Source organism: Curtobacterium sp. MCBA15_012, assembly GCF_001864935.2.
In the GTDB taxonomy this organism is placed as follows: domain Bacteria; phylum Actinomycetota; class Actinomycetes; order Actinomycetales; family Microbacteriaceae; genus Curtobacterium.
Window position 1 is genome coordinate 630,432 of the sequence record NZ_CP126267.1, and the last position, 229,725, is coordinate 860,156.

Genomic DNA, 229,725 nt, shown 5'->3' on the forward strand with positions numbered 1-229,725 from the left:
CGGGCGACACCGGCAGCGCGGTCCTCGAGCGGGGCGGCACCACCACCGCGTACGTCACCTTCACGGCGAAGCGGGCGTTCACGACACCGACCGGGACCCTCGACGTCACGGCGCCGTCCGGGACGACCTTCGCGACCGGGCAGACCGCGCAGCGCGGTGAGTACCTGGACGGTTCGACGTGGCGCTCGTTCGGCGGGGACAGCCTGGTGGACGGCACCCGGTCGGGCGACGGCACGAAGTACTCCTTCACGCTCGGCAAGCGGAACTGGAACGTGGCGAAGGACCAGAAGTTCCGCTTCGGGCTCCGGATCGAGACGCCGTCGGACGTCCAGGAGCTGCAGGGTGCGCTGACCGGGCACCTGCGCGGGTCGATCACCGGCGGGACCTTCGACACGACCGCGACCACCACGACCACCGTCCCGGAGCCAGGTCGGCCGTTGACGGCCACGCCGCGGGACGTCGACCCGGCACGGCGGACGGCGACCCTCGTCGGCACCGCGCCGACCGGAGCGGGCGTGGTCGTCGTGTCCTGGCGCCGCGACGGCGTGGACGCAGCGAAGGCCGTCAAGGTCGAGGACGGAGCGTGGTCGCTCGAGCTCGACGGTCTGGCGTACGGCACGAACCCGGTCCACGTCGAGGCGTACGGGGCCACGGCCCTGCTCGCCGCGATCGACGTGGACGTCGAGGTCGGCCGACCCGCCTTCGACGGCGCGGCGACCTTCGACGCGGACGTGACGAAGCCCGTCACCGTCGGCGGGCACGGGACGCCCGGCGCGACCGTCGTGCTGCGGGAGGGCGCCGTCGCCGTCGCGACCGTCCGTGTCGCCGACCCCGAGGGAACGTGGAGCACGACGCTCACCGCGCCGGACCGAGGCGGTGCGCGGACGCTCGAGGCGACGCAGACGGTGACGGGGCAGGACCCACAGACCGTCACGATCGTGGTCGACTACGGGGCCGCGGTCCGCATCACCTCGCCCGGGGACGGGTTCGTGATCCCGCCGGCGTTCCCGGACGTGCGGATCGCCGGCGTGGCCGCGCCGCACGCACGGGTACGGCTGTCCGAGCAGGGGGTGCCGGGCAGCGACCTCGGCACGGTCGAAGCGGACGACGCCGGCCGGTGGTCCGTCCGGACCTCGGGGCTGCCGTTCCGCGACCAGGTGCTGCTCGCGACCGCCCAGTCCCGTGGTGCCAACACCACGACCGCGACGATCCGGCTCACCGCGGGCTGAGTCCGCGCCGACGCTCCCTGCCCGCGGCGCCGCACCGGTGCCGCGGGCAGGGAGCCGCAGGCCGGTGTTCAGGGCAGGGGTGACGCGCCCCCGGCCGTGCAGCGCGGCGGCCGGGGGACGACGTCCTCCGCCCGGGCGCACGGCGGCGTGTGGCCCGTGCCCGGCGGTGTCACCGCTCCCGCTCCCGCTCCCGGCCCGGATCTCGGTCCCGGTCCCGGTCCGGGTCCGGCAGGAGGTGGATCGTCGCCACCGCACGCTCGGCCAGCCGGCCGTCACGGCAGTCGATCGCGACCCGCAGTGCGACGATCCCGTTGCGCACGTGCTCCCACGGCAGTGCCGAGCGGAGCTCCTCGTGGCGGAGCCGGAACGTCAGCCCGTCCGCGGCACTGCGCAGCGTCGACGCCAGCAGCGGGTTCCGGCACTCGGCGATGAGGTCGCGGTAGAGGCGTGAGGCGGTGTCGGGCGGGCTGCACCCGCGCGCCGTGCCCATCTGGTCGAGCAACTCACCGAGGGCGCGGAACAGCCGCGTGCGACTCCGGTCGCTCAGCACCGGGACGGTCGTCCGCGCGACGCCGCCGAACAGCAGTCCGAGGGCCTGCATCGAGGGGACGATCTCCTCGCGCCGGGGGACGGTGACGCGCGTGTACCGGTTCGGGCGGAACTCGACGAGCCCGGCGTGCGCGAGGTCGGACAGCGCCTCGCGGACCGGGGTGCGCGAGCACCGCAGACGGACGGCGAGCTCGACGTCGTCGAGTCGGGCACCGGGCGGCAGGGAACCGTCGAGGATCTCGCCGCGCAGGCGCTCCCGGGCCTGGTCGCGCAGCCGGGGGCGTCCCTCGGCATCCACCGTCGCGAACATGCGGCCCCTTCCCCTCGCCGGTGCCGACCCCGCTCCCGGAGGCGCACCGGTCCGAGCGTACGACCGCGGAACGCTCCGACGACGTGTGATATACCGACGTCGTCCCCCGTGTCGGACGGCACCCGTCGGTAGGGTGGCGCCGTGCCACCCGACTTCGCCGACCTGTTCCGCCGCCGCCCCGACGACGCGGCGGACCTCATCGCGATCGACGGCACCGACCGCTTCATCCTCGACGAGGCACCCCACGTGCACGGCGACGCACTCCGGCAGCCGGGTGAGGTCGCCGTCATCGACGACCGCTACGGCGTCCTGACCCTCGGCGCGATCACCGTGCACGGGGCGTCCGACGTCCGGGTGGTGCAGGACTCCCTGGTGGGGGTGCGCGCCCTCGAGGCGAACGCGGGCACGTTCGGTCGGCGGGGCTTCCACCACCCGGAGTCGTTCGAGCAGGCCTTCCGCGACGTCCGTCTGGTGCTGCTGCGCCTGTCGAAGTCGAACGACCGGCTCGACGAGGTCGCCCGGGCCGTCGCACGGTGGGCGGCCCCCGACGCCGTGCTGCTCTGCGGTGGCGTCTCGAAGCACATGAACCTGTCGCAGAACGACGTGCTGCGCCGCTACTTCGGCGAGGTGACGGCCTCCCGCGGACGCGGCAAGTCCCGGCTGCTCATCGCGCAGGACCCGCTCCGGGCGGCCGCGACCCGCGCCGACACCACCCAGCCCTGGCCGCGTTCGGTGCACGTCGACGAGCTCGGCATGACCATCGTCGCGCACGGTGGGGTCTTCGCCGGCGCCTCGCTCGACCAGGGCACCCGTGTCCTGCTCGGTGTCGCCGACCAGGCGGTGCCGACGGCGCGCGTCGCGGTCGACCTCGGCTGCGGCAACGGGGTGATCGCGACCGTGCTCGCGCGTCGGCGTCCGCGCCTCCAGGTCGTCGCGACGGACGTGTCCCGGGCGGCGGTGCTGTCGACGCGCGCGACGGCCGAGGCGAACGGCGTCGCCGACCGGGTGCGCGTGACGCGGTCGGACGCGGGCGACGAGCTCGACGCGGGGTCCGCGCAGCTCGTGCTCTGCAACCCGCCCTTCCACGAGGACACCACCGTGAGCACCGACGCGGCCGAGGCGATGTTCCGGAACGCGGCCACGATCCTCCAGGCCGGCGGTGAACTGTGGTGCGTCTGGAACTCGCACCTGCGCTACCGACCGGCGCTCGAACGCGCCGTCGGGCCGACGCGGCAGGTGGTGCGGACCGACAAGTTCACGGTCACCGCGTCCCGCCGGGCGTGAGCCCGGCAGGACCGGACGACGGACGGGAGGCCCGTGGCTGCGCAGCCACGGGCCTCCCGTCGTCTCCCTGGTCGCGTCACGCGACCGGCGGCCGTCAGGCCGGGACGTAGTCGAACGTGTCCGGGTCGGGCCCGGTGCGGTGTCCCTTGTCGAGCGACGTGATCGCGGTCATGTCGTCGTCGGAGAGCTCGAAGTCGAAGATCGCGAAGTTCTCCTCGACGCGCGAGCGGGTGACCGACTTCGGGAACACGATGTCGCCGCGCTGGATGTGCCAGCGGAGGACGACCTGCGCCGGGGTCTTGCCGGTGTTGCCGGCGATGCGCGTGATGGTCTCGTCGTCGAGCACGAGGCCCTGCGCGATCGGCGACCAGGCCTCGGTCGCGATGCCGTGCTCGCGGCCGTAGGCGCGGAGCTCGTCCTGGACGAGGTACGGGTGCACCTCGATCTGGTTCACGGCCGGCGTGATCGTGGTCTCCGACGCGAGGCGGTTGAGGTGGTGGGTCTGGAAGTTCGAGACGCCGATCGAGCGGGCGGTGCCGCCGCGGTACAGCTCCTCCATCGCCTTCCAGGTGGGCACGAAGTCCGACACGGTCGGCAGCGGCCAGTGGATGAGGAAGAGGTCGGTGTACCCGCCGAGCAGGTCGGCCGACTTCTTGCCGTTCTCGAGCGCCGCCTCGGGGTCGTGGAACCCGTTGTTGAGCTTGGACGTGACGAAGATCTCCGAGCGGTCGATGCCGGACTCGGCGATGGCCTCGCCGACCTCCTTCTCGTTGCCGTACATCTCGGCGGTGTCGATGTGGCGGTAGCCGACCTCGAGGGCGGTGAGGGTGGCTTCCTTCGTGTTCTCCGGCTCGATCTGGAACACCCCGAAGCCGAGCTGGGGGATGGTCTTGCCGTCGTTGAGCGTGATGTTCGGAACGGTCATGACGCCATGCAACCAAACGGTGCGCAGCGGGCTTCCCGGGAACGTCCAGCCGGGCGCGTCCCCCTTCGCGGACCGGACCGGATGCCGCGAGCATCTCGGTTGCGAACGGGCGGACACCACGCCCCTCCGCCGGTATGAGGAGTGTATGTACTTCACATACAGAACGACACGTGAGCGTCGACTCCGGCTCGCCGTCCTCGCGACCGTGACGATCGCGGCGGCGACGGCGGGGAGTTGGTGGGTGCCGGACAGTCCTGTGGCCGCGGCCCCCCGTGGGGGCGACACGAGCGCCGCACCGGGAGCGACCGGGCTCCCCGCCTTCGTGGGAGCAGCCCCGGAGGCGACCGCGGCCAACGCCCCGCCCGTGGTGCGCGCGTCGGAGGACTTCGAGCACGGCACGGGGACCGCGCCGCGGATGCTCGACCAGTACGTCGGGTCCGCGGGACAGCGGTACCGGGCTGACCCGTCGTGGATCGACCCGGCACAGTGCAACGGCGTCGTCACGAGCCGGATCAGTTCCGACGTCGTCGGGTGCTCCGCGAACGCGCACCTGCGCAACCTGTCGGACGTCCTCGGACAGGTCAACGGCACGGATCCCCGGACGAACCACGCCGTCAGCGCCTGGACCCTCGACCGGTCGATCCCGGCGAGCGCGGTCGAGGTCGAGGCCACCGAGGGGACCGCCCTCGGCGCGGCCGGCCGGTTCGTCTCGTTCGGCGTCGACGCCGCGGCTGCGTCCTGCGACCTGGCGCACCCGCTGCTCGCCTTCAGCCTCGTCGAGGGGACCGTGGAACGCCCGGTCTCGGCAGCGATCGACCCGTGCACGGACCGCCGTGCCCGGTCCTGGACGGCCGGTGGTGACGTCGTCCGCGCGGGTTCGTTCGTGTCCCCGGGTGGCCTGCTCCTCGACGGCACGGAAGTGCGCTGGCGACTCCGGAACCAGCAGACCGCGTCCGAGGGCAACGACGGCGCGATCGACGGGGTCTCGGTGTTCGACTCGACCCCGCGACTGGTGAACAGCTTCGCCGGGACCCCGGTCGTGGGCGGGACCGCGCGGATGACGGCGCGCGTCGTGAACACGTCGGAGCTCGGGTCGAAGCCCGGCTGGTCGTTCTCGGAGCGGCTGCCCGAGGACGTCCGCATCGCCGCTGGACCCCGTGTCGAGAGCACGTGCCGGGGCGTCACCGTCACCGCTGGTCCGGGTGACGGCACCCTGACCGTCCGCGGCGACCTCGCCGCGGACGCCGTCGACTGCACGGTGTCGCTCGACGTGACCTCGGACGTCGCCGGGACCGGGACCCTGGACCGCGAGGACGTCGTCACGCACCGAGGTGTCGATCTGCCGGAGCCCGCGCGGGTGACGTTCCTGCCCGAGCAGAACGCCCTGGTGGCCAGCGAACGTCCGGTGCTCACGGGCGCCGACGCCGTCGCGGACCTGGGTGAGGCCCTGTCCTTCGCCACGACGGTGCGGAACGGGGGGAATACACCCGTGCACGACCTCCGCGTCGTCGGCACTGCAGGTCCGACCACGTGCGGGACGACCGACCTCGCCCCCGCTGCCTCGACGGTCTGCTCGTCCGCTCCGCGGCCGGTCGTGCAGGCGGACCTCGACGCGGGCGCGATCGACGACGCGGTGACCGCAACGGCGACCTCGCGGGCCGGACAGCGCGTGACGGCGACGGCCTCCGCGAGGGTCAGGACGACGGCCGCTGCCCCCACCGTCTCCGGGATGCTCACGGCGGACCGGCCCGACCACGAACCGACCGCCGGGGACCCGGTCACGCTGCACCTCACGGTGCGCAACGACGGCAACGTGACCCTGCGGGACCTCACGGCGTCGGTCGACGGGCGCGGGGACCTGGTGGTGGCGTGCCCCGGTGTGGCGCTCGCCCCCGGAGCCTCCACCTCGTGCGCGGTCCGGGGCACGTACCCGCTGACCCGGACGGACGTCGACCGGGGCGCCGTCGACTTCGCGGCGCCGATCCACGGTCGTGCCCCGGACGGCACCGACGCGACGGCCCGCGCCGAGACGAGCCTCCCGCTCCCACGGCGGACCGAGCTGTCGGCCACGGCGGCGGCGGAGCTCGCGCCGGAGGGGCACGGCCCGCCGCGTGCCGGCGACCACGTGGCACCTGGGCTCGTCGTGCGGAACACGGGCAACACCACCGTGCGGGACGTCACGGCCGTGGCCGACGACCGGCCTGACCTGGGCGTGCGGTGTCCGGCGGGCGAGCTCCCGGCCGGCGCATCGGTGGACTGCGAGGTGGACCGGTACCCGTTGACCCAGGAGGACGTCGACGCGGGGCGGTCCGACGTCCGGTTCAGCGTCGGCGGGACGGGCGCGGACGACGCCCGGGTCGCGGCCCGCGCCGCTGCCGGGGTGGACGTCGAGCGCCGCCCGGTCCTGGAGGCCCACGTCACCGCGCACCTCGGCCGGACGGACGACGACCTCCCGCGCCCCGGCGACCACGTCGCGTCCACGGTCACGGTGGCGAACGACGGCAACGTGACGCTCCGCGGCCCCTCCGGCTCGTTCGTCGAGCACCCGGAGCTGCCGATCGACTGTCCCGAGTCGCCGATCGCTCCGGACACGGCGGTCACCTGCACCGTGCCGGACCTGGTCCTCACCCAGGACGACGTCGAGCGCGGGCAGGTGCCGTTCACCCTCCACGCGTCGGCGGTCGCGCCGTCGGCGGTCGAGGTCACGGCGGAGGACGCGGTGCACGTCGGACTCCGCGCGTCCGACGTGCTCGACCTGCAGACCCGGGTCGTGCGGCGCGGCGCGGGCGGGGACACCGTGCCCGTGACAGCTCCGGTCCGTCCCGGCGACCGCGTGGCCGTCCTCGCCGAGGTGCGGCACACGGGCAACCTCGTGCTGCACGACCTGCGGCGCGCGGCGGGCGGTGACCTGACCTGCGCGGCGACGGTGCTCGAGCCCGGTGCCGTCACCGAGTGCACGGGCCCGTTCCACACCGTGACCGAGGCGGACCTCCGCGCCGGGGAGGTCGTGTTCACCTCACAGGTGGAGGGCGACGTCGCCCGCGCGGGCGACGGGACGGAGCCGGGTGCGCGATCCGTGGTGGTCAGCTCAGCCACCGTCCGTGATCGTGTGCCGGTCGTGGCGGTACCCGGCGCACTGGCCTTCACCGGGTCGGAGGTGCTCGGGTACGGGCTGCCCGCAGCGGTGGTCCTGCTGCTGCTCGGTGTGGCCGTGGCCGTGGCCCGGCTGCGCTCCGCTCGCGGGTCCGCAGGGCGTCCAGGCCTGCGCCGGCGGACCGTCGTGACCGGCCGTCACGTGCGCGCCGCCCGGGGGGTGACCGCGGGCCGCCGGGATCGGCCGTCGGGCCGGTGAGTTCGTGACCGGCCACCGGGGCGACAGGGCGACCACGTCAGGCCTCCCCGGTGGGCGGTCTGCGCCGACCGCCGGGGACGACCGGGCGACCACGGTCGGCGTCCCCGGTGGGCGGTCTGCGACGTCCGTCAGGCGAGCGACGCCTCGATGTAGGCGAGCAGGGCGGCCCCGTACGCCTCGGCGGCGTCCGGGTCGGCGAACGCCCGGCGTTCCCCGTCGATCGTCGCCGTGACCGTGCACCCCGCGGAGAGCGACACGAACGCCGGCCCGAGGAGCGTGCGGAGCTGGTCCTCGCGCGGCAGCCAGAGCGACTCGTCCGCGGTGACGGAGTCGAGCGCCCACTCGGTCGTGCCGTTGAAGCCGAGCACGGTGCCCGTCGGGTGGTCGTGCCGCTCGACGGTCATCTCGGAGACGGTGTACACGTCGTCGTCGACCCCGGCCTTGTCGATCACGAAGCGGTCGCCGGTGTCCGGGTGCCAGCGGAGTCCGGCGTCGCGGAGGGCGCGGGCGAGTTCGACGGTGATCACGGGCCCAGCCTGCCACCGCGGGCGGGGCGCGGTCAGGCCGGCGGGGTGCGGTCAGGCCGGCGCGGCCGGCCAGACCGGCACACCACCTCGCGGCCCGGCTCGCGACCGCGGTCCCCGGACCGTCGGGGAGGTGCCGGCGAGGTGCCCGTACTAGCATTCCCGAGCACCCCCGCGCGCGGCGCCCGTCGTCCGCGCGCGTGGACGCGACGACGCCTGGGCGACCGGTGCCGTGCCTCCCGTCCGGACCACCGGCCACGGGCACGACCGCCGGCCGGTGTCAGGACCGCGGGACAGGACCTGTCCGGCGGCCCGTCCGCCCGTCCCGTCCGCCCAGCAAAGGACCCGCATGACCCTCGAGCGCGAGGAACTCCGCGACGACTGGACCGTGGCGATCTCGGGGGAGCAGCTCCCGGAGGGCGCACCCGCCGACATCGCCGGTCGCTCGATCCGGGCCACGGTCCCGGGGCAGGTGCACACCGACCTGGAGCGCGAGGGACTGCTGCCGGACCCGACGTTCGACCGGAACGAGGAGGCCGCGAAGTGGGTCGGCCGCGCGGACTGGACGTACCGCCGCACCGTCGACGTCGCTCCGCGCGGCGCCGAGCGCGTCGACCTGGTGTGCGAGGGCCTCGACACCGTCGCCGAACTGAGCCTGGACGGGGTGGTCGTCGGCTCGACCCGCAACATGCACCGGCGCTACCGCTTCGACCTCAACGACCTGCCGGGGACCGCGGGGGAGCGGGAGCTCGAGATCCTGTTCGAGTCGCCGTACCGCGAGGCCGGCCGCGTCGCCGCCAAGGCCGGTGCGATGCCCGGCCCGTACGACGAGCCCTTCCCCTACGTGCGCAAGACGGCGTCGAACTTCGGCTGGGACTGGGGGCTGACCGCGGTCACGAGCGGTCCCTGGCGTCCGGTCGCGATCGAGCGCTGGTCGACGGCGCGGCTCGCCGAGGTGAAGCCCCTCGTCGACGTCGACGCGGGCGAGGGCGTGCTCGACGCCCACGTCGCGGTCGAGCGCTCCGGCATGAACGACCTCGACCAGGACGGCGAGGACGACGACCTCGTGCTCGTCGTCACCGTGAGCGGAGCGACCGCGGACGGCGGCACCACCCGGCAGCGCTCCCGGGCGCAGCTGACGCCGAAGGACGACGAGGTCGTCGTCACCGTGCGCGTGCCCGAGGTCCAGCGCTGGTGGCCGCGCGGGTACGGCGACCAGCACCTGTACGACGTGACGGTGGAACTGCAGACCGTGGACGGCGAGGTGCTCGACCGCCGGACGTCGCGGACCGGCTTCCGGTCGGCGCGCATCGACACCGCCGACGACGCGGTCGGCAAGCCCTTCACGATCGTGGTGAACGGCACACCGATCGACGTGCGCGGTGTGAACTGGATCCCCGACGACGTCATCGTTTCCCGCGTCGACCGTGCCCGGGTGTCCGCTCGGCTCCGTGTGGCCGCCGAGCTCGGCACGAACCTGGTGCGGGTGTGGGGCGGCGGCGTCTACGAGTCCGGCGACTTCTACGAGGTCTGCGACGAACTCGGCCTGCTCGTGTGGCAGGACTTCGCGTTCGCCTGCTCCGCGTACCCCGAGATCGAACCGATCCGGAGCGAGGTCGTCGCCGAGGCGCGGGACAACGTCGCCCGGTTGGCGCGGCACCCCTCGCTCGTGGTGTGGAACGGCAACAACGAGAACATCTGGCTGCACGACGTCGACGGCTGGGCGGAGGCGCTCGGTGACCGTGGGTGGGGCCTCGACTACTACCTCGACCTGCTGCCGACGATCGTCGACGCGGTCGACCCGTCGCGCTTCTACACGGTGGCGTCGCCGTGGTCGGGCTCGGAGTCGCTCCCCGCGAACGACGTCGACCACGAGACGCACCACTCCTGGGACGTCTGGAACCGCCTGTCCGACGACCGCTACCGGGACTCGGTGCCGCGCTTCGTGTCGGAGTTCGGGTGGCAGGCGCCGCCGGCCTGGCGCACGCTGCGCGAGGCCGTGACGGACGAGCCGCTGCGCGTCGACTCACCCGGTGTCGTCCACCACCAGAAGGCGGCCGACGGGATGGCGAAGCTCGCGCGGGGGATCGCGCCGCGCTTCGGCGAGGTCGACCCCGCGGACCTCGACCGGTGGCTCTACCTGACGCAGCTGCAGCAGGCCCGGGCGATCGCGACGGGTGTCGAGCACTGGCGCACGCACTGGCCGCGCAACACCGGTGTCGTGGTCTGGCAGCTCAACGACCTGTGGCCGGTGTCCTCGTGGTCGGCGATCGACTCGGCGGGGCGGCTGAAGCCGCTGGCACACGAGCTGCGTCGGCTGTACGACGACGTGCTGCTGACGATCCGTCCGGTGGACGGTCCGGCGGTGGGCGTCCGCACGGTGGAGGGTCCGTCGGCCGACGGCGCGTCCGTCGACGGCGCGTCCGTCGACGGCACGTCGGCGGTCCGGCCTGGAGGCGCGGATCACGACGGTCCCGCCGCCTCCGCCGCCGGGGTGGCCGGTCCCGGCGACACCCTCTCGTCGGACGTCCCCGAGGAGGGGCTCGCCGCGTCCGGACCGGGGGACACCGGCGTCGGGTCGGACACCCTGTCGCTCGAGGTGCCGGCTCACGACCAGGTCGAACGCTCGCTCGGGGTGTCGCCCGGGGCGTTCGGGCACTCGCCGATCGAGGTCGCCGTCCGCTCGACCCGCACCGGGCACGACAGCGTCGTCCGGGTCCGGCGCATGAGCGTCACCGGCGTCATCCTCGCCGAGGCCACGCTGCCCGTCCGGCTGTCGTCGGCCGGCGTCGCGGTGGTCGCCCTCCCCGAGTCGGTCGGCGTGCTCGACGACCCGACGCGCGAGCTCGTCGTGGCGGACATGGACTGGCGGCGCGCCGTCTGGACCGGCGCGCCGGACAAGGACGTGCAGTGGGAGACCGCACGGTTCCGGGCGACCGTGACACCGGCGCCCGACGGCGACGGGCACGACCTGACGGTCGAGGCGGCCTCCGTCGTGCGGGACCTGCTCGTGCAGCCGGACCGGCTCGCCCCGACCGGGACGGTGGACCGCGGGTTCATGACCCTGCTGCCCGGGGAGCGCGTGGACTTCCGGCTCCGGGGGCTCACGGACGAGCAGGCGCGGCTCGTCGTGGACGCGCCGGTGCTCACGACGCTGGACGAACACCTCCGCTGAGGTCACGCCGACACCGGATGCGGCAGGCTGAGCGTCCGGTGTCGGTTGGCCCGCTCGTGTGGGCATCGTCGGGGGACCGGGTTACGATGATGGGACGACGGACTTCCGCCGCCCACGTCGACGACGACGCAGACGGTCCCCGGATCCAGATCAAGGAGTCACCATGTTGCAAGGCCTCGGTGGGATGCACCTGCTGATCATCCTCGGGATCGTCATCCTGCTCTTCGGAGCCACCAAGCTCCCGGCCCTCGCCAAGGGCCTCGGACAGTCGATCAACATCTTCAAGAAGGAGATGAGCGACGACAAGAAGACCACGAACGTCGACGGCACCGTGAACACCACGGTCGCCCCCGACGTCTCGGCGCAGCAGACGGGCCAGCCGGTGGTCAACCCGGGCCCGTCCGTGCAGCCGAACACCGACCTGCGCAAGTAGCGGGTCGGCCTGGTCCTCGACACCAGGGCACCCAGACCAGGACACCCAGCCCCGTCCTGTCGGCAGTCCCCCGCGACCATCGGTCGCGGGGGACGTCGTCGTTCCGGGGCCGTCCGTGCGGGTGGTGCCGCCGTCGTGGGTGCGGGCAACGCGGGGGCGTGCGGGCGGTGGCGCCCGTCGTGGTGGGTCCGGGGGACGTGATGCCCCGGAGGCAGGCGTCCGGGCCGGGGCAGGATGGGCGGATGACCGCTCCGCACCCGAAGGCGCCGCAGCACGCGCCGCTCCGTGACGACCGGCGCGTGGTGCTCGTCGTCGCGGTCCTGGCGTCGTTCGTCGTCGGGCTCGACTCGAGCGTGGTGAACGTCGCCCTGCCGGCGGTCCGCTCCGAGCTCGGTGGTGGCCTCGTCGTGCAGCAGTGGATCGTGGACGCCTACCTCGTGACGCTCGGGTCGCTCATCCTCGTCGCGGGCGCGCTGTCGGACCTGTACGGCCGGGTGCGGATCGTGACCTGGGGGCTCGTGGTCTTCGGCCTCGCCTCGGTGGGGTGCGCCGTGGCGCCGAACGGCGAGCTGCTCGTCGTGGCACGCGCGCTGCAGGGCGTCGGCGGGGCACTCGTGACGCCCAGTGCGCTCGCACTCATCGTCGCCGCGTTCTCCGGCGCCGCCCGGGCGAAGGCGATCGGGACGTGGACGGCCTGGTCGAGCGCGGCGGTCATCGTCGGGCCGGTGCTCGGCGGGGTGATCGTCGACGGCATCGGCTGGCGGTGGATCTTCGTGCTCACCGCGGTGCCCATCGCGGTGACCCTCGTGCTGGTCCGGCGCATCACGGGCGACGTGGTGTCGGGTGCGCGCCCGCGGATCGACGTCGTCGGGGCGGTGCTCACCGTTGTCGGTGTGGGCGGGCTCGTGCTCGGGCTCATCGAGCAGGAGCGGCTCGGGTGGGCGTCGCCGGTGGTGGTCCTGGCGCTCGTGCTCGGCGGCGCGGCCCTCGTCGCGTTCGTCCCGTGGGAGCGCCGGGTCACCGCAGCCGGTGGTACGGCGCTCGTGCCCCTCGTGCTGTTCCGCGCGCGGAACTTCACGGTGGGGAACCTCGCCACGCTGTCCGTCTACGGCGCCCTCGGCATGGTGGGTTTCGTCGTCACGCTGTTCCTGCAGGAGGTCTGGCACTTCCCCGCCTGGCTCGCCGGGATCGCGACCCTGCCGCCGACCGTCGTGCTGCTGGCGCTGTCGACGACGGTCGGTGCGGCGGCCGGGCGGCACGGCCCGCGCCGGTTCATGACGGCCGGTCCGCTCGTGGCGGCGGTCGGAGCGCTGCTCGTGCTCGGGGCCGGGCCGGACCCGACGGCGTACTGGTGGTCGGTGTTCCCCGCCCTCGTGCTCGTGGGCGTCGGGATCGCGCTCATGGTGTCGCCGCTCACGAGTGCCGTGCTCGGGTCGGTGCCGCAGGACGAGGCCGGCGCCGGTTCCGCGGTGAACAACGCGGTGGCCCGGATCGCCGGCCTCGTGACGGTCGCGCTCGCCGGGATGGTGCTCGGCGGCGCGATGAGCACCGCCGGCCTGCACCGGGCGGCGGTCGTGATGGCGGTGCTCCTCGTCGCCGGTGCGGTGGTCAGCTGGTTCGGGATCGTCGACCCGGACCGTCGAGGCTCCGGCTCGCCCACCTGACCAGGCGCTCGAGCGGCCCGGTGCCGAGTCGGACCCGCCAGGCCGTCGCGAGCACGATCGCGCCCACCATGATCGACACGGCCGGGATCCAGCCCTCGGCGAGCCACGCGTCGGCGGTGCGTTCGAGCACGGCGAACGCCACGATGTGCGCGGCGTAGACCGTCAGCGCCAGGGTCCCCACGGCGCGGACGGGCGCGAGGAGCCGTCCGGCCCGACCGGCGACGAGGAGCGACAGTCCGAGCACGGCGACCGCGACGCCGAGGGCGCCGAGCACCTCCGGGGTCGAGCCGGCGTGCGGGTCGATCGCGGTGAGCACGCTCCAGTCGATCTCGGGGTGCTCGAGGGTGCCGCCACCCTGCGGCTGCAGCACGGGAGCGTCCGACGGTGTCGCGGCGGACGACCCGCCACTCCCGCCCGACGCGCTGCTGCCGGCCGCGCTGCTGCCGGCCGCGCTGCTGCCGGCCGCGCTGCTGCCGGCCGCGCTGCTGCCGGCCGCGCTGCTGCCGACCGCGCTGCTGCTGCCGACCGGGCCGCTCGTCGGCGGGAGCCCCAGCGCCCGGCGGACGAGCGCACCTCCGCCGTACCCGACCGCGGCGGCCACGCCACCGGTGCCGACCAGGGCCGCCTGCGTCCGGGTGGCGTGCAGCGGGAGCCGGCCGACGAGGAGGCCGACCAGGACGATGCCCCACCAGGTGATGCCCGGGTAGCCGCCGAAGAGCACGCCCTTGACGAGCGGGTCGCTCGGCGCGAAGAGCATGCTCGGCAGTCCGGCGATCCACACGACCGGACCGACCAGGAGCGCGCCCGCGGCGACGAGTGCGACCGTCCGCGTCCGAGCGCGGAGGAACGGCAGCGTCGCCACGAAGCACACGCTGTACGTCGGGAGGATCACGAGCACCGGGGTGCCCAGTGCCGTCAGGAGGGCCCCGACGACGAAGAGCGCGACGGCCCGCAGGAGCACCCGTCGGCGGTGGTCGACCAGTGCCGTCGGCCCCTCGTCGGGGCGCGGACGGGTCATCAGGGTCAGGGAGACCCCGGCGCAGAGGGCGAAGAGCACCGCCGAGCGTCCGTCCACGACCCGGGACCACGTGCCCGGGTCCGTCCAGGCGAACTCGGGGGTGAAGGGTCCGAAGTGCGCGGTGATCATCCCGAGGACGGCGAGCCCGCGGGCGAGGTCGAGGCCGTCCAGCCGCCGCGGTCGATCGTGTGGTGGGGGAGCGACGGCGTGGTCCCGTCGCGTGGCTGTCGTGGTCATGCCACCACCACAGCGTGCGGGGTGTTTCGTCGGAGTTGCGCCCGGTGGCGGGAATGTCGTCCCCGGCGGTAAAGTTGAGTCAGGTGGACTCAGGATGGGTCCGATGGCTTCCGGTCCGGCCGCGACGAGCGACCGGGCCACACCACAACGTGACGAAAGGACGACACGCATGGCGAACCTCCAGGGCGCCCCTGACTCCCAGGAGCGCCAGAAGACCGCACTCGAGCAGTACGGCGTCGACCTCACCGCGATCGCACGCAGCGGCAAGCTCGACCCGGTGATCGGCCGCGACGCCGAGATCCGGCGCGTGTCGCAGGTGCTGACCCGGCGGACGAAGAACAACCCCGTGCTCATCGGCGAGCCCGGCGTCGGCAAGACCGCCGTCGTCGAGGGGCTCGCGCAGCGGATCGTGGCCGGTGACGTCGCCGACTCCCTCAAGGACAAGCGGCTCGTGTCGCTCGACATGTCCGCGCTCATCGCGGGTGCGAAGTACCGCGGTGAGTTCGAGGAGCGGCTCAAGGCCGTGCTCAAGGAGATCGACGACTCCGACGGGCAGGTCATCACCTTCATCGACGAGCTGCACACGCTCATGGGCGCCGGCGGTGGCGAGGGGTCGGTCGCGGCCTCGAACATGCTCAAGCCGATGCTGGCCCGCGGCGAGCTGCGGCTCATCGGTGCGACGACCCTCGACGAGTACCGCGAGTACATCGAGAAGGACGCCGCGCTCGAGCGACGCTTCCAGCAGGTGTTCGTCGGGGAGCCGAGCGTCGAGGACACGGTCGCGATCCTCCGCGGACTCAAGGAGCGCTACGAGGCGCACCACAAGGTGACCATCAACGACAGCGCACTGGTCGCCGCCGCGAGCCTGTCGAACCGCTACATCTCCGGTCGGCAGCTCCCGGACAAGGCGATCGACCTGATCGACGAGGCGGGCAGTCGTCTGCGCATGGAGATCGACTCCAGCCCGGTCGAGATCGACGAGCTGAAGCGCTCCGTCGACCGGCTGCGCGTCGAGGAGTTCGCGCTCAAGCAGGAGAAGGACGACGCGTCGAAGGCCCGGCTCGAGACGCTGCGGAACGAGCTGGCCGGACGGCAGGAGCGCCTCGACGAGCTCGAGCGGCGCTGGCAGGCCGAGCGCGCGAGCCTGAACCGGATCGGTGAGCTGAAGCAGGAGCTCGACGAGCTGAACATGCGCAGCCAGCGGGCACAGCGCGAGGCCGACTACGAGACCGTCTCGCGGCTGGAGTACGGCGAGAAGCCGCGCATCGAGGCCGAGCTCGCCGCCGCCGAGCAGGCCGAGAGCGCCGACCGGATGGTGAACGACAGCGTCACGGACGAGGACATCGCCGCCGTGATCGCACAGTGGACGGGCATCCCGATGGGCCGACTGCTGCAGGGCGAGACCGAGAAGCTCCTGCACCTGGAGACCGAGCTCGGCCGACGGATCATCGGGCAGCGCGCGGCGGTCAGCACCGTGTCCGAGGCCGTCCGGCGCACCCGCGCGGGCATCTCCGACCCGGACCGTCCGACGGGCTCGTTCCTGTTCCTCGGCCCCACCGGTGTCGGCAAGACCGAGCTGGCCAAGGCGCTCGCCGAGTTCCTGTTCGACGACGAGAAGGCCCTCGTCCGCATCGACATGAGCGAGTACGGCGAGAAGCACTCGGTCGCGCGGCTCATCGGCGCCCCACCCGGCTACGTCGGGTACGAGGCCGGCGGCCAGCTCACCGAGACCGTCCGGCGGCGCCCGTACTCGGTCGTGCTGCTCGACGAGGTCGAGAAGGCGCACCCCGAGGTGTTCGACGTCCTGCTCCAGGTGCTCGACGACGGCCGCCTGACGGACGGGCAGGGCCGCACGGTCGACTTCCGCAACACGATCCTCGTGCTGACCTCGAACCTCGGGTCGCAGTTCATGACCGACCCGGCGCTCACCGCCGAGCAGCGCGAGGAGGGGGTCCGCGAGCTGGTCCAGCAGGCGTTCCGACCCGAGTTCGTGAACCGTCTCGACGACATCGTCGTGTTCCAGTCGCTCACGGCTGACGACCTCGGGCAGATCGTCTCGCTGTACGTCGACCGGCTCGCGCGGCGGCTGTCCGACCGCCGACTCGAGCTCGCGGTCACGCCCGCTGCCCGGACCTGGCTCGCCGAGCGGGGGCACGACCCGGTGTACGGCGCGCGACCGCTGCGCCGGCTCATGCAGCGGCAGATCGACGACCAGCTGGCGCGCGCGATCCTGGCCGGGGACGTCCGCGACGGCGACACGGTGCGCGTCGACGTCGCCGACGGCGGCGACGGCCTCACCGTCGAGCCGTTCGAACTGGCGGAGATCGTCGAGGAGTGAGCCGCGGCCCGCACGGGGCACGGACGGACGGGAGGCGCGGTGCCGGCTGGCACCGCGCCTCCCGTCCGTCACCACGGCCGCGTGCCGTCGAGAGGCGGCCGCTCCTGCCTGCTCGCGTCGCGTCGCGTCGACTGCATCGGCGGACGGTCGGGAGCATCCAAGCTGACTCATAGGTACATCTGATGTGATGTTTCGATGCGTGTCCTGGTTGCAGACGATGAGATCGCCCTCGCCGACCTCGTCGCGAGGGGTCTGACCCAGCAGCACATGGCGGTGGACGTCGCCTACCGCGGCGACCACGCCGACGAACTGCTCGCCGTGAACGACTACGACGTGGTCGTGCTCGACCGCGACCTGCCCGGGGTGCACGGGGACGAGGTCGCTCGGCGGCTCGCCGCGCGTGGCTCGCTGACCCGGATCCTGATGCTCACGGCGGCGACCTCGCTGACCGACCGCGTCGCCGGACTCGAACTCGGTGCGGACGACTACCTGGCGAAGCCGTTCGAGTACCCGGAGCTCGTGGCCAGGGTCCGGGCACTGGGCCGTCGGGCGGTCGCCCCGGTCGCGCCGGTGCTCGAGCGTGGTGGCCTGCTGCTCGACTCGAACCGCCGGGTCGCGACGCGTGACGGTCGGCACCTCGACCTCACCGCCAAGGAGTTCGGCGTGCTCGAGACCCTGCTGCGCGCCGAGGGTCGGATCGTCTCGGCCGAGGAACTCCTCGAGAAGGTCTGGGACATGAACGTCGACCCGTTCACCACCGCGGTCCGCGTGACGATGTCGAAGCTCCGGCGGAAGCTCGGGGAGCCGGACCCGATCCGGACGCTCCCCGGGCAGGGTTACACGCTCTGATGCGTTCGTGGAGCATCCGGACCCGCACCGCGGTCGTGTTCGCGCTCACGTCGATGGCGCTGACGGCCGGGGTACTCGCGTTCGTGAACGTCTCGGCGCTGTGGTCGGTCGCGGACCAGCCGGCGTTCGCGTCGGTCCGGCAGGCGCCCGACGGACAGCGGGACGACGGGCAGCGGGACGACGGGCAGCCGGACGGGCGAGGGGACGACGGGCAGGGCCACGCTCCGTCGCCGGACCGGGACCAGGCGCCCGAGCAGGGCGCGGTCGACGTCCACGGGCCAACGGCCGGTGCCGAGGGCGACGACGCGTCGGTGGCCGTCGGCGGCGCGACCATCCAGCTCGTCGCCCAGGCGCAGTGGCAGTGGTCCGCGATCGGCGTCGCCGGGTCGGGCTGCATCGCCGGTGTCCTCGGGTGGTGGGTCAGCCGTCGGATGCTCCGGCCCGTCGACCGCATCACCGACCGCACGAACCGCATCTCGGCGTCGACGTTGCACGAGCGGATCGGCCTGGACGGTCCCGACGATGAACTCCGTCGGCTGTCGCGGACGATCGACCAGCTGCTCGACCGGCTCGAGGCGGCCTTCGACAGCCAGCGGCACTTCGTGGCCCAGGCGTCGCACGAACTCCGCACGCCGCTGGCCGTGCAGCGCGCGGCGCTCCAGATCGGGATGCCCGAGGGGGACCCGCGGCTCGACGCCGTCCGGGACGAGCTGCTCGAGCAGAACCGTCGCACGGAACACCTGGTGGAGAGCCTGCTCGTGCTGGCCGAGGCCGACCGCGGTCTGGACGGCCGGGTCGAGCGGGTGGACCTCGGTGCCGTCGTCGACGACGTCGTCACGGGCTGCTCCGCGGCGGCGGACGGGCTCGACGTCCGGGTGCTCGTGTCCGTGGACGCCCCGGCGTCGCTCGTCGTGCCCGCGGAACCCGTGCTCACGCGGCAGCTCGTCCTCAACCTCGTCGACAACGCCGTCGAGTACAACCGCGCCGGCGGGACCGTCCGGATCGCCCTGGACGCCGCGGGACTCACGGTCGAGAACACCGGACCGGTCGTGCCGAGCGAGGTCGTGGCCGAGCTGACCGAGCCCTTCCGGCGCTGCCCCGACTCGGGCGACCGCGCCGTGCGGCGGCACAGCGGCCTCGGGTTGTCGATCGTCGCCGCGATCGCCCGGGCGCACGGCTGGGCCCTGGCGATCGACGCGCTGGCCGAGGGTGGTCTGCGCATCCGCGTCGGTGTTTCGTCGACGTGACCTGACGGACACCCGGCACGAAACGCCCGCTCCGCTGGACTGGGTGACATGAAGCACACCACCGCACTCCGAACGGTCGCCCTCGTCCTCACCGCCGGGCTGGCCCTGCCGCTGGCCGCCTGCACCGCGACGCCGTCGGCCTCCTCCTCGTCCACGTCCTCCTCCTCTGCCGCCGGTCTCGGCGAACGCTGGGGCTCCTGCATGCGGGACGCCGGGTTCGACGTGACCGACCCCCAGGACGACGCCGTCCGGTCCGGGGCCGTCACGACACCGGACGGCGTCGACCAGGAGGCGTTCGCGCGCGCATCGAAGCAGTGCGCCGAGTCGCTCGGCGTGACGGGGGCGAGCACCGCGGACAAGCAGCGGTGGGAACGGGAGTACGCCGAGGTCGCGGACTGCATCCGTGAGCACGGCTACCCGGACCTGCCCGAGCAGCGACCGGGGGCTCTGGACTTCCAGTCGTACCCCCGGTCGTCGGAGGACGGCTTCCAGCAGACCGTGTCCGCGTGCCTGGCCGAGTTCTCGTCCGACACGAAGCAGCAGCAGGTCGGCTGACCCGGCTCCGAGCCCGCACGCACGCGCACGAACAGCACGCACGCGCACGAACAGAGAGAGCGACATGACGAAGCGCACCACCACCAGCACCACGACCGCCGCCGGGCTCCTGGTGCTCGCGGGCACCCTGGCCGGGTGCTCCACCGCCGGGCAGCCGTCGGGCGGCAGCACGAACGCCGCCGGCGGCACGAACACCGGCGGCACGGGCGGGTACGAGAGCTGCCTGCGGGAGAAGGGCTACGACTACCCGGACCAGGACGCGAAGGAGCACCTCGAACTGCGGATCCCGCAGGGCGCCGACGCCGCGCAGTTCCAGCAGGACCTGCAGCAGTGCCTGCGCGACAGCGGCGACGGTGCGGCGGGTTCGGCGAAGCCCCGGTCCGACGCCGAGCTCGACGCGTGGGACGCCGAGGTCGCGGCGTGCGTGCGTCGAGAGGGCATCGCGGACTTCCCGGACGACGTCGATGCGCGCGCCCCGATCCTCGAGCGCAACCCCGCCGCCGACGCAGCCGTGGACAAGTGCTCCAGCGAGATCGCCGCGGAGGACCAGAAGGAGCAGGGCGAGTGACCGCGCAGCGCAGCAGCCGGAAGCTCGTCGTCGCGGCGGCCGTCGTCGCGGTCCTCGGCGCCGGGGTCGGTGGGTGGGCACTCACGAGCCTGCCGTCGTCGACGCCCGCGTCGGCGGAGTCCACGGCCCAGCGGCACCACGAGACCGCGCCGGTGACGAAGGGCGACCTCGTCGACACGAAGACCTTCTCGGGCTCGCTCGGGTACGGCAAGCCGACCGGCGTGCCCGGTGCGGCATCCGGCACGCTGACCTGGCTGCCGAAGCCGGGCCAGGTCGTCCACCGCGACGAGCCGCTCTACGCGGTCGACGAACGTCCCGTCCGCGCGATGGTCGGCGCGACGCCGATGTGGCGCACGCTCGAGCGCGGGCGCAAGGGCGACGACGTGCAGCAGCTCAACGAGAACCTCGCGGCGCTCGGCTACGACGTCGCCGTCGACCGGACGTTCGGCCCCCGGACGGAGCGGGCGGTGCAGCGGTGGCAGAAGGACCGGGGGCTCGAGGTGACGGGGACGATCACGACGAACGACGTCGTCTTCGTCGATGGCGACGTCCGCGTCGAATCCGTCACCGGGGTCCTCGGTCAGCCGCCGGCGGGTGACCTGCTGCAGGTCACGAGCACGAATCGCGTCGTGACCGCCACGGTCCCGCAGCGTGACGCCGAGCGGATGGTCGTCGGCACGACGGTCCGGCTGCTCGTGAACGGCACGGGCGATCCGCTCGAGGGGCAGGTCGTCGACAACGAGCCGACCAAGGGCGACGACGGGACGACGAGCGTCGCGGTGACGATCAGCTTCGACCCGGGCGACCGGCAGCTGCCCGCGGCCGCCTCGGCCCGCATCGAGGCCGAGGGGCAGGCCGAGCGGGACGTGCTCAGCGTCCCGGTGTCCGCACTGCTCGCCGGCAGCACCGCCGATGCGTTCGCCGTCGACGTGGTGCGGCGCGACGGCACCACGAAGCGCGTCCCGGTCCGGGTCGGGTTCGTGGCCTCCGGCCGGGCAGCGGTGACGGGCGACGTCGCCGAGGGTGACCGGGTGGTGGTGCCGTGATGGCGTCCACCCGTCGTCCGGCCCCCGGGCCCGACCGGCACCCGACAGGCACGTCGGCGCGCACGTCCGCGGCCGACCACGCCCCGTCGCCCGTCCTGTCGCTGCAGGACGTCGTCAAGTCCTACGGCGAGGTCCAGGCCCTGCGCGGGGTGTCGCTCGAGGTGGACCACGGGGAGCTCGTCGCGGTCGTCGGCCCGTCCGGCTCGGGCAAGTCGACGATGCTCAACATCATCGGGACGCTCGACCGTCCGACCTCCGGGACGGTGACGATCGCCGGCAACGCGGTCGACCGGATGTCCGACGACGCACTGTCCGTGCTCCGGGCCGACCACATCGGGTTCGTCTTCCAGCACTTCCACCTGCAGCCCGGTGCCACCGCGGCAGAGAACGTCGCCGACGGCCTGCTGTACGCCGGGGTGTCCCGGTCCGAGCGGCACGAGCGTGCGGTCCGGGCGCTCGAACGGGTCGGCCTCGGTCGCCGCGCGGGGCACCGTCCCGGCCAGCTGTCGGGCGGCGAGAAGCAGCGCGTCGCGATCGCCCGGGCGATCGTCGGCGAACCGACGATCCTGCTCGCCGACGAGCCGACCGGCGCGCTCGACACGGCGACCGGCGGCGCGATCCTCGACCTGCTCCACGAGCTCAACGAGGAGGGCACCACCGTGCTCGTGATCACCCACGACCTGGACCTCGCCGCCGACCTGCCCCGGCAGGTGCGGATGCGCGACGGCCAGGTGCAGCAGGACAGCACGGGCGGGGACGCCAGGAGCCTGGCCGACGCGATCGCGGGAGGTGCGCGGTGAGCGCCGGGGCCGTCCGGTCCAGCGCCGGGGCCGTCGGGTCCGTCGCCGGGGCCGTCGGGTCCCGCGCCGGGGCCGTCCGCTCCCGCGTCGGGCTCGGCGACCTGCTCCGCCTCGGCGTGTTCGGCCTCCGCACCCGTCCGACCCGTGTGGTCCTGTCCGCGCTCGGCATCGCCATCGGCATCGCGGCGATGATCGCGGTCGTCGGGATCTCGAGCTCGAGCAAGGCCGAGCTGGACCGGGTGCTCGACGCACTCGGGACCAACGTCCTGACCGTGACCGAGGCGCAGTCCTTCGGCGAGTCGACGCCGCTGCCGCCCACCGCGGTGGACTCGGTCGCACGGCAGCGCGCCGTCGAGCGCGCCGCGGGCGTCGGGACGGTCAAGGGGGCGCACGTGTACCGCAACGCACTGGTGCCGGAGGGGGAGTCGCGCGGCATCCAGGTGATGGCGACGTGGGGCGACGTGCCCGACGTCCTCGGCGGGCAGCTCGCCGACGGACGCTGGGTCGACCCGGGCGCCGACGCCCCCGACCAGGTCGTGCTCGGTGCCGAGGCCGCGACGGCGCTGGGCATCGACGCGGTGGACCCCGACACCCGCGTCTGGACGGGCGGCCGCTGGGTGCAGGTCGTCGGGATCCTCGCCCCGCTCGAACTCGCCCCGGACCTGGACAACAGCGTCTTCGTGCCGCGTGGCACCGCGGCGGACCTCGGCTTCGACGGGCACCCGAGCGCGGTCTACACCCGCGTCGACCCCGAGCAGGTCGCGGCGGTCCGGGACCGCCTCGCCCGTGCGGTCTCGCCGCTCGCACCGACCGAGGTCGGGGTCACCCGGCCCTCGGACGCCCTGGCCGCGAAGAACGCGACCGACGACTCGTTCACCGGGCTCCTGGTCGGCATCGGCGGTGTGGCGCTGCTGGTCGGCGGCATCGGCGTCGCGAACACGATGGTGATCACGGTCCTCGAACGACGCGCCGAGGTCGGTGTCCGGCGGGCGCTCGGCGCGCGGCGACGGCACATCCGGGACCAGTTCCTCGTGGAGTCCCTGCTGCTGTCGACGCTCGGCGGCATGGCGGGGGTGGTCGTCGGCGTCGCGGTGACGGCCGCCTTCGCGATCAGCCAGCACTGGCCGGTCGCGGTGCCGCTCTGGGCGGTCGCCGGCGGCCTCGGCGCGACGATCGTCATCGGCGGGGTGTCCGGGCTGTACCCGGCCGCGCGCGCCGCGCGCATCCCGCCGACGTCGGCCCTCGCGGCCGTCTGATCCGCGCGGACGGCCGGGCTCGTCCGCCCAGCGCGACCGCCTGGAGGCCCGGTGCCGGTTCCTGGAACCGGCACCGGGCCTCCAGGCCTACCGTCCAGGACATGCCTGAGCTGCCCCTGCTGCGTCGCCTCACCGACTCCATCGAGCACGCGAGCGTGCTCGACAAGGCCGTCGACCTCGACACCCGCGCCGTCCGCGCGATCGCCAAGCCGAAGGCGCTGCGCCAGCTGCTGCACGGCGTGCCGATCGGTCACCCGCTGCACCCGCTGATGGTGCAGGTGCCGCTCGGCGCCTGGATCTCGGCGGCCGTCCTCGACACGATCGGGGGGAAGGGGAACGCCCGCGCGGCCCAGACCCTCACCGGCGTCGGGATCGCCTCGGCTGGGAGCGCCTCGATGGCGGGCTACGTCGACTGGGCCGAGCTGTCCCTCGAGCAGCGCCGCACCGGGTGGGTGCACCAGGCCGTGAACTGGGTCGGCATCACGTTCTTCGGGCTGTCGTGGTGGCAGCGCCGGAAGGGCAACACCGCCGCTGGCAAGGCCCTCGGGTTCGTCGGCCTGGCGGTCGTCGGGGTCGGCGGGTACCTCGGCGGGCACCTGTCGTACCGGCAGCGGGCCGGCGTCGGGTCGAGCGACCGGGTACCGTTCGACTCCTGATCCCGCACGCACCGACGCCCGTCCCGCTCCGGTGGGGCGGGCGTTCCTGCGTTCGTGTTGGTTCTGCGACGGAACAGTTGCGTTCGTGTGGCTTCCAGACGTACAGTTCCTGAAACCAACGGGAACGAAGGAGTTCGGGCATGTACGCAACGGAGCGGCAGGACGCCATCGCCGCCGCGCTGCAGTCGGCCGGGCGGGTGTCCGTCGCCGACCTCGCCGAGCACTTCGACGTCACCACCGAGACCGTCCGCCGCGACCTCGGCGCGCTCGAGACCGCCGGGGTCCTGCGCCGCGTGCACGGGGGAGCCGTCCCCGTCGGACGGTCGAGCATCGTGGAGCTGTCCGTCGCCGAGCGCGAGGGCCAGCACGGCACCGCGAAGACCGCGATCGCCCGGGCCGCGATGCGCCTGGTCCCGCCGACCTTCACCGGCTCGATCGCCCTCGACGCCGGCACCACCTGCGCGGCCGTCGCCGCCGAGCTCGTGCGCTGGGAACCCGCGACGCCCGGCGCGACGCTGACCGTCGTCACGAACTCCGTGCCGATCGCCGCCGCCCTGCAGCACAGCGAGCACGTCGAGCTGCACCTGCTCGGCGGCCGCGTCCGCGGGGTCACGAGCGCCGCGGTCGGCACCGCCACGGTCGAGCAGATCGGGGCGCTCCGGCCCGACATCGCCTTCGTCGGCACGAACGGGCTGTCCGCGGGCTTCGGCCTGAGCACCCCCGACGAGTACGAGGCCGGCGTCAAGGGCGCCTACGTGCTCGCCGCCCGCCGCAGCGTGGTCCTCGCCGACGCCGCCAAGCACGGGGTCGAGGCGCTCATGCGCTTCGCCCGCCTCGACGAGATCGACACGCTCGTCACCGACCAGGAGCCCCCGGCGGACCTCGCCGTGGCGCTCGCCGACGCCGACGTGGAGGTCGTGGTCGCATGAACCAGACCAGCGCTGCCGCCGGCAGCACCGCCAGCACCCGCATCGTCACCGTGACGCCCAACCCGTCCCTCGACCGGACGATCGAACTCGCCGGGGAGCTGCAGCGCGGTGCCGTGCAGCGGGCCGTGCACACCACGGCCGAGCCCGGCGGCAAGGGCGTCAACGTCTCCCGGGTCGTCGTGGCCAGCGGCGGCGACACCCTCGCGGTCCTGCCCGGGGACGAGCTCGACCCCGTGCTGCTCGGGCTCGCGACCCGTGGCATCCCGACCGCAGCGCTGCCGATCGGCGCCCCGCTCCGGTCGAACGTGACCGTGACCGAGCCGACCGGCACCACGACGAAGCTCAACGAGCCCGGGCCCTCGCTCGCCGGCCGCCTGGACGACCTCGCCGCGCTCGTCGCCGACGCCGCCGGGCCCACCGCGACCGGACCGGCCGCACGCTGGGTGGTGTTCGCCGGCTCGCTGCCGCCCGGGCTCCCGGACGACGCGCTCGCGGTCCTCGTCCGCGCGGTCCGCAGGCGGCACGGGGACCAGGTCCGCATCGCCGTCGACTCGTCGGGCGTCCCCTTCACGGCACTGCTGCAGTCCGGGGAGCGCATCGACCTGGTCAAGCCGAACGCCGAGGAGCTCGCCGAGGTCGTCGGCGGCGACCCGGAGGGCTACGAGCGCGACCCCGCCGCCGCCGCGGTGGCCGCCCAGCGCCTCCGCGACAAGCACGTCGACGCCGTGCTGCTCACGCTCGGCAGCGCCGGCGCCGTCCTCGTCTCGGACGAGGGGGCCTTCGCCGCCGCGGCACCGCGCATCACCGCGCGGTCCACGGTCGGCGCGGGGGACTCCTCGCTCGCCGGCTACCTGCTCGCCGAGGTCGCCGGTGCGACCCCCGCCGAGCGGCTCGCCCAGGCCGTCGCCACCGGAGCCGCCGCTGCGGCGCTCCCCGGCAGCGACGTGCCCGCCCTCGACCACACCGACCCCGGCAGCGTGACCGTCCGGACCCTGCACCCGTCGCAGGTCCCGGAACCGATCGCCTGACCGACACCGCAGCACCGCCCCCGTCAGCACCACCCCCGTCAGCACCACCCCCGTCAGCACCACCCGAACCAGCACTGCCCGCGCCACGGCGCCACTGCAAAGGAGCAACCCCATGTCCGCAGACACGACGCAGCGCCTCATCAGCGCCGAGCTCGTCGGCCTCGACGAGGACCTCGGCGGGACGTCGTCCGACGTCATCCGCGTGCTCGCCGACCGCGTCGCCGCCACCGGCCGCGCGGCCGACGGTGCCGCCCTCGCCGACGACGCGATCAAGCGCGAGGCGAGCGTCGGCACCGGCGTCCCCGGCGGCATCGCGATCCCGCACGCCCGGTCGGCCTCGGTCTCGAGCCCGACGCTGGCGTTCTCCCGCCTGGCCCGGAAGGTGCCGTTCGGCGCACCGGACGGCGACGCGGACATCGTCTTCATGATCGCCGTGCCCGAGGGCGCCGACAAGGACCACCTGACGGTCCTGTCGACCCTCGCCCGGGCGCTCATCCGCGACGACTTCACCGCCGCGCTCCGCGCCGCCGCGACCCCGCAGGACGTCGTGGACCTGGTGCAGCGCGAGGTCGGCGGCGAGGTCGCCGAGGCCGGCGTCGGCGCCGCCCCCGCAGCTCCCGCCGCCGCGGCCCCGACGTCCACGACGGCCGGGACCGGTGCCCGCAAGGTCATCGTCGGCGTCACCGCGTGCCCGACCGGCATCGCGCACACGTACATGGCCGCCGACGCCCTCGTCGCCGCGGCCGAGCGCGCCGGTGCCGAGATGCACGTCGAGACGCAGGGCTCCTCGCAGGTCGAGCCGCTCGACCCCGCACTGATCGCCCGTGCCGACGCCGTCGTGTTCGCGGTCGACGTGGACGTCCGCGACCGCGCACGCTTCGCCGGCAAGCCGCTCGTCTCCGGTCCCGTCAAGCGCGGTGTCGACGAGCCGGACAAGATGATCGCCGAGGCTCTCCGTGCCGCCGACGACCCGAACGCCGCACGCGTGCAGGGCGGTGCCGCGACGACCGCCGAGTCGAACACGGCGGACGAGCACTTCGGCCAGGCCCTCAAGCGGTGGCTGCTGACCGGCGTCAGCTACATGATCCCGTTCGTCGCGGGCGGCGGACTCCTGATCGCGCTCGGCTTCCTGCTCTCCGGCTACGGCATCGCGCTGCAGCACGGCGACTCCGGCCAGAACAACGCCGTCTACACGCTGACGAACTACACGCTGCTGAACCTGCCGCCCGAGGGACTGGCGTACTACCTCGGTGCCGCCGCGTTCCAGATCGGCGGGGTGTCCCTCGGGTTCCTCGTCGCCGCCCTGGCCGGGTACATCGCGTACGCCATGGCCGACCGGCCCGGCATCGCGCCCGGCTTCGTCGCCGGCTCGATCGCCGTGTTCATGAACGCCGGCTTCCTCGGCGGGCTCGTCGGTGGTCTCATCGCCGGTGCCGCCGCGTACTGGATCGGGCGCATCCCGACCTGGCGCTGGCTCCGCGGCCTCATGCCGGTCGTGATCATCCCGCTGTTCGCGTCGATCATCGCCTCGGGGCTCATGCTCCTCGTGCTCGGCGGCCCGATCGCCTGGCTCATGACGGAACTCACCGCGTGGCTCAACTCGCTCAACGGCGCCTCGGTGGTCCTGCTCGGCATCATCCTCGGCCTGATGATGGCGTTCGACCTCGGTGGCCCGGTGAACAAGGTCGCCTACTCGTTCGCCGTCGCCGGGCTCGGTGCCGGCACCGCGTCCAACGTCGTGCCGTTCGAGATCATGGCCGCCGTGATGGCCGCGGGCATGGTCCCGCCGCTGGCCCTCGCGCTCGCCTCGACCGTCCTGTACCGCAAGGGCTTCACGAAGCCGGAGCGTGAGAACGGCAAGGCCGCGTGGCTGCTCGGTGCGTCGTTCATCTCGGAGGGTGCGATCCCGTTCGCCGCCGCCGACCCGCTGCGGGTCATCCCGGCGTCGATGGTCGGTGCCGCGGTCACGGGCGCGCTGTCGATGGCCGCCGGTGTGACCTCGCGGGCCCCGCACGGTGGCGTGTTCGTGTTCTTCGCGATCGACTCGTTCCTGGTCTGGGTGCTCGCGATCCTGGCCGGCACGGTGGTCTCCGCGCTGGTGCTCGTCGCCCTGAAGAAGTGGGTGCGCCGTGCCCCCGCGGCGGACGCCGCGGCCGCCCACGAGGCGGCGGTGGCCGGCGAGACGGTCGGTCAGCGCGCTCCGGCGGCGGTCTGACGGTCGTCACCACCTGACGGACGGGAGGCGCGGTGTCAGCGGGCACCGCGCCTCCCGTCCGTCCGTGGTCGCCTCCGCGACGCCACGCGGGCCGGTCCGTCGGCGTCCCTGCCCTCGTCTCCTCGGCGCACGTCCAGGTCCCGTGTCGGGATCTGACAGGACGCTCAGACAGAGTGGACCCATGACGACCGCCCCCACGCTGCCGCCGACCCTGCCCACCACGACCGTGCGCGCGGCCCAGGGGGCGACGGGGACCGAGGACCTCGGCGGTCTGTCCGGCTTCGTCCTGCAGGTGATCGACGCCCTGGGGGAGTGGGGCGTGGCGGTCATGCTCTTCGTCGAGACGGTCTTCCCGCCGATCCCGTCCGAGGTGATCCTGCCGCTCGCCGGGTTCCTCGCGGGGGCCGGGCGGATGAACCTGGTGCTCGTGCTGCTGCTCGCGACGCTCGGCTCGTACCTCGGGGCGCTCGTGCTGTACTGGCTCGGCGCGGTGATCGGCTTCGAGCGGACCGTGCGCTGGCTCGGCAAGCTGCCCCTCGTCGACGAGGACGACTTCCGCAAGGCCGCCGACTGGTTCCACCGGCACGGTCGGAGCGCGGTGTTCTTCGGCCGGTTCGTGCCGATCGTCCGCAGCCTGATCTCGCTGCCCGCCGGCGCCGACCGGATGCACCTCGGCACGTTCTCGCTGTTCACGATCATCGCGAGCAGCATCTGGAACAGTGCCCTCGTGCTGCTCGGTGCCGCGTTCGGGACCCAGTACGACAAGGTCGAGCAGTACACCGAGTGGATCGACCGGGTGCTCTACGTCGCGATCGCGGTCGTCGTGGTCACGTTCGTGGTGCGGCGCGTCCGCCGGGCACGGGCCCAGCGGCGAGCCGGTCGGGACGAGGTGAGTGCCGGCCAGCGGCGAGCCGGTCGGGACGAGGCGAGCGCCGGGCTGCAGCACGATCGGGACGAGCCGACCGCCGAGCGACGCGACGACGAGCCCGCGGCAGCCGTCCACGGTCGCCGTCGCGCGACGACCGCGGACGACTGACGGGTCACTTCTTCGTGAGGGCCGACTCCTTGTGGGCGGCCTTGTTGCCGGACTTCTCCGACTCGACGATCCAGTACGGGTCGTCGTCCGTCGGCGTGAAGTGCTGCCCCTCGAACGTGAAGTCCTTCGTCTTCTTCTCGACGACGGTGCCCGTGGTGGTGCCCTGCGAGGTGTTCCAGTGCACCTCGTCGCCCTTCGACAGCGCCATGATGTCCTCCTTGCGTAGTCCTGCGTGGTCGTGAGCCCGGACTGTACCCCCGTACTTCCGCGGAACGACGCGGTTCTGTCCCCCATCACGATGTCGTAACGCCCCTGCGGGACGCGGGTGGGACGCGTACCGTTGGCGACAGGTCACCTTGCGGCAGTTGCCGCGGATCCCCGATGACCGACGACTGATCGAAGTGCCCCATGACCCTGGTCGACAGCGCCCGAGCTGACACGGTCCTCGCCGGGCGGTACCGCCTGGTGAAGCTCATCGGCACCGGCGGCATGGGTTCCGTGTACGAGGCACGCGACGAGCACACCTACCGTGCCGTCGCGGTGAAGATGTTCGCCACGCCCGACTCGATGACGACCGCCGACCGGGTCCGCCAGGAGCGCGAGATCCGCCTGCTCAGCATGCTGTCGCACCCGGGCCTCGTCCCGCTCTACGACGCAGGCACGCACGAGTTCGAGGACGGTCCGCACCGGTACATCGTGATGGAGCTCATCGCGGACACGACGCTCCTCCGGCGGCTCGCGGGCGGTGCGCTGCACAACTACGAGGTGGCCGACCTCGGCGCCCAGCTCGCCGACGCCCTGGCCTACGTGCACTCGCGCGGCATCGTGCACCGGGACGTCAAGCCGGCGAACATCCTCATCAACGACGAGGGCGCCTCCGGGTTCGCCCGGTCGGTCAAGCTCACCGACTTCGGCGTCGCGCACTTCGTCGACGGCTCGCGACTGACGAACGACGGCACGATCATCGGCACGGCGGCGTACCTCAGCCCCGAGCAGGTCGCCGGGGAGCCGATCGGCTTCGCGACCGACGTGTACTCGCTCGGCCTCGTGCTCCTCGAGTCGCTGACCGGCAAGCAGGAGTACTCCGGCACCCTGATCGAGGCGGCTCTCGCTCGCCTCCGGCACGACCCCGTCGTCCCCGAGCGCGTCGGCGCGGACTGGCACGACCTGCTCGCCAAGATGACGCACCGCGACCCGTCCCGCCGCCCGACCGCGGTGGCCGTCGCCAACGCCCTACGCGGCGGTTCGACGCAGGTCACCGGTCCGGTGCCGCTCGGCCCCGACCGCGAGAAGCACAAGCACGCCCACAAGCTGCACCGCGCCGCACGGCGGCACGCCAAGCGCGGCACGTTCACCGCCGTCCGGCGCTGGCGTCGCCGGAACGTGCTCGTCGGGTCCTTCGCGGCCTTCGGGGTGCTCGCCGCGTGCGTCGCCGCGTACGTGGCCGGCACGCTGCACTAGCCCCCGGCAGCCCTGGCAGGATGGGTCCATGACCGACCAGCGCTGGATCAAGATCTGCGGGCTCTCCACGCCCGAGACCGTGGACGCCGCGATCGACGCGGGTGCCGACGCGGTCGGGTTCGTCTTCGCCGCGGGCAGTCCCCGCACGGTGACCGCGGACCTCGCCAAGGAGCTCGTCGAGCGGGTGCCGGACGGCATCGACGCCGTCGGGGTGTTCCGCGACCAGGCGATCGACGAGGTCGTCGGCATCGCCTCCGAGGTCGGGCTCACCACCCTGCAGCTGCACGGTCGCGAGTCGGCGAGCGACTTCGCCCGTGCCCGCGACGCCGGCTTCTTCACGATCCGTGCGGTCGCCGCCGAGGACTACCTCCGCGAGACCACCGAGCAGCGTGCCGCCTACGACCACGACCTGCTGCTCATCGACGCCGCCGTGCCCGGGAGCGGGCACCTGGTCGACCCGACCACCGTCGCCGGCAGGATCGACGAGGCCTGGATCCTCGCCGGCGGGCTGACCCCCGCGAACGTCGTCGCCGCGGTCGAGGCACTGGACCCCGACGGGGTCGACGTCTCGAGCGGCGTCGAGTCCGAGCGCGGCGTCAAGGACGTCGCGAAGATCCGCTCGTTCGTCGAGGCGGTCCGCAGCATCCCCTGAGCGTGCCGGGTCGCGTCCGCGACGTGACCGGCGGACGGACGGGAGGCGCGGTGCCGGCTGGCACCGCGCCTCCCGTCCGTCCCGGTGCGCGTCAGCGCAGCGTCGGGGTGAGCTCCGTCAGGAACGCGTCGGTGTCCTCCCAGCCCTCGACCGCGTGGCAGGGCACGCCGAGGGCCTTGACCGGGTAGTCGTTGCCCTCGGGGTCGAGGCGGTCGCCGACGAACAGCATCTCGTCGAGCGCGATGCCGGTGATCTCGGAGAGGCGGCGCATGCCGTACGCCTTGTCGATGCCCTTGCGGGTGATGTCGACGCTCGTGGACCCGCCGGAGCGGACCTCGAGGTCGGGCAGCTCGGCCTGGACCAGGCGACGCAGGTGGTCCTTCTTCTCGCCCGTCGGGTCCCACTGCTTCTTCACGTCCACCGGGGCGGACTGCCCGAGGGCCGAGAAGGTGATCTGCGAGCCGCGGTCCTCGAGGATGTCCCCCCAGGTCTCGGACTCCCAGTACCCGTTCGCCTTCGCGACGGACTCGACGGCGGTGAGCGCGCGGGACTTCTCGTCGTCGGTCAGGTCCTCGGCGTACTGCAGGGCCCAGTCCGACCCGGACCAGCGGTAGTACGCGGTGCCGCAGGTCGGCAGCAGGTGCAGGTCGTCGAGCGGCAGGTCGTCACGGGCGCGGAGCGGGGTGACGAGCTGCTGCTCGAACTGCTGGAAGTTGCCGCCGGAGATGACCGCGACCGGGACGGCGGTCAACAGCGACGCGAAGGTCTCGAGCATGCGCGGGTCGAGCGGGGACTTCGACGGGGCGAGGGTGTCGTCGAGGTCGAAGGCGACGAGGCGGGGCGTGGTCATGCCCTCGATCCTGCCACGACGGCGGCGCACCCCGCGGTCGGCCTCCGGAGCGTGCGGGAAGCCGACCGCGGGGTGCGGGCTCGGGGTGCTCGGCTGGCCGGCGGGCACCGGCCCGGTGACGGCTACTCCTTGACGAGCACGACCTCGTCGAGGGGCAGGCGCGTGCGCGGGGCGGTCTCGCGCTCGGCGGCCTTCTCGTCGAGCTGCGACGGGTCCGCGACGGTGCCGATCGCCGTGACCGTGTACGGCAGGAACCGCTCGGGCAGGTCGAACGCGGCGCGGAGGCCCTCGGCGTCGATGCCGGCCATCTGGTGCACGTGCAGGCCCTCGGCGTGCGCCTGCACGGTGAGGGCGGCGAGCGACTGGCCGAGGTCGTACTGCGCGAACGGACGTGCCTCGCCGTCCTCGGTCGTGGTCTCGAGGATGCCGACCACGAGTGCGCTGGCGCGGAACGCCCAGGCGGCGTTGAAGCCGAGCAGGTTCTCGTTGATCTTGCGGAAGGTCTCGGTGCCCCGGCGGCCGGCGACGAAGCGGCGCGGCTGGTGGTTCATCGCGGAGGCGGCCCAGCGTGCGGCCTCGAGCACCGCGTCGAACTGCGCGTCCGAGATGGTCGCGGTCTCGTCGTAGGAACGGGGGCTCCAGCGTTCCTCGAGCAGCGGCACGAGCGGCTGGCTGGAGTCGGTCGAGCGGGAGAGCGTGGCAGGCGTCGCGGTCATGCTCCGTCGAACCACCGGGGCGGCCCGCGCATTTCCGACCTGTGCGGGCTCACATGGGACCCGCCCCGGCCACGTCCTGTCAGGATGGACCCGATGGGTGGCGTCTTGACCGGGTTCGCGATCATCGGCGCGATCATCGCCGCGGGGTACGTCGTGGGGCGCACCGGCCTGCTCGGACCGCACGCGCAGTTCGTGATGAGCCGACTGGCGTTCTTCGTGCTCATGCCGTGCCTGCTCTTCCACACCATCGCGACCGCGCACATCGAGACGCTGATCTCCCCGATGCTGTGGGTGTCGCTCGTGAGCGCCGTGACCGTGGCCATCGTCGCCGTGGTGCTGTTCCGGGTGGTGCTGCGCCGCTCGGTCGCGACGACGACGGTCGGTGCGCTGGCCTCCGGCTACGTGAACGCGAACAACATCGGGCTGCCGGTCGCCGTGTACGTGCTCGGGCAGGCCACGGCCGTGGTGCCGGTGATCCTGCTGCAGCTCGTGCTGCTCGCGCCCCTGGCCCTCACCGTGCTCGACGCCGCCACCGCCTCCGGCGGCGGGTGGCGCAGCCGGGTCGCCGGGCCGTTCCGCAACCCGATCATCATCGCCTCGCTCGTCGGGCTGCTGTGCTCGGCGTTCCGCGTCGAGCTGCCGGCGCCCGTGCTCGAGCCGTTCTCGCTCGTGGGCGCGGCGGCGGTGCCCGTCGTCCTGCTGTCCTTCGGCATGAGCCTGCACGGTGCGGCACCCCTGCGCGACCCCGCGATCCGGGCCGACGTGCTGGTCGCCTCCGGGCTGAAGCTCGTGGTGATGCCCGCGGTGGCCTTCGTGGTCGCCCGGTTCGTGTTCGGGCTCGACGACCAGGACGTGTTCGTGCTCACGACGCTCGGGGCGCTGCCCGCGGCGCAGAACGTGTTCAACTACGCGCAGCGGTACCGGGCGGCGGTCCCGGTGGCGCGGGACGTCGTGCTGCTCACGACGGTCGGGGCGGTGCCGGTGCTCGTCGTCGTCGCGGCGCTGCTGCACCCGTAGGCGGGCCGGGGCGCGCCGGGCGCGGGCCCGGCTGGCGCGGGCCCGCGTCGGCGGCTGGCGGGCGCGCCGCACAACGGAAGGCACGTCGCGCCACGGAGTTCCGTGGTGCGACGTGCCCCGCGTTGTGCGGGGGCGCGTCGCGCCGCCGGTCGCCGGGCGCGACGGGCGCGGGGCGCGACGGGCGCGCGGGGCGCGGCGGGCGCGCCGGGCCCGCCGAGCGCGGCGGCCGACGGCGGCCGGCGTCAGAAGATCATCGGGCGGTCGTCGTCGAGCGCGGTCTCGAGGTCGAGGTCCACGACCACCGGCACGTGGTCGCTCGGGGCGTCGCCCTTGCGCTCGTCGCGGTGGATCGACGCGTCCGTCACGACGTCGGCGAACGCCTCCGACCCCATCACGAAGTCGATGCGCATGCCCTCGTTGCGGGGGAAGCGCAGGGACTTGTAGTCCCAGTACGTGTAGCCCTCGGGCACGATGGGCCGGACGACGTCCTGCAGGCCGCGCTCCTCGAAGGCACGGAACGCGGCACGCTCCGGCTCGCTCACGTGCGTGGCGCCCTCGAACACGCGCACGTCCCACACGTCACGGTCGAACGGAGCGACGTTCCAGTCGCCCATCAGCGCGAGCTTCAGCGACGGGTCCGCCGTGAGCCACTCGGTCGTGCGGTCGGCCAGCCGGGCGAGCCAGTCGAGCTTGTACGTGTAGTGCGGGTCGCCGAGCTCCCGGCCGTTCGGCACGTAGAGGCTCCAGAGCCGGACGTCCTCGACCGTGACACCGATCGCGCGGGCCTCGACGGGGAGGTCTGGCCCCTCGTGGCCCTTGAGGAAGCCGGGCTGGCCGGGGAAGTCGCGGGTGACGTCCTCCATCGGCAGACGGCTCGCGAAGGCCACGCCGTTCCACTGGTTCAGGCCGTGCGCCTCGACCTGGTACCCGGCCGCCTCGAACGCCTCGACCGGGAACTGCTCCGGCTTGCACTTGATCTCCTGCATGCCGAGGACGTCGACGTCCTCGCGGACCAGCCAGTCGACGATCCTGCCCACTCGGGTGCGGACGGAGTTGACGTTCCAGGTCGCGACGCGCATGGGATCGAACCTACCGGTGCCGACGTGACGGCAGCCGAGCCGGCGAGCTGCTGGCTAGAAGCGGACGCCCCGTGCCGCCATGAACGGCGCCGGGTCGGTCGTGGCGCCGCCGATGTGGACCTCGTAGTGCAGGTGGCACCCCGTGGAGTTGCCCGTCGAGCCGACGAGGGCGATGAGCTGCCCGGCCGAGACCTGCTGGCCCTTCGCGACGCGGAACCCGCCGTCGACGATGTGCCCGTAGGCGGTCTGGAGGCCGCCACCGTGGTTGATGCGGACGTAGTTGCCGTACCCGCCGTACCGACCGACGTAGTCGACCGTGCCGGCCGACGCCGCGACGATCGCCGTCGAGCAGCCGCTCGTCAGGTCGAGGCCGTCGTGCTTCGTGACGTTGCCGGTGATCGGGTGCACCCGGTAGCCGTACGGGCTGATGACGTAGCCGCCGGCCGGGCGGACCCAGCCGTTGCCGGACCCGGAGCCCACGGCACCGCCGCCACCGCCGGTGGACGGAGCCGGGGCGCCGCCCCCACCGCCGGGGCGGTTCGCGGCCGCCGCTGCCTGCTGCTCGAGCACGCGCTGTCGTGCCGCCGCGGCTTCGCGCGCCGCCTGCTCGGCGGCCGCCTTGCGCTCGGCCTCGCCCTTGGCGAACTCCTCTTCGGTCCGCACCCGGCCGGAGACCAGCGTCGCGAGCTGCGCGTCGAGCCGGGCCTTGTTGTCCTGCTGCTCGGTGTAGGCGGTCTGCACCCGGTCCGCCGCGGCCTGGGCAGCCTGCATGCGCCGTTCGGCCTCGGCCGCGAGCTCGTCGAGTGCCGCGGAGGCACGGTCGGCCTGGGCCGTCAGGGAACGGGCGACCGCTGCGTCGGCGGTGGCCGCTGCCTCGACCCGGTCGGCCTGCTCGGAGAGCTTGCTCAGCGCGCCGAGGTCGTACAGCAGGTCGCGGGTGCTCTCGCCCTCGGCCAGGACCGACGCCGTGACGTCGGCACCGCCGTGGCGTGCCATCTGCGCGGCGAACTGGCCGGCCTGGGCAGCGCTCTGCTCGGCGGTCTTCGTGTGCTCGTCGGCGTCGGCGCGGAGCTTCTGTTCCTTGGCGGCGGCTTCCTGCGCCTTGCTCTGGGCGTCGTAGAAGTCGTCACCGAGGCGCTCGGCCTCGGCCTCGGCCGCGGCGACCTCGGACTCGAGGCCGGACAGGATCCCCTGGATCTGGGTGATCTGCTCCTGCTTCTGGCTCTCCTGGCCGCGGGCCGCGAGGACGTCGGCCCACGAGGGGTACGTCGCGGCGCTGGCGTTCGGCGCGTCCAGCACCACCGACGCGAACAGACCGGTCAGGGCCAGGGCGGTGGCGGCGAGACGGATGCGCACGGTGGAACGCGGGGAGCGGTGGCTTGTGGGACGAGTCACGGAGTCGAGCCTATACATCCGTTCAGGCATCCCGCGGCGGTGGCGCGCCGCTGTGGACAACTCCGTGCGGTGTCAGAACCCGCGATCGCGCCGGATCCGGTCGGCGCTGCCCACCACGTCGCGCTGCAGGACGGCCGCACCGGCGGTGCCCGCGTAGTCGTAGACGTCGAACCCGTCGCAGTGCGTGATCGCCGCCGGACGGCCGAGCGAGTCCTCGACGGCCGTGGTCCAGACGTCGTTCGCCCCGATCACCACGAAGGTCGGCCGGGCGTCCCGGTAGGCCCCGAGGTCGACCAGCCACGGGTACGTCTCGAAGGTGTCGCGGACCTGCAGGAGCTCGACGTCCGACGAGGCGTACGCGGCGAGCGGGCGCACCGTCCAGAACTGTCCGACCCCGGTCACCCGTCGGCCGTCGGCCCACCGGTCGAGGCAGGCCGCGGGTGCGTACCGCGCGTGGGCCACGGCGGACAGCGTCCCGGGTGCGGTCGCGATCCCGGCGACCAGGACGACCGCGCCCGCGACCGCGAGGGCGGTCCGCACCCCGCGACGCGGCTGGTGCACCCGGGTCGACCGGACCGCCGAGCGGGTGAGCTCGGCGACCGCCACGAGGGCGAGCAGCGGCGCGGTGACGACGGGCTCGAGGTACCGCGGCGTCGACGACCCGGCGACGACCACGCCGACCGACACCGCGACGACGGTCACGAGCGGCAGCGCGGTCGCGACGAGGACGGTCCGGCTCGTGCGTGCCCGCCACGCCCAGACGGTGCCGCCCGCGGCGAGCAGCACCCCGACGAACAGCAGCAGCAGCCCGGCGTCCCCGGAGGCCGACCCGGCGCGGTCGTCGGTCAGCGCCGCGAAGAACGACACCGTCGTGCCCGCCCGGTCGGGGTGCACGTAGGTCGACGGGTCGAGCGACACGAACGGCCGGAGCGGCACCCGGAGCAGGTACCCGACGACCGCGCCGACGGCCAGGGCGGCGGCGACGCCGACCACCGGACGCCAGGGGAGTCTCCGGGCGAGCGCGAGGAGGACCAGGGTCACGACGACCGGACCGGCCGACCACGGCACGTACAGCGGGTTCGACGCGGTGGTGCACGCCGCGAGCAGGACGAGGACCACGAGCACCGTCGTCGACGCGCGCCCGGTCCGGACCGCCCGGAGCACGAGCACCGCGGTGCCGAGCATCGCCAGCAGGGCCCCGTAGTAGTACGTGGTCGTGAGCAGCAGCGAGGCCAGCTCGAGCGAGTTCGCGGTGGCCGACGACTCGGTGAGCACGAGCAGCGTCACGAACCCGAGCGCCACCGCCGAGACCGCGATCCGCGCCGACCGATGGGCCGCCGGCATGAGCTCGTTCGCCGCCGCGCGCACGAGGGCGTACACGGCGAGCAGGACGAGGACGCCGTTCAGGGCCAGCGCCTGCTGCGGCGTCGCCGTGACGAGGGAGCAGAGCAGGTAGACCGGCAGCTCGGGGAAGAAGAACAGCGCCGGGGACATCGCCCACTCGAACGGCTGCCCGAGGCGGATCGACCGCTCGACGAGCGGCAGCAGGACGGAGTCGCCGTCGTACCAGAGCAGGGCGACCCGCTCGGTGGCCACGAGGTGGCGCAGGGCGATGACGGACAGGGCCAGCGCGACCAGCGCGCCCAGTGCCTCCCGGCCGACCGTCGACCAGACCGGGCGGGACGGCCGGCGGACCGGTGGCGCCGCCAGCGCACCCGGCGCCGGGGACGGCGTCCCGTCGCTGGTTCCGGGCGCGACGTGGGGCATGCTGCGGAGCGTACCGAGGGTGCCGGGGCGCCACCTGCGGGCGCGGGGAGCGGCCGACGGGCGCGATCCGGGGGTGACCGACTACCCTTGTGGGCTGTGACCGACGCGCGCGAACAGCTGATCCAGCACATCTCGGACGATGCCGTGTTCCACGGCGACTTCACGCTGACCAGCGGGAAGCAGGCCTCGTACTACATCGACCTCCGCAAGGTGAGCCTCGACCACCGCGTCGCACCGCTCATCGGCCAGGTCATGACGGACCTGCTGCAGCAGGTCCCCGACGTCGACGCGGTCGGTGGGCTCACCATGGGCGCCGACCCGATCGCGAGCGCGGTGCTGCACCAGGCCGCCGCCCGCGGACTGTCCTACGACGCGTTCGTCGTCCGCAAGGAGCCGAAGGACCACGGTCGCGGCCGCCAGGTCGAGGGCCCGGACGTGCGCGGCAAGCGCGTCGTCGTGCTCGAGGACACCTCGACCACCGGTGGGTCGCCGCTCAAGGCCGCCGAGGCGCTCGAGCGCGAGGGCGCGGTCATCGCCGCGGTCGCGGTCGTCGTCGACCGGGACACCGGGGCGAAGGAGCGGATCGAGGCTGCGGGGTACCCGTACTTCGCGGCGATCGGGTTGGCCGACCTGGGGCTGAGCGCGTGACCGGGGAGCGTCCGGACGACGCGCGCGAGCCCGACGGTACGGCCGGCCCGGTAGACGGGGCGGACGGACGGGAGGCCCGCCCCGCGCCCGCCTCGGACGCTCCGTTCACGGGTCTCCGCAGTGCCGCCGACATCTTCGGAGCGCCGCGGACGGCCGACGAGTGGCCCTCGCGCCGCGAGCGGCGCGAGGCCGAGCGCGCGGCCCGCGAGACCGGGGCGCCGCTGCCGGAGCCGTTCGCGGCCGACGCCGCTTCCGGTGCCGGTGCTGGCACCGCTGACGCTGCGCCTGCTGAGCCTGCTGAGCCTGCTGCGCCTGCTGAGCCTGCTGCGCCTGCTGCGCCTGCCGCAGGTGCCGCCCGCGCGGGTGCCGAGCCGCTGGACGCCGGCGCGACGCAGGCGATCCCCATGGGTGCCGAGCTCCGCGAACCCTCGGTGAACCCGCAGGCGAGCATCGAGCACGAGCGCGCGACGCTCAGCGACCGGATCCCGCCGGCAGCGCCCGTCCCGCCGACCGGGGGCGCACAGCACCCGTCGTCGATCGCCCTGCCGACCGCGATGACGCACCGCGACCAGCGCGCCGCCGACAACCGGGCCGTCGAGGACGAGCGACGCCGCGCCGACCCGTTCGGCCAGGGCCGCACCGACGTCGACTGGCTCGGCCGGGCCACCGGCCCCGGACCCACGGCCGCCGCCGCCCCGCCGACCCCGACCGGGCCGGTCGCACAGCCGCTCGGCGTGCACGGCGTGCTGCCCTCCGGACCCGAGGTCCTGCCGTCCGCCCAGGAGCCGCCGAGCTTCACCGAGCTGCTGCGCCTGCAGGGTGCCGACGACGGCAGCGGAGCCGCCGGGGCCGCCGGGGCCGCCGCTGCGGAGCGTCCGTTCGACTGGGCGATCCGCGACGACGAGACCGGCGAGGTCCCCGCGACGCTCACCACCGACTCGTTCGACACCACGGCGTTCGGCGCCGGGTCCTGGTCGCTCGCCGACGAGTCCGACGACGACGTCGTCTCGGGCGAGGTCGACACCCCTCCCGGTGGGTTCCCGCTCGGACCGGTCACACCAGCCTCGGCAGCGGCACCAGCGGCAGCGGCACCGGGCAGCGACGAGTCGACCGCCGCCGAGCCGTCCTTCCCCGCGCCCGTCGCCGACGAGCCGCACGTTGTCGACCGCGGCGACGAACGCTGGCCCGCGGACGAGCCCGACGACGATCACGACGATCAGCGGCCCGGAGCCGACGCGCGCACGACGGTCCTGCCGGCCGCGCCGCCCGTGCCTGCCGCCGCCGAGCCCGCCGCACCCGTCCCGCCGCTCGTCGAGCCCGAGCCGGCGCCCCGGCCAGCCGCCACCCCGGCCGACCACCTGCCGTGGGCCGCCGACCCCGACCAGCGCGCCGCCGGGGAACCCGACCAGGTCCCTGTCGAGGAGCCCGACCGGCTCCCGGCGACGGCGCCCGACGACCTCGACCAGTCCGAGTGGGACGGCCGCGAGACGAGCGACACCGGCGTCATCAAGGACCTGTTCGGCACCGAGGCCGTGCAGCAGCTCGACGAGACCGGGTACGACCCCGAGGCGACCGGCACGCGGATGATGCCCGCCGTCGTCCGGCCCGACGAGCAGCAGGACCGTCGCGCCGTCCCCGCCGAACAGCCCTCCGTCGGTCCCGCGTCCGGTGCCGGAGCGCCGGGCTCCGCCGCGTCCGCGCGCGGGAACGGGTCGACCCCGTCCGCACGGGCGGACGACGGCGACCGCGACAACTTCATCAACGAGGGCGTCGCCCGGCTCCGGAGCGAGGGCAAGCGCGGCAAGCAGCTCCTCATCGGCGGCTCGATCGTGCTCATCGTCCTGCTGCTCGTCGCGGTCTTCGCCCTGACCCGGTGGATCCTCGGCGGCTCGATCGAGGAGCAGCGGCCCGCGGCGACCTCGAGCGCTGCCGCGTCGGCGCCCGCGACACCGGTGACGACGCCCGAGGCCGCCGCGGACAGCACGCCCGCCGCGCAGCCCGCGGCGACGCTCCGGTTCGCCACCACGCAGGCCCAGCCCGGCGTCCACACCTGGACCGACCTGGCCGGCGGCGAGTGCCTGACGCCGTACACGAACGCCTGGGCGGACTCGTACACGGTGGTCGACTGCTCGACGCCGCACACCGCCCAGCTGACCGCGCGCGTGCAGGTCGAGGCGAGCCAGTGGCCCGGGCCGGACGCCCTCGCGGCACAGGCGGCGAAGACCTGCCAGACGGCGCAGGCGATCGACACCGCGGCGGCCGCGAAGGTCGGTGACGTGCAGGTCCAGGGTGCCTACGCTCCCGACCAGACCACGTGGGACCAGGGCAACACGTTCATCTCGTGCTTCGCGACGCGGTCCTCCGGGGACATGCTGACCGGCTCGCTGGCGCCCTCCGGCAAGTAGGAGCACCGCCCCGGGTCGGAGACCTCCGACCCGGGGCGACACTCGGGGCTTCACGCCTGCGCGGGCACCGCCGCCGACGCGTCGTCGAGCGCCTGCACCTCGTCGGCGGTGAGCTCGAGCTCCGCCGAGGCGAGCAGCGCCGGCAGCTGCTCGGTGTTCCGCGCGCTCGCGATCGGCGCGACGACGTCCGGCCGGCCCTGCAGCCAGGCCAGCGCCACCGAGGCGATCTCGGCATCGTGCGCACCGGCGATGCGGTCGAGCGTGTCGACCACGGCCAGCCCCGCGTCCGAGAAGTAGCCCGATACCTGGCCCTCGCGGTCCTTGCCCGCGAAGTCCTCCTTCGTCCGGTACTTGCCGGTGAGGAACCCGGCGGCGAGGGCGAAGTACGGTACGACGCCCAGGCCCTCCGCGGCGGCGAGCGGCGCGATCTCCGACTCGTAGGGCTCGCGCGTGACGAGGTTGTAGTGCGGCTGGATCGCGACCGGCAGCGCGAGCCCCTCGGCCTTCGCGATGCGGATCCACTCCTCGGCCCGCTCGCGCGAGTAGTTCGAGATGGCCGTGTACCGCACGAGGCCCTCGCGGACGAGCTGGTCGAACGCGCGGACGGTCTCCTCGAGCGGGGTGTCCTGGTCGTCGAAGTGCGCGTAGTACAGGTCGATCCGGTCGGTGCCGAGGCGCTCCAGGCTGGCCCGGGCCGCCGCGGCGACGTTGGCCGCCGACAGGCCGCTGTACTGCGGGTGCTGCGACACCTTCGTGGCGATCACGACGTCGTCGCGCTTGCCCGAGGCCCGCAGCCACGAGCCGATGACCCGCTCGGACTCGCCGCCCTCGTTGCCGGGAGCCCAGGCGGAGTACACGTCGGCCGAGTCGACGAAGTCGCCGCCGGCGCCGGTGAACGCGTCGAGCACGCGGTGCGAGGTCTGCTCGTCGGCGGTCCAGCCGAAGACGTTGCCGCCGAGGGCGAGGGGGAACACGTGGAGGTCGCTGGTTCCGATGCGGGGCATGCGGGGTCCTTTCGTGGTCGTGGGGGTGGCCGGGACGGGCCCGGACCGCGCCACGCTACGCCCGCGCTCTGGCCCCCGGATGGGTCCGCGTGACGGTGCCGCTCGGGTGCGCGGTGTTGCATCGACGGATGACCACCGCCCTCGAAGCCCTCACCGACCCCCGGCCCTCGGTGCGCCTGCGTGCCGTGATGGCGCTCGGGACCGCAGCCGACCCGGCCGACCTCGACGTCCTGCTCGAACGGTGCGCGGTCGAGCCGGACCTGCAGGTGCGCGAGGCGCTGACGTGGTCGCTCGTGCGGCTCCCGGCCGAGCTGGTCGTGCCCCGGTTGGTCGACGAGCTCGACCGCCCCGAGGCGCAGGCCCGGTCGCAGGCCCTCCACACGCTGTCGAAGATCCGCGACGGGTCGGTGTACCCGGCCGTCGCCGAGGCACTGGGCGACCCCGACCCCGGCGTCTCCCGGACCGCCTGGCGCGCCGCGGTCCTGCTCGCGCCCACCGAGGAGCGCCCTGCCCTGGCCCGTCGGCTCGCGCGGGAACTCGGCACCGGGGACCGGGAGCGGCGACTCGCGCTGAGCCGGGCACTCGTCACCCTCGGCGAGGAGGTCGTCGCCCCCGTCCTCGCGGACGCCGCCGCGCGCCGCGGCGAGGCCGTCCGCGAGCACGTCGCGGACACCGAGCGGCTCCTCGCCGACCCGGACGCCGGCTCGGCGCTCGCCGTCGAGCGCGCACGACGCGAGGTGGCCCTGGGACGCAGCGGGCGCGCCTCCGGCTGACCCCCTGACGGACGGGAGGCCCGTGGCGGGCCCGCACCGCGCCTCCCGTCCGTCCCCTGGTCGCGCCGACCGCGTCGACGGAGCAGACGACGTCGGGTCGCGCCCGCCGACCCGACGCTTCCTGCTCCACCGAGCGGACGCGGTCGCGCGTGTCGTGCGCCGCGCGACGGGACGGCCGCGCCCGGCGGCCCGGGGCGGGCCGGGGAACACCCGGATTCGGGCCGCCGAACAGGGCGGATCGGCTTGCACGTGCCGATCGGCGGCGGGCAGAGTGGTCGGCGAAGGGGAGTAGCTCCCAGCGCGTGCATCGACACACTGGCCATCACGACGATCGGCCCGGTGCACCACCCGTCCGGTCCCACCCGGCGGGCGAGCGAGACCTTCGGCCGTTCCGTCGTGCCGAAGCGCTCCCACCCCCTGCGCAAGTCGGTGCGGCCCGACCAAGGGACCACCCCGTGATCGACACCACCGCGCCCGCCACCGGGTCCACCCGGACCACCGACACGTCGAGCGCGCCCCGACGGATGGGGCGCAGCGCCTGGGCGCGCATCGCCCTGTGCGTCGTGCTCGCCCTGCCCGCCGTCGTCTTCCGCGTCGGTGGGCTCGCGCCGAACCCCGTCGTCGACCTGCTCGTGTTCGGCGGGGCCGTCGTCGCGGCCTCGTTCCTGCTCGCGTGGGCCGCCGAGGCCGCGCAGAAGGACATCGCGGGTGCGCTCGCGATCGCCCTGCTCGCGCTCATCGCCGTGCTGCCCGAGTACGCCGTCGACCTGTACTACGCGTTCCGGTCCGGCTCGGAGTCCGCCTACGAGCAGTTCGCCGCCGCCAACATGACCGGGTCGAACCGGCTGCTCCTCGGGTTCGGCTGGCCGCTCGTCGTGGTGATCTCGTTGCTCGTCGCCCGGCGGTACGTGCGGGTCGGGGCGCTCCCGGCAGCGGCGACGAAGGTGCTCCGGCTCGAGCAGTCCTCGCGGCTGGACATCGGCTTCCTCGCGCTGCTCGCCCTCGTCGCGTTCCTCATCCCGGCCATGGGGTCGATCCCGGTGTGGTTCGGGGTGCTGCTGCTCGCCGCGTTCGCCGCGTACCTGTGGCGTGCGTCGCAGGTGCCCGACGGTGACGACGACGAGGAGCTCGTCGGCATGGCCGGGAACATCGCCGCGATGCCGCAGCGGGCCCGTCGCTGGACGGTCGTCGCGCTGTTCGTCGTCGCGGCCGCGGTGATCCTGGCGTCGGCCGAGCCGTTCGCCGACGCCCTGGTGCAGTCCGGCAGCGCGCTCGGCGTCGACAGCTACTTCCTCGTGCAGTGGCTCGCACCGATCGCGACCGAGGCGCCGGAGTTCATCGTCGCCGCGCTCTTCGCACTGCGCGGGATGGGCGGTGCGGCGATCGGGACGCTCATCGCGTCGAAGGTCAACCAGTGGTCGCTGCTCGTCGGGTCGCTGCCGATCGCGCACGTGCTCGGCGGCGGGACGACGGGCGGGCTGCCGCTCGACGCCCGGCAGGTCGTGGAGTTCGTGCTCACCGCGTCGCAGACCGTGCTCGGCGTGGCGATCATCGTCGCGCTGCGGTTCCACCGGTGGTCGGCGATCGCGCTCCTGGTCCTGTTCGCGGTGCAGTTCGTCGTCACCGACACGAGCGGGCGGTGGGTGCTGAGCGGCGTGCACGTGGCCGTCGCGCTCGTGGTGCTGTGGGTGCAGCGGGCGGCGGTCCTGCCGACGCTCGCGGCGCCGTTCCGGCGGGCGGGGACTGCTCGCAGCTGACGCTGCGCTGCGCCGGGGCACGACGGCCGGCTGACGGCCGGCGCGAGAGCGCGGGACACGCCATGCGGCGGCCGCCGCGCGGGCACGATCCGTCACGCTCGGTCGGTGCGCGCGACGTGTTCCGCACACTCGGCTCCCGAGCGCGCGGGGTGCGGGAGCGTCAGTCGGCGTCGGGGGCGAGCCAGATCGCGCTCGCGGCCGCGGCCGGCAGGTCGACGAGGGACTCCTCGCCGCCGGGGCCCCGGCGGGCGACGGCGATCACGCCCGCGTAGTCCCGCACCTGCTCCACGCGCAGGTGCGTCCCGAGCCCGACGCCGAGCTCGTCGAAGTAGCGCAGCAGCGACGGGTCGTCGTCGGACACCCGGTCGACGGTGCCGCACGACCCGGGGGCGACCTGTCCGAGCAGCGTGCCGGGTGAGTCGGGCACGGTGCCGTCCGCGCGCGGGATCGGGTCGCCGTGCGGGTCGTGCGTCGGGTTGCCGAGGTCGGCGTCCACGCGGTCGAGGAACGTCTCGGACACCGCGTGCTCGAGCGCCTCGGCCTCGGTGTGCACCTCGTCCCAGCCGTAGCCGAGCCGCTGCACCAGGAACGTCTCGATGAGCCGGTGCCGTCGGACCATCGCCACCGCGACCTGCTGGCCGAGGGGCGTGAGGACGACGCCGTAGTACGGGGTGTGCTCGATCAGGCCGTCGCGGTCGAGCTTGCGGAGGTTCCCCGACACGGTCGACGCGGACACCCCGAGCGCCGCGGCGATGTCCCGCGTCGCCAGACCGGTCCCGCCGCGCTCGCCGTCCTTCCACACGAGTTTCACGTAGTCCTCTGCCATGGTGCTGAGGGAGGGGAGCCGCATGCCTCAATGGTACGGACGGCGCGGGGCCACGGCCGTCACGCCTACGACGGGCGTCACGGGGACGGGCGACCGCGGACGCCGCTGGCCGGTGCCGCCGTCCCTGCTGCTCGGACTCGCCCCGCTCGTGGCGTTCGCCGCCGTGAGCGCGTGGCGGTCCCCCCCGAGCGACGACTACGACTCCCTCGGCCGGACCGTCGACAGCGTCGTGCACGCGCTCGTCCTGCCCGAGGGCATCGCGGTCGTCGTGCTGGCGCTGTACGTGACGGCCCTCGGCTGGTGGCGGACCGCGACCGTCGACCCGGGCCGCACCCCGATGCGGTGGACGATGACGGCTCCGGTCCTCATCGTCGTGGTGTGCGCGGCCAAGCTGCCCTTCGTCGGGTGGTCGTCGCTGCCCGGCCACTACTTCGTGCTGCTGACCGTCGGGGTGCTCTTCGTCGGCCTCTTCGAGGAACTCCTCACCCGCGGGGTCCTGCTCGTCGGGCTCCGTCGCCGGTTGCCCGAGTTCGGCGTGTGGATCGCCTCGTGCGTGCTCTTCGGGCTGCTGCACCTGCTCAACGTGCTCGCCGGGGCACCCGTCGGCTCGACCCTGCTCCAGGTGGTGTTCGCGGCCTCGTTCGGCTCGACGCTGTACCTGTCCCGGCGGCTGACCGGGAACCTGCTGCTGCCCGTGCTCCTGCACGCGTTCTGGGACTTCGGCTCGATCGCGGTGTCGGCGACGGTGGACACCGGGGACCTGGCGAGCCTGCTGCCCGTCGGGGCGATCGGGCTCGTCGCGTTCGGCGTGCTCGCGTTCGGACTCGTCGCCGGCGGCATGGTCGCGTGGCACGACGACCGGCCGCGCCGCCTGCGGCGCCGGTGGCGGGACGTGCCACCCGTCGGGGTGGACGCGGGGCAGGGTGCCGAGCCGCGCCTCCCGACCGTGGCCTGACCGCCTGCGAACCCCCACAGCCTGCGGTCCGGTTCACCCGCTGGTGGGGGAACGTTCCCCGTCCGGCAACCGCCCCTCCTTAGCGTCACGGTGTTTCCACTCCGGTACATCGAGGAAAGGGGCGTCGCCCGCGGGCGACCACCACACATGCGCAGAACCGCACTCAGCGGGGTGACCGTCGCGACGGTCGCGACCGCCCTCGTGCTCGGGACACCGCTCGTCGCCCAGGCGGCGACGTACCCGAGCGACTCGGCGAAGCCGAACCTGATCGCCCTGCTGAACGGCTACGACCAGTACTGGACGTCCGCCGGGAAGAACGACCTGCACGGCACCGTCGACGACCCCGCGACGCTCGCCACGAACGACCAGCTGACGAGCTGGATCAACCAGCACGCGACGCCCGCGCAGCAGTTCCGGGCCCTGCAGGACGCCGAGTACGACAACGCGACCCACACCGCCTACGACCAGTCCTTCACGGTGTCCCAAGGGCTCGGCGACGTGCTCAGCGGGCTCTTCGTGCAGGGGCGGCAGAGCGGCGCGCTCCCGCTGACGAACGCGCTGATCAACTCGTCGACCGGCACGTCCGGTGCGTACGTCGGCACCGGCGACGCGAAGGCGCACTTCAGCTACCCGCGCCCCTACCTGCCGACCGACCCCACGGCGACGCTGCCGGCGGGCGACGACCAGGTGAACTGCAACCCGGCGACCGTCAACGCGTCCTCGCTGACCGCGAACCGCGTCGGCAAGGCCTGGGCGGACGCGAAGGGCAACCTCATGATCACGCGGGTCCCCGCCACGACGGACACCACGCACGAGTTCTCGCCGAACGACGTCGCGCTCGACGCCTCGTACGGCCAGCAGGGCATCTGCAAGGGCGGCTCGTACCCGTCCGGGCACGCCACCACGGCGTACCAGGCCGGCATCACGCTCGCGACGCTCGTCCCCGAGCTCGCGCCCGAGATCCTCGCCCGCACGTCCGAGGCCGGCAACGACCGCATCGTGCTCGGCGTGCACTACCCGCTCGACATCATGGGCGGTCGCATCGACGGTGAGGCCGCCCTCGCCGCCCGCTGGTCGGACGAGCAGTACCGCACCCAGGTCCTCGAGCCCGCCCGCGCCGAGCTCGTCGGCTACCTGCAGGCGAAGTGCGGCGGCACCCTCGCGTCGTGCATCGCGGCCGAGAAGCGCTACACGGACGACCCCTACGGCGGGCAGGCCATGCCCGGCGGCACCGCGCAGGTCGTCACCGACCGTGCATCGGCCGTCACGGTCTACCGCGAGCGCATGACCTACGGCTTCCCCCGCACGGGCGTCGCCGGTCAGGCCCCCTCGGTGCCGGCCGGCGCGTCCGACCTGCTCCGCACGGCGTTCCCGACGCTGACCGACGCGCAGCGCACCGCCGTGCTCGCCCAGACCGAGATCGACTCGGGCTACCCGCTCGACCAGACCGGCTCCGCCGCCGGCTCGTGGGAGCGCCTCGACCTGGCCGCCGCGACGAGCGCCACGGTCGCGATCGCGTCCGACGGCACCGCGAAGGTGCTGTCCACCGGCGGCACGGCCACGGTCGTCGCCGGGGTGCTGACCGCCCCGCAGGGCACCACCGTCCAGGCCGGCAGCGCGATCGCCCTGCGCGGGACCGGCTTGCCCGCCGGTGCCACGCTCCGGGTCGTGCTGCGGTCCGACCCGGTGACGGTCGGCACGCTGACGGTCGCGGCCGACGGCACCGCGACCGGCTCCGTCACGATCCCCGCGACGACGCCCGCGGGCACGCACACGCTCGACCTGGTCGACACCTCCGGAGCCTCGGCGCTCGCCGCGCCGCTCGGCATCACGGTGACGGCTGCGGTGACCGCGGGCGGTGGCGGCGCAGCCGGCGCCGTGCCGGCCGGGGTGCACCTGCCCGTCGTCAGCGGCTGATCCGCCACCACCGACGGACGGGAGGCGCGGTGGCAGCCCGCCCCGCCCCACCTGTCCGCCGCCCCTGACGGAGGGGAGGCGCGGTGCCGGTCCGCAGCGCGCCTCCCGTCCGCCGCCCCGTGACGGGCGGGAGGCACGGTGCCCCACCGCCCCGTGCCTCCCGTCCGTCCCACCGCCACCCCGACACCGGAAGTCCTCCTCGTGCAGCGCTCCACCCTCTGGACCACCGTCGGCGGCGTCGCCGCCGCCGTCGCGGCGGCCGCGATCGCCGTCCCGCTCCTGACCGCCGGCGGCCCCGCCCCGGCCGCCGTGACGACCCACTCGGCAGCCGCGCCCTCGACGCCCGTGCCCGGCGTGCCGCATGTGGACGCCGCGGCGCTCGCCGCCCTGCCCGAGGCGCAGTACTCCGCCGTGGTCGACGGCCTGCTGCCGTGGGACCGGACGACCACCGCGGCCCACGTGTTCCACCTGACCGCCGACGCGCCGCTCTTCGGCGACGGCCGGACCGCCCCCGTGGCGCGGTTCGCGAAGACCGACTTCCTGCAGCAGCCGACGACGGTCGTCGGGCTGCGACGGCAGGGGCCCTGGGAGCTCGTGCTGACGCCCGCACGGCGGCAGCTGCCCTCCGCGGCGGGTGCCGGGGGTGCGGCGGCGCAGACCGCGGCGTGGGTGCCGGCCGACCTGCTGACCGCGGTGGCGGCACCGACCGCGCGCGTGGTGGTCTCGACGACGGAGCAGTCCGTGTCGATCGTCTCCGCGTCGACCGGGGCGGTGCAGCAGCACTTCGCGGCGGGCGTCGGGACGGCGGACACCCCGACGCCGACCGGGGTCACCGGCTACCTGGAGGAGCGGTACGCCGACCCGTCGCAGGGCACCGGGGAGCACCCGATCCAGCTCACCTCGCTGCACTCGAGCGCGGCCGACGAGCCGTACGGTGGCCACGACGGCGGGTTGATCGGGCTGCACTGGAACGCGACGAACTCGGGTGCGGTGTCGCACGGGTGCGTGCGGCTGTCCGCCGAGGCCGTGGCCGCGCTGGACGCGTTGCCGCTCGGGACGCTCGTGACGGTGGAGTGAGCCGGTTCCGGGGCTCGCTAGAGCTCGACCTCGATCGGCTCGGGGCGCACCAGCTCGTGCACGCCGCTGATGACCTCGCTCGGACGGAACGGGTACCGGTCGATCTCGGCCTGGTCGCTGATCCCCGTCAGGACGAGGACGGTGTGCAGCCCGGCCTCGATGCCGGCCTGCACGTCGGTGTCCATGCGGTCGCCGATCATGCCCGTGTTCTCGGAGTGTGCCCCGATCCGGTTCATCGCCGACCGGAACATCATCGGGTTCGGCTTGCCCACCACGTAGGGCTGCTTGCCGGTGGCCTTCTCGATCATCGCGGCGATGGCGCCCGTCGCGGGCAGGACGCCCTCGGCGCTCGGGCCGGTGGCGTCGGGGTTCGTCACGATGAACCGGGCACCGTCGCGGATGAGCCGGACGGCCTTGGTGATCGCCTCGAACGAGTAGTTGCGGGTCTCGCCGACGACCACGTAGTCCGGCGCGGTCTCGGTCATGATGAACCCCGCCTCGTGCAGGGCCGTGGTCATGCCGGCCTCGCCGATGACGAACGCGGAGCCGCCGGGCATCTGCGAGCGGCAGAAGTCGGCGGTGGCCAGGGCGCTCGTCCAGATGCGTTCCTCGGGCACGTGCAGCCCGGAGCTCCGGAGCCGTGCGCTGAGGTCACGCGGCGTGAAGATCGAGTTGTTCGTCAGGACGAGGAACTCGGTGCCCTCGTCGAGCCACTGCTGGATGAGCTCGGGGGCTCCCGGCAGGGCCTGGTTCTCGTGGACGAGCACACCGTCCATGTCGGTCAGCCAGCACTCGACCTCGTCACGCGTCGCCATGGTGCCACCGTACCGGGCGCCGGCCACGGGGAGCCGGGCGCGCGGGACGCCAGGGCTGCGCGGGTGGGCGGTCGTGCGTCCGGACGCCTGGCCGGTGGGCCACCGAGGTCTGGCCGGGCGGACACCGACCGTCGTTCGGCTTTGCCCTAGGATTTTCGTACCCGTACCGGATCAGGAGGACCCCCGTGCTCGTCGACCCAGGACCCCCGAGCAGCGCACCCCGCCCCACCGGCGGACCGGACGCCCCGACGACGCCGTCGGACGAGCCCGCGCCGCCCGCCCGTCGCCGCGGCCGCCCGAACGTGCTGTCCCGCGAGCAGGTCGTCGACGCCGCGACCGAGATCGCGAACGAGGAGGGCCTCGACCGCCTGTCCTTCCGTGCCCTCGGCGCCAAGCTCGGCGTCGCCCCGATGACCGTGCACCGGACCATCGGCGGCCTCGACGACCTGCACGCCGAGCTCGTCCGCCGCACGGTCGACGAGTTCACCGCGACCTTCGTCTGGCCCGAGGACTGGCGCGCGGTGGTGCGCACCTTCGCCACGACCTTCCGCGACCTCATGCGGACCCACCCGCTCGTGCTCGAGTCGCACAGCCAGCGCGCCCCGCTCGCCTCGACCGAGTCCGACGCCGTCGTCGCGAAGGTCGTCGGCGCGCTGCAGCAGGCCGGGCTCCCCGAGCGCGAGGCGATGTACGCGTTCTTCGTCGTGTACGACTTCGTCGTCGGGCACGCCGGCGTGCAGGTCGGCCGGGGCGACGCCGACGCCGGACGCCCGGAACGGCACCGACTCGTCGGGGAGATCCTCGGCGAGCACTCGTACGACGAGCGGTTCGCCCTCGGGCTCGACGTGCTGCTGGCCGGCATCGAGGCACGGGTGCGGACGCACGGCACGGGCGCGACCGGCACGGCGGGCGACGGCTCGGGCGCGACCGGCACGGGCACCACGGGCACCACCGGCACGGCGGGCGACGGGTCGGGCACCACCGGCACGCCGGGCGACGGGTCGGACGCCGGCCACACCGGCCCCGCGACGGACGGACCGGGAGCCCGCGCATGAGCACCGTCGACCCCCAGCAGGTTCGCCGCGAGCGCGAGGCCGCCTGGCGCGGGACGACCGGCGCCCTCGTGATGACCGTCGTCGGCGCCGTGCTCGTCGTCGCCGCCGGCGCGGTGGCGGGCCTCGCGGTGTCCCGCTTCGTCCTGGTCTTCCGGATGATGCAGGTGAACAGCGTCTTCTCGGACAGCCCCGACCCGGAGTCGGTCTGGTGGGCCGCACCCGGGGCCGTCGTCGGCACCCTCGTCGCCGTGGCCGTGTACTCCCGCTGGAACCACCGGTGGTCCGGCCGGACGAGCGACTTCGCGGGCGTCGGACCGCTGCAGCCGTGGTTCCTCGGCGCGACGGCGATGCTCTGGTGGGAGACGTCGCGGTGGCCCGCGCCCGACCGCGTCGGGGTCGCCGTCGACCCCACGTTCGGGCACGACGAGGTCTGGGGCCTCGGCGAGTGGATCTGGTACGCGACGGTCTGGTGGGTGCCCGCCCTCGCGACGCTGGTCACGGTGCTGCTCCTCGTGGCCGGCGGCGTGACACGGCTCGGACGCGGCAACCGACGGGCACGCCTCACCGACGTGCTCGCGAACGGTCGCCGGGTCGTCGGCGAGGTCACCGCGGTCAGCGGCGGGACCAGCCCCGACGCGTCGCGCACCCTGCTGCGGTGGACGTTCTCGTTCGTCGACCTGCAGGGCGTGCGGCGCTGGGTGGAACGGACCGAGGGCTTCGCGCACGGCGAGGGACCCGTCGTCGGCATGCCCGTCACGGTGCTGTACGACCCGGCGCGGCCGGGCGACCGGAAGCGCATCTTCACGGCGACGACGCGGGACCCCGGCCCCGAGGACTTCCTCCGCCCCGGCACCTCCTGAGCCGCGGGCGGTCCTGGCGGACGCCCGACTGGCTGGGTCAGCTGAACCGGCAGGACCGGCAGGACGGTCAGGACGGCCCTCCGCCCGCGGGACCGGCGGGTCCGCCGGGTCGCCGGACGGGAGGCGCGACCCACGCGCCCTACGCTGGTCACGTGACCGAGCGCCTCCCGTCCGACCCCGTGGTCCCGTCGACGGCACCGGCCCACGTGAGCCGACCCGACGCCGACCCGGCGGTCGCCGGCGCGGCCGCACCGCCGGTCCTCCCGCCGTCACACGAGGCGACCACGAACGGCGTCGGACCGCACCCCGAGCCGTGGCCCGACGACCCGCGGCTCGACCCGGAGCTCCTCGCGGCCGGGGACACCCGCAACGTCGTCGACCGCTACCGGTACTGGTCGATGGAGGCCATCGTCGCGGACCTCGACACCCGCCGGCACGCGTTCGACGTGGCGATCGAGAACTGGCAGCACGACCTGAACATCGGGTCGATCGTGCGGAGCGCCAACGCGTTCCTCGCCGGGACCGTGCACATCATCGGACGGCGGCGGTGGAACAAGCGCGGCGCGATGGTCACCGACCGGTACCAGCACGTCCGGTACCACCCCGACGTCACGGCGTTCACCGCGGCGATGCGCGCCGAGGGCCGACCGATCGTGGCGATCGACAACACCCCGGGTGCCGAGCGCATCGAGACCGCCGCGATCCCGGAGCGGTGCGTGTTCCTGTTCGGCCAGGAGGGGCCCGGCCTGACCGACGAGGCCGTCGCCGGCGCGGACGCACACCTGGAGATCACGCAGTTCGGGTCGACGCGGAGCGTGAACGCCTCGGCGGCGGCGGCGATCGTCATGCACAGCTGGGTCGTCCAGCACGCGACGCTGCCGGGCTGACGGGCGGGATCGCCGGTCCGGGTGGGCGGGCTGCGGTCGTGCGGCGCGGGCGGGTTCCGTGCCGGTGCCGGTGGTGCTGCGCTGCCCGGCTTCCGGCTTCCGGCTCCCGGCTGACCGGCGCCGATCGGGTCAGCGGGCGGCGGTGGTGCGGCGCGCGACGAGTCGGGGTTCGACGAGGGTCTCGTGCGCCTCGGTGGTCGGGTCGGCGATGCGCGCGAGCAGCCGCTCACCGGCGCCCCGACCGATCTCGACGCTGCGATCGTCGATGCTCGTCAGCCCGACGTAGGCCGTCGCCGCGAGCGGGGTGTCGTCGTAGCCCATGACCGACACGTCCTCGGGCACGCGGAGACCCCGCGCGGCCAGGGCGGACATCGCGCCGAGGGCCATCACGTCGTTCGCGGCGAACACCGCGGTGACGTCGGGGTGGGTGTCGAGGAGCTCGTCGAGGGCGCGGGCGCCGGCCTCCTCGGTGGGCTCCCCGCGCAGCACGACCGAGACGACCGACGGGGCGCCGGCGGCGCGCGCGGTGTCCGCGGTGCGCTCGGTGCCGGCGACGGACGGGGCGGCAGCGGGCGCGGCGGTCGCGACGGACGGGGCGCCGGTGACCGAGGGGGTGGGTGCCGACCCCGGGACGGCGGTGGGGTCCGTGGCGGCGGCGAGCCCTGCCTCCAGGCCGGTGAGCCGCTCCGCCGAGGCGGCCGACGTCGCGCCGACGAACCCGATGCGCGTGTGCCCGAGTGCGAGCAGGTGCTCGGCGGCCATCCGGCCTCCCGCGCGGTCGTCGTTCGCGACGGTGTCGGCGCGGGGGAGGGCGGCGCGTCCGCCGGCGACCACGACCGGCATGCTCGCCGGGATCGCGAGGTCGGTGTCCGGCTCACCCACGATGACGATGCCCTCGACGCGCATGGACAGGAAGCCCTCGACGGGGGAGGCGTCCAGGCCCGTGTTGAGGAACCGGTCGGCGACGACCAGGCGGTGGCCCTGGTCCTGGAGGGCCTCGCGCAGGCCGGTCAGGACGTCGACGAACCACGGGTTCCGGAAGTCGTCGAGGACGACCCCGACCGTGCGGCTGCGGGTGCCCGCGAGCGAGACGGCCGCGGTCGAGGGGCGGTAGTCGAGCTCCTGGATGGCCTGCAGCACGGCCTGCCGCCGCTGGTCGCTCACGCGGGGCGAGCGTTGCAGCACGAGCGACACGAGCGACTTCGAGACGCCTGCGCGCGCGGCCACGTCGTAGATGGTGGCGGGCTTGCCGTCTCCCATGATCGCCTTCGACCTCCCGTGGTGTCCCTCGACCCTACCGGCCCGGCGCCTGGGCCCTGGGTGCGGCCTGCGGGGTCCGGACTCCCGGGCCCCGGCCCCGGCCTCCTCGGTCCCTGTTCCCCGGGGATGGAGCAGAAGATGTCGGGTCGATGCCCGGTACCCGACGTCTTCTGCTCCATCCGCCGCGGGTGGGGGCCGCGGTGGGTGGGTGCCTCCTCCACAGACGGGAGGCCCGTGGCGCGTGTCCACAGATGCGGCGGCCCGGCCCTGGGTCGCGCCCGGCACCCGGAGGCTCGGAGCATGCAGCCACGAGCACTCCCGCCCGCGCTCCGTACCCGTCCGTTCGACGTCGCCGCGGCCGACCGGGAAGGGGTGCACCGGGAACGACTGCGCCGTGGGGACCTGGACCGACCGAGCCGGTCCCTCCGGTGGCACCGCTCGCGGCCACCCACCGGGGTCGACCGCATCCGCGCCTTCCGCCCGGTCCTGCAGCCGGGGCAGTTCGTCAGTCACGTCTCCGCCGCCGTGCTGTGGGGGCTCCCGCTGCCGAGGGCGCACCCCGGCGACGACCCGGTGCACGTGACGAGCGTCCTGCCCGCCGCGCAGATGCGACGCCACGGCGTGCGCGGACACCGGACCGCCGCTGCCCACGCGGTCGTCCGGCAGCGGTGGGGGATGCCGGTGAGCAGTCCCGCGACGACGTGGGTCGAGTGCGGGGCGCTCCTCGGGCTCGACGACCTCGTGGCGCTCGGCGACGCCGTCGTGACGAGCCGGACGTGTGCGACCAGCGTCGAGGACCTCCGCGCGGCACTCGCCGCTCGCGGACCGTGCCGCGGCGCACCGACGCTCCGTCGCGCGCTCGAGCTCGTCCGGGTCGGAGCCGGTTCGCCGCAGGAGACGAACGCGCGACTCGGGATCGTGCGCGCCGGGCTGCCGGAGCCCGAGCTGCAGGTCGAGATCACCGACGCGGCCGGCCGGTTCGTCGGCCGGGTGGACTTCGCGTACCGACAGCAGCGCATCGTGATCGAGTACGAGGGCGACCACCACCGGACCGACCAGCAGCAGTGGGAGCACGACCTCCGCCGACACCGGGCCTTCGCCGCCCTCGGCTGGTCCGTGCTGCGGTGGACGCGGCAGGACGTGACGACGAACCGGGGCGCGGCGCTCGCCGAGCTGGCCGCACTCCTCCGGGCGCGCTCGTGACGCGCGCCGGTGCTCCCGCGCGCCCGCGCGCCCGCGCTCCCGTGCCCGCGGATGGAGCAGAAGACGTCGGGTCGGAAGCGGCCACCCGACCTTTCCTGCTCCATCGACGAGCGGCGGCCGCCCGCGCGCCCCGGCCCCCGTGCGCGGATGGAGCAGAAGACGTCGGGTCGGAAGCCCCCGCCCGACCTTTCCTGCTCCATCGACGAGCGGCGGCCGCCCGCGCGTTCATGTTCCGTCCGGCCCCCGTGCCCGTGCCAGTGTCCACGTCCCCGGGCGTATCCCCGCGCGCGGATGGAGCAGAAGACGTCGGGTCCGAGGTTCGAACCCGACGTCTTCTGCTCCATCCGAGCGGGACCGGCCCGGGCAGGACCGGCACGAGCGCGGGGGCGGGGCCGCCCCGCGCGCCGCCCGCCCCGCGCTACCCGATCAGGCTCGGGCGCAGGTCGCGCAGCGTCCGGGAGCGGGTCTGCCGCGCGGTCACGACGAGCGACAGCAGCAGCGCCCCGAGCAGCCAGCACGCCAGCACGCCGGCGTCCGACCACGCGGCACCCGCCGACCCGCCGTACATCGTCTGCCGGATCGCGTCGACGGAGTACGTCATCGGCAGGGCGAAGTGCAGCGCGGCCAGGGGCCCGGGGAGCGTCTGCCACGGGAACGTCCCGCCGGCGGTGACGAGCTGCACGAGCATGAGCACCAGGCCGAGGAACTGCCCGACCGACCCGAGCAGCACGTTGAGCGCCATGATGATCGCCGCGAACGTCGCCGAGGCCAGCATCATGATCCCGATCGTCGCGCCGGTGTGCACCACGTCCAGGTCGAGCGCGAACCGCACGATCAGGAACAGCGCCGCCATCTGCACGACGCCGAGCAGTGCCGGGGTGAGCCAGCCGCCGAGCACGACCGACAGCGGCTTGCGCACCGCGGTGATCGCGCGCTTCGAGATCGGCTTGAGGATGAGGAACAGCGCGTACATGCCGATCCAGGCCGCGAGCGAGATGAAGAACGGCGCGAGGCCGGCACCGTAGTTCGACGCCGAGGCGATGTTGTCGTCGCCGACCTTGACCGGGTCGGAGATGACGGACGCCTGCTCGTTCCGCTGCGTGGCGGTGGACGCCGGGATCTTCGTGCGGCCCTCGTCGAGCTTCGACGCGAGCTCCTTCGAGCCGGACTCCAGGTCGGTCAGGCCGGAGGCGAGGGACTTCGCGCCCTGGTCGGCCGACGTGGCACCGGTGGCGAGCGAGGACGCGCCGGACGACAGCGTGGGTGCGGCCGCGGCGAGCTTCGAGGTGCCCGCGGCGACCTGCGACGAACCGGACGCCAGCTTCGACGCACCGTCGGCGGCCGAGGCGATGCCGTTCGACAGGGTCGGCGCGGCCGTGGCCAGCTGGGACGCCCCGGCGGAGACCTGCTGCGAGCCGTCCCGGAGCCGGTCGAGCCCCTGCAGCGCGGTCTTCGCGTCGGCGAGCTGCTGCTGCGTCGTCGCGTCCGCGAGCTGGGCCTGCACGGTCGCGGCGACCACGGCCTGCTGCTCGGGCGTGAGGGTGACCCCGCGGTCGGCGGCGGCCTTCGTGATCGCCGCCGTGACGGTCTCGGGCGACGCGGTCTGCAGTGCCTGGAGCGCCGGGTCGGTCTGCTGCGTCAGGGTCGTCAGACCGTCCGACACCTGCTTCGCCCCGTCGGCGAGCTGCTGGGTCTGTGCCGGCAGCGCGGCGGTCTGCCGCTGTGCGTCGGCGAGTCCGGACGCCAGGGTCGACGCCCCGGACGTCACCTGCTGCGCGCCCGAGTCCAGCTGCTTCGTCTGGGACGGCAGCGCGGCGGTCCCGTCGGCGAGCTGGGTGGCCCCCGCGGCGAGCTTGCCGGTGCCGTCGGCGAGCTGCCCGGCGCCGTCCGCGGCCGTGGTGGCCCCGGAGGCGAGCTGTCCGGCCCCGTCGACGGCGTCGCCGAGGCTGTCGCGTACGTCGGCGAGCCCCACGAGCAGGGTCTTCGCCGCCTGCTTGCCGACGCGCTCGGCGACGGCGGTGCGCATGGTCTTGCCGGCCTGCTCCGCGATGGTCGAGGCGAGGTAGGAGTTCGTGTCCGCCGTGGTCATCACGAGCTCGGCACGTCGGGGGTCGTCGCCCTGCGCCGACACCAGGGACTCGGAGAAGTCGTGCGGGATGGTGACGACGAAGTCGTAGGTGCCGTTCCGCACGCCGGAGCGAGCATCGGCCGCGGAGGTCTCGGTCCACTTGAACTTCGCGCCGTCGATCGCCTCCTTCGCGACGTCCTTGCCGTAGTCGACGTGGTCGCCGTCGAGGGTCGCGCCGGCGTCCTGGTCGACGATCGCGGCCGGGATCTGGTCGAGCTGCGCGTAGGGGTCGCGGTTCGCCCACAGGTAGGCGCCGCCGTACAGCAGCGGCACCACCATGAGGGCGATGAACGCGAGGCGGGCGAGCGGCGTCGCGGTGAGGCGCGCCAGTTCGGCGCGGACGAGCGAGGGGATGGTCACGCGTGTGCCTCCGTCGGGACGGTTGCGGGGTCTTCGGGGTCGGTGTCGGACGGGAGGCGCGGCTCGCCTCGTCCGTCCGGGGTCGCGTCGGCGGGACCCTCGGTCGGGGCGGTGGCGCCCCGGGCAGGTACGGGAGCGGGACCGGCTGCGCCGGTCGCGTCACCTGGGGTCGCGTCGACGGTGTCGAGCAGCGCCGCGACCGCGTCGGCCGCGGCCTTCGAGGTGACGAGGACGACGGTCACGCCACGGCGTGCGACCTCGCGCACCACCGCGAACCACTCCGCCACGGCGCCCCCGTGCCGCTCGGGCGCCGTGAGCACGATGCCCTCGATCCCGTCCCGCAGCAGCGCGAGCTCCACGAGCAGCCGGACCCGCACCTCGGTCGGGACCCGCTGCACGTGCGTGTCGGCGAGGTGCCGCATCCCGAGCTCGTCGAGCACGGCGTCGACGTGCGCTCGGGAGGGGCGCTGCCCGGCGAACGCGAGCTCCTCGCGCACGATCCGGCGCAGGCTCATCACCGGGAAGGGCTCGGCGACGCCCGGGGTGTCGACGAGGGCGAAGGTCCGGCGCAGGGTGGCGGGGTCCTCGCGGCCGTCGAGCAGCACGCGCCCGGTGTCGGGACGCATCCGGCCGCCGGCGACGAGGGACGCGAGCACGGGTGCCTGCTCCGTCTCGACGGCGACGACCCCGGGGCGTCCGGGTGCGGCGACGGCGGAGACGACGGGCAGCGGGGCGCCGGGCTCCTCGCCGATGCCGACGTGGTCGAGTTCGAGGGTCATGCGTGGTCCTCCGTGGCCGTGGTGCCGGCCGGGACGGGTGTGGTGGTGGTCGGGGACGTCGACGCGGTGGGGGACACCGCTGGGGTGGGCCGTGCCGACGCGGTGGGGGACACCGCGCTGGCGGGCTGCGCGGACGCGGTGGGGGACACCGGCGCCGGGGGTTCGGAGAGCAGCGCGGTTCGCCAGTCGATGCCCGCGGTCCCGAGTGCCGACAGGACGACCGTGCGGCGGCCGGCCTCGACGCTCGTACCGGACCGCGTGGCCTCGTCGAGCACGACGATGCAGGCACCCTCGACCAGGCGGGCGAGCGTGTCCGCGTCGACGTCGTCGCGCATCGACCCGTCGGCGATCCCGAGCGCGCACGCGGCACGCACCTGGGCGCGGAGCGGGGCGAACACCTGCGCGACCGACTCTGCGAAGGGGCCGCGGACGGCCACTCGGGCCATCGAGCGCACGTGCGACACCTCGGACCACAGGGTCACCGCGATCGCGGCGAGCCGGGCGGCGGGGGGCAGGTCGGCGAGCACGGCGGGGGACGGCACGGCTGCGGCGATCCGGGCGGCCCCGGCGGTCACGACCTCGCGCACGAGGTCGTCCCGCGAGGGGAAGTGTCCGTAGACCGCACGGCGGGACAGTCCCGCGGCGGCGGCGATCGTCTCGAGCGAGGCGTCCGGGTCCTGCTGCAGCGTGGTCTTCGCCGCCTCGAGCAGGGCGGCCCGGTTCTCGGTCGCGTCCCGCCGCGGGGCGCGCGCGGGCTGGTCGGCGGAGGTCATGGAGGCCATCGTAATAACGTGCACACGTGTGTGCAAGTTCGCAGGAGCTGTACCCCCGAACAAGGGTCAGTCCCCCGAAGTGCGGACTGCGGCCCCTGTGAACGAACGCATAACTTCACAGGAATTCCCACCACGGACGGAGCCCGAGGAGTGCGCCCTGTGAACCGTGCAACACCCGAACGCCCACCCACCACCCCCATCGACCCGTCCGCCCGGACGACCCCCGACCCGCAGCACGGCCGGTCGCCGCGCAGCCGCGTGACCCGCGTCCTGACCGCCGGCATCGCCGCCGTGGCCCTGACGTGCGGCGGACTCGCCGTCGGCGGTGCTGCGGACGCCGCCCCGACGGGCCTGTCGTCGGCCGACCTCAAGCTCGCCCAGCCCCTGCGCGACGCGAAGCCCTCGAAGACGATCGCCGCGTTCGTGCGGACGACCGGCGAGGGGGCGCTCGCCGTCGACGCGAAGGCCAAGGGCGGCGACCTGACGAAGTCGACGTCGCGCTCCGCCCAGGCCGAGCAGCGCGTCAAGGCGATCGCCTCGACCGTCGACGCCGTGAGCGCCGCCGTCAAGCAGGCCGACGCGAAGGCGACCGAGCTGTACTCGACCGAGTACACCGTCCCGGGTGTCGCCGTCGTCGCCGACGTCGACGCGCTCCGCAGCATCGCCGAGCGGTCCGACGTCGAGAGCGTCATCCCGCTCACCCCGAAGAAGATCGTCGACCCGACCCCGGGTGACGCCTCGCGGGCACCGAGCGGCGTCGACCCCGACCTGCTCACCCCCGGCGCGGACGGCGTCGCCCCGAAGAACGCGGCGAGCGACGTCTACACCCGGGCGCTCGACGCCTGGCAGCAGACCGGTCGGACCGGCAAGGGCGTCAACGTCGCCGTGCTCGACACCGGCCTCGACTACACGCAGGCGGACTTCGGCGGACCGGGCACCACCGCCGCGTACCAGCAGGCCCTCGCGAGCACGAACGCGCCGGACAAGAGCTGGTACGACGGCTCGAAGTTCCTCGGCGGCTACGACTTCGCCGGTCCCACGTACAACGCGGACACCAAGAGCGCCGCGTACGACCCGACCCCGAAGCCCGACGCCAACCCGATCGACGGCAAGGGCGGCGACCACGGCACCCACGTCGCCGGCACCGCCGCGGGCTTCGGCCTCACCGCGGACAAGAAGACCTTCCGCGGCGACTACGCGAAGCTCACCACGCAGCAGGTCCAGGACATGTGGATCGGTCCGGGCACCGCGCCCCAGGCCGGCCTGTACGCCCTCAAGGTGTTCGGTGACGGCGGCGGTTCGACCGACCTCACCGGCGCCGCGCTCGACTGGGTCGGCAAGGCCCTGACCGAGGGCAAGGACATCAACGTCCTCAACCTGTCGCTCGGTTCCGACTACGGCGCACCGGACGACCCCGACAACGCCAAGATCGACGCGCTCACCGCCCGCGGTGTCCTGCCCGTCATCGCCTCGGGCAACGCCGACGACTTCACCGACATCGGTGGTTCGCCGGGCAACGCCGAGGGCGCGCTGACCGTCGCCGCGAGCGCCACCGGACAGTCCCTGTTCGACGGCGTGAAGGCGACCGCCCCCGCGGACGTCGCGAAGACCTACCGGTCGCAGTACTCGCAGAACTACCAGGGCACCCTGCCGGTCGAGGGCGACGTCGTCGTGCCGACCACGAACGTCGACGGCTGCCAGGCGTTCAGCGCCGACGAGGCCGCCGAGGTGAAGGGCAAGGTCGTCTGGCTGAAGTGGACCGACGGCGCACTCGAGTGCGGCTCGGGCGTCCGCTTCACCAACGTGCAGGCAGCGGGCGGCATCGGCGTCCTGCTCGCCGGCACCGTGACGAGCTTCGACTCGGGCGTCGCGGGCAACGCGACCATCCCGGGAGCCGAGCTCACGTCGGACAGTGTGGCGAGCCTCCAGGCCGCTGCCCAGGCCGGGACCCTGCACGTGCAGTTCGCACAGGAGCTCAAGGGCTTCCAGCTGGCGACCGAGCAGGCGAACGTGAACACGCTCGCGTCGTTCACCAGCCGTGGTGTGCACGGCTCGTTCGACGACATCGTCAAGCCCGACGTCGCCGGCCCCGGGGTCAACGTGATCTCGGCGGCCAACGGCACCGGTGACGGCCGCATGTCGATGAGCGGCACCTCGATGGCGACCCCGCACGTGGCCGGCATCGTCGCGCTGACGTTCCAGTCGCACCCGTCGTGGACGGCCCCGCAGGTCAAGGCCGCCGTGATGAACACCGCGACGCACGACGTGGAGCAGGGCGACCGCACGGCCACGCTGCTCCGCCAGGGCACCGGCCGCGTCGACGCGCTGCAGGCGGTCACCGCCGGCACCACGGTCCGCAGCGTCGAGAACGACCAGCTCGTCACCGCCTCGTACGGTGTCGTCGAGGTCAGCGGCGCCGCGACCGAGTCCCGCACGCTGCAGATCCAGAACACCGACGGCCGGGCGCACACCTACGACGTGGCCTACCAGCCGCAGGTCGACCAGCCGGGCGTCGCGTTCACGCTGAGCACCAAGCGGGTCACGGCTCCGGCCCACGGCACCGCGACGGTCAAGCTGACGTTCACGATCGCCGACCCGTCGAAGCTGCGTCGCGTCATCGACCCCACCCAGGAGTCGGTGCAGTCCGGGTACCAGCGTGAGTTCGTCGCGGCGGCCTCGGGCGTCGTGGCCTTCACGCCGACCGACACGTCGCTCAACCCGCTCCGCCTCGGTGCCTACGTGGCGCCGAAGCCGGTCAGTGCGGTGCACGGCAAGGACATCGCGTTCTCGGGCACCCAGACGCAGGCCGACCTCGCGCTCGCCGGGCGTGCGGTCGACCAGGGCGACGCCGTTACCGGGTACCACTCGGTCGTCGCGCCGTTCGTGCTCGGCGGGACGGACGGCCAGGAGTCGTTCCCGGCCGGTGCGGCGAAGCAGTCGCTCCAGGCGGCGGACATCCGGTCGTACGGTGCGAACTACGACAAGGCGTCCGACACGCTCGCGTTCGGCGTGCAGACCGCCGGCGCCGACGCGAACCCCGGTGCCGTCACGAACGTCGAGGTCATGATCGACACGAACCGCGACGGCAAGCCCGACTACCTGGTGTACGACGCGAAGTCGGCCACGGTCGACGCCACGTTCGCCACCACGGTGGACCTGGCGACGGGCGAGACCGTCGACTCGCAGCCGCTGAACGGCGGGACCGCGGGGCAGGACGTCAACACGTTCGACAGCGCCGTGAAGGTCCTGACGGTCTCGGCGTCGACGATCGGTGCGACCGGTCCGTTCGACTACTCGGTGCTCACCGAGTCGGCGTACGCCCCGGCCCTCGCCACGAGCGGCTCCAACGTCGTCGACGAGACCACCCAGGCGACGTACGACCCGACGAAGCCGGCGCTGACCTTCGCGCAGGGCACCACCACCGGTGTGCTCTTCGCGGACCAGGGCTCGCTGCAGGTCACGCGTCCTGCCGACGTCACGATGGCGCGCATCCTGCTGCTCCACCTCGGCAACGCGGTGGGCGACCAGGCGGACACGCTCGCGGCGGCGCAGACCGCGCCGACGCTGGCGCTCCGCCCGGGCAGCGCGGTCACGATCTCGGGCACCCCGAAGGTCGGCAAGACCCTCAAGGCGCAGCACGGGTCGTGGGACGGCAAGAAGGTGACGTACTCGTACCAGTGGCTCCGTGACGGTGTCGCGGTGCCGGGTGCGACCGGGCAGCAGTACTCGCTCGGCACCACGGACGCGGGGCACCGCTTCCAGGTGACGGTCACCGCGAAGGCGTCCGGCTACCAGGACGGCACGGCGACCTCCGCCGAGACCGCGGCGGTGGCTCCGCGCCGCTAGCCGACAGCAGGACGCCCCGCTACCGACCGGTAGCGGGGCGTCCTGCTGTCCGGTTCCTCCCCGTGCCCGTGCGCCCAGTGCGGCAAGGGGACATGTAGTTAGACAAACTAGACAATCGGTGCCACGCTGCAGGCATGCGAACGCAGAACAGCCTGATGCAGCTCCGGGCGAACCCGATGGAGTGGCGTCGTCGCGGCCTCACGCCGCCGGACGTCATCCAGGCGATGATCGAGGAACGCCTCGCCGAGCCGGGTCACTCCCAGCCGGTCGGCGACCCGTCCTACCAGGACTTCTTCCGCATCTGAGCGCGGAACGTCACCCCTCGACGGACGGGAGGCGCGGTGCCGGCTGGCACCGCGCCTCCCGTCCGTTCGTGGTCGGGCCGGACCCGCGTGGTCGCCGTGACCGCCCGGGTCCCGGCTCTGGCCGGGACGAGTCCCCGATCTCGTCGGTGCGGTGCGGCCGTGCTCTCCACAGGCGGGTGACGCGGAGGTGACCAGTCGATAGACTCGGGTGGACCACCGGCCCAGCCCGCCGGTGCGGTCCTCCGCCAACGTGAGGAGAACCTCCATGCCCGCAGCAGTCATCATCGGTGCCCAGTGGGGTGACGAGGGCAAGGGGAAGGCAACCGACCTCCTCGGCTCCCGCATCGACTACGTCGTGAAGTTCAACGGCGGCAACAACGCCGGGCACACGGTCGTCGTCGGCGGCGAGAAGTACGCCCTGCACCTGCTGCCCTCGGGCATCCTCACGCCCGGCGTCACCCCGGTCATCGGCAACGGCGTCGTCGTCGACATCGAGGTGCTGTTCCAGGAGCTCGACGCGCTCAAGGCCCGCGGGGTCGACGTCTCGAAGCTCCGCGTCTCGGCGAACGCGCACGTCATCACGCACTACCACCGCACGATCGACAAGGTGACCGAGCGCTTCCTCGGCAAGCGCCAGATCGGCACGACCGGTCGCGGCATCGGTCCGACCTACGCCGACAAGATCAACCGCGTCGGCATCCGCATCCAGGACATCTTCGACGAGAACATCCTGCGCCAGAAGGTCGAAGCGGCCCTCGACCAGAAGAACCACCTGCTCGTCAAGGTCTTCAACCGTCGTGCGATCGACGCCGAAGAGGTCGTCGAGTCGCTGCTGTCCTACGCCGACCGCCTGCGCCCGATGGTCGCCGACACCGCGCTCGAGATCCACCAGGCGCTCGAGCGGGGCGAGACCGTCCTGTTCGAGGCCGGTCAGGCCACCATGCTCGACGTCGACCACGGCACCTACCCGTTCGTGACCTCGTCGTCCGCGACCGCCGGCGGTGCCGCGACCGGTTCCGGCATCGGCCCGGGCAAGCTCGAGCGCATCATCGGCATCGTCAAGGCGTACACGACCCGCGTCGGCGCCGGTCCGTTCCCGACCGAGCTGTTCGACGAGTCGGGGGAGTTCCTCCGCGCGAACGGCTTCGAGTTCGGCACCACGACCGGTCGTCCCCGTCGCTGCGGCTGGTACGACGCCCCGATCGCCCGGTACACGGCGCGCATCAACGGCGTGACCGACTTCGTGCTCACCAAGCTCGACGTCCTGACCGGCCTCGAGACCATCCCCGTGTGCGTCGCGTACGAGGTCGACGGGCAGCGCGTGGACGAGGTCCCGGTCAACCAGTCCGACTTCCACCACGCGAAGCCGATCTACCAGGACTTCCCCGGCTGGTCCGACGACATCACGGGCGCCCGCTCGTTCGACGACCTGCCGAAGAACGCGCAGGACTACGTGCTCGCGGTCGAGGCGATGTCGGGTGCCCGCATCTCGGCGATCGGCGTCGGCCCGGGCCGTGACGCGATCGTCGTGCGGCACGACCTGCTCGGGGCGGCGCTCTGACGATGCGGATCCTGTTCGTCTGCAGCGGCAACATCTGCCGGTCCCCGCTCGGCGCCCAGGTGCTGACCGCTCGGCTCGGCCCGGACGCCCACGCGTTCACGGTCGAGTCGGCCGGCACGATCGCCGACGACGGTGCCGCGATGGACGGCCCGGCCGCTGCGCAGTCCGCGCGGCTCGGTGGCGACCCGTCGACGCACCGCTCGCGCTACCTGACCGAGCAGATCGCGGCGTCGGCCGACCTCGTGCTGACGGCCGAGCGGTCGCACCGTGCGGCCGTGGTGTCGCTCGCGCCCCGGACGGCCAAGCGGGCCTTCACGATCAAGCAGTTCGCTCGCGTGCTCGACGGGCTCGAGCCGGGCGACCTCGCCGGGATCGCGACCGCGCAGGACCTGGTCGACCGGATCGCCCGGCTGCGGGGGACCGTCCCGCCGCCGGCCGACCCCGCGGACGACGACGTCGACGACCCCTACCGGCGGTCCGAGGCGACGCACGTGCGGGTCGCGGACGAGATCGACGCCGCACTCGCGCCGATCGCGGACGCCCTGCGCGCGCTGCGCTGAGCTGCGCCGAGCTGCGCCGCCCCTCCGGACGGCGCGACGCCCCCGCTGCACGCGCAGCGGGGGCGTCGTCGTGTGCGGAGGCGCGGGGGCCTCGTCCCGGGGCGGCCCGGGCCGTGCTCAGTCGCGCAGCTCGGGCAGCCGGTACGTGCCGAGCGTGACCGTGTGGGCGCCCTGCCCGAGCAGCTTCCGCACGACGGCGTCGGTGCGGGCCCGGTTCGGCACGGCGTTCCGGCGCACCAGGGTCGTGACGAGGTTCTGCAGCTCGGTGGCGTCGGTCACGATCGCGGTCGAGGCACCGCCGCTGCCGGTCTCGCTCTCCCCGCGGTCCTCGGCCTGGACGTACGCGGCGGCGTCGCCGGAGTAGAACACGGCCGAGTGCACCCACGAGGGGCCGCCGCCGTCCTCGTCGCTCAGGAAGTGCTTGAGCCGGCGGGCCTGCTGCCGGACCTGGCGCGCGGGCGAGGCGCCGCCGGCCTGCACGCGCACCTGCCACCAGTGCTCGACCTCGTCGGCGTGGTCGAGCACCCGGCGGCTGCGCACCTGCACGGCGAAGGAGCCGGTCAGCGAGGACTCGTCGAGCAGGTTCCGGAAGGCGTGGTGCACGGTGCTCGGCTTGCGGCCGTCGAACACGATGCCGTTCCACCGCTTGTTCTCGACGACGAGCACGTGGCCCGACTCGAGCACCAGGACGTGGTCGAGCTGCGCGACGAAGCTGCGGCTCCGGTCGCGCTCGGCGCGGGCGACGGGGGCGAAGACGACGTTGGTGAACAGGGCGCCGTTCACCCCGACCGCACGGCAGACCTCGTGGATGGTGCGCTGCGAGGCCTCCTCCCACCGCATGCCGCGGCGGGCGAGGTCACGGCTCTGCTCGGCGTCGGCCAGGGCTTCCTGGCGTGCGACGTCGGCGGCGACGAGCCGGCGGGCGTGCTCGGCCTCGGCCGCGGCGGTGCGCTCGCGGTGCTCCCGTTCGAGCGTGCCGGTCTGGTGGTCACGGAGCCGTTCGGCGTCGGCGAGGGCGGCACGGGCCGAGGACTGGTTCCGCCGCAGGACGATCACCAGGACGACCACGACGACCGCGAGCCCCCCGGCGACCAACCACGGCACGAGCTCGCTGGTCATGGTGCAACCCCACCACACCCGGGGACGGGGGAGCGGACCGGCGGCGGCGAGTCGAGCCAGCGGCGGCGGGTCGGGCCCTCGGCCGAGCCGGTCGAGCCGGTCGAGCCGGCCACGCCGGTGGCAGCGGCGCCGCCGGCGCTGCCCGGTCGACTCCCGGAGGAGCGGCTCAGCGCGGCCAGGTCGCGACGACCGCCACGGCGTTGAACAGCACGTGCGCGACGACCGCCGCACCGATCCGGTTCGTCATCGCGACGAGGGTGCCGGTCAGCAGCCCGAGCACGAACGTCGTGACGAACACCTGGAACCCGGCGATCGTGGTCGTCGCGGCGCCGAGGAACAGGTGGGACAGGGCGAACAGGAACGCCGTCAGCACGACCGCGAGCCACTGCGTGCGCGGTGTCAGCTCGGCCGCCAGGGTCCGCTGGAACAGTCCGCGGAAGAACGTCTCCTCGATGACCGGGCTCACGATCACGATGCCGACGGCAGAGACGACGAGCAGCCCCACGTCCGGTGCCCCGAGCGACGGTGCCGGGGTCAGTCCGGTGGTCCCGGTCAGGGCGATCGCGAGCACGACGTCGACCACCCGCGCGAGGATCACGATCCCGAGCGCGAACACCAGGTCGCCGAGCTCGATCCGGAACCGGCCGAGCGTGCCCTTGCCCGTCCGTGCGATCACCCACACCGCGCCGAGCACGAGCGGCACCCACACCGACAGGTTGCCTGCGAGGACCTGCAGCGCGGGCGGCTGGATGGCCCCGCGGAGGGTCAGGCTGCTCACGATCCGGGCGAGCACGACGGCCACCACGAGGGCGACCAGCAGGGCGACGAGGTCCCGCTGCCGGGCGGTCGAGGGCTCGGTGGTGTCCGCGTCCGGCTGCGTCGTCATGGGGCGAGCGTAGAGGACGGTCGAGTCACTTCCGCCACAACAGGCGAGTAGGCCTCATCCGTGTGGCACTATTTACAAGCCGACTGCTGGGAGAACCCCTGCAGACCCTGTGTCGGGACCACAGGAACGGTCAGGATCGGGGAAGGCGGGCCGCGTGGAACTGCGCGACTACATCACAGTGCTGCGCAAGGGATGGGTGCTGATCGTCGTGCTCGCCCTCGTGGGTGTCGCCGCGGCGGCCGGGTTCTCCCTGCTCAAGAAGCCCGTGTACTCGGCGAGTGCGCAGGTGTTCGTCTCGACCGAGACCTCGGGCAGTGCGAGCGACCTGGCGCAGGGCAACACGTTCACGCAGCAGCGCGTGCTGACCTACTCGAACCTGGTGCAGACGCCGATCGTGCTCCTGCCGGTCATCTCGTCGCTCCGGCTCGACATGAACGCCGACCAGCTTGCCTCCATGGTCTCGGCGACGGCGCCGACGAGCACCACGCTCATCTCGATCACCGTGACCGACACGAACCCGGTGCAGGCCACCGAGATCGCGAACGCCGTCTCGGCGAGCCTGACCAACGTCGTGCAGGACATCGAGTCCACCGACGCGAACGGCAAGGGCACCGTCAAGCTGACCCGCGTGAAGCAGGCCGACGTGCCGCTCGCGCCGATCAGCCCCAACGTCCCCGTGAACATCGCCCTCGGCCTGCTCGTCGGGCTCGCGCTCGGCGTCGGCATCGCGGTCCTGCGCGAGACCCTCGACAACCGCGTCCGCACCGAGGTCGACGTCGAGAAGATCAGCGACAAGCCCGTCGTCGGCGGCATCGCGTTCGACGGCAAGGCCGCCGAGCGACCCCTCATCGTGCAGGTCGACCCGCGCAGCCCGCGCGCCGAGTCCTTCCGCACGCTCCGCACGAACCTGCAGTTCCTCGACCTCGGCACCGGCTCGCGCACCTTCGTGATGACGTCGTCGATGCAGTCCGAGGGCAAGAGCACCACGGTCGCGAACCTGGCGATCGCGCTCGACAGCGCCGGCTTCCGCGTCATCCTCATCGACGCCGACCTGCGCCGCCCGCGCGTCGGCGAGTACATGGACGTCGACGGCTCCGCCGGCCTGACCGACGTGCTCATCGGCCGCGCCACGCTCGAGGACGTCGCGCACCCCTGGGGTCGCGGCAACCTCGTCGTCCTGCCCGCCGGGCAGATCCCGCCGAACCCGTCGGAGCTCCTCGGTTCGAAGGCGATGGAGGAGCTCATCGCGACGCTCGAGCAGCAGTTCGACTACGTGCTGTTCGACGCCCCGCCCCTGCTGCCCGTCACCGACGCCGCGATCCTGTCGAAGAAGGCGTCCGGCGCCATCCTCGCGGTCGCGTCCGGCAAGACGCACAAGGGCCAGCTCGCCGCCGCGGTCGCGTCGCTCGAGAACGTCGGCGCTCCGATCGCCGGCTTCGTCATCACGATGATGCCGGTGCGTGGGCCGGGGGCCTACGGCTACGGGCGCTACGGCTACGGCTACGGCTACGGCCTCGACGACGAGCAGCCGCCGCAGCCGTCCGCGAAGCCGCCGAAGAAGGCCCGCGGGAAGCTCGGCACGCTGCGCCGCGCCGACCGCTGAGACGGGGGACGACGACATGGCTCGTGACCGGGGGACCCGAAGCCTCGGCGGTGCACTGCGACGGAACACGCTGATCGGCGTCGCCGTCGTGATCGTCGCGCTGGTCGTCATCGACGTGGTGCTCGTCGCGCTCGCGCTCGGCCGCACCGACCCCGCCACCACGGGGACGCCCCGTCCGGCGCCCACCTACTCGAGCGAGCCCTCCGACGACGCGACGGCGACACCGTCGCCGACGCCGTCGGCCTCCGCGACGCCGTCGACCTCCGCGACGCCGGGCGCGGGCGGCACCGCGCAGGGTGCGTCGAGCATCCCGGCCCGCCACCTGCTGTCCGCCGTCGACGGCCGGGAGGCATGGCGCGCCTCCAGTGCGTCGTGTTCCGCTGCGGACGTGGTGCTGGAGCACACCGTCGACGCGGGGACCACCTGGCAGCCCGTCGCGCTCGGCCCGGACGTGCGTGCCCTGTGGGGCATGCGCGCCACGACCAGCGGACTGTCGATCCTCGCCGCCGTCGGCGACGGATGCGCGCCGACCGAGCGCACCAGCGTCGACGACGGCGCGACCTGGAAGGCGGCCACTGCCGGCGCTGCCGGCGCCGCGATCACGCCCGACGGCCTGCTGCTCAACGGCGTCGCGGTCCCGACGCCCTGCCCCGAGCCGATCGACGCGTTCCAGGGCGTCCGCTCGGCGATCGTCGTCTGCGACACCACCGTGCAGTGGCGCGCCGGCACCGGCGCGTGGGTGTCGGTGCCGCTCGCGGGTGTCCGCGGGGTCGCCGTGAACGACGCCTCGTACACGCTCGCCCGCGTCGGTGTGCCGGAGTGCCAGGGCGTCCAGATCGCGACCATGAGCGCCGTCGGCGTGACGCCCGCGACCACCGCCAAGGCCGTCGGCTGCGAGCCGGCGGACGACGGCGCGCAGATCGCGATCGACCGGGCGGGCGTCAACGTGTGGACGTGGGTGGGGGACGCGGTCGCGGTGTCGACCGACGGGGGCGCGACGTGGTAGGCGGGAGGTCCCGGTGACCGTCCAGGGCGCGCGTGCCGCGACCACTCCGGCGAGCACGCTGGAGTGGAGCCACCGGTACTCCCGGCGCGTCCTGGTGACGGACCTGCTCGCCCTGATCTGGGTCGTGTTCGGCGTGCAGATCGCCTGGCTCGGGTTCAGCTCGGACCTGGCGACCAACACCGCCGACCTCAAGCTCAGCTACTTCGCGATCTCGGTCGTCGTCATCGCCGTGTGGATGACCGGCCTCGCGATCTACGACACCCGTGGCCCCCGCGTCATCGGCGTCGGCAGCTCGGAGTACCGCCTGGTCGCCGACTCGAGCGTCCGGGTGTTCGGTCTCATCGCGATCGCCGCGTACCTGCTGCGCGTCGACCTCGCCCGCGGCTACGTCCTCATCGCCTTCCCGCTCGGCATCCTCGTCCTGCTGCTGTCGCGCTGGATGTGGCGGCAGTGGCTCGTCGCCGAGCGCAAGCACGGCGGCTACTCGGCGCGCGTGCTGCTCGTCGGGTCGACCGCGAGCGTGCTCCACATCGGGCGGGAACTCGCCCGCTCGCCCGAGGCCGGCTACCGCGTCGTCGGTGCCGCGGTCGCCGACGGCACCCGCGGTGTCCTGCCCGGCAGCACCATCGAGAGCCACGGCGGCATCGACGACGTCGCCGCCGCGCTCCGAGCCACCGGCGCGGACACCGTCGTCATCACGAGCTCGGACGACCTGCCGCCCGAGCGCGTCCGCCAGCTCAGCTGGTCGCTCGAGCCCGGCCGCCAGCACCTGGTCGTCGCGCCGAGCCTGACCGACATCGGCGGCCCGCGGATCCACACCCGACCCGTGCAGGGCCTGCCGCTGATCCACGTCGAGACCCCGACGTACTCCGGCCGGAAGCTCTACACGAAGCGCGCCTTCGACCTGGTCGGGTCGGCGCTGCTCATCGTCGTGCTGTCGCCGCTGCTCGTCCTGCTCGCGGTCCTGGTGAAGGCCGGTTCGTCCGGGCCGGTCTTCTTCCGCCAGGAGCGCGTCGGCCTGAACGGCTCGACGTTCCACATGATCAAGTTCCGCTCGATGGTCGTCGACGCCGAGGCCCGCCTGCAGGAACTCAGCGCGCTCGACCGGGCCGAGGGGAACACGGTCCTGTTCAAGATGAAGGACGACCCCCGGGTGACCCGCATCGGAGCGGTCATGCGCCGGTACAGCCTGGACGAGGTGCCGCAGCTGTTCAACGTGCTGGTCGGCAACATGTCGCTCGTCGGTCCCCGGCCGCCGCTCGCCAGCGAGGTCGCGCGGTACGACTCCCACGTGCACCGCAGGTTCCTGGTGAAGCCGGGAATGACCGGCCTGTGGCAGGTCAGTGGTCGGTCGGACCTGTCGTGGGAGGACTCGGTGCGGTTGGACCTGTACTACGTGGAGAACTGGTCGATGGTCGGCGACCTGCTCGTGCTCTGGAAGACGTTCAAAGCTGTATCTGCATCCCGAGGAGCCTATTGATGCCTTTGCCGCCCGAGCAGGCTGGAGCTCATCTCGCCGGGAACGTGCCGCGTGTTCCGACCACCAGGATCGCTGGTATCCCGATTGCTGCCGTCCCTCCGACGGAGCTTCTTCACTCGTTGGCTCAGAAGGCCGCGTCCCTCCGACACGAACAAGGCGGGGTTGCTGTTCACTTCGTCAACGCCTACACCGTTTCGCTCACCACAGACGCTGTTTATCTCAGGGCGCTGAATCAAGAAGGTGTGAACTTCGCGGACGGCACGCCCTTGGCCTTCCTCGCCAGGCGGGGCGGGAAAGACGTCGCGCATCTCCGTGGGCCTGATGCATTTCGCGAACTCCTTGCACAGACCCGTGTCTCCGGCGTGCGTCACTTCCTACTGGGAGGGACCCCGGACTCGCTTGCCCGACTTCGGGCCGTCGTCAGCTCGCAGTTTCCCGAGGCAGAGGTGGTCGGCGCCTTCAGTCCTCCTTTCAGGCCGATGGATGGGGAAGACCACGTGGATATCGACCGGAGGATCTCGAAATCTGGCGCAAACATGGTCTGGGTCGGAATCGGCACGCCTAAACAGGACTACGAGGTTCTCCGCATTGCCAATCGGCTGCCGGTGGTCGCACTGGCCGTAGGGGCTGCATTCAACTTTGTTTCCGGGGACGTTGAAGAAGCTCCGGAGCTGTGGAGAAGGACCGGTCTCGAATGGCTGTACCGACTGTTCCGGGAACCTCGGAGACTGTGGAGGCGCTATCTGATCGGTAACGCAAAATTTGTGATCCTCACCATCTCGCGTCGGCGGAAGGATGCTGTGAAGGAAGGTCGATGACGTTGCGGGAGATCCCGTTCGATCATCCCAGTGCGCTGCTGGTTAATGTATCTGAAGGAGTAGAGCATGGCCTTGATGACTTCGCTGAAGAATTTGATTCTACGACGAATGGCGCTGCGAGCCAACGTCGAAGTGGGTAGCGGTTTTCATGTGGGCTTCGGTTCGGTTATATGGGCACCGCGGAAACTCGTCATAGGTGCGGACGTCTATGTGGGCAAGAACTGCACCATCCAAGTCGACGGAAGCATCGGCGACGGCGTGCTGATCGCAAACAATGTCGGCGTAGTCGGACGGACGGACCACGACATGCGAGAGGTCGGGAAGGTCGTGAGCCGAGCGCGCTGGATCGGAGACGCGCCGGAAGCGCTGAGTCAAGGCACCCGGATTGAAGAGGATGTCTGGATCGGCTTCGGGGCCGTGATCCTGTCGGGCGTGACTGTGGGACGCAGCGCCATAGTTGCTGCGGGGGCGGTTGTGACCCGGGACGTTCCGCCCAACAGCATCGTGGCCGGTGTGCCGGCAGCTGTCACTGCGGACCGATTCGATGCCTCAGCCCTGCGTGAGCACTGGGCGCTTCTGGATGCAAGCAGGGGCAAGCGGTGACGGCCAAAGTAGCGATCATTCATCCCTGGCTACCTCAGTATCGCGTCCCCTTCTTCCGCGCGCTCAAGGCCGTTGCCGCGACTCGGGGCATCGCGGTCCATGTGTTCCACGGTGAAGTGCCGCCTGAATGGCGAGCACGAGGAGATTCGAATGTTGTGCCAGAGGTCGCGCAACTGGTTCGAACTCGGTGGATCGGCTTCGGGGGACGAAAGCTCGCACTCCGGGACTTGCGTCCAGTGCGAGCAGGTGGGCCATACGACCTCATCGTTGTAGAGCAAGCGGTTCGTAACGTCGAGTCGTACCGCCTGTTGATCGGAACCACATCCCGTCGTGTTGCGATGTGGGGACATGGGCGCACGTACACCAAGCGCACCGGGCGTTTGCAGGAACGGGTGAAGCGATGGTTGACCCTCAGGTCACGTTGGTTTTTCTCCTATACGAGGGGAGGCGCAGACGATGTCCTACGCGCCGGATTCCCACCTGAACGAGTCACGGTGGTGCAGAACACAATCGATAGCTCGCCTTTACGCGACGCGGTGACGCAGGAACGGGAACGTCCGGACATCACGTTCCGCGAAGAACATGGACTTGGGTCTGCGACGGCCGTGTTCATCGGCGGACTCGATGCCTCTAAACGACTGGACTTCATCATCGCCGCAGGAGACGCGATCGCGGCGGCCATCCCGAGTTTCCGTCTACTGGTGGTAGGAAGTGGTGAACTTGAGGGATGGCTTCGGGGACAGGCGCAGACGCGGCCCTGGCTTGTGCCACTTGGGCATGCGACCGGGCTGTTGAAAGCGAAAGCACTTGCCGCGTCCCGGGCGATGTTGATGCCAGGACGGGTTGGACTGGTTGCTGTTGACAGCTTCGCCGCCGGTGTGCCCCTGGTCACTGTGGACTACCCGTTCCATGCTCCGGAATTCGAGTACCTAGACCACGGCAAGAATTCCCTCGTGGTGGCTAACGACATCGCGCAGTACAGTGAGGCCGTGATACGGATTCTCACGGACGACAGCCTCGGACGGGCGCTTGTCACGGGCTGTAACGCATCCTTCGAACGGTTCACTCTCGACGCGATGGTTGAGAATTTTCTTTCTGGTATCGAAGGAGCCCTTCAGTCGTTTGCGCATCCGCGGTGAGTGCCGTTGACGGTCTGCGCCCCTTGGGAGATCGGGCAGCGTGCGAGACCGAAATTCGACCATGAGAGCCGACGGCAATGCTCGGCGCCAGCCCTACCCGCCGCGACTGATCTTCATCGATGGCCTTCGGGGCATCGCGGCTTTCGTGGTGGCGGTTGGGCACTCCATTGGGATGGTACCTCCCGACCACACAACAACACCCATCTGGTCAGCTAGCCCGGATCAGCTTCTTGTTTGGCCGTGGCTCTTCGGGCGCCCGATGGTATGGCTCTTCATCATGCTCAGCGGGTTCGCGCTCTATTGGAGCGAAGAGAGCCGCAGAGATGCCGGTAGAGGTGCGACCGCGCTGACCAGCTACTTCAAGCGACGGCTGTGGCGCATTCTGCCCGTTTACTACCTTGCGCTCGCGTTAGGGCTGCTGGTGGTGATCGGAGCAGGCGACGTTCTCCTCGAACCCTCGGAGAGTCTGACCACCTTCGCTCCGATCACGCCAGACGGCTTGCTTGCTCACCTCGTGCTCATCCATAACATCAATCCGGCTTGGATCTACCAGGTGAGCCCACCACTGTGGTCGATAGCGGTGGAGGTGCAGTTGTACCTGTTGTTCCCGCTCATCTTCGTCCTGCGTTCGAAGATTTCCGTCTACGGCGCAGTGTTGGCTCTGGTGGTAGCTGTCTGGCTTGGTAACCAGGTGCTGAACTTTCAATTCTTCTCTCTGATCGAGTTGTTCGGGCTGGGTGCGATCCTGGCACATGTTGGAAGACGATGGGTCGCGCCCCGCAGCGCTTTGTTCACCGTGGCCGCGATCTTCCTTCTGGTGGGGCTTTGTAGGCCGACGATCCCGCCGAAGGCAGAGGAACTGCTTTGGGCGCTCGGCTTCGCTGCATTGATCCTCGCGCTGATCCGGACGCGACACTCGAACTGGAACGTGCCGACTTGGCGTCCTATCGTCTGGCTCGGCGCGCGTTCCTACAGCCTCTACGCTCTGCACTTCCCCGTGCTTCTGCTTGGATGGGCGTTCATTGGCCGGCTCGGTCTGCCGAACGGGCTTGAAGTGCCGATCATGGCTGCAGGTGGAATGGCAGCGGCGATCGGTGTCGCTCATCTTTCGTACATATGGATCGAGCAGCCCTCGATATTGCGCTCCCGCCGCGCGTGATGGCGGAAAGCACCGTGCGTCCCGAAGGCCGTCCGGGTATCCAGGTCAATTAGCGCGATCGACGGGTTTCCCGCACCAAAATTCTCGGCAAGCGCACTCCTCGCCTGTGCAGTACCGGCAGAACGGGGTGCCATCGCAACAGTATGATAACCGTGAAGAGCGCAGCGGTGGCACCCGCGAGGCATTGAGTCAAGGCCGCATCGGAGATCAAGTCCCACTTCAAGGTGGTTGCCACGGCAGCACCTGCAAAGGCCGACAGTCCGATTACGCATGACCAAAGCAATTGCATGAGGATTCGCCTCAGAAGTGCAGCCAGGTAGCGGTTTCTCCCGCCGGCGATCGTTCGAACAAGCGCGATCAGTCCGAGGGCTTGAGCAAAGGCGAGCCCGAGAGAGGCCCAGATAGGGTCGTGGAATAGAAACAGCGCCAGTAGTGTCAGCGAGGTACCGGTTGCCAGACCGATCTGCCCACGGCGCACGTGCGCGAACATCCCCCTCATCTCGAGGCTCGCTGCGAGAAGGCTGAACGGCACTTGGAGCGCAGCAGCGATCGCTAGCCCTGGGACGAGGATGCCGACCTGGTCCCAACCAGGTCCGAGCCAGATGGGTGCCAGCCGCGTTCCGAGGGCAGCGACCACCGCAAAAAGGGTGAACGATGCCGCGCAGGAGAGCGAGGTCGAGTCCAACATCGCCCCCTGGATGTTCACGGGCTTGTCACTGAGCCGGCGCCAGTGAGGCTGCGTTGCCCGGTTCAAAGCGACGGTCAGAGGGTTGCTGAGTGACTGGGTTAGGGAGGTGGCTCGGTTGAACGCACCCAACGTACGTGCCCCGCTCGTAGCGCTGAGGGTCCAACCCGGAAGCTGCGCAATCAGGTAGAAAACGATGTTCTGTCGACTGACGTTCCAAGTGAATTGCAAGAACTCTCGGTGCGCGGTTGATGTCGAGCGCGTATATCGCTTAGTACGCGCTACAAATGCAATCGTGCCCAGTGTGAGTGCGTTCACCACGGGGACCAGAGCGAGCGCCCACGGTTCGTGGTAGAGCAGTGCCCCTGAGATTGCCACGACCGCTGGTACCACGAAGGCAGCCAAGAGGGAGATCGCGTCCGCGGTTGCCCGTCCTTCCCGCCGTAAGAGAGCCGACTCAACGCTCGCAATCGGGAACACCAGCAAGGAAGCTGTGAGGAGCGGCACGAATTCGAAGGCATACGACGCATTGAGTAGCGTGGCCCAGGCTTTCCAAGCCAACACAAAAGCAGCGGCTGCTAGAACGCCACCGATCAGGGCGTACAGGCGCAACCAGCGGAGGTCGGATCGCGAGAGGCTTGGGCGATGGAGAACAAGCGACGGCAGGCCGGTGGTCGTAGCAAGGATGAGAAGCCCCTGTAAGCCGAGTACTGCGACAAAAGACCCGAACTCGGCGGGACTGAACAGGCGAGCGGTTGCGGCCGAATACAAGAATTGCCCTCCACCGATCACGGCTTGCGTGACGAGAAGTAAGCCTGCGCCCCGAGATGCTAAAGCAAACGTGGACAAACTTGGTCTCCATTCCCATACTGCTCGGGGCGCATCGCCTTCGTGTCGGGGTCAGCACGCGTCGATTTTCTCCGCAAAGATGTTATCGTGCGAGCTATCCGCGAGAAGGGATCTCGGAAGATGCTGATAGTGCGTTATATTCTTCGATGTAGCGCGCGGCTACTGCCTGGGGTGCATATCGTTCTTGGGCAAGAAGCCTCGCACGTTGAACCAACTCCGCGCTTGCTTCCTGATCCTGATCGAGAGCCAGGATCGCTTTCGCGAGCTCGCGTGGGTCATTGACATCTACGAGAACACCGGCCTCGCCGTCGAAGAGGGTCCATCCGACGGCCCCGGCTTCGACCCCAGCGACCACAGGTAGGCCGAAATGAATGGCTTCCAGGAGGGCGATACCGTGCGACTCCTCGAGGGAAGGATGGCAGAAGATCGTGGCATGTTGGTACTCGACGGCCAGGTCTTCTCGATTGAGCTCCCCTAAGAAATGTACGCCGTCGGAAAGCCCTTGATCTCCGGCCCATCCGGCAAGCTTCCCGTCGGGCTCCAGGCCCGGCCCGACGAGACGCAGCTGCGAACAGGGCGCCGAGACCTTGATGAGCTTAAAGGCCCGCAGCAGGGCTTTGACGTTCTTGAGGCGTGACCCATTGGCGACGTCGAGTATGGTGAGGTTCGGTGATCGCCGACCCGTTGGTGAGGCTAGGGCCGGTGTCGGGTTCGTGATGACACTTGTGGGCCGTCGGTAACGCATTTCCCGCTGCCAGCGTTTTGCTAGATAGGGCGTAACGAAAGAAAGGTGACTTGCTCGCAATCGTACTGATACGGCCATGAGAAGGCGGATCAGGCGGTATGTGTCCGGCATACGTCGCAGAACCGTGACGGGCGCGTCGTGCGCGGTCACAAGTAGGGGGGAAACCCTTGCATCAAGGCAAGCGAGCGCAAACTCGTACGTCCAGTGCGCATGGTAGACATCAGCAGTAGCCTGCTCTATTGCCTCTCGCAGCGCCGTGCGCTCGGCGCGGAAAAAGTCGAGGGCTCGATGCCGAGCTCTTGAACGGTAGGGGACCACTACCACCGTCAACGACCTGTTGTCAGCACGCCACGTGCGCTCGACATCGACGGACGCTGTTACGAGTACGACCTCGTGACCAAGTTCAAGCAGGGATTGAACGAGTGTGTTCACCGGCGTCCCGCCCAAGCCCCGCGGAATCGAATCTTGAGTCCGCCCGAGCACCCCAGCGAATTCGCGGGGGGATGACGGACCGACGACGCAGATCCTCAACTTGCCGTGCCCTCGGCGGCCAACAACTGTCGACGGTACAGGCGTGCGTAGTCTCGCGCGCCGCGAGCCGCGGAGAAGTCGTAATCGACGGGTCCAGCGGAACTTCCAACGGAGATCGCAGAAACCTCCGCCGACCACTGGGCTTCGCCGCTCACCACCTGCACGCCGGGGATGGACGCCGCCCAGCGGAGCCCCGGTGCGTCGTTGACTATTGCTGGCAAACCAACGGTCAGGCCTTCAGCGAGCGCCACTGACATCCCTTCACGAATGCTCGGAATCATTAGGTAGTCAGCTTCGAGCAAGGCTCGGTCCGGCGTGCTGGGTCCGCGCGCTCGGAGTTGCCCATTGGCATCGAGGGAGTTCAATTGCCGGACCTCGTACTCGTCGGCGTCTCGCTCATCTCCGACGTGAATAAGGTCGTGTCCTGCGGCGAGTGACGCTGAGATAGCTTGGCTGTGATTTTTTACTTGGCCACAGTTCCCCAGCAGCAGGCCAACTGGCCGACGTTCGACGGAGCGCTGTTGGGCTGCCCGTTCCGCCCTCAAGGTGAACATTCGATCGTCAACCCAGTTCATGACCAGAGTTGTCGCCCGTCCAATCCGGCGCTCATACACTTGTACGTCCGGAGAAGGAGCGACAACGCAATAGACAAATCGATCTGCCACCGCTGCTTGCACGAACCTGCTCAACCACCACTTCCCACGCGCGGGGAAGATGCTGTGGACAGTTCGTATGATCGATCCGTTTGCCCCGATGGCCCATCGCGCCGCCAGCACGTTTCGTAGGTAGTTTGCTTCTGGATGGATGTGAACCACGTCGACTTGTTTTTCGACCAAGAGATCTCTTATTTGACGAGCTGCTCGGAGCGAGTTCTTATCGGTGCGCAGGGTGCTGACGTCGTAGCCGGCTCTGCGGAGCTCTTCAGCGAACGGATGTTCTGACCCAAGTCCCACGACCATGGAGTCGATGCCTTGTGCAGTGAAATGCGGTGCGGCCGAGACGAGCATTCGTTCCATGCCGCTCGGACGGAGCGAACCGAGGAGGTGAAGCACGCGAATGCGCGGCGATTCAGCGTCCAACGTGAGTGAGCCCCTTTCTCGTGAACTCGCGCGCACGCCGGTTCAATGGATCATGGTCCTGAGTGCTCGAGCTTGCGGCGGAGGGAACGGCTGCCCATGCGAGAAACAGGCAGATGTACCAGGGCCAGGAATACGTCCAACCAAAGATCATCACAGTCGTCACCAGCGCAAGCATCGCGGCCGGCGGCCGACGACGCAGTTGCCGCACAGCGGCGATGATGAGGCATGCCACGAAAAAGCCCATCCCCACGAGGCCGACACGTAGATACAGGCTGACGTACCAGTTGTGCGGCGCAAACGTGACCCAGGTACCGGATTGGCGGCGGCCGAAGCCCCCGCCGAACGGTTCACCGAAGAGAACTGAAGTGGCGCCTTGGTCGATCGAGCCCTTGATCAAGTTCAACCAGCCCTCAGTGCGAGCGTCGTAGGTGTTGAGGTTCTGAGCCGCGCCCACCAGCGTGTTCACGAGCGGTGCGAGGGCGCCGGATGCGACGGCGACTGTCCCGACGACCGCCGCGACGGCCACGATCGCGAAAGTCCGCTTCCTGACCTCAGCGCTTCCAGCGAGTCCAACTGCGACGGCCGCTCCCAATGCAGCTACCCAGACGGTTCTTTCCTGTGCAAGAACAATTACGACGGCGAATACCAGGGCGCTCCAGATATGTGTTCGGCGTCCTTCTTCCTTCCAGAAGTGCAAGCACGTGATGAGGCACATGAGCAGCATCAAAGCCTGCCCGGCTACAAGTGCTCGCGAAGTCTGTTCGGTCTCGGCGTTGACGGAGACAAATTCGGTCGTGGTTCCGAGGCCATAACGCGCTATGTGGATGAAGGCGACAAGCGAAAGTGCCCAACCGAGGATCAGGGAGAGCCTACGTACAAGTCTGAAGGTCAACTCTGGGGTCCACGGGAGACTCAGCGCCCACCCGATGGCGGCGAATGGGTAGAAATACGCTCGGAACTCGTTGGTTGCTTCAGGAATCCCGAGCTGGGTAGCGCCTCGGACGTAGGCGGCAAGCATGACAAGGCCGAGCATGAGCCAGGCCCACGCACCGATACCGACGTTCTTGAGCATCTGGTTCAAGCGGGCCCCCATGATGACGGCCAACGTTAGCATCAGCAAGTCGAGGTAGTAGATCTGGAAGCCTGCGAGATCAGCTAAGGGGGGAAGGTTTGGCACCTCCCATGTGATCGACACGATGACCACGATGGAAGCAACCACAATGCCCGGGGATCGCGAGGTGAAGTGAAAGGCGAGTCCGAATAGCGCGAGTGCGAGGATGGCAGCTAGTGCGAGAGCGGCAGTCGTCATCGCAGTGCCGACTTCGCTCGCCTTGCCCACCAGGATGCGTACGACGCCGCTACGGGCAGGAACCAAGTCCAGGGGTGTGATTTCGATAGAATCAGTCGCAGTGAGTGGAAATTTCCGCCGCCCTTCGCACCCCGGAAGGATTGCCAGTCATGCCAGGCTGACTGCCTCGCGGGGGCGGGGTTTCTCGCGCATCGGCCGATAGGGCGTGGAGCGAGCACGACAGGGATGTCGAGTCGGCTGCATCGGAGCCCGTAGTCAATGTCTGCTAGCCCGTGGGAGAAGCGTCCGTCTATACCGCCAATTTTGCGGGCAAGTCCGACGGGAACTAGGACGCAGTTTCCGTTGAAGGTGTCGACCGTTCCAGACTGATCAGTCGGATCGATGCGTTCAAAGTTGAGGGGGTGTATACCTGAGCGCCGTAGACCCGAGTAGGTCACCGAGCCGTTCGTCGGATCGAGAGTGGCACCGACAGTTACCCGGTCGTGCCTTGCGTCGCGCAGCATGGCTTGGAAGCTGGCTCGGTCGAGGTCGACATCGTCGTTCAGCCACAGAAGGAAGTCGGAGTCCTCCGCAGCCGCCCGTTCAAGAACGTGCTTCTCAGCCTCGTGCATGCTGCGGGCCCAGAACGCAGAGCCGTCGCCCTCCAGCAGGGTGATCGGTCCTTGCATCGATCGGATAGCTGCGGCAGTTCCATCAGTGGAGCCGTCGTCGAACACCACGATCCGAACATCCATCGCGGCGTCCCCGGCGGCGTCTTGCACTTGCTGCAACGCGCGAGTGGTGAGCTCCAGGCGGTTGTGGCATGCGATGAGTATGTAGAGTTTCAATGGTCCAAACCTACGTCGGCGCTTTCGTGATCGGGTTGGGCCAAGGCAAACGACGCTCGTCCCGATCGCCCCTGCGAGCCGAAGCCGCCTCAGATTCTTTGGTGATCGTGTCACAGATGTACGCGACTGGGGTAGTGCAGGGCGCGGAAAGGTTCGCTGTTCAACGGGAGGCGTCCCAGGATCGACGAGCGGGTTGGTGTGAGCGGGAGCGCCGCTTGGTGGAAGCTGAGGGATCGATATGATCGTGGGTGCCAGGCCAAGCGGCGGGACTTCCGTTGTCGGCACGACTGAAGCGGGGACCGATTGACCAAGCGCGCACTCATCACAGGCATCACCGGGCAAGACGGCTCGTACCTGGCCGAGCTGCTCCTCCGCAAGGGGTACGAGGTGCACGGGGTCATCCGTCGCGCGTCCACGTTCAACACCTCGCGGATCGACCACCTGTACGTCGACCCGCACAACCCCGACGCCAAGCTGTTCCTGCACTACGGCGACCTCGGTGACGGTGCACGACTGGTGAGCCTGCTCGGAGAGCTGAAGCCGGACGAGGTCTACAACCTCGCCGCCCAGTCGCACGTGCGGGTCTCGTTCGACGAGCCCGAGCACACCGGTGACGTCACCGGTGTGGGCTCGATGCGCATGCTCGAGGCGGTCCGCATGTCGGGCATCCACACGCGGTTCTACCAGGCGTCGTCGTCCGAGATGTTCGGCGCGACCCCGCCGCCGCAGCACGAGGAGACGCCGTTCTGGCCGCGCTCGCCGTACGGCGCCGCGAAGGTCTACAGCTACTGGGTGACCCGGAACTACCGCGAGGCCTACGGCATGTTCGCGGTCAACGGCATCCTGTTCAACCACGAGTCCCCGCGCCGCGGCGAGACGTTCGTGACCCGCAAGATCACCCGTGCCGTCGCACGCATCAAGGCCGGGCTCGAGGACCACGTCTACCTCGGCAACCTCGACTCCGTCCGCGACTGGGGGTACGCCGCGGAGTACGTCGAGGGCATGTGGCGGATGCTGCAGGTCGACGAGCCCGACGACTTCGTGCTCGCGACCGGGGGCAACTTCACCGTCAAGGACTTCCTGTCGACCGCGTTCTCGCACGCCGGTCTGAACTGGGAGGACCACGTGCGGTTCGACGAGCGGTACCTGCGTCCGAGTGAGGTCGACGCCCTGGTCGGTGACGCCTCGAAGGCCAAGGAGAAGCTCGGGTGGGAGGCGACGGTCGACACGGCCGAACTCGCCCGCATCATGGTCGACGCCGACATCGAGGCGCTCGAGCACGAGGGGCGCCCGTGGATCGACACCGTGAAGCTCGCGAGCTGGGAGTCCTGATGCCCGAGACCACGTTCACCCCTGGCCCCCTCGACCGGTCTGACCGGGTCTACGTCGCCGGACACCGCGGACTCGTCGGCTCGGCGGTGACCCGCAAGCTCGAGGCCGAGGGGTTCACCGACGTGATCGGCCGGACGTCGTCGGAACTCGACCTGAAGGACCGTGGGGCCGTCTTCGACTTCTTCGCGCGCGAGCGGCCGAAGCACGTCGTCCTCGCCGCGGCGAAGGTCGGGGGCATCCTGGCGAACAACACGTACCCGCACGACTTCCTCAGCGAGAACCTGCAGATCCAGGTCAACGTCATGGACGCCGCGGTCGAGCACGGCGTCGAGCGGCTCGTCTTCCTCGGGTCCTCGTGCATCTACCCGAAGATGGCCGATCAGCCGATCCACGAGGACGCCCTGTTGACCGGGCACCTCGAGCCGACCAACGACGCGTACGCGATCGCGAAGATCGCCGGCATCCTCCAGGTGCAGGCGGTACGTCGTCAGCACGGTCTGCCGTGGATCTCCGCGATGCCGACGAACCTCTACGGGCCCGGCGACAACTTCTCGCCGACGGGGTCGCACGTCCTGCCCGCGCTGATCCGCCGGTACGACGAGGCGGTGAAGAACGGCGTCGACACGGTCGAGAACTGGGGCACGGGGACGCCGCGGCGCGAGTTCCTGCACGTCGACGACATGGCCGCTGCGGTCTTCCACCTCATCGAGCACTACGACGGCCCCGACCAGGTGAACGTCGGCACCGGCTCCGATGTCACGATCCGCGAGATCGCCGAGACGATCGCGAAGGTCGTCGGGTTCGCGGGCGAGACGGTGTGGGACACGTCGAAGCCCGACGGCACACCCCAGAAGCTGCTCGACGTGTCGAAGCTGGCTGAGGCCGGCTGGACGGCGCAGATCGGGCTCGAGGACGGCCTGCGGAGCACGATCGACTGGTTCCACGCGCACGCCGACTCGATCCGTCAGTGACCCTGATCGGACATGAGGAACCCGTAGTATCGAGCCCATGTCCGACCAGCCCGAGTCGCGACGCGCTGCTGCACCCCGGGGGAACAGGGCCCGGACCGTGCTGTGGATCGTCCTGGCCGTCGTCCTCCTGCTGATCCTCGCCGTCGCCTGGGTGGGGGTGCGCGGGGTGCTCGCGAAGGGGCACCTCGAACGTGCAGTCGCCGACGTCGGGACCCTCCGCTCGCAGTTGAGCAGCGGTGACACCGACGGCGCGCAGAAGACCGCCACGAGCCTGCAGGACGAGGCTGCCGCGGCGCGATCGCTCACGGGGGACCCGGTCTGGGGCGCGTCGCAGTACGTGCCGTTCTTCGGCACGAACCTCCGAGCCGTGCGGCAGGTCTCCGTGATCGTGGACGACATCGCGACCGGCGCGATCAAGCCGGTCTCCGGCGTCGTCGGTGAGGTCGGCACCGACTCGTTCGCGCCGAAGGACGGCAAGGTCGACCTCGAGCCCCTCGTGCGTGCCCAGGCACCGGTGCAGCAGGCGGCGACGACGATCGACAGGGCGAAGCAGGACGCCGACGCGATCGACGTCAGCGGGACGCTGTCGCCGGTCACGTCGGCAGTGAACCAGCTGCGGAATGCGTTGCTGTCCGTGTCGAGCCAGGTCGACGTCGCGAACCGAGTCGTCCAGCTCGCCCCGGCGATGCTCGGTCGTGACGGTGATCGCCGGTACCTGCTGCTCTTCCAGAACAACGCGGAGCTCCGTGCCGGGGGAGGCATCCCCGGGGCTGTGGCCCTGCTCAACGTGCAGGACGGCGGCATCTCTCTCCAGGAGCAGCGCTCGGGCCAGTCCTTCGGCCCGTACCCGGAGTCCGTGCTGCCGCTCGACGACGGCACGAAGGGCCTGTACGGCGACATCACGGGTCGCTACATGCAGGACGTCACGCTCACGCCGCGGTTCGACGTGTCCGCGACGCTCGCGCGCGAGATGTGGAAGCGCGAAACCGGCACCGAGGTCGACGGTGTCCTCGCCATGGACCCCGTCACGCTCGGGTACCTGTTGCAGGCCACCGGGCCGGTGCAGCTCCCGACCGGCGACACGTTGAACTCGGACAACGCCGTGTCGCTGCTGCTGAACGGCGTGTACGTCCGGTACCCGAACCCGGCCGTGCAGGACGCGTTCTTCGCCTCCGCTGCGAGCTCGGTGTTCCAGAAGATCTCGAGCGGGGGGTTCGACGCGAAGCAGTTCATCGCCGCGCTGACGAAGGCGTCGGGCGAGGACCGGCTGCGACTGTGGAGTGCCGACAGCGGCGAGGAGCGCCTCATCGGGGGGACGGCGATGGCCGGCGAGCTGCCGACGGCGTCGCGGGACACCCGCCAGTTCGGCGTCTACCTGAACGACGGCACCGGGTCGAAGATGGACTACTACCTGCAGAAGACGGTCTCGGTCGGATCGTCGGTCTGCCGGAAGGACGGACTGCCGACCTCGGCGGTCGAGGTCACCATCACGAACACGGCCCCGGCCGACGCGGCGACGAGCCTGCCGAAGTACGTCACTGGCGGCGGCGCCTTCGGGACCGAGCCCGGCAAGATCAAGACGCTCATCGCGGTCTACGCGCCGAAGAACGCGATCTTCCTCGGTGCCTCGCAGGACGGCAAGGCGGTCGGCGTGCAGACCGCCATCGACGACGGCCACCCGGTCGCACAGCTCCGGACGGTCCTGGCGCCGGGCGAGAGCGCGACCTTCCGGGTCGCGTTCCTCGGCGAGGTGCAGGACGCGAAGGCAGGCACCGAGGTGCTGTCCACGCCGGGCATCCAGCAGGCGAAGACGCTGCCGCTGCGCTTCGACTGCGCCACGCCGGTCCCGCAGGGCTAGCGCGAACCATAGGACTCCGCCGGTCGTCGGTCGGCGAAGTCCCGGCGTGTTGCTCCGCAGAACGCAGTCGACGCCGTCCCCAAAACGGGGGGTGCCTGCGGAATCTGAGTACTTGCGACGGACGGAAGCTCGCCAGCCAGCGGACGATCAGCATCGTCGAAGAGCCTCCTGACCGGGGGTTTCCTCTTCAATCCGCTGGGACTCCTGCTGTCAGGGCGTGCCTGGCGGGGTTTCCTCCCCGTAACGGGGCGAGAAACTTTCGGATCTGGTGGCAACAACCTGAGGATTCCCGCTAGATTGAGGGAACTTCGCCATAGCAAGTGCGTTCACCACGTGGCTTGCGAGCGGTGCACGGGCTCTGGGTGTCAGGGTCTGAAGGATCAGATCACTAGGGGAACCACTTCATGAAGAAGCTCATCGCCGCTGCCGTCCTCGCGGGCGCAGCGTTCATCGCCGTCCCGACCGCGGCCAACGCTGCCGGCTACACGCCGGACTCCGACGTGTCCGTCTCGGGTTCCTACACCGCCGGTGGCACCGCCACAGTCGCGTTCACCAAGGGTGCGTTCCAGAACAACGAGGCCGTCCGCGTCCAGGTCACCGGTGCCGGCAACGTCACCCTCGGTGCCCTGCCCGTCGCGACCACCTCGCGCGACTACACGGCGAACGCCGACGGCTCGCTCACCGTGCGCGTCACCTTCCCGGCCGGCGGCTCGGGCACCTACAACCTCACCGCCACCGGTGCGACCTCGGGTGTCACCGGCTTCGCCAACTTCACCATCGTCCCGGCCGGCGCGACCTCGGTCGCCGCCAACGGCAACTCCGGCACCCCCGGTCAGCTCGCCTTCACCGGTGGCACCATCTCCACCCTCGGCCTCTGGGCAGCCGGTGGCGCCATCGTCCTCGGTGGTGGCCTGCTGGTCGTCCGCAAGTCGGTCCGTCGCCAGCGCGAGACCGTCTGAGCCTCGCTCCACTGAGAAGGACCCCCAGCACCTCGGTGCCGGGGGTCCTTCCCTTTCGTCCGGAGTCGCGACGTCCGCCTGGCTGCGGTGAACCGAGACGGCGCGTCCGGCGCTCGCGATCGATCAGGCGACCACCAACGCGATCGCCACGACGGCGACCACCGCCAGCGGCGCGGCGATCCACAGCCACCACGGGAACATCGAGGGCGGTCGGTACGGGCGGCGTTCGGGTCGGGCCATGCGCTGACGGTAGATCACGTGTGTTTCCGACAGGTGCGCTCCGAGCACATCTCCAGCCGCCGGTGCCGATGCCGGACAGGGCTGCGAACGGCCTCAGCAGGATGCACCCCGCAACACGGGGCCACGACGGGCACGCGACCACGACCGGTCGCGCCGCCGGTCACGACCGGTCCCGCACCCGCCCCAGCACCACGATCCCGGCCAGCACCCCGAGCACCGCGCCCGACGTGTTCGCGAGCACGTCGTCGACCGACGCGAACCGGGCCGGCAGGAACAGCGCCTGCACGGTCTCGATGCACACGCTCACGACGAAGCCGCCGACCATGCCCACCCACCAGCGCCGGGCACCCAACAGCAGCACGGCCAGGAACCCGAACGGCGCGAAGAAGACCACGTTCGCGGTGAACTCGACGGCGTCGTACCCGAGCCAGGGCGGCGCCCCGAGCCGGTGTCCGGCCGCGATCGCCCGCGTCAGCCACGGCTGGATGCCGCCGTCGACGGGGGAGCCCGCCGTCGCCACCAGGACCACCACGACCGCGTAGCCGGCAGCCAGCGTCCAGGCGACGCGCTTGCTGCGCACCGAGGCGTGCGCGGCCCGCTCGCGCGCGTGCACGGCCGCGTCGAGGAGCGCACCGACCGCGACGCCCACGAGCCCCGCGACCAGGACGGACCGGAAGCGGTCGACCCGCGCGTCGGCGTGCGCCGCCGCGAGCACCGCCAGCACCAGGACGAGCAGACCGCTCACGACCGCGCGCTGCCGCACCCGATCCGGCCGGGAGGCGCGGCTCGCCCCCGCCAGCAGCAGCGGCAGCGGGGCGGTCACCGCGGTCACCGCCATCGCGAGCGCGAACCGCTCGTCGACGGCCAGGGTGCCGTGTCCGAGCGCGCGGAGCGCGCCCGCCGCGTGCGCGGCGACGGCCCGCAGCGTCTCCGACACACCGGGCACGAGGAGGAGGGCGACCACGAGCGCGACGGCCGCGCACAGCACGATCCGCACGAGTGTCGTCCTCCGCGCAGTGGTCACGGGACCCGACCGTACTGTGCCGCGCCTCCCGGCCGTCGCGGCGACCCCACGACCGCGCGAGCCGACCTCCGGATGGTTCATCCGCGGAACGAGTACCCCGTTTTCCTGCTGTACCCCGCTTCGGGGCACGCGAAGCCCGGGAATCCGGGGCTGTCCCCCGGGCCGCATTGGTGCGAACCGTGAATCGGCGGGCCTCGCTGGCGTCGGACGGGGTCGGTCTCGTAGGTTTCAGGTGTCAGCAGATGTACCCCGGATCGCGAAGGAGAGCGACATGAGCACCACCGTCACCACCGACACCCGCGCTGAGGTCACCCTCGACACGGAGACCGTCGACATCATCGCGATCCTCGAGGCAGAAGCCGAGCACGCCGGCCGCGCCTCCCGTGCCAAGACCACGTGGACCCAGGAAGACCAGGGCGAGTGGATCGCCACGTACGGCGGCTACTTCGGCGGCAGCGTCGACAAGCGCGACGGCCGCTACGTCGCCTCCGACACCTTCGGGCTCGTCGTGGGTGAGTTCGCGACCCTCGAAGAGGCCCAGACCAAGCTCGCCGACCAGCTCCACGTGATGCTGCCGGCGGTCATCCGCCCGCTCTGATGCCGAGCGACCATCCCGGTCCGCCACCCGGCGGACGCGACAGGAGCACCCTCATCTCCACCAGCAGTGCCAGCACCACCAGCAGTGCCCGCACCACCCGTACCACCAGCCACACCCCGAACCGCAGGAGCAGCACCATGAGCACGATCGTCGCCGACCGCGAGCAGTCCGCGATGACCGTGGACACGGCGACCATCGAGGTCATCACCGGCATCGCCGCCGGTGTCGTCTCCGCGGACGCTCCGAGCCGCGCGCACGTCGTGTGGTCGGAGGCCGACAGTGGCCTGTGGGCCGCGAACTACGGCGGCTACTACGGGGGAGTGGTGGACCAGCAGGGTGCGCACTTCTTCGTGTCGGACACCTACGGGCAGTACGTCGGCGACTTCCGGTCGCTCGACGAAGCCCAGGACCGTCTGGCCGAGCGGCTCCACGAGCTGCTGCCCGACGTGCGACGCACGCTCGTCTGAACCACTGGACTGCTGACCCGGTGATCAGCTGACGCAACGCCGGAGGGCCGGGGACACGATCACGTGTCCCCGGCCCTCCGGCGTTCTGCGTCCCGTCCGGGTCAGCGTGCCGTCGCGGTGCGGCGGCGGTGTCCCGTCCGGGTCAGGGTGCCGTCGCGGTGCGGCGGCGGTGCAGCAGCACGATGCCGATCCCGATCGCCATGAGCACGAACGAGGCGACCAGGCCCGGCCACAGCACGTCCGAGCCCGTGAAGGCCAGCCGGTCGCCGCTCGGCATGGTGACGACCACGCCGCCGCCCGGTGCCGGGTTCTGCGCGAGGCCCGGGATGGCTGGGAAGGTCACCGCGAGCGTCGCGGTGGCGCGGCTGCCGTCCTGGTCGGCGACCGAGTAGTCGACCGTCGCGGTGCCGACGTACCCGGCGACCGGCGTGAAGGTGACCGTGCCCGTGGGTCGGACCGTGAAGGTGCCCTCGGACGGGACCGTCAGGGTGCCGACGAGCGTGCCGGTGCTCGGGTCGACGAGTCGGACCGACGACGGGTCGAGCGGCGTCGTGCCCGCCTTGTCGTTGCCGAGGACCTCGACGTTGATCCCGGTGCCGGGCTCGCCGGCACGGTGGTCGTCTGCGGCGGTGGGCGGGGTGCCCACCGTGACGGTCATGACCGCGTCGCTGGTGTGGCCGTCGACGTCCTGGATCCGGTAGTTCCCCGACGTCGGACCCGAGAAGCCGGCCGCCGGCGCGAAGGAGACCGCACCGTCGACGGCGTCGACCGACCAGGTACCGACCCGCGGCACCGCGATGCGGGAGACCGAGGCCCGAGAGGCGTCGAGGAGCAGCACGCGGGTGCGCATGATCGGCGTCGCGACGTTGCCCGCGTCGTCGTTGCCGAGGACGGACATCGTCACGGTCGTGCCGCTCGGGGTCGTCGCCCAGTCGTCGTGCGCCGTCGGGCTGACCGACGTGACGGTGACGGCGATGGTCGCCGTGGCCGTCGCCTTCCCGGTGTCGGCGACCCGGTAGGTCACCGGTGTGGTCGTGCCGACGCTGCCCGGTGCGGGGGTGAACGTCACCGAGCCGGTGGACGGGTCGACGACGTACGTGCCCTCCGCGGGGACCGTGAGCGTCCGACCGTCGGCCGACGCGGTGGCGCCGACGGGCTGGCCGGCTGTGGGGAAGACCACGCTGGTCGGGTCGATCGGGGTGCCCTTCGCGACGCCGGGGACGTCGTTGCCGAGGACGTCGATCGACACCGGGGTGTTCTGCTCGGTCGTGGCGGTGTCGTCCTGCGCCGCCGGGCCGACCGGGGTGACCGTCGCGGTGATCGTCGCGGTCGCGGGGTGGCCGTCGACGTCGGCGACCCGGTAGGGCACGGGCGTCGTCGTGCCGCGGAAGGTGGGCTCGGGGGTGAACGTGACCTTCCCGGTCTTCGGGTCGATCACGTAGGTGCCCTCGCCGGGGACGGTCAGCTGCTTGCCGTCCGTGCTGACGCTGCTGGCCCCGGTTCCGGTGCCGGTGCCGGTGCCGGTGCTGGCTCCGGTGCCGGTGCCGGTGCTGGCTCCGGTTCCGGTGGTGCTGCCGGTGAACGTCACCGAGGTCGGGTCGAGCGGGGTCGCCGTGTTGCCCGCGGTGTCGTTGCGGAGGACGTCGACCGTGGTCGAGTCGCCCTGCGCGAGCGTGACGGTGTCGTCCTTCGCAGTCGGTGCGACGGCGGTCACGGTGATCGTCAGCGTGCCGGTGCCGGTCGCGCCGCCGGTGTCACCGACCTGGTAGGTCACGGGCGTCGTGGTGCCGGTGGAGCCCTGCGCCGGGGCGAAGGTGATCTTCCCGGTGGTCGGGTCAGCGGCGTACGTGCCTTGGCCGGGGACCGTCAGCTGGCGGCCGTCGGTGCTCGTGGTGGCACCGGCCGGCTGTCCGGTGCTCGGGAAGGAGACCTTCGTCGGGTCGACGGCACTCCCGCCCTGCACGCCTGGAGCGGCGTCGCGGACGACGTCGACCGTGGTCGGGGTGTTCTGCTGTGTCGTGGCGGTCTCGTTCGTGATCGTGGGGCCGACGGCGTCGACCCGGACGGTGATCGTCGCGGTGGACGTCGCTCCGTCGGCGTCGGCGACCCGGTAGCTGAACGGGGACGCGGTGCCGCGGAAGGACGGGTCCGGGGTGAAGGTGACCGTGCCGGTCGTCCGGTCGATCGCGGACGTGCCCTGGCCGGGGACCGTCACCTGTCGGCCGTCGGTGGAGACCTGCGCGCCCTTCGGCTGGCCGGTCGGGGGGAACACGACGCTCGAGGCGACGGTGCTGCCCTGGTCGTTCGCGAGGACGTCGATCGTCACGGCCGCACCCTGGGTGGTCGTCGCGGAGTCGGGCTGCGCGTTGCCCTTGTACGTCACGGCGATCTGGCCGGACGTCTGGGTGCCGTGGGCGTCGGCGACCGTGTAGGTCACCGGGGTCGGGTTCCCCGTGGCGCCGCTCGCCGGCGTGAACGTGACCGTGCCCGACTGCGGGTCGACGGTCCACGTGCCCTCGCCGGGGACGGTCAGCTGCTTGCCGCCGTTCGACACGGTCGAGCCCGGCGTGTTCGGGGTGAGCGTGACGGTGGTCTTGTCGATGGTGCCGACGGAGCCCTGCAGCGGGTCGACGGTCACCGGCTGGCCGGCGGTGTTGCCCGTCGACGAGGTGTTCGTGACGGTCGGCTTGGGCGGGTTCGAGAACACGCACTGCACGTCGCCGCCGCCCGCGGGGACGGTGAAGGTCGCCGTGGTGCCCGTCCCCTGTGCGACGGTCGCGCCACTGACCAGGTCGGTGCACGTGTACGTCGTGTCGTAGGCGTTCGGGTCGGTCGTGCTGTTCCCCGGGGTCTGGTCGACCGTGTAGGTCTTGCCGGGCAGCAGGATGATCGGGCCGACGGTGACGGTGTCGGTTCCCGGAGTCGTGGTCCCGCTCACCGGCGTCGGGATGCCCCCGCCGCTGATGGTCGTGGTCAGCTCGTCGCTCGGCTTCGCACGGCCCTCGTCGAAGCCGCCCTGCGACTGGCCGGTGGACGGGAGCGCACGCGATCCGAGGTCGTACACGTTCAGCGCCGTGGTGCCGGAGCGGATCGACTTCGCCGGGCTGACGGCGCCGGTGACCGGGTCCACCTGCATGTAGGTGTTCGCGCCGGACCCGCTGATGTAGATGTACCCGTCGTCGCCGAACGCCAACGAGGTGAGGTTGACCGACGTGCCGATCGCCGGTCCGACCGGCGTGGCCTTGGTGCTGTCGGAACCGAGGTCCGCGGCGTTCACGCGGTACACCTGGGCGGACTTCGTGCCGCTCGAGATGAAGTACATGTTGCCCTGGCGGTCGAACGCGAGGTCGCCCGCGCCGCCCGGAGGGGTCGTGGTCGGCTTGACCGACACGGCCTTCGACGCGACGAGGCCGGTCGCCGGGTCGTAGTACAGGAACGTGAAGAGGTTCGTGTTCGTGTCCAGGCCGCCGAAGTAGAACCGGCCGGTCTTGGGGTCGACGCCACCCATCTGGGTCGCGACCGTCGGGGAGCTCGGCCGGGGGATCGTCTTGAACGTCTCGGTGGACGCGGTCCACTGGAAGATGGTCGAGCCGTTCGTGAAGAACACCCGGCCGCCGTCACCGGAGACGCCGAGCTGGTTCAGCCCGGTCACGTTCCCCGGTGAGGTGATGAACGGGGTGGCGGCGCCGGTCGCGCGGTCCACCGAGTAGATGGTCGAGTCGCCGTTCACGGTGGCGTACAGGCCGGACACGGGCAGGTTGGCCATCGCGGAGGCCGTCATCGGGCTCAGGAGCGCTGCGCTCCCGGCGACGAGTGTCGTTGCGATGGTCCCGGCGACCAGCCGGAGGGTTCGGCGGCGCGGTCGGGCGCGGTGCGAGGAGGGCACGGGTGTTCCTTCGTCATGCATGGTCGTGTCGGGTACACGACCGTTCATCACGATAGGGGGACAGGACCGTCCAGCTGGGGCTCAGGAGGGGTGCGAGCTGTCCCCAAAGAGGGGGACCGAGGTGTGCCCAGAGCGGGGGGCCGTCGCGTCCCGTGGGCCGCTGTCCACGGGCTCGATCAGGTGCGGCCCGTCGTTCCGGACGCTGTTCACCGTGCGGGCGACCTCGTACTGCTCCAGGCCCGCGGCGACCTCGAGCGACTCGTGGTCGAGCAGGGCGAGCAGGTCGTCCGGGGCCAGCCCGCCGTCGAGCCAGTCGTCGTAGCCGTCAGGGGTCAGGAACGCCGGCATCCGGTCGTGCACCTCGCCCGGGGCCACGTGCGCGTCGCGGGTGATGATCGCCAGGGACAGCCGCCACTTGTCCGGGTCGTCCTCGGGCTTGGTCGGGTCGGGCCAGGCGCTGACCACCCCGGCCATCGCCAGGGCGCCGCCGGGCTCGTGCACGAAGTGCGGCTCCTTGCCGTCCTCTCGGACCACCCACTCGTAGTAGCCGAGCGCCGGCACGATGCACCGGTTCGTCGCGAACGCCCGCTTGAACATGCCGCTCGTCGCGACGGTCTCGATCCGGGCATTGATCGGCTTCGGTCGCTGCTTCTGGAAGTCCTTCGCCCAGCTCGGCACGAAGCCCCAGCTGATCTGCGGCAGCTCGCGCTCCCCGTGGCGCTGCCGGACGGCGTACACCGGGTCGGTCGGAGCGACGTTCCAGCTCGGCGCGAGGCCGGTGTGCACCTCGCCGGTGGCCTGGTCGACGTGCTCGGTGCGCGCGGCGAGCTCCCCGACGAGCTCGGGCAGCAGATCGGCCGTGGTGTCGGTGACGACGAACCTTCCACACATGCGCCCAGTGTGCCCGCCGCGACCGACACCCGTGCCGGTTCGCCGCGCTGCTGCCGTGCCGTGCAGGACGGCTCCGCTGCTACCGTGCCGTCGTGGTCACGGACGAGACGCGCTGCCCCTGCCTGAGCGGCAACCCCTACGGCGAGTGCTGCGGCCCCCTGCACGCGGGCGCCGTCGCCCCGACGGCCGAGCGGCTCATGCGCTCCCGGTTCAGCGCGTTCGCCCTCGGCCTGTCGGAGTACCTGCTGCTGAGCTGGCACCCGAGCACCCGCCCGGACGAGCTGACGCTCGACCCGGCGCAGCGGTGGACGCGGTTGGACGTCGTCGCCACCCGGTCAGGAGGCCCGTTCGACTCCCGGGGCACGGTCGCGTTCCGCGCGTGGTGGCGTTCCGACGACGAGCGCGGCACGCTCGAGGAGACGAGCGAGTTCGTCCGCGAGCAGGGCCGCTGGTTCTACCTCGACGGCGTCGTCGGCTGACGTCCGGTCGTCCGCAGGCTCAGGCGCCGATCGTCTCCGGCAGCCCGACCGCGACACGCATCGCTCGTCGCACGGCCGCCTCGTCGGGCAGCAGCTGGTCCGGGTCGCCGGTCAGGAAGAACCGGATCTGCCCGATCGCCTGCTCGGTGAGCATGTCGAGACCGCTGAGCACGCGACCGCCCGCGTCGGCCCAGCGCTGCGCGGCCACGGTCGGCCACGGCTCGTAGGCGACGTCGAACAGCACCGCGTCCGGCCCCGCGGGCACCAGCTCGAGGGAGTCCGCCGCACCACCCGGCAGCGTCGACACGACGAACCCGTGCCGGGTGCCCGGCAGGTCGGCGATCGACAGGACGTCGAGTGTCACGCCGAGCCGGACCGCCAGCTCGACCAGGGGCGTGGCCTTGGCGGGGTCGCGCAGGAACAGCCGAACGGCGACCGCGCCGAGCCGGACCGCCGCGGTGAGGGCGCTCGTCGCGGTCGCGCCGCCGCCGAGGATCGTGGCCTCGCCGGGCAGGTGTCCGAGGGCCTCGACCGGTCGGACGATGCCCTCGACGTCTGTGTTCACGCCGGCGAGGACGACCCGGTCGCCCTCCTGACGGAACGCGACCGTGTTCGCGACGCCGAGCTGGTCGACGAGCGCGCTCGCGCGGTCGAGCATCGGGACGACGTCCCGCTTGAGCGGCATCGTCAGGCTGAGCCCGCGCCAGTCCGGACCCAGCCCCGCGACGAACGCGTCGAGCCCGCCGGACGCGACCTCGTGCCTCCCGTACGTGAAGGGGACCCCGAGCACGGCGTAGGCCGCTGCGTGCAGCGTGGGCGAGAGCGAGTGCGCGACGGGGGAGCCGAGGACGGCCAGCCGGGTGCGGTCGGGGTCTGCGTACTCCACGGTCCGGAGCCTATCCGGGTCGACCGGACGACCGGGCCAGCGACGGTTTCTTAGGGTAGCCTCACCTGCGTGACCCGTACCTCCCCCTCGTCGCGCCGCTTCCGGCGCGTGCTCGCCGCAGCCGGCGCCGTCGTCGCCGCGTCCCTCGTCCTCGCCGGCTGCAGCTCCGGCTCGTCGACGGGCTCCGCCTCGGACGACGCCACCGGTTCGTCCGGCGCGTTCCCCGTCTCCATCACGACCGCACTCGGCACGACCGAGATCCCGTCGCAGCCGAAGCGCGTCGTCGCCCTCGGCTGGGGTGACGCCGAGACGGCGCTCGAACTCGGCGTGCAGCCGGTCGGTGCGAGCGACTGGCTCGCGTTCGGCGGCGACGGCGTCGGCCCGTGGCTCGAGGGGAAGTACACGAAGAAGCCGACGATCATCCAGACGCTCGAGCCGAGCTACGAGCAGATCCTCAAGCTCAAGCCGGACCTGATCCTCGACACCAAGAGCTCCGGGGACAAGGACCGCTACAGCAAGCTGTCCGCCATCGCGCCGACGGTCGCGATCCCGAAGGGCGGCGAGAACTACCTGACGACCACCGAGCAGCAGGTCGACCTCGTCGCGAAGGCGCTCGGCAAGGAGTCCCAGGGCAAGCAGCTGCTCGCCGGCCTCGACGACTCGTTCGCGGCAGCGAAGAAGGCCCACCCGGAGTTCCAGGGCAAGACGGCCGTCGTCGGCGCGTACACGTCCGAGGGGTTCAGCGCCTACGCGTCGAACGACTCCCGCTCCACGTTCGTGCGGAACCTCGGCTTCACCATCCCGAAGGCGATCGACCAGCAGGCCGGTGACGCGTTCTCGGTGAAGCTCTCCGAGGAGAACCTCGACCTGCTCGACGCCGACCTGACGATGATCCTGCCGATCTACGTCGACGCGTCGAAGGCCGAGGCGGACCCGCTCTTCCAGAAGGTGCCGTCGGTGCAGGCCGGGCACGACATCGTGGTGAGCGACGCGGACGTCTCGTCGGCGTTCTCGCTCGGCACGACCGCGGCGATCGAGTGGGCGCTCGACCGCCTGCCGGACGAGATGGCGAAGAAGGTCGGCTGAGCCGGTCCGGCCGGGGGGCAGGCCGGGAGCCGGCCGCCCCGGGATTGAGCAGAAGACGTCGGGTCGCAGTGTGCGACTCGACGTCTTCTGCTCCCTGGAGGGGGATCGCCGGGCGTGACCGGCTGCCGGACGGGAGGCGCGGTGCGGGCTGGCACCGCGCCTCCCGTCCGTCCCGGGGGTGCGTCGGACTGGGTGCGGCCGTCTTTGGGGGTCCCGCCGTTCCCGAGGTCCCGCCCTCCCGGGATTGAGCAGAAGACGTCGGGTCGGGGTGTTCGACTCGACGTCTTCTGCTCAATCCACAGGGCCGGGCGGGACCAGGTGGCGGACGGCAGCCCGTGACCGACGCCCGAGCGCGGCGGCCGGGCTAGGACGCGGGGAAGGTGGAGCCGAGGAACGCGAAGAGCAGGGTGATCAGGGGCAGGGCGCCCTGCACGAAGGCCGAGTTGAGGTACCGACGCCCGGTGCCGGCGAGGACGACCGCGGCGCCGAGCATGCTCGCGGTCGAGAACACCACGAGGGTCCACCCGGTGGCGCCGTTGCCCGCGACGACGAGCACGACACCGAGGACCGCGCCGATCGCGAGGAACAGGTTGTAGAAGCCCTGGTTGAAGGCGAGGGCGCGGGTGGCCTGCGCCTCGGTCTCGTTCGCGATGCCGAAGACCCGGCGGACGCGAGGACTGCTCCACGCGACGGACTCGAGGACGAAGACGTACACGTGGACGAGGCCCGCGAGGACCGCACACACGCTCGAGATCACGAGCAGGACCGACATGGCCTCCATCCTCCCACCGCCGGAGGAGTGCTCACGCCGCGGGGCCGGGCGCGGGGGACTGCCGACGGCGGTGGGTCGTCGGGTGCGGGGGCTGCCGACGGCGGTGGGGTCGCCGTTAGGCTCGGAGCATGAGCGCCGACGAGTCCACGCCCGCTGTCGATCCCGCCGCTGCCGAGGAGCTCGCGGGCATCCGCCAGAGCATCGACAACATCGATGCCGCCGTCATCCACATGCTCGCGGAGCGCTTCAAGTACACGCAGCGTGTCGGGTACCTCAAGGCCGAGGCGGGCATGCCGGCGGCGGACCCGGGGCGTGAGCGGGTCCAGGTGGCGCGGTTGCGTCAGCTCGCGGCGGACGCGCACCTCGACCCGGCGTTCGCGGAGAAGTTCCTGAACTTCATCGTCGCCGAGGTCATCCACCACCACGAGCGCATCGCGGGCGGCGCCCAGTGAGCGACGGCCGCGGGGTCGATGCTCCGGTGCCGGTGCCGGTGCCGGTGCCGGTGCCGGTGCCGGGGCTCGACGACCTGCACCTGCTCGTCGGGTCCTACACGGCCACGGGCGGCGGCACCGGGACGGGCATCTCGGTCGTGCACGGCACCGAGGCCGTGACGGCCGCGGTGATGGACGACCCGTCGTTCCTCGCGGTGTCGGAGGACCGGGTGTACGCCGTGGCCGAGACCGCCGACGGCACGGTGTCCGCATTCCGGTACGCCGACGGTGCGCTCGAGCACCGGTGGGACGCCTCGGCGGGTGGGGATGCGCCGTGCCACGTGCGGGTCGACCCGTCCGGAGCGCTCGTCGTCACGAACTACGTGTCCGGGACCGTCACGGCGATCGGTCTCGAGGCGGCGGAGGCGGCTGTGTCCGGTGGCGCGGGCGGGGTCGGCGGAGCCGGCACTGTCGGTGCTGGCGGGGCCGGTGCTGGCGCTGGTGCTGGGATGGCCGGTGGCGTCGGTGCTGGCGCCGCCGCTGCTCCGTCCGCTGCTGTCCACGGCAGCGGGGACCGGGTCGTCGTACCCGAGTCCGCCGTCGTCACCGGGATCCTGCCCGACGTCGAGGGTCCGGTCGAGGACCGCCAGGAGGGGCCGCACGCCCACCAGTCGATCGCGACGCCGGAGAGCACGGTGCTCGTGGCCGACCTCGGCGGCGACGCGCTGCACGAGTTCCGGGTGACCGCGGAGCCGGCGATCGAGCTCGTCCGGGTGCACCACCTCGGACCCGGGGTCGGGCCGCGGCACATGGCGTGGCTGCCCTCCGGTGCCGGTCGCCCTGGTGCTGGTGCTGGTGCTGGTGCTGGTGCTGCTGCTGCCGGTGCGGCCGCTGCTGCCGGTGGCGGTGTCGACCTGATCGTCGCGGGGGAGCTCGACGGTCGCGTGTACCGGTTGCGTCGGGACGAGGGCGGCGCGTTCGTGCCGGTCGCCTCGGTCGCAGCGTTCGAGGGCCCGGTCGGCGACTCACTGCTCAGCCACGTCGAGGTCGACGCGGCCGGTCGGGTCCTGGTGGCCGTCCGCGGTCGGGACCTGCTCGTCGTGCTCGACACCGCCGACGATGGACTTTCGGTCGTCGGGAGTGCCTCGTCGGGTGGGGTCTGGCCGCGACACTTCGCCCAGGTGCCCGGCTACGTGCTCGTGGCCAACCAGATGTCCGACGCGATCGCGGTCCTGCCCGTCGGTGAGGACGGGGTGCCCGGCGAGGCGGTCGCGCAGATCGCCGTCGGCAGCCCCGCGTGCATCGTCCCGATGGGGTCCTGACCGTGTCCGTCGCCGCACCGTACAAGCTCGTGGTCGGCGCTCCGCCGCTCGATGACTACCTGCGCCTGCGTCGGGATTCCGGGCTGTCGCCGAAGCAGCCGGAGCAGGGCGCGGGAGCGATCGCCGGCAGCTGGTCCGCCTGCCACGTGGTGGACGCGGACGGGACGCCGGTGGCGATGGGCCGGACGATCGGCGACGGCGGGTGGTACTTCCACATCGCCGACATCGCGACCGATCCCGCGCACCAGCGGCAGGGCCTCGGGCGGGCGGTCGTCGAGTGGCTCGTGGCCGACGTCCGGGCGCGGGCACCGCAGGGTGCGTACATCACCCTCGTCGGGGATCCACCCGGGCAGCGGCTGTACCGGTCGCTCGGGTTCGAGGACGTCGCGCCGAGCCTCGGGATGGCGCTGCCGCCGGAGTGACCGGCGCGGTGGCGCGGGGTGCGGTGACGCGGGTGGTCAGCCCTCGACGAGGTTGTCGAACGGGCGGCCCTCGGCCAGCGCGGCCACCTGGCGGCGCATCAGCTCGAGGGTCCGCGGCATGCTGAGGTCCGTGTTGCCGCCCACGTGCGGCGTCAGCACCGTGTTCGGCGTCGTCCACAGCGGGTGCCCGGCCGGGAGCGGCTCGGGATCGGTGACGTCGAGCGCCGCCGACAGCCGACCGCTCATGAGTTCCGCGACGAGCGCATCGGTGTCGACGACCCGGCCACGGGCGACGTTCACCACGAGCGCGCCGTCGGGCAGCGCCCCGAGGACGCCCGCGTCGACGAGCCGGTCGGTCTCGTCGGTGAGCGGGGTGATGAGGACGAGCACGTCCGTGTCCCGCGCGATGGCGGGCAGGTCGGTGAACGCGCGGACCTGCCGGCCGTCCTGCTCCCGCGCGGTGCGGGCGACGACGGTGACGGGGCAGCGCATCGCCTCGAACCGGGTCGCGATCGCCGAGCCGATCGCACCGTAGCCGACGACCGTCACGCGGCGGTCGGCGAGGGAACGGGTCTCTCGTGCGTCCCACACCCCGGCCGCACGGTCGGCCTGGAACGCAGCGATCTCCCGGAGGGACGTCAGCGCGAGCCCGACCGCGAGCTCGGCGGTCTCGTCGTCGTGGATGCCGCGGCCGTTCGCCAGGGCGGCGTGACCCGGCACGTGGGGCACCGCGTGCTCGTACCCGGCGCTCGGCAGCTGCAGCAGCCGGAGGTTCGGCAGGTCGTGGACGTACTGCCACCGGTGCCGGCCGGCGAAGTAGAACGGCAGGAGCGTGATCGCGACGTCGTCCGGTCGGTCGTACGGCGACTCGACGTCCCACACGTCGAGTTCGACCCCGTCCGGCACGGGGCCGAACCGGTCGACGAGTTCGGCGAGGGGGAGTGTGACGACGACCGCACGCCCTCCGGCCTGCGTGTCGGGCTGGTCGGAGGGCGTGCGGTCGTCGGTCGTCACGTGCTGGTGCTCCCGTTCGTCGTCGGTGCGCTCGTGCTGTCGGGCGTGGTCGTGCCGCTGGGCGTGGTCGTCAGCCGACGGGTGCGGTCGTCAGCTGACGGGTGCGGACGTCAGCTGTCGGTCCGCGGCGAGAAGGCGCCGTCGGAGTCGAGCGGTCCGCGACCCACGTAGCCCTCGGTGACGTCCTCGGTGATGACGTCGCCGAAGCGTGCGGGGAGCGTCGCGCCGTGCGTCGTACGGAGCTCGTCGAGGGTGACCTCGAACGCGTCCTGCACCTCGAGGGAACCCGAGGCGGCGTCCGTCACGCCGATGCGCAGGACCGGGAAGCCCCGACCGACGCAGAGGCCCTGGAAGCGGACGTCGTCCTCGCGGCGGACCGTCACGATGACCCGGCCCGTCGACTCGGAGAACAGCGCGGTCGCCGTGTCCACGCCGTCGCGCGTCTCGAGCTCGTCGAGGACCACGCGGGCGCCGAGGCCGAACCGCAGCACCGACTCGGCGAGGCTCTGCCCGAGGCCGCCGTCCGCCAGGTCGTGGGCGCTCGTCAGCAGCTGCTCGGACGAGGCCGCGTGCAGGAGGTCGGCCAGCGCCTTCTCGTTCTGCAGGTCGACCGCCGGGGGACGACCGCCGAGGTGCCCGTGCACGGTGCCGGCCCACGCGGAGCCGTCGAGCTCGAGGCTCGTCGTGCCGAGCAGGTAGATGTTGTGGCCGTCGTCCTGCCATCCGGACGGGACGCGCAGGGCGACGTCCTCGATGATCCCGAGCACGCCGACGACGGGCGTCGGGTGGATCGGGGTCGTGCCCGTCTGGTTGTAGAACGACACGTTGCCGCCGGTGACCGGGATGCCGAGCTCCATGCAGCCGTCCGCGAGGCCCTCGACGGCCTCGGAGAACTGCCACATGACCTCGGGGTTCTCAGGGGAGCCGAAGTTCAGGCAGTCGGTGACCGCGGCGGGGACGGCACCGGTGACGGCGACGTTCCGGTAGGCCTCCGCCAGGGCCAGGCGCGCGCCCTGCTTCGGGTCGAGCTGGCAGTACCGGCCGTTGGCGTCGGTCGCGACCGTGACGCCGAGCCCGGTCTCCTCGTCGACGCGGATCATGCCGCCGTCGTCGGGGAAGGACAGCGCGGTGTTGCCGAGCACGTAGGTGTCGTACTGGTTCGTGACCCAGTTCTTCGACGCCAGGTTCGGGGAACCGAGCAGCTGCAGGAACTGCGCCTTGAGCGCGGGGCCGTCGGCCGGGCGGTCGAGCGACGCGGCGGTGTCTGCCTGCAGCGCATCGATCCAGGTCGGGTACGCGACCGGGCGGTCGTACACCGGGCCGTCGACGGCGACCGTGCGCGGGTCGACGTTCACGATCTCCTGGCCCTGCCAGTCGATGACGAGTCGGCCGGTGCCGGTGACCTCGCCCAGGACGCTCGTCTCGACCTCCCACTTGTCGACGACCGCGAGGAACGCGTCGAGCTTGTCGGGACGGACGACGGCCATCATCCGCTCCTGGCTCTCCGACATGAGGATCTCCTCGGCGGTGAGCGTGGGGTCACGGAGCAGGACGTCGTCGAGCGAGATGTGCATGCCGCCGTCGCCGTTGCTCGCGAGCTCCGAGGTCGCGCAGGAGATGCCCGCCGCACCGAGGTCCTGGATGCCCTCGACCAGGTCGTCCTGGAACAGCTCGAGGCAGCACTCGATGAGGACCTTCTCGGCGAAGGGGTCGCCCACCTGGACGGCCGGGCGCTTGGTCGGGCCGCCCTCGGTGAAGGTGTCCGACGCCAGGATCGACGCGCCGCCGATGCCGTCGCCACCGGTGCGGGCACCGAAGAGCACGACCTTGTTGCCGGCGCCGGAGGCGTTCGCGAGGTGCAGGTCCTCGTGGCGGAGCACGCCGACGGCGAGGGCGTTGACGAGCGGGTTGCCCTGGTACACCGGGTCGAAGTAGGTCTCGCCGCCGATGTTCGGCAGGCCGAGGCAGTTGCCGTAGAACGAGATGCCGCCGACGACGCCGTGGACGACGCGCTGTGTGTCGTCGTGGTCGATCGCGCCGAAGCGGAGCTGGTCCATCACGGCGACCGGACGTGCGCCCATCGAGATGATGTCGCGGACGATGCCGCCGACGCCGGTCGCGGCGCCCTGGTACGGCTCGACGTACGAGGGGTGGTTGTGCGACTCGACCTTGAAGGTCACCGCCCAGCCGTTGCCCACGTCGACGACACCGGCGTTCTCGCCCATGCCGACCATGAGGTTCTTCGTCATCTCCGGCGTGACCTTCTTGCCGAACTGCCGGAGGTAGTTCTTGCTCGACTTGTACGAGCAGTGCTCGGACCACATCACCGAGTACATGGCGAGCTCGCCCGAGGTGGGGCGGCGGCCGAGGATCTCGCGGATCTTCGCGTACTCGTCGGCCTTGAGCCCGAGCGCCTCGTACGGCTGTTCCTTGTCGGGCGTCGCGGCGGCGTCCTGGACGGTGTCGGGCTTCGGGCGAACGTGGGTCGTCACGGTGTTGTCGTTCCCTGTCACTGGAGTCGGCGTCGCGGTCACTTGACCAGCGTCGACTCGATCACGGAGGTGAAGAAGGTGAGGCCGTCCGTGCCGGAGGCCATCGCCGCGCGGGTGTCGGGTCCGAACCCGGCCTCCGTCGCGTGCTCGGGGTGCGGCATGAGGCCGACGACGTTGCCGCGCTCGTTCGAGACGCCCGCGATGTCGTCGATCGACCCGTTCGGGTTCACGCCGACGTAGCGGAACACGACCTGGCCGTTGTCCTCGATGCGCTTGATCTCGTCGGCGTCCGCGACGAAGCGGCCGTCGGCGTTCTTGAGCGGGATCGTGATCTCCTGCGCGGCGTCGAAGCCGGAGGTCCACGCGGTGCCGGCGTTCTCGACGCGGAGCTTCTGGTCGCGACGGATGAACTGCTGGTGCGCGTTGCGCGTGTGCGCCCCCGGCACCAGGCGGGCCTCGGCCAGCATCTGGAAGCCGTTGCAGATGCCGAGCACGGGCATGCCCTTGCCGGCGGCGTCGATGACCTCGGCCATGATCGGGGCCTTCGCCGCGATCGCACCGGCGCGGAGGTAGTCGCCGTACGAGAACCCGCCGGGGAGGATGATCGCCTCGACGCCCTGCAGGTCGTGGTCGCCGTGCCAGAGGGCGACGGGCTCGCCGCCGGCCAGTCGGACCGCGCGCTGGGCGTCGCGGTCGTCGAGTGAGCCGGGGAACGTGACTACGCCGATGCGCATCCGGGTCACGCGTCCGCGACCGTCACGGAGACGACGTCCTCGATCACGGCGTTCGAGAAGACGTCCACCGCGATCGCGCGGACCTCGTCGAGCTTGGCGTCGTCGACGGGGCCGTCGACCGCGATCTCGAAGCGCTTGCCGATGCGGACGGCGGTCAGGTCGGAGCGGCCGAGACGGGCGAGCGCGTTGCCCACCGCCTTGCCCTGGGGGTCGAGGATCTCGGCCTTCGGCATGACCTCGACGACGATGGTTGGCACGTGTTCACTCCAGCGCTTGGGTGGGTTGGGTGGGACCGCTCCAGTCTAGGGTCCGCCCACGCCGCGCCGGAACAGTTGTGGAGAAATGGTCCAAGGCGTATGTTCCAAGTCGAATAGTCGCGTTGGAACACCGGACAGGAGGCACGGATGGCGTCGCTCACACCGCTCGCGTTCGCCGCGCTCGGCCTCCTCGCCGAGGCGCCCATGCACCCCTACGAGATGTTCCAGACGATGCTGCACCGGCACGAGGACCAGAACGTCAAGGTCCGGCCGAGCACGCTCTACCACCAGATCGGTCGGCTCGTGGACCTCGGCTTCGCCGAGGCCCTCGGAACCGGGCGCGAGGGCAACCGCCCCGAGCGCACCACCTACGCGATCACCGACCACGGCCGCGCGGAACTCGAGTCCGGCCTCCGGCGGATGATCGCGGAGCCGGCTGACGAGTACCCCGAGTTCCAGCTCGCGGTCTCCCACGTCGACAACCTGACCGCCACGGACGCGGTGACCGCCCTGCGGGCACGCGCCGACGCACTGCGCGCCCAGCGCGCGGGGTACGACGAAGCCGCCACGGGCCTCCAGGCCAAGCAGCTCGCCGAGCGCTTCTGGCTCGACGTGTCGTACGTGCGTGGCATGCTCACCGCGCAGATCGAGTGGCTGACCGCCACCGCCGACCGCATCGCGGGCGGCGACATCCCGTGGGACGGCCCCGCCGTCCCCGACCACGACCACCAGAAGGACCAGGACCCCGCTCGATGACCGCAACAGCTTCAGCCGACCTCCAGCACGGGAAGAAGCCCTGGCCCGCGCTCTGGGCCCTCGTCGTCGGCTTCTTCATGATCCTCGTCGACTCGACGATCGTCTCGGTCGCGACGCCCACGATCGCGCAGGCGCTCGACGCCGACATCAACTCGGTGATCTGGGTGACCAGCGCCTACCTGCTCGCGTACGCCGTGCCACTGCTCATCACCGGGCGCCTCGGTGACCGCTTCGGACCGAAGGTGCTGTACCAGGGCGGGCTCGTCGTCTTCACGCTCGCCAGCCTCTGGTGCGGGCTCGCCGGGTCGATCGAGGTGCTCATCGTCGCCCGCGTCGTGCAGGGCCTCGGCGCCGCGATGATGACCCCGCAGACGATGGCGGTCATCACGCGCATCTTCCCGCCGCAGAACCGCGGCGCCGCGATGGGCCTGTGGGGCGCCGTCGCCGGTGTCGCCTCGCTCGTCGGGCCGATCGTGGGCGGTCTGCTCGTCGATGGCTTCGGCTGGGAGTGGATCTTCTTCGTCAACGTCCCGGTCGGTGTCGTCGCGTTCGTCCTGGCGCAGCGCTTCGTCCCGTCGTTCGAGCGCCACGGCCACCGGTTCGACTACCTGGGCATCGTGCTGTCGGCGGTGGGCATGTTCCTGCTCGTCTTCGGCATCCAGGAGGGCGAGACCTACGACTGGGGGACCATCACCGGCCCGATCTCGGTCTGGTCGCTGATCGTCACCGGGCTCGTCGTGCTCGTCGCCTTCGTGGTCTGGCAGGGCGTGCAGAAGGGTGAACCGCTGCTGCCCCTCGGGCTCTTCAAGGACCGCAACTTCACGCTCGCCAACATCGCGATCACCGCGGTCGGCGTCGCGATCTCGTCGTTCGCGCTGCCGATCATGCTCTGGGCGCAGGACGTGCTCCGCTTCTCGCCGACCCAGGCGGCGCTGCTGCTCGTGCCGCAGGCCGTGCTGTCCGCCGCGCTCGCGCCGCTCGTGGGCAAGAACCTCAACAAGTGGAACCCGCGGTGGGTCGGGGCCTTCGGCCTCGCCTGCTTCTCGGGCGGGCTGTTCTGGTTCGCCGGGCTGCTGACCTCCGGTGCCGGCTGGGGCTGGACGCTCCTGCCGAGCGCGCTCCTCGGGCTCGCGAACGCCTGCATGTGGGGACCGCTCTCGGTCTCCGCGACGCGCAACCTGCCGCCGGCGCTGGCCGGTGCCGGTTCGGGCGTCTACAACACCACCCGGCAGATCGGTGCCGTGCTCGGTTCGGCCGGTATCGCGGCCCTGATCGAGGCGCGCATCACGGCGGAGTTCCCGTCCGGTGCCGGCTCGAGCGCCGGTGGCGGGGCCGAGCAGCAGGTCGGGGCACTGCCCGCGTTCCTGCAGCAGCCGTTCGCCACGGCGATGGGGCAGTCGCTCGTGCTGCCGGCCGTGGTGCTCGTCGTCGCGATCGTCGCGGCGCTGTTCCTGGCGAAGCCTAAGCAGACCACGCAGTGGCAGGGGACCGGCTCGGTGGCGACGCAGCCCGGGGGCGAGCGGGGCGGCGCTGTCGATGGCACTCCTGCTGGTGCTCCCGCTGGTGCTCCTGCTGGTGCCCCTGCCGGTGCGCACGCCGCGGCGCCGTCGACCCCGGTCGAGGAGCTGGCAGCGACCGACCACCACGGTCGGCACTCGGAGGCCTGACCCGCGACCCTGCTGACCCCGGCCCCGTGCTGTCCCCGTCGTGGGGCGGTGCGGGGCCGGTGTCGTTCGCGGGGGGTCCGAGCGCGGGTGGTACCGGGGGCCGCGAGCGTCATCGCCGCTGTCGTTCGACGACCGCGATGTCGTTCGACGACCGCGATGTCGTTCGGCGTCGGCGTCGGCGTCGGCGGGGGTGGCGACGGTGACTCGGGAGCGATGTCGCGGGGGGAGTGCGCGTCATCCCCACTGTCGTTCGACGACCGCGATGTCGCACGCGCCTGGCCGCGCGCTGAGCGGGTGCCGGGTGGTGCCGCGGGCGTCATCTCCGCTGTCGTTCGACGACCGCGATGTCGCACGCGTTTGGCCGCGCGCTGAGCGGGTGCCGGGTGGTGCCGCGAGCGTCATCGCCGCTGTCGTTCGACGACCGCGATGTCGTTCGGCGTCCGCCGGGACGCGGTCGCCCGACCCTGCTCCCGCCCGGCAACCCCGCGGCCCCTACCCGCGGCGCTGCAGGTGCTCGCGGGTCAGGGCGTCCATCTCCTCGTCGGACAGGGCGTCGACCGAACGAGCCTCGCGGCGGTCGGTCCGCTGCCACCGGATGAAGAGCATGACCAGGACGGGGACGTCGGCGACTTCGGCGATGAACCAGAGCAGGTCACCCGCCAGGTGCTGGTCGCGCAGGGGAGTGGGGAACCAGGGCTGCCCCACGACCTGCACGAGGGACCCGTCCAGCACGTGGTTCGAGACGCGGAGCACGATGCCCGGGACGGCGTCGAGCAGCAGCTCCACGAACGCGAGCAGGAACTCCACGGTCACGAAGGTCGAGCTCCGCAGCACACCCGGCTCGGACAGCGGCGCGAGCAGGCCGAAGCCCAGGACGGGCACGAGGACGGTGATCGCCACGGCCCACACCGACGACTCGCGGATGGTCGCGGCGAGCGGGGTGAGCAGGACGGCGAAGAGCACGAGTCCCACGACGGGCGCGACGATCGCGTTGCCCGCGACACGGACCGGCCGGGAGTGCATCACCCGGTCGGCAGCCCGTGCGAGTCGCGGGGGCCCGCCGACCCGGAGCAGGGACACCGGCGCGGCCAGGGCGGCGAAGGTCGGCACGGCGAAGAACAGCAGGGCCAGCCGGAGCGTGAACGCCCACCGGAGGGCCTGGTCGTACCGCCCCACGATCCCGAACTGCAGCACGCCGAACAGGGCGAGGGCCAGGACGAACGACAGGGTCCGCCAGGGGGACCACCGGGCACCGCGGCGTCGGGCGCCGACGAGCCACGACCCGTACGCGACGGCACCGACGAGCAGCAGCACGAGGGCCAGCGGGTCGAGCTGCCACGTGCTCCAGAACTCGGTGGGCTCGGGCGTGGGGTGCCTCCTGGCGGCGTGACGGGTGGTGCCCCGTCATCCTCCGCCCGGGAGGCCCCAGAGTGACCCGCGCCGGGGTCCCCACCGGTGAGGATCGGTTCAGATGCGCTGCACGCCGACCGCCGGCACGGTGCGCCCGAGCAGCCAGACGCCGACCGGGATCGCCACGACGCCGAGCAGTGCTGCGGCGAGCGACAGGTGGAACTGCATCACCACGAACGCCGGGCCGATCGTGCAGAGCGCCGCGACCACGAGTACGGGCCACGCGGGTCGGTCCGCACCCGGGGCCAGTCGGGCCAGCGGTCGGTCGAACCAGCGGAGGGCCCGCGCGACGCCGAGCGCTGCGGCCAGCACGACGACGAGGGCGATCGGTCGCGTCGCCCACCAGGTGCCCGAGCCCGGGTCGGGGAAGGGGACCCCGACGAGCAGGGCGATCCCGGTCAGTGCGATGTACAGCGGCAGGTGCCACAGGTAGATCGTCATGCCGTCGCGGCCGAGCACGAAGACCGCCCCCTGTGCCGCACGGGTCCGCATGAGCCGGGTCAGCGGCGCGTGCACGAGCTGCACGAGACACGCCTGCGCGATCGCGAGCAGGGCGAGCGGGAGCATCGGCGGGTTGAGGTCCTGCAGCAAGTCCGGCGCCCAGAGCCCGACCGACGTGAGCGGGACGAGCGCGACGTACCCGGCGACCGCGACCACGGCGAGGCCGACGCGCGATCGACGGGCGAACCAGCCGTCGGCCCAGAGGAAGCCGAGCTGCTGCGCGAACAGCCACACCGGCCCGAGGTTGAGGAGTCCCACCTCGGCGACCCCGGTCGCGAAGCGGAGCCCGTCGACCGCGACGGCGAGCCCGAGGAGCCCGGCGAGTGTCCACCACGGCGCGCGCTCGTGCAGGCGGACCATGACGGGGATGCAGCACTGGGTGATGCCGTACGCGGCGAGGAACCACAGCGGCGAACCGATCCCGAACGCGACCTCGGCGAGCAGGTCGCCCGGTGTGCCGAGCAGCGTCGCGATGCCGAGCCCGAGCGTGAGGAAGACGAACAGGGGGACCGCGGGACGGTAGAGCCGCACGAGCCGTGTGGCGAGGAAGTCCCGGGCGCCACCGCCACGGGCGACGGTGCTGCGCCACCCGGTGATGCTCGCGAAGCCCCCGACGACGAAGAACAGCGGCATGACCTGGCCCACCCACGTGGCCCCGACGTACCAGGACGCCTCCTGCAGGGGGCTCGTCACGGCGACCCCCTCGGGCCCGACGGCGACGCCGACCATCGTGATGTGCACGACGACGACGAGGACGACGCAGGCCGTCCTGATGAGGTCGACGACCAGGTCCCGCTGCGCGATGATCCCCCGGACGTCCTGAGCGCTCGTCGCCGGTGCCGGCAGACCCTGCTTCGTGGACATGAGGGGGACGGTACCGGCCGATCGGCGACTCCCACCGCCGTCCCAGGCGATCGCGTCCGGACCGTTACACATCGCATGCCGGTGTCGGCATGCGTCGCCGAGTGGCGCGTCCGCCAGCGAATGGAGCGGGTCGCGGGCGACCGGCCGACACGCGGGTCGATTCGCTCCCCTCCGACCTCGGTCCGCTAGGGTTACGGTTGTCTTGATCGATGCAAGGAAAGCGGAGGTGTCATGAGCGAGCACGACGACGCGGGCGTCCTCCGTGGTGTGGGTCTCCGTGTGACCGCACCGCGCCTGGCGGTCCTGCGCACGGTCGGGACCATGCCGCACGCCACCGCGGACGACGTCCTCACCGCGGTGTCCGCCGAGCTCCCGACGACGAGCCACCAGGCGGTGTACGGGGTCCTCAACGCCCTGACCGGCGCGGGGCTCGTGCGACGGATCGAACCGGCGGGCAGTCCCGCGCGGTTCGAACGGCGCACCGGCGACAACCACCACCACGTCGTCTGCACCCTGTGCGGTGCGGTGCAGGACGTCGACTGCGCCGTGGGACACGCCCCGTGCCTGACGCCCTCCGAGACGCACGGCTTCGCCGTGACGACGGCCGAGGTCACCTACTGGGGCATCTGCGAGGCCTGCGCCGCAGCCGAGCGCGACGGAACCGACGAGCACGACACAGACCAGGACGACACCGACCGGCAGCAGCCGGCCCCGGCCCACCGGCAACAGCCGGCCCCGGCCGACCAGCGGCCGACGCACCCGGCCGACCACCAGCACCCCGACCGCGGCCCCGCCGCCCGACCCGACCCCGCGCCCGCCGCAGGCTGACCGCCGGACCGCACCCGGGCCTCCCGGCTGCACCGATCCGCAGGAACCGACCAGCGCGTACCCAGGCCGCACCCCGCTGCACCCGCTACCCACGGAGGCAGCGTGCGGTACTCCACAGACCAACCCGAGCACCCCTGACCGAACCAACCCTCCGAGGAGGAACCGTGTCCGACCAGAACACGCCCACCACCACCACCAACAGCGGGGCTCCCGTCTCGAGCGACCAGCACTCGATGGGTGTCGGGGCCGACGGCCCCCTCGCCCTCCACGACCACTACCTGGTCGAGAAGCTCGCGCAGTTCAACCGCGAGCGCGTCCCGGAGCGCGTCGTCCACGCCAAGGGCGGCGGTGCCTTCGGCACCTTCACCGTCACGCAGGACGTCAGCAAGTACACCCGTGCCGCGTTCCTGCAGCCGGGCCAGACCACCGAGATGCTCGCGCGCTTCTCGTCCGTCGCCGGCGAGCAGGGCTCCCCGGACACCTGGCGCGACCCCCGCGGCTTCGCGCTGAAGTTCTACACGAGCGAGGGCAACTACGACCTCGTCGGCAACAACACCCCGGTGTTCTTCATCCGCGACGGCATCAAGTTCCCCGACTTCATCCGCTCGCAGAAGCGCCTGCCGGGTTCGCACCTGCGCGACCACGACATGCAGTGGGACTTCTGGACCCTGTCGCCGGAGTCGGCGCACCAGGTGACGTGGCTCATGGGCGACCGCGGTCTGCCGGCGAGCTGGCGCGAGATGGACGGCTTCGGCTCGCACACCTACCAGTGGATCAACGCCGAGGGCGAGCGCTTCTGGGTGAAGTACCACTTCCTCACGGAGCAGGGCCACAAGACCCTGACGCAGGAGGACGCCGACCGCATCGCCGGTGAGGACGCCGACTTCCACATCCGTGACCTCCACGCCGCGATCGAGCGCGAGGACTTCCCGCGCTGGACGCTCAAGGTGCAGGTCATGCCGTACGCGGACGCCGAGAGCTACCGCTTCAACCCGTTCGACCTGACGAAGGTGTGGCCGCACGCGGACTACCCGCTCATCGAGGTCGGCACGATGGAGCTCAACCGCAACCCGGAGAACTACTTCGCGCAGATCGAGCAGGCGACCTTCGCCCCGTCGAACTTCGTGCCCGGCATCGCGGCGAGCCCGGACAAGATGCTCCTCGCGCGCATCTTCAGCTACGCGGACGCCCACCGCTACCGCGTCGGCACGAACCACGCGCAGCTGCCGGTGAACGCGCCGAAGAACGAGGTGCACTCGTACTCGAAGGACGGTGCGATGCGCTTCGACTTCCAGAAGTCCGAGGTCCCGGTGTACGCGCCGAACTCGCTCGGTGGCGCGCACGCTGCCGAGGGTGCCTCGGACGAGGCACCGGGTTGGGAGTCCGACGGCGCGCTGCAGCGCTCCGCCGCGACGCTCCACCCCGAGGACGACGACTTCGGCCAGGCGGGGACGCTCTACCGCGAGGTCCTCGACGACGCCGCCCGTCAGCGCCTGGTCGGCAACATCGCCGGGCACGTCTCGAAGGTGACGCGCGACGACCTGCGCGAGCGGGTGTTCGCCTACTGGACGAACGTGGACCCGGACCTCGGTGGGCGCGTGCGCGCGGCCGTGGCGCCGAGCGCCCCGGGCTCGAACGAGCAGCCGGAGCAGGTCGCGGTCGAGGCGTAGTCAGCCACACGACGGACGGGAGGCGCGGTGCCGGCTGGCACCGCGCCTCCCGTCCGTCGTCCCGCCGGGTCCAGACGTGTCGGCGGCTCCGCAGGACGCGGCCCCGTCCTCTGCGCTAGACCTGTTGGCCGTTGAGCAGGATCTCGCCGGTCGGCCAGTCCTCGAGCCGTGCGGTGACGGGGCGGATCATCCACCCGACCTGCTCGGTCTCGGTGACACCCACCCCGTCGGCAGTGAAGGCCGAGAACGTCCCGACGGCACCCTCGACCTCGTGCCAGCCCATGTGGGCGTAGAAGGGGATGCGGTCCTCGCCGGCGCCGAGGAGCCCGAACGGGACCCGGAGCCCCTCGAGCACGGCGTGCGCGCGGTCGAGCAGTTCGCGGCCGACCCCGGTTCCCTGCAGGCCGGGCGCGACGGCGACGATGCCGGTGTCGCCGACCAGGACGTCCTCGCCGCCGACCGTGACGAACATGCGGCGGATCCCGAGGTGGGCGAGCACGACCCCGTCCGCGTCCCGGCCGACGACCCGTCGCTCGGGCTGCATGCCGGCGTAGTCCCGGCCACCCACGTACCAGTGCGACCAGTCGGGGAACGCCTGCCCCAGCATCGCCGCGATCGCCTCGTGGTCGGGGAGCGACAGGGCGCTCTCCTCGACCACCTCCCACCGGATGTCGTCAGTCACGCGCCCATCCTGCCGGGTGCGGCTGCGCGGCGCCGGGGCCACGGCCCGCTCGGCCCCGCGGTTCCCCGCCCCGTCGTCTCCCGCGTGGGCCCCTCGCGAAAGCGACAGATCGCCGCCGACAGTCGGGCGGGATCTGTCGCTTTCGCGGGAGCATCGGGGGCTGGGCGGCGGGATCTCTCGCTTTCGCATGACAGTCGCCCGCCCGACAGCCGTCCGCCCGACAGTCCCCCGCCGGACACCCGCCCGCCCGACACCTGCCCGCCCGACACCTGCCCGCCCGACACCCGCCCGCCCGACGCCCGCCCGACACCTGCCCCCCCCGACAGCCGCCCGCCCGACACCCGCCCGCCCGACTCCCCGGCCCCCGAACCCCGCCCGCTCAGCCCCGGCCGGGGGCGGTCACCTCGATGCGGTTCGCCCACGGGTCCTCGAACGCCACGGTCCGCCCGTCGTCCGCGGTCTGCACCCCGCCCTCGTGCATCCGGGCCACGAGGGCGCCGAGGTCATCCGCCCCGGGCACCTCGATCCGGACGAGCCCGAGCCCGAGTGCCTGCTGTCGCCGTCCGGCCCCGCGGGAGTTCCACGTGTTCATCGCCATGTGGTGGTGGTAGCCGCCCGCGCTGACGAACAGCGCCTGGTCGCCCATCGCCGCGGTCGTCGCGAAGCCCAACCGGTCGACGTAGAACGCCTTCGCGGTGGCGACGTCCCCGACGGACAGGTGCACGTGCCCGACCCGACCGGGGCGGGCGGCCGCGGACTCGAGCGCAACCGAGGTCAGGTGCTCCTGCACGAACGCGTTCGGGTCGACGTAGATCGTGTCCATCTCGACCATGCCGTGCGTCCACGACCACTCGGTCCGGTCCCGGTCCCAGTACAGCTCGACGCCGTTGCCCTCGGGGTCCTGGAAGTAGAAGGCGTTGCTCACCAGGTGGTCGGCACTGCCCGTGAAGGTCTGCGGGTACCTCGTCGCGACCGAGTACAGCGCGGCGGCGAGGTCGGCTCGGCTGTCGAACAGGATCGCGGTGTGGAACAGACCGGCTTCGTGCGGTGCCGCGTGGCGCATCGCCGGCGCGTGCTCGAGGACCACGATCGGCGTCGTGCCGCGGCCGAGCACCGCGACGCCGCCGTCCTCGGTCAGGACGCGCAGTCCGACGCCGTCGCGGTAGTACGCGACCATCGTGTCGAGGTCGGCGACCCGGAGCGTCACGGCGCCCATCCCGGTGTCCGCGGCGAGGAGGTCCTGCGTGTGCATGACCCCAGTGTGCGCCGATTTGGTTGACGCGTCAACCAAATCGTCGCGGTCCGGACCTGACCACCGCGGCCTCGCACCTACCGCGCGCTGAACCCGCCGTCCGTCTTGAGCAGCTGCCCGTTCACCCAGCCGCCCTCGGGCCCGAGCAGGAAGCTGATCAGCGCCGCCGTGTCGCCCGGCGTCGAGGGACGTCCGAGCGGCGTCTGCGCGACCACCGCCTCGCGGATCTCGTCGGTGATCCACCCCGTGTCGTTCGGCCCCGGGTTCACGGCGTTCGCGCTGACGTGCACGTCACCGAGCTCCTGCGCGGCACCGATCATCAGCCGGTCGAGCGCGCCCTTGCTCGTGCCGTACGGCAGGTTGTAGCCGACGTGGTCGCTCGTCAGCGCCACCACGCGCCGCCGGTCGACCGGTGCGTCGGCACCCTCGCGCAACCGGCGCGCGTACGCCTGCACGATGAGGAACGGTGCCCGCACGTTCACGGTCAGGTGCCGGTCGAACGACTCGACCGTGGTCGACGCGTAGTCGGACTCCGTGCACTCGCAGTGCGACATGACGACGGCGGTCACGGGTGCGCCCGCCTCCGCCTCGGTGCGGTCCACGAGCGCGGCCGCCTGTTCCGGGTCGGCCAGGTCGACCGGGAGGCGCGTCACGCGTGCCCCGGCACGCTCGGCCTCCGCGACGACCGCGTCCACCCCGTCGGGGTCGGCCCCGCCGTGCACGCGTGCGTCGTACGGACCCCACCAGGACAGGGCGAGGTCCCAGCCGTCGGACGCGAGTCGCGTCGCGATCGCGGCGCCGATGCCGGCGCGACGGCCGACCCCGGTCACCAGGGCGAGTGGTCGCTGGGACATGTGCCGTGCCTCCCGTCTGGTCGGCGCGACCGTGCGCCGACCCACCCAGCCTGGCACCGCACCCGGCGTCCCGACGGCGCACGGCGCCGCGTGGCGGGCAGGATGGGGACGTGCCCCGACCCAGCCGCCGCCCGTCCGACCCCGCTCGTCGCCGAGGGCCGGACCCCGCGACGTTCCCGGTGGAGCGGCTGCGCGACCGGATGTCGTCCTACATCTACGGCAACATCACGGTGCTCGCCGTCGCGATCGCGGCCTCGCCGGAGCAGATCGAGCACGGCGCCGCGGTGCTCACGGTCCTCGCGACCGCGGTGCTGACCTACCTGGCGCACGTGCTGTCCCACGTCGTCGCGCACGCGATCGGGGACACCGGCGACGACGAGGAGCACCGCGAGACCGTGGGGGCGATCCTGCGCGACGCGAACCCGATCGCGACCTCGGGGCTCATCCCGGCCGTCCTCTACGCCGCCGCGTGGGCGGGGTGGCTGCCGGCGCAGTGGGCGCAGACCGCGGCGATCGTGATCCTCGTCGTCCGCATCGGGCTCGTCGGCGTGTTCCTGCAGCGCTTCAGCGGTCGGCGGCCGTCGTTCCTCGGGCTCTGGGGCGGCATCGTGCTCGCGGCGGTCGCGTTCGCGATCGGCGCGGTGAAGGTGCTGCTGACGCACTGATCGGCTGACGCGCTGACGCGCTGACGCGCTGACGCGCTGACGCGCTGACGCGCTGACGCGCTGACGCGCTGACGCGCTGACGCACTGACGCCGTGCCCGGCGGCCACCCTCGCGGCTGCGGCGGACGGGCACCCGGCGCACCTGTGCGAGGATCGTCCGGCGATCGGGAGGGGACGCACGTGGACGCACGCAACGACGGTGGCGACGCCGGGACAGCACCGGGTGACCAGGCAGCACCGGGGGACGAGACCGCGCCGGGGGACGGCCGCCCCGGACGTCGGCGCAGCCCAGGCACCGTCCCCGGTCGGGCGGCCCTCGTCGCCGTCCCCGTGGCGGCAGCCGTCCTGTGGACACTGAGCGGCGCCCTCGGGGTCGCACTGACCTGGCACAGCCTCCTGCCGAGCAGCGTCACCGCGGTCCTGCCGGCGACCCTGCCGTTCTCGCCGTGGGTCCAGCCGGTCGGGTGGGGCGTCGCCGAGACCGTGCTGGCGGCGCTGGTCCTGGCCGTCGTGGTCCGGCTCGTGCTGCCCCTGGCCGACCGCTCGACCGACCGGACCGCACGGTTCGTCGTCGCCTGGTTCGCGGTCGTGGTCGCCGCCGCGGTCGCGGGCCTCACCGTCGACCTCGCGACGATCGTCGGCAACCTGCCGGCACCCCGACTCCGCATGGTCGCCGACGGACTCGGCACCCAGGCCGCGACCGGGGCGTGGTGGGGCCTCGTGCAGGGGTGGCTGCCGGCGCTGCTCGTCCGGCGCGCCGTCGCACCCGCGGGGTCGGGCGCCGCCGAGTCGGGCGCCGCCGAGTCGAGCGCCGCCGAGTCGGGCGCCGGAGCACGGCCGTCCCGTGCCGCGGGTGCCGGGCGGCCGCGTCGCCGCACCGCGCGCCTCGGCACCGTCCTCGTCGCGGTCGTGGCCGCGGCTGCCGTGGTGGGCTCGGGCACGGCCGGGCTGCGGGCCGCACGGGTCGCCTCGGTGCAGGACGCCGCGCGTGCCGAGGGCGCCGACCCGGCGGACGGCGCCCTGCCCGACCCGTACGCGGAGGGCACCCCCGTCCCGACCGCAGCGCCCGGCTCCGACACCGAGCGCGACCCGTCGTGGTGCACCGAGGACCAGGCGATGCTCCTGCTCGGCGATCCGGGCGCGGGACTCGGGCACCGCAGCCAGACGCTCCGGCTGACGAACTCCACCGATGCCCCGTGCGTCGTCGAGGGCTACCCCGACGTGGCGTTCGCCGACCAGAACGGCCACGAGCTCGACGTCACCGTGGAGCACGGGGGCTCGTACCTCGCGGCCGACCCCGGGCCCACGCGGTTCGAACTGCCGGCCGGGGCGTCCGCCGTGACGACGCTCGGCTGGGGTGCCGGGGGCACCTCGGACGCGCTCGTCACCCGCACGCTGTGGGCCGCGTCGTTCCCGGGCGACCGTCGCGGGTCCTGGCCGGTCGACCTCGACGTGGTCGCGGGCACGACCGTGAGCGTGACGGCGTGGTCGCTCGAGCCGGCCCAGCCCGCGGCGTCCTGACCGCCCCTGACCGGGCGACCCGCGACGGCCCGGCGTCAGCAGCGCGCCGTCAGCAGCCGGGCGTCAGCAGCCCGTCGTCGCCAGCGTGACCGTCGCGACGTCGTCGTTCGACACCGTCGTCTCGACCGGGCACAGGTCGCGCGCACGGACCGTGACCGCGCCGAGCGGCACCCCGGCGAAGTCGGCGGTCCCGCCCGGGAACACCCGCTGGTGCTCGGAGAGCTTGCCGGTCGCCGCGTAGACCTGCACCTCGTAGGGGTGCTGCGCGGCGGCCGCCGACACCGTGACCGTGATCTGCCCGGTCGAGTCGTGTGCCCCGCAGCCGGTGAGTGACAGTCCGGTGAGGGCGACGACCGTCACCGCGAGGACGGGACGGAGGAACGAGGGGCCACGGGACACCCGGCCAGCGTACGCCGCGGGGCGCAGCCCGACGGCCGGGTGCGGGCCCGGACGCGCCCGGTGCCGCCCCGACTCCGACCCCGGGCTCCTCCCCGGGTCCAGCCCGCGTTCGGCGGATACCCAGCGCGGGGTCCTCCGGACTGGGGACGAGCACGCCGCCCGCGCCGCGATACCGTTGACGGCATGCACCAGGGGACCTCACCAACCTCCGCCGAACGAACCGGATCAGCCCAACGAACCGGATCAGCCGAACGAACCGGATCGGCCGAACCGGCCGGATCAGCCGAACCCGACAGATCCGCCGAACCGACCGCGCCGGTCGGCCCAGCCGCGTCGGCCACGCCGGTCACACCGGAGGCCGCGCGACGCGCGGCCCTCGTCGCGGCGCTCGACGTCGTCGAGGGCGGCGCCGAGGAGCGCTTCGACCGCATCACCCGGATCGCCCGCGAGGCGTTCGGCGTCTCGGGCTCGTTCCTCAACCTCGCCGGCACCGACGTCCTGACGATCCACTCGCAGCAGAGCGACCAGTTCTTCGGCCCGACGATCCCGCTGCACGACACCTTCTGCGGGCGCACGCTGTCCGAGTCCGGCCCCGTCGTGGTCCCCGACGCCCGGGCCGACGAGCGCTACGCCGACATGCCCATGGTGGTCGACGACCCCAACGTCCGGTTCTACGCCGGTGTCCCGCTCCGCGTCGGCGACGAGGCCGTCAAGGTCGGCACGCTCTGCCTGGTCGACCCGGCACCGCGCACGCTCGACCCCGACGACCTCGCCCTGCTCGAGGAGCTCGGGGTCTGGGCGGAGCGCGAGCTCGCCGCGGGCGCCGACGAGGACCGGCTCCGCGACGTCCTGGCGAACCTGCAGCCGACGCCGATCAGCGTGCCCGGCTACCGCATCGGCGGCATGTCCGTCCCGCACGGCGTGGTCTCCGGCGACCTGCACGACTGGCGCCGGAGCGGGGACGACCTGCACGTCACCGTCGCCGACGTGATGGGGAAGGGCATGTCCGCGGGACTCCTCGCCGCGACGATCCGTGGTGCCCTCCTCGCGCGGCCCGGTGCCGACCCGGAGCACGTGGTCGCCGCCCTCGACGAGCAGGTCGCGCCGGACCTCGGTCGCGCGGGCTCGTTCGCGACGATGTTCCACGCCCGCCTGGCACCTGCGACCGGACAGCTCGACTTCGTCGACGCCGGCCACGGGCTGGTCCTGCAGATGCGCGCCGACGGTGGCGAGCGGACCCTCCTGTCGAGCGACCTGCCGATCGGCCTGCACCCGTCCGGCTTCGAGCGGACGTCGGGGTCGATCGTGCTCGAGCCCGGTGACGTGCTCGTCGTCGTGAGCGACGGCGCGCTCGAGCTCTGGGACTCGACGCTCGCCGCGCTGTCGCGACTCGGTGCGCTCTGGCGCGAGGAGCCCGACATCGACGCGTTCCTCGCCCGCGTGCGGGCCCGTGCCGTCGAGCACGACCCGGGCGACGACCTGACCGTGGTGGTGCTGGCGCGCGACTGATGCGCACCACGTGCGCCGCGGCGGACGCTGCGCGCTGCGCTGCGCCGGGACGGACGGGAGGCCCGTGGCGGGCCCGCCACGGGCCTCCCGTCCGTCCCGACCCGCGCCCTGCGGCGCGGGGTCCGCGTCAGGCGCCCAGGCGCTCGATGAGCTCCCGGTACCGCAGGGCCGTCCGCGTCACGATCTCGTCGGGCAGCACCGGCGGGGTGCCCTGCCGGTCCCAGTGCGCGCTGAGCCAGTCGCGCACGATCTGCTTGTCGAACGAGTCGGTGCGGTTCCCGGAGCGGGCGTCCCAGTAGCGGCTCGAGTCGCTCGTGAGAACCTCGTCGGCGATCCGGACGACCCCGTCGGCGTCGCGGCCGAACTCGAACTTCGTGTCGGCGATGACCACGTCGTGCTCGAGCGCGATCGCCGCGGCCTCGGCGTAGACCCGCAGCGACAGGTCGCGGAGCGTCGCCGCGTCCTCGGCGCCGACGAGCTCGACGGTCTGCTCGTACGAGATGTTCTCGTCGTGCTCGCCCTGCGGCGCCTTGTACGCGGGCGTGTAGATCGGCTCCGGCAGGCGGTCGCCCTCGGACAGGCCCGGGGGGAGTGCGACGCCGCAGACGCTGCCGGACTCGCGGTACTCGGCCCAGCCGCTGCCGACCAGGTACCCGCGGACCACGCACTCGACCGGGAACATGTCGAGCGGCAGCACGTGCATCGACCGCGCGGCGACCTCGGCGGGCACGGGTGTGCCGCCGGCGTCGTCCGGGACGAGGTGGTTCGGGACGTCGGCGAGCAGGTCGAACCAGTGGCGCGCGAGCCGGGTGAGCAGTTCGCCCTTGCCCGGGATCGGGGGTTCGAGCGCGAAGTCGTAGGCGCTCACCCGGTCCGAGGCCACGAGCAGGAGTTCGGTGGCGCTCGCCACGTCCGCGGTGCCCTCCGGGACGTAGAGCTCGCGGACCTTGCCCGAGGAGACGTGCCGCCAACCGGACAGCTCGGCAGCGGCGGTCACCGGGCGACCTTCGCGGCGATGTCGGTGCGGAACTGCGCGCCCTCGAGCGCGATGTCGCCGATCCCGGCGTAGGCGCGCTCGCGGGCCTCGGCGAACGAGGACCCGGTCGCGACGACGCTGAGCACCCGCCCGCCGGTCGCGACGAGCTCGTCGTCGAGCACCCCGGTGGCGGCGTGCGCGACCGAGACGCCCTCGCGCGCGTTCGCGGCGTCGACACCGGTGATCACGCGACCGGTCACCGGGTTCTCCGGGTAGCCCTCGCTCGCGAGGACGACCGTCACGGCGACGTCGTCGCGGAACGCGGGCTCGGGGGCGTTCGCGAGCTGCCCGGTCGCCGCGGCGGACAAGAGCTCGCTCAGCGGCGTCACGAGGCGGGGGAGGACCACCTGGGTCTCGGGGTCGCCGAAGCGTGCGTTGAACTCGATCACCCGGACGCCCTGCTCGGTGACGATCAGGCCGCAGTACAGCAGGCCGACGAAGGGCGTGCCCTCGTGCTCGAGCCGGCGGACGGTGGGCAGCGCGACCAGGTCGGTGACCTCGTCGACGAACGCCCGCTCGGAGGCCCACCGCTCGGTCAGCCACGGCAGCGGCGAGTACGCGCCCATGCCGCCCGTGTTCGGCCCGGTGTCGCCGTCGCCCAGGCGCTTGTGGTCCTGCGCGGGGCTCAGCGCGCGGACGTCGTGCCCGTCGCTGAGGAAGAACAACGAGACCTCTTCGCCGTCGAGGAACTCCTCGACCACGACGCCGCCGTGCTGCAACCAGTACGTCGCGTGGTCGACGGCGGCCTGGCGGTCCTCGGTCACGAGGACGCCCTTGCCCGCGGCGAGGCCGTCCGCCTTGACGACGTAGGGTGCGCCGAGCTCGTCGATGGCCGCGACGGCCTCGTCGACGGTGCCGGCGTACACCGGACGCCCGGTCGGCACACCGGCCTCGGCCATGATGCGCTTCGCGAAGGCCTTCGAGCCCTCGAGCTGCGCGGCGGCCTTGCCGGGGCCGAACACCGGGATGCCCCGGGTGCGCAGGGGATCGGCGACGCCCGCGATGAGCGGCGCCTCGGGCCCGACGACGACGAGGTCGACGCCGTTCTCGATCGCGTACTCGGCGACGAGCGCGCCGTTCGTGGGGTCGAGGGACACGGTCTCGACGTCGGCGGCGATGCCGGCGTTGCCGGGGGCCACCGTGATGACGTGTCCGGCCTGCTCGGCGAGGAGGGCCGTCGTGATGGCGTGCTCGCGGGCACCGGAACCGAGGACGAGGATTCGCACCCGATCACCCTACCGATGGCGACACGCCGTCCGCGAAGCGGGGGCTAGCCTGTGGACATGCCACCGCGGAGGATCGAGGACGCCGAGGGGCGCGCGGCGCTCGCCGCCGTGCAGCAGGGCTCGACCGTGCGGAGCGACGTCGCGACCGCCGTCCGCTGGACGTTGCAGCGGCTCGCCGACGATGTCCCCGGCAACAGCGTCGAGGTGCGGGTCCCGCCGTTCGCCGCGGTGCAGGCGGTCCCCGGTCCCCGGCACACCCGCGGGACCCCGCCGAACGTCGTCGAGATGGACGCGACGACCTGGCTCGCCCTGGCGACCGGCGACCTGCGCTGGGCCGACGCGGTCGGGACGGCACGTGTCAGTGCCTCCGGCTCGCGGGCCGACCTGGCGGCGTTCCTGCCGGTGCGGGTCGCGGCCTGAGGCCGCTCGCCCGCCGAGGTCGTTCGCCTGCCTCACGGCTTTAGGTAGGTCCTACCGATGCGCCGCACGTAACCGGTTGCGTAACGTGAGAAGTCGCCGGGATTCGGACCCGACCCGAACGGGTCCGAACCCGGCGACAGGGTCCAAGGTACGCGACGTGTCACACGTGTTGTCAACCGTGGCGGCGCGTCGTGCTGCAATCCGCAACCGATCCGCAGGTTCCGCGCGCCCGTTTCCGTGACGAGGCGTCACGATTCTGGCTCTGCGACAGGTGTCGGCAGCGCCCGGACGTGGGCTCGTGGGCGTCCGGGTGTCCGTTCAGCGCGGTCCGAGCATCTCGGCGAGCTCCGACCGCCCGTGCAGGTCCCACTTCGAGAACACCCGCGACACGTGGGCGTCGATCGTCCGGACCGACAGGCCGAGCGACTCCGCGATGCGCCGGTTGCTCAGCCCCTGCGCCGCCAGCTGGGCGACCTCGTACTCCCGGTGCGTCAGCGGCGGCTTGAACCGTCCCGCCGAGACCGCCATGCCGTGCGTCGCGAGGGTGGCCTGCGCGGCGACGAGCCGACCCTTGTCGCGGGACCGGACGGCGTCGGCGTACTCGACGATCGCCGCGGCGAGCGGCCCGTCCACCCGTGCGGCGGCGGCGCGCATCCGGGCGAGCGACCCCGTCACGTCGCGCCCGTTCATCATGTCGTTCGTGTAGTGCAACGCCTGCCCGTACATCACGTGCACCCAGGCGCCGGTCGCCGTCGAGCGCTCGATGATGTCGTCCGCGTGCTGCAGTCCCGCCGGGAGCCCGAGCACCGCCTCGGTCCACGCGATCGACATCGCGACCTGCTCCCCGGTGATGCGCATCGCGCGGAGCGGCGTCGTGCGGGCACGGTCGAGCGCGACGGCGGCCTCGTCGGCGCGTCCGGCGTACGCGAGCGCCATCGCCAGGCGTGCCCACGGGTAGGCCGCGAACCCGCCGTGGTCGGCGACGTCGTACCGCTCGCACGCGGCCGAGAAGGCGGTCACGGCGTCGTCCCACCGCCGGCTGCCGAGCGCCTGGTTGCCGACGCCGATGAGTTCGAGGGTGAAGTCGTACTTCAGGAACGGGCTCGCACGCCGGACGGGGATCTCGGTGAGCATCGTCGCGACGTCACCGCGCCAGACCTGCACCTGGTGCAGGACCGACACGACCTCGCCGACGCTCCACGGCGCCTCCTCGACGTGCTCGACCGCGGTCGCCAGCGCGCGCCGGCCCAGTGCGAGGGCGTCGTCGAGCCGCCCCGCGGTGCCGAGTGCCATCACGGCGCAGGGGGCCACGCACAGGAACGCGACCGGGATCGTGGGCTGCTCGAGGACGCCCGAGCGCTCGACCTCGTCGCGGACGGCCTCGAACCGGCCGCCCCAGCCGAGGTGTGCCAGGCGGAGCAGACGCAGGCGCTCGGCGGTCTCCGGTCCGACGAGCCCGGCCGCGGTCTCGGTCAGCGCGACCGCGGCGAGCACGTCGTCGTCGTGGAACTGGCGGATGTTCGCCAGCGTCTCGCAGGCCTCGACCACCATCGTGTCGCCGACCTCGGCCGGTCGGGTCCGGGCGAGCCGCCACGCGGCCTCGGCGTCCACCCGCCCGGCCTCGCGCCCGGTGCTGTACGAGAACGCGATCGAGCGCAGCACGTGCGCGGTGACCCGCTCCCGGGCGGTCAGGGCGGTGCCGAGCGCGGCCGACGCCAGCGCCGTCGCGCTCTCCTGCTCCTGCAGGCGGACGGCGATCTCCGTCGCGTCGAGCAGCTGCGCCACCGGGGGCAGGATCCCGCAGTCGAGGGCCCACAGTGCCGCGCGGAGCCGGGCGGCGGGCGGTGCCCCCTCGGACTGGTCGGCGCGGAAGGCGTTGGCGCGCGCGAACAGGGCGCTGCGCCGGGCGACCGGGACCAGGGATCGGACGACCTCGCCGACGAGCGGGTGCGAGGGCCTCGCGACCCGCGTGCAGTCCTCGCCGGTCTCGATGGTCACGAGACCGAGCCCCACGACCCGGTCGACGTCGCCGCCGGACACGAGCCGGAGCAGGCGTCCGAGCGGGATCGGGTCGGCGAGCGCGACGATGTCGACCACGTCGCGCAGGTCCTCGGGCAGGGCGCCGAGCTCGGTGCGGTACATGTCCGCCAGGCTCCTCGACGCCGTGACCCGGCCGCGCCAGTACCACCCGGACGCGGTCTGCTCGAGGGCGCCCGACGCGAGGGCGGCGCGGACCACCTCGCGCAGGTAGAGCGGGTTGCCGGCCGTCGCGCGGTGCACGCGTTCCGTCGACGCGGTCTCGAGCTGGGCACCGAGGGCGCTCGCCACGAGGTCGCCGGTCTCCTGCAGGTCGAGCGGCGCGAGGTCGATGCGCTCGAGCAGGTCGTCCTGCCACAGCGCGCGCAGCGGGTCGGACAGTGCCGAGAAGTCCCGGCAGGTCAGGACGAGCCGGGCACCCTGGTCGCGGACGAGCCACGCGACGTAGCGCGCGGAGATCGCGTCGAGGTGGTCCGCATCGTCGACCCGGAGCAGGACGTCGCGGTCCGCCAGGTCGGTCGTCTCGCGGAGCCGCTGTGCCGCCGCGGCGTCGTCCACCAGCTCGGCGAGGGCCTCGGGGAGCTCCCCGAAGCGGTCGGCGACAGCACCGAAGGGCATCGCACGCCCCGAGGCGACGGCGGTGATCGGGACGACGACGGTGCGGCCGGAGGGGTCGCGACGGGCGACCCGGTCGGTGACCCGGGCGGCGGTCGAGGTCTTGCCGAGGCCGGGGGCGCCGACCAGTGCGACGCTCCAGCGGTGCTCCGCCACGACCGACACCGCACGGTCCTCCTCGCGGCGCTGCACGATCGGCCACGGCACGCGCGCGGGGATCCCCGGGCGCCGGGCGTCGTCAGCGGTCCGTCCGTGCACCGGTCGCCTCCCCTCGTGGTCGCTCGTCGTGTCGCTCGTCGTCGGTGTCCGGGACACCGGACCGACCCGGCCGTCGGACATCGTCCTCGACGGCACGGTCCCCTCCCGACCCGGTGCGTTCCGCGGATACCGACGGGTAGCGACCATCCTCTCCCGGACGGGCCGGGGGCGCCAGGCCGGAGCACGTCCCACAGTGGGGGACAATGGACGGGTGAGCGACACCGACCGACCCGACGAGCGCCCGTCCGTGGCGCCGGCACCGAACGCCGTCACCTCGCCGGACGAGGTCACCATCCGCCGCGCACCCAAGTTCGGGGTCTTCATCCTCGGCGGAGCGGTGCTCGGCTTCCTCGCCACGCTCGTCGTCGTGTCGGTCACCATGGACATCGACCGCGGCGACCAGCAGGACGCCAGCTTCGGCACCCTCGTCGGCTACTTCTCGCTCTGGGGCGTCACCATCGGCGCGGCCGTCGGTGCGGTCGTCGCCGTCGTGCTCGACCGGGTCCTCGCCCGTCGGGCCGCCCGCCTGACGGCGGAGCGCGTCGCGGTCGAACCGGTCCCCGACACCGTCGACGGCGAGATCGAGGACCACGGCACCCCGGCGCAGCCCCCGCGGGCCGACACGGACCCGTCGGCGGACACCGACCGCTGACGGTCGCCACCACACGACGGTCGCCACCACACGACGGACGGGAGGCGCGGTGCCAGCCGGCACCGCGCCTCCCGTCCGTCTGTAGGTCGCGTCGTGACGCGACCTAGCTGAGCTGGTTCGCCTCGACCCAGGAGAGGTACTCGGGCGTGACCGAGCCGGTCACGTACTCGCCCGTGAAGCAGCTCATCTCGAGGTCGGTGACGTCCGACCCCTCGATGATCGCGTCGCGCATGTCCGCGACCTCCTGGTAGATGAGGTGGTCGCTGCCGAGGACGCGGTTGATCTCGGGGATCTTCCGGTCGTGCGCGATGAGCTCCATGCGCGTCGGCATGTTGATGCCGTAGACGTGCGGGAAGCGCACCGGGGGAGCGGCGCTCGTGAACGTGACCTCGTTCGCGCCGGCGGCCCGGGCCATCTCGACGATCTCGCGGCTCGTCGTGCCGCGCACGATCGAGTCGTCGACGATGAGGACGTTCTTGCCCTTGAACTCGGAGGACATCGCGTTGAGCTTCTGCCGGACGGACCGCTTGCGCTCCGCCTGTCCCGGCATGATGAAGGTGCGGCCGACGTAGCGGTTCTTGAAGAAGCCCTCGCGGTAGTCGATGCCGAGCTTCTGCGCGACCTGCATGGCGGCGGGACGCGAGGAGTCGGGGATCGGCATCACGACGTCGATGTCGCCGGTGGGGGCGTACTGCGCGATCGTGTCGGCCAGGCGGTTGCCGAGGCGGAGACGGGCCTCGTAGACCGAGATGCCGTTCATGACCGAGTCGGGACGGGCCAGGTAGACGTACTCGAAGGAGCACGGCACGAGACGCGGGTCCTTCGCGCACTGGCGGGCGTGCATCTGGCCGTTCATCTCGATGAAGACGGCCTCGCCGGGGGCGATGTCGCGCACGATGTCGTAGCCGCCGGACTCGAGCACGAGCGACTCCGAGGCGACGACCCACTCGGGCTGCCCGGCCTCGTCGAACTTGTGCCCGAGGATGAGCGGCCGGATGCCGTACGGGTCGCGGAACGCCAGCAGACCGTGGCCCGCGATCGTCGCGATCGTGGCGTACGAGCCCTCGACGCGCTCGTGCACGCGCTCGACGGCGTCGAACACCTGGCCGGCGTCGAGCTCGCTGCCGCGGACCTGGCCCTGGAGCTCGTGCGCCAGGACGTTGACGAGCAGCTCGGTGTCGCTCGTGGTGTTGAGGTGCCGACGGTCGATGTCGAACAGCTCGCGGGTGAGCTCCCGCGTGTTCGTGAGGTTGCCGTTGTGCACCAGGACGATGCCGTACGGGGCGTTCACGTAGAAGGGCTGGGCCTCTTCCTCGTTGCTCGCGACGCCCTTGGTGGCGTACCGGACGTGGCCGAGGCCCATCGTCCCGAGCAGTGCCCGCATGTCACGGGTGCGGAAGCCCTCGCGGACGTGCCCGCGTGTCTTGTGCATGTGGTGCACGCGACCCTCGACCGTGGCGATGCCCGTCGAGTCCTGGCCCCGGTGCTGCAGGAGCAACAGGGCGTCGTAGATGGATTGGTTGACGGGCCCCTGCGCAACGAGGCCGACGATGCCGCACATTCGCGGAGTGCTCCAGACCGTAGGATCGGGTGGTACCGAACAAGTCTGCCATGCCCCGCGGAGGACAACGCATGCCGAACCCGTACGCAGCCGCCGGCGTCGACACCGCTGCCGGTGACCTGGCCGTCGAGCTCATGAAGTCCGCCGTCTCGGCGACGCACAACGCATCGGTGCTCGGAGGGGTCGGCGGGTTCGCCGGGCTCTACGACGTGTCGTTCCTCAAGGAGTACGCGCGGCCGCTCCTCGCGACCTCGACCGACGGCGTCGGCACCAAGGTCGCCATCGCACAGGCGATCGACAAGCACGACACCATCGGCCAGGACCTCGTCGGCATGGTCGTCGACGACATCGTCGTGGTCGGGGCGAAGCCGCTGTTCATGACGGACTACATCGCCTGCGGCCGGGTCGTCCCGGAGCGCATCGCCGACATCGTCGCCGGGATCGCCCGCGGCTGCTCGGCCACCGGCACCGCGCTCGTCGGCGGCGAGACCGCGGAGCACCCGGGGCTGCTCGGCCCGGACGACTACGACGTCGCGGGCGCCGCGACCGGGGTGGTCGAGGCCGACCGCCAGCTCGGTGCACACCTGGTCGAGGACGGCGACGTGGTCGTCGCGATCGAGTCCTCCGGCCTGCACTCGAACGGCTACTCGCTCGTCCGGCACATCCTGTCGACGAAGGGCGTCGGCTACGCCGACCAGCTGCCGGAGTTCGGCACCGGCGTCTCCGTCGGCGAGGCCCTGCTCGAGCCCACGCGCCTGTACACCGCGCCGCTGCTCGACCTGCTCGGGTCGCAGCCGGGCGCCGTGCACTCCCTGTCGCACGTCACCGGTGGTGGCATCGCCGCGAACCTGGCGCGCGTCCTGCCGGTCGGCACCTCGGTCGAGGTCGACCGCGCCACCTGGACCCCGCCCGCGGTGTTCCGGGTGCTCACGGACATGGCCGGGACGCCGATCGAGGACACCGAGTCGACCTGGAACCTCGGCATCGGGATGTTCGCGGTCGTCGCGGCGTCGGCGGCGGAGTCGGTCGTCGCGGCGCTCGGTGCCGCGGGGCTGCCCGCGTGGACGGTCGGTGCGGTGTCGACGGCGCAGCGCGACCTGACCGGGTTCGAGCAGGGCGCGAAGGGCGTCGACGGGGGAGCCGTCCGCCTGGTGGGGTCCTACCGGGCCTGAGTGGCCCCGCGCGGCGCGGGGTGCGGCGTGGGCGGTGCGGCGTGGGCGGTTCGCGCTGCCCGAGGTTCCACAATTCCGGCACCCCGAGCGGGCCGTCATCGGCACCTCGACGCTTCCCGCGCGGCGAGTCGTGCGACCTCGGCGGGTGGGCTCGACGCGTTGCGCGAGTGCGTGCACGCGGACGGGGACAGCGCGCGACTCCGCAGCGTGAAGACGTCGTGCGCGTGGAGACGCCGTACACGCAGCGACGCCGGAGCCACAGGTGCGCCGCACACGTGGAGACGCCGTGCACACGACGACGCCGTACACGCAGAGACGCCGTGCACCCGGAGGTGCACGGCGTGTCAGACCTCGAGGGTCAGGCGGACTTGTTCTGGTCCTGGGTGTCGAGCTCGTCCGACTCGTCCTCGACGTACTGGTCCGGACCGTACTGGTCCGCCCATCGGTCGATGTACGAGTTCTCGTCCGAGTCGTGCCCGGAGGAGAGCTCTCGCTCGAGCTCACCGTAGTTCGTCTGCGGGCTGAAGTACTTCAGCTCCCGGGCGACCTTGGTGTGCTTCGCCTTCTGACGGCCGCGCCCCATGCGTGACCCCCTCGTGATCGGCTCTGGCCCGGTCCTGGCGGGTGCGGAAGGCGACCCGGGGAACCGAACGATTCGTGGTTTGAAATCTGGCGTCCACTCTACCATCTGTGCCGTTCCGACTCGGTCGCGCCGAGCGGTCGGGCGCGTTCAGGCAGGGAGCGGCTCGGTGACGCCGCGCTTCCGGCGTGCGGATCGGAGCACGAGCGCGTCGACCGAGAACCGTCCGGGGCCGGTCAGGGCGACCGCGAGCGAGGCCACCGCGAGCACGAGGACGTACTCGAAGCCGCCGTCCTGGGCGAAGAACCCGGCCTCGGCGTGGGCCAGCAGCCCGGCCACCACCATGTCGAGGGCCAGCATGACCTCGACGACGCGGGTGGCGACGCCGAGGACGAGGAAGACGCCGCCGACGACCTCGAGGCCGGCGACGACGGGCGCCGCGACCTCGGCGAACGGGACGCCCATGCCTGCGAAGGCCTGTGCGACGCCGGGGATGCCCTGCGCGAACTTCTGGGCGCCGTGGGCGATGAACACCACGCCGAGGACGATGCGGAGCGCGGTCAGGCCGATGGAGGTCGATGTCGTTCGCATGCCGCCGACGGTAGACGGTGACGCGTCACCGACCCCGTCCGTCCAGGCGGACGTCCCGGACTTCACCAGGGTTCCCCCAGGCTGGGGTCCGCCGAACGCAGGACACCGCGGCACGGCGGTCCGCCGAACGCAGGACACCGCGGCACGGCGGTCCGCCGAACGCAGGACACCCCGCCCGCCCGGACCGCCACGGGACGGTCCGGACCGGACGGGGTGTCCGCTCGCGGTCAGGAGTCGGCGCCGCGCCCGGTCTGCTGCTGCAGGCGGTCGATGTGCTCCGACGCCTCGGCCTTCGTGAGGTCGGCGGGGAGCTCCTCGCCGGCCTCGCGGGCGAGGGTGTCGAGGTAGCTGCGCTGCGGGCCGGTCATCGGCTCGTCACCGGTGACCCACTGCTCCGGGTCCTTGCTCGCGGTGGTGGAGGGGTCGGGACGTGCGCCGCCGAGGGTCTCGCCCTGGTGGCCGGCGTCGGGGGTCTGCTGCTCGGCGCTGTCTGCATCACTCATGGCGGTGACGGTACGCGCGGGACCGCGGGTGGCCCGCAGCACGGCGTCCCCCGGACAGCGGACAGCGGACAGCGGACAGCGGACAACGGGGAACGGACCACGGGGAACGGGGAACGGACCACGGGGAACGCACCACGGACGGCCGCCGGCGACCGTCAGCACGGCCCCGGACGGCGGACGACGGAGCGCAGGGACCCCGGTCCCGTCCGTCAGCCCCCGACGACCGTGTACCGCACCAGGTCCGGCCCCACCGCGCTCGACGCGACCGGCACCGGCTCCTCCGACCCGCCCCGACGGAGCCAGATCGTCGCCGCCCGCTCGTCGATGCGCTCGACCTCGTGCAGGTCCCCGTCGAGCAGCACGGCAGCCCGGACCTCGACCGTCCCGGTGGCCGGACGCGGTGGCAGCCCGACGACGTCGGCCCCGTACACGGCGTGCTGCCCGGGCGCCAGGAACGGCGACACCGGGGTGGTCACGACCTCGAGCCCCTCGTCGACCGCGCGCACCGCGACGAGGCGGACCGCCTGGTCGGTGGGCAGCGGGACGTCGACGACCGGGGCGTCGACGGGGCCGGCCAGTGCGCGGAACGCGGGCCGACCGTCGGGGGCGAGGTGCGCCTCCAGGCCGTCGATGCGGACGCGACCGCGACCGCGGGAGTCGGCGTACCGGCCGGGCTCCAGCCCGGAACGGCGTGCCTCGAGACGGGAGACGACGATGCGGTCCGGTCGGTACCAGTCGCGCAGGGTGGCGGGGTCGACCCAGCCGATGCTCGCGACCCCGCGGGCGAGGTCGGCGTCCTCGTCGGCGGGGCGTTCGTCGACCGCTCCGAGCGGGTGTGCGCCGCGCACCGGGACCAGGCCCGCGTACGGGCCGGCGGCGGGCGGCGTGTGGTCGAGCACCTCGACGCGCTGCGACACCTTGCCGCCGTGGCCGTCGAAGGTCGCGTAGGTGCGCAGGTCGGAGTTCGTCATGTCGAGGACCGATGCTACGACCGGTCGCCGCCGTCGTTCGGAGGTCCGGCCACCACCGGCACGCGGACCCGCAGCTCACCGGTGCACAGGGACTGGTCGAGGCCCTCCGCGGGACCGGCGGGGCGGGTGGCGCGACGCGCGGGGCCGGTCGGCCGCCCCGTGTCGTCGCCGGAGGTCGGCCGCAGGCTGTTGCGCCGGTCGGACCGCAGCAGACGGTCGGCCGGCGTCCCCGAGGGAGCACCCCCGAAGCCGACACCTACACCGGCACCGGCACCGGCGGCGGCACCGGTCCCGACTCCGGTCCCCGCCCCGCCCCCGTGCGGCGCCCGCCGCAGCGCCGGCCGCACCGGTTCACCCCGGCGCTCCTGACCGGGCAGCGGCCGCGACCGCCGGCCGTACAGCAGCTCGGAGGAGTCGAGCAGCCACGGCACGAGTGCCACGGTGACGCCGTGCACGAGCAGCAGCTTCTTGCGGATGCGCCGGCCGCGGTGGTTGTGCAGCATCGTCTCCCACCAGTGGCCGACGACGAACACCGGCGTGTAGACCGTGACGACCTCGGCGCCGTGCACCGCACGACGCGCCTTGATGTGGTGGATGAGCGGCATCGAGATGTCCCGGTACGGGCTCGGCACGATCGTCAGCGGGACCTCGATGCCGTGCTCCGCCCACTGCTCGCGGAGTCGTTGGGCCTCGACGTCGTCGATCGCGACGTGCACGGCCTCGAGCCCGGCGTGCTGCGCGGCGATGGCGTAGTCGACGGCCTTGAGGACGGGCTTCTGCAGCTTGTTGACGAGGACGATCGCGTGGTCGCCGCTCGCACCGAACCGGGTCTCGGCGTCGACCGCGATCTCGTGCGAGACGTCGCGGTAGTACCGGTTCACGCCGAGCATGAGGACGAACAGCACCGGCATGATGACGAAGACGAGCCAGGCGCCGTGCGTGAACTTCGTGATCGTGACGATGACCAGCACCACGGCGGTGAACGTCGCGCCGACCGCGTTGATCGTCAGGGAGCGCCGGACCTGTGCGCGGTCGAGCGGTGGCTCGCCGGCGAGTGCCCGGGTGCCGTCCCGGTCCTCGCGGAGCTGCCGGGTCCAGTGCCGCACCATGCCGGTCTGTCCGAGCGTGAACGACACGAAGACGCCGATGATGTAGAGCTGGATCAGGCTCGTGACGTTCGCCCGGTACACGACGAGCAGCGAGACGGCGACGAGCGCCAGGACGATGACGCCGTTCGAGTAGATGAGCCGGTCGCCGCGGGTGGAGAGGGCCTTCGGCGCGTACGAGTCGCGCGCCAGGATCGAGCCGAGCAGCGGGAAGCCGTTGAACGCGGTGTTCGCGGCGAGGAGCAGCACGGCAGCGGTCGTCGCCTGCACCACGTAGAACAGGACGCTCCCGTCGCCGAACGTCGCGGCGGCGATCTGCGCGATGAGGGAACGCTGCGGCGCGGTCGCGCACGCCGTGAACCCCTGCAGGTCGCAGGCCCGCTCGGCGTAGTGCACGCGGGAGACCAGGGCGAGCGTGACCAGGCCGACGAACAGCACGATCGCGATCGACCCCATCGCGACGAGCGTCTTCTGCGCGTTCGCGATCTTCGGGCGGCGGAAGGCCTGCACGCCGTTCGCGATCGCCTCGACGCCGGTCAGTGCCGAGCAGCCGGACGCGAAGGCACGGAGCAGCAGCAGGACGAACGCGGCCTGGGTGGTGTGCTCGACGTTCTGCACGGTCCACCCGGCGGACTCGGCCACGGGGGCGTGCCCGAGCGCGGCCCGCACGAGCCCGGTGACGATCATCACGAACACGGAGCCGACGAACAGGTAGGTCGGCACCGCGAAGGCCTTGCTCGACTCGCGCACGCCGCGGAGGTTCACCCCCGCGAGCAGCACGACGAACGCGACCGCGACCTCGATGCGGAACGGGTCGAGTCCGGGGAGCGCGGAGATGATGTTGTCGACGCCCGACGCGACCGACACCGCGACCGTCATGGCGTAGTCGACGAGCAGGGCGCTCGCCACGACGAGCCCGGCCTTCTCGCCGAGGTTGCGGTGCGCGACCTCGTAGTCGCCGCCGCCGGACGGGTACGCCTTGATGAGCTGCCGGTAGGACGCGACGACCACGACGAGCAGCAGCACCACGAGCGCGGCGACCCACGGCGCGAGCGTCAGGAACGCCATGCCGCCGAGCAGCAGGATCATGAGGAGTTCCTGGGGCGCGTACGCCACGGACGACAGCGGGTCGCTCGCGAAGATCGGCAGTGCCAGGTGCTTCGGGAGGAGCTGTCCCTCGAGCTTCTCGGAGGGGAGGGGATCCCCGATCAGTCGCGCCTTGAGCGACCGCACCTCGTTCGTCACGAGCGGCAAACCTACTCAGTTCACCGGACGAGTCAACACTGTGCGGATCGACAGGTGCCCCGGTCCGCCGTGCCCGCCGGGAGGCGCGCCCCGCGTCGGTCCGTCGGCCCGCCTCGGTCAGAGCGAGCGGCGCAGGGTCTCGAGTCCGTCGCGCAGCCGCGTCACCGCGTCGTCGGTGAGCGTGCCGCGCGTCGCGCGGCTCCGCAGGTCGGCACCCACCTGCTGCCGGAAGGACGCGATGGCCGTCTCGACGTCGCGGAGTGCCCGGGCGCCCGCGGACGGGACGTCCTCCGGCTGCCCGGCCGACGGCGCGGTCGGCTTCGTGCGCGGTGCCTGCGCGCTCGCCGCGAGGTCGGCGCGGAGGGACCGCATCGCCTCGCCCACCGAGGCGCGGACGCCGTCGGCGAGGGACTTCACCGAGTCGGCGACGCCGTTCTCGACCGCGGCGATGTCGTCGGCGCGGGCGTCGAGCTCGGCCCGGCCGGCGTCGGTGATCGCGTAGACCGTGCGGCGGCCGTCGGTCGTCGCGGTGACGAGCCCCTCGGCCTCGAGCTTCGCCAGGCGCGGGTAGACGGTGCCGGCGCTCGGCACGTACGTGCCGCCGAAGCGGTCGCCGAGGGCCTGGATGACCTCGTACCCGTGCATGGGGCGGTCGGCCAGCAGGACGAGCAGGTACAGGCGCAGGTGGCCGTGGGCGAAGACCGGGCTCATGCGGGCGCCTCCGTCGGCTGGTCGTCAGTGCCGGTGGTCGGCTCGGTGGACGGGGTGCCCGCCCAGGCGTCGGTCACGGGCGGGGCGTGCACGACGGCGACGCCACCGGACACCGAGTTGACGCGGAGGTCGAGCCACTGGCCCGAGAGCTCCCCGGACTGCTGCACGTGCGAGCCGCGCACGCCGCGCAGCTGGGCGTCGTCGAACTGCAGCGTGCCGGTCGCGGTGCTGACGGTCGCGCGGTAGGCGACGCCGTCCTCGAGTCGGACGTCGACCGACCCCGACACGGTGTTCACCCGCGCGGAGTCGGGCGTGCCCTGCAGGTCGAGCAGCACGTCGGCGTTCACGCCGTCGGCCGTGAGCCGGGGGATCGCGCCGGTCGCGACGACGTTGCCGGACACGGTGCGCACCGTGAGGGCGCCGTCGAGTCCGCGGACCGTCGTGGTGCCGGACACCGCGTGGACCGCGAGGTCGCCGGCCAGGCCGTCCACGACGACGTCGCCCGAGACCGTGTTCACCGAGGCGCCGCGGTTCGTGCCGGAGAGCAGCGCGCCCGCCGACACGACGCCGATGGTCACGCGGGCGTCGCGGGGCACGAGCACGCTCACGTCGGCCGAGTCACGACCGCGGAAGGACTTGAGGAAGCCGAGCGGGTCCTCCCACCCGATCTGCGGGTGGTCGATGGTGAGCGTGTCGCCGTCCAGCTCGATCTTGAGCTGCTTGCCGGACACGCCGTGCACCTCGATGCGGGCGGTCGGCTCGTCGTGCGCGACGACGTCGACCTGTCCACCGGCCAGTCCGACGCGCAGGGCGCGGACGATCCCGGTGTCGATCACCTTCGGCTCGTCGACGAGCCACTTCTCCTGGGCCATGGTGCCTCCTGGTACTCGCGTTGTATCGCGTTGTGGAGGTCACGATACATCGCGTCTGCACGGTGGGCGACGGGCCTCAGCGCATCCCCAGCGAGCCGGTGGGGACGGTCCCCGTCACGGGACGGGCGTGGGTGCCGCGGCGGGGGTGGGGCGTGCCTCCCGGCCGGTGTCGGTGACCACCTGCACCGGCGACCAGGGCAGCCGACGGAACAGCGGCATGAGCGGTTGCACCAGCGGGCCGATCGCGAACGCGGCGACCACCGTGCCGACGCCGACGTCGCCGCCGAGCAGCCAGCCGACCACCACGACCGTGACCTCGATGACCGTGCGCGCGAGCCAGAGCGGCCAGCCGAACCGCTCGTGCACGCCGACCATGAGTCCGTCGCGAGCGCCCGTGCCGAGTCCGGCGCCGATGTAGCAGGCCGTCGCGACGGCGAGCAGGGCGACCCCCGCGACGAACAGCGCGACGCGGGCCACGATGCCGTCCGGTTCCGGGACGAGCCAGAGCACGAGGTCGGCGGACGGGCCGATCGCGAGCACGTTGCACAGCGTGCCGATGCCCGGGCGCTGCCGGAGCGGGATCCACAGCAGCAGGATGACGACGCTCGACACGACCGTGACCACGCCGAAGGACCACGGGAGGACGTGCTCGAGACCCTGTGTGAGCACCGTCCACGAGCCGACCCCCACGACCGCGCGGACCTGCAGGGCGGTCGCGGCCCCGTAGAGGAACAGCCCGACGAGCAGTTGCACGGAGCGGAGCACGAGCGCGGGAGAGCGGGACATGCGCCGATGGTGGCGCGGGATTGGCATGGTGGTCGAGAGCCAATCCGGCTACCGTGGACCCGTGACCCCGGTCCTCCGCAGTCCCCGGCCCCTCGGCGCCCGCGCCGGCGCGCTCCTGCTCACCGACTGGCGCGGCGGTTCCGACGCCCCCGCCTACGAGGCGCTCGCCGACGCCCTGCGCGTGCTCGTCATCGACGGGCGGATCCCGGTCGGGGTCCGGCTGCCGGCCGAACGCGGCCTCGCGGACGCCCTCGGGGTCTCGCGCACGACGGTCGCGAACGCCTACGCCCGGCTGCGCGACGACGGGTTCCTCGTGTCGCTCCGGGGCTCCGGCAGCGTCGTCCACCTGCCGCGCGACCTGGTCGGCCGTCCCGACCCGGAGCAGCTCGGCGGCGTCGTGCCCGGCGATCTGCTCGACCTGCGGAAGGCCGCGCTGCACGCCGCTCCCGAGGTCGCCGAGGCCGTCGAACGCGCGGTCCGGCACGTGCCCGCGGCGCTCGCCGGGATCGGGTACGACACCGTCGGCGACCCGGGCCTGCGGGCCGCGATCGCCGCGCGGTACACCGAGCGCGGCCTGCCCACCGACCCGGCCCAGGTCGTCGTGACGATCGGCGCGCAGCACGCGATCGCCCTGCTGGCGCGCGTGCTCGTGCGCCGCGGCGACGCCGTGCTCGTCGAGTCGCCGACCTACCCGCACGCGCACGAGGCCTTCCGCGCAGCCGGTGGCCGACTCGTCGGGGTGCCGGTCGACGCGCACGCCGGTTGGGACGAGACCGCACTCGAGACGACCCTGCGTCGGACCGCACCCGCCGTCGCCTACGTCATGCCCGACCTGCACAACCCGACCGGGGCGGTCATGTCCGCCGCGACCCGGGACCGCCTGCTCACCGTCGCCGCGTCGACCGGCACCGTGGTCGTCGCGGACGAGACGATGGGCGAGCTGCGGATCGACGGTCCCGCCGCGGTGCCCCTGGCCGTCGCCGACCCCGCGGGCGAGCGGGTCGTGATGATCGGCTCGGCCGCCAAGGTCTTCTGGGGCGGGCTCCGGATCGGCTGGGTCCGCGCGGCTCCCGACCTGCTGCAACGGCTGCTCCTCGCCCGCCCGACGGGCGACCTCGGCACCCCGGTGCTCGACCAGCTGGTCGTGCGGGAGCTCGTCCCGCGCACGGCGGCCGTCCTGGAGGCGCGGCGCACCTTCCTGCGCGCCGGTCGCGACGACGTCGTGGCCGCGTTGCGCGCGCGGCTCCCCGAGTGGGACGTCCCGTCGCCGGCGGGCGGGTTGACGACGTGGGTCGGGCTCGGGCGGCCGGTGTCGAGCGCGCTCGTGCTCGCCGCTCGGGCCGAGGGCGTGGTGCTCGCCTCCGGCGGGGTGTTCGGCCCCGACGGCGGCTTCGAGCGGTTCCTGCGGGTGCCGTACACCGGGTCGGCGGGGGACCGGGAGCGCATGGTCGACGTGCTCGAGCGGGCGTGGGCGCGGGTCGGCGGGGTCGGTGCGGGGGCGCGCGGGTCGCTCGCGGCGGTGGTCTGAGCCCGCCGCCGTGGTCCGGGGCCGTCGCGGTGGTGCGAGCCCGCGACGGTGGTCCGGGCTGCCGGCGTGCTCCGCTGTGTCATCCCACAGGTGGAGGTCACCGGCACGGTGTCGCCCGGCAGGGTGACGCGGCGGGCTGCCGTCGCCCGTCAGGCTGCTCACCGTGACCCCGATCTCGCCCGCACACCGTGACCCCGCTCCGGTCGTCCCGGCCGTCCCCGCCGCTGCACGCGTGACGATGGCCCTGGCTGCGGCGCTGCTCGTCGGGGTCCTCACCTCGTTCGGGCAGGCGGTCCAGGCGTTCGCCGTCGCGGCCAACTCCGCGGCGCCCTGGTTCGGCGTCGCGGTGCTCCTGTGCCTGCTCGCACGGGTCCGGACCGGCCGCGTCGCCCTGCCGCTCGCGATGCTGCTCGGCGTGGTGCTGCTCGAGCTCATGCACGTCGGGTACTGGGCGGCCACGAACCTGCGCGGCTACCCCGACGTCCTGTCGCCGACCGGCTTCTGGGTGGTGGTCGGGGTCCCGGCCGGGCTCCTCGCCGGTGGGGTCGCCGTCGCCCTGCGCGTCGGTGGTCCCGTGGTGCGCGCGGGTGCCCTCGGGGTCGTCGCGGCGGTGTTCGTCGGCGAGGGGGTGCGGGCACTGCACAGCGTCGCGACCGCCGAGACGCTGCCGGGCTGGATCGCCCAGGTCGTCATCGGGATGGTCGTGCTCGGCGTGGCCGTGTGGACGGCGCCGAGCACCACCGCCCGGACGGTCGCGCTCGTGACCGGGGTCGTCGGGGCCGCCGGGGTGCTGGCCGCGTACCTGCTGCTCGGCGGCTGACCGTCCGCCGGCCGTCCCGGGAGCCGGCCCACCGCGTTGCCCGGTCGGGTCGGCCGGACGCGCAGCCCGGACGTGCAGCCCGGCCGCGCTGCCCGGCCTCGGGCGGTCCCGACTCGCAGGGAGTGCTGGGAGGATCGGACGGTGCACTTCCTCTCGGTCTTCAGCATCCGGAACCGCGCGCTCATCGCCCTCGTCACGATCGTCGTCGCGGTGTTCGGCAGCGTCGCACTGACGAACCTCAAGCAGGAGCTCATCCCGAGCGTCGAGTTCCCCCAGGTCGCCATCGTCAGCGCCTACCCCGGGGCGACCCCGGAGGTCGTGTCGAACGACGTCTCGACGAAGATCGAGCAGGCGATCCAGGTGGTCCCGAACCTCGAGTCGACGAGCGCGACCTCGTCGACCGGGCAGAGCGTCGTCTCCGCGTCGTTCGACTACGGTTCGAACCTCGCCAGCGCCGAGGACAAGATCCAGACCGCGGTCAACGCGCTCTCGCTGCCCGACACCGTGCAGACCCAGATCGTGACCGGGTCGTTCGACGACCTGCCGGTCCTGCAGCTCGCCGTCACGGCCTCCGGCAACCAGGAGCAGCTCGTCGACCGGCTGAACGCCACGGCGATCCCCGACCTCGAGAAGCTCGACGGGGTGCGCCAGGCCGACGTCTTCGGCAACCCCGGTCGCCGCGTCGTGATCACCCCGAACGAGGACGAGCTCGCGGCGCGGGGGCTCACCTCGCAGTCGATCTCCGACGCGCTCGACGACAACGGCACGCTCATCCCGGGCGGCACCATCACGCAGGACGGCAAGACGCTCTCGGTGCAGACCGGGCAGCGGATCGCGTCGATCGCCGACATCGAGGCGCTGCCGCTGACGGCGGCGTCCGGCGGGTCGTCCACGTCGTCCTCCGCGAGCACGGGCGGATCCGCGAACGGCGGGTCCGCGACCGGCGGTGCCGGCGGCACCGGCGGTGCCACGGGCGGTGCAGCCGCGTCCGGTGACGGGACCGCCGGGGGATCGGCTGCGGGTGGGACCGGCACCGGGACCAGCGCGACGGGCGGGACGGGCGCGAGCCGGGCCTCCACGGCGACCTCGCTCGGGGACGTCGCGACCGTGCAGATCGAGGAGTCCCCGCGGACGTCGATCAGCCGGGTCGACGGCAAGACCGCGCTGACGATCGCGATCACGAAGACGCAGGAGGCCAACACGGTCGACGTGTCCGAGACCGTGAAGGACGCCCTGCCCGGCATCGAGGCCAAGGTCACCGGCGACCCGCGCTTCACCGTCGTGTTCGACCAGGCGCCCTACATCCAGCAGTCGATCGACTCCCTGGCCGAGGAGGGGCTGCTCGGCCTCGGGTTCGCCGTGATCGTCATCCTGGTGTTCCTGCTGTCCGTCCGTTCGACCATCGTCACCGCCATCTCCATCCCGACGTCGGTGCTCCTCGCGGCGATCGGCATGCAGGCCGCCGGCTACACGCTGAACATCATCACGCTCGCCGCGCTCACGATCGCGATCGGACGCGTGGTCGACGACTCGATCGTCGTCATCGAGAACATCAAGCGGCACCTGCAACCGGGCGTCGACCGCGGCCGGGCCGTGCTCGACGCCGTCCGCGAGGTCGCCGGCGCCGTCACCGCGTCCACCCTGACCACCGTCGCGGTGTTCCTGCCGGTGGCGTTCGTCGCCGAGCTCGTCGGCGAGCTGTTCCGGCCGTTCGCGCTCACGGTCACGATGGCCCTGATCGCGTCCCTGCTCGTGTCGCTCACCATCGTGCCGGTGCTCGCGTACTGGTTCCTCCGTGCGCCGAAGGGCCACGCGCACGCCGCGGGCCGGGCGGCCACGACCGGCTCGACCGGCTCGCTCGCGTCGGGCGCGGACCTGCACGACGCCGGCGCCCCCGACCGCCTGCGCCGCGGGTACCAGCCCGTGCTCCGGTGGGCGATCGGCCGACCGGCACTCGTGCTCGTGCTCGCGCTGCTCGTCCTCGGCGGCACCGCGGCCGCCGTCCCGTTCGTCAAGACGAACTACCTCGGCGACTCCGGGCAGAACACCTTCACGGTGACGCAGGACCTCGCGGCCGGCACGAGCCTCGACGTGCAGGCGGACGCCGCGCGCAAGGTCGAACGGGTGCTGCAGGACGTCCCCGGCGTCGAGACCGTCCAGACCACCATCGGCACGAGTGGGCAGTCGATCCAGGCGGCGTTCGGCGGCGGGGCGTCGGCCTCGGTGCAGTACAACGTCACGACCGACTCGGCCCGCGACCAGACCACCATCCAGTCGACCGCCCGGCAGCGGATCGACCGCATCGACGGCGTCGGCGAGGTCAGCCTGTCGTCGGCCGGCGGCGGGTTCGGCGGGTCGAGCGACATCGAGGTCGACGTCACCGCGCCGACCCAGTCCGAGCTGCAGACCGCCGCGAAGACGGTGCTCGCGAAGATGCGCGGCGTCGACGGCACCACGAGCGCGACGAGCAACCTCGCCGCCGCCGAGCCGTACCTCGCGGTGAAGGTCGACCGCCGTGCCGCCGCCGAGCGGGGTCTCACCGAGACGCAGGTCGGCGGGCTCGTCGCCGCGGCCGTGTCGCCCCGGGACACCGGCTCCGTCGAGATCGACGACGCGACGCTCGACGTCTACATCGCCGACCCCGCGCCGCCGACGACGATCGACGCGCTGCGGTCGCTCTCGATCCCGACGGCGACCGGCGCCGTGCCGCTGTCCGACCTCGCCACGGTCGAGCAGTCCGAGGGGCCGACCTCGATCACGACGTCGAACGCCGTGCGCACGGCGACGATCACCGTGACACCCGACGCGTCGAACCTCGGGGCAGCGGTGCAGAACGTCACCGCCGCCGTCGACGGGATCGACCTGCCGAAGGGTGCCTCGGCGTCGATCGGCGGTGTCGCGTCGAGCCAGTCGTCCGCGTTCAGCCAGCTGCTCCTGGCCGTGCTCGTCGCGGTGCTCATCGTCTACGTGATCATGGTCGCGACCTTCCGCAGCCTGCGGCAGCCCGTGATGCTCCTGGCGTCGGTGCCGTTCGCCGCCACCGGGGCGCTCCTGCTGCAGATCGTCACCGGCATCCCGCTCGGCGTCGCGTCGCTCATCGGCCTGCTCATGCTCGTCGGCATCGTCGTGACGAACGCGATCGTGCTCATCGACCTCGTGAACCAGTACCGACGCCGCGGGCTGCGCGTGCACGAGGCCCTGGTCGAGGGCGCCACCCGACGCCTCCGACCGATCCTGATGACCGCGCTCGCGACGATCTTCGCGCTGCTTCCGATGGCGATCGGGCTCACCGGGAAGTCCGGGTTCATCTCGCAGCCGCTCGCACTCGTGGTGATCGGCGGCCTGGTGTCGTCGACGCTGCTCACCCTCGTGGTGCTGCCGGCGCTCTACGCCCTGGTCGAGGGGTTCTTCGAGCGGCGGGCCGACCGTCGGGCCGAGGCGGAGCGTCGGGCGGAGCCCGGCGCTGGGTCTGGGTCTGGGTCAGGAGCCGGGGCTGCGGCGCACGGCGAGGCCGAGGCGCCGACGGTCTGACCGGGGCGCGCGCCGGGTCCGATCGTGACCAGGGCGCGTGGGATCCGGTCGTGACGGGGGCGCGGGATCCGGTCGTGACCGGGGCGCGCCGGGTCCGGTCGTGACCGGGGCCGCGACGCCCGGGCTCAGCCCCGGTCGCCGGTCCCGGGCTCGGCCGTCCGGAACCAGGACACGAGCACGCACGTCAGCGTCACGAGGAACACCATCGCGGCGAGCTGGGCCAGCACGGCCAGGTGCCCGGTCGACGCCGCGTACCCGCCGAAGGCGACCGCGGCGACGAACGACAGGCCGAGCAGGAGCTCCACCGCGACGCGCAGCGGTCCCCGGTGCTGCCACTCGGCGGTGGTGCGGGCGGGGCGGGTCGTCGTGTCGGTCACCCCGGCAGTCTGGGCGTGTCGGGACCGGAGCGCCACGCCCGAGTCCGGGGGACACGGACACCGCCCGGCCGAACCGGCCCGGGACCGGCGGCCGACGCGGCCCGGGGCCGGCGGCCGACGCGGCCCGGGACCTACGGCCGGCGCAGCCCGGGACCGGCGGCCGGCGCAGGCGCAGCCCGGCCGACACCGCCCGGCCGCCCTCAGTCCAGCTGCCGCCGCAGGAACCCGACGACCCGCTCGCTCATCGCCCGGTCGAGCTGCGCGATCGAGTGCGCCGACCCCTGGACCGCCACGAAGGTCACCGACACGTCGTGCGACCGGAGCGTCGCCACGAACTCCCGGGACTCCCACAGCGGGATGAACTCGTCGGTCGAGTGCCCGATGAAGAACGGCGGGGTGTCCTCCGTCACGTGGAACCCCGGCGAGGCCCGCTCCGCCGCCGGGCAGTCGGTGTACGTCCGGCACCCCAGGTACAGCAGCTGCTTCCGCTGGAACGACGCGGACACCCCGTCGGCGCGGGTCGACCGCTCGGTGAGGTCGGTCGGCCCGCTGAGGTCGACGACCGCCCGGACCCGGTCGCCCGCGGCGTACGCGGCGGACTCGTGGTCCGTGACGGCGGTCATCGCGACGAGGTTGCCCCCAGCGCTGCCGCCGAACAGCCCGACCCGGCCGGGGTCGACGTCGTACGTCGACAGGGTCGTCGGTCGGAACACCCAGTCGAGCGCGCGGCGCACGTCGTCCAGGCCCGCCGGGAACGGGTCGGTCGGGGCGAGCCGGTAGTCGACGTTCACGGTCACGAAGCCCTCGGACGCCAGGTACTGGCACACCGCCCGGTACGCCGCGGTGGCCTTGTCGCCGTGCGACCAGCTGCCGCCGTGGACCATCACCACCGCCGGCCGACCGGATGACCCGCCACGCGGTCCGCCGCGGCCCTCCGGCGTCGGGGAGCCCGACGGGGTGGGGGAGCCCGACGGGGTGGGGGTCGCGGTCGTGTCCGGCGCACTGTCCGCGGGCAGGCACACGTCGAGCCGTTGCAGGGCGTCGGACCCGTAGGGCACGTCCTCGACGACGTCGATGCCGGGGTAGCGCAACGACAGCGGGTAGATCACCGGGTCCGCGGTGACCGTGGTGTCCCCGTCGGCGGCCGGGTCGGGAGAGCACGACACGAGCGACACCAGCGCCACGACCGCGGCGAGGAGCGCGAGCGGTGTGCGGCGACCGGACCTCATCGCGTCCACGGTAACCCGGCCGACGACGCGGCACGTCCGCCCACGGGACGACCCCACCCCACCGTCCGGCGGAGACGCCACGCACCCGAGCACCCACCCGCCGTCCGGGTGCCAGGATGGGGGCCGACCCGTCAGGAGGACCCCGTGAGCCGTCGCAAGGCCTGGAACGCCGACCCCGAGCCCCTGCTGCGCGTCGAGGAGGGGTTCCGCCTCGACCGCGTCGACCCCGACCGTACCCCCGGCTTCGCGGGGCGCAAGATCGACGGGCTCGAGGCGCTCGCCGCCGGGGCCGGTCGGCTGGCCGCCCTGCAGGAACGCCTGCACGCCGCGAGCACCGCCGGAGACGAACGCCGCGTGCTCCTCGTCCTGCAGGCGATGGACACCGCGGGCAAGGGCGGCATCGTCTCGCACGTCGTCGGTGCGGTGGACCCGAACGGCGTCCACTACGCGGGCTTCGGCGCACCCACCGCCGAGGAGCGCGCGCACGACTTCCTCTGGCGCATCGAGCGCGAGCTGCCGTCCGCCGGGCAGCTCGGCGTCTTCGACCGCTCGCACTACGAGGACGTCCTCATCCAGCGCGTCCGGGCGATGGCGCCCCCGGAGGAGATCGAACGCCGCTACGGCGCGATCGTCGACTTCGAGGACCGTCTGGCCGAGCAGGGCACGACGATCGTCAAGGTGATGCTGCACATCTCGGCGGACGAGCAGCGCGAACGGCTCGGTGACCGGCTCGACCGTCCGGACAAGCACTGGAAGTTCAACCCGGCCGACATCGACGAGCGGCTGCGGTGGGACGAGTACCAGCAGGCGTACCAGGTCGTGTTCGACCGCACGTCGACCGCCCGGGCCCCCTGGTACGTGGTCCCGGCGAACCGCAAGTGGTACGCACGACTGGCGGTGCAGCAGCTGTTGCTCCGCGCCCTCGAGGACATGCAGCTCACGTGGCCGGCCGCCGACTTCGACGTGGCCGAGCAGCGTCGCAGGCTCGCTGCGTCCTGAGTCGGCGGGTCGGCCGGGAGGCGCGCCCCGCCTCCGTCCCGCCGGTCCGGTGACCACGGGGCTGGCCTTCGGGCGCCGGGTCGCGTAGACTCCCTCGGTCGGCCTTCGACACCGCGGCTGCGCGCCGCGGACGTTTTTGGGTGTTGTGTAGTTCGAGGGCTGGAATCACGTCGATCCGACGACGGGATGAACCCCCTCTCCACGTACCGCCCCCGCCGATGTCGCTGCCGGGCTGCGTGGCACGTCCGCACCCCGGAAAGCAGTCATGGCCCCGTACGACAAGGGCGCGAACTCCCGCGCCTCCGACCGAGTCCGCCACGCGAACGGCACCCCCGCCGCCCGTTCGGCCAAGCACCGCGGCTTCCGTGCCGCCGATCCCGCCGCGCCGCGGCAGAAGCAGCGCTGGGACGCCGAGGAGCGTCGTGGACGCGCCGCCCAGGGCGACCGCCCCGCGCGTCCGAACTGGGAGCCGCGCGACCCCGCCCGCACGAAGTGGGAGCCCCGCGGCGCGGGACGCCCGACGCGTGGGTCCGACCGTGACGACCGTGCGCCGCGTCGTGACGACGAGCGCGGTGGCCGACGGTTCGACCGCGACGACCGTGCGCCGCGCCGGTTCGACCGTGACGACCGTGCCCCGCGTCGTGACGACCGGGACGCCCCGCGTCGGTTCGACCGTGACGACCGTGCCCCGCGTCGTGACGACCGCGACGACCGTGCACCCCGTCGGTTCGACCGCGACGACCGTGCACCCCGTCGGTTCGACCGGGACGACCGTGCGCCGCGTCGGTTCGACCGGGACGACCGTGCGCCGCGTCGGTTCGACCGCGACGATCGCGCTCCGCGCCGGTTCGACCGCGACGATCGCGCTCCGCGTCGTGACGACCGGGACGACCGTGCACCCCGCCGGTTCGACCGTGACGACCGTGCGCCGCGTCGTGACGACCGCGACGACCGTGCACCCCGCCGGTTCGACCGTGACGACCGTGCCCCGCGTCGCTCCGACCGCGACGACCGTGCCCCGCGCTCGACCGGCCGCGACGACGCCGGCCGCGGGTACGTGCCGGCCGACGACGTCAAGCTCGAGAAGCTCCAGGCGGCGTCCACCGTCGCCGCGGACGTCGAGGGCGTGACCTTCGGCGACCTCGGCATCGGCGGCAACATCGTGCGCACCCTCGCCGAGATGGGCGCCGCGAGCCCGTTCCCGATCCAGGCCGCCACGATCCCCGACGTGATCGCCGGCAAGGACGTCCTCGGCCGCGGTCGCACCGGTTCGGGCAAGACCATCGCGTTCGGCGCCCCGCTCGTCGAGAAGCTCATGGAGCACGGCGGCGGGACGAAGCGCAAGATGGGCCGCGCCCCGCGTGCGCTCATCCTGGCCCCGACCCGCGAGCTCGCGCTGCAGATCGACCGCACCGTGCAGCCGATCGCCCGCTCCGTCGGTCTGTTCACGACGCAGATCTACGGCGGCGTCCCGTACGGCCGCCAGGAGGGCGCCCTCGAGCGCGGCGTCGACATCATCGTCGGCACCCCCGGTCGCGTGCAGGACCTCATGAACAAGGGGAAGCTCGACCTCAGCGAGGTCGTCGTCTCCGTGCTCGACGAGGCCGACCACATGTGCGACCTCGGGTTCCTCGAGCCCGTGCGCGAGATCCTCGCCGCGACCGCCGAGGTCACCCCGCAGGGCAACCGCGCCCAGAAGCTCCTGTTCAGCGCCACGCTGGACGCGCAGGTCGCGTCGCTCGTGTCGGAGTTCCTGCACGAGCCGAGCGTCCACGAGGTCGCCGGCGAGGACCAGGCGTCCTCGACGATCGACCACCGCGTGCTCGTGGTCGAGCAGCGCCAGAAGGACCAGGTGCTCGAGGAGCTCGTGGCCGGCCAGGGCAAGACCATCGTCTTCGCCCGCACCCGTGCCTACGCCGAGCGCCTCGCCGACCAGTTCGAGGACGCCGGGATCCGCGCGACCTCGCTGCACGGCGACCTCAACCAGTCCCGCCGGACCCGCAACCTGCAGCTGCTCACGAGCGGCCGGGTGAACGTGCTCGTCGCGACCGACGTCGCCGCCCGCGGCATCCACGTCGACGACGTCTCGCTCGTCGTGCAGGCGGACGCCCCGGACGACTACAAGGCGTACCTGCACCGCTCCGGCCGCACCGGCCGTGCCGGCAAGGAGGGCACGGTCGTCACGATCGTCCCCCGTGGTCGCCGCCGCAAGATCGAGGGCATCCTCGACAACGCCGAGATCGAGGCGGAGCTCGTCGAGGCGGGCCCCGGCGACGGCATCGTGGCGGAGCTCGCCGCGCGCTAGTCGCGACCGGACGACGGAACGGGAGGCGCGGTGCCGGCTGGCACCGCGCCTCCCGTTCCGTCGTGCCGCACCCCGCGCGCACCGCGACGTGCGCGGGTCAGCGCGAGAAGAAGAGCAGGCCGCGCACGTAGCCGGCCTGGCCGGCGTGCTGCGTGCAGTCGTCGAGGATGCTCACCAGACGCGCCCCGCGCGTGACGGGCGGGTCCCACGCCTCGTCGACGACCTCGTCGAGGTCCTCGGGCGCGAGCGTGCCGAGGTAGGCGACGGTGCGCTCGTGCACCGCGTGCAGGTACCCGCTGAGCAGCTCGGCGGACGCACGCACCCGACCGACGTCGTCGCGGGACATGCCGTAGCCGAGCGCCTCGGCGGGGAAGGGCAGCCCGAAGCGCTCCACCCAGCCGTCCGCGGTCCAGACCTGCTCGCTGCCGGCGAGGGCCGCGACCTGCGCGTCCTGGCCGCGTGCGGTGTGCCAGGCGAGCCATGCGAGCGTGTTGGCACCGGCGGCGGGTCGGGTCGCGAGCTGGTCCGCGGACATGCCGTCGAGGGACCGGTCGACGGTCTCGGGGATGCGGGAGAACGCTTCGGTGAGGAGTTCGGACGGGGTCATGCGCCCGACCGTACGCGGCCGGGCCGGGGCCCGACCGTCAGGGACGGTGGCGACGGAGCGCGGCACCGACGCCCGTGAACGCCGCCGCGAGCGCGGCGAGCTCCGACGCCGGGACGCCGTCGCGGAAGGCCTCGCGGTACACGGCGACGACCTCGTCGGCGAGCTGCGCCCCGGTCGGGGTCAGCTGCACGAGGATGCTCCGCCGGTCGCCGGGGTTCGGGCGGCGTTCGAGGTGGCCCCGACGCTCGAGCCGGTCGATCAGCGAGGTCATCGCGCCGGTCGTCAGCTCGAGGTGGTCGGCCGCCTGCTTGGGCGTGAGGCCGGCCCCCTCGGTGCCCGCGACGACCAGGACGAACCGGAGGTCCGTGGCGTGCAGCCCGCGGGCCGCGCTCTCCTGCGTGAGGACGCGGGCGTGCTGGGTCTGCAGCGTCCGGAAGGCTCGGAGGGCGGACGACAGGCCGTCGGTCGGGGTGGGCACGACGGGGGCGGCGATCGTCACGGGTCTCGTCTCGGGTGGTGCCGTCCCGGGTGGACGAACTGTCTCATTCAACAAGAATGTGAACGATCAAGCAACCCCCATCTCCGGTACCAGGAAAAACGTTGTGGAGTCCTCAGGTTCGTCGTACGGTGGTGCGCAACCACCAGGTTCTGCAGCGCGACCAACCACCGCGGGTCCGGGACCGCAACCGATCAGATCACCTTCTCGGAGGACCACCATGTCCCGTGTCTCGCCTCGTGCTGCCCGCATCGCAGCCTGGATCGCCGTCCCCGCCGCCATCGTCGCGTCCGGCGTCGTCGTCTCGACCGCCTCGTACTCGGCGTTCTCGGCCACCACCACGAACCCGACCAGCAACTGGACCGCGGGCAGCGTCGCCCTGACGGACGACGACAACGACACCGCGCTCTTCACCGCGACCAACCTGAAGCCCTCGTCCACCGGCTCCAAGTGCATCGCCGTCACCTCCACCGGGTCCCTGCCCGCCGTCGTGAAGCTCTACGGCACCGGCGCGCAGACGACGAGCGAACTCGCGACCCACACGAACCTGCTCGTCGAGGCGGGCTCCGGCGGCAGCACGTCCTCGTGCACGGGGTTCACCGCCGACGCCGGCCAGCCCGTGTTCACCGGGCTGCTCTCGCAGTTCGGGTCGACCGCGACGAACTACGGCAACGGGCTCGGTTCCTGGGCGACGACCGGCGGTGCCACGTCCCAGACCCGTGTGTACAAGTTCACCTACACGGTCGCCTCGGACACCCCGACCACCGCGCAGGGGAAGACCGCGTCCATCGGCTTCACCTGGGAGGCACAGAACAGCTGATCCGCGACGGGCACCGTGATGGACAGCACCGGCGTGGGCGGGCAGCACCGCCACGCCCGTCCGGACGCCGTGCTCGAGGCCCTCGACTGGACGCGCGTCGTCGTCGGGACGGCCGCGCGCGCGATCGTCGCGACGGTCGTCGGGCTCGCGCTGTGGGCCGCCGCACCGGCGGTCCTGGGGTGGCAGCCCACGACGGTCGTCACCGGCTCCATGGCCCCGAGGCTCACGCCGGGCGACGTCGTGGTCTCGCGCCCCGTGCCCGAGCCCGACGTCGTCCCGGGGCGTGTCCTGCTCGCCGACGACCCCGACCAGCCCGGTCACCTCCGCCTGCACCGCTACGTCGAGGCGCGTGACGACGGGACCCTCGTCACGAAGGGCGACGCGAACCCGGCGGCCGACTCCACCCCGCTCGACCGGTCGGCCGTGCACGGGGTCGGCTACCTCCGGGTGCCGTGGGTCGGCGTCCCGGTCGCGTGGGCGCACGAGGGGCGGTGGGGAGCCGTGGCCGGTGCCGCGGCCGTCCTCGCCGGTCTGCTCGCGCTGTGCGCGGTGGACGGCGGGTTGCGTCGGGCCGGCCGGGAGGCGCGTGGTGCGTCCGCCCCGCCGCCACCGTCCGGCGGCACGCGCGTCCACGGCCGTCGCTCGGCTCGCGGCCCGGCCGTGCGGGACGGCTCGCGGGCCGGTGCCCGGCACGCAGCGCTCCGGCAGGGGGGTGCGCTGCTCGTCACGGTGGCCGTGCTCGGTGGGGTAGGCCTGGTCGCGCCGGACCGCGCGGAGGCGGTGCCGTTCGCCGCGTCGACGACGTCGCCGCCGTCCAGGGTCACCGCTGCGGTCATGCCCGGGCCCACGAAGGTGACCTGCGTGTCCAACGGACCGGGGAAGGGGGTCACGATCTCGTGGACGAAGCCGAACTGGGCGATCCGCGGGTACGACGTCTCCTGGGGTGGGACACGGATCGCCTCGCCGGACGCCGCGGCCACGAGTGTCGTCGTCACGGCGGGGCTGCTCGACATCACGAGCGGCAAGATCACCGTCCGTGCGCTCGACGCCGGTCCGGGGAGCGTCTGGTCTGCCGACGGCGACGCGCAACCGACGGTGACCGTCGTCACGTCGTTGTCCCTGACCTGCAGCTGACGCGCTCTCCACAGGCCGCCGCGGGGCGTCGGGCGATGTCCCCGGCCGCCGCTACCGTGACGGCATGCGCATCCTGCACACCGGCGACTGGCACCTCGGCCGCACGCTGCTCGGTGCGGACCTGCTCGAGCACCAGGCCGCCTTCACCGACTTCCTCGTCGAGACGGTCCGTGCGCGGGCGGTCGACCTCGTCGTCATCGCCGGTGACGTCTACGACCGCGCGATCCCGCCGGTCGACGCCGTCCGGATCCTGTCGCGCGCGCTCGAGCGGCTCGCCGAGACCGCCACGGTGGTCCTGACGCCGGGCAACCACGACTCCGCGGCGCGGCTCGGCTTCGGTGCCGGGGTGATGCACGACCGCGTCCGGATCCTCGCCGAGCCGGCGGGCATCGCGACGCCCGTGCTCCTGTCCGACGACGCCGGACCGGTCGCGGTGTACGGCATCCCCTACCTGCACCCCGACCTCACCCGCCACGCCCTCGCCGCGGTCCCCGACGAGCCCCTCGCCCGGTCGCACCAGGCGGTCCTCGGAGCGGCGACCGAACGCGTGCGGGCCGACCTCGCGTCCCGACCGGGCACCAGGAGCGTCGTCGTCGCACACGCCTTCGTGGGCGGAGCCGCGCCGAGCGACAGCGAACAGGACATCCGGGTCGGCGGGGTCGACGTGGTCTCCGCCTCGGTGTTCGACGGCGTCGACTACGTCGCACTCGGCCACCTGCACGGCCCGCAGCGCGTCGGGCCGGACGACCGGATCCGGTACGCGGGCTCCCCGCTCGCGTTCTCGTTCGGCGAGCGGCACCAGCGCAAGAGCGTGACCGTCGTCGACCTGGAGGCCGACGGATCGGTGACGGTCGAGCTCGTCCCGACCCCCGTGCCGCGCCGGCTCGTCGACGTCCGCGCGACGATCGCCGACGTCGAGTCCGGCGCGCACGCGTCCGACGCCGACGCCTGGGTCCGCGTCGCGGTGACCGACACCGTCCACCCCGAACGGATGTACGCCCGCGTGAAGGACCACTTCCCGCACGCCCTGGCGATCACCCACGAGCCCGCGGAACGGCCCGAGCGTGCGGTCGCCACGGCGGTCTCGGCGACGTCCGACCCCGTCGAGGTCGCCGCCGACTTCGTCGCCTTCGCCACCGGCGCGGCACCGAGCGAGGACGACCGCGCCGTCCTGACCGAGGCGTACGAGGCCGCACTGCTCGCGATGCACGCCGACGGGGCCCGCTGATGTACCTGCACCGACTCGACCTGCAAGCCGTCGGGCCCTACCCCGACCTGGTCTCGATCGACTTCGCCGCGCTCGCGGCGTCCGGGGTGTTCCTGCTCGAGGGCCCGACCGGCTCGGGCAAGTCCACCATCATCGACGCCGTCGTGTTCGCCCTGTACGGCGGGCTGGCGGGCGAGTCCTCCACGCCCGACCGGCTGCACAGCCAGCACGCCGACCCCGGGGTCGAGCCCTTCGTCGACCTGGTGTTCGAGACGGGTGCCGGCGTGTACCGGGTCCGACGCACCCCGCAGTACGACCGCCCCAAGCAGCGCGGCACGGGCACCGTGCGGCAGCAGGCGTCCGCGCAGCTGTTCCGGCTCGCGCACCCCGCCGACACCGTGGGCGAGCCGGTCTCGTCCCGCATCCCCGAGGTCGGGCTCGAGGTCGCGCGGATCGTCGGACTCGACAAGGTCCAGTTCCTGCAGACCGTGGTCCTGCCGCAGGGGGAGTTCGCGCGCTTCCTGCGGTCCCCGGGCGAGGAACGCCGCAAGCTCCTGCAGTCGCTGTTCGGCACGCAGGTCTACGACCGCACCGCCGAGGAACTCGCCGCCCGACGCCGGGCCGTGCAGGCCGAGGTCGAGGGCGCCGACGCCCGCGTGCGCGACGCCCTCAGCCGCTTCGCCCAGGCGGCCGGGGTCGACGACCCCGACGAGCAGCAGGTCGACGCGACGGTCGCCGCCCTGCGGTCCACCGCCGACGAGGCCGCGGCCGCGCGGGACGCCGCCGTCGCCGCGGCACAGGCTGCGGCGCTCCGGGAGCAGACGGTCCGCGCCCGGGTCGCCGCCCGCGAGCGCCGGGCCGCACTGCTCGACCGGCAGCGCGCGCTCGACGACGGCGCCGCCCGGATCGCCACCGTGCGCGAACGGCTCGGACTCGCCGCCAGGGCGACCCCGGTCGTGCTCGCCGCCGATGCGCTCGGTTCCGCTCGGGAGCGTGCGACCCGGGCGGCCGAGGCTGCTGCGGCGCTCCGTGCCCGGATCGGCCTCCGGCCCGACGCCGACGCCACCGGACGACGCGCTGCGCTGACCGCGTTCCTGGGCAACGTCCGGCACCTCGTGGCGGTCGAGGACTCCCTGGGAGCCCGACGTCGAGCACGGTCCGACGCGAGCCGACGGGTGGCGGAGCTGCTCGACCGCGCGGCGGCGCTCGACGAGGAGATCGCCGGTCGTCCGACCCAGCGTGCCGAGCTCGTCGAACGGCTCCGCGCCGCCACCGAGCGCGCGGCGGACGCCGAGGCTGCGCGGCTCGAGGTCGAGCGGGTCGCGCACCTGCGTGCCGAACTGGCCGCACGGGACCTGGCGCGCGGGTCGGTTGAGACGGCCGAGCGTGCCGTCGCGACCGCGCGGGCCACGGCCGAGCGTGCACTCGCGGCCGAGCACGACGTGCGGTCGCGGCGGATCGCGGGCCTCGCGGGCGAGCTCGGTGCGGCCCTCGAAGCCGGGGCGCCGTGCCCGGTGTGCGGCGCGGTCGAGCACCCGGACCCCGCGGCACCGCAGGACGACCACCCCGCGGTCGAGGCGGTCGAGGCGGCGTCCCGGGCGACCCGGATCGCCGAGACGGCACTCTCCGACGCCGCGGCCGACCTCGCCGTCGCCCGGGCGCTCCTCGAGCGGCTCGACGAGACGGTCGGTGCCCTCGACGCCGCGACGCTCGCGGAGCGCGCCGCCGCGGCCGACGCCCGGGTGGCCGCCGCCGAGCAGGCAGCGGTCCAGGTGCGTGACCTCGACCGGCAGCGGGACGCACACGACGAGGGCACCACGACCCTCGAACGCGAGCGGGACGCCGTCCGGTCCCGGCACGCGGTGCTGGTCGCCACCGGCGCGGACGAGGACCGACGGCTCGCGGACGACACCGCCGCCGTCGACGCCGCGCTCGGACGGGCGCGCGACCACCTGCGGGCGGAACCGCGGACTGGCGGGGCGCAGACACCCGACCAGCACCCGACCGGAGCGCCCACGGGTCGTCCGGCGTCGAGCGCGCACCCGTCCACCGACGGTCCAGCGACCCTCCACGAGGCGGTCGCAGCGCTCGACCACCTCGTCGCGGAGCTCGACGCGGTCCTCGTCGCCGAGGCCGGGGTCACGACGGCCGAGCGCATCGCCGAGGACCGGCAGCGCGACGTCCGGGCAGCGCTCGACCAGCACGGCCTCGCCGACGTCGCCGACGCCCGGGCAGCTCGCCTGACCGCCGCCGACGAGGAGCGCCTGCGCGCCGAGGTGACGACCGCCGAGCGCGAGCGGGCCGTGGTCGAGGCCGGCCTCGCCGCACCGGACGTCGTCGAGGCGGCCGCGCTCGGCGACGAGCCGCTCGACGTCGACGCCGCACACGAGGCCCGGGTGCAGGCCGCCGACCGTGCCGACACGGCGACCCGGACCGCCCAGTCCGCGGCCGACCGAGCCGGAGCGGCCGCGGCGTGTGCCGCCGACCTCGACCGTGCCGTCCGGTCGCGCGACGCCACCTCGGCCCGCAGCCGCGCGGTCGTGCGGCTCGCCGACGTGGCCTCGGGTGTCGCCTCGGTGAACCCGAGCGGGATCACCCTCGGGACCTACGTGCTCATGCGGCGCTTCGAGGACGTCGTCGCCGCCGCGAACGACCGGCTGCGGGGGATGCTCGCGGGCCGCTTCACGCTCGAGACGTCCGACGAGCGCGAGGCCGGGTCACGCGCCCGACGCACCGGCCTCGCACTGGCGGTGCACGACCACACCACCGACACGCTCCGCGCCCCGGGCAGCCTGTCCGGCGGCGAGACGTTCACGGTGTCCCTGTGCCTCGCGCTCGGGCTGGCCGACGTCGTGCAGGCCGAGGCGGGCGGGGTCGCCCTCGGCACGCTGTTCGTCGACGAGGGGTTCGGCACGCTCGACCCCGAGACGCTCGACGACGTCATCGGGCAGCTCTCGCGCCTGACGGCCGGCGGTCGGCAGGTCGGCATCGTGAGCCACGTCGAGGAGCTCAAGCAGCGGATCCCCGAGCGGATCGCGGTCCGTCGCGCGCCGGGTGGCGGGTCCCGCGTCACGACGACGGTCTGACCCCCACCGCCCGGGACCGACCGTGCCGGCGGGTCAGGGCGTCGGCGTGACGTCCACCGTGCCGGCGGGTCAGGGCGTCGGCGAGACGTCCACGGTCCCGTCGGGCGGCGGCAGGATGTCGGCCGCGATCCACGGGAACACGAAGGTGAAGAGCACCCACACGACCGCGGCGAGCAGCACGAGCAGCTCGAGCACCTTGAGGACGACGGGACCCGGCAGCACGCGCCAGACGAACGGGAAGATCACTGCGGGGTCTCCGAGAGTTCCTTCGGGGTGCCCTCCGAGGCGGGCATCCAGTAGTCGAGCTTGGCGTGCGTGACGTACCGCTCCTTCGCGGACCACATCGGGTGGCAGGCGGTCAGCGTGAGCCAGCGGTCCTCGGCGGAGGGCGCCACACCGGGCTGGTTCGGCACCGGTGCGATCGTCTCGATCTTGTCGGGCGTGACGATCTGCGAGTCGGTGACCTTGTAGACGTACCAGACGTCGAAGCCCTTCGCCTTGTCGGTCACGCGCACGACGACGGAGTCGCCGTCCTTGAGGTCGGCGATCTGGTTGAGGGGCTTGCCGTACGTGACGCGGTGCCCGGCGACGGCGAAGTTGCCCTCGGCGCCCGGCATCGCGGTGTCCTGGTAGTGGCCGAGGCCGATCGTGTTGAGGACCTTCTCGCGGTCGGTGCCCTCGCCGATCGGGCGAACGTAGTCGGCGCCGAAGCGGGGGATCTGCATCGTGCCGAAGACCGAGGTGACGTCCGGCGGCTCGGGCAGCACGGGCGCGGCGTCCCGGTGCTCGGTCCCGGCGGCGGTCGGTACCGGCGTCTGCTCCAGGTCCTGCACGAGGGCGGTCTGCTCGTTCACCGCGACGACGTCCGTCCACCACGCCGTCCACAGCACGTACAGTCCCGTGCCGGCACCGGCGATGATGAGCAGCTCGGCGACGAGCGACACGAGCGCACCACCGACGGTCTGACGGGGACGCCGTCGACCGGTCCGGGTGTCGTCCTCGCCCCGCGCGGATCGCCGCGACGGCATGGTGTCGTGTGCGGTCACGGTGCTCCTGATCCGACGGATGCGGTGGTCGACCAGGTATAGCAGACGTGAGCGTCCGTCCGGTGTGGGCCGCGCTAGCCTGTGGACGTGCCGTACCGCTTCCGGACCTTCCACGAGGACGACACCGACGCGGTCGTCGCACTGTGGGACGCCTGCGGACTCCTCCGTCCGTGGAACGACCCGCACCGGGACATCGCCCGCAAGACCGCCGAGCAGCCCGAGCTCTTCCTGGTCGCCGAACAGACCGATCCGGACGACGACGGGACCCCGGCCCTGCTCGGCGCGGGCATGGCCGGCTACGACGGGCACCGCGGCTGGGTGAACTACCTCGCGGTCCGGCCCGACCAGCAGGGCACCGGCCTGGGCCGTGCCTTCATGGCCGAGTTCGAGCGGCTGCTGCTCGAGCGCGGCTGCCCGAAGGTCAACGTGCAGGTGCGCGCCGGCAACGAGCAGGTGCTCGGCTTCTACGCCTCGCTCGGGTACGCCGAGGACCACGCGGTGTCCCTGGGCAAGCGCCTCGTCGCCGACGACTGACCGACGTCACGCGAGCGCCAACCCGACGGCCGCCGCGAACGCCAGCCCGACCCCGCTCCACTGCACCGCGGTGAGCCGCTCGCGCAGCACCACCCCCGCGAGCGCGACCGTCCCGATCGGGTACAGCGCGTTGAGCACGCTCACGACCGGCAGGGTCGACGGGTCCTCCCCGGCGCGCAGCGCCGCCTGGATGCAGACGTTCGCCAACGCGTCCAGCACGCCGCACGCGACGACCGTCGCGACGACCCGACGCGACCACCCGCCCACGCGCCCCGCCCCGCCGACCGGCACCGCGCCTCCCGACCGCAGCGACGCACCGGGCCGCGCCGACCCGCCCGCCGGCACCGCGCCTCCAGGCCGCCCCGCGCCACCCGTGCGCACCGCGACCACCACCGCCACCGCACCGAGCAGCACCGTCTGCACCCCGCGCGCGACGAGCAGCGGCGCGACCCCGGACCCGTCCGGCGTCGCGTCGTAGGCGAGCACGATCCCGCCGAAGCCGCACCCCGCGACCGCTGCCGTGACCAGTCCGACGGCCGTGACCCGCGCGCCCGAGGTGTCGCGCACCGCCGCGACGAGCACCACCGCGACGACCGCCACCACGAGCGCGGCCCACCCCGTCGGCGACAGCACCGTGCCCCGCACCAGGGCGACCACCACGGGCACGACGGCCGCGAACACGGCCGTGAGGGGCGACAACACGCTCATCGGCCCGACGGCGAGCGCGCGGTACAGGAGCAGGACGCCGATCCCGCCGGAGCACCCGGCGACGAGCCCCCAGCCGACGGCAGCCCCCGAGAGGTCGGCACCGACGAGCGGGACCCCGACCAGGAGCGGCACCAGCCCGACCGCGGCGGTGGCCGCCGCGACCGTGACGGCACGCAGGTGCCTCGCCGCGACACCGCCCAGGAAGTCGGCGGCGCCGTAGACGACGGCCCCGGTCAGGGCGAGCAGCACGGTGGTCACGGGTCCCATCCTGCCCGGCCCGGTAGCCTGCGCAGGGTGAGCGTTCCGTACCACCGCCTGCCCCGCGTCGACGCCCGTTGGCGGTGGTGGCGCCCGTTCGTCGCGCTCGCGGTCCTGGCCGGCTGGTACGTCGCGACCCAGGTCGTGCTCGCGGTCGCGTACTTCGTCCCGATCGGAGCCTCGCAGGGTCCCGAGGGGCTGATGCGCTTCCAGCAGGAGCTGTCGAGCGGGGCACTCGACCCCACCGACCCGCTGGTCCTGTCGCTGTCGCTCGTGTCCCTCGTGGTGCTGCTGCCCGGGATCCTGCTCGCCGTGAAGCTCGCGAAGCTCGGTCCCGCGAACGTCCTGTCGTCGACGCGCTTCCGGGTGCGGTGGCGGTGGACCGCGTGGTGCCTGCTGCCCACGCTCGTCGTCGCGGCGATCATGTTCTCGGTCCAGACGATCGGCATGTTCACGTTCGACGGCGGCTTCGGGTGGGACCACGCCGCCATCGGGCACTCGACGGTCTCGGCGGGCACGCTCACGCTGACGATCGTCTTGGTCCTGCTGCTCGTGCCGTTCCAGGGCGCTGCCGAGGAGTACGTCTTCCGCGGCTTCCTCATGCAGACGATCGGCTCGTGGATCCCGGTCCGCGTGGTCGGCACGGTCGTCGCGGTCGTCGTCTCGACCGTCGTGTTCGCCCTGCTGCACATCCCGAACGGCTACAACGTCTGGGGCATCCTCGACGTCGGCTCGTTCGGTCTCGTGGCCGCGATCATCGTGCTGCGCACCGGCGGCATGGAGGCGACGGTCCTCCAGCACGCCTTCAACAACATCATGATCTTCGTGCTGCAGGCGCCGGGGTGGTCGCGGATCGACCTGACGTCGCAGGACGCGCAGGGCACGGTCGGCGGGTGGCTCGTCACGCTCGGCACGTCGCTGCTCTACTGGGGGATGGTCGAGGTGCTCGCGACGTGGCGGGGGCTGGACCGGCGGTTCGCCGGTCACGAGGCGCCCCGGTTCCGCGGGACACCGCCCGGGTTCGCGGGTGGGTCGCGGTGGTTCCGGCCGGGAGGCGCGGGCTGGTCGGACGCGCCGGCGCGTGTCGACGACGTGGCCGGGTCGGGTGACCCCGCCGGGTCCGGTGAGCGGGTGGGTTCGGGTCATCGGGCCGGTTCCGACGGACAGGGTGTGGACAGCGCGGTGGGTGTCGCCCGTCGCCCGTAGGCTCGTGGCATGAGTTCCACGCCCGCGCCCGCCGTCGCGCCGGTGTCCCCGTCACGCTCGGCGGCGCTCGACGTCCTGCGCCGGGTGTGGGGCTACGACGACTTCCGGGGTGAACAGGCCGCGATCATCGACCAGGTCGTGTCCGGTGGGGACGCCCTCGTCCTCATGCCGACCGGTGGCGGCAAGTCGCTCTGCTACCAGGTCCCGGCACTCGTCCGCGACGGCGTCGGGGTCGTGGTCTCGCCGCTGATCGCCCTCATGCAGGACCAGGTCGACGCCCTCGCGGCGAACGGCGTGCGCGCGGCGTTCCTCAACTCGACCCAGGGGCCCGACGAGCGCTCGCGGGTGGAGCGTGCCGTCGTCTCCGGCGAGGTCGACATGCTCTACCTCGCGCCCGAGCGCCTGCGGCTCGAGTCGACCCGCGCCCTGCTCGACCGCGCCCGCATCGCCCTGTTCGCGATCGACGAGGCCCACTGCGTCGCCCAGTGGGGCCACGACTTCCGGCCGGACTACCTCGAGCTGAGCATCCTGCACGAGCGGTGGCCGACCGTGCCGCGGGTCGCGCTCACCGCCACGGCGACGCCGCAGACCCACCGTGAGATCTCCGGGCGGCTCGGCCTCGACGACGCAGCGCACTTCGTCGCCGACTTCGACCGGCCGAACATCCAGTACCGGATCGAGCCGAAGACCGGCGCGATGCAGCAGCTGCTCACGTTCATCCGCACGGAGCACAGCGGGGACGCCGGCATCGTCTACTGCCTGTCGCGCAACTCGGTCGAGCGCACGGCCGCGGCGCTCGCCGACCAGGGCATCCCGGCACTGCCGTACCATGCCGGTCTCGACGCCAAGGTGCGCGAGCGCAACCAGTCCCGTTTCCTCCGCGAGGACGGCATCGTCATGGTGGCCACGATCGCGTTCGGCATGGGCATCGACAAGCCCGACGTCCGCTTCGTGGCGCACCTCGACCTGCCGAAGTCGGTCGAGGGCTACTACCAGGAGACCGGTCGTGCCGGGCGGGACGGGCTGCCCTCGACCGCGTGGCTCGCGTACGGCCTGAACGACGTCGTGCAGCAGCGCCGGATGATCGACCAGTCCGAGGGCGATGCCGCACACCGTCGGCAGCTCAGCGCCCACCTCGACGCCATGCTCGCCCTGTGCGAGACGATCGAGTGCCGCCGGGTCCGGCTGCTGGCGTACTTCGGCCAGGAGTCCACGCCGTGCGGCAACTGCGACACGTGCATCGCGCCGCCCGAGCCGTGGGACGGCACCGTCCCGGCGCAGAAGCTCTTGTCGACGGTCGTCCGGCTCGAACGTGAGCGCGGGCAGCGGTACGGCGTCGCGCACCTCGTCGACATCCTCGTCGGCAAGCAGTCGCCGCGCGTGCAGGAGCTCCGGCACGACTCGCTGGCGACGTTCGGCATCGGCAGCGACCTGAGCGAGGGGGAGTGGCGCGCGGTGGCGCGGCAGGTCCTGGCGCAGGGCTACGCCGCGGTGTCGGGCGACGGCTACGGCACGATCGTGCTCAGCCCCACGAGCGCCGACGTCCTGAGCGGACGGGTCCGGGTGCTCATGCGCCGCGACCCGGTCAAGGCGCCGCGCACGTCCCGGACCAGGCGGCAGGCCGTGACGGACATGCCGCAGGAGGCCGTGGGCCTGTTCGAGGCGCTGCGGGCCTGGCGTGCGGCGCAGGCCCGCGAGCAGGGCGTCCCGGCGTACGTGGTCTTCAACGACGCGACCCTGCGCGGCATCGCGGCTGTGCGTCCCGCCGACCAGGACCAGCTCGCCGAGATCTCCGGCGTCGGTGCGGCGAAGCTCGAGCACTACGGCCGTGCCGTGCTCGACGTGGTGTCCTCGCACGCCGACTGACCGGCGCGGAGCGCACGGCGGGCGTTGACCCGGGGCCGCTGCGCGGTGTCCCGGGCACCTACCGCGGACCCATGCCGCACGCGGCATGCGGGTCCCGGCGCGCTCACTACACTCGGAGACCCCGCCACGAGGAGGCCCCGGTGTCCGGTTCGACGAAGATCACCACCACGCTCAGTCGCGCGGTGGTGACCCCGCTCGCCCGGATGCTCTGGCGCCCCCGCATCGTCGGTCGGCGCAACGTGCCGAAGCGCGGCGCCGTGATCCTGGCGAGCAACCACCGGTCCTTCATCGACTCCCCGGCGATCACCCTCATGGCGCCGCGGAAGGTCTCGTTCCTCGCGAAGCAGGAGTACTTCACGGGCACGGGCTTCCGCGGTGCGGTGTCGAGGGCGTTCTTCGGAGGCATCGGCGCGATCGGCGTCGAGCGCGGTGCGGGTGCGGCGGCGCAGCAGGCCCTCGACCTGGGGCTGGAACGGCTCGAGGCGGGGGAGGCGTTCGCGATCTACCCCGAGGGCACGCGCTCCCTCGACGGCAGGCTCTACAAGGGTCGGACCGGGGTCGCCTGGCTGGCCCTCACCAGCGGCGCCCCCGTCGTACCGGTGGCGCTGACCGGCACCGAGGACGTGCAGCCGGTCGGCTCGAAGGTGCCGAAGCTCGCCCGCGTGACGATCGAGTTCGGCGCGCCGATGGACCTGTCCGGCTTCGGTGATGCGTCGTCCGGGCGGGCTCGACGCCACGCGACCGACGCCGTGATGGCGGCGATCCAGGCGTTGAGCGGGCAGGAGCCGGCGAACGCGTACAACAACCCGCCGTCGACGATCGTCGAGCGCGTGCGGCAGGTGCTCCGGCGGGACGACCCGACCCAGGCGGTCGAACCGGACTGATCCTGGAGCACGCTATTGCACATTCTGCATATCAGTGGTTGAATCGGGGTCGTGCCCGCAAGCGTCCGAACGCTCGGCGGGCCGGACCACCCGACCTCGATCAGAAGGCACGCAGCATGTCCTCCACCCCGCTCTTCGACTCCATCGCCGACCGCGCCTCCCGTCGGGGCCCGGTCAGCAGCACCGGCACCGCCCAGGCGGACGCCGCCGCGGAGGTCACCGGTCGCTCGAACACCGGCCCCACTGGCACCCCGCGTGACGACGCCGACCGTGCCGTCCCGGTGGTGTCGTCGGTCACCTCGGTCACCGCGCCGACCTCTCCCTTCGCTGCACCGGTCCCGCCGCAGCAGTCCGCCCTCGTGCCCGCCGCACTCGTGACCGCCATCGACGCGATCCCGGCGCAGGCGCGCGCGGCGCTCGGGAACGAGCACGTCGTCGGTGCGGAGCAGCTCGGCCTCGTCGAGGCAGTCGCCGACGCCCTGACCCGCGTGGTCGTCGACGCGGTCGTGCACGAGCTCGAGCGCATCACCCGCGACGGTGTCGTCCGCGCCTGACCGCTCTCCGTCCGGTCCGATCATGTCCGCCACCGAGTTCCTCCCGATGCGCGCCGCCCCGCGACGACGTGCCGGCGCTCGACACGTCGCCCCGGGCCGTCGCTCCTCGCGAGCCGGTGTCGCCGGGCCCCCGACCACCGGGGCGGCGGTCCCCCCTGCCGCCGCTCCGGTCTCCTCTCCGCGCCGGGCTGCACGCCGTGCTGCTGCCCCGACGCCTGCCGGTGCCGCACGCGGTGCCGGACGCCTCCTGACCACCGGGGCGGCGGTCCCCCCTTCCGCCGTCCCGGTCTCATCCCCGCGTCGCGCCGCCCGTCGTGCCGCCCCGATCCGGGGCGCGACGCCGCCGGCGGGTCCGCTCCCCGGTACGACGAGGCGGGCGGCTCCGACCGTCCGCGCGACGCCGCCGGCGCGTCCGTTCGTCGGCGCACCGGCCCGGACGGAACGGAGCGCGGCCGCTCACAAGGCGTCCGCCAAGCTCGTCCCCGTCACCGCCGCCGTGCTCGCCGCGTGCCTGTTCGTCGCCGTCGGTGACGCCCGGAAGGCGACCGCGGTCCCCACGACGCCCGCGGCCGGACGCGTGACGACGCAGCACTTCGCCGCGCCGTCGGTACCGACGACCACGATCACCCGCGACGGGTACGAGGTCGACATCGACGACGACGGGCACCGCTGGCCGCGCACGACGATCACCTCGACCGTGGTCCGACCGGTCGAGGGCGCGGTCCCGATCGCCGGCGGGTTCGGCGGTCGACACGTCGCCGGCTGCGGGGCGTGCTCGACGGACCACCACGGACTCGACTTCGCCGCGCCGAGCGGCAGTCCCGCCCTCGCGGTGATGTCCGGGCGGGTCGTCTCGGCCGGGGTGCTCGGCGGCTACGGCAACCAGGTCCTGCTCCAGCACCCGGACGGCACGCGGACCCGGTACGGACACCTCTCCCGCATCGACGTCCGGGTCGGCCAGGTCGTGACCGCCGGCGAGCAGGTCGGCGCGGTCGGCAGCACCGGGGTCTCGACCGGGCCGCACCTGCACTTCGAGGTCATCGTCGGCGGCGTCCCCGTCGACCCGGAGCCCTGGTTGGCGGCACGCGGCGTGCTGTGACCCGGCCAGGGGAGCCCCCGGCTGCGCCGATGTTCAGCCGTGCCCCCGCGCATCCCTCGTGCGCCCCGTCGATCTCCGGACCCGGCGCGTACGGTCGGCCGGGTGGCGGCACGGTGCCGTCACGGGACGGAGACTCGACGTGCGCGTGACGGTGCTGGGAACAGGGACGATGGGAGCCGGCGTCGCCCGGTCACTCCTCCGCGAGGGCCACGACGTCACCGTGTGGAACCGCAGCGCCGAACGGGCCGCCCCGCTCGCGTCCGACGGCGCCACGGTCGCACAGGACGCCCCGAGCGCGGTCGCCGAGGCCGAGGTCGTGCTGCTCACGCTCTTCGACACGGACGCCGTCGTCGACGTGCTGCGGGCGGCCGGGAGTGCCGCGCCGCGGGACGCCGTGTGGGTGCAGGCGTCGACGATCGGGACCTCCGGGACCGAGACCGTCGTGCGGCTCGCCGAGGAGTCCGGCGTGCCCCTCGTCGAGGCGATGATGCTCGGCACGAAGGGCCCCGCCGAGCAGGGGAAGCTCACGATGCTCGCCGCCGGCCCCGCCGACGTGCTGGACCGCGTGCAGCCGGTCCTCGACGCGATCGGTGCGAAGACGGTCCGCGCGGGCGAGCGTGTGGGCGACGGCACCGCGGTGAAGCTCGCCGCCAACGCCTGGATCGCTGCGATCACGGCCGCCACCGGCCAGTCCCTCGCGGTGGCACGCGCCCTCGGCGTCGACCCGCAGCTCTTCCTCGACGCGATCGAGGGATCGGCGAGCGACTCGGCCTACGCGCACACGAAGGGCGCGTCGATGCTCGCGGGGGAGTTCCCCGCCCAGTTCGCGCTCGACGGTCTGCGCAAGGACATCGGCCTCATCACCGACGCGGCACGCTCGACCGGGGTGTCGACGACGCTGCTCGACGCACTCGACCGGGTCTACCGCGACGCGAGTGCGGCCGGGCACGGGGACGACGACATCGCCGCGGTCGGTACCGCCTTCTGACGACGACGTCGGTGCCGTGCTCGCGTGCGGTGCCGACGTCCGCGCGGGCACGGTGACCCGGGCCCGCGACTCAGGACCGGCGGAGCCACCGCCGGACGGCACCGGCCAGCCGCCCGACCGCCTCGTCGTTCATCGTGTTGGCGAGGTCGAACGCCTCGCGGGCCGGGTCGGCACCGCCCCGGATGCGCCGGAGCGCGGCGTCGGCGCGGGCCCGGGCGTCGAGCTCCGCGTAGGGCATGTCGTCCTCGGGGTCGTGCGCCGGTGCCGTACGGGGAGCGTCGTCGGCGGACATGGCGTCAGGCTACGCGCGCACCCCGGGACCCGGCGGCGAGCACACGGTCGAACCGGGCTAGGCGCTCCGACGGGCGGGCTCGGCCGACTCGATGTCGCGGTCGACCACGCGGGCCATCTGCTCGAGGAACCCGACGACCACGGCCATGTCCGACGGCGGCAGGTGCTCCGCGACCTCGATCGCGCGGTTGTCGAGCTCGTCGATGACCTGCAGGACCTGGCGCATGGAACCACCCGTCGCCGTGAGGAGCACCCCGCGGCGGTCGTGGGGGTCGGCGTGGCGCTCGACGTGACCGCTGCGGACCAGTCGGTCGACGAGGGCCGAGGTGGACGCCGGCGTGATGTCGAGCCGGTCGGCCAGTTCCTTGGCGTTGACGGCGCGGCCCGCGGCCTCGGCGTCGAGCAGGACGCGGAGTGCGAGCAGGGCGTTCTCGCCGATGCCGAGCGCCTCGCGTGCCCGTCGTTGTGCGGCACTCTCGGCACTCCGGTACCGCCGGAGCGCGTTGAGCACGTCCACCGCGTCGACCCTGGAATCCGTTCCGTACCAGAAGCCCGTGGTGGTGTCCGTCACCTCGGTCGTCATGCGGACAATGCTAGACGCTCTAGTTAGGTTGTCTAGCGAGTGCGCGGAGAACGGCTGGTGCGACACACCCGCAACACCGGGGACCTCCGCCCGAAACACCGTCGCAACGCCCCGTCAGTAGGTTCGCCCCATGCAGGAGCCGACGTGCTGAACCGTCTCGCCGGCAGTGTGTTCCACGTCGGGAGCGCGGTCGAGCGTGCCGACGTGGTGGCCCGGATGCTCGACGTCTACGTCGTGCGCGCCGACCTCGGTGCCGACGGGGTCGCGAGCACCGCCGCGCTGCGTTCCGTCCTCGGCGCCGAGGGGCGGCAGCGCGACCCCGGTGCCGCGGCCACGGTCGACGCGCTCGCGCTGGACCGGCACGAAGCCGCGTCGATCGCGCACGCGGTCGGGGTGGCCCGCGACCACGCCCGACGTGCCCGCGAGGTGGTCGCGACCGAGCTCTGGGACTGCCTCGACGCGACGCGGTCCCGGATGCCCCGGAAGGTCGCGCTCGACCGGTCGCACGAGTTCCTCGGGTGGGTGCGGGAGCGGAGCGCCCTCGCCGTCGGCGTGGTCGAGGGGGACGCCAGCCGCGACGAGGTCTGGGAGTTCTTCACGCTCGGCCGGTCGTTGCTCCGGTGCGCGGTGACCGCACGCCTGCTCGCCTCCGAGCTCGTCCACACCGGCCCGGGCGGGACCGCGGACCCAGGCCGTCCCGAGCCGGTGTCGACGTCGGGACGACCCGGTGCGTCGGCCGGCGCGGCACCGGACGACCCGGGACCGACCACCCACCAGGACCGCGCGCCGTCGGCGCACGCGTGGACGACGGCGCTGCGCGCGTGCGGTGCGGTCGAGGCGTTCCGGCGCGGGCACGGGCACCGTCCGCCGCGGCCCGCCGACGTCGCGTCGTTCCTGCTGCACGACGCCACGAGTCCCCGCTCGCTCGCGTTCCTGGCGCAGCGCGCCGAGGACTGTCTCGACGACGTGGCGCCGGCGTGCCTGGCCGACGAGGTCGACGGCTTCCGACGGGCACGTGCGGCACTCGGCCGGATCGACGTCGGCGGGCCGGAGGACGCGCTGCGTGCCGCGGTCGCCCGCCTGGCCGCCAGCGTCGACGCGGTGGTCGGCGCGCTCGGCGCACGCGTCTTCGCACCGGCGCCGGTGCGCTGAGCGCACCGGGCCGGCGCGGCCGGTCTCCGGGTGGTCCGCGCCGGCCCTCCACCCGGCTGCCGCGAGGCGCGTGACCGCGGTGCGGCGGGCCCTGCGGCCGTGCGCGTGGTGGCCGGGAGGCGCGTGGCGGGGCGGCACCGTGCCTCCCGTCCGTCGGTGGCGGGTCCGGAGGTGTGTGGCCGCGGTGCGACGGGCTCTGCGGCCGCGCGCGTGGCGGCCGGGAGGCGCGTGGCGGGGCGGCGCCGTGCCTCCCGTCCGTCGGTGGCGGGTCCGGAGGCGCGTGACCGCGGTGCGGCGGGCTCTGCGGCCGCGCGCGTGGTGGCCGGGAGGCGCGTGGCGGCGCGGCACCGTGCCTGGCGTCCGTCGCCGGTCGGGTCAGACGGCGCTGGACCGGTCCGCGACGGCCTCCTCGCGCTCGAGCTCGCGCCGCAGCGCGGCGCGCGACGCGCGCGTCCCGACCACGGGCACCGCGTGCGTGACCGCGAGGTGCAGCGGCGCCTCGGCGTCGTAGCGCAGGCGCAGGCGCTGCCACCGGACGAGCCAGACGAGCGCGATCGCGAGCGCCACGAAGCCCGAGGTCGCGCCGACCCCGATGGCCCAGCGCGGGCCGAACGCGTCGGCGACGGCGCCGACGATGGGCGCGCCGAGCGGGGTGCCGCCGGCGAACACGGCCATGTACAGCGCCATCACGCGGCCGCGCATCGCCGGCGCGGTCGTGGTCTGCACGAGTGCGTTCGCGGTCGTCATGAACGTCAGGGACGCGAGCCCGACGAACACCAGGACGGCGGCGAACGTCCAGTAGGTGGGGGCGAACGCCGCGGCGGTGCAGGCGATCCCGAAGCCCGCCGACGCCACGACGAGCGTGCGCATCCGCGGCCGGTCACGACGGGCGGAGAGCAGTGCGCCCGCCACCGAGCCGATCGCCATCACCGAGTTGAGCAGGCCGAACTCGCCGGCGCCCTTGCCGAACTCGACGCGGGCCATGGTCGAGGTGAAGATCGGGAAGTTCACGCCGAACGTGCCGACGACGAAGATCATGCAGAGCACCACGAGGATGTCCGGCCGGGTCCGCACGTAGCGGAAGCCGCCGATGACCTGGCCCTTGCCGCGGCCGGCCCTCGGGCGGTCGGCGAGCTGTCTCGGGTCGACGAACCGCAGCGCGACGAGCACGGCCAGGAACGATGCCGCGTTGATGACGAAGACCCACCCGGAGCCGATCGCGGCGATGAGCACGCCCGCGACCGCCGGGCCGACGAGCCGCGCGGCGTTGAACGACGCCGAGTTCAGCGCGACGGCGTTCGACACGTGCTCGCCCTGGACGACGTCCGACACGAAGGTCTGCCGGATCGGGGTGTCGAACGCTGCGACGACGCCGAGCGCGAGCGCGAAGCCGTAGAGCGACCAGAGCGTCGCGGTGTGCGTGAGGACCATGAGCCCGAGCCCGAGGCCGAGCGCGCCCATCAGCCCCTGCGTGAGCATGAGCATCTTCCGGCGGTCGAAGCGGTCGGCGACCAGTCCGGTGAGCGGCAGGAGCAGGAGCTGCGGCCCGAACTGCAGGGCCATCGTGACGCCGACGGCGACCGCGTCGTTGTCGGACAGCTCGGTGAGGACGATCCAGTCCTGCGCGGTGCGCTGCATCCAGGTGCCGACGTTGGACACCAGGGCGCCGGCGAACCAGATGCGGTAGTTGCGGGCGGCCAGGGAACGGAACATGGCGGTCACTGCTGGGCCAGCCTCCTCATGATCTCGGTGGCGTCGGCCAGCGTGCGGCGTTCGTCGGGGGTGAGCGTGCCCAGGCGCGGGGACAGCCAGTCGTCACGGCGGCGACGGGTCTCCTCGACGACGGCCGAGCCGGCGGGCGTCACGCAGATCCGGACCTTGCGGCGGTCGTCGCCGTGGTCGCCCTTCGTCGCGAGGCCGCGGTCGACGAGCACCGCGACGGTCTTCGTCATCGAGGGCGGGGTGACGCCGTCCTGCCGGCTGAGCTCGGCGAGGGTCATCGCGCCCTCGCGGTGCAACCTGGCGAGGGCGGAGAACTGGGCGTCGGTCATCGCCGCGTCGGCCTTCTGCGCGCGGAGCGTCCGCGAGAGCCGGTTGACGGCGATGCGCAGGTCGGTCGCGAGGGAGGTGTCGGGCACGACCGTTAGCCTACCTCATTAGTTCAGCGAACGAACTGGTTTGGCGGCTGCGGTGGCAGTGGCTGTGGCTGTGGCTGTGGTGCTGGCGGTGGTGGGGGATCAGCAGGCAGGCGGCTCCGCCCGGGGACGGAGCCGCCGCCGTGTCAGTGGAACTGGGGGACGGTGAGCCAGATCCCGTACAGGACCGCGGCGCCGCAGACCGTGAAGCACACGCCGGCACCGAAGCGCGCGGCCGCCGGGGTCCGTCCGGTGCGTGCGGTCTCGTCCGCGTCGCGGGTGCGCTCACCGTCGACGTCGACGGGCTGCCCGGCCCCGAGGAGGCGCAGGCCGAGCGTGTACACGAGCACGATGCCGACGGCGGCCACGAAGCCGACGCCCGCGACGATCCCGATGCTGCTGAGGTCGATGGACACGTGCGCCTCCCTAGGCCGACACCGGCTCGGCGGCCGGTCGTTCGTCGTTGACGGTCTCGCGGGTGACCGGTCGGCGTCGGGCCAGGGCGGCGAAGGCCAGACCGCCGAGCAGGGCCAGGACGGCGACGACGACGAGCCCGATCGTGCTCGTCGAGGCCAGGAGCGTCGCCAGGGCACCGACGACCGCGGCGGCCGGCAGCGTGACGACCCAGGCCACGGCGATCCGCCCGACGACCGACCAGTGCACGTCCGCGAGCTTCTTGCCGAGGCCGGAGCCGACCACCGAGCCGCTCGTGACGTGGGTGGTGGACAGGGCGAAGCCGAGGTGCGACGACACCAGGATCGTCGCGGCGGAGCTCGTCTCGGCGGCGAAGCCCTGCGGCGACTGCACGTCCGAGATCTTCTTGCCGACGGTCTGCATGATCCGCCAGCCGCCCGTGTACGTGCCGAGGCCGATCGCCAGGCCGCACGCGAGCACCACCCACAGCGCCGGGCCGCTGCCCGACGGCTGGTACCCGGCGGCGACGAGCGTCAGCGTGATGACGCCCATCGTCTTCTGGGCGTCGTTCGTGCCGTGTGCGAGCGAGACGAGCGACGCCGAGATCGTCTGTCCGTGCCGGAACCCGGTCGCGGCACCGTGCGTCGTCGCGTTCCGCGTCAGCGTGTACGCGAGGTACGTCGCGACGAGCGCGATCACCCCGGCGATGACGGGGGAGAGCAGCGCCGGGAGCACGACCTTGGACAGCACGGTCGCCCAGTCGACGGACTGCAGCCCGGCGCCGACCACCGACGCCCCGATCAGCCCGCCGAACAGCGCGTGCGTGGACGAGGACGGGAGACCGGCGTACCAGGTGGCGAGGTTCCAGAGCACGGCCCCGACGAGGCCCGCGAAGATCATCGTCGGGGTGATCTGGATGCCGTCCTGCCCCTCGCGGATGATCCCCTGCGAGACGGTCTTCGCGACCTCGGTGGACAGGAAGGCGCCGACCAGGTTGAGGACGGCGGAGATGAGCACGGCGGTCCGGGGCTTCAGGGCTCCGGTGGCGACCGAGGTGGCCATGGCGTTCGCGGTGTCGTGGAAGCCGTTCGTGAAGTCGAACACGAGGGCCACCAGGATCACCAGTACGACGGTGACGAGGACGTCCATGCGCGGAACGGTAGGCCCGCTGCGCCCCCGCTGCGTGAACGCCGGATGAACACGCTGGGCCGGGCCGCCGTCTGCCAGGATGCAGCCATGCCGACGTTCTCCGCAGCCCGAGGGGACTCCTCGTTCACCGACGCACACGGCGTCGAGATCGTGTACTCGACGTGGCGTGCCGGTCGGCCGAGGGGCATCGTGCAGATCGCCCACGGTGTCGGCGAGCACTCCCTCCGGTACGAGGCGCTCGCGCAGGACCTGGTCCGCGCCGGCTGGACCGTGCACGCGAACGACCACCGCGGGCACGGCCGGACCGGCCTCGCGCAGTGGCACGGCGACCACGCCCGGCTGGGCAGGCTCGGCCCCGGCGGACTGCGGGCCGCGATCGCCGCCGTCGAGCAGATGACCGCGGTCGCCCGCGAACAGGACCCGGGGCTGCCGTTCGTGCTGCTCGGGCACTCCTGGGGTTCCCTGATGGCGCAGCGGATCGTGAACACGTCAGCGGACGCGTACGACGGGGTCGTGCTCTCCGCCACCGCCTACCGACTGCCCGGCTGGATGAACAGCGGCGACCTGAACGCCCGGCACGCCGGCTCCGGCCCCACGCGGTACGAGTGGATCAGCCGCGACCGGGCGATCATCGAGACGATCCAGGCGGACCCGCTCGCGGTCGACGCGGACGTGCTCAAGCTCTTCGGCCTGCGCGACACGCTGCGGCTGCTCGGGGTGCCGCGGCGGGGCATCCCGCACGACCTGCCGATGCTGCTGCAGGTCGGCTCCGAGGACACCCTCGGCGGTCCGCGGTCGATCGAGCGGCTCGCGCAGGCGTACCGCCGTCGCGGGGGCCTGTCGGACGTGCAGGTGCACGTCTACGAGGGGGCCCGGCACGAGGTCTACAACGAGACGAACCGGGACGAGGTGGTCGCCGACCTGGTCGCGTGGCTGGACGGGCACGTGGGTCGCTGACGCGACCGGCTGCGGACGGGAGGCGCGGGGCGGGCCCGCCACGGGCCTCCCGTCAGTACCCGGCTGCGGACGGGAGGCGCGGGGCGGGCCCCGCCACGGTCCTCCCGTCCGGCGGCAGGCCGACGGGCCACCGCGTGGCGGGCGTAGGCTCGACGCGTGCACGGTGAGTACAAGGTCCCCGGAGGCAAGCTGGTCGTCGTCGACCTCGAGGTCGTCGACGGGAGCATCCAGGAGTTCCGGTTGGCGGGTGACTTCTTCCTCGAACCCGACGACGCGCTCCCGCTCATCGACCAAGCGGTGAACGGCCTGCCCGCCACCACCGACGCGGCCGGCGTCGCCGCCGCGGTCCGCGGTGCCCTGCCCACGGACGCGGTCTTGCTCGGCTTCACACCCGAGTCCGTCGGCGTCGCCGTGCGCCGGGCGCTCTCGCGGGCCTCGACGTGGCAGGAGTACGACTGGGAGATCGTGCACGAGGGCCCGATCAGCCCGAACGAGCACCTCGCACTCGACCAGGTCCTGACCGAGGAGGTCGGTGCCGGACGCCGCGGCCCGACCCTGCGCATCTGGGAGTGGGACCAGCCCGCCGTCGTGATCGGGTCGTTCCAGTCGCTGAAGAACGAGGTCGACCCCGCGGGTGCCGAGAAGTACGGCGTGCAGGTGGTCCGTCGGATCTCCGGCGGCGGTGCCATGTTCATGGACGCGGGCGCGATCATCTCGTACTCGCTCTACGTGCCGACCGACCTCGTGCAGGGCATGACCTTCGCCGACTCGTACGCCTACCTGGACGAGTGGGTGATCGAGGCACTCAAGTCGCTCGGCATCGAGGCGTACTACCAGCCGCTCAACGACATCACCTCGACCAAGGGCAAGATCGGCGGCGCCGCCCAGAAGCGCCTCGGCACCGGTGCACTGCTGCACCACGCCACGATGAGCTACGACATGGACGGCCAGAAGATGGTCGAGGTCCTGCGGATCGGTCGCGAGAAGATGAGCGACAAGGGCACGACCTCGGCGGCGAAGCGCGTCGACCCGCTGCGCTCGCAGACCGGGCTCACCCGCGCCGAGATCATCGACCGGTTGATCGGCACCTTCACGAAGCTGTACGGGGCGCACGAGGGGCACGTGACCGAGGCCGAGCGGGCCCGGGCGCAGGAGCTCGTGGCGACGAAGTTCGACACGCGGGAGTGGCTCGAGCGGGTGCCCTGAGCCGGGGTCGTCCGGCCGGGTCGTCTCGGGCGAGGTTCGTCCGGCCGGGTCGCCTCGAGCTGGGTTCGTGCGGCCTGGTCGCCTCGGGTCAGGTTCGTCCGGCCGGATCGTCGAGATCATCCGCGCGGCGGAGGCCTGCTCCGAGCCCCTGACGTAGCGTCGTGCCCGTGAACTGGTTGATCTTCCTGGGGGCGGTGGCCGTCGCGGCCGTCGTGATGGGGATCGCCGATCGCGCGGGGTGGATCGACCTGTCGAACAAGGCCACCCGGAGCGGCGGATCCGGCGGTGTCGTGTCGATGATGGACGAGGTGTTCGCGCCGACGCGGCACGAGGCACAGGCCGAGGCCGAACGGCAGTCGCGGTTGCCGCGGGAGGCGCCGACGCCCGCCGACCACGACCACGACCTGCTCAGCGGGACCGTGCTCATCCGCGTGCCGGCCGTCCGCGGGGCCGGGCGGCACGAGGCACGGCCCGGGACGCTCGACCGGCCGTACTGAGCGCAGTCGGTCGGGCCTGACCGGAGTCGGTCAGCGGGTGGTGAGCTCCTGGTAGTCCGGGTGCCGCTCGATCCACGCCTTGACGTAGCTGCACAGCGGCACGACGCGCCGGTCGCCCTCGCGGACGTCGTCGAGGGCGTGCTGCACGAGGATCGACGCGTGCCCGCCGCCGCGGTGTGCCGGGTCGACTTCGGTGTGGGTGAACCGGATCTCGTCGCCGTCGATCTCGTACGCCGCGAAGCCGATCACCTCGCCGTCCTCGACGAGGGAGTACTGCTGTGCGTCGGTGTCGTTGCGGACCTCGGGTGCTGCCATGCAGGGGACCGTACGCCCCCGGCCTCGGAGCCGTTCGGGCGCGCGCTCCCGAACGTGGGGCTGTGAGCGCTCCCGCCCGGCACTAGCATCACGACGTGCACGACACCACCACCCCCCTGCGCTTCCGCACCCCGCCCGGCTGGCCGACGCCGTCCGCCGAGTGGGTCGAGCTCTTCCAGGGCGCCGAGCCCGCCGCCGGGTGGACCCCGGCCGACGACGTCCCGCCCGCGCCCCGCGGCTGGGTGTTCTGGGTGCCGACCCGGGTGCTCCGCCGGCGTCAGCCTCGGTCGCTCGTCGTCGCGACGACCGTCGGGGCCGGGGTGGCCGTCCTGTCGCTCGGCGTGCTCGTCGGGCTCGTCGTCGGCGGTGCCGACACGGGCGCCCTCGCGGTCGCCGCACTGGCCCTCCTCGTGCCGTTGATCGCGGGGGTCGCGCTCTGGGTCGTCGGGGCCGTCCGGCTCGCCGACCGTCGGCGGGCCGCCCTCGCCGCGGTCCTCGCCGAGGCCGCCCGCCGCCGCGCGGTCGAGCTGCCCGAACGGGCCCGTGCCGCGCACCCCGACACCGACCCGCACACGGCGTCCGCCGCGTGGGACGCCGCAGCGTGGTCGGTCCCCGCGGCGCACCCCTTCCACGAGGGCGCGCCGTCCCGTCTGAGCGCCCGGGTCGACCGCGTGCTGACCGTCCTGACCGCCGGGGTCGCGGGCCTCGTGCTCGTGGCGGGCGCCTCGTTCGCCGTCGCGCCGCCGATCGCGCACACGGCCGAGTCGATCGCCGCAGCGGCCGCGGCCGCGGACGGGTACTCCGACGACGGCCCGGTCGAGGTGTGGTCGTCCGACGACGGGTCGACGACCGCGTCCTGGTTGGACGGTGACGACGAGTGGGACGCGACGTGCGGCACGACCGACGTCGACGACCTCTGCGACCCGTACGAGATCGACACGGACCGGTCGTGCCTCGCGGTCGTCACGATCGGGTACTTCGCCGACATGGACGACGAGGAGCCCAGCCGGGTCGAGGAGCGCACGGTCGAGTTGTCCGCCGACGTGCCGCTCGTGCTCGCCGTGTCGTACCAGGACGAGGAGGACTCGACCATCGGCGACGTGTCCTGCACCTCGGGCGACGCCGCCGCGGCCGACCGGGTCTCGGCCACCCAGGACATCGACGCACACCCCGACGCCGCCGACCTGCCGGACGGCTGCGACGGCGACTCCTGTGTCGCGATCGCGGTGACGCCCACGACCGACTGCGCCTCGGCGTCGGTCGAGTACCGCGTCGACGCCGAGGTCGGCGGCATCACGGACCCGCACGACGTGGTCGTCCCCACCGCGTTGCACGCGGGCAAGGCCGTCGAGGTCTTCGCCGGTGGCACGGGCAAGGCGTCCGCCGTGCACCCCGGTGCGGTCACGTGCCACGCCACCTCGGACGACGGTCCCACCGCGGACTCCTGATCGCTCCGGACGGCCGGGCACGGCCGGGGACGCAGACGAGCAGGGCGCTCGGCGTGGTCACGCCGAGCGCCCTGCTCGTCTGGTGGGGGCGGCCGTCGGCCGCCGGGTGCGGCTACTCGGCCGAGTGCCGCCCGTGCGGGTGCTCGTCGGCGTCCGGTCGGGAGGCGCTGCCCGCCTCGGTCCCGGCGGCGTGCGCCGGGTGCGTGCGCAGCGCGCCGGTGACCGCGGGCGGCTCGTCGACGGGTGCCGGGGCCGCGTGCGCGCCGTGCGTCGTCTGGACGGCCTGGTCGCGCGTCCCGTGACCCGCAGCGGCGGAGGAGGACGCGCCTCCCGTCCGACCGGACCCGACCGCCGAGCCGGCGGGGCGGGGCTGCGCCGCGACGTCCGGTGAGGTCGGGACGGTGCGCATCGAGCCGGTGTCGGGCGTCACGAGTGATCCGGTGTTCGCCGCGGCCCGCTGGGCGTCGGCGGCCAGACGGTCCGCGGCGGACCGCTCGTCGTCGGCGGCGCGCTGCGCACCCTTCGCGGCGTCGGCCTGTTCCTGCAGCGCCGAGACCTTGCGGAGCGGCGGCACGCGGAAGAACCAGGTCAGGACGAAGGCGAGCAGGATCACGGCGAGGCCGACCCAGTAGACGACCACCGCCGAGCTGCTGAACCCGACGAGGAACGGACGGGTGAGCCGCGGGTCGGCGCCGTTCAGGAACGAGGTGTCGCTCGTGGCGGACCCGGCTCCCGAGCTCGCGGCGGTGTTGCCCTGCTTCAGCTGGTCGACGAGCTTCGGCGCGACCTCGTCCACGACGGCGCGGCGCTGGTCGGCGTTGCTGTAGTCGACCTGCACCGTGCCGTCGACGACCTCGGCGTTCGCCTTCGCGGCGACCGTCTCGAGCGCCTGCTGCTCGGCCTGCGGCTTCGCGGCGGCCACCTGCTGGGCGATGACGGCGTCCGCTGCGGAGGCCGGGATCGCGCCGGACGCGACCTGCTGCTGCACGGCGGACGTGACCTTCTGCGTCACGGCCTGGTCGGCCGCCTGCTTCGCCGCCGCGGCGCCCTGGTCGAGACCCTTCTGCACGTTCTGCTGCACGGGGCGGACGATCTTCGACCAGATCTGGTCCATCACGCCCTTGTTGTCCGACGCGTTCGCGACGGAGGGTGTCAGGGCGGCGTTCAGTGCGGGCTTGAGGGTGGACTCGTCCTGCATCGCGCCGGTGATGTTCGTCGGCATGAGGGAGAACAGGACCGACAGCAGCACCGCGGTGCCCATCGTGCCGCCGATCTGGCGGAAGAACGTCGCCGCGCTCGTCGCGACGCCGATGTCCCGAGGGCTGACGGAGTTCTGCGCCGCGAGCGTGAGCGTCTGCATGAGCTGCCCGAGCCCGAGGCCGATGCCGAACATGCCGAGCATGAGGAACCAGAGCGGTCGGTCGGCCGTCAGGAACGTCAGGACGGTGAAGCCGATCGCGGTGAAGGCCGTGCCCGTGATCGGGAACACCTGGTACCGACCGGTGCGGGAGATGATCTGGCCGGAGGCGATCGACGAGATCATCAGACCGAGCACCATCGGGAGCATCGCGAAGCCCGACTCGGTCGGCGTGACGCCCTTCACGATCTGCAGGTACAGCGGGATGGTGAGCATCGCGCCGAACATGCCGAAGCCGACGAGGACGCTCAGCACGGCGGCCATCGAGAAGACGTGCGAGCCGAAGAGCTTGAGCGGCAGGATCGCGTCGTCACCCATCGACCGCTCGACGATGACGAAGGCGATCAGCCCGAGTGCGCCGATGCCGTAGCAGGCGAACGCGCCGGGGGAGTCCCAGCCCCACTCACGGCCCTGTTCGGCGATGAGGAGCAGCGGGACGAGGGTGACGATGACCAGGGTCGCGCCCCACCAGTCGATCCGCGGCTTCTTGCGGTCGCCGAACTTCGGCAGGTGCAGGAACGTGAGGACCATGACGAGCGCGCCGATGCCGATCGGGACGTTGATCAGGAAGACCCAGCGCCAGCCGCTGACGAACAGGATCTGGGACGCGCCGGCGAACAGGCCGCCGACCAGCGGACCGATGACGGACGAGATGCCGAACACGGCCAGGAAGTAGCCCTGGTACTTGGCGCGCTCGCGGGGGGCGAGCATGTCGCCCATGATCGCCAGCGGCAGGGACATCAGACCACCGGCGCCGAGGCCCTGCAGCGCGCGGAACCCGGCGAGCATGAGCATCGACGTCGAGAACGACGCCGCGAACGAGCCGACGATGAAGATGCCGATCGCGGTCAGGAACAGCGGGCGGCGGCCGAAGATGTCGGAGAGCTTGCCGTAGATCGGGGTCGTGACGGTCGAGGCGATCAGGTACCCGGTCGTCACCCACGCCTGCTGGTCGAGCCCGTGCAGGTCGTCGCCGATCGTGCGGATCGCGGTGCCGACGATGGTCTGGTCGAGGGCGCCGAGGAACATGCCGGCCATGAGGCCGTAGATCACGAGCAGGATCTGCCGGTGGTTCATCACCGCGTTCGAGGACGTGGTGGGTGCCGCGGGTGCGGTCGCCGTCTGGGTCATGCGGAGTGGCTCCTGGAGGAGGTGGTGAACTTGCGCGTCCTGCAAAGTTACATCCGCCGCAACTGATCGGCGCACGGGGAGGGGCTTCCTGAACGGATCGGCAGGGCGTCGCTCAGATGACCGGGAGCGTACGCCGGGTGCCGGGTGCCGGGTGCCGGGTGCCGGGTGCCGTTCGCCGGACGACGAGACGCCGCCGGGGTGACGGGCGGCGTCTCGTCGTGGGTGGTGTGCTGACCGGCGGTGGGGCCGGGCTCGGGATCAGGCGCCGAGTGCGGCGTCCACGATCTCCTTCGCCTCGCGCTGCACCTGCTCGAGGTGCTCCTGCCCGACGAAGCTCTCCGCGTAGATCTTGTAGACGTCCTCGGTACCGGAGGGCCGGGCCGCGAACCAGGCCTTGTCGGTGACGACCTTCACGCCGCCGACCGCGGCGTCGTTGCCCGGCGCCTTCGACAGCTTCGCGGTGATCGGGTCGCCGGCGAGCGTGTCGGCGGTGATCGCGTCACCGTCGAGCTTCGACAGGCGGGCCTTCTGCTCCTTGCTCGCCGCGGCGTCGACGCGCTGGTAGACCGGCGCGCCGAACCGCTCGGTGAGCTCGGCGTACAGCTGCGACGGGGTCTTGCCCGTCACGGCGGTGATCTCCGACGCCAGGAGCGCCAGGATGATGCCGTCCTTGTCGGTCGTCCAGGCGGTGCCGTCCTTGCGCAGGAACGAGGCGCCCGCGGACTCCTCGCCACCGAACGCGACCGAGCCGTCGATCAGCCCGGGCACGAACCACTTGAAGCCGACCGGGACCTCCCACAGCCGACGGCCGAGCGACTCCGCGACGCGGTCGATGATGCTCGACGACACCAGGGTCTTGCCGATGGCGGCGTCGTCGCGCCACTCCGGGCGGTGCGCGTACAGGTACTCGATCGCGACCGCGAGGTAGTGGTTCGGGTTCATCAGCCCGGCGTCGGGCGTGACGATGCCGTGGCGGTCGGAGTCGGCGTCGTTGCCGGTGAGGACGTCGAACTCGTCCTTGCGGGCCACGACGGACGCCATCGCGCTCGCGCTCGACGGGTCCATCCGGATCTTGCCGTCCCAGTCGAGCGTCATGAACGCCCACGTCGGGTCGACCTCGGGGTTCACCACGGTCAGGTCGAGTCCGTAGTGGTCGCGGATGCGCTCCCAGTACGGCAGCGAGGCGCCACCGAGCGGGTCCGCCCCGATCCGGACGCCCGCGCGCTTGATCGCGTCGATGTCGATGATGTGCTCGAGGTCGGCGACGTACGTGCCGAGGTAGTCGTAGCCCTCGGCGTCGGTGGTCTCCTGGCGGCGCACCTGGGCGTTCCCGCCGGCGATGATCGCGTTCGCCCGGTCGGCGATCCACGACGTGGCGTCGCTGTCGGCGGGGCCGCCGTGCGGCGGGTTGTACTTGAAGCCACCGTCCCGCGGCGGGTTGTGGCTCGGCGTGATCACGATGCCGTCGGCCGTGTCGGGGTTGCCCGCGCGGTTGTACCGGATGATCGCGTGGCTCAGGGCCGGGGTCGGGACGAAGCCGTCGGCGTCGTCGACGAGCACGCGGACGCCGTTCGCGGCGAGCACCTGCAGCGCGGTCTGCTCGGCGGGAGCCGAGAGCGCGTGCGTGTCACGGCCGATGAAGAGCGGACCGTCGGTGCCCTGCTGCGTGCGGTACTCGACGATCGCCTGCGTGATGGCGGCGATGTGCGTGTCGTTGAACGCGGTGTCGAGCGAGGAACCGCGGTGCCCGGACGTGCCGAACACCACCTTCTGCTCGGGGATCGACACGTCCGGGACACGCTCGTGGTACGCGGCCAGGAGGGCGTCGAGGTCGACGAGGTCGTCTGCGGTCGCGGGGGTGCCGGCGCGGTCGTTCATGGACCCATCCTGGCACCAGCCCCGTCCGGGTGTCCGAGGGTGACGGCTGGCTGCGTAGGCTGCTGGCGGGACCACGGACGGTGGCCCGACGGGGGAGAGCAAGATGACGATCGTCCGCGCGGACGCGGCGCTCGCGGCTCGGCTGGGACACGACGGGGAACGCGTCGTCGAGACCGCGCCGGGCGCGGTGCTGTCGTGGCCAGCGCTCCACCTGCTCGCGGAGCACGGGTGGCGGTGGCGGCCGGCGGCGGGAGCGGGGGACGCGGGCGCGCCGGTCGGTGACCTCCTCCACGTCGACCTGACGGTCGAGCACGCTCCGTCGCCGCGCACCCTGCTCGGTCCCGCGTCGGAACGCTTCCTCGCGGCCCTCGGCCGACGACCGTCGTGGTCGCGGCACGAGGGCGACGCGCCGCTCACCGCCGCTTCCGTCACCGAGATCGCCGAACGTCGGTCGCCCGCGCCGACGACGTTCGTCGTCGGCGGGGCCGACCGGGGCGTCGGCGGGCTGCTCGTCGTCGAACGCGGCCCGCGGTCGGTGTTCGAGACCCTCCGTGTCGTGGTCGCGATCGACGACCCGGGCGGCCTGCGTGACGGACTGGAGGCGGGCCTCCGGTCGGCGAGTCTGGGTCGCCACCCGCAGTCCGGCCTGTTCTCGACCAGCCGTGGTCGCGTCGACGGTGTCACCGACGCGGTCCTGCGGGGACCGGTGACACCGCTCGCGGTGTTCGCCGGGGCGCGCGCCCTGCGGGCGCGGGGCCTGACGGCCTCCGTCGCGGCACTCGGCGGTCGTCCCGTCGGTCCGGTGCGGACCCCCGGAGCGCTCTTCTGGTTCGACGGCGCGGAACCCGAGCGGTGGCGTGCCGCGGCCCACCTGGCCCGGGAGGTCCGTGGTGACAGGTTGCGGCCCGGCCCGGTGCCGGGTCACGATGGAGGTCGGACGGGGGAGGTTCGATGAGTGCAGCGGGTTGGAAGATCGATCCCGCCGGTGTTCGGGGCGTGCTCGACGGCATGCAGACGTCGCTGGACGGGACGGCCACCGCACTGCGGTCGGTGCAGACCGGGGTCGCGGACGCTGCGGGCGGGGCCGGAGCCGTCGTCGGCGAGGCCCTCGGTGCGTTCGTCGCGCAGGTGGCGGACGACGTCGAGCAGGTCACGCTGCGACTCGTGGGCGGCGTGCAGGGCGTCCGCGGTGCCCTGGGCGCCTACGAGCAGGGCGATCTGCAGATGGCAGCCGACGTCCAGCGCGCCGGCACGACCGCGCACGAGACCAACGACCTGTCGGTGCTCGCGCGCTCGGCGGCCGAGCCAGGTGGCACGAGCGTGCCCGGGAGCGACCGGTGAGCGGCGTCGCGATCGGCGACCACGGGCTCGTCGACCCCGACGGCATCCCGGGCGCCGACCTCGACCTCGCGGCCGTGTCGTCCGCGGCGAGCACCATCTCCGGGGGAGGGGACTCCCTCCGGACCGTGGCCGACGAGATCCCCGGTCGGTGGCACGCCCTGGCCGGGGTCTACGAGGCGCCGGAGTCGGGGCAGGTGCTCGCCCTGATGGACCCGGTCGTCGCGGACACGCACACCATCGGAGCCGCGGCGCGCGGGGTGGCCAAGGCGCTCGACACGTACGCCTCCGACGCCGCGGGTCCGAAGCGGCAGCTCGACGACCTGCGCGTCGAGGCCGCGGCGTTCCGTGCCCGGGTCCAGGGCAGCGTCCCGAAGGTCACGTCTCCCTACGCCATGAGCACCGGCCCCCAGGTCGACGGGTCGTGGAACGCGTACGGCGCCACCCGCACCGACCCGACGCCGAAGGACACGATGGTGCCCTGGTACGAGGACGTCGTCACGAAGCACGAGAACGACGAGCTCATCCGTCGGATCAACGCCCAGGTCGCGCTGCTCGAGCAGGCGCAGGCCGACTGCGCGACGGCGATCAAGAAGGCGTCGGGGGCGACGCTCGCGGGCGCGTACGTCGCCCCCGCGGAGAACGACCTCAACGCACGCGGCGTGGACCTGCCGTGGAGCGCGGTGGGCACGGCCGAGGGGAAGACCTGCGGCGAGCAGTTCTCCGAGGGCGCGTTGGACGAGCTGCTCAACTCCATGGAGAGCGGCATCCACATGCTCGGGTTCGACAACCAGGGCGTCTGGTCGACCGACACCCTCGGCTCGACCTGGGGCGGGGTCCTCGACGGCGCGGCGACCCTCGGGCTCTTCCTGTCGCCGTTCGCCTGGTTGGACGCAGCGGCGGACCGCAACGGCGCGGCAGCGAAGGCGCACGACGCAGCAGGCAAGGCGATCGGCGACTGGTGGGCCGAGGCGCAGGAGCACCCCGGTGCCGCCGCCGGCGCAGCGGCGATGGGCCTCGGTCTCGGTGCCGCCGGTCCCGGCGGCGTGGCCAAGGACACCGCGAAGGCGGCCGAGCTCGCCGAGGGCCTCGGGAAGCTCGGGCTGCACGGGTTGAGCCGCGACGTGCGGTCGTGGGTGGAGAACGGCGCCTCGAAGGAGAGCATCGACGCACTGCACGACCTGGTGGACCGGACCTACCGGGACTACACGGGCAGCGAGCACTTCACCCCGGGCACGGGCGCGGGCGACGGGGCGTTCGACCAGATGCTCCGTGGCGAGATGGCGAAGTTCGTCGACGAGCACCCGGACCTGATCCGTCCGCACGACGAAGGATCCCTCCCGCACGGCGTCGAGTCGAAGCCCTTCATCGACGCGGGCGGGCTCGCGGCCGCCGAGAAGGCCGGCGGTCACACGTTGAGTCGGCACGTGCGGGAGGATCTGCACGGGCAGGAGCTCGATGACTGGATCCGATCCCGGAAGGGCGGGACGATCCGGAACAGCGCGTGGACCGTCCCGGTCGAGGACGTGAACCGCCTCGTCGCGAACGACCTCGACTTCAACCACGGAGCAGTGCAGGAGTGGATCGGACAGATGCAGCGAGGTGAGATCGACTTGAAGACCAAGGCCTTCGAGTGGCCGGCGGATCGCGTCGTCGGTCGTGGTTACAATCCCGCGAGGACCCCGAAGATGCACGACGACACGGTGGTGCGCACGGTGCTCAAGTACGTTCCCGGCCGCAATCCGCCGTACGTCGTCCTCACGGCGTTCCCGGCGCCGGTGATCTAGTGAAGCCCTCTCTCGAGCGTCTTCGCGAGCTCGGCGCGCTCGCGCCGCACGTCTACGACTTCCTGGCGGCGTACTTCAACTACGACTGGGACCTCGACTACGCCGACGCGGAGTCGCTGTACGCCGATTCCCTCGACCGTCTCAGGCCGACCGCCCGGGACCAGTACGTCGCGGAGGCCCGCCTGCTCGAGCGGGAACTGCCGGACGACGAGTCCGTTCTGGAGTACATCTACTGGGTCGGTGCGGCGATCGACTTCGAGGGGGACTTCGGGGTGAGCCCGGTCGAGTGGCTCCGTGGGCTGGTCGAACGGCTCGAACACCCGCGTCCGCTCCCGTCCGATCACCGGGAGTCGAGCAGCGGATGACCGGCAGCACCGACGGAGCTGTACCCGTCAGCTGGACGGAGCACGATCGCATCGGCCGCGATCAGCCGTCCCGTCACCACGAAGAAGGAGCGCAACGTGTCACACAGCGTCAGGACCGGCACCTCGGTGTTCACCTGCGGGACGGCTGAGGCAGACCGGATCGTCGCGGAAGCCCTCGACGTGAACCACCTGCGCATCCGCGCGTGGGTCGCCGCTGGCTGCCCGAGCCCACTCCGTGTCTACGCGGTGTCCGGTGCCGTCACCGGCCGCGGCATGCCGTTCGGCTGGGTCCAGGACCTCGACGCCGTCCGCGTGGTCCTGACCGCTGCTCCGGACCAGCCGGCCGGTTACACGGTCCTGACCGCCTACCCGGCGCTGTCGAGCACCACCGCGCTGAACTTCAGCGCGTTCGACGGCTTCGTCGGGGCCTACTTCCACCAGGACTGGGCGGACGCTCCCTACCGGGCCGCCGACGCGCTCGAACACTTCCTGGCCGTCACGTCGCACGAGGACCAGCAGGCGTTGCTCGTGGACGTGCGCGACCTTGACGAAGTGCTGCCGGACGCCGCAGCTCTCGGCGGACGGCTGGTCGAACTCGACTGCAACTACGTCCCCGAGGACGATGGCCTGGACGACCGGACGTGGTTGCGGCAGATCGCAGCACGCATCGAGGATGTGCTCTCGTGCTGACCGAGCATGAGGGCTGCCCCTCGTACCCGACGAAGTGAGCCCCGTGGACCTCGAATCGCTGACGAAGCAGTACCCGCACTTCTGGACCCTCATGGGCGCGTACTTCAACTACGACTGGCGCGACGAGTACGAGACGGCCGAGCGCGTGTACGACGACGCGTTCGGACGGATGAACCGCGGCAAGCTCGAGGAGGTCGATGCCGAACTCAGCGCCATCGCGGCCGAGTACCGCACCGACGACGAGGTCGAGCGGTTGCTCGGCACGATCGACACCGGCCTCGACCCGTCGCTCGACACCGGGCGGACCCCGGCACAGTGGCTCGGGGACCTGCGGCGACACGTACGAGGGCTCCTCGATGCGCCTGACGCCTGAGCGCCTGCGAGAGCTCGGCGCGCTCGCGCCGCACATCTACGACTTCTTGGCAGCGTCCTTCAACTACGACTGGGACCTCGACTACCCCGATGCGGAGTCGCTCTACGCCGATTCCCTCGACCGTCTCAGGCCGACCGCCCGGGACCAGTACGTCGCGGAGGCCCGCCTGCTCGAGCGGGAACTGCCGGACGACGAATCCGTTCTGGCGTACGTCCGTTGGGTCAGCGCGGCGATCGACTTCGAGGGGGACTTCGGGGTGAGCCCGGTCGAGTGGCTCCGTGGGCTGGTCGAACGGCTCGAACACCCGCGTCCGCTGCGTCCCGAGCGCGAGCAGGGGAGCAGCCGGTGACCGACCGTGCCGAAAGGGTCCCGGCCCCAGCAGCGTGCGGACCCCGGCAGCCTGTTGCCCCCGGCACCGAGCCGGCCCTTCCCGCGGGCTGAGCCGCCGGAAGGGTCCGCTCCGCGCTCAGGCGGTGCGGAACGACCCGGTCGTGGTGCGCAGCGAGCCGGTGACGGTCCGGTTCGAGCTCGTCGCGGTGCCCGGGCGGCGGGTCTCCACGTCCACGAACCGGCCGAGCGCGCGGCCCGAGCCGGTGCCGGTGTAGCTCCCGACCGCGCGCCAGGCGGCCTGGACCGCGTAGGCACCGAGCTCGTCGCGGTGCTCGAGACCGGAGACGTAGGCGCCGCCGAGGGGGTTCTGTCGGATCTGCACGGGTGCTCCTCGTCGTCGTGCCGAGGATCGTGCGCCGTCAGGTCCGACGGTCACGACGCCGTCGGCTGGTACCCCGACCCTACGCCCCTGTATTGCATGATGCAAGAAAGGGCACGTTGCATGATGCGGGAAACGGTCAGGCGACGAGCTCGCAGAACGTCCGTCCGCCGACCGTCCAGCTCTGTCGCGGTCGGAGGCCCGCGACCTCGGCGTGCCCGAGCAGCGCGTCGATGCCGACCTCGGCCCACGGGAACGCCGCGCTCTGGTTGCCGTCGGCGTCCACCACGTGCGCCTCGAAGGACCGGTCGGCAGCGGGGTCGGTGTGCGTCTCGACGACGACCCGGCCGCCGTCGCGCACGATCTCGGCGCAGCGGACGAGCAGGGCGACGGGGTCACCGCCGATGCCGATGTTGCCGTCGATCACGAGCGCGGTGTCCCAACGGCCCTCGCTCGGGATCTCGTCGAACACCGACCCCTGCACGGCCGTGCCGCCGGAGCGTCGGGCGATCGCGACGGCCTCGGCGGAGACGTCCACCCCGAGCGCGGGGATGCCGAGGTTCCGTGCCGCGACGAGCATCCGGCCCGGTCCGCAGCCGATGTCGATGACGGGGCCGTCGGCGCCGTCGAGCAGCGACCGGTCGACCCGGTCCGCCGCCGCGTTCCACCGGCCCACGTCCATCGTCACGTGGACGTCCGGGCGTGCCGGGTCGGTCAGGCGGATGCGGCCGTCGGTGCGGAGGGCGTTCGCGTAGGGCTCGCCCCCGCCGGCGCCGAAGGTCACGGTGTCGTGCATCGTCATCGGGTACCTCCACACTCGGCGAGTTCGGTCAGGGTCTCGTCGCGGAGCGCCGCGGCGAACCGGGACTCCGGCACGAGCGCGGCGACGCGGTCGGCGTCGGGGACGGTGTCGACGTCGAGCAGGGTCTCGAGCACGCCGACGTCGAGCCCGGCCTCGGTCAGGCGCGAGCGCTGCACCGCGCCGGTGTCGTCCTGCGACATCGGCACGCCGCGGAGCAGGGCCCCGTCGGGCTCGCGGAGGTAGAGCGACCAGAAGCCGCCGTCCTCGGCCGGGCCGAACCACGCGTCGCGCTCCGGCTCGTCGAACACCGGGGCGAGGTCGGACGTGGACGCCTGCGGGGTGTCCATGCCGACCAGGAGCGTCGGACCGGTCATCGCGTCGAACATCGCGCCGAGCCGCTCGTCCAGGCCGCCGCCGACCTGGTGCAGCACCTCGAAGTCGTCGGTGCCCTCGGGCAGCACGACCCCGTCGTAGAGCAGCACGCGGCGTGCGGCGGGGAGCGCGCGGACCGTGGCGATCGTGTCGGCCAGCGACGCCGCCGCGACGCGTGCCGCGCCTGCCGGCGTCAGCGCCGGCGTCAGCCGGGTCTTCACCTTGCCGGGCAGGCACTCCTTGGCCACCACGACCACCGTGACGTCCGTCATGGGCGTGCTCCTTCCGTGTGGGACCCGGCCGTGTGCCGGACGGGACCGGGTGCGACGGTCCGGGGACGTGCCTCCCGGCCGTACTCGCGCAGCAGGCGCGACATGTCGCGCACCGCGTTGACGGTGCCCCGCAGCGTGCCGGTGACCTTGCTGTCGCCGACGCGCTGGGCGTAGCCGATGTCGGACTCGTCGACACGCCACCCCGCGGCGTGCGCCGCGAGGACCATCTCGAGCGGGTAACCGCTGCGGCGGTCCTGCAGGTCGAGCGCGACGAGGTCGGCGCGGCGCATGACGCGCATCGGGCCGAGGTCGCGCAGCCGGTAGCCGGTCGCGCGGCGCATGAGGATCGCGAGGACGCGGTTCGCGAAGCGGGCGTGCGGTGCCCACGCGCCGCGCGTGGTCGGGACGCGGCGGCCGAGGGCGAGGTCGGTGCGGCCGTCGGCGACGCGCGCCACGAGGTCGGGCAGCTCGGCCGGGTCCATCGAGGCGTCGGCGTCGCAGAAGGCGACGTACTCGGCGGTCGCGGCCGCGACACCGGCGGCGCAGGCCGACCCGAAGCCCTTGACGGGTTCGGTCACGACGGTGGCGCCGTGGGCGCGCGCGACCTCGGCCGACCCGTCGGTCGAGCCGTTGTCGACGACGATCGCGCGGTAGCCCTCGGGCAGCCGGCCGATCACCGTCGGGAGCGCGTCGGCCTCGTCCAGGCAGGGGAGGATCACGTCGACGTTCATGTGGACCATTCGGTGCGGGTCGCCGGATCGACGGGTTCCGTCGTCGGTCGCGCGCGTCGCGGGCGCGGCTGGGTCGGGCGCGTCGGCCGGTGGGTGGTCCATGGTGTCGACTGAACACGACGCGGAGGAGCGGGGTACAGGATCGGTGTCCCCCGCGCGGTGGTCCGCGCGTGTTGTGGCTGTCCTGCCACGCGTTCGGGGGACGGCCTGGAGGCGCGCCAGCCGCCCGGCGCGCCGCGTGCGTCGGGCGGGTGGCGGGGCGGGCGCGGGGCGCCGGTGGATGCGGGTGCGGATGTGCTCGCGGTCGCGCCCGGCGCGGTGCGCCGGGCGGTCGATGCGCTGCGTCGGTCCGGCGGTGCCGGTGGGCGGGTGCTGCCGGTGGTTCGGTCAGCGGACGGCGGCGCGGAGCGGGGCGGTGGCGAACTCGCGCATGCCCCGCTCGAAGTCGACCTGCGCGCGCCACCCGAGCTCGGCGGCGATCCGGTCGGACGAAGCTGTGACGTGCCGCACGTCGCCCAGGCGGTACTCGCCGGTGACGACGGGCTGCGGACCGTCCGGACCGGCGATGGCCGCGGCCATGTCACCGATCGTGTGCACGACCCCGGAACCGACGTTGTACGCGCGGAACGTCTCCGCCGGCAGGTCCGCGGTCGCGGCGATCGAGGCGGCGTTCGCGCCGGCGACGTCGTCCACGTGCACGAAGTCGCGGCGCTGTCGGCCGTCCTCGAACACCCGCGGGGCCTCGCCGCGGGCGAGCGCCGAGCGGAACAGGGACGCGACGCCCGCGTAGGGCGTGTTCGAGGGCATCCCCGGCCCGTAGACGTTGTGGTACCGCAGGGCGATGGCCGTCCCGCCGGTCGCGCGCGCCCAGCTGGAGGCGAGGTGCTCCTGCGCGACCTTCGTCTGCGCGTAGACGTTGCGCGGGTCGAGGGCGGCCGACTCGTCGATCAGCCCCGGCAGCAGGGGACGACCGTCCGGACCGATCGGGTCGAAGCGACCGGCGTCCAGGTCTTCGCGGCGGCGGGCCGGCGGGCGCATCGGCTCACCGTCGGCGGTCGTGTAGGCGCCCTCGCCGTAGACGACCATCGAGCTCGCGACGACGAGGCGACCGATGCCGTTCCGGTCCATGCCGGCGAGGACGTGGGCGGTGCCGGCGTCGTTCGACGAGACGTAGTCGGGGGCGTCCTGGAAGTCGACGCCGAGCCCGACCTTGGCGGCCTGGTGGCAGACGACGTCGACTCCGTCGAGTGCGGCTTCGAGCGCCACGCGGTCGCGCACGTCGCCGTGCACGAAGGCGATGCCCTGCTGCTCGTGGGCGCGGAGGACCTCGCCCGGGTCACCGTGGACGTCGTCGCGCAGGGAGTCGAGGATGCGCACCTCGTGGCCCTCGGCCAGTGCACGACGGACGATCGCGGAGCCGATGAAGCCCGCGCCGCCGGTGACGAGCAGGCGGCTCACGCGCGGGGCTCGACCGTCGTGCGGAGGACGCTCTCGCTGGCCGCCGCGGGCACGAGCTCACGCGGGCTGTAGTCGTCCGGCAGCGCCGCGACGATGTCGCCGATGGCGCGGACGATGACCTCGTTCGCGCGGGCCAGGCGTTCCATCACGGCGGCGTGGGTGACGGGGGCCGCGGTGTCGTCGGCGGGCGTGGTGCCAGCCGCCGTCTCGTCCGTCGCCGGGGCGAGGCCCGCGTCGGCGTCCGTGACGAACGACAGGTTGACGGTGCCGATGCCGAGCTCGGCCGCGAGCGGCACCTCGGGCGTCATCGTCATGTTGATGGTGTGGCCCCCGGCCTCGCGCAGCCAGACGGACTCGGCGCGCGTCGAGAAGCGCGGTCCCTGGATCACGACGCACGTGCCGGTCGGTCGGAACGGCACGCCGAGGGCGGCCACGGCGTCGATCGCCGCGCGACGCAGTACGGGGTCGAACGGGTCCGCGAAGGACAGGTGCTGCACCTGGTCCTCGAAGAACGTGTCCGCGCGCCCCCAGGTCCGGTCGATGAGCTGGTCGGTGACCACGAAGGTGCCCGGCGCGTAGTCGGGGTGCAGGCCACCGACGGCGCTCGAGGACACGATCGCGCGGACGCCGAGCGAGCGGAGCGCCCACAGGTTCGCGCGGTGGTTGATCAGGTGCGGGGCGACCGAGTGCTCGCGACCGTGCCGCGTGAGGAAGGCCACGCGCTTGCCGGACATGGTGCCGACGGTGATCGGGCTCGACGTCGCGCCGAACGGGGTCTCGACGACGAGTTCGTCGGCCGTGCCCTCCTCGAAGAGTCGGTACAGGCCGGAGCCGCCGATCACCCCGATGCGTGCGGTCGTTCCGTCCACAGGTGCGGTCGTGCTCACGTCGTCCTCCACAGGTCCTCCGGATGTCCTCGGTGCGCGGTGCGCCCTGGATACGCTAGCGACGCCCCTCCGGCAGCAGCCGAGAGCCGGGCGACCACTGCACCACCCCACCTGTTCGAGAGGCCCCCGTGCGAACGATCGGTCAGCACCGCGACGCTGTCGCAGCCCTGCTCGCGCCGGTGCTCGCCGCGCTCGGATCCGAACGCCGCTCGACGGACGACCTCGCGGTCGCCCCGGACGCCGGACGGGGCCGCCGCGTGCTCGCGACCGCGGTGTCCGCGCCGGTCCCGCTGCCGACCTTCGACAACAGCCAGATGGACGGGTTCGCCGTGCGCGCGGGCGACGCCGGTCGGACCGTCCGCGTGGTCGACCCGGTGCCCGCGGGGACCGTGCCGGCCCCGCTGCCGCCGGACAGCGCGGCGCCGATCATGACCGGAGCGCGCATCCCGATCGGTGCCGACGCCGTGGTCCCGGTCGAGGCGGTCCGGCCCGGCAGGTTCCCGGAGGCACTCGCGCTCGCGGAGCTCACCGTCCCGACCGGCACGACCGCGGGCACGTTCGTGCGGACGACGGGCAGCGACGTCGCCCGCGGGGCCGAGCTCGCGCCGGCCGGGGCGCCGGTGACGCCCGCGCTGCTCGGCACGCTCGCGTCGGCGGGGGTCGGTTCCGTCGAGGTGGTGCGGCCGGTGCGGGTGCTCGTCGTCTCGACGGGGAGCGAGCTCCGCGGCGAGGAGCCGGTCGGTGCTGACGGTGCTGACGGTGCTGACGGCCGCGACGGTGCCGACGGTGGTGCAGACCTCGGCGGTCTCGATGGTCCGGGCGCCGCCGGGGCCCTGATCGGCGACGCCAACGGGGTGGCGCTGCGTGCGGCCCTGGCCGAGGTCGGCGCGGTGACGCGTGCCGTGCGCCTGAGCGACGATCCCGAGCGCTTCGTCGAGGCACTCGACCGTGCGGTGGGTGACTGGGCCGACCTCGTGCTGACGACCGGTGGCATCAGCGCCGGGGCGTACGAGGTCGTGCGGCAGACCCTCGAACCGCTCGGGCTCGCCGTGACCCCGGTCGCGATGCAGCCCGGCGGGCCGCAGGCGTCGGGCTCGGTCACCCTCGGTGGCCGCACCGTCCCGGTCGTGGCCTTCCCCGGCAACCCCGTGTCGGCGCTCGTGTCGTTCGAGGTGTTCCTGCGCCCTGTGCTCACCGCGGCCGTCGGCGCCCCCGACCGGCCCGCCGAGCAGCTGCCGGCGGCCGAGTCCGCGACCTCGCCGGTCGGCAAGCACCAGGTCCGTCGCGGTCGGGTCGCCGACGGCCGGGTGTACTTCGTCGGCGGGCCGAGCTCGCACCTGCTCGCGCACCTGGCGGCCGCCACCCACCTCGTCCACGTCCCGGTCGGAACCGACACCATCGAACCCGGCGACCCCCTGATCGTCTGGAGCCTCCGATGACCGACGACCACCGCGCCTCCCCGGACGGCGACGACGAGCCGGACCGCGGCGCACCCGACCGCGGCGGCGACGCGCCGGGCGCCGACGCTCCGCTCGTCGACGCTCCGCTCGCCGCGGAGGCCGCGGGCGAGCTGTCCCACGTCCGCGCCGACGGCACCGCCCACATGGTCGACGTTTCCGACAAGGACGTCACCGCGCGCTCGGCGACGGCGACGGCGACGCTGGTCACCCGGGACGACGTCGTCCGGCGGATCATCGACGGCTCGCTGCCCAAGGGCGAGGTAATCGGCACCGCGCGCATCGCGGCGATCATGGCCGTCAAGAAGACCTCCGACCTGGTCCCGCTCTGCCACCCGCTGCCCATCGCCGGCGTCGAGGTCGACATCACGGGCGAGGGCGACCACGTCCGGATCGAGGTGTCCGTGCGCACGACCTCGCGCACGGGCGTCGAGATGGAGGCGCTGACCGGTGCGAGCGTCGCGGCGCTGACGGTCTACGACATGGTGAAGGCCGTCGACCGTGCGGCCGTGATCACGGAGGTCCGCGTGCTCGAGAAGCACGGTGGACGCTCCGGGGACTGGAGCGCCCGATGACCGACCGACCCACCGACGACACCGCGACGAGGGGCCGCGCCGCGGTCCTCGTGGTCTCCACCTCCGCGGCGACCGAGCCGTCCCTCGACCGCACCGGCCCGGGCATCGCCGCGTGGCTGCGTGAGCGTGGCTTCGTGGTCGAGGAACCCGTCATCGTGCCTGACGGCGGACCGATCGCCGAGACCGTCACCGCAGCGCTGCTGGCCGACGCCCGCGTGGTCGTCACGACCGGCGGAACCGGGGTCACGCCCACCGACCGCACGCCCGAGGCCGTCGCACCGCTGCTCGACCTCGAACTCCCCGGTGTCCTCGAGGAGGTCCGCCGCCGTGGTCTCGCGGGGGCGGGTCCGACGGCGCTGCTGAGCCGCGGTGTGGCCGGCATCGCCTCCACCGGAGCCTTCGTCGTCACCCTGCCCGGATCGCGCGGCGGTGTCGCCGACGGGCTGGCGGTCATCGACGGCCTGCTCGACCACGTGCTCGCGCAGGTGCACGGAGCGGGGCACGCACCGCGCACGACCGACGGTGCAGGCCACGCGTCACGCACCGCTGAAGGAGCGACCTCGTGACCGCCGCCGAGCGGGTCCTGCTCGCCGACGTCGTCGACGTCGCGGTGTCCGTCGAGCAGGTCGCCGCAGCGGTCGAGACCGAGCAGGACGGCGCGGTCGTCACCTTCGCCGGGATCGTCCGCGACCACGACGGCGGCAAGGGCGTGACTGCGCTCGGCTACGAGCGGCACCCGAGCGCCGGTGAGGTCATCGCCGAGGTCGCCCGGTCGATCGCCGAGGAGCACCCCGGTGTCCGCATCGCGGTGCTGCACCGCGTGGGGGACCTGGTCGTCGGGGACGTGGCGCTCGCCGCAGCGGTGTCGTCACCGCACCGGGCCGAGGCCTTCGCGGCGTGCTCTGACCTGGTCGACCGCGTCAAGGAGCGCACCCCGATCTGGAAGCACCAGCGCTTCACCGATGGCTCCGACGAGTGGGTCGCGTCGCTCTGAGTGGTCTTGCGGTGCGCCGTGGTGCGGCGCGGTGCGGCGCGGTGCGGCGCGGCGCGGCGCGGCGCGGCGCGCGGCGGCCGGCGCGGCGCGGTGGCGCGGTGGCGCGGCGCGGCGGCGCGCGGCGCCTCCCGCACAACCGGCGGCACGTCGCACCATGGTTCGCCGTGGCGCGACGTGCTTTCCCTTGTTCGGGAGCACGTCGCACCGCGACGTGCTCCGCGGCCGCCCCCGCGCCCCGCGCCCCCCCGCGCCCCCCGCGCCCCGCGCCCACCCCGCGCCCGCCCCGTGCACCCCGCACCCCCGCGCGCCGCCTACCCTTGACGGGTGGCTCATCTCCTCGGCGCCGAGAACATGCATCTCGAGTTCCCCACCCGTGTCGTCTTCGACAGCGTCACCATCGGCCTCGACGAGGGCGACCGGATCGGCGTCGTCGGCCGGAACGGTGACGGCAAGTCGACCCTGCTCGCCCTGCTGGCCCAGCGCCTCGAACCGGACGCCGGTCGTGTCACACACCGCCGCGGCCTGACGGTCGGGTACCTCGACCAGCGCGACGTCCTGCCGGCGGGTGCGACGGTCGGCGCGACCGTCGTCGGCGACCTCGAGGAACACGAGTGGGCCGGCGACCCGAAGATCCGCGACGTGATCGGCGGCCTCGTGTCGGACATCCCGTGGGAGGCCGTCGTCGACGACCTCTCCGGTGGTCAGCGGCGACGGATCGCGCTCGCGAAGCTCCTGGTCGGCGACTGGGACGTGCTGTTCCTCGACGAGCCGACGAACCACCTCGACGTCGAGGGCATCCAGTGGCTCGCCGACCACATCAACCGTCGCTGGTCGTCGAACCAGGGCGGCATGGTCGTGGTGACGCACGACCGGTGGTTCCTCGACGCGGTGTCGACCGACACGTGGGAGGTCCACGACGGCGTCGTCGAGCCGTTCGAGGGCGGCTACGCGGCGTACATCCTGCAGCGCGTCGAGCGCGACCGGCAGGCAGCGGCGTCCGAGCAGCGTCGCCAGAACCTGGCGCGCAAGGAGCTCGCGTGGCTCCGCCGCGGCGCCCCGGCGCGCACGAGCAAGCCGAAGTTCCGCATCGACGCGGCGAACGCCCTCATCGACGACGTCCCGCCGATCCGCGACACCGTCGCGCTGTCGCAGACGGCGACCGCGCGGCTCGGCAAGGACGTCGTCGACCTGCTCGACATCGGCGTCACCTTCGGCGACGACGTGATCCTGCGTGACATCGAGTGGCGCATCGCACCGGGGGAGCGGACCGGCATCCTCGGGCCGAACGGTGCCGGCAAGTCGACGCTGCTCAACCTGGTCTCCGGCAAGCTGCAGCCCACCGTCGGCCGGGTGAAGACCGGCAAGACCGTGCAGGTCGCGGTGCTCGACCAGCAGCTCGCCGACCTCGCGCAGTTCGCGAACGACCGCGTCCGCGAGGTCGTCGCCCGCAAGAAGACGAGCTACGTCGCCGACGGCAAGGAGATGACGCCGTCGCAGCTGTTGGAGCGGCTCGGGTTCACGTCCGAGCAGCTGTCGACGCCGGTGAAGGACCTGAGCGGTGGCCAGAAGCGCCGGCTCCAGCTCATGCTCATCCTGCTCGACGAGCCGAACGTGCTCATCCTCGACGAGCCGACCAACGACCTCGACACCGACATGCTCGCCGCGATGGAGGACCTGCTCGACACCTGGCCGGGCACCCTGCTCGTCGTGTCGCACGACCGGTACCTGCTCGAGCGCGTCACCGACCAGCAGTACGCGGTCCTCGGTGGTCGCCTCCGGCACCTGCCGGGCGGCGTCGACGAGTACGTGCGGCTGCGCGCGTCGGGTTCCGTCCCGCAGACCGCATCAGCGGCTGCCGCCGCCTCGGCCGGGAGGCCCGACACGGCCGGGTCCACGGGCTCGGCCGGGTCCGTGGCCGGGTCGGGAGGCGCGGGTACGGCCGGTGGGGCCGGCTCGGCTCCGGCGCTGTCGGGTGCGGACCGTCGCACCGCCGAGAAGGAGATGTCCGCCCTCGACCGCAAGATCGCGAAGGCCGGTGCCGACCGGCAGAAGCTGCTCGACGCCTTCGCGGCGCACGACCAGTCCGACTACGCGGGGCTCGGGGAGCTGCAGACGAAGCTCGCGGCGCTCGACGCCGAGGTCGAGCAGCTCGAGGAGCGGTGGCTCGAGGTCGCCGAGGTGCTCGGGGTCTGACATCTCCGGGCGGCGGTGGCGCTGGCTCGCGTCCCGTCGCGGGGATGGAGCAGACGATGTCGGGTGGCGGGCGTTCAGCCGACGGTTCCTGCTCCATCGACCGTTCGCGGCGCGTCCAGGAACGCGCTAGTCGCCCAGCCCGAGGATCAGGCGCCGCAGGAGGCCGGACAGCTGGTCCTGCTCGTCGTCGGCGACACCCGCCAGGATGTCCCGCTCGGCGCGGAGCAGATCGGCGATCGCCGCGTCGACGGCCGCGCGACCGGTGGCGGTCAGGGACACGAGGATGCCCCGGCCGTCCCGCGGGTCGGTCCGGCGGGACACCAGGCCCCGGGCGGCGAGCCGGTCGACGCGGTTCGTCATCGTGCCGCTCGACACCAGGGTCTGCTGCAGCAGCGACTTCGGGCTCAGCTCGTAGGGCTCACCGGCACGGCGGAGGGCCGAGAGCACGTCGAACTCCCACGGCTCGACGTCGCTCGCATCGAAGGCTGCTCGTCGAGCACGGTCGAGGTGCCGGGCGAGCCGGTCCACGCGGGACAGGACCTCGAGCGGGCCGAAGTCCAGGTCGGGGCGTTCCCCGCGCCACGCAGCGACGATCCGGTCGACCTCGTCCTGCTGCGGCATCCCTCCATCTTGGCCGAACCCGTCGGACACGGCCAGCCGCACGGTCGTGGGAGGATGGTCGCGCACCCCGAGGGGTGTGTTCCGCCTTGGTGTAACGGCAGCACGACGGCCTTTGGTGCCGTTAGGTCCGGGTTCGAATCCTGGAGGCGGAGCGGGCGGACCGGATCCGGCGCGCCATCTCGGAAGTCGGGTTCCTTCTGAACGACCAGGCGAGACGATTGCGCGCCGGACGCAGCACGACGGTCGGCCTCGTCGTGCTCGACGCCGGGAACCTCTTCGTCTCGGACGTCGCCCGCAGCGTCGAGGGCGCTGCTGCGGAATGCGGACTCGCCGTGCTGGTCGGTAACAGCGACGACTCCGCCGAGCGGGAGCACGTCTACGTGGGCCTCTTCGAAGAACGCCGTCTCGCCGGGCACCTCACCACGCCAGCGGCAGAGGACCTGTCGAGCCTCGTCCTGTTGCGGGCGCAAGGCGCCCCGGTGGGTCTGGTCGAGCGCGGAGCGGATGCCTCCGGCTTCCCCTCGGCGGCGGTCGACGACGAGCGCATCCCCGGAACCCGTGGAACGCCCGTCAGGACTGATGTCCGGGATCGGCGCATCACTGGCATCCGCGGACGCGCCGAACACCTCGCGCGGAACGGAAGGTAGTTCGAACCAACCAGCGGCACTCCGTCCGATGATGCTCCGGGTGTTGCGGGCATCCTGCACGGGGTTGCAGCTCGAACGAAGCGATGCACGCGCACAAGACAGGAGAGGCACGCCCGAAGGCATGCCTCTCCTGTTGACCGCTAGGGCTGATCGCCCGTGTGCTGTGCCCGTCGGTCGCGTGCCTCGGAGTCCTGGCGGCGTTGGGTCGGTCCCTTCTTGAAGGACCCCCACACCGCGGTGCCGATCAGGATGAACGTGACCACGAGCACGACCGGGATGAAACCTGGGATCAGCATTGGATTCCCCTCAAGAAGACGGACAGGTTCGTCTGCGCTGACTCTACGCCGAGCGCGCGATCAGTAGTTGGTCGTCCAAGCTCTCGATGTCGTGACCCGCAGCGAGACGTAGAGATCCTCGCTCGATCCGAGGCTGGTCGACTTGTACAGCGCGTGTTCCTGTGCGTACGCCTCGAGGGAGCCGTCCTGCTTCTTCCGCTTGATGGTCACGGTCGGTGCAGCAACCAGATTGCCGTACTTCACCACCGCGTTCGCCTTGTTCGCGGTGTCGATCTGTGCCCCTCCGGTGTAGCGCTCGTAGGTCGCGTTGAACCAGAGGTCGTACGGGCCCGTGGCGATCTCGACCTTGCAGTTGGACTCGACGACGTAGCCGCCACCGTTGGATTCCTTGCATCCTGTGATCTGCTGGGGCTGAAGCGAGCGAGACCCGGCCTTCGCACCCCCAGCGGTGACCGCCGGCTTCTCGAGCGAGGTGACGGCGACGGACCCGTCTGGGTAGACGGATCGACTCACGAGCTCGGTCGCTGTTTGCACGCTGGTCGTACTGGTCGGTTCAACGGATTGCGACATCGAGTCGAGGAGACTGCCGCTGTCGAGCTTGGCGATGAGCGCATCCTGCGTCGCCGACTGGACACCTTGGCTGGTGAACCATTCCCGGAGCGCTGTCTGGTCCTGGGTCGTCGTCGTGGCCGAAGCGGGAAGCGCGCCGAACATGCCGGAGCAGAGTGCCCCGACGACGACGGCAGTGATTGTGACCTTCTTGACCGAGTTCGTCGTGCTCACCAGGAGCCTCCCTTGGTGCTGGTTGCCTTGTTGTTGCCGACCTTGAGAGAGAGGCTCGCCGTGAAGGAGCCGCCGCCCCTCGAAGAGTTGTAGACAGTCGTTGCTGTTGCGGTCGCCGGTCCGGACGCGTTCTCGTTCCTCTTCGTGATCTTGAGGGACGGCGTCGGTGCCGTACCCGCAATCGCGTAGGCGTACGGTGCAGAGACTTCGTTGATCAGATCGTTGTTGTCTCCCTGCACGATGTCGTACGTGGCATGGAAGGCGACTTGCAAGAAGCTGTTGTCCGCGGCGACGACACAGTTGTTGTACCGAGTGTCGTAGTGACTCGGTGTGGTGCTCGCGCACTGACCCACCGACTGCGGGGTCACGGCTCGTCGGGAGATGCCGGCCCCGCCACCGGCGTTCGGGTTCTGCATCTCCGTTTCGGAGATCGAACCGTCCGCGAAGACGTACTGCGTCACCGTGAATCCGTCGCGTTGGAGGACCTTCACCGAGGCCGGAGACTGGCCTTCGCGCATCGAATCCATCATCCCGCCATCGAGGAACCGGTCGATGAGCGGGCCGTAGGTTGCCTCTGGGACGCCGCGCGCGGCGTACCAGTCGCTCATGTGAGCTGTGATCGCGGCATCATCGCTCGGGACTGCTGCAGGTTCGGTTGACTCCTGAGAGGTAGGGGCATTGGCTCCTGCTGGAAGGATGTGCGCCATGGTGAAGGCGTATCCGGAAGAGTTCCGCCGTGACGTGATCGCGGTCGCCCGGAAGGGCGAGACGTCAGTGCGGCAGGTCGCGAAGGACTTCGGCGTCTCCGAGTCCTGCCTGGCCCGCTGGTTGCGCCTCGCGGACCGTGACGACGGCATCGGGGTCGCAGAGCCGCCGTCGCTGAAAGCGGTGGAGCAAGCCGAGCTGCGGGAGGCGCAGAAACGGATCCGGCTGCTCGAGCAGGAGAACGAGATCCTCCGCCGGGCAGCGGCGTACTTCGCGCAGTCACAACTCCCAAAATGATCTACCCGCTGGTCCTTGAACTCGCCGACGACGGTGTTCCTGTCGCGGTGGCCTGCCGGGTACTGGGCTTCTCGAAGCAGGCGTTCTATCGCTGGCGCGCCAGCCCCGTGTCCAAACGGGACTGGGACGACGCGCACCTGACCAACGCCGCCATCGACGCGCATCGCGACGATCCGACGTTCGGGTACCGGTTCATCGCTGACGACTTGGCCGCGGCTGGCCACCGGACCTCCGAGCGTCGGGTGTGGCGGTTGTGCTCGCAGCAGCGGCTCTGGTCCCTGCACTCGAAGAAGCGCGGCCTGACCCGGAAGGCCGGTCCGCCGGTGCACGACGACCGGGTCCGGCGAACGTTCACAGCACCAGACCTGGACCGGCTGTGGCTGACCGACATCACCGAGCACCCGACCGGGGAGGGCAAGCTCTACCTCTGCGCGATCAAGGACGCCTGCTCCCGCCGGATCGTGGGCTACTCGATCGGTGATCGGATGCGGTCCTCGCTCGCCGTCGCAGCCCTGCAGATGGCGGTGCACCGCCGGAACCCGACCGGGACGGTCGTCCACTCGGATCGCGGCAGCCAGTTCCGGTCGAAGAAGTTCGTCCGCGCCCTCTGCGATGCAGGGCTCCTCGGATCGATGGGCAGAGTCGGCGCCTGCGCGGACAACGCTGCGATGGAATCGTTCTTCGCCCTGCTGCAGAAGAACGTCCTCAACCGGAAACGATGGACGACCCGGGAAGAGCTCCGGCTGGCGATCATCACTTGGATCGAAGCGACCTACCACCGGAAACGACGCCAACGCGGTCTTGGGAAGTTGACCCCAATCGAGTACGAGACGATCATCAACCCACAGGTCGCACTCGCGGCCTAAACGAACGAGTCAACCAAACCTGCAGCAGTCCCCTCGTCGCGGAGGCTGATACAGCGGGAACGAGCGTCAGGCCGACGACGGTGCATACCGTTGCTGCCGTCGCTCCAAAGCGCCCCCAACGTTTGGTCAAAGCCATCTGAAACTCCTGTTCGCTCGGCGGGAGATCCCCGTGCAGAGCGAGTATTCGGCCGAGCCGCAGGAGACCGCGTCAACCTCTGGGCCGTAGACAAGTGGTTCTAGAGAAGTTAGGTTGAGGTCGCTCTGCCTGCCGACGGCAGATTCGCTGACGAGGGGGAACGTGTCAGGACCTACCACGAGTCGAAACGGACAGGGCCGCACGGCGCTACTGAGATTCAGCCTCGCCTTCCGCTTCCCGTCTGCGTATCCTGCCGGCGCTCCGGCGCAGTCGCAGAGCGCCGGAGCGACGCCGTTCGCCATTGCGCACATCGTCGTGGTCGTCGGCCCCATGTTGCTGCTGCGGAGGGCGACCCGGGGGCTGTTCGTCGCGACGCTGACTCGAAACCCCCACGCTTGACCGATGCCACCATCCCTCGCTCCGGATGACGGCCCTGCGCTGGCGGCAACCGTCGGAGCCTTGCACCGCATAGCGAACTTCATCGCAGGACAAGACCACGCAGAGATTCTCGAACTTCGCAACGAAGCCATCCGGCTCGCTGGCGCGCACCTTTCTGCGCACAAGCTCGCAGACGCTGCGGGTATCCCGATCGAACTCGTCATGAGCGTGCTCTGCGGCTGAGCGCTTGCGGGGCGCTGGTGGCGAGGGGCGAAGTCGCCGCTGGTGCCGTCGCTCGTCCAGGTGTCGTTCCTGTCCCCACCAAGTCCCGTACCTCGCGTGCAAGAGGTGGGAATGCGGTCCGACCGATCCCGCCGCACAGGGAACGACGGCTCCATCTCGGGTCAAGGTCGGGCGGACCCGCGTGGACGGCTCGACACACTCGTGGCTTTCTGCCGTGAGCACTGTGTGCCGTCGATCTGGTTGGCTGGACGAAGGGGCTACGGGGGACGCGACCGTCCGGCTCGCAGCGGTGCACAGGGGGAGGGGGCACGATGCACGACCGACTGCCGGTGGCCGCGGTGCTCGCCGCGGTGACCCTCGCGGCGACGACCGGCTGCTCGTCCGTGTCCACGACGCCACCGGTCGACCCGGTCGGTTCGTGGACACTGTCCTCGGACCCGTCGAGCCGGATGGTGCTGCACGAGGACGGCTCCCTCGCGGTGGTGGACATGCCGTACGACATCGCCTGCGACGTCGACGCCCCGTGGTCGGGCCTCCCGGAGTGTGCCGACCGCTCCGCGCCGGTGTCGTTCACCGGGACGTGGCGTCTCGCCGACGGGGATCCGCACGCGGTCCGGCTGGCCACCGACGACCGCCGCGTCAGCACGGCGTACCGCGACGGTGCTGAACTCGGGTTCTGGGTCGGCAGTCTCGACCGACCGGAGCCGACCTACCGCTACGTCCATGACTGAGCCGTCGTCGGCGGCACGCCCCGACGGAGGCTCCGTGCGCTCGACCACCACCCGGACGACTGCGGTCGCCGCGCTGCTCGCCGCTGCCACGCTCCTGCTCACGAGCTGCACGGGCCACGTCGACGCCGGCTCGGCCGGTGCCGACGCCGCCCGCGACGAGCTCGCGCGGATCGACGGCGTCGCGACGGTCCGTGCGGACGGCTCGAACGACCTGCCGTTCGCCGGGACCACGACCGCGACGGTCGTCACCGAGGACGACCTGTCGGACGACCGACTGCAGCGGGTCACCGATGCTGTCGGACAGTGGATCGCCGACCACCGGGGCAGCGTCACCTACTCCGCCGACGTCGAGGCGGACGGCTTCGTCTTCACCGTCCAACCGACGAAGACGGCGAACGCGCGGGTGCTCGACGTCGTGGACGGGCTCCGTGGTGACGACCGCTGGCTCGGCGCGGTGCTGTCCGTCCGTGGCGAGGTCCGCTCACTCGACCTGCAGGTGGCGGACCCCGCCGACCTCGTCACCGGGTGGACGGCGGTGCGGGCGGCCGCCGACGGGTCCGGGTGGGACGACGTCACCGCGACCGCGAGCGCCTGGAACGACCCGGCACGTGACACCACCGGACGGCGGGACCCGGACTGGTCCATCACGGACTCGGCAGGCGATCCCGCGACCGAGGTCGCGGCCCTCGGGCAGGTGGCCGCTGCGCACCGGCTGACCGCTGCCACCGTCCGCCGGGGACTCGTGCACGTCCACACCGCGGACCTGGCCGACGTGCCCGACGTGACCGCCGTGCTGGAGCGGGCAGCGCCGGACGCCGCGGCGATCGTGGACGGCGGGGTCGTCACGAAGCGCGACCCGGGTGACGACGTCGACGAACGACCGGACGCCGGGACGTACGCTGAGGCCGATCGGCTCGCCCGTGTTGCGGCACGTCCCGGGGTCACCGCGGTCGAGCTCACCCGCACCGGGGTCACCGTCACCGCCGCCGACGTCGACACGGCGCTCGCGGCGGCCGAGGCGCTCGCCGCGGCGTCGCCGGTCGCACCCGTGCGGACGCTGTCGGTCGGGTCGTCGGCAGCGGCGGCCGCAGGGGACCACCAAGGGCTCCTCGTGCAGGGCTCCGCCGATCGCCTCGGTGCGTCCGCGGCGGTCGCCCGGCGCCTCACCGCCTTCCTGCCCGCGCGGGCGTCCTTCTTCGGCGCGGACCCGTCGGACGGCCCGTCCCCGTCGACGCCGACGAGTCCGACGACCACCACGAACGCGTCGATCTCCGCGACCCTGCAGCGCATCGACGACGTCCCCGCGTTCGTGCAGGCGGTGCGGCCGGTGCTCCCCGACGGCACCACGGTGCAGGTCGGCATCGCCGGTCAGCTCCCGCTGCAGACCGCGCAGCTCACGCTCCGCGACGGCAGGCTCACCATCGACCGGCCGCGAGCGGTCGCCACCGACGACGACGCCCGGGTACGGCTGGCCGAGGCGGTCCGCGAAGCCTGGAACGGCTGACGGGCAACGCCTGGAACGGCTGACCGCCGCCCGGACGGACGCACATCCACGGGCCGACCCCGGAACGCCGGGGTCGGCCTGCCCCGTCACATCGTGGGGACGACGACCGCGCGCCCGGAGAGTTCCCCGGTTTCGAGCTTCCGGTACGCCTCGAGCGCGTCGTCGAGCGAGAACCGCTCGACGTCCGGCTCGATCTGGCCGGCGCGGTACATGGCGACGACATCGTGCAGGTCCTCGATCGTGCCCCAGTAGGTGTTCGTGATCGTCGACTCGTACGGCGTCGAGAAGAAGTTCCACTCGACGGTCCCGCCCGCGATGCCCACGACGACCAGGCGACCGCCGATCGCCATCGAGGCCTGTGCCGTGGCGATGGTGGGCGTGACCCCGACGAAGTCGAAGGCCGCGTCGACGCCCTTGCCCCCGGTGAGCTCGCGGATGGCCGCTGCCTGGTCCGGACCGGCGGGCACGGTGAGCGCGCCACGCGCTGCTGCGCGCTCCATCGCCTCCGGCTTGGCGTCGGTCGCGATGACGGTGGCGCCCGTGAGCGCGGTGAGGATCTGCACCGCGATCTGGCCCAGGCCGCCGAGCCCGACGACCAGGGCGTACTTGCCGCCGCCGGCGAGGGCCGGGAGGGCGCCCTTGATCGCGTGGTACGGCGTGAGTGCCGCGTCGGCGAGGGGTGCCGCGGCGACGGGGTCGGCGTCCCCGAGCGGGACGAGGTTCCGCGCCGGCACGGTGACGTACTCCGCCATGCCGCCGTCGCGCCCGAGGCCGATCGCGGCGTAGGGGTTGGTCGCGGCGTTCTCGCAGTAGGTGTCCTGCCCCTTCGAGCAGTACGAGCAGTGCCCGCAGCCGACGGGGCCGTAGACGAGGTGGGCCTCCCCGGGGGTGAACCCGGTGACGCCCTCGCCGACGGCCTCCACCCAGCCGGAGCTCTCGTGGCCGAGCACGAAGCCGGGTGCCTGCGCACCGGGCTGGCCCTCGCGGAACTCGCGGTACACGGCGACGTCGGAGTGGCACGCGCCGGCTCCGGCGACCTTGAGCAGCACCTCCCCGGGACCGGGGACCGGCTTCTCGACCTCGGTGAGGGACGGGAAGGTCTGGTACTGCTCGAACATCACGGCGCGCATCGGCGTTCTCCTTCGACTTGCCTGCGGGTTCCCGTCGTCTTGAACGACAGGTGTTGCCCACAGCCTACGCAGTGGACCATCCCGTCCGCCCGGCGGCTACCGTGCTGGACATGACCAGCATCGACCTCGACCACCGCACCGCCCTCGTGACCGGCTCCACGCAGGGGATCGGTCTCGCCATCGCCGTCGACCTCGCCCGGGCCGGCGCGACCGTGGTCGTGAACGGACGGAGCGAGGACCGCGTCACGCAGGCGGTCGACGCCGTGCGCGAGCAGGTGCCGGGAGCGCAGGTGCACGGCGTCGCCGCCGACCTGGCCACCGCCGAGGGCGCCGCCACGGTCCTCGACCGGTTCCCGCGCCTGGACGTGCTCGTGAACAACCTCGGCATCTTCGGCAGCGAGGACCCCTTCGCGATCACCGACGACGAGTGGCGACGCTACTTCGAGGTGAACGTCCTCGCGGCGGTCCGGCTGATGCGCGCCTACCTGCCGGGCATGACCGAGCAGGGGTGGGGCCGCGTGGTCTCGATCGCGAGCGACTCGGCGGTCGTGACCCCCGCCGAGATGATCCACTACGGCATGACGAAGACCGCGCTGCTCGCGGTGTCCCGCGGTTTCGCGAAGGCCGTCAAGGGGTCCGGCGTCACCGTCAACACCGTGCTCGCGGGCCCGACGCACACGGGCGGCGTCGAGGACTTCGTCGCCGAGATGGTCGGCGAGGACCTGCCCTGGGACGAGGCGCAGCGGCAGTTCATGCGGCAGCACCGTCCGCAGTCGCTGGTCGAGCGTCTGCTCGAGCCGGAGGAGGTGGCGCACATGGTGACGTACCTCGCGTCGCCGCTGGCCTCGGCGACGACGGGCGGTGCGGTCCGCGCGGACGGCGGGTACGTCGACGCGATCCTGCCCTGACGGCGGCCCGCGGCCGAGCCGTCGGTCGGCCAGTGGATCGGGTGCGCGTCCCACGCGTCAGGGTTGCGGCAGGACGCGACCCCGGTGACGGTCTGGAGGCCCGTGGTGCGCCCGGTGCGCGGGTCGCCGACCACGCACCGCCGGGTGTTCCGGGTCGGCCGCCGGCCGACCGACGGGTGCCGGGTCGGCCGCCGGCGCGACGCAGGGTCGGCCGCCCGCGCGTCGCGCCGCTCCGGCCGCGTTGCGCCGACCGGCCGCGCCGACCGGCCGCGCCGACCGGCCGCGCCGCCCGGCCGCGCCGCGTCGAGCCGCGTCGAGCCGCTCCGGCCGCGCCGCGGGCCGCGCCGCGGGCCGCGTCGCGCCGGCCACGCCGCGACGGACGGGACCGCCTAGTGCATCGCCGGCAGCTGCTGTGCCCCCGCGTCCTCCCCGAGCTGCGGGTTGCGGAGCAGCACCACCGCGGCGACGACGGCGATCGCCATCACCACGGCTGCGCCGAGGAACACCGAGTCGTACCCGGCGACGAGTGCACCGGCGGAGCGGCCCGCCCCGGCGTGCGCGACGTACAGGTTCGTGAGCACGGCGAGGCCCACGGCTCCGCCGATCTGGTTCGTCGCGTTCGCGGCGGCCGCGGCGGCGCCGGCGTCCTCGGGGCGGACCCGGGACAGCGCCATGTTCTGCGCGGGGACGAAGATCGCGGCCATGCCGGCGCCCATCACGACCAGGCCGGGCAGCACGTCGGTCCAGTACGAGCCGTCGGCCGAGACGCGGGTGAGCAGCAGCACGCCGATGCCCGCGACGACCGGTCCGACGACCATGAGGGGCTTCGGGCCGGTGCGCGGCACGGTCTTGACGAGCACGGGGATGACCGCTCCGATGGCGAGCGCGAGCGGCAGTGTCGCGACGCCGGAGACGAGCGGCGCGAAGCCGAGGACCTGCTGCAGGTGGAAGGTGACGTAGAGCGTCACGGTCGCCATGACGGCACCGGCGCAGGTCTGGACGACGAGGGCGCCGCCGCGGTTCCGGTCGAGCACGACCCGCAGCGGCAGCAGCGGCGCGGCGACCCGCAGCTCGATGAGCACGAACGCGACGAGGAACACGACACCGATGCCGATCGCGACGAGCGCGCCGCCCTCGACCCAGCCCCGCTCGGCGAGGGTGAAGCCGTACACGAGCGCGCCCAGCCCGACGGCGATGGTCACGGCACCGGCGACGTCGAGTCGTCCGTGGCCCTCGGCACGGCTCTCGCGGAGCACGAGGACCGCGGCGACGACGGCCACGGCCGCGACCGGCACGTTGACGAGCAGGCACCAGCGCCAGCCGACGAACTCGGTGAGCACCCCGCCCAGCAGGAGGCCGACGGCCGCGCCGCTCGAGGTGATCGCGCCGAGGACCCCGAACGCGGTGTTCCGGGCACGACCCGACGGGAAGGTGACGCTCACGAGCGACAGCGCCGCGGGGGCCATGAGCGCGGCACCGGCACCCTGGAGCACCCGGCCGCCGATGAGCATCGCGGGGACGGTCGCGAGCCCGGCGAGGAGCGACGCCGCCGCGAACAGGACGACACCGAGCACGAACGTGCGCTTGCGGCCCCAGTAGTCGGCGATGCGCCCGCCGATGAGCAGGACGGCACCGAAGGTCAGCGCGTACGCCGTGATGATCCACTGCCGCCCGTCGGCGGTCAGGCCGAGCTCGGTCGCGGCCTGCGGGATCGCGATGTTCACGATCGTGGTGTCGAGGATGACGAGCAGCTGCGCCGCGGCGAGCGTGACGAGCACGAGCCGCGAGCGGGCGTCGATCCGGCCGGTCGGCGTCGAGCCGGTCGGCGTCGAGCCGGTCGCGGGAGCGGACCCGGCGGAGGCGCCTGCGGCGGGAGGACCGACGGTCGGCGTGGTGCCGGTGGACGGGGAGGTGGGCATGGCGGAGTGGTTCCGTTCTCGGGAAGGCGTCGTGGGGTTTTCAGCCCGGATCGCCTTCCGCGACCACTCCGGCACCGTGCCGGACACAGCGAGGAGCCTACCGGACGCGGCAGGATGGCCCGGTGACCCCCGCGCAGCCGACCCCGGCCGAGCCGGCCTCCGCGCAGCCGACCCCGGCCGAGCCGGCCTCCGCGCAGCCGACCCCGGCCGAGCCGACCCCCGCGCACGCGGCCCTCGACGCCCTCGTCCGGCACGTCGCCGCCACCGGCTTCCGCGCGCACGGTCTGCACGTCCGGGTCGGTGACGACACGGTCGAGCACCGCTGGACCCCGGACGTGCGCGAGGAGGTCCACTCGGTCGCCAAGGGCGTCGCCGTGCTGGCGGTCGGCATCGCGGCCGACGACGGCCTGGTCGACGTGGACGGGCCGGTCGCCGCCACGCTGCCCGCCCTGTGCACCGGCGCGGGCACCGACCGGGTCACCCTCCGGCACCTGCTCACCATGACGAGCGGCGTCGACATGCCGTGGTCGCCGACCGAGTTGACCGAATGGCCGGACCTCGCGGCGGAGTTCCTGTCGCGGCCCTCCCGGGGCCGGGTGTTCCAGTACGCGAACGCGAGCACGTACACGGCGATGCGGGTGCTCGAACGACACGTCGGGGACGTCGGCGCGTTCGTGTCCGAGCGCGTGTTCGCACCGCTCGGCATCGCGGACGTCGGCTGGGCGCGCTGCGCGCGGGGCTTCGTCGCCGGCGGCGAGGGCATCGCCCTGCGCACGTCGGAGCTCGCCCGCATCGGACGCCTGGTGCGGGACGGCGGGGTCGTCGACGGCCACCGGGTCGTCGCGGCGCGCTGGTGCGAGGCGCTGCACTCCGACTGGGTGGAGCGCGAGGGCGCCGGTCCCGGGTACGAGCGGTACGCGATGGCCGGGTGGGACGGCCCCGGGCAGCTCTGGCGGCTGCACGGCGCACACGGCCAGATGCTGCTGTTCGACCGCGACGCCGTGGTCACCGTGACCGCGGACGACCACGCCGGTGCCGACGCGTTCGCGTCGGCCGTCGCCGACGTGCTGTCCGCACGGCCCGCCGCCACCGCGCGGGACTGACGACCGGACTGACGACCGGACCGACGACCGGCCGGGAGGCGCGTGGCGGCCCCGACCCGTCCCTCCCGTCGTGCCCGCCCGCCGGACGGGAGGCGCGTGGCGGCCCCGACCCGCGCCTCCCGTCCTGCGCGCCCACCCCACGGGAGGCGCGTGGCGGCCCCGACCCGCGCCTCCCGTCCGGCCAGGCCGCGCTCTCCGGACCAGACACGACACTTCCTCGATCTCGTGACCCGGGACGCTGACGGGCGCCGCCGCACTGCCGACAGGGACCCGCGACACCCGAGCGCGACCGTCGGCCGCGGCCCCCGCCGACACCCACCTCCCCGGAAGGGACCCACCGTGGACGTCGTCCGCTCCTCCGTCGTCGCGCTCGTGGTCGGCGCGCTGACCCTCTCCGCCGTCGGCACCGCGCACCCGGCAGCCGCGGCACCCGCCGCTGCCGCACCCGCACCCGCCGCACCCGCCGCCGCTGCTGCGCCCGCCGGGCCGCCCGCGGACGGCGTCCGCGTCGGCGCCGGCTCCTACGCCCCGACCCCGCCCGGGAGCCTGCCCGACATCGCGGACGTGCAGGCCACCGTCGACCAGCACCTGTACGTCGACCCGTCGCAGGCGGGCAAGCCGGTGCCGACCAACCAGTGGTGGACCGACCTGCTCGTCAGCCGCTGGTCCGGCGACATGTGGGCCTACCCGTTCGTGTCGTCGAACAGCGCCGCGGGGACGAAGCTCAGCTACCCGACCACCTGGAACGCCGACGGCACGGCCATGCGGCTCGACGCCCCGATCACCGTCGGCGCGACCGTCGAGCCGACCCCGGACGCCTCCGACCGGCTCCTCGCCGACTTCGAGGACGGCGTCCCCGCCGACTGGACCGCGACCGGCGACGCGTTCACGACGACCGCGACCGGCACGGCACGCGGGCAGAGCGCGGTCTCGGGGTGGCTCGGGAAGGGCTTCCTCGACTCCTTCACGGACGACGACGGCGACGGCGCGACGGGCACGCTCACCTCGCCCGCGTTCACGATCGACCGGTCGACCCTCGCGTTCCTCGTCGGCGGCGGCCGGCACCCCGACCACGAGGCGGTGCAGCTCCTGGTGGACGGGCAGGTCGTCGAGCAGGCGACCGGCACCGACAGCGAGGTGCTCCGGTGGGCGTCGTGGGACGTCTCGGCGCTCCGCGGCAGGACCGCGCAGCTCCGCGTGGTCGACGACCTGCGCGCCGGCTGGGCGCACGTCCTGCTCGACCAGGTGCTGCTGACCGACGCGCCCGACGGCCTCGCCGAGCGGTCCTCCACGACGTTCTCGGCGAAGGAGGCCGACGCCCTGCGGTGGGGCGACTGGAACGTCAGCTGGCGGATGCCCCAGGACGGCCCCGGCGGCCAGTCCGTCGACGTCACGAGCGTGCAGGGCTCGCCCTACGAGTGGTTCGAGTTCCACGGCGCGACCCCTCGGCTGACGCTGCAGCCCGGTGCGACGCTCACGGACGGCGACGGCGAGCGCCTGACCGGCACGATCACGGCCGACCGCTTCGAGATCCGCCAGGACGGGCACGTGTTCGGCGTGCACGCCCCGACCGGCACGACGTTCACCCGCACGGGCGACGTCCTGGACGCGTCCGCGGGCACGCCCTACCTGGTGGTCAGCGCGGTGCCCGAGCACGGGCTGACGCTCGACGACCTGCACCGCACGGCGTTCGCGGTGCCGCGGGACACCACGATGGCCTACTCGTACGACCCCGCAGCCGGACAGGTGGAGCAGCGCTGGTCGCTCCGCACCGACCTGCTGCAGGGCACCGACCACGACACCGTGCAGGGCTGGCTCCAGCACCAGTACGCCGAGTCGACGAACGACCTCCGCTTCACCGGGGCCACGTACGCGACGCCCCGGGGCACCATGCGCACCACCGTCGGGCACGACGGCTGGACGCTCCGCTACGCGTTCAGCGGGCTCACCCCGGTCGGCGCGGAACCCACGGCCACGGGCGACGACCCGTACCGCGAGGACGTCATGCGGCGGTACCTCGCCGACTACGCCGCGAAGACCACCTACGGCGGGGACACCTACTGGGGCGGCAAGGACCTGCAGCAGCTCGGCGCGTACATGACGATCGCCGACCAGATCGGCGACGACGCGGACGCCGAGCGGCTCCGGTCGACGCTCGAACGGGCGCTCACCGACTGGTACACGTACTCCGCGGGGGAGCGCGAGCACTTCTTCGCGATGTACCCGACGTGGAAGGCCCTGATCGGCTTCGGCGACTCGTACGGCTCGGCGCAGTTCAACGACAACCACTTCCACTACGGCTACTTCGCGCTCGCGACCGCGATGCTCGGTCGGGCCGACCCGGCGTGGGCCGAGCGCTACGGCGACATGGCCACCCTGGTCGCGAAGCAGTACGCGAACTGGGACCGCGACGACGCCCGCTTCCCGTACCTGCGGACGTTCGGCGTCTGGACCGGGCACTCGAACGCCGGCGGGGTCTCCTCGCCGGGCGGCAACAACCAGGAGTCGTCGTCCGAGGCGGTCCAGTCCGAGGCCGGGCTGTTCCTGCTCGGCACCGTCCTCGGCGACGAGGAGATGCAGGCCACCGGCGCGATGCAGTACGTCACCGAGCGGGCGGCCGTGCGGGACTACTACCAGAACGCGCACGGCAACCCCGCGTCGAAGGCGTACGACGGGAACGGCGCGTTCCCCGCGGCGTACCGGGCCGGGCAGGCGGGCATCCTGTTCGACTCCGGCCAGGCCGAGGCGACGTACTTCTCGGGCGACCCGGCCTGGATCTACGGCATCCAGTGGATGCCGACCGCCCCGTGGTTCGCGTACTTCGGGTGGGACCCGGACTTCTCGGCGTCGCTCATGCGGCAGATGATGCGCGCACGACCACAGGTCGTCGGACAGGACGGCGTGGTCGGCGGCAACGCGGGCCACGTGCAGATGCTCACGAAGAAGTGGTGGGGCGTCGGCACCTACGGCGACGCCGTCATCACCCGGGACCGACCGGCGGCGATCCGCGAGCTGCAGGACGCCGTCCGCGCCGCCGAGCGGAACCACCCCGGGTACGTCACCGCCCGGACGGCCGCGAACCCGCTGTACGACCGCGCGACCGACACGCTGTACGTCTCGGTCGCCGAGGACGGCACCGTGGTGTTCCCGGACGCGTACTGGACGCCGGAGACCCTGCCAGCGGCCCTCGTGCCCGCCGAGCTCGACGGTCCGACCGCCGACCGGCAGCCCGCCGACTGGCCGGTGCGCTCGCCGCTGCTGTCCTTCCTGGTCACGGACTACCGGGCGGACACCGCGACCATCGACCGGCTGTACGGCGTCGACCTGACCGACCACCGCCCTGGTGTCGACACGGCCCACGCCGCGGCGGTGTTCAGCGACATGGGCGACGCCCTCGGCAACGTGGTGCTCGGCTTCCTCGCCCAGTACGACCCCGACACCTACGCCGACGTGCACGCGGCGCTCTGGGCGGAGCAGGACCCGGCCGTCACCGGGCAGTCGATGGCCGGCCTGGTCTACCACCAGGCGATGTCGAACCGCACCGTCGGCACCGAGGTCACCGACCGGCACACCTCGAACCCGCTCAGCCAGGTGTTCCGGGCCGCCGACGGCACGTACTCGTACGTGCTCGACAACATCGACGACGTCCAGCACACCTACGACGTCTACGAGGGGCAGCGCGTGATCGGGCAGATCGCGGTCCCGGCCCGGACGCAGATCACCTCGCACCTCGACGCCCGGCTGACCGACGTCGCGGTCGCCCTCGACGGCGGCGCCAGGACGGTCGCCCCCGGGAGCACGGTGCACCTCACCGCGACCGGCACCGACCAGTACGGCGCGACCGTGCCGCTCGAGGGCGTGCGCTGGACCACGTCCTCGGGGACGATCGACGCCGACGGCACCCTGCACGCCGGCGCCGACCCGGTGGACGTCGCGACGGTGACGGCCACGGTCGGCTCCGTGCACGGCGAACACCGGTTCCGGGTGGCCCCGACGCCCGTGCTCACCGGCCTCACGGTGACCCCCGGCGTCGAGCGGCTCGTCGTCGGCACCCCGGTGACCTTCCGCGCCGAGGGGCACGACCAGTACGGCGACCCCGCCGCGCTGCCCGCCCCGCCGGTGTGGAGCACGACCGCGCCGGGTTCGGTCACCGCCGACGGCACCCTGACCACCACGGGACCGGGTGCCGGCTACCTGGTCGCCACCGTCGGTGCCGGACCGGCCACGGTCGAGGGGACCGCGGTCGTGTCCTCGGTCGTCACGGTCCCCGTCGTCCCCGGCGTCCGGGCCACCGCGACCTCGACCGACGGCGGGAGCACGGCCGCGAGGGCCGTCGACGGTGACCGCTCCACCCGGTGGGAGAGCCGCCACGGTGTCGACGACGTCGACCTGGTGCTCGACCTCGGCGGTGCCCGCGACGTCGACACCGTGCAGGTGGACTGGGAGGCCGCGGCGGCCGCACGCTACGTCGTCCAGGTGGCCGACGCGGCGGACGGTCCCTGGCGCGACGTCCGCACGGTCGAGAAGACCGACGCCGCCGCCGACACCGTGCCCGTCGGGGCGACCGCCCGGTACGTCCGGCTGCACCTGACCGACCGGCTGACGCAGTACGGCTACTCGGTGTGGGAGGTCCGGGTCACCGGGACCCCCGCGGCGTCGGCCGTCACCGTGCGGGACCTGCTCGTGGCCCCGCGCAGCGCCACCGTCCGGTCCGGCGACACCGTCCGGCTCGCCGCGTACGGCTTCGACGCGGACGGCGCCGGCGGGCTGCTCGAGGGACCGGCGCGCCCGACGTGGACCGTCGACGCTGCGGACGGCAGCGGGACCGCCACGGACCCGGGCGACGGGGCGACCGTCACCGACGCCGGGGTCGTCACCGCACCCCGTACCCCCGGCGCGACGATCACCGTCCGGGCGACCCGGGGAGAGGCCGCCGGCACCGCCGTGGTCCGCACGCTCGACGCCCCGGCCACCCCCGCAGCGGCCCGGGACGTCGCGGTCGGCAAGCCCGTGACGACCTCGTCGGACGAGCGCGGCGACCTGGCCGGCGACGCGGCCGTGGACGACGACGACACGACCCGCTGGTCGAGCACCGCCCACGACGGCGAGTGGCTCGCGGTCGACCTCGGCGCGGTGCTGCCGCTCGACCGGGTCGAGGTCGCGTGGGAAGCGGCCTCGGCGGCGTCCGACCGGGTCCAGGTCCGCGACCGCGACACCGATCCGTGGCGCACGGTCGCGACCACGGACGCGGGGAGCGGCGGGACCGAGCGGCACGCCCTCGACGGGGTGCGCGGTCGGTACGTGCGGCTCGTCGCCGACACCAGGAACACGCGGTACGGCGTCTCGGTGTGGTCCTTCCGGGTGTTCTCCACCGAGGGTGCGCCGACACCCGACCTCGCCCGCCGCGCGACCGTGCGGTCATCGGGCGACGAGTCGGCCGGCACCCCGGCCCGCCTCGCCGTCGACGGCGACCCGGGGACGCGGTGGGCGAGCGAGCACGTCGACTCCGCCCACCTCGACGTCGACCTCGGTGCGGTGCACACGGTGCACGAGGCGACGATCCGGTGGGAGGCCGCGTACGGCCGCTCGTACCGGATCGAGGGCCGTGACGGCACGACGGGCGCGTGGACGACGGTCGCGACGGTGACCGACGGCGACGGCGGCACCGACCGGGTCGCGCTGCACGGCTCGTGGCGGACGCTGCGGCTGCAGGGCGTCGAACGGGGCACGCCGTACGGGTACTCGCTGTACGCGCTCGAGGTGCGCTGACCCCGCGGTCGGCACCGCGTCGAGGCGGACGGGAGGCCCGTGGCGGCCCCGGTGCGCGCCTCCCGTCGTCCCCACGTGCCGGTCGGGAGGCGCGTGGCGGCCCCGCACCGTGCCTCCCGTCCGTCGTCGCGACGGCGTCAGCCCGCCGCGTCCGCGCCGAACGCGTCGCCCGCGGTGACCGGCGAGCCGTCCCAGACGACCGCACCGCAGGACCGCGCGGCACCGACCGCGTCGGGGCCGAGCCGCGAGGCGTCGCAGACCACCCGGACCCCGAGTGCCCGGCAGATCCGCACCACCGAACCGACCGCGGCCGCGTCGACCACCCCCGGATCCGCCAGCAGGAGCACGTGCGGCGGCGGTGAGAACTCCCGCAGCGCGGCACCCCAGCTCACCGCGTGCAGGAGCCGGCTGCCATACTCCGATGGGACGAGCCACTCGTAGCGGTCGCCGACCGGGTGCGCGTCCACGACCACCAGCGTGCCGCTCACGGGGCTCCCCCGTGTCGGGGGAGGGGACCAGCATGACCGACACCGACCAGGACCGACGGGTCGCGGTGGTGATCGAGGACGACCTCGACATCCGCTACCTGCTCGAGCAGGTGCTCACGCAGGCCGGCTACTCCACCGTCAGCACCGGGAACGGCGAGGACGGCGTCCGCGCGGTCCTCGCGCACGAGCCGGTCGTGACGACCCTGGACGTGTCGCTGCCGGGGATCGACGGCTTCGAGGTGGCCCGACGCATCCGGGCGTCGAGCAGCACCTACATCGTGATGATCTCGGCGATGGGCGACGAGATCGACGTGCTGCAGGGCCTGGAGGCCGGCGCCGACGACTACATCGTCAAGCCGTTCCGGCCGCGCGAGCTCCGCGCGCGGCTCGGGGCGATGCTCCGCCGACCGCGCACGGTCGTCGAGACCGACGGCTCCGCGCCTGCGGTCCGCGCGGTCGGTGCCGCGACACCGACGGCCGGGGCGCTCGCCGCGGGCGTCGGTGCGGCGACTCCGGTGTCGCCGGTCGGGTCCGCCCCGGTCGCACCCGAGTGGGTCCCCGCCGCCGCGCCCGCCGTCGAGGCCGCTCCTGCCGAGCGGGTACCGGACCGGGGTGCCGAGGCCGCGGGGGCCGTCGTGCCGACCGTCCCGGCGGCGGTCACCACCCCGGCGCAGGACGAGGGCACGTGGGTCCGGCACAACGGCCTCGCGATCGACCCGGAGGCGCGGCTCGTCCAGGTGGACGGCACGCCCGTCGAGCTGACCAAGACCGAGTTCGACCTGATCGCCACGCTCGTCGACTCCCGGCGTCGCGTGCGGTCGAAGGCGGACCTGGCGCTCGCGATCCGGAACGACGCGTACGTCACCACGCACTACATCGGCGACGCCGACCGCCGTGCGGTCGAGGTGCACATGGCCAACCTGCGCCGCAAGCTCGCCGACGACCCGAACGCGCCACGCTTCGTCGTGACGGTCCGGGGCGTCGGGTACCGCCTGACGGGCCCCGGGGACCCGGGGTACGTCGCGGAGTAGGGCGCAGGGCGGCACCCGTCAGACCTTGTACCCGAACTGGCGGCGGAGCAGCTTGCCGACCATCCCGAGGGTCTGCAGTGCCGTGATGACGGCGAGGACGGGCCAGCCGGAGCCCAGGATGCGCGCCTGCGTGACGACGTCGAGCTGCAGCCAGCCGAACACCGCGGCGGCCATCACGAGCAGGACGATCACGACCGGGGCGAGGTGGGCGTTGCCCGAACCGCGCTCGGCCTTGGCCTGCTCGGCCCAGTTGTCGGTCTGCTTCTTGCTGCCGAAGCGGGTCCACGCGCGCAGGAAGTGGCCGAGCCGGATCCACATGTAGACCTCGGCGGGCACGAGCAGCAGGGCGAACAGGACGTCCCGCCAGGTGCGGTGCTTCATGGACGCGACGACGCGCAGGTTCAGCGCGACCGCGACGACCGGCGGGACGAGCCAGAGCGGACTGAAGACGAAGGCGTGGATCGACAGGGACGCCACGAGCAGCAGGACGAACAGCACCCGGGTGAGGAAGTTCATCGCCATCGACGCGTGCTCGAGCCACCGCAGCCGCAGGTTCGGGTGGAACGGCTGCCCCTTCGTGTCGCCGCGCTGCCCGGGCCACATGAGCTCGATGGCGCCGAAGTTCCACTTGACCTGCTGGGCGTCGAGGCCGCGGAGGGTGTGCATGCCGCCGACGTCGGCGCGGGCACGGGCGCTGATCTTCGTGAGGTAGCCGGCGCTCTTCACCTGGAGCGACAGGAGCGAGTCCTCGACCTCGCTGTCCTTCACCCACGGGGAGCCCTGGTGGTTCGCCTCCATGACCTCGTGCAGGGCGCGCATCGAGAAGATCGAGAACTGCCCGCCGAGCACCGCCATGTTCCGGCCCTTGAGCATGTTCTGCATGTTGAACGCGGCGAACTGGGCGCGCTGTCCGGCGATGAGGAAGCGCGGGACGACGCCGCGGAAGGGACGGTCGTCGATCGAGTAGATCGCGGAGATGCCGCCGATGCGCGCATCCGAGACGATCTCCTGCGCGAGCCACTCGACGGCCTCAGGATCGGCCGTGGTGTCGCCGTCGACGCCGAGCATGTAGTCGCAGCCCTCGATGAGGCTGAAGCCGTAGTTGAGCGCACCGACCTTCTTGTCCGCGTTCTCGCCGATGTCGTGCACGTAGACCTCGGTGCGCTGTTCGACCCCGTCGCGCTCGACGCGGTGCGGGCCGGCGAACTCGGCGGCGACGTCGAAGGAGCGGTCGGTCGTGTTGTTGATGACGACGTGCACGACGTCGGGCAGGCGGGTCTGCTCGAGCAGGGAGCGGAGGACCGCGCCGATGGTCTCCTCCTCGTTGTACGCGGGGATGACGCAGCCGATCGACGGGCGGTACTCGGGGAGGGCGTCGAGGTCGTCCATGACCGACGCGGCCAGCTCGGGGTCGTGGCGGCGGGTGTACCGGAGTCGCTCCTCGGCGGAGGGCGAGGTGCGGACGGGGGTGGAGGCTGCGGTGCCGGCGGTCTGCGTCGTGGACAACGTGGGGCTCCTGATCGTTCGGGTCTCGATGCGGTTGCAACGAGTCTCCGACGACGGCCTCTGGTGCGGCGCGGGTCCGGCGCAGCGGATGCTCAAGATCCGCTCTGGACCGTCCCGCGCGGCCCGGCGCGCGGCCCGGCCTGTGGCCCGGTGCGCGGCCCAGCGATCCGCGGCCCGGCGGTGCGCGGCCCGGCGACGCGTGGCCGGGCGGCGCGCGGCCCGGCAGCGCTCAGCCCTGCTCCTCGGCCTCGAGGTCGGCCAGCGCGTAGCCGTGGTCGTCGGTCGAGGTGGTCCGCCACGACGACGACGGCACGGTCGGCACCTGCCCGGGTGTCGACGACGCCACGGCGGCCTCGACCTGGCTCCGCCACGCGCCGAGGTCGCACTCCTCCTGGCGCACGAGGGCCACCACCCGGTCGGCGTCCTCGGTCCACACGGTCGCGTCCGGCGGCACGACCGCGACCACCGCGCGCGCGAGCATCGCCCGGGCACCCCCGGTCACGCCCACGCCGAACGCGGTCGTGAGCAGGGCGGCGTCCTCGAGGGTGACGGCGACCCGCACGAGCGACACCTGGTGGTAGTCCGCCCGCTCCAGGGTCCGGACGACGGCGGGGAGCACCTCGGCGCGCTGCGGTACCGACGCGTCGTCCTCGGCGAGCACCTCGGGACGGCTGCGGAACACGATGCAGAACAGGGCGACCGCGAGCAGCACGACGAGCCAGACGATCAGCACGCGGGTCTGGTCGCTCGCGAACAACGACGCGGCGACGAGCACGAGGAACGCACCGACCGAGGCGACCGCGGCGTCGAGGGCCGACCGCGGCACGTCGGTCCGGCGTCGGCGCCAGCGTCGGCCGGCGAGGACCGTCACGAGCAGCAGCAGCCCGCTCCCGATCGTCGCCCAGAGCAGCAGGGGGTTCACGCGCGGGCTCCCCTCGTCGTGGTCGCCGGCGGTGCCGCCGGGATCGTCATGGTCACGGTCGTGCCCTCGCCGAGTGCGCTCGTCACCACGAGGTCGCCGCCGTGCCGTCGGGCGATCTGCCGGCTGATGGCGAGCCCGAGCCCGGTGCCGTGGACCCCGGTGCGGCGGACACTCTCGGCGCGGAAGAACCGTTCGAACAGGTGGTCCTGGTCGCCGTCCGCGATGCCGATCCCGTCGTCCCGCACGATCAACCACACCTTGTCGCCGACGGCGTGCGCGCCGATCTCGACCCACCCGCCGTCCCGGTTGTACTTCACCGCGTTGCTCACGAGGTTGTCGACGACCTGCCGGATCCGGAACGCGTCGGCGACGACCCGGACGGGCGCCTCGGTCGGCGTGGTCCGGAGTTCGACCCCGGCCACGCGCGCCGCGGGCTCGGCGGCCTCGACGGCGGCGCCGACGACGTCGAGCAGGTCGAACGGCGCGGGCACCAGGTCCACCCGGTCCTCGCGCGCGGCCTGCAGGATGCCCCCGACGAGCTCGACCAGGCGTTCGGCGTTCCGCGACGCCACGTCGAGCATGCGTTCGGCGGCGGGCGGCAGGCCCTCGACCTCGCGGGCGAGCTCGACCGAGCCGAGGACCGCGGTCGTCGGGGTCCGGAGTTCGTGGGAGACCGACGCGACCAGGTCCTCGCGCGCCTGCAACGCCGCACGTTCGGCGGTGACGTCCCGCGCGACGAGCACCCCGCCCGCGCCGCCCTCGGCCCCGGCCGCGTCGGGGAGCAGGCGCGTGCTCACGGTGTAGGTCCGTACGGAGCCGTCCTCGCGGCGGACCGACACGAGCTCGCCGTCGAGCTCGGTGCCGTCGACCGTGCGCTGCACGAGGGTGTCGAGGTCGGTGCTCCCGCCGCGCGCGGCCAGGTCGAGCAGGGCCGCTCCGCCGCGGCCGGCGTTGTCGACGGTGGTGCGCCCCTCGGGGTCGAACGCGAGCACGTCGAAGTCGACCGAGTCGAGCACGGCACGGACGGCCTCCTCGCGGGCGGTCACCTCGGCGAGCCGGGTGTGCAGCAGCGCGGCCTGCCCGAGCAGGAGCTGCTGCCGCGCCTTGCCCCGTCGGGCGAGGACGGACGACGTCCCGCTGACCGCCGCGATCACGAGCGGCAGGGAGACCAGCCGAGCGGTGTCCTCGGCGTCGACGACGGCCCACTCGCCGGGGGCACCGACCCAGAGCAGGCCGATCGCGACGACCGCCGTGAGCGAGGCGCCGCGGAACCCGAAGGCGTAGCCCGACCAGATCGCCGGCAGGACGAACAGCGCACTCACGCCGATCGTCGGGACGTCACCGCGGATGAGCGCGATCCCGGCGACGTCGGCGGCGAGCACGGCGGCGAACCACCGCGGGTCGACCCTCGGCGGCGCGGCGGCCGTCACGGCGAGGGCGACGAGGGGGAGCGCGGTCCCGACGGTCGCCAGCACGCCGACCTCGTCGCGGTCGACCACGAGGACGAACGCGATGACGGGCATGATCCCGGCGACCACGGCGAACTGGTTCCGGAATGCCCGGAGTCCCGCACGCTCGTCACGGCCGACACGATTCCGCATGCGGCCATGCTGTCACCCGGCGGCCCCGCGCGCCGCAGTGCGGGACCGGGACGGCGTCCCGCGGCGACCGGTCCGGCAGCACGGACGATCGGTCCGGCGGTGTCCGCGGCCCGTGCGAGGATCGTCCGGTGCACCAGGAGCAGGGACCCGTCGCCGTCGTGATCGCCGCCATGAGCGAGGAGCTCGCGGCCGTCGCCACCCTGCTCGGCGGTGTCGTGATCGACGACGGGCCCGTCGGCGGCCACGACCGGCACCACCTGCTCGACGTGGGCGGCCGCGTGGTCGCCCTGCGACGCAGCGGCATCGGCTTCACGAACGCGACCGCCGCCGTCGCGCACTGCTACCACGACTTCGGCGCCGTCCCCGTGCTCAGCGTGGGCACCGCGGGCGGCCTCATGCGTGGCATCGCGATCGGGGACGTCGTGGTCGGCGACCACTACGTCAACGTGAACGCGGACGCCACGGCGTTCGGCTACGCGCTCGGCCAGGTGCCCGGCATGCCGCCGCGGTACGCGCCCGACGCACGCATGGTCGCGCTCGCGACCGGCTCGGGCGCCGACTACCGGATCCGACCGGCGACCATCGGGTCGAGCGAGGTCTTCGTGACCGAGGGCCGCGCCCGCCTGCTCCGGGACGCCTTCCCCGACGTCGCCGCCGTCGACATGGAGTCCGCCGCGATCGCGCAGTTCGCGCACGTACACGACATGCCGTTCGTCTCGATCCGCGGGATCAGCGACCTCTGCGCCCCCGACGGCGACGAGTTCAAGGAGCACCTGGACGACGCGGCGGCGCGCTCGGCGCGCGTCGCGCACGACGTGCTCACCGGCCTGGCGGCCTGACCGGACCTCGTCGGACCCGACCGGGCGACCGGGCGACCGGGTTCCGCCGTCCGCCGGTCGGTCGTCAGCCGGACGCCACCTGGCGGGGCCGCCCCGGCCCGACCCGGCCACGTGACGGACGGGAGGCGCGGCACCCGTCGGTACCGCGCCTCCCGTCCGGTCCGTGGTCACGCGACGCGCGGGGCGCGACGCCGCACGTGCGTCCCGACGCCCGCCGCGTGCCCGCCGCGTGCCCGCCGCTCAGCGGCGCCGGCGGCTCGAGATCAGCCCGCCGAACACCAGCACGACGGCCACGACGAAGACGATCAGTTGCACGGGCTCGAAGCCGTCCAGGTTCATCAGGTGCTCCTTCCGCGCGGGGTGCCCGCGCTGTCGACGTCGCCGACGGTAGGACCCGGTTCCTGTACGCGTCGAGGGACCGGGGTACGGCACCGCCGGTCCGGTCTCCGCACCGGCGGCCGCACCTCGGTGGACGCTGCGAGCGGAACACCCCCTCCGGTGCGATGATGATCCGCGGCCGTCGCCCGGACGACCCCGACGGAAGAGATCCGCGTGACCGAGACACGCTCACAGTCGCACGCCACGGCCACCGTGGACGACGGCACGCACGGACCCTCGAAGAGCGTCGCGGCGCTCGCGCTCGCCGCCCTCGGTGTCGTCTTCGGCGACATCGGCACGAGCCCGCTGTACGCGCTGCGCACCGTGTTCACCATCGACGGCGGCATCGTCAAGGCCACGCAGGAGGACGTCTACGGCGTCATCTCGATCATGTTCTGGAGCGTCACGGTCGTCGTGTCGATCAAGTACGTGCTCGTCCTCATGCGCGCCGACAACAACGGCGAGGGTGGCGTGATGGCGCTCGCCGCCCTGGCCCGCCGCCTCTACGCGAAGCGCCGAGGGGGCGCGACGATCTTCCTGGTCATCGGGATCATCGGCGTCTCGCTGTTCTACGGCGACTCCGTCATCACGCCGGCCGTCTCGGTGCTGTCCGCGGTCGAGGGCCTGTCCACCGCAGCCCCGTCGGTGGAGCACCTCATCGTCCCGATCGCCGCGGTGATCCTCGTCCTGTTGTTCGTGGTGCAGCGGTTCGGCACGGGCAAGGTCGGCAACCTGTTCGGCCCCGTGATGCTCCTGTGGTTCGCCGTGATCGCGATCGCCGGGGTGCCGCACATCATCGCCCACCCGGGCGTCCTGCAGGGGCTCTCGCCGACCTGGGCGATCGCGTTCCTCATCGCGCACCCGTACATCACGTTCGTCGCGATGGGGGCCGTGGTGCTCGTCATCACGGGTGCCGAGGCGCTGTACGCCGACATGGGGCACTTCGGCCGCACCCCGATCCTGCGGGCCTGGTTCTTCGTCGTGTTCCCGGCGCTCGTGCTGAACTACCTCGGCCAGGCGTCGCTCGTGCTCGAGGACCCGTCCACCGCGAAGGACCCGTTCTTCCTGCTGTTCCCGGACGGACTGCGGCTCCCGGTCGTGGTGCTCGCGACCGCCGCCACCGTGATCGCCAGCCAGGCCGTCATCTCCGGGGCGTTCTCGCTCACCCGCCAGGCCGTGCAGCTCGGGCTGCTGCCGCCGCTGACGATCCGGCAGACCTCGCGGCAGGAGGGCGGTCAGATCTACCTGCCGGCGGTCAACCTGCTGCTGTTCATCGGCGTCATGGCGATCATGCTCGCGTTCCGGTCCTCGGCGAGCCTGGCCACCGCGTACGGGGTGTCCGTCACCGGCGCGCTCGTCGTCGACACGCTCCTGCTGCTGCTCGTGGTGAAGCCGCTCTGGCAGTGGAAGACCTGGAAGCTCGTGACGGCCGCCGTCGTGTTCGGTGGACTCGAGCTGACCTTCCTCGCCGGCAACCTGTCGAAGATCGTGCACGGCGGATGGGTGCCGCTCCTCATCGCGCTGGCCGTCATCACGCTGATGACGACGTGGCGCCGCGGTCGGCAGCTCGTGCAGGACGAGCGCAAGGAGCGTGAGGGGTCCCTCGCCGAGTTCATCGAGCGGGTGAACACGAAGCACATCCCGCGGGTCGAGGGGATCGCGATCTTCCCGCACCCGAACAAGGAGACGACCCCGCTCGCGCTCCGGGCCAACGTCGAGCACAACCACGTCATGCACCGCACCGTGCTCATCGTGTCCGTGCTGACCGCCAACGTGCCGCACGTCCCGCACGCCAAGGCCTTCACGCGCGACGACCTCGGCTACGAGGACGACGGCATCGACCACATCACCGTGAAGTTCGGCTTCTCGGACGACCAGGACCTGCCCCGCGCCCTGCACGCCGCGTGCCTGGCCGAGGTGCTCGACATCGAGCCGGACGCGATGCAGCACGCGTCGTACTTCATCTCGCGCGGTGCGCTCCGGCCGCAGCCCGGCAACCGGGGGATGGCGCGCTGGCGGAAGAAGCTGTTCGTCGGGCTCGCGCACAACGCCGCCGACCCGGCCGCCCGCTTCGGCCTGCCGGCGCAGCGCACGGTGACGATGGGGAGCGACGTCGAGCTCTGACGCCCGGACGACCGGTCGGGGCCCGCGTGCCCGCGGCCGTCGGTGCGTCGACCTGGCTGCCGGACCGTCCAGGCGGACGGCGTAGCGTCCGAGTGGTCGTTCCGCCACCCGGGCGCCTGCGGCACCGAGCGGAAGCCACCCATGTCGTACGCACCAACCGCCTGGCAACAGGAGTCCGCGACGAGGTGGACCGCCTCCGTCGACGGCACGGTGGTCGCCACGATCACCTACGGGCGGCAGTACGAGCTGGTCTCCGCCGACGGTGGCGTCCGCGGGTCCCACACGACGCTCGGCAGTGCGCAGGCGCAGTTCGGCGCGTGGTGCCAGTGGCGGTCGGACCAGGCCGACGCCTGACCGCTCGAGCCGGTGCCGACCCCTCGGCGTCGTCCTGACCGCTCGGACCGGCCCCGACCATCCGGGCGGTCCCGACCGCTCGGCTCAGTGCTGCCCGCGTCCGCGGAGACGGCCGATGCCGAGCACGATCCCGACGACGACCATGCCGAGCACGAGCCCGAACACGGCGGACACCGCGGTGTCGACGATCCACGTCACGACCGGTCCGGCGGCCTCGACGGCGTGCTCGACCACGTGGAGCAGGTCGTACGGACCGGACCAGAGCGTCTCGGCGAGGTTCGCGATCACCAGGTGCCCGCCGACCCAGAGCATCGCGACGGTGCCGACGATGCTGATGAACCGGAAGACGCCCGGCATGGCGCGGACGATGCGGGCGCCGGCCCGCCGGGTGCGGCGGACCGGGTGCTTCATCATCGACAGCCCGACGTCGTCGACCTTCACGAGCAGCGCCACCGCACCGTAGACGAGCGCGGTCATGCCGGCTCCGATGAGCGCGAGCGCCCCGACCTTCGGCCAGAACGCCATGTCGGTGTCGAGGCTGGCGAGCGCGATGAGCATGATCTCGGTGCTGAGGATCAGGTCGGTGCGGATCGCCCCGAACACGAGCTTCGGCTCCGAGGTCGGCTGCTCCTCGGCGTGCCCGGCGTCGTGGTGCACGCCGAACCACTCGGTGACCTTCTCGGCGCCCTCGAAGCACAGGTACGTGCCGCCGAGCACGAGCAGCCACGGCAGCACCCACGGCGCGAACGCCGAGAGCAGGAGCGCCAGCGGGATGATGATGACGAACTTGTTGAACAGGCTGCCGAGGGCGATCCGGCCGACCACGGGCAGTTCGCGCGCCGGCTGCAGCCCCTGGACGTACTGCGGCGTGACGGCCGCGTCGTCGATGACCACGCCGGCGGTCTTCGCGCTGGCCTTGAGGGCGGCGGACAGGATGTCGTCCACGACGGCGAGCAACCCGACAGACATGCCGCTCACCCTACCGGTGGGCTGCTGACGGCCCTCCCGCGGCGGGCACCGTGACCGAACCGGCACCGAGGGGCAGGACGGGCGCGCGGTACGTCAGGGTGGCGGGCGCACCGGACGACACCGTCGCGTGTGCCGCGCCCCACCGCCAGGCCCGGTTGTACAGGTACACGCCGAGGTCGGTCGACCCGTCGTCGGCGACCGCCCACGTCCCGGTGCCCCACTGCGCGGGCTGCCCGACGCCGTCGACCACGACCGTCGGGCGGCCGCCCCACGTCCAGCGGGGTCGGGCGATGGTGAGCGTGACCCGGCGCTTCGTCGTGCCGGACGGCTGCGGAGCGTCCATCCGGTCAGGCTACGGGGCGGCCCGGCCCTGAACGGACGCAGCGGGTGGTCCGTATGCTCGCGGCATGGCTGACTTCACCGCCGCACAGGCCGCCGTCGTCCGGATCGAGCGCGCGGAGGAGGGCCGGTGGGACCTGTCCGTCATCAGCGACTCCGGCGTCGCGATGGGGCACGGCGTCTACCTGTTCCAGGCCGACCACGACGACGCCGAGGACGAGCAGGCCGCCGCCCTCGACTTCGTGCGGGAGTACGGCTTCCGGTTCGAGCGCGAGGCCGTGGTCGCCGACGGCCCGGACGCGTTCTGGGCCCCGCTGCTGCCGGTCGACGCGGCCTAGTCCCCGCGCGGCCCCGGACGCCGCGATCGGCGGCGCCGCGCCCCGCCCGGCGTCCACCCGGGCGTTCACCGCAGCGCGGACGCCTCGAACCCGATCAACCACGTGACGCCGAACGCGTCGCGGACGGTGCCGTCCCAGTCGCCCCACGGCCGCTCCTGCAGGTCGTCGACCACCGCGCCGCCGTCGGCCAGGGCGGCGAACCACCGACGCAGGACCTCGGGGTCCGCGGCGCCGAGGAGCGAGAAGAGCAGGCCGGTCGCGGCGAATGGCCGATCGTCGCCGCCCGCGTCCGCGGCGAACACGTGCACGTCGCCGACGAGTTCGCCGTGCGCGACCGCGTCCGCAGGGCCGTCCTCGCGGGAGAAGTCGCCGTAGGTCGCGATCCGCAGCTCGCCCCCGAAGACGCGCTGCCACCGTTCCAGTGCTGTGCGCGCCGTGCCCGGGAGCAGGAAGTACGGCGCCGGTCCGCTCGTGTCCATGCCCGGACCGTACCCCCACCGCGCCCCGCTGTTCCCCCGCGTGAGCGGTAGAAAACTACCGACAGCGGTAGTTTTCTACCGCAGCCGCAGCCGCAGCCGCAGCCGCAGCCGCAGCCGCAGCCGCAGACGAAGGTGACCACCGACGTCCGCGACCTCCACGACCGAGGCGACCCGCGCCTCCCGTCCGACGGGGTCAGCCCGCGGCCAGCGCACCCATCTCGGCCACGACGGCCCGCAGTCGGGCGGCGAGCTCCTCGCTGTCCCCGACGGTGTCGCGGTGCGCCACCTCGGACAGTGCGGACAGCACGAGCCCGACGGCGGTGCGGGCGGTCTGCTCGTCGGTGCGGGTCGACACGGTCGCGAGCAGCGACTGCCGGGACTCCGCCATCCACTGCATGACCATCGGGGCCATCTCGGGCCGGAGCACGAGCAGCTCCTTCATCCGGCGGCGGTCCTGCGACAGCGGCACCGTCGAGGCGACGAGCGTGCACAGGTCGTCGACCATCCGGCCGTCCGCTTCGGTGAACCGGGTCGCGGCCCACTCCGGGACCTCGACGGTGTCGAGCCCGAGCGCGGCGTGCGCCTTCGACGTGAAGTAGTTGAAGAACGTGCGGGGCGAGACGTCGGCGTCGCCGCAGATCTGCTCGACGGTGACGCCGTCGAGACCGTGCTCGGACACGAGCGTGAGCGCGGCGTCGTGGAGCGCCTGCCGGGTCTGCTGCTTCTTCCGTTCGCGCAGCGTGCACGGCGCGGTGGCCGGCTCCGGTGCTGCTGTCGTGGTCACGTGCACTCCTGTGCTGGTTCGGGGGAGGTCGCTGGTCGGGCCGGTCGGCCGAGGGGACGGTCCCGCCACGGTGGCGAGACCGACGGGCCGGCCCCGCCGCGGTGGCGGGACCGGCCCGGGGGTCATCGGCGCTGGGTCGGCGTGGAGCCGGTCATCGGGCCGGTGAAGCTGCCGGCCTCGGCCGCGGCGAGCCCGGCCTGGACCTCGAGGTCGTCCTCCGCCGACCGACCGGAGCGGTCGGAGCGGTCGGACCGGTCGGGCTGCTCGGAGCCGCCGTTCGCGTCGTCGTGCTGCTCCTGGAGCGCCGAGCGCTGCCGCAGCGGCGGCACACGGAAGAACCAGGTGAGGACGAACGCCAGCAGGATCACGCCGAGGCCGACCCAGTAGATCGTCACGGACGAGGCGTTGAAGCCCGCCATGAACGGCCGGGTGAGGCGGCTGTCGGCGCCGGTGAGGAACGAGGTGTCGTTCGTGCTCGTGGCGTTGCTGCTCGAGCCGCTGCCGTCCTCGATCTTCTTCGCGAGCTCCGGCGTCAGCTGGTCGACCCAGTAGGAGCGTTGCGCGGCGTCCGACCAGTCGACCGAGACGGTGCCGTCCTGGACGCTGGCGTGGGCCTGCTCCGCGACGGCCTGCAGTGCTGCGGCCTCGGCGGCCGGGGTGGCGTCGGCGACCTGCTGGTCGGTGACGGTCTGCGCGGCGGCCTGGGGCAGGGCGCCCGCGGCCACCTGTGCCTGCACGGCGGCGGTCACCTTCGCCGTGACCTGGGCGTCGGCGGCGGCCTTCGCCTCGACCGATGCGTCGTCGAGCTTCGACTGCACGGTCTGCTGCAGCGGCGTGGTGATCGGGGCCCAGATCTTGTCGATCGCGCCCTGGTTCGCGGCCTTGCCCGCGACGGCCGGGTCGAGCGCGGCGGACAGCGCCGGCTTGAGGTCGGCCTGGTTCGCGGTCGCCGACAGGATGTTGCTCGGCATGACCGAGAACAGGATCGACAGGAGCACGGCGGTGCCGAGCGTGCCGCCGATCTGGCGGAAGAACGTGGCCGACGACGTGGCGACGCCCATGTCCCGGGCCTCGACGGACCCCTGCGAGGCGAGGGTCAGCGACTGCATGACCGAGCCGAGCCCGAGCCCGATGAGGAACATGCCGATCATGAGGAACCAGAGCGGCTTGTCGATCGTCATGAAGGTCAGGACGACGTAGCCGGCGGAGACCAGGAACGTGCCGATGACCGGGAAGATCCGGTAACGACCGACCCGGGCGACGATCTGACCGCTCGTGATCGACGCGATCATCAGTCCGCCCACGAGCGGCAGCGTGGCGAAGCCGGACTCGGTCGGGGTGAGCCCGACGACGATCTGCAGGTACAGCGGGATGGTCAGCATCGCGCCGAACATCGCGAAGCCGACGAGGAACCCGATGACGGTCGCCATCGAGAACGTGCCCGAGCGGAACAGCTTGAGCGGGATGATCGCGGCGTCGCCCATCTTCGACTCGACGAGCAGGAGCGCGACGAGGCCGAGGACGCCGATCACGTAGCTGGCGATCGCGGCGGGGGAGCCCCAGCCCCAGGTGCGGCCCTGCTCCGCCACGAGCAGCAGCGGCACGAGCGTGACGATGACCGCGGTGGCGCCCCACCAGTCGACCTTCGGCTTGTCGCCCTTGCCGTGCACCTTCGGCAGGTGCAGGAAGACGATCACCATGACGAGCGCGGCGATGCCGATCGGCACGTTGATGAGGAGGACCCAGCGCCAGCCGGTGATCCAGAGGATCTCGGAGGAGCCGGCGAGCAGCCCGCCGATGAGTGGGCCGATCACGGAGGAGATGCCGAAGACGGCCAGGAAGTAGCCCTGGTACTTCGCGCGCTCCCGCGGGGCGAGGATGTCGCCCATGATCGCCAGCGGCAGCGACATGAGCGCGCCGGCGCCGATGCCCTGCACGGCGCGGAAGGCCGCGAGCATGAGCATCGAGGTGGACATCGAGGACAGCACGGCGCCGAGGATGAACACGACGATGCCGAAGATGTAGAGGGGCCGGCGGCCGAAGATGTCGGAGAGCTTGCCGTAGATCGGCGTCGCGATCGTCGACGTGATCAGGTAGGCGGTCGTGACCCAGGCCTGCTGGTCGAGCCCGTGCAGGTCGTCGCCGATGGTGCGGATGGCCGTGCCGAACACCGTCTGGCCGAGGGACGACAGGAACATTCCCGCCATCAGGCCGTAGATCACGAGGAGGATCTGGCGGTGCGTCATGAGCGGCTGCCCGGGTGCGCCGGACGCGGGTGCGCCGGTCGCGCCGGGGGCGGCGTCGGGCACGGCGGCGTGGCGGCCGTGCTGCACCGGGACGGGTGCGGTGGCGGTCATCGAACTCCTTTTTCGGGCTGTGTAACTTTGCAGACCGCGCAACGATACCTCCATTGCTTCCACGAAGCAACTAAATGGTCACCGGTAGCCTGAGCCCGTGACCGACGCCCGAGCCGACGCCGAACGACTGCTCCGTGCCCAGCTCGACCGACTCTGGGTCCGGCAGACCCTGCGGGCGTCGCTGATCGAGTCCCAGGGCGGCCTCGACCCGACGGCCCGCGTGATCCTCCGCGCCGTCGACCGGTCCGGCGCGGTGCGCTCGATGGCCATCGCCGACGCCACGGGGCTGTCCCGCCCGGTCGTCAGCCGCCGGGTCGCCTCGCTCGTGGAGTCCGGGCACCTCGACACCGCCCCCGACCCCGCCGACGGTCGCGCCGCGCTCGTGTCGGTCGCGCCGGCCGGTCGGGAGCTCCTGGACACGCTGGCGGGCGCGGGGGCCGAGGTCGCCGACGAGCTCACGCAGGCGTTCGCGACCGAGGAGCTCCAGACGCTCGCGGGACTGCTGGCACGGCTGAACGACCGCGCGGACACGGTGCTCGGCATCGGCGCGCCGGACGGCGACCGCCCGGCCTGAGCGTGCGGCCCGCGTCCGCGGCGCGGTCGGGCGACGGTCGGAGGCGCGGTGCGGGCCCGCCACGCACCCTGCCCACCCGACCCGCTGGCGGTCGGGAGGCGCGGTGCGGGCCCGCCACGCACCCTCCGGTCGCGACCCACTGACGGACGGGAGGCGCGGTGCGGCACCGCCACGAGCCTCCCGTCCGGCCCCGGTCCGGGCCGCCCGCAGGCGGGCCGGGTCGCCGTGGGGGCCACGTCCGCGGTACCGTTTCCGCATGAGCACGGACACCGCCACCACCACCGAGACCGCCGACGAGGGGCCCGTGGTGACCTTCGCCGACCTCGGCCTGAGCGACCCGGTGCTCAAGGCCGTCAAGGACATCGGCTACGAGACCCCCTCCGCCATCCAGGAAGCGACGATCCCGACGCTGCTCGCGGGCCGCGACGTCGTCGGCCTCGCGCAGACCGGAACCGGCAAGACCGCGGCGTTCGCGCTGCCGATCCTGTCCCGCATGGAGTCGGGCAGCAAGGTGCCGCAGGCGCTCGTGCTGTCACCGACCCGCGAGCTCGCGCTGCAGGTGTGCGAGGCCTTCGAGCAGTTCGCGTCGCACATGAAGCACGTCCACGTGCTGCCGGTCTACGGCGGTCAGGCGTACGGCGTGCAGCTGTCGGCCCTGCGTCGCGGCGTCGACGTCGTGGTCGGCACCCCCGGCCGCATCATGGACCACATCGCGAAGGGCACGCTCGACCTGTCCGAGCTGAAGTACCTCGTGCTCGACGAGGCCGACGAGATGCTCAAGATGGGCTTCGCCGAGGACGTCGAGACGATCCTCGCCGAGACCCCGGACGACAAGCAGGTCGCGCTGTTCTCGGCGACGATGCCCGCGCAGATCCGCCGCATCTCGCAGCAGTACCTCAACGACCCGTCCGAGATCACGGTCAAGACCAAGACGAAGACGGCCGCGAACATCACGCAGCGGTACCTCATCGTGTCGTACCCGCAGAAGGTCGACGCCCTGACCCGCATCCTCGAGGTCGAGGACTTCGAGGGCATGATCGTCTTCGTCCGCACCAAGAGCGAGACCGAGACCCTGGCCGAGAAGCTCCGGGCCCGCGGCTACGCTGCGGCGGCCATCAGCGGTGACGTCGCCCAGGCGCAGCGCGAGCGCACCGTGAACCAGCTCAAGTCGGGCAAGCTCGACATCCTCGTGGCGACCGACGTCGCGGCCCGTGGTCTCGACGTCGACCGCATCACCCACGTGGTGAACTTCGACATCCCCGTCGACATCGAGTCCTACGTGCACCGCATCGGCCGCACCGGTCGTGCCGGCCGCAAGGGCGACTCGATCAGCTTCGTCACGCCGCGCGAGCGTCGCCTGCTCTCGGCGATCGAGCGCCACACCAAGCAGCCGCTCACGCAGATGCAGCTGCCGACGATCGACGACGTCAACGAGACGCGCCTGACCCGCTTCGACGACGCGATCACCGCCGCGCTCGAGCAGCAGGACCGCATCGAGAAGTTCCGCGAGGTCATCGCGCACTACGTCCGCAACCACGACGTCCCCGCCGAGGACGTCTCCGCGGCCCTCGCCGTCGTCGCCCAGGGTGACGACCCGCTGCTGCTCGACCCGAACTCGGACGCGCTCCGCAACCAGGTCGACCGTGACGGCCGTCGTGGCGACGACCGCGCCGACCGTGGTGACCGCGGTGACCGTGCCGAGCGCGGTCCCCGTCGCTCGCAGCCGATGGCCGCGTACCGCATCGAGGTCGGCCGCCGGCACCGTGTCGAGCCGCGCCAGATCGTCGGCGCGCTCGCGAACGAGGGCGGGCTCCGCCGCGACGACTTCGGGTCGATCCAGATCCGCCCGGACTTCTCGATCGTCGAGCTGCCCCAGGACATGGACCCGGGCGTGCTCGACCGCCTGTCGGACACCCGGATCAGCGGCAAGCTCATCGAGATCCGCCCGGACTCCCGCGGCGGCGGTGCCCGTCGCGACGACCGCGGCTCGCGCGGCGGGTACGACCGCGACTCGCGCGGCGGTGGCCGGGGCGGCTACGACCGCGACTCCCGTGGTGGCGACCGTGACGACCGCGGCGGCGACGACCGCGGTGCGCGCCGACCGCGGTACTGATGCGCTGACCGGGCGCGCTGCGGCGTCCCCGGTCCCGACGGGCGTGCCCGGACCTCCCGAGGTCCGGGCACGCCCGTCGTCGTCCACCGGCCGGTCGGGGGGTTGCGGCACGGTGGACAGAGCGGTTCACTCGGACGAGGGCACCGTGTCCAGCCGTCAGGAGGCACCCACCCATGCGTTCGATCGTCTACACCAGCACGCAGACCCGTCCGATCACGGACGCGGAGCTCGCCCAGATCCTGGCCGTCGGCCGCGAGAAGAACACGAGCATGGGCGTGACGGGCATCCTCGCGCACAAGGCCGACAACTGCATCGGCATCCTCGAGGGGGACGACGAGGTCGTGGGCGCCCGCTTCGAGCAGGTCCGCCTCGACCCCCGCCACACCAACGTGCGGGTGCTGCTCGACGAACCCATCGAGCAGCGGTCGTTCCCGGACTGGTCGATGGCGTTCCAGCCACTCGATCCGCTGATGCAGCAGGTCCCGGGCTTCAGTGACCTGTTCGCCCCCGGGCAACCCGCCGACCCGGCGTTCGGGTCGGCCCGGGCACGCGGGCTGCTCGAGTGGTTCCGGAAGCACCCGCTCGCGCCGCTGACGAGCCGGACCGCGGAGGAGGACGAGGCGCCCCGCTCCCTGGCGATCATCGGCGCCATCATCGCGCTGCGCGACGGCGGTGTCTCGCGGTTCGGGCTCGACGTCGCAGCGGCGCACGCGGGCATGCCCGTCGAGGACCTGCGGCAGGTCTTCCCGACCGAGGGGTCGCTGCTCGCGGCCACGGTCGAGCGGTGGACGCGGACGGTCTCGGGTCCGCTGACGCCGCTCATCGCGGAGAAGGGCACGGTCGCGTTCCTGCACGCCCTCCTCCTCGCGCAGTCCGAGGAACCGGCGCTGGTCGAGCTCCTGGCCGCGAGCCTGGCGTCTGCGGCCGACCCGACCGTGGACGGTGCCGACTACCACCGCTCGACGTACCGGCGCTTCCGGCAGACGATCCGGGACGGCCTGGCCGCGGACGTCCGCGAGGGTCGGGAGCCCGCGACGATGGACCCGGTCCGCGGTGCACAGCAGCTCCTCGCCCTGCACGACGGCCTCCGGCTGCAGGCGCTCCTCACCGCGGACACCGACCTCGTCGACGCGTTCGACCGTGCGGCGACCCGCCTGCGCCGCGGCTGGTCCGAGCAGTACGAGCAGCCGTCCTACTGGGACGTCCCGGTCACCGGCGCCTGACGGGGGACCGCCCGGAGCGAGCGTCCGCGGTCGGTGGGGGCGTCGGCCGACGGCGACCGCCCCGAGGACGGGAGGCACGGTCCGGACCCGGACCGTGCCTCCCGTCCGTCGGTGGATCCGTCACGCGGTCGTGCCCTCGGCGGTCCGCCGGCAGACCTCGTCCCACGGCGTCGGCTCGAGCCCGAGGTGCGCCCGGGTCGCGCGGTCGTCGACGACGTACGGCCCGGTCCACTGGTAGCCGAGCTGGGCGACCTCGCGCATGAACGGCACGACGGTCCCGAGTGCGCGGAACACCCCGATCGGCAGCGACCGGACCCGCACGGCGGGCTTGCCGACCGACCGCAGCACGTCGGTGAGCGCCTGCTCCTGCGTGCGCGGCGCGTTCGTCGGCACGATCCACGTCCGCCCGTGCGCGGTCGGGTCGTCGGTCGCGGCGACGAGCGTGCGGGCGACGTCCCCGACGTCGGTGTACGAGTGCGGCTGGTCGGTCCGGCCGATCACCGTGGCCGCCCTCCCGCGCAGCGCCCCGGGGAGGACCCGCGTGACGTGCCCGTTCGCCCCCACGCCCGGTCCGACGTAGTCGGCGCCGCGGACCTCGACGGCGCGGAGCCGGCCGGCCTCGTGCGCGGCGCGGGCGTCCGCCCACATCCGGGCCCGGAGGACGCCCTTGTGGTCGGTCGCCGCGTCGGGCAGGTCGGCGCGCATCGGTCCGGTCACCGGGCCGTACGGGTACAGGTTGCCCGTGATCCCGTAGACCGCGCCGGTCCGCTCGGCGGTCTCGAGCAGCGCGGTGGCGAGCGGCGGCCACACGCGCTCCCACTGGGTGTAGTCGCCCGGGTTCGCGCAGTTGTACAGGGCAGCGGCGCCCTCGGTGACCCGGGTGAGGGCCGCGGCGTCGGACGCGTCGAGGGCGACGTGCCGGACGCCGGCGACCCCGCTGTCCCGTCCGGAGCGGGTGACGACGACGACCTCGTCGCCGCGCCCGGCGAGGTGGGCGGCGACGTGGCGGCCGACGGGGCCGGCGCCGACGACGACGTGGTGACGGGACATGGTGCCTCCTGGCAGGTCTGGGAGAGCAGTGCTCTCGGAACTGAGTGTGGAGGACGGCGGCGCAGATTGCAAGAGCAGTGCTCTCGTTCGCGTGCACTGCTCTCGCGTGGCAGGCTGGACGGCATGGTGGACAAGGCCCCGACCGCGCGTGCGCTCGCCCGCGAGACCGTCCGCACCGCGATCCTCGACGCGGCACGGGCCCGGCTGACCGAGGAGGGGCCGGCGCAGCTGAGCCTCCGCGCCGTCGCCCGCGACGTCGGCATGGTCTCGTCTGCCGTGTACCGGTACTTCCCGAGCCGCGACGACCTGCTCACGGCGCTGCTCGTGCTCGACTACGACGAGCTCGGTGCCGCCGTCGAGGCCGCCGAGTCGCCCGTCGACCGCGCGGACCACGTCGGTCGCTGGGTCGCCGCGTGCCGCGCGATCCGCGGGTGGGCGGTCGCGCACCCCGGCGACTTCGCGCTGCTCTACGGCTCGCCGGTCCCCGGCTACGTCGCGCCGCAGGACACCGTCGCGCCCGCGTCGCGCACGACGCACGTGCTCCTGCGGGTGGTCACCGACGCGTGGGCC

Annotated in this window: 204 protein-coding genes, 1 tRNA gene and 1 pseudogene (2 of these 206 running past the window's edge); 116 read left to right on the top strand and 90 right to left on the bottom strand. The window is 72.8% G+C overall.

All coding sequences use genetic code 11. The features are described 5' to 3' along the window. Positions 1-1,229 carry the 3' portion of a hypothetical protein gene (locus QOL15_RS02965; protein ID WP_071248958.1) on the top strand. The gene continues 868 nt to the left of window position 1, outside the view, so 1,229 of the gene's 2,097 nt are visible here — the last part of the coding sequence; the start codon falls outside the window, past its left edge; its stop codon occupies positions 1,227-1,229. A 169-nt stretch (positions 1,230-1,398) separates the two neighbouring features. Here the strand turns inward: QOL15_RS02965 and QOL15_RS02970 are convergent, their stop codons facing one another. Then, a complete protein-coding gene (locus tag QOL15_RS02970; RefSeq protein ID WP_071248955.1) occupies positions 1,399-2,088 on the bottom strand; it encodes a GntR family transcriptional regulator in 690 nt (229 codons plus the stop codon). Positions 2,089-2,229: 141 nt separating this feature from the next. Between QOL15_RS02970 and QOL15_RS02975 the strand changes: the two genes are divergently transcribed. Further along, positions 2,230-3,372, top strand: a complete 1,143-nt coding sequence (locus QOL15_RS02975) for a class I SAM-dependent methyltransferase (RefSeq protein WP_071248953.1) — start codon at positions 2,230-2,232, stop codon at positions 3,370-3,372. A gap of 94 nt (positions 3,373-3,466) precedes the next feature. Here QOL15_RS02975 and QOL15_RS02980 read toward each other — a convergent pair whose 3' ends face one another. Continuing rightward, on the bottom strand, positions 3,467-4,297 hold the full coding sequence (locus QOL15_RS02980) for an aldo/keto reductase (protein ID WP_065964175.1): 831 nt from the start codon (positions 4,295-4,297) through the stop codon (positions 3,467-3,469). 145 nt (positions 4,298-4,442) lie between these two features. On the opposite strand from QOL15_RS02980, the gene QOL15_RS02985 reads away from it, so the two are divergent. After that, positions 4,443-7,649 (top strand): hypothetical protein, encoded by a 3,207-nt coding sequence (locus QOL15_RS02985; protein ID WP_139197563.1) that lies wholly within the window; start codon positions 4,443-4,445, stop codon positions 7,647-7,649. Between the two features lie 128 nt (positions 7,650-7,777). On the opposite strand, the gene QOL15_RS02990 is transcribed toward QOL15_RS02985, so the two are convergent. Further along, a complete protein-coding gene (locus QOL15_RS02990) occupies positions 7,778-8,176 on the bottom strand; it encodes a pilus assembly protein CpaE (protein WP_071248950.1) in 399 nt (132 codons plus the stop codon). Between the two features lie 346 nt (positions 8,177-8,522). Between QOL15_RS02990 and QOL15_RS02995 the strand changes: the two genes are divergently transcribed. The 3 genes from QOL15_RS02995 (at position 8,523) to QOL15_RS03005 (ending at position 13,445) form a co-directional block, all read left to right on the top strand. Continuing rightward, on the top strand, positions 8,523-11,348 hold the full coding sequence (locus QOL15_RS02995; RefSeq protein ID WP_071248948.1) for a glycoside hydrolase family 2 protein: 2,826 nt from the start codon (positions 8,523-8,525) through the stop codon (positions 11,346-11,348). Positions 11,349-11,511: 163 nt separating this feature from the next. After that, positions 11,512-11,781, top strand: a complete 270-nt coding sequence (gene tatA, locus QOL15_RS03000) for a twin-arginine translocase TatA/TatE family subunit (protein WP_071248946.1) — start codon at positions 11,512-11,514, stop codon at positions 11,779-11,781. Positions 11,782-12,023: 242 nt separating this feature from the next. Then, positions 12,024-13,445 carry an MFS transporter gene (locus tag QOL15_RS03005; RefSeq protein ID WP_071248944.1) on the top strand — a complete coding sequence of 474 codons (1,422 nt, stop codon included), beginning with the start codon at positions 12,024-12,026 and terminating at the stop codon, positions 13,443-13,445. Here the strand turns inward: QOL15_RS03005 and QOL15_RS03010 are convergent. Then, the gene (locus tag QOL15_RS03010) at positions 13,390-14,700 is read right to left on the bottom strand and encodes a heparan-alpha-glucosaminide N-acetyltransferase domain-containing protein (RefSeq protein WP_305405296.1); all 1,311 of its coding nucleotides are present in this window, start codon (positions 14,698-14,700) and stop codon (positions 13,390-13,392) included. The genes QOL15_RS03005 and QOL15_RS03010 overlap by 56 nt on opposite strands. A gap of 169 nt (positions 14,701-14,869) precedes the next feature. Here QOL15_RS03010 and QOL15_RS03015 point away from each other — a divergent pair, with 169 nt between their 5' ends. The 13 genes from QOL15_RS03015 to QOL15_RS03075 all read left to right on the top strand — a co-directional run bounded on the left by QOL15_RS03015 (position 14,870) and on the right by QOL15_RS03075 (position 29,223). Beyond that, a complete protein-coding gene (locus tag QOL15_RS03015) occupies positions 14,870-17,038 on the top strand; it encodes an ATP-dependent Clp protease ATP-binding subunit (protein ID WP_083394092.1) in 2,169 nt (722 codons plus the stop codon). A gap of 195 nt (positions 17,039-17,233) precedes the next feature. Continuing rightward, the gene (locus tag QOL15_RS03020; RefSeq protein WP_071248940.1) at positions 17,234-17,887 is read left to right on the top strand and encodes a response regulator transcription factor; all 654 of its coding nucleotides are present in this window, start codon (positions 17,234-17,236) and stop codon (positions 17,885-17,887) included. Further along, a complete protein-coding gene (locus tag QOL15_RS03025; RefSeq protein WP_071248938.1) occupies positions 17,887-19,134 on the top strand; it encodes a HAMP domain-containing sensor histidine kinase in 1,248 nt (415 codons plus the stop codon). Before QOL15_RS03020 ends, QOL15_RS03025 begins: the two co-directional genes overlap by 1 nt. 48 nt (positions 19,135-19,182) lie before the next feature. Beyond that, positions 19,183-19,689: a hypothetical protein gene (locus QOL15_RS03030; protein ID WP_071248937.1), complete on the top strand. Its 507-nt coding sequence runs from the start codon at positions 19,183-19,185 to the stop codon at positions 19,687-19,689. A gap of 64 nt (positions 19,690-19,753) precedes the next feature. Continuing rightward, on the top strand, positions 19,754-20,257 hold the full coding sequence (locus QOL15_RS03035) for a hypothetical protein (protein ID WP_071248935.1): 504 nt from the start codon (positions 19,754-19,756) through the stop codon (positions 20,255-20,257). Beyond that, positions 20,254-21,303 (top strand): efflux RND transporter periplasmic adaptor subunit, encoded by a 1,050-nt coding sequence (locus QOL15_RS03040; RefSeq protein ID WP_071248933.1) that lies wholly within the window; start codon positions 20,254-20,256, stop codon positions 21,301-21,303. Before QOL15_RS03035 ends, QOL15_RS03040 begins: the two co-directional genes overlap by 4 nt. After that, positions 21,303-22,103 carry an ABC transporter ATP-binding protein gene (locus QOL15_RS03045; protein WP_083394091.1) on the top strand — a complete coding sequence of 267 codons (801 nt, stop codon included), beginning with the start codon at positions 21,303-21,305 and terminating at the stop codon, positions 22,101-22,103. Before QOL15_RS03040 ends, QOL15_RS03045 begins: the two co-directional genes overlap by 1 nt. Then, positions 22,100-23,359, top strand: a complete 1,260-nt coding sequence (locus QOL15_RS03050) for an ABC transporter permease (RefSeq protein ID WP_217641011.1) — start codon at positions 22,100-22,102, stop codon at positions 23,357-23,359. Before QOL15_RS03045 ends, QOL15_RS03050 begins: the two co-directional genes overlap by 4 nt. 101 nt (positions 23,360-23,460) lie before the next feature. Further along, positions 23,461-24,015, top strand: a complete 555-nt coding sequence (locus QOL15_RS03055; RefSeq protein ID WP_065963102.1) for a DUF2231 domain-containing protein — start codon at positions 23,461-23,463, stop codon at positions 24,013-24,015. 140 nt (positions 24,016-24,155) lie between these two features. Continuing rightward, the gene (locus tag QOL15_RS03060) at positions 24,156-24,944 is read left to right on the top strand and encodes a DeoR/GlpR family DNA-binding transcription regulator (protein ID WP_065963097.1); all 789 of its coding nucleotides are present in this window, start codon (positions 24,156-24,158) and stop codon (positions 24,942-24,944) included. Beyond that, positions 24,941-25,972: a 1-phosphofructokinase family hexose kinase gene (locus QOL15_RS03065; protein WP_071248931.1), complete on the top strand. Its 1,032-nt coding sequence runs from the start codon at positions 24,941-24,943 to the stop codon at positions 25,970-25,972. The genes QOL15_RS03060 and QOL15_RS03065 overlap by 4 nt, the downstream gene beginning before the upstream one ends. Before the next feature lie 112 nt (positions 25,973-26,084). Then, on the top strand, positions 26,085-28,187 hold the full coding sequence (locus tag QOL15_RS03070; RefSeq protein ID WP_065963093.1) for a fructose-specific PTS transporter subunit EIIC: 2,103 nt from the start codon (positions 26,085-26,087) through the stop codon (positions 28,185-28,187). Positions 28,188-28,368: 181 nt separating this feature from the next. Next, on the top strand, positions 28,369-29,223 hold the full coding sequence (locus QOL15_RS03075; RefSeq protein ID WP_083394090.1) for a DedA family protein: 855 nt from the start codon (positions 28,369-28,371) through the stop codon (positions 29,221-29,223). A gap of 4 nt (positions 29,224-29,227) precedes the next feature. Here the strand turns inward: QOL15_RS03075 and QOL15_RS03080 are convergent, their stop codons facing one another. Then, positions 29,228-29,431 carry a DUF2945 domain-containing protein gene (locus QOL15_RS03080; RefSeq protein WP_065963091.1) on the bottom strand — a complete coding sequence of 68 codons (204 nt, stop codon included), beginning with the start codon at positions 29,429-29,431 and terminating at the stop codon, positions 29,228-29,230. Between the two features lie 200 nt (positions 29,432-29,631). Between QOL15_RS03080 and QOL15_RS03085 the strand changes: the two genes are divergently transcribed. Both QOL15_RS03085 and QOL15_RS03090 read left to right on the top strand, forming a co-directional pair. After that, positions 29,632-30,684, top strand: a complete 1,053-nt coding sequence (locus tag QOL15_RS03085) for a serine/threonine-protein kinase (protein WP_065963088.1) — start codon at positions 29,632-29,634, stop codon at positions 30,682-30,684. Positions 30,685-30,712: 28 nt separating this feature from the next. Beyond that, entirely contained in the window at positions 30,713-31,336 is a 624-nt protein-coding gene (locus tag QOL15_RS03090) for a phosphoribosylanthranilate isomerase (protein WP_065963085.1), read from the top strand. Between the two features lie 91 nt (positions 31,337-31,427). Here the strand turns inward: QOL15_RS03090 and QOL15_RS03095 are convergent, their stop codons facing one another. Both QOL15_RS03095 and QOL15_RS03100 read right to left on the bottom strand, forming a co-directional pair. Then, entirely contained in the window at positions 31,428-32,186 is a 759-nt protein-coding gene (locus QOL15_RS03095) for an HAD-IIB family hydrolase (RefSeq protein ID WP_065963083.1), read from the bottom strand. A 122-nt stretch (positions 32,187-32,308) separates the two neighbouring features. Continuing rightward, a complete protein-coding gene (locus QOL15_RS03100) occupies positions 32,309-32,902 on the bottom strand; it encodes a nitroreductase family protein (protein ID WP_065963081.1) in 594 nt (197 codons plus the stop codon). A gap of 93 nt (positions 32,903-32,995) precedes the next feature. Between QOL15_RS03100 and QOL15_RS03105 the strand changes: the two genes are divergently transcribed. Further along, positions 32,996-33,919 (top strand): AEC family transporter, encoded by a 924-nt coding sequence (locus QOL15_RS03105; RefSeq protein WP_305405306.1) that lies wholly within the window; start codon positions 32,996-32,998, stop codon positions 33,917-33,919. Positions 33,920-34,161: 242 nt separating this feature from the next. Here the strand turns inward: QOL15_RS03105 and QOL15_RS03110 are convergent, their stop codons facing one another. The 3 genes from QOL15_RS03110 to QOL15_RS03120 all read right to left on the bottom strand — a co-directional run bounded on the left by QOL15_RS03110 (position 34,162) and on the right by QOL15_RS03120 (position 38,160). Next, positions 34,162-34,998, bottom strand: a complete 837-nt coding sequence (locus QOL15_RS03110; protein ID WP_071285228.1) for an exodeoxyribonuclease III — start codon at positions 34,996-34,998, stop codon at positions 34,162-34,164. Between the two features lie 54 nt (positions 34,999-35,052). Further along, positions 35,053-36,393, bottom strand: coding sequence for a M23 family metallopeptidase (locus tag QOL15_RS03115; RefSeq protein ID WP_139266497.1), 1,341 nt, complete (start codon positions 36,391-36,393; stop codon positions 35,053-35,055). Positions 36,394-36,465: 72 nt separating this feature from the next. Then, the gene (locus tag QOL15_RS03120; RefSeq protein WP_071248836.1) at positions 36,466-38,160 is read right to left on the bottom strand and encodes a hypothetical protein; all 1,695 of its coding nucleotides are present in this window, start codon (positions 38,158-38,160) and stop codon (positions 36,466-36,468) included. 96 nt (positions 38,161-38,256) lie between these two features. On the opposite strand from QOL15_RS03120, the gene pyrE reads away from it, so the two are divergent. Then, the gene (gene pyrE / locus QOL15_RS03125; RefSeq protein ID WP_065965026.1) at positions 38,257-38,808 is read left to right on the top strand and encodes an orotate phosphoribosyltransferase; all 552 of its coding nucleotides are present in this window, start codon (positions 38,257-38,259) and stop codon (positions 38,806-38,808) included. 404 nt (positions 38,809-39,212) lie between these two features. Beyond that, positions 39,213-41,213: a hypothetical protein gene (locus tag QOL15_RS03130; protein ID WP_071248833.1), complete on the top strand. Its 2,001-nt coding sequence runs from the start codon at positions 39,213-39,215 to the stop codon at positions 41,211-41,213. A gap of 50 nt (positions 41,214-41,263) precedes the next feature. Here the strand turns inward: QOL15_RS03130 and QOL15_RS03135 are convergent, their stop codons facing one another. Next, positions 41,264-42,217 (bottom strand): aldo/keto reductase, encoded by a 954-nt coding sequence (locus tag QOL15_RS03135; protein ID WP_071248830.1) that lies wholly within the window; start codon positions 42,215-42,217, stop codon positions 41,264-41,266. A gap of 128 nt (positions 42,218-42,345) precedes the next feature. On the opposite strand from QOL15_RS03135, the gene QOL15_RS03140 reads away from it, so the two are divergent. Together QOL15_RS03140 and QOL15_RS03145 are read left to right on the top strand one after the other, a co-directional pair. Next, positions 42,346-42,990: a HEAT repeat domain-containing protein gene (locus QOL15_RS03140; RefSeq protein ID WP_071248826.1), complete on the top strand. Its 645-nt coding sequence runs from the start codon at positions 42,346-42,348 to the stop codon at positions 42,988-42,990. 455 nt (positions 42,991-43,445) lie between these two features. Beyond that, positions 43,446-44,747, top strand: a complete 1,302-nt coding sequence (locus QOL15_RS03145) for a sodium:proton exchanger (RefSeq protein ID WP_217641009.1) — start codon at positions 43,446-43,448, stop codon at positions 44,745-44,747. Between the two features lie 160 nt (positions 44,748-44,907). Here the strand turns inward: QOL15_RS03145 and QOL15_RS03150 are convergent, their stop codons facing one another. Then, entirely contained in the window at positions 44,908-45,597 is a 690-nt protein-coding gene (locus QOL15_RS03150) for a metal-dependent transcriptional regulator (RefSeq protein WP_071248823.1), read from the bottom strand. Between QOL15_RS03150 and QOL15_RS03155 the strand changes: the two genes are divergently transcribed. The 3 genes from QOL15_RS03155 (at position 45,596) to QOL15_RS03165 (ending at position 49,522) form a co-directional block, all read left to right on the top strand. Further along, entirely contained in the window at positions 45,596-46,528 is a 933-nt protein-coding gene (locus QOL15_RS03155; RefSeq protein WP_175473856.1) for a CPBP family intramembrane glutamic endopeptidase, read from the top strand. The two genes, QOL15_RS03150 and QOL15_RS03155, sit on opposite strands and share 2 nt — an antisense overlap. Before the next feature lie 147 nt (positions 46,529-46,675). Next, the gene (locus QOL15_RS03160) at positions 46,676-48,445 is read left to right on the top strand and encodes a phosphatase PAP2 family protein (protein WP_083394083.1); all 1,770 of its coding nucleotides are present in this window, start codon (positions 46,676-46,678) and stop codon (positions 48,443-48,445) included. 201 nt (positions 48,446-48,646) lie between these two features. Further along, positions 48,647-49,522, top strand: a complete 876-nt coding sequence (locus QOL15_RS03165) for a L,D-transpeptidase (protein WP_071248814.1) — start codon at positions 48,647-48,649, stop codon at positions 49,520-49,522. Between the two features lie 17 nt (positions 49,523-49,539). Here the strand turns inward: QOL15_RS03165 and QOL15_RS03170 are convergent, their stop codons facing one another. Continuing rightward, a complete protein-coding gene (locus QOL15_RS03170; RefSeq protein ID WP_065965045.1) occupies positions 49,540-50,337 on the bottom strand; it encodes an HAD-IIA family hydrolase in 798 nt (265 codons plus the stop codon). A 185-nt stretch (positions 50,338-50,522) separates the two neighbouring features. Here QOL15_RS03170 and QOL15_RS03175 point away from each other — a divergent pair, with 185 nt between their 5' ends. The 3 genes from QOL15_RS03175 (at position 50,523) to QOL15_RS03185 (ending at position 53,139) form a co-directional block, all read left to right on the top strand. After that, on the top strand, positions 50,523-51,392 hold the full coding sequence (locus QOL15_RS03175; protein ID WP_071248811.1) for a TetR/AcrR family transcriptional regulator C-terminal domain-containing protein: 870 nt from the start codon (positions 50,523-50,525) through the stop codon (positions 51,390-51,392). Continuing rightward, entirely contained in the window at positions 51,389-52,252 is an 864-nt protein-coding gene (locus QOL15_RS03180; protein ID WP_071248805.1) for a DUF3592 domain-containing protein, read from the top strand. Before QOL15_RS03175 ends, QOL15_RS03180 begins: the two co-directional genes overlap by 4 nt. A gap of 206 nt (positions 52,253-52,458) precedes the next feature. Then, positions 52,459-53,139, top strand: coding sequence for a TrmH family RNA methyltransferase (locus QOL15_RS03185; protein ID WP_071248838.1), 681 nt, complete (start codon positions 52,459-52,461; stop codon positions 53,137-53,139). A gap of 129 nt (positions 53,140-53,268) precedes the next feature. Here the strand turns inward: QOL15_RS03185 and QOL15_RS03190 are convergent, their stop codons facing one another. Continuing rightward, complete coding sequence (locus QOL15_RS03190; RefSeq protein WP_071248803.1) at positions 53,269-54,399, bottom strand: LacI family DNA-binding transcriptional regulator; 1,131 nt, start codon at positions 54,397-54,399, stop codon at positions 53,269-53,271. A 300-nt stretch (positions 54,400-54,699) separates the two neighbouring features. On the opposite strand from QOL15_RS03190, the gene QOL15_RS03195 reads away from it, so the two are divergent. Then, positions 54,700-55,602 (top strand): DUF559 domain-containing protein, encoded by a 903-nt coding sequence (locus QOL15_RS03195; protein ID WP_071248801.1) that lies wholly within the window; start codon positions 54,700-54,702, stop codon positions 55,600-55,602. 418 nt (positions 55,603-56,020) lie between these two features. Here the strand turns inward: QOL15_RS03195 and QOL15_RS03200 are convergent, their stop codons facing one another. The 3 genes from QOL15_RS03200 to QOL15_RS03210 are packed head-to-tail and all read right to left on the bottom strand — an operon-like array spanning position 56,021 to position 59,642. Then, positions 56,021-58,090 carry a YhgE/Pip family protein gene (locus tag QOL15_RS03200; RefSeq protein WP_071248799.1) on the bottom strand — a complete coding sequence of 690 codons (2,070 nt, stop codon included), beginning with the start codon at positions 58,088-58,090 and terminating at the stop codon, positions 56,021-56,023. Continuing rightward, positions 58,087-58,869 (bottom strand): hypothetical protein, encoded by a 783-nt coding sequence (locus QOL15_RS03205; protein ID WP_071248796.1) that lies wholly within the window; start codon positions 58,867-58,869, stop codon positions 58,087-58,089. The genes QOL15_RS03200 and QOL15_RS03205 overlap by 4 nt, the downstream gene beginning before the upstream one ends. Next, positions 58,866-59,642 (bottom strand): TetR/AcrR family transcriptional regulator, encoded by a 777-nt coding sequence (locus QOL15_RS03210; RefSeq protein ID WP_083394085.1) that lies wholly within the window; start codon positions 59,640-59,642, stop codon positions 58,866-58,868. The genes QOL15_RS03205 and QOL15_RS03210 overlap by 4 nt, the downstream gene beginning before the upstream one ends. 159 nt (positions 59,643-59,801) lie before the next feature. Here QOL15_RS03210 and QOL15_RS03215 point away from each other — a divergent pair, with 159 nt between their 5' ends. From QOL15_RS03215 to QOL15_RS03230, 4 genes are all read left to right on the top strand, one after another. After that, positions 59,802-63,488 (top strand): S8 family serine peptidase, encoded by a 3,687-nt coding sequence (locus QOL15_RS03215; protein ID WP_071248795.1) that lies wholly within the window; start codon positions 59,802-59,804, stop codon positions 63,486-63,488. A 134-nt stretch (positions 63,489-63,622) separates the two neighbouring features. Further along, positions 63,623-63,793 carry a hypothetical protein gene (locus tag QOL15_RS03220; protein ID WP_171898736.1) on the top strand — a complete coding sequence of 57 codons (171 nt, stop codon included), beginning with the start codon at positions 63,623-63,625 and terminating at the stop codon, positions 63,791-63,793. Positions 63,794-64,058: 265 nt separating this feature from the next. Next, entirely contained in the window at positions 64,059-65,354 is a 1,296-nt protein-coding gene (locus QOL15_RS03225) for an adenylosuccinate synthase (RefSeq protein ID WP_071249502.1), read from the top strand. A 2-nt stretch (positions 65,355-65,356) separates the two neighbouring features. After that, positions 65,357-65,914 (top strand): hypothetical protein, encoded by a 558-nt coding sequence (locus QOL15_RS03230; RefSeq protein ID WP_065961340.1) that lies wholly within the window; start codon positions 65,357-65,359, stop codon positions 65,912-65,914. A 117-nt stretch (positions 65,915-66,031) separates the two neighbouring features. On the opposite strand, the gene QOL15_RS03235 is transcribed toward QOL15_RS03230, so the two are convergent. Then, complete coding sequence (locus tag QOL15_RS03235; RefSeq protein WP_071249503.1) at positions 66,032-67,033, bottom strand: nuclease-related domain-containing protein; 1,002 nt, start codon at positions 67,031-67,033, stop codon at positions 66,032-66,034. A 166-nt stretch (positions 67,034-67,199) separates the two neighbouring features. Beyond that, positions 67,200-67,919: a CPBP family intramembrane glutamic endopeptidase gene (locus QOL15_RS03240; RefSeq protein WP_071249504.1), complete on the bottom strand. Its 720-nt coding sequence runs from the start codon at positions 67,917-67,919 to the stop codon at positions 67,200-67,202. 154 nt (positions 67,920-68,073) lie between these two features. Between QOL15_RS03240 and QOL15_RS03245 the strand changes: the two genes are divergently transcribed. The 7 genes from QOL15_RS03245 (at position 68,074) to QOL15_RS03275 (ending at position 75,727) form a co-directional block, all read left to right on the top strand. Next, positions 68,074-69,522 (top strand): polysaccharide biosynthesis tyrosine autokinase, encoded by a 1,449-nt coding sequence (locus QOL15_RS03245; RefSeq protein WP_065961347.1) that lies wholly within the window; start codon positions 68,074-68,076, stop codon positions 69,520-69,522. Positions 69,523-69,538: 16 nt separating this feature from the next. Next, complete coding sequence (locus QOL15_RS03250; RefSeq protein ID WP_071249506.1) at positions 69,539-70,528, top strand: hypothetical protein; 990 nt, start codon at positions 69,539-69,541, stop codon at positions 70,526-70,528. 13 nt (positions 70,529-70,541) lie between these two features. Beyond that, complete coding sequence (locus tag QOL15_RS03255) at positions 70,542-72,008, top strand: sugar transferase (protein ID WP_083394148.1); 1,467 nt, start codon at positions 70,542-70,544, stop codon at positions 72,006-72,008. Then, a complete protein-coding gene (locus QOL15_RS03260) occupies positions 72,008-72,826 on the top strand; it encodes a WecB/TagA/CpsF family glycosyltransferase (protein WP_083394149.1) in 819 nt (272 codons plus the stop codon). Before QOL15_RS03255 ends, QOL15_RS03260 begins: the two co-directional genes overlap by 1 nt. A 66-nt stretch (positions 72,827-72,892) precedes the next feature. Then, entirely contained in the window at positions 72,893-73,429 is a 537-nt protein-coding gene (locus tag QOL15_RS03265) for a DapH/DapD/GlmU-related protein (RefSeq protein WP_083394150.1), read from the top strand. Next, positions 73,426-74,568, top strand: coding sequence for a glycosyltransferase family 4 protein (locus QOL15_RS03270; RefSeq protein WP_139197610.1), 1,143 nt, complete (start codon positions 73,426-73,428; stop codon positions 74,566-74,568). Before QOL15_RS03265 ends, QOL15_RS03270 begins: the two co-directional genes overlap by 4 nt. 61 nt (positions 74,569-74,629) lie before the next feature. Beyond that, on the top strand, positions 74,630-75,727 hold the full coding sequence (locus QOL15_RS03275; protein WP_083394152.1) for an acyltransferase: 1,098 nt from the start codon (positions 74,630-74,632) through the stop codon (positions 75,725-75,727). Positions 75,728-75,776: 49 nt separating this feature from the next. Here QOL15_RS03275 and QOL15_RS03280 read toward each other — a convergent pair whose 3' ends face one another. The 5 genes from QOL15_RS03280 to QOL15_RS03300 all read right to left on the bottom strand — a co-directional run bounded on the left by QOL15_RS03280 (position 75,777) and on the right by QOL15_RS03300 (position 81,752). Further along, on the bottom strand, positions 75,777-77,261 hold the full coding sequence (locus QOL15_RS03280) for an oligosaccharide flippase family protein (protein ID WP_083394153.1): 1,485 nt from the start codon (positions 77,259-77,261) through the stop codon (positions 75,777-75,779). A 94-nt stretch (positions 77,262-77,355) separates the two neighbouring features. Beyond that, complete coding sequence (locus QOL15_RS03285; RefSeq protein WP_175473881.1) at positions 77,356-78,438, bottom strand: glycosyltransferase family 4 protein; 1,083 nt, start codon at positions 78,436-78,438, stop codon at positions 77,356-77,358. A 95-nt stretch (positions 78,439-78,533) separates the two neighbouring features. Then, the gene (locus QOL15_RS03290; RefSeq protein ID WP_139197612.1) at positions 78,534-79,553 is read right to left on the bottom strand and encodes a glycosyltransferase; all 1,020 of its coding nucleotides are present in this window, start codon (positions 79,551-79,553) and stop codon (positions 78,534-78,536) included. A 52-nt stretch (positions 79,554-79,605) separates the two neighbouring features. Continuing rightward, on the bottom strand, positions 79,606-80,955 hold the full coding sequence (locus QOL15_RS03295) for a hypothetical protein (protein ID WP_071249516.1): 1,350 nt from the start codon (positions 80,953-80,955) through the stop codon (positions 79,606-79,608). Next, the gene (locus QOL15_RS03300; protein ID WP_175473882.1) at positions 80,922-81,752 is read right to left on the bottom strand and encodes a glycosyltransferase family 2 protein; all 831 of its coding nucleotides are present in this window, start codon (positions 81,750-81,752) and stop codon (positions 80,922-80,924) included. Before QOL15_RS03300 ends, QOL15_RS03295 begins: the two co-directional genes overlap by 34 nt. Positions 81,753-82,055: 303 nt before the next feature. Here QOL15_RS03300 and gmd point away from each other — a divergent pair, with 303 nt between their 5' ends. The 4 genes from gmd to QOL15_RS03320 all read left to right on the top strand — a co-directional run bounded on the left by gmd (position 82,056) and on the right by QOL15_RS03320 (position 86,872). Beyond that, the gene (gene gmd / locus QOL15_RS03305; protein WP_071249518.1) at positions 82,056-83,084 is read left to right on the top strand and encodes a GDP-mannose 4,6-dehydratase; all 1,029 of its coding nucleotides are present in this window, start codon (positions 82,056-82,058) and stop codon (positions 83,082-83,084) included. After that, entirely contained in the window at positions 83,084-84,055 is a 972-nt protein-coding gene (locus tag QOL15_RS03310; protein ID WP_071249520.1) for a GDP-L-fucose synthase, read from the top strand. Before gmd ends, QOL15_RS03310 begins: the two co-directional genes overlap by 1 nt. 37 nt (positions 84,056-84,092) lie before the next feature. Beyond that, positions 84,093-85,913 carry a DUF4012 domain-containing protein gene (locus QOL15_RS03315; RefSeq protein WP_071249522.1) on the top strand — a complete coding sequence of 607 codons (1,821 nt, stop codon included), beginning with the start codon at positions 84,093-84,095 and terminating at the stop codon, positions 85,911-85,913. A gap of 404 nt (positions 85,914-86,317) precedes the next feature. After that, positions 86,318-86,872: a hypothetical protein gene (locus tag QOL15_RS03320; protein WP_065961359.1), complete on the top strand. Its 555-nt coding sequence runs from the start codon at positions 86,318-86,320 to the stop codon at positions 86,870-86,872. A gap of 400 nt (positions 86,873-87,272) precedes the next feature. On the opposite strand, the gene QOL15_RS03325 is transcribed toward QOL15_RS03320, so the two are convergent. Beyond that, positions 87,273-88,136, bottom strand: coding sequence for a VanZ family protein (locus QOL15_RS03325; protein ID WP_139197613.1), 864 nt, complete (start codon positions 88,134-88,136; stop codon positions 87,273-87,275). A 271-nt stretch (positions 88,137-88,407) separates the two neighbouring features. Between QOL15_RS03325 and QOL15_RS03330 the strand changes: the two genes are divergently transcribed. Then, complete coding sequence (locus tag QOL15_RS03330; RefSeq protein ID WP_071249524.1) at positions 88,408-88,734, top strand: hypothetical protein; 327 nt, start codon at positions 88,408-88,410, stop codon at positions 88,732-88,734. On the opposite strand, the gene QOL15_RS03335 is transcribed toward QOL15_RS03330, so the two are convergent. Next, the gene (locus QOL15_RS03335; RefSeq protein ID WP_171898738.1) at positions 88,718-88,873 is read right to left on the bottom strand and encodes a hypothetical protein; all 156 of its coding nucleotides are present in this window, start codon (positions 88,871-88,873) and stop codon (positions 88,718-88,720) included. The genes QOL15_RS03330 and QOL15_RS03335 overlap by 17 nt on opposite strands. Here QOL15_RS03335 and QOL15_RS03340 point away from each other — a divergent pair. After that, the gene (locus tag QOL15_RS03340; protein ID WP_071249526.1) at positions 88,872-89,201 is read left to right on the top strand and encodes a hypothetical protein; all 330 of its coding nucleotides are present in this window, start codon (positions 88,872-88,874) and stop codon (positions 89,199-89,201) included. The genes QOL15_RS03335 and QOL15_RS03340 overlap by 2 nt on opposite strands. A 142-nt stretch (positions 89,202-89,343) precedes the next feature. Here the strand turns inward: QOL15_RS03340 and QOL15_RS03345 are convergent, their stop codons facing one another. Both QOL15_RS03345 and QOL15_RS03350 read right to left on the bottom strand, forming a co-directional pair. Further along, positions 89,344-93,087: a tandem-95 repeat protein gene (locus QOL15_RS03345; protein ID WP_071248659.1), complete on the bottom strand. Its 3,744-nt coding sequence runs from the start codon at positions 93,085-93,087 to the stop codon at positions 89,344-89,346. An 81-nt stretch (positions 93,088-93,168) separates the two neighbouring features. Continuing rightward, positions 93,169-93,978, bottom strand: coding sequence for an SOS response-associated peptidase (locus QOL15_RS03350; RefSeq protein ID WP_071248657.1), 810 nt, complete (start codon positions 93,976-93,978; stop codon positions 93,169-93,171). Positions 93,979-94,070: 92 nt separating this feature from the next. Between QOL15_RS03350 and QOL15_RS03355 the strand changes: the two genes are divergently transcribed. After that, positions 94,071-94,457: a YchJ family protein gene (locus QOL15_RS03355; RefSeq protein ID WP_071248655.1), complete on the top strand. Its 387-nt coding sequence runs from the start codon at positions 94,071-94,073 to the stop codon at positions 94,455-94,457. A 19-nt stretch (positions 94,458-94,476) separates the two neighbouring features. On the opposite strand, the gene QOL15_RS03360 is transcribed toward QOL15_RS03355, so the two are convergent. Next, positions 94,477-95,343: a shikimate dehydrogenase gene (locus tag QOL15_RS03360; protein ID WP_065961373.1), complete on the bottom strand. Its 867-nt coding sequence runs from the start codon at positions 95,341-95,343 to the stop codon at positions 94,477-94,479. Positions 95,344-95,412: 69 nt separating this feature from the next. Between QOL15_RS03360 and QOL15_RS03365 the strand changes: the two genes are divergently transcribed. Next, positions 95,413-96,429 carry an iron-siderophore ABC transporter substrate-binding protein gene (locus QOL15_RS03365; protein WP_071248650.1) on the top strand — a complete coding sequence of 339 codons (1,017 nt, stop codon included), beginning with the start codon at positions 95,413-95,415 and terminating at the stop codon, positions 96,427-96,429. Positions 96,430-96,793: 364 nt separating this feature from the next. Here the strand turns inward: QOL15_RS03365 and QOL15_RS03370 are convergent, their stop codons facing one another. Next, positions 96,794-97,201 (bottom strand): DUF1304 domain-containing protein, encoded by a 408-nt coding sequence (locus QOL15_RS03370; protein WP_083230137.1) that lies wholly within the window; start codon positions 97,199-97,201, stop codon positions 96,794-96,796. A gap of 128 nt (positions 97,202-97,329) precedes the next feature. Between QOL15_RS03370 and QOL15_RS03375 the strand changes: the two genes are divergently transcribed. From QOL15_RS03375 to QOL15_RS03385, 3 genes are read left to right on the top strand one after another with little or no spacing between them, the layout of a single operon-like run. Then, positions 97,330-97,653 (top strand): chorismate mutase, encoded by a 324-nt coding sequence (locus QOL15_RS03375; RefSeq protein ID WP_065961377.1) that lies wholly within the window; start codon positions 97,330-97,332, stop codon positions 97,651-97,653. Beyond that, positions 97,650-98,954: a beta-propeller fold lactonase family protein gene (locus tag QOL15_RS03380; RefSeq protein WP_083394072.1), complete on the top strand. Its 1,305-nt coding sequence runs from the start codon at positions 97,650-97,652 to the stop codon at positions 98,952-98,954. Before QOL15_RS03375 ends, QOL15_RS03380 begins: the two co-directional genes overlap by 4 nt. Positions 98,955-98,956: 2 nt before the next feature. Then, positions 98,957-99,376 carry a GNAT family N-acetyltransferase gene (locus tag QOL15_RS03385; RefSeq protein ID WP_071248644.1) on the top strand — a complete coding sequence of 140 codons (420 nt, stop codon included), beginning with the start codon at positions 98,957-98,959 and terminating at the stop codon, positions 99,374-99,376. A gap of 36 nt (positions 99,377-99,412) precedes the next feature. Here QOL15_RS03385 and QOL15_RS03390 read toward each other — a convergent pair whose 3' ends face one another. The 4 genes from QOL15_RS03390 to QOL15_RS03405 form a co-directional block, all read right to left on the bottom strand. Beyond that, on the bottom strand, positions 99,413-100,390 hold the full coding sequence (locus QOL15_RS03390; RefSeq protein WP_071248641.1) for a 2-hydroxyacid dehydrogenase: 978 nt from the start codon (positions 100,388-100,390) through the stop codon (positions 99,413-99,415). 110 nt (positions 100,391-100,500) lie between these two features. Further along, positions 100,501-102,882, bottom strand: a complete 2,382-nt coding sequence (purL, locus tag QOL15_RS03395; RefSeq protein WP_254784150.1) for a phosphoribosylformylglycinamidine synthase subunit PurL — start codon at positions 102,880-102,882, stop codon at positions 100,501-100,503. A gap of 38 nt (positions 102,883-102,920) precedes the next feature. Then, complete coding sequence (gene purQ / locus QOL15_RS03400; protein ID WP_071248663.1) at positions 102,921-103,616, bottom strand: phosphoribosylformylglycinamidine synthase subunit PurQ; 696 nt, start codon at positions 103,614-103,616, stop codon at positions 102,921-102,923. Between the two features lie 5 nt (positions 103,617-103,621). After that, positions 103,622-103,873, bottom strand: a complete 252-nt coding sequence (locus QOL15_RS03405; protein WP_071248635.1) for a phosphoribosylformylglycinamidine synthase subunit PurS — start codon at positions 103,871-103,873, stop codon at positions 103,622-103,624. Positions 103,874-104,020: 147 nt separating this feature from the next. On the opposite strand from QOL15_RS03405, the gene QOL15_RS03410 reads away from it, so the two are divergent. Further along, a complete protein-coding gene (locus QOL15_RS03410; protein ID WP_065961391.1) occupies positions 104,021-104,629 on the top strand; it encodes a PadR family transcriptional regulator in 609 nt (202 codons plus the stop codon). Beyond that, positions 104,626-106,296, top strand: a complete 1,671-nt coding sequence (locus tag QOL15_RS03415) for a DHA2 family efflux MFS transporter permease subunit (RefSeq protein ID WP_254784149.1) — start codon at positions 104,626-104,628, stop codon at positions 106,294-106,296. Before QOL15_RS03410 ends, QOL15_RS03415 begins: the two co-directional genes overlap by 4 nt. 492 nt (positions 106,297-106,788) lie before the next feature. Here QOL15_RS03415 and QOL15_RS03420 read toward each other — a convergent pair whose 3' ends face one another. Then, a complete protein-coding gene (locus QOL15_RS03420) occupies positions 106,789-107,610 on the bottom strand; it encodes a cytochrome c oxidase assembly protein (protein ID WP_254780310.1) in 822 nt (273 codons plus the stop codon). A gap of 153 nt (positions 107,611-107,763) precedes the next feature. Beyond that, positions 107,764-109,071, bottom strand: a complete 1,308-nt coding sequence (locus QOL15_RS03425) for an acyltransferase (RefSeq protein ID WP_071248632.1) — start codon at positions 109,069-109,071, stop codon at positions 107,764-107,766. Positions 109,072-109,302: 231 nt separating this feature from the next. Between QOL15_RS03425 and QOL15_RS03430 the strand changes: the two are divergent. Both QOL15_RS03430 and QOL15_RS03435 read left to right on the top strand, forming a co-directional pair. Then, positions 109,303-109,728, top strand: a pseudogene (locus tag QOL15_RS03430) (Fur family transcriptional regulator); the annotation flags it as partial. Between the two features lie 335 nt (positions 109,729-110,063). Beyond that, positions 110,064-111,569 carry a catalase gene (locus QOL15_RS03435; protein WP_071248627.1) on the top strand — a complete coding sequence of 502 codons (1,506 nt, stop codon included), beginning with the start codon at positions 110,064-110,066 and terminating at the stop codon, positions 111,567-111,569. A gap of 115 nt (positions 111,570-111,684) precedes the next feature. Here QOL15_RS03435 and QOL15_RS03440 read toward each other — a convergent pair whose 3' ends face one another. The 3 genes from QOL15_RS03440 to QOL15_RS03450 all read right to left on the bottom strand — a co-directional run bounded on the left by QOL15_RS03440 (position 111,685) and on the right by QOL15_RS03450 (position 114,357). After that, positions 111,685-112,251 carry a GNAT family N-acetyltransferase gene (locus tag QOL15_RS03440; RefSeq protein ID WP_071248624.1) on the bottom strand — a complete coding sequence of 189 codons (567 nt, stop codon included), beginning with the start codon at positions 112,249-112,251 and terminating at the stop codon, positions 111,685-111,687. A gap of 379 nt (positions 112,252-112,630) precedes the next feature. Further along, positions 112,631-113,503, bottom strand: coding sequence for a VOC family protein (locus QOL15_RS03445; protein WP_071248618.1), 873 nt, complete (start codon positions 113,501-113,503; stop codon positions 112,631-112,633). A gap of 77 nt (positions 113,504-113,580) precedes the next feature. Then, complete coding sequence (locus QOL15_RS03450; protein WP_071248615.1) at positions 113,581-114,357, bottom strand: SDR family oxidoreductase; 777 nt, start codon at positions 114,355-114,357, stop codon at positions 113,581-113,583. 110 nt (positions 114,358-114,467) lie between these two features. Here QOL15_RS03450 and QOL15_RS03455 point away from each other — a divergent pair, with 110 nt between their 5' ends. Together QOL15_RS03455 and QOL15_RS03460 are read left to right on the top strand one after the other, a co-directional pair. After that, positions 114,468-115,022, top strand: a complete 555-nt coding sequence (locus QOL15_RS03455) for a hypothetical protein (protein ID WP_139197548.1) — start codon at positions 114,468-114,470, stop codon at positions 115,020-115,022. Between the two features lie 179 nt (positions 115,023-115,201). Next, complete coding sequence (locus QOL15_RS03460; protein ID WP_071248608.1) at positions 115,202-116,542, top strand: DUF4232 domain-containing protein; 1,341 nt, start codon at positions 115,202-115,204, stop codon at positions 116,540-116,542. Between the two features lie 63 nt (positions 116,543-116,605). On the opposite strand, the gene QOL15_RS03465 is transcribed toward QOL15_RS03460, so the two are convergent. Beyond that, entirely contained in the window at positions 116,606-116,941 is a 336-nt protein-coding gene (locus tag QOL15_RS03465) for a hypothetical protein (RefSeq protein ID WP_071248605.1), read from the bottom strand. Between the two features lie 183 nt (positions 116,942-117,124). Here QOL15_RS03465 and QOL15_RS03470 point away from each other — a divergent pair, with 183 nt between their 5' ends. Then, positions 117,125-118,450, top strand: a complete 1,326-nt coding sequence (locus QOL15_RS03470) for a PP2C family protein-serine/threonine phosphatase (protein WP_071248602.1) — start codon at positions 117,125-117,127, stop codon at positions 118,448-118,450. Between the two features lie 127 nt (positions 118,451-118,577). Here QOL15_RS03470 and QOL15_RS03475 read toward each other — a convergent pair whose 3' ends face one another. Both QOL15_RS03475 and purD read right to left on the bottom strand, forming a co-directional pair. Continuing rightward, entirely contained in the window at positions 118,578-119,447 is an 870-nt protein-coding gene (locus tag QOL15_RS03475; protein ID WP_071248593.1) for a phosphoribosylaminoimidazolesuccinocarboxamide synthase, read from the bottom strand. Further along, positions 119,444-120,712: a phosphoribosylamine--glycine ligase gene (gene purD, locus QOL15_RS03480; protein WP_065963715.1), complete on the bottom strand. Its 1,269-nt coding sequence runs from the start codon at positions 120,710-120,712 to the stop codon at positions 119,444-119,446. The genes QOL15_RS03475 and purD overlap by 4 nt, the downstream gene beginning before the upstream one ends. A 57-nt stretch (positions 120,713-120,769) precedes the next feature. Between purD and QOL15_RS03485 the strand changes: the two genes are divergently transcribed. After that, on the top strand, positions 120,770-121,132 hold the full coding sequence (locus QOL15_RS03485; protein WP_065963736.1) for a sterol carrier family protein: 363 nt from the start codon (positions 120,770-120,772) through the stop codon (positions 121,130-121,132). A gap of 318 nt (positions 121,133-121,450) precedes the next feature. Here the strand turns inward: QOL15_RS03485 and QOL15_RS03490 are convergent, their stop codons facing one another. Next, positions 121,451-124,123 carry a LuxR family transcriptional regulator gene (locus tag QOL15_RS03490; protein WP_071248590.1) on the bottom strand — a complete coding sequence of 891 codons (2,673 nt, stop codon included), beginning with the start codon at positions 124,121-124,123 and terminating at the stop codon, positions 121,451-121,453. A 130-nt stretch (positions 124,124-124,253) separates the two neighbouring features. Between QOL15_RS03490 and QOL15_RS03495 the strand changes: the two genes are divergently transcribed. After that, entirely contained in the window at positions 124,254-124,694 is a 441-nt protein-coding gene (locus QOL15_RS03495; RefSeq protein WP_065963710.1) for a hypothetical protein, read from the top strand. Positions 124,695-124,797: 103 nt separating this feature from the next. On the opposite strand, the gene purF is transcribed toward QOL15_RS03495, so the two are convergent. Then, a complete protein-coding gene (gene purF / locus QOL15_RS03500; RefSeq protein WP_065963708.1) occupies positions 124,798-126,255 on the bottom strand; it encodes an amidophosphoribosyltransferase in 1,458 nt (485 codons plus the stop codon). A gap of 71 nt (positions 126,256-126,326) precedes the next feature. Between purF and purM the strand changes: the two genes are divergently transcribed. Further along, the gene (purM, locus tag QOL15_RS03505) at positions 126,327-127,427 is read left to right on the top strand and encodes a phosphoribosylformylglycinamidine cyclo-ligase (protein ID WP_083393944.1); all 1,101 of its coding nucleotides are present in this window, start codon (positions 126,327-126,329) and stop codon (positions 127,425-127,427) included. A 358-nt stretch (positions 127,428-127,785) separates the two neighbouring features. Here purM and QOL15_RS03510 read toward each other — a convergent pair whose 3' ends face one another. From QOL15_RS03510 to QOL15_RS03545, 8 genes are all read right to left on the bottom strand, one after another. Beyond that, on the bottom strand, positions 127,786-128,010 hold the full coding sequence (locus QOL15_RS03510; protein WP_065963704.1) for a DUF3073 domain-containing protein: 225 nt from the start codon (positions 128,008-128,010) through the stop codon (positions 127,786-127,788). A 147-nt stretch (positions 128,011-128,157) separates the two neighbouring features. Further along, positions 128,158-128,598, bottom strand: coding sequence for a DoxX family protein (locus tag QOL15_RS03515; protein ID WP_071246758.1), 441 nt, complete (start codon positions 128,596-128,598; stop codon positions 128,158-128,160). Between the two features lie 227 nt (positions 128,599-128,825). Beyond that, complete coding sequence (locus tag QOL15_RS03520) at positions 128,826-129,101, bottom strand: DUF3072 domain-containing protein (protein WP_065963701.1); 276 nt, start codon at positions 129,099-129,101, stop codon at positions 128,826-128,828. Between the two features lie 209 nt (positions 129,102-129,310). Beyond that, on the bottom strand, positions 129,311-130,072 hold the full coding sequence (locus QOL15_RS03525) for a hypothetical protein (RefSeq protein ID WP_071246752.1): 762 nt from the start codon (positions 130,070-130,072) through the stop codon (positions 129,311-129,313). A gap of 14 nt (positions 130,073-130,086) precedes the next feature. Continuing rightward, positions 130,087-132,432 (bottom strand): APC family permease, encoded by a 2,346-nt coding sequence (locus QOL15_RS03530; protein WP_071246750.1) that lies wholly within the window; start codon positions 132,430-132,432, stop codon positions 130,087-130,089. Between the two features lie 108 nt (positions 132,433-132,540). After that, positions 132,541-133,134, bottom strand: a complete 594-nt coding sequence (locus QOL15_RS03535; protein WP_065963696.1) for a PadR family transcriptional regulator — start codon at positions 133,132-133,134, stop codon at positions 132,541-132,543. After that, entirely contained in the window at positions 133,131-134,006 is an 876-nt protein-coding gene (locus QOL15_RS03540; protein WP_065963694.1) for a DUF4097 family beta strand repeat-containing protein, read from the bottom strand. The genes QOL15_RS03535 and QOL15_RS03540 overlap by 4 nt, the downstream gene beginning before the upstream one ends. Before the next feature lie 114 nt (positions 134,007-134,120). Further along, complete coding sequence (locus QOL15_RS03545; protein WP_071246749.1) at positions 134,121-134,792, bottom strand: YitT family protein; 672 nt, start codon at positions 134,790-134,792, stop codon at positions 134,121-134,123. Positions 134,793-134,853: 61 nt separating this feature from the next. On the opposite strand from QOL15_RS03545, the gene QOL15_RS03550 reads away from it, so the two are divergent. The 3 genes from QOL15_RS03550 to QOL15_RS03560 all read left to right on the top strand — a co-directional run bounded on the left by QOL15_RS03550 (position 134,854) and on the right by QOL15_RS03560 (position 140,671). Then, positions 134,854-136,320: a PLP-dependent aminotransferase family protein gene (locus QOL15_RS03550; RefSeq protein WP_071246756.1), complete on the top strand. Its 1,467-nt coding sequence runs from the start codon at positions 134,854-134,856 to the stop codon at positions 136,318-136,320. A gap of 163 nt (positions 136,321-136,483) precedes the next feature. Continuing rightward, a complete protein-coding gene (locus QOL15_RS03555) occupies positions 136,484-137,140 on the top strand; it encodes a DUF6518 family protein (RefSeq protein ID WP_065963072.1) in 657 nt (218 codons plus the stop codon). A gap of 141 nt (positions 137,141-137,281) precedes the next feature. Next, positions 137,282-140,671 (top strand): efflux RND transporter permease subunit, encoded by a 3,390-nt coding sequence (locus tag QOL15_RS03560; RefSeq protein ID WP_083230280.1) that lies wholly within the window; start codon positions 137,282-137,284, stop codon positions 140,669-140,671. A gap of 125 nt (positions 140,672-140,796) precedes the next feature. On the opposite strand, the gene QOL15_RS03565 is transcribed toward QOL15_RS03560, so the two are convergent. Continuing rightward, entirely contained in the window at positions 140,797-141,048 is a 252-nt protein-coding gene (locus QOL15_RS03565; protein WP_065963070.1) for a hypothetical protein, read from the bottom strand. 200 nt (positions 141,049-141,248) lie between these two features. Further along, complete coding sequence (locus QOL15_RS03570; protein WP_139197426.1) at positions 141,249-142,277, bottom strand: alpha/beta hydrolase; 1,029 nt, start codon at positions 142,275-142,277, stop codon at positions 141,249-141,251. Positions 142,278-142,421: 144 nt separating this feature from the next. Here QOL15_RS03570 and QOL15_RS03575 point away from each other — a divergent pair, with 144 nt between their 5' ends. Both QOL15_RS03575 and QOL15_RS03580 read left to right on the top strand, forming a co-directional pair. Next, positions 142,422-143,276 carry a PPK2 family polyphosphate kinase gene (locus QOL15_RS03575; protein WP_071246745.1) on the top strand — a complete coding sequence of 285 codons (855 nt, stop codon included), beginning with the start codon at positions 142,422-142,424 and terminating at the stop codon, positions 143,274-143,276. Positions 143,277-143,541: 265 nt separating this feature from the next. Then, complete coding sequence (locus tag QOL15_RS03580; protein WP_071246743.1) at positions 143,542-145,581, top strand: DEAD/DEAH box helicase; 2,040 nt, start codon at positions 143,542-143,544, stop codon at positions 145,579-145,581. Positions 145,582-145,678: 97 nt separating this feature from the next. Here the strand turns inward: QOL15_RS03580 and QOL15_RS03585 are convergent, their stop codons facing one another. Together QOL15_RS03585 and QOL15_RS03590 are read right to left on the bottom strand one after the other, a co-directional pair. Beyond that, complete coding sequence (locus QOL15_RS03585; protein ID WP_071245201.1) at positions 145,679-146,188, bottom strand: DUF664 domain-containing protein; 510 nt, start codon at positions 146,186-146,188, stop codon at positions 145,679-145,681. A 37-nt stretch (positions 146,189-146,225) separates the two neighbouring features. Next, entirely contained in the window at positions 146,226-146,687 is a 462-nt protein-coding gene (locus QOL15_RS03590) for a MarR family winged helix-turn-helix transcriptional regulator (RefSeq protein WP_065963060.1), read from the bottom strand. Positions 146,688-146,904: 217 nt separating this feature from the next. Between QOL15_RS03590 and QOL15_RS03595 the strand changes: the two genes are divergently transcribed. The 4 genes from QOL15_RS03595 to QOL15_RS03610 all read left to right on the top strand — a co-directional run bounded on the left by QOL15_RS03595 (position 146,905) and on the right by QOL15_RS03610 (position 152,931). After that, positions 146,905-147,504, top strand: coding sequence for a hypothetical protein (locus tag QOL15_RS03595; RefSeq protein WP_065963058.1), 600 nt, complete (start codon positions 146,905-146,907; stop codon positions 147,502-147,504). 18 nt (positions 147,505-147,522) lie between these two features. Continuing rightward, a complete protein-coding gene (locus QOL15_RS03600) occupies positions 147,523-148,638 on the top strand; it encodes a S24/S26 family peptidase (RefSeq protein ID WP_071245199.1) in 1,116 nt (371 codons plus the stop codon). 64 nt (positions 148,639-148,702) lie between these two features. Further along, positions 148,703-149,866, top strand: a complete 1,164-nt coding sequence (locus tag QOL15_RS03605) for an exonuclease SbcCD subunit D (RefSeq protein ID WP_071245197.1) — start codon at positions 148,703-148,705, stop codon at positions 149,864-149,866. Further along, positions 149,866-152,931, top strand: coding sequence for an AAA family ATPase (locus QOL15_RS03610; RefSeq protein WP_065963047.1), 3,066 nt, complete (start codon positions 149,866-149,868; stop codon positions 152,929-152,931). The genes QOL15_RS03605 and QOL15_RS03610 overlap by 1 nt, the downstream gene beginning before the upstream one ends. 69 nt (positions 152,932-153,000) lie before the next feature. On the opposite strand, the gene QOL15_RS03615 is transcribed toward QOL15_RS03610, so the two are convergent. Together QOL15_RS03615 and QOL15_RS03620 are read right to left on the bottom strand one after the other, a co-directional pair. After that, the gene (locus tag QOL15_RS03615) at positions 153,001-153,177 is read right to left on the bottom strand and encodes a hypothetical protein (RefSeq protein ID WP_171898792.1); all 177 of its coding nucleotides are present in this window, start codon (positions 153,175-153,177) and stop codon (positions 153,001-153,003) included. Continuing rightward, a complete protein-coding gene (locus tag QOL15_RS03620) occupies positions 153,174-153,977 on the bottom strand; it encodes a class E sortase (RefSeq protein ID WP_253181661.1) in 804 nt (267 codons plus the stop codon). Before QOL15_RS03620 ends, QOL15_RS03615 begins: the two co-directional genes overlap by 4 nt. Before the next feature lie 87 nt (positions 153,978-154,064). Between QOL15_RS03620 and QOL15_RS03625 the strand changes: the two genes are divergently transcribed. Next, the gene (locus QOL15_RS03625; protein WP_065963077.1) at positions 154,065-154,511 is read left to right on the top strand and encodes a GNAT family acetyltransferase; all 447 of its coding nucleotides are present in this window, start codon (positions 154,065-154,067) and stop codon (positions 154,509-154,511) included. Between the two features lie 6 nt (positions 154,512-154,517). Here the strand turns inward: QOL15_RS03625 and QOL15_RS03630 are convergent, their stop codons facing one another. Next, positions 154,518-155,477 (bottom strand): EamA family transporter, encoded by a 960-nt coding sequence (locus QOL15_RS03630; protein WP_139197221.1) that lies wholly within the window; start codon positions 155,475-155,477, stop codon positions 154,518-154,520. 36 nt (positions 155,478-155,513) lie between these two features. Here QOL15_RS03630 and QOL15_RS03635 point away from each other — a divergent pair, with 36 nt between their 5' ends. The 6 genes from QOL15_RS03635 to QOL15_RS03660 all read left to right on the top strand — a co-directional run bounded on the left by QOL15_RS03635 (position 155,514) and on the right by QOL15_RS03660 (position 162,074). Beyond that, complete coding sequence (locus QOL15_RS03635; RefSeq protein WP_071245193.1) at positions 155,514-156,683, top strand: CPBP family intramembrane glutamic endopeptidase; 1,170 nt, start codon at positions 155,514-155,516, stop codon at positions 156,681-156,683. Between the two features lie 9 nt (positions 156,684-156,692). Then, complete coding sequence (recQ, locus tag QOL15_RS03640; protein ID WP_071245191.1) at positions 156,693-158,549, top strand: DNA helicase RecQ; 1,857 nt, start codon at positions 156,693-156,695, stop codon at positions 158,547-158,549. A gap of 140 nt (positions 158,550-158,689) precedes the next feature. After that, entirely contained in the window at positions 158,690-159,433 is a 744-nt protein-coding gene (locus QOL15_RS03645) for a 1-acyl-sn-glycerol-3-phosphate acyltransferase (protein WP_065963039.1), read from the top strand. A 116-nt stretch (positions 159,434-159,549) separates the two neighbouring features. After that, the gene (locus tag QOL15_RS03650) at positions 159,550-159,987 is read left to right on the top strand and encodes a hypothetical protein (protein WP_071245189.1); all 438 of its coding nucleotides are present in this window, start codon (positions 159,550-159,552) and stop codon (positions 159,985-159,987) included. Positions 159,988-160,483: 496 nt separating this feature from the next. Continuing rightward, entirely contained in the window at positions 160,484-161,086 is a 603-nt protein-coding gene (locus QOL15_RS03655; RefSeq protein ID WP_217640974.1) for a M23 family metallopeptidase, read from the top strand. A gap of 58 nt (positions 161,087-161,144) precedes the next feature. Next, positions 161,145-162,074, top strand: a complete 930-nt coding sequence (locus QOL15_RS03660) for an NAD(P)-dependent oxidoreductase (protein WP_254784053.1) — start codon at positions 161,145-161,147, stop codon at positions 162,072-162,074. Positions 162,075-162,144: 70 nt separating this feature from the next. On the opposite strand, the gene QOL15_RS03665 is transcribed toward QOL15_RS03660, so the two are convergent. Together QOL15_RS03665 and QOL15_RS03670 are read right to left on the bottom strand one after the other, a co-directional pair. Further along, a complete protein-coding gene (locus tag QOL15_RS03665) occupies positions 162,145-162,366 on the bottom strand; it encodes a hypothetical protein (protein WP_071245185.1) in 222 nt (73 codons plus the stop codon). A gap of 57 nt (positions 162,367-162,423) precedes the next feature. Beyond that, positions 162,424-162,948, bottom strand: coding sequence for a MarR family winged helix-turn-helix transcriptional regulator (locus QOL15_RS03670; protein WP_071245183.1), 525 nt, complete (start codon positions 162,946-162,948; stop codon positions 162,424-162,426). A 144-nt stretch (positions 162,949-163,092) separates the two neighbouring features. Here QOL15_RS03670 and QOL15_RS03675 point away from each other — a divergent pair, with 144 nt between their 5' ends. After that, positions 163,093-164,100, top strand: a complete 1,008-nt coding sequence (locus tag QOL15_RS03675) for an alpha-E domain-containing protein (RefSeq protein ID WP_071245181.1) — start codon at positions 163,093-163,095, stop codon at positions 164,098-164,100. Positions 164,101-164,475: 375 nt separating this feature from the next. On the opposite strand, the gene QOL15_RS03680 is transcribed toward QOL15_RS03675, so the two are convergent. The 4 genes from QOL15_RS03680 to QOL15_RS03695 all read right to left on the bottom strand — a co-directional run bounded on the left by QOL15_RS03680 (position 164,476) and on the right by QOL15_RS03695 (position 167,798). Continuing rightward, a complete protein-coding gene (locus tag QOL15_RS03680) occupies positions 164,476-165,813 on the bottom strand; it encodes an MFS transporter (protein ID WP_065963559.1) in 1,338 nt (445 codons plus the stop codon). A 5-nt stretch (positions 165,814-165,818) separates the two neighbouring features. Next, positions 165,819-166,238, bottom strand: a complete 420-nt coding sequence (locus tag QOL15_RS03685; protein ID WP_071245179.1) for a MarR family winged helix-turn-helix transcriptional regulator — start codon at positions 166,236-166,238, stop codon at positions 165,819-165,821. A 143-nt stretch (positions 166,239-166,381) separates the two neighbouring features. Next, positions 166,382-166,651 carry a hypothetical protein gene (locus QOL15_RS03690; RefSeq protein WP_071245177.1) on the bottom strand — a complete coding sequence of 90 codons (270 nt, stop codon included), beginning with the start codon at positions 166,649-166,651 and terminating at the stop codon, positions 166,382-166,384. Positions 166,652-166,661: 10 nt separating this feature from the next. After that, on the bottom strand, positions 166,662-167,798 hold the full coding sequence (locus QOL15_RS03695) for an inorganic phosphate transporter (RefSeq protein ID WP_071245176.1): 1,137 nt from the start codon (positions 167,796-167,798) through the stop codon (positions 166,662-166,664). Between the two features lie 87 nt (positions 167,799-167,885). On the opposite strand from QOL15_RS03695, the gene QOL15_RS03700 reads away from it, so the two are divergent. From QOL15_RS03700 to QOL15_RS03710, 3 genes are all read left to right on the top strand, one after another. Next, positions 167,886-168,755, top strand: coding sequence for an alpha/beta hydrolase (locus QOL15_RS03700; protein WP_071245203.1), 870 nt, complete (start codon positions 167,886-167,888; stop codon positions 168,753-168,755). Between the two features lie 156 nt (positions 168,756-168,911). Then, positions 168,912-169,961 carry a biotin/lipoate A/B protein ligase family protein gene (locus QOL15_RS03705; protein ID WP_071245175.1) on the top strand — a complete coding sequence of 350 codons (1,050 nt, stop codon included), beginning with the start codon at positions 168,912-168,914 and terminating at the stop codon, positions 169,959-169,961. Positions 169,962-170,128: 167 nt separating this feature from the next. Next, entirely contained in the window at positions 170,129-170,458 is a 330-nt protein-coding gene (locus QOL15_RS03710) for a hypothetical protein (RefSeq protein WP_071245174.1), read from the top strand. A 30-nt stretch (positions 170,459-170,488) separates the two neighbouring features. On the opposite strand, the gene QOL15_RS03715 is transcribed toward QOL15_RS03710, so the two are convergent. Beyond that, positions 170,489-170,773: a GNAT family N-acetyltransferase gene (locus QOL15_RS03715; RefSeq protein ID WP_065963526.1), complete on the bottom strand. Its 285-nt coding sequence runs from the start codon at positions 170,771-170,773 to the stop codon at positions 170,489-170,491. A gap of 95 nt (positions 170,774-170,868) precedes the next feature. Between QOL15_RS03715 and QOL15_RS03720 the strand changes: the two genes are divergently transcribed. Continuing rightward, entirely contained in the window at positions 170,869-172,221 is a 1,353-nt protein-coding gene (locus QOL15_RS03720; protein ID WP_071245172.1) for a hypothetical protein, read from the top strand. Between the two features lie 112 nt (positions 172,222-172,333). On the opposite strand, the gene QOL15_RS03725 is transcribed toward QOL15_RS03720, so the two are convergent. Beyond that, positions 172,334-174,769: an MDR family MFS transporter gene (locus QOL15_RS03725; RefSeq protein ID WP_071245171.1), complete on the bottom strand. Its 2,436-nt coding sequence runs from the start codon at positions 174,767-174,769 to the stop codon at positions 172,334-172,336. A 258-nt stretch (positions 174,770-175,027) separates the two neighbouring features. Next, a complete protein-coding gene (pgm, locus tag QOL15_RS03730; RefSeq protein ID WP_071245169.1) occupies positions 175,028-176,647 on the bottom strand; it encodes a phosphoglucomutase (alpha-D-glucose-1,6-bisphosphate-dependent) in 1,620 nt (539 codons plus the stop codon). Between the two features lie 103 nt (positions 176,648-176,750). Between pgm and QOL15_RS03735 the strand changes: the two genes are divergently transcribed. The 7 genes from QOL15_RS03735 to QOL15_RS03765 all read left to right on the top strand — a co-directional run bounded on the left by QOL15_RS03735 (position 176,751) and on the right by QOL15_RS03765 (position 181,549). Continuing rightward, positions 176,751-177,602: a DUF6177 family protein gene (locus QOL15_RS03735; RefSeq protein WP_071245167.1), complete on the top strand. Its 852-nt coding sequence runs from the start codon at positions 176,751-176,753 to the stop codon at positions 177,600-177,602. Then, positions 177,599-177,988 (top strand): DUF6507 family protein, encoded by a 390-nt coding sequence (locus QOL15_RS03740; RefSeq protein WP_139197219.1) that lies wholly within the window; start codon positions 177,599-177,601, stop codon positions 177,986-177,988. The genes QOL15_RS03735 and QOL15_RS03740 overlap by 4 nt, the downstream gene beginning before the upstream one ends. Further along, positions 177,985-179,772, top strand: a complete 1,788-nt coding sequence (locus QOL15_RS03745; protein ID WP_071245165.1) for an RNase A-like domain-containing protein — start codon at positions 177,985-177,987, stop codon at positions 179,770-179,772. The genes QOL15_RS03740 and QOL15_RS03745 overlap by 4 nt, the downstream gene beginning before the upstream one ends. Then, on the top strand, positions 179,772-180,137 hold the full coding sequence (locus QOL15_RS03750; protein WP_071245163.1) for a contact-dependent growth inhibition system immunity protein: 366 nt from the start codon (positions 179,772-179,774) through the stop codon (positions 180,135-180,137). Before QOL15_RS03745 ends, QOL15_RS03750 begins: the two co-directional genes overlap by 1 nt. A gap of 96 nt (positions 180,138-180,233) precedes the next feature. Next, positions 180,234-180,827 (top strand): contact-dependent growth inhibition system immunity protein, encoded by a 594-nt coding sequence (locus tag QOL15_RS03755; RefSeq protein WP_071284853.1) that lies wholly within the window; start codon positions 180,234-180,236, stop codon positions 180,825-180,827. 43 nt (positions 180,828-180,870) lie between these two features. Further along, positions 180,871-181,200 carry a contact-dependent growth inhibition system immunity protein gene (locus QOL15_RS03760; protein WP_071245159.1) on the top strand — a complete coding sequence of 110 codons (330 nt, stop codon included), beginning with the start codon at positions 180,871-180,873 and terminating at the stop codon, positions 181,198-181,200. After that, on the top strand, positions 181,184-181,549 hold the full coding sequence (locus tag QOL15_RS03765; RefSeq protein WP_071245157.1) for a hypothetical protein: 366 nt from the start codon (positions 181,184-181,186) through the stop codon (positions 181,547-181,549). Before QOL15_RS03760 ends, QOL15_RS03765 begins: the two co-directional genes overlap by 17 nt. A gap of 117 nt (positions 181,550-181,666) precedes the next feature. On the opposite strand, the gene QOL15_RS03770 is transcribed toward QOL15_RS03765, so the two are convergent. The 6 genes from QOL15_RS03770 to QOL15_RS03795 form a co-directional block, all read right to left on the bottom strand. Beyond that, on the bottom strand, positions 181,667-181,912 hold the full coding sequence (locus QOL15_RS03770; protein ID WP_065963544.1) for a hypothetical protein: 246 nt from the start codon (positions 181,910-181,912) through the stop codon (positions 181,667-181,669). A gap of 136 nt (positions 181,913-182,048) precedes the next feature. Beyond that, positions 182,049-182,711, bottom strand: coding sequence for a bifunctional 2-polyprenyl-6-hydroxyphenol methylase/3-demethylubiquinol 3-O-methyltransferase UbiG (locus QOL15_RS03775; RefSeq protein ID WP_083230314.1), 663 nt, complete (start codon positions 182,709-182,711; stop codon positions 182,049-182,051). Then, positions 182,708-183,355: a DUF2064 domain-containing protein gene (locus QOL15_RS03780; RefSeq protein WP_065963546.1), complete on the bottom strand. Its 648-nt coding sequence runs from the start codon at positions 183,353-183,355 to the stop codon at positions 182,708-182,710. The genes QOL15_RS03775 and QOL15_RS03780 overlap by 4 nt, the downstream gene beginning before the upstream one ends. Then, positions 183,352-184,095, bottom strand: coding sequence for a glycosyltransferase family 2 protein (locus tag QOL15_RS03785; RefSeq protein ID WP_065963548.1), 744 nt, complete (start codon positions 184,093-184,095; stop codon positions 183,352-183,354). The genes QOL15_RS03780 and QOL15_RS03785 overlap by 4 nt, the downstream gene beginning before the upstream one ends. A 378-nt stretch (positions 184,096-184,473) precedes the next feature. Further along, complete coding sequence (locus QOL15_RS03790; protein ID WP_071245155.1) at positions 184,474-185,544, bottom strand: NAD(P)-dependent oxidoreductase; 1,071 nt, start codon at positions 185,542-185,544, stop codon at positions 184,474-184,476. Next, on the bottom strand, positions 185,541-186,431 hold the full coding sequence (locus QOL15_RS03795; RefSeq protein WP_253181670.1) for an MTAP family purine nucleoside phosphorylase: 891 nt from the start codon (positions 186,429-186,431) through the stop codon (positions 185,541-185,543). Before QOL15_RS03795 ends, QOL15_RS03790 begins: the two co-directional genes overlap by 4 nt. Before the next feature lie 128 nt (positions 186,432-186,559). Between QOL15_RS03795 and QOL15_RS03800 the strand changes: the two genes are divergently transcribed. The 5 genes from QOL15_RS03800 (at position 186,560) to QOL15_RS03820 (ending at position 191,650) form a co-directional block, all read left to right on the top strand. Beyond that, positions 186,560-187,870: a molybdopterin molybdotransferase MoeA gene (locus QOL15_RS03800; RefSeq protein ID WP_071245153.1), complete on the top strand. Its 1,311-nt coding sequence runs from the start codon at positions 186,560-186,562 to the stop codon at positions 187,868-187,870. Between the two features lie 164 nt (positions 187,871-188,034). Further along, positions 188,035-188,463 (top strand): cyclic pyranopterin monophosphate synthase MoaC, encoded by a 429-nt coding sequence (moaC, locus tag QOL15_RS03805; RefSeq protein ID WP_171898798.1) that lies wholly within the window; start codon positions 188,035-188,037, stop codon positions 188,461-188,463. Continuing rightward, the gene (locus QOL15_RS03810) at positions 188,460-189,029 is read left to right on the top strand and encodes a molybdenum cofactor biosynthesis protein B (RefSeq protein WP_071245151.1); all 570 of its coding nucleotides are present in this window, start codon (positions 188,460-188,462) and stop codon (positions 189,027-189,029) included. The genes moaC and QOL15_RS03810 overlap by 4 nt, the downstream gene beginning before the upstream one ends. Continuing rightward, positions 189,026-189,457: a molybdenum cofactor biosynthesis protein MoaE gene (locus tag QOL15_RS03815; protein ID WP_065963556.1), complete on the top strand. Its 432-nt coding sequence runs from the start codon at positions 189,026-189,028 to the stop codon at positions 189,455-189,457. Before QOL15_RS03810 ends, QOL15_RS03815 begins: the two co-directional genes overlap by 4 nt. 324 nt (positions 189,458-189,781) lie before the next feature. Continuing rightward, the gene (locus tag QOL15_RS03820; RefSeq protein WP_071245149.1) at positions 189,782-191,650 is read left to right on the top strand and encodes an ABC-F family ATP-binding cassette domain-containing protein; all 1,869 of its coding nucleotides are present in this window, start codon (positions 189,782-189,784) and stop codon (positions 191,648-191,650) included. 126 nt (positions 191,651-191,776) lie between these two features. Here the strand turns inward: QOL15_RS03820 and QOL15_RS03825 are convergent, their stop codons facing one another. After that, positions 191,777-192,271 (bottom strand): MarR family winged helix-turn-helix transcriptional regulator, encoded by a 495-nt coding sequence (locus QOL15_RS03825; protein WP_065965091.1) that lies wholly within the window; start codon positions 192,269-192,271, stop codon positions 191,777-191,779. An 80-nt stretch (positions 192,272-192,351) separates the two neighbouring features. Between QOL15_RS03825 and QOL15_RS03830 the strand changes: the two genes are divergently transcribed. Both QOL15_RS03830 and QOL15_RS03835 read left to right on the top strand, forming a co-directional pair. Beyond that, a tRNA-Gln gene (locus QOL15_RS03830) sits at positions 192,352-192,423 on the top strand. 66 nt (positions 192,424-192,489) lie between these two features. Then, positions 192,490-192,918: a LacI family transcriptional regulator gene (locus tag QOL15_RS03835; protein WP_071245147.1), complete on the top strand. Its 429-nt coding sequence runs from the start codon at positions 192,490-192,492 to the stop codon at positions 192,916-192,918. 140 nt (positions 192,919-193,058) lie between these two features. Here QOL15_RS03835 and QOL15_RS03840 read toward each other — a convergent pair whose 3' ends face one another. Genes QOL15_RS03840 through QOL15_RS03850 form a run of 3 tightly spaced genes read right to left on the bottom strand, consistent with a single transcriptional unit; the run spans position 193,059 to position 194,605 of the window. Next, a complete protein-coding gene (locus QOL15_RS03840) occupies positions 193,059-193,214 on the bottom strand; it encodes a hypothetical protein (protein WP_171898847.1) in 156 nt (51 codons plus the stop codon). Between the two features lie 60 nt (positions 193,215-193,274). Then, entirely contained in the window at positions 193,275-193,997 is a 723-nt protein-coding gene (locus tag QOL15_RS03845; protein ID WP_065965087.1) for a hypothetical protein, read from the bottom strand. Further along, complete coding sequence (locus tag QOL15_RS03850; RefSeq protein ID WP_071245145.1) at positions 193,994-194,605, bottom strand: hypothetical protein; 612 nt, start codon at positions 194,603-194,605, stop codon at positions 193,994-193,996. Before QOL15_RS03850 ends, QOL15_RS03845 begins: the two co-directional genes overlap by 4 nt. A 97-nt stretch (positions 194,606-194,702) precedes the next feature. Between QOL15_RS03850 and QOL15_RS03855 the strand changes: the two genes are divergently transcribed. The 4 genes from QOL15_RS03855 (at position 194,703) to QOL15_RS03870 (ending at position 198,857) form a co-directional block, all read left to right on the top strand. Beyond that, positions 194,703-195,865 (top strand): IS3 family transposase gene (locus QOL15_RS03855; RefSeq protein WP_139197620.1). Its coding sequence is split into 2 segments (ribosomal slippage): positions 194,703-194,982 and positions 194,982-195,865, totalling 1,164 coding nucleotides; the frame shifts between segments, so codons are not numbered across the junction. Between the two features lie 538 nt (positions 195,866-196,403). Continuing rightward, positions 196,404-196,622: a hypothetical protein gene (locus tag QOL15_RS03860; RefSeq protein ID WP_139197600.1), complete on the top strand. Its 219-nt coding sequence runs from the start codon at positions 196,404-196,406 to the stop codon at positions 196,620-196,622. Between the two features lie 311 nt (positions 196,623-196,933). Beyond that, entirely contained in the window at positions 196,934-197,353 is a 420-nt protein-coding gene (locus QOL15_RS03865; RefSeq protein WP_071249427.1) for a hypothetical protein, read from the top strand. Between the two features lie 34 nt (positions 197,354-197,387). Continuing rightward, positions 197,388-198,857: a hypothetical protein gene (locus QOL15_RS03870; RefSeq protein ID WP_071249429.1), complete on the top strand. Its 1,470-nt coding sequence runs from the start codon at positions 197,388-197,390 to the stop codon at positions 198,855-198,857. A gap of 86 nt (positions 198,858-198,943) precedes the next feature. Here QOL15_RS03870 and QOL15_RS03875 read toward each other — a convergent pair whose 3' ends face one another. Beyond that, positions 198,944-199,987, bottom strand: a complete 1,044-nt coding sequence (locus QOL15_RS03875) for an NAD(P)-dependent alcohol dehydrogenase (RefSeq protein WP_065964975.1) — start codon at positions 199,985-199,987, stop codon at positions 198,944-198,946. A gap of 110 nt (positions 199,988-200,097) precedes the next feature. Here QOL15_RS03875 and QOL15_RS03880 point away from each other — a divergent pair, with 110 nt between their 5' ends. Then, positions 200,098-200,895, top strand: a complete 798-nt coding sequence (locus tag QOL15_RS03880; protein ID WP_065964970.1) for an SDR family NAD(P)-dependent oxidoreductase — start codon at positions 200,098-200,100, stop codon at positions 200,893-200,895. Between the two features lie 389 nt (positions 200,896-201,284). Here QOL15_RS03880 and QOL15_RS03885 read toward each other — a convergent pair whose 3' ends face one another. After that, positions 201,285-202,814 (bottom strand): MFS transporter, encoded by a 1,530-nt coding sequence (locus tag QOL15_RS03885; protein WP_083394141.1) that lies wholly within the window; start codon positions 202,812-202,814, stop codon positions 201,285-201,287. Positions 202,815-202,936: 122 nt separating this feature from the next. Between QOL15_RS03885 and QOL15_RS03890 the strand changes: the two genes are divergently transcribed. Both QOL15_RS03890 and QOL15_RS03895 read left to right on the top strand, forming a co-directional pair. Next, entirely contained in the window at positions 202,937-203,917 is a 981-nt protein-coding gene (locus QOL15_RS03890) for a serine hydrolase (RefSeq protein ID WP_305405388.1), read from the top strand. Positions 203,918-204,256: 339 nt separating this feature from the next. Further along, positions 204,257-209,686, top strand: coding sequence for a discoidin domain-containing protein (locus QOL15_RS03895; protein ID WP_071249443.1), 5,430 nt, complete (start codon positions 204,257-204,259; stop codon positions 209,684-209,686). Between the two features lie 137 nt (positions 209,687-209,823). Here QOL15_RS03895 and QOL15_RS03900 read toward each other — a convergent pair whose 3' ends face one another. After that, the gene (locus QOL15_RS03900) at positions 209,824-210,174 is read right to left on the bottom strand and encodes a hypothetical protein (RefSeq protein WP_065961918.1); all 351 of its coding nucleotides are present in this window, start codon (positions 210,172-210,174) and stop codon (positions 209,824-209,826) included. A 32-nt stretch (positions 210,175-210,206) separates the two neighbouring features. Here QOL15_RS03900 and QOL15_RS03905 point away from each other — a divergent pair, with 32 nt between their 5' ends. After that, the gene (locus QOL15_RS03905; RefSeq protein ID WP_071249445.1) at positions 210,207-211,205 is read left to right on the top strand and encodes a response regulator transcription factor; all 999 of its coding nucleotides are present in this window, start codon (positions 210,207-210,209) and stop codon (positions 211,203-211,205) included. 18 nt (positions 211,206-211,223) lie between these two features. On the opposite strand, the gene QOL15_RS03910 is transcribed toward QOL15_RS03905, so the two are convergent. The 3 genes from QOL15_RS03910 to QOL15_RS03920 all read right to left on the bottom strand — a co-directional run bounded on the left by QOL15_RS03910 (position 211,224) and on the right by QOL15_RS03920 (position 215,234). Continuing rightward, a complete protein-coding gene (locus QOL15_RS03910; RefSeq protein ID WP_366556882.1) occupies positions 211,224-212,711 on the bottom strand; it encodes a glycosyltransferase family 2 protein in 1,488 nt (495 codons plus the stop codon). 229 nt (positions 212,712-212,940) lie between these two features. Continuing rightward, complete coding sequence (locus tag QOL15_RS03915) at positions 212,941-213,633, bottom strand: hypothetical protein (RefSeq protein WP_071249447.1); 693 nt, start codon at positions 213,631-213,633, stop codon at positions 212,941-212,943. Continuing rightward, a complete protein-coding gene (locus QOL15_RS03920) occupies positions 213,630-215,234 on the bottom strand; it encodes a cell wall metabolism sensor histidine kinase WalK (RefSeq protein ID WP_071249449.1) in 1,605 nt (534 codons plus the stop codon). Before QOL15_RS03920 ends, QOL15_RS03915 begins: the two co-directional genes overlap by 4 nt. 128 nt (positions 215,235-215,362) lie before the next feature. On the opposite strand from QOL15_RS03920, the gene mtnN reads away from it, so the two are divergent. The 3 genes from mtnN to QOL15_RS03935 all read left to right on the top strand — a co-directional run bounded on the left by mtnN (position 215,363) and on the right by QOL15_RS03935 (position 218,929). Then, positions 215,363-216,073: a 5'-methylthioadenosine/S-adenosylhomocysteine nucleosidase gene (mtnN, locus tag QOL15_RS03925; RefSeq protein ID WP_175473877.1), complete on the top strand. Its 711-nt coding sequence runs from the start codon at positions 215,363-215,365 to the stop codon at positions 216,071-216,073. Between the two features lie 552 nt (positions 216,074-216,625). After that, the gene (locus QOL15_RS03930) at positions 216,626-218,575 is read left to right on the top strand and encodes a potassium transporter Kup (RefSeq protein WP_065961924.1); all 1,950 of its coding nucleotides are present in this window, start codon (positions 216,626-216,628) and stop codon (positions 218,573-218,575) included. A gap of 141 nt (positions 218,576-218,716) precedes the next feature. Next, complete coding sequence (locus QOL15_RS03935; protein WP_065961925.1) at positions 218,717-218,929, top strand: hypothetical protein; 213 nt, start codon at positions 218,717-218,719, stop codon at positions 218,927-218,929. Between the two features lie 84 nt (positions 218,930-219,013). On the opposite strand, the gene QOL15_RS03940 is transcribed toward QOL15_RS03935, so the two are convergent. Together QOL15_RS03940 and QOL15_RS03945 are read right to left on the bottom strand one after the other, a co-directional pair. Then, complete coding sequence (locus tag QOL15_RS03940) at positions 219,014-219,898, bottom strand: DUF808 domain-containing protein (RefSeq protein WP_065961958.1); 885 nt, start codon at positions 219,896-219,898, stop codon at positions 219,014-219,016. A 10-nt stretch (positions 219,899-219,908) separates the two neighbouring features. Then, entirely contained in the window at positions 219,909-220,241 is a 333-nt protein-coding gene (locus QOL15_RS03945) for a hypothetical protein (protein ID WP_071249450.1), read from the bottom strand. 64 nt (positions 220,242-220,305) lie between these two features. Between QOL15_RS03945 and QOL15_RS03950 the strand changes: the two genes are divergently transcribed. Further along, the gene (locus tag QOL15_RS03950) at positions 220,306-220,575 is read left to right on the top strand and encodes a hypothetical protein (protein WP_071249454.1); all 270 of its coding nucleotides are present in this window, start codon (positions 220,306-220,308) and stop codon (positions 220,573-220,575) included. Between the two features lie 65 nt (positions 220,576-220,640). Here QOL15_RS03950 and QOL15_RS03955 read toward each other — a convergent pair whose 3' ends face one another. From QOL15_RS03955 to QOL15_RS03965, 3 genes are all read right to left on the bottom strand, one after another. Beyond that, positions 220,641-221,054 (bottom strand): VOC family protein, encoded by a 414-nt coding sequence (locus tag QOL15_RS03955; protein ID WP_071249456.1) that lies wholly within the window; start codon positions 221,052-221,054, stop codon positions 220,641-220,643. 193 nt (positions 221,055-221,247) lie between these two features. Then, complete coding sequence (locus QOL15_RS03960; RefSeq protein ID WP_071282489.1) at positions 221,248-221,838, bottom strand: TetR/AcrR family transcriptional regulator; 591 nt, start codon at positions 221,836-221,838, stop codon at positions 221,248-221,250. A 122-nt stretch (positions 221,839-221,960) separates the two neighbouring features. Then, complete coding sequence (locus QOL15_RS03965) at positions 221,961-224,195, bottom strand: MDR family MFS transporter (protein ID WP_139197603.1); 2,235 nt, start codon at positions 224,193-224,195, stop codon at positions 221,961-221,963. Positions 224,196-224,292: 97 nt separating this feature from the next. On the opposite strand from QOL15_RS03965, the gene QOL15_RS03970 reads away from it, so the two are divergent. The 3 genes from QOL15_RS03970 to QOL15_RS03980 all read left to right on the top strand — a co-directional run bounded on the left by QOL15_RS03970 (position 224,293) and on the right by QOL15_RS03980 (position 228,105). After that, positions 224,293-224,769: a MarR family winged helix-turn-helix transcriptional regulator gene (locus tag QOL15_RS03970; protein ID WP_065961935.1), complete on the top strand. Its 477-nt coding sequence runs from the start codon at positions 224,293-224,295 to the stop codon at positions 224,767-224,769. 256 nt (positions 224,770-225,025) lie between these two features. Continuing rightward, complete coding sequence (locus tag QOL15_RS03975; RefSeq protein ID WP_065961937.1) at positions 225,026-226,882, top strand: DEAD/DEAH box helicase; 1,857 nt, start codon at positions 225,026-225,028, stop codon at positions 226,880-226,882. A gap of 173 nt (positions 226,883-227,055) precedes the next feature. After that, positions 227,056-228,105 carry a BLUF domain-containing protein gene (locus QOL15_RS03980; RefSeq protein WP_071249461.1) on the top strand — a complete coding sequence of 350 codons (1,050 nt, stop codon included), beginning with the start codon at positions 227,056-227,058 and terminating at the stop codon, positions 228,103-228,105. Between the two features lie 120 nt (positions 228,106-228,225). Here QOL15_RS03980 and QOL15_RS03985 read toward each other — a convergent pair whose 3' ends face one another. Next, the gene (locus QOL15_RS03985; protein WP_071249462.1) at positions 228,226-229,155 is read right to left on the bottom strand and encodes an NAD-dependent epimerase/dehydratase family protein; all 930 of its coding nucleotides are present in this window, start codon (positions 229,153-229,155) and stop codon (positions 228,226-228,228) included. Between the two features lie 123 nt (positions 229,156-229,278). Here QOL15_RS03985 and QOL15_RS03990 point away from each other — a divergent pair, with 123 nt between their 5' ends. Then, positions 229,279-229,725 carry the 5' portion of a TetR/AcrR family transcriptional regulator gene (locus QOL15_RS03990; protein WP_071249464.1) on the top strand. The gene runs 312 nt beyond the window's last position, so the window shows 447 of its 759 coding nt (coding positions 1-447); it begins with the start codon at positions 229,279-229,281; its stop codon lies beyond the right edge, outside the window.

What these genes read in the sequence shown, in the direction of transcription:
- QOL15_RS02970 (WP_071248955.1), bottom strand. Translation starts at nt 2,088, where the DNA reads ATGTTCGCGACGGTGGATGCCGAGGGACGCCCCCGGCTGCGCGACCAG.
- QOL15_RS02980 (WP_065964175.1), bottom strand. Translation starts at nt 4,297, where the DNA reads ATGACCGTTCCGAACATCACGCTCAACGACGGCAAGACCATCCCCCAG.
- QOL15_RS02985 (WP_139197563.1), top strand. Translation starts at nt 4,443, where the DNA reads ATGTACTTCACATACAGAACGACACGTGAGCGTCGACTCCGGCTCGCC.
- QOL15_RS02995 (WP_071248948.1), top strand. Translation starts at nt 8,523, where the DNA reads ATGACCCTCGAGCGCGAGGAACTCCGCGACGACTGGACCGTGGCGATC.
- tatA (WP_071248946.1), top strand. Translation starts at nt 11,512, where the DNA reads ATGTTGCAAGGCCTCGGTGGGATGCACCTGCTGATCATCCTCGGGATC.
- QOL15_RS03005 (WP_071248944.1), top strand. Translation starts at nt 12,024, where the DNA reads ATGACCGCTCCGCACCCGAAGGCGCCGCAGCACGCGCCGCTCCGTGAC.
- QOL15_RS03010 (WP_305405296.1), bottom strand. Translation starts at nt 14,700, where the DNA reads ATGACCACGACAGCCACGCGACGGGACCACGCCGTCGCTCCCCCACCA.
- QOL15_RS03015 (WP_083394092.1), top strand. Translation starts at nt 14,870, where the DNA reads ATGGCGAACCTCCAGGGCGCCCCTGACTCCCAGGAGCGCCAGAAGACC.
- QOL15_RS03020 (WP_071248940.1), top strand. Translation starts at nt 17,234, where the DNA reads ATGCGTGTCCTGGTTGCAGACGATGAGATCGCCCTCGCCGACCTCGTC.
- QOL15_RS03025 (WP_071248938.1), top strand. Translation starts at nt 17,887, where the DNA reads ATGCGTTCGTGGAGCATCCGGACCCGCACCGCGGTCGTGTTCGCGCTC.
- QOL15_RS03030 (WP_071248937.1), top strand. Translation starts at nt 19,183, where the DNA reads ATGAAGCACACCACCGCACTCCGAACGGTCGCCCTCGTCCTCACCGCC.
- QOL15_RS03035 (WP_071248935.1), top strand. Translation starts at nt 19,754, where the DNA reads ATGACGAAGCGCACCACCACCAGCACCACGACCGCCGCCGGGCTCCTG.
- QOL15_RS03045 (WP_083394091.1), top strand. Translation starts at nt 21,303, where the DNA reads ATGGCGTCCACCCGTCGTCCGGCCCCCGGGCCCGACCGGCACCCGACA.
- QOL15_RS03055 (WP_065963102.1), top strand. Translation starts at nt 23,461, where the DNA reads ATGCCTGAGCTGCCCCTGCTGCGTCGCCTCACCGACTCCATCGAGCAC.
- QOL15_RS03060 (WP_065963097.1), top strand. Translation starts at nt 24,156, where the DNA reads ATGTACGCAACGGAGCGGCAGGACGCCATCGCCGCCGCGCTGCAGTCG.
- QOL15_RS03065 (WP_071248931.1), top strand. Translation starts at nt 24,941, where the DNA reads ATGAACCAGACCAGCGCTGCCGCCGGCAGCACCGCCAGCACCCGCATC.
- QOL15_RS03070 (WP_065963093.1), top strand. Translation starts at nt 26,085, where the DNA reads ATGTCCGCAGACACGACGCAGCGCCTCATCAGCGCCGAGCTCGTCGGC.
- QOL15_RS03075 (WP_083394090.1), top strand. Translation starts at nt 28,369, where the DNA reads ATGACGACCGCCCCCACGCTGCCGCCGACCCTGCCCACCACGACCGTG.
- QOL15_RS03080 (WP_065963091.1), bottom strand. Translation starts at nt 29,431, where the DNA reads ATGGCGCTGTCGAAGGGCGACGAGGTGCACTGGAACACCTCGCAGGGC.
- QOL15_RS03085 (WP_065963088.1), top strand. Translation starts at nt 29,632, where the DNA reads ATGACCCTGGTCGACAGCGCCCGAGCTGACACGGTCCTCGCCGGGCGG.
- QOL15_RS03090 (WP_065963085.1), top strand. Translation starts at nt 30,713, where the DNA reads ATGACCGACCAGCGCTGGATCAAGATCTGCGGGCTCTCCACGCCCGAG.
- QOL15_RS03095 (WP_065963083.1), bottom strand. Translation starts at nt 32,186, where the DNA reads ATGACCACGCCCCGCCTCGTCGCCTTCGACCTCGACGACACCCTCGCC.
- QOL15_RS03100 (WP_065963081.1), bottom strand. Translation starts at nt 32,902, where the DNA reads ATGACCGCGACGCCTGCCACGCTCTCCCGCTCGACCGACTCCAGCCAG.
- QOL15_RS03105 (WP_305405306.1), top strand. Translation starts at nt 32,996, where the DNA reads ATGGGTGGCGTCTTGACCGGGTTCGCGATCATCGGCGCGATCATCGCC.
- QOL15_RS03110 (WP_071285228.1), bottom strand. Translation starts at nt 34,998, where the DNA reads ATGCGCGTCGCGACCTGGAACGTCAACTCCGTCCGCACCCGAGTGGGC.
- QOL15_RS03120 (WP_071248836.1), bottom strand. Translation starts at nt 38,160, where the DNA reads ATGCCCCACGTCGCGCCCGGAACCAGCGACGGGACGCCGTCCCCGGCG.
- QOL15_RS03130 (WP_071248833.1), top strand. Translation starts at nt 39,213, where the DNA reads ATGGGTGCCGAGCTCCGCGAACCCTCGGTGAACCCGCAGGCGAGCATC.
- QOL15_RS03135 (WP_071248830.1), bottom strand. Translation starts at nt 42,217, where the DNA reads ATGCCCCGCATCGGAACCAGCGACCTCCACGTGTTCCCCCTCGCCCTC.
- QOL15_RS03140 (WP_071248826.1), top strand. Translation starts at nt 42,346, where the DNA reads ATGACCACCGCCCTCGAAGCCCTCACCGACCCCCGGCCCTCGGTGCGC.
- QOL15_RS03155 (WP_175473856.1), top strand. Translation starts at nt 45,596, where the DNA reads ATGCCTCAATGGTACGGACGGCGCGGGGCCACGGCCGTCACGCCTACG.
- QOL15_RS03150 (WP_071248823.1), bottom strand. Translation starts at nt 45,597, where the DNA reads ATGCGGCTCCCCTCCCTCAGCACCATGGCAGAGGACTACGTGAAACTC.
- QOL15_RS03160 (WP_083394083.1), top strand. Translation starts at nt 46,676, where the DNA reads ATGCGCAGAACCGCACTCAGCGGGGTGACCGTCGCGACGGTCGCGACC.
- QOL15_RS03170 (WP_065965045.1), bottom strand. Translation starts at nt 50,337, where the DNA reads ATGGCGACGCGTGACGAGGTCGAGTGCTGGCTGACCGACATGGACGGT.
- QOL15_RS03180 (WP_071248805.1), top strand. Translation starts at nt 51,389, where the DNA reads ATGAGCACCGTCGACCCCCAGCAGGTTCGCCGCGAGCGCGAGGCCGCC.
- QOL15_RS03190 (WP_071248803.1), bottom strand. Translation starts at nt 54,399, where the DNA reads ATGGGAGACGGCAAGCCCGCCACCATCTACGACGTGGCCGCGCGCGCA.
- QOL15_RS03195 (WP_071248801.1), top strand. Translation starts at nt 54,700, where the DNA reads ATGCAGCCACGAGCACTCCCGCCCGCGCTCCGTACCCGTCCGTTCGAC.
- QOL15_RS03205 (WP_071248796.1), bottom strand. Translation starts at nt 58,869, where the DNA reads ATGACCCTCGAACTCGACCACGTCGGCATCGGCGAGGAGCCCGGCGCC.
- QOL15_RS03210 (WP_083394085.1), bottom strand. Translation starts at nt 59,642, where the DNA reads ATGACCTCCGCCGACCAGCCCGCGCGCGCCCCGCGGCGGGACGCGACC.
- QOL15_RS03220 (WP_171898736.1), top strand. Translation starts at nt 63,623, where the DNA reads ATGCGAACGCAGAACAGCCTGATGCAGCTCCGGGCGAACCCGATGGAG.
- QOL15_RS03225 (WP_071249502.1), top strand. Translation starts at nt 64,059, where the DNA reads ATGCCCGCAGCAGTCATCATCGGTGCCCAGTGGGGTGACGAGGGCAAG.
- QOL15_RS03230 (WP_065961340.1), top strand. Translation starts at nt 65,357, where the DNA reads ATGCGGATCCTGTTCGTCTGCAGCGGCAACATCTGCCGGTCCCCGCTC.
- QOL15_RS03235 (WP_071249503.1), bottom strand. Translation starts at nt 67,033, where the DNA reads ATGACCAGCGAGCTCGTGCCGTGGTTGGTCGCCGGGGGGCTCGCGGTC.
- QOL15_RS03240 (WP_071249504.1), bottom strand. Translation starts at nt 67,919, where the DNA reads ATGACGACGCAGCCGGACGCGGACACCACCGAGCCCTCGACCGCCCGG.
- QOL15_RS03250 (WP_071249506.1), top strand. Translation starts at nt 69,539, where the DNA reads ATGGCTCGTGACCGGGGGACCCGAAGCCTCGGCGGTGCACTGCGACGG.
- QOL15_RS03260 (WP_083394149.1), top strand. Translation starts at nt 72,008, where the DNA reads ATGCCTTTGCCGCCCGAGCAGGCTGGAGCTCATCTCGCCGGGAACGTG.
- QOL15_RS03265 (WP_083394150.1), top strand. Translation starts at nt 72,893, where the DNA reads ATGGCCTTGATGACTTCGCTGAAGAATTTGATTCTACGACGAATGGCG.
- QOL15_RS03275 (WP_083394152.1), top strand. Translation starts at nt 74,630, where the DNA reads ATGAGAGCCGACGGCAATGCTCGGCGCCAGCCCTACCCGCCGCGACTG.
- QOL15_RS03290 (WP_139197612.1), bottom strand. Translation starts at nt 79,553, where the DNA reads ATGGAACGAATGCTCGTCTCGGCCGCACCGCATTTCACTGCACAAGGC.
- QOL15_RS03310 (WP_071249520.1), top strand. Translation starts at nt 83,084, where the DNA reads ATGCCCGAGACCACGTTCACCCCTGGCCCCCTCGACCGGTCTGACCGG.
- QOL15_RS03315 (WP_071249522.1), top strand. Translation starts at nt 84,093, where the DNA reads ATGTCCGACCAGCCCGAGTCGCGACGCGCTGCTGCACCCCGGGGGAAC.
- QOL15_RS03320 (WP_065961359.1), top strand. Translation starts at nt 86,318, where the DNA reads ATGAAGAAGCTCATCGCCGCTGCCGTCCTCGCGGGCGCAGCGTTCATC.
- QOL15_RS03330 (WP_071249524.1), top strand. Translation starts at nt 88,408, where the DNA reads ATGAGCACCACCGTCACCACCGACACCCGCGCTGAGGTCACCCTCGAC.
- QOL15_RS03340 (WP_071249526.1), top strand. Translation starts at nt 88,872, where the DNA reads ATGAGCACGATCGTCGCCGACCGCGAGCAGTCCGCGATGACCGTGGAC.
- QOL15_RS03335 (WP_171898738.1), bottom strand. Translation starts at nt 88,873, where the DNA reads ATGGTGCTGCTCCTGCGGTTCGGGGTGTGGCTGGTGGTACGGGTGGTG.
- QOL15_RS03350 (WP_071248657.1), bottom strand. Translation starts at nt 93,978, where the DNA reads ATGTGTGGAAGGTTCGTCGTCACCGACACCACGGCCGATCTGCTGCCC.
- QOL15_RS03370 (WP_083230137.1), bottom strand. Translation starts at nt 97,201, where the DNA reads ATGTCGGTCCTGCTCGTGATCTCGAGCGTGTGTGCGGTCCTCGCGGGC.
- QOL15_RS03375 (WP_065961377.1), top strand. Translation starts at nt 97,330, where the DNA reads ATGAGCGCCGACGAGTCCACGCCCGCTGTCGATCCCGCCGCTGCCGAG.
- purQ (WP_071248663.1), bottom strand. Translation starts at nt 103,616, where the DNA reads ATGCGCATCGGCGTAGTCACGTTCCCCGGCTCACTCGACGACCGCGAC.
- QOL15_RS03410 (WP_065961391.1), top strand. Translation starts at nt 104,021, where the DNA reads ATGGCGTCGCTCACACCGCTCGCGTTCGCCGCGCTCGGCCTCCTCGCC.
- QOL15_RS03415 (WP_254784149.1), top strand. Translation starts at nt 104,626, where the DNA reads ATGACCGCAACAGCTTCAGCCGACCTCCAGCACGGGAAGAAGCCCTGG.
- QOL15_RS03425 (WP_071248632.1), bottom strand. Translation starts at nt 109,071, where the DNA reads ATGTCCACGAAGCAGGGTCTGCCGGCACCGGCGACGAGCGCTCAGGAC.
- QOL15_RS03445 (WP_071248618.1), bottom strand. Translation starts at nt 113,503, where the DNA reads ATGCACACGCAGGACCTCCTCGCCGCGGACACCGGGATGGGCGCCGTG.
- QOL15_RS03450 (WP_071248615.1), bottom strand. Translation starts at nt 114,357, where the DNA reads ATGTCCCAGCGACCACTCGCCCTGGTGACCGGGGTCGGCCGTCGCGCC.
- QOL15_RS03470 (WP_071248602.1), top strand. Translation starts at nt 117,125, where the DNA reads ATGCACCAGGGGACCTCACCAACCTCCGCCGAACGAACCGGATCAGCC.
- QOL15_RS03485 (WP_065963736.1), top strand. Translation starts at nt 120,770, where the DNA reads ATGCCACCGCGGAGGATCGAGGACGCCGAGGGGCGCGCGGCGCTCGCC.
- QOL15_RS03490 (WP_071248590.1), bottom strand. Translation starts at nt 124,123, where the DNA reads ATGTCCGACGGCCGGGTCGGTCCGGTGTCCCGGACACCGACGACGAGC.
- purF (WP_065963708.1), bottom strand. Translation starts at nt 126,255, where the DNA reads ATGTGCGGCATCGTCGGCCTCGTTGCGCAGGGGCCCGTCAACCAATCC.
- purM (WP_083393944.1), top strand. Translation starts at nt 126,327, where the DNA reads ATGCCGAACCCGTACGCAGCCGCCGGCGTCGACACCGCTGCCGGTGAC.
- QOL15_RS03510 (WP_065963704.1), bottom strand. Translation starts at nt 128,010, where the DNA reads ATGGGGCGCGGCCGTCAGAAGGCGAAGCACACCAAGGTCGCCCGGGAG.
- QOL15_RS03515 (WP_071246758.1), bottom strand. Translation starts at nt 128,598, where the DNA reads ATGCGAACGACATCGACCTCCATCGGCCTGACCGCGCTCCGCATCGTC.
- QOL15_RS03520 (WP_065963701.1), bottom strand. Translation starts at nt 129,101, where the DNA reads ATGAGTGATGCAGACAGCGCCGAGCAGCAGACCCCCGACGCCGGCCAC.
- QOL15_RS03525 (WP_071246752.1), bottom strand. Translation starts at nt 130,072, where the DNA reads ATGACGAACTCCGACCTGCGCACCTACGCGACCTTCGACGGCCACGGC.
- QOL15_RS03535 (WP_065963696.1), bottom strand. Translation starts at nt 133,134, where the DNA reads ATGAGCCCGGTCTTCGCCCACGGCCACCTGCGCCTGTACCTGCTCGTC.
- QOL15_RS03540 (WP_065963694.1), bottom strand. Translation starts at nt 134,006, where the DNA reads ATGGCCCAGGAGAAGTGGCTCGTCGACGAGCCGAAGGTGATCGACACC.
- QOL15_RS03545 (WP_071246749.1), bottom strand. Translation starts at nt 134,792, where the DNA reads ATGTCCCGCTCTCCCGCGCTCGTGCTCCGCTCCGTGCAACTGCTCGTC.
- QOL15_RS03570 (WP_139197426.1), bottom strand. Translation starts at nt 142,277, where the DNA reads ATGAGGTCCGGTCGCCGCACACCGCTCGCGCTCCTCGCCGCGGTCGTG.
- QOL15_RS03580 (WP_071246743.1), top strand. Translation starts at nt 143,542, where the DNA reads ATGGCCCCGTACGACAAGGGCGCGAACTCCCGCGCCTCCGACCGAGTC.
- QOL15_RS03585 (WP_071245201.1), bottom strand. Translation starts at nt 146,188, where the DNA reads ATGACCCCGTCCGAACTCCTCACCGAAGCGTTCTCCCGCATCCCCGAG.
- QOL15_RS03595 (WP_065963058.1), top strand. Translation starts at nt 146,905, where the DNA reads ATGTCCCGTGTCTCGCCTCGTGCTGCCCGCATCGCAGCCTGGATCGCC.
- QOL15_RS03600 (WP_071245199.1), top strand. Translation starts at nt 147,523, where the DNA reads ATGGACAGCACCGGCGTGGGCGGGCAGCACCGCCACGCCCGTCCGGAC.
- QOL15_RS03605 (WP_071245197.1), top strand. Translation starts at nt 148,703, where the DNA reads ATGCGCATCCTGCACACCGGCGACTGGCACCTCGGCCGCACGCTGCTC.
- QOL15_RS03610 (WP_065963047.1), top strand. Translation starts at nt 149,866, where the DNA reads ATGTACCTGCACCGACTCGACCTGCAAGCCGTCGGGCCCTACCCCGAC.
- recQ (WP_071245191.1), top strand. Translation starts at nt 156,693, where the DNA reads ATGAGTTCCACGCCCGCGCCCGCCGTCGCGCCGGTGTCCCCGTCACGC.
- QOL15_RS03650 (WP_071245189.1), top strand. Translation starts at nt 159,550, where the DNA reads ATGTCCTCCACCCCGCTCTTCGACTCCATCGCCGACCGCGCCTCCCGT.
- QOL15_RS03665 (WP_071245185.1), bottom strand. Translation starts at nt 162,366, where the DNA reads ATGTCCGCCGACGACGCTCCCCGTACGGCACCGGCGCACGACCCCGAG.
- QOL15_RS03670 (WP_071245183.1), bottom strand. Translation starts at nt 162,948, where the DNA reads ATGACGACCGAGGTGACGGACACCACCACGGGCTTCTGGTACGGAACG.
- QOL15_RS03680 (WP_065963559.1), bottom strand. Translation starts at nt 165,813, where the DNA reads ATGTTCCGTTCCCTGGCCGCCCGCAACTACCGCATCTGGTTCGCCGGC.
- QOL15_RS03695 (WP_071245176.1), bottom strand. Translation starts at nt 167,798, where the DNA reads ATGGACGTCCTCGTCACCGTCGTACTGGTGATCCTGGTGGCCCTCGTG.
- QOL15_RS03700 (WP_071245203.1), top strand. Translation starts at nt 167,886, where the DNA reads ATGCCGACGTTCTCCGCAGCCCGAGGGGACTCCTCGTTCACCGACGCA.
- QOL15_RS03715 (WP_065963526.1), bottom strand. Translation starts at nt 170,773, where the DNA reads ATGGCAGCACCCGAGGTCCGCAACGACACCGACGCACAGCAGTACTCC.
- QOL15_RS03725 (WP_071245171.1), bottom strand. Translation starts at nt 174,769, where the DNA reads ATGACCCAGACGGCGACCGCACCCGCGGCACCCACCACGTCCTCGAAC.
- pgm (WP_071245169.1), bottom strand. Translation starts at nt 176,647, where the DNA reads ATGAACGACCGCGCCGGCACCCCCGCGACCGCAGACGACCTCGTCGAC.
- QOL15_RS03735 (WP_071245167.1), top strand. Translation starts at nt 176,751, where the DNA reads ATGACGATCGTCCGCGCGGACGCGGCGCTCGCGGCTCGGCTGGGACAC.
- QOL15_RS03740 (WP_139197219.1), top strand. Translation starts at nt 177,599, where the DNA reads ATGAGTGCAGCGGGTTGGAAGATCGATCCCGCCGGTGTTCGGGGCGTG.
- QOL15_RS03765 (WP_071245157.1), top strand. Translation starts at nt 181,184, where the DNA reads ATGCGCCTGACGCCTGAGCGCCTGCGAGAGCTCGGCGCGCTCGCGCCG.
- QOL15_RS03775 (WP_083230314.1), bottom strand. Translation starts at nt 182,711, where the DNA reads ATGACGATGCACGACACCGTGACCTTCGGCGCCGGCGGGGGCGAGCCC.
- QOL15_RS03780 (WP_065963546.1), bottom strand. Translation starts at nt 183,355, where the DNA reads ATGACGGACGTCACGGTGGTCGTGGTGGCCAAGGAGTGCCTGCCCGGC.
- QOL15_RS03785 (WP_065963548.1), bottom strand. Translation starts at nt 184,095, where the DNA reads ATGGTCCACATGAACGTCGACGTGATCCTCCCCTGCCTGGACGAGGCC.
- moaC (WP_171898798.1), top strand. Translation starts at nt 188,035, where the DNA reads ATGGTCGACGTTTCCGACAAGGACGTCACCGCGCGCTCGGCGACGGCG.
- QOL15_RS03810 (WP_071245151.1), top strand. Translation starts at nt 188,460, where the DNA reads ATGACCGACCGACCCACCGACGACACCGCGACGAGGGGCCGCGCCGCG.
- QOL15_RS03825 (WP_065965091.1), bottom strand. Translation starts at nt 192,271, where the DNA reads ATGCCGCAGCAGGACGAGGTCGACCGGATCGTCGCTGCGTGGCGCGGG.
- QOL15_RS03840 (WP_171898847.1), bottom strand. Translation starts at nt 193,214, where the DNA reads ATGCTGATCCCAGGTTTCATCCCGGTCGTGCTCGTGGTCACGTTCATC.
- QOL15_RS03850 (WP_071245145.1), bottom strand. Translation starts at nt 194,605, where the DNA reads ATGAGCGACTGGTACGCCGCGCGCGGCGTCCCAGAGGCAACCTACGGC.
- QOL15_RS03860 (WP_139197600.1), top strand. Translation starts at nt 196,404, where the DNA reads ATGCCACCATCCCTCGCTCCGGATGACGGCCCTGCGCTGGCGGCAACC.
- QOL15_RS03865 (WP_071249427.1), top strand. Translation starts at nt 196,934, where the DNA reads ATGCACGACCGACTGCCGGTGGCCGCGGTGCTCGCCGCGGTGACCCTC.
- QOL15_RS03875 (WP_065964975.1), bottom strand. Translation starts at nt 199,987, where the DNA reads ATGCGCGCCGTGATGTTCGAGCAGTACCAGACCTTCCCGTCCCTCACC.
- QOL15_RS03880 (WP_065964970.1), top strand. Translation starts at nt 200,098, where the DNA reads ATGACCAGCATCGACCTCGACCACCGCACCGCCCTCGTGACCGGCTCC.
- QOL15_RS03885 (WP_083394141.1), bottom strand. Translation starts at nt 202,814, where the DNA reads ATGCCCACCTCCCCGTCCACCGGCACCACGCCGACCGTCGGTCCTCCC.
- QOL15_RS03905 (WP_071249445.1), top strand. Translation starts at nt 210,207, where the DNA reads ATGACCGACACCGACCAGGACCGACGGGTCGCGGTGGTGATCGAGGAC.
- QOL15_RS03920 (WP_071249449.1), bottom strand. Translation starts at nt 215,234, where the DNA reads ATGCGGAATCGTGTCGGCCGTGACGAGCGTGCGGGACTCCGGGCATTC.
- QOL15_RS03935 (WP_065961925.1), top strand. Translation starts at nt 218,717, where the DNA reads ATGTCGTACGCACCAACCGCCTGGCAACAGGAGTCCGCGACGAGGTGG.
- QOL15_RS03940 (WP_065961958.1), bottom strand. Translation starts at nt 219,898, where the DNA reads ATGTCTGTCGGGTTGCTCGCCGTCGTGGACGACATCCTGTCCGCCGCC.
- QOL15_RS03945 (WP_071249450.1), bottom strand. Translation starts at nt 220,241, where the DNA reads ATGGACGCTCCGCAGCCGTCCGGCACGACGAAGCGCCGGGTCACGCTC.
- QOL15_RS03950 (WP_071249454.1), top strand. Translation starts at nt 220,306, where the DNA reads ATGGCTGACTTCACCGCCGCACAGGCCGCCGTCGTCCGGATCGAGCGC.
- QOL15_RS03955 (WP_071249456.1), bottom strand. Translation starts at nt 221,054, where the DNA reads ATGGACACGAGCGGACCGGCGCCGTACTTCCTGCTCCCGGGCACGGCG.
- QOL15_RS03965 (WP_139197603.1), bottom strand. Translation starts at nt 224,195, where the DNA reads ATGACCGCCACCGCACCCGTCCCGGTGCAGCACGGCCGCCACGCCGCC.
- QOL15_RS03975 (WP_065961937.1), top strand. Translation starts at nt 225,026, where the DNA reads ATGAGCACGGACACCGCCACCACCACCGAGACCGCCGACGAGGGGCCC.
- QOL15_RS03980 (WP_071249461.1), top strand. Translation starts at nt 227,056, where the DNA reads ATGCGTTCGATCGTCTACACCAGCACGCAGACCCGTCCGATCACGGAC.
- QOL15_RS03985 (WP_071249462.1), bottom strand. Translation starts at nt 229,155, where the DNA reads ATGTCCCGTCACCACGTCGTCGTCGGCGCCGGCCCCGTCGGCCGCCAC.